The organism is Niabella terrae, from assembly GCF_054783135.1.
The window spans coordinates 807,135-1,037,820 of the sequence record NZ_BAAGRD010000008.1 but is presented as its reverse complement, the minus strand read 5'-3'; the positions used below and the strand labels follow the sequence as shown (position 1 = coordinate 1,037,820).

Annotated in this window: 164 protein-coding genes and 2 tRNA genes (2 of these 166 only partly in view); 57 read left to right on the top strand and 109 right to left on the bottom strand. The window is 47.6% G+C overall.

All coding sequences use genetic code 11. The features are described from left to right. The 53 genes from ACYVI9_RS12465 to ACYVI9_RS12205 all read right to left on the bottom strand — a co-directional run. A protein-coding gene (locus tag ACYVI9_RS12465; protein ID WP_460764899.1) for a metallophosphoesterase crosses the window boundary here: on the bottom strand, positions 1-499 show its beginning. 611 nt of this gene lie to the left of the window's left edge; the window shows 499 of its 1,110 coding nt (coding positions 1-499); its start codon is at positions 497-499; the stop codon falls past the left edge of the window. A gap of 58 nt (positions 500-557) precedes the next feature. Further along, positions 558-1,841, bottom strand: coding sequence for an MFS transporter (locus ACYVI9_RS12460; protein ID WP_460764898.1), 1,284 nt, complete (start codon positions 1,839-1,841; stop codon positions 558-560). Positions 1,842-1,851: 10 nt separating this feature from the next. Beyond that, the gene (locus ACYVI9_RS12455; RefSeq protein WP_460764897.1) at positions 1,852-3,552 is read right to left on the bottom strand and encodes a RagB/SusD family nutrient uptake outer membrane protein; all 1,701 of its coding nucleotides are present in this window, start codon (positions 3,550-3,552) and stop codon (positions 1,852-1,854) included. A 100-nt stretch (positions 3,553-3,652) separates the two neighbouring features. After that, complete coding sequence (locus ACYVI9_RS12450; RefSeq protein ID WP_460764896.1) at positions 3,653-6,718, bottom strand: SusC/RagA family TonB-linked outer membrane protein; 3,066 nt, start codon at positions 6,716-6,718, stop codon at positions 3,653-3,655. Positions 6,719-6,834: 116 nt separating this feature from the next. Continuing rightward, positions 6,835-7,569, bottom strand: coding sequence for an IclR family transcriptional regulator (locus tag ACYVI9_RS12445; RefSeq protein WP_460764895.1), 735 nt, complete (start codon positions 7,567-7,569; stop codon positions 6,835-6,837). A 461-nt stretch (positions 7,570-8,030) separates the two neighbouring features. After that, the gene (locus ACYVI9_RS12440) at positions 8,031-9,188 is read right to left on the bottom strand and encodes an alpha-hydroxy acid oxidase (RefSeq protein ID WP_460764894.1); all 1,158 of its coding nucleotides are present in this window, start codon (positions 9,186-9,188) and stop codon (positions 8,031-8,033) included. A gap of 98 nt (positions 9,189-9,286) precedes the next feature. Continuing rightward, positions 9,287-10,150, bottom strand: coding sequence for a sugar phosphate isomerase/epimerase family protein (locus ACYVI9_RS12435; RefSeq protein WP_460764893.1), 864 nt, complete (start codon positions 10,148-10,150; stop codon positions 9,287-9,289). A gap of 18 nt (positions 10,151-10,168) precedes the next feature. Beyond that, positions 10,169-11,632: an alpha/beta hydrolase gene (locus ACYVI9_RS12430; protein ID WP_460764892.1), complete on the bottom strand. Its 1,464-nt coding sequence runs from the start codon at positions 11,630-11,632 to the stop codon at positions 10,169-10,171. A gap of 9 nt (positions 11,633-11,641) precedes the next feature. Continuing rightward, on the bottom strand, positions 11,642-13,189 hold the full coding sequence (locus ACYVI9_RS12425) for a sodium:solute symporter family protein (protein WP_460764891.1): 1,548 nt from the start codon (positions 13,187-13,189) through the stop codon (positions 11,642-11,644). Positions 13,190-13,249: 60 nt separating this feature from the next. Then, positions 13,250-14,368 (bottom strand): four-carbon acid sugar kinase family protein, encoded by a 1,119-nt coding sequence (locus tag ACYVI9_RS12420; RefSeq protein ID WP_460764890.1) that lies wholly within the window; start codon positions 14,366-14,368, stop codon positions 13,250-13,252. Next, a complete protein-coding gene (pdxA, locus tag ACYVI9_RS12415) occupies positions 14,365-15,408 on the bottom strand; it encodes a 4-hydroxythreonine-4-phosphate dehydrogenase PdxA (protein ID WP_460764889.1) in 1,044 nt (347 codons plus the stop codon). Before pdxA ends, ACYVI9_RS12420 begins: the two co-directional genes overlap by 4 nt. After that, the gene (locus tag ACYVI9_RS12410) at positions 15,405-16,286 is read right to left on the bottom strand and encodes a dihydrodipicolinate synthase family protein (RefSeq protein ID WP_460764888.1); all 882 of its coding nucleotides are present in this window, start codon (positions 16,284-16,286) and stop codon (positions 15,405-15,407) included. The genes pdxA and ACYVI9_RS12410 overlap by 4 nt, the downstream gene beginning before the upstream one ends. A gap of 32 nt (positions 16,287-16,318) precedes the next feature. After that, on the bottom strand, positions 16,319-17,479 hold the full coding sequence (locus ACYVI9_RS12405) for an iron-containing alcohol dehydrogenase (protein WP_460764887.1): 1,161 nt from the start codon (positions 17,477-17,479) through the stop codon (positions 16,319-16,321). Between the two features lie 21 nt (positions 17,480-17,500). Next, the gene (locus ACYVI9_RS12400) at positions 17,501-18,409 is read right to left on the bottom strand and encodes a dihydrodipicolinate synthase family protein (RefSeq protein WP_460764886.1); all 909 of its coding nucleotides are present in this window, start codon (positions 18,407-18,409) and stop codon (positions 17,501-17,503) included. Positions 18,410-18,569: 160 nt separating this feature from the next. Further along, positions 18,570-20,750 (bottom strand): TonB-dependent receptor, encoded by a 2,181-nt coding sequence (locus ACYVI9_RS12395; RefSeq protein WP_460764885.1) that lies wholly within the window; start codon positions 20,748-20,750, stop codon positions 18,570-18,572. Between the two features lie 97 nt (positions 20,751-20,847). Beyond that, positions 20,848-21,165 (bottom strand): DUF6660 family protein, encoded by a 318-nt coding sequence (locus ACYVI9_RS12390; RefSeq protein WP_460764884.1) that lies wholly within the window; start codon positions 21,163-21,165, stop codon positions 20,848-20,850. 82 nt (positions 21,166-21,247) lie between these two features. Continuing rightward, complete coding sequence (locus ACYVI9_RS12385; protein ID WP_460764883.1) at positions 21,248-23,977, bottom strand: alpha-L-rhamnosidase; 2,730 nt, start codon at positions 23,975-23,977, stop codon at positions 21,248-21,250. Next, a complete protein-coding gene (locus tag ACYVI9_RS12380; RefSeq protein WP_460764882.1) occupies positions 23,974-26,736 on the bottom strand; it encodes a glycoside hydrolase family 2 protein in 2,763 nt (920 codons plus the stop codon). The genes ACYVI9_RS12385 and ACYVI9_RS12380 overlap by 4 nt, the downstream gene beginning before the upstream one ends. 20 nt (positions 26,737-26,756) lie before the next feature. Then, on the bottom strand, positions 26,757-28,208 hold the full coding sequence (locus ACYVI9_RS12375; RefSeq protein WP_460764881.1) for a sialate O-acetylesterase: 1,452 nt from the start codon (positions 28,206-28,208) through the stop codon (positions 26,757-26,759). After that, positions 28,205-29,740, bottom strand: a complete 1,536-nt coding sequence (locus ACYVI9_RS12370; protein ID WP_460764880.1) for an MGH1-like glycoside hydrolase domain-containing protein — start codon at positions 29,738-29,740, stop codon at positions 28,205-28,207. Before ACYVI9_RS12370 ends, ACYVI9_RS12375 begins: the two co-directional genes overlap by 4 nt. Before the next feature lie 11 nt (positions 29,741-29,751). Continuing rightward, complete coding sequence (locus tag ACYVI9_RS12365) at positions 29,752-31,236, bottom strand: FGGY family carbohydrate kinase (protein WP_460764879.1); 1,485 nt, start codon at positions 31,234-31,236, stop codon at positions 29,752-29,754. A gap of 41 nt (positions 31,237-31,277) precedes the next feature. After that, positions 31,278-32,252, bottom strand: coding sequence for an ABC transporter permease (locus ACYVI9_RS12360; protein WP_460764878.1), 975 nt, complete (start codon positions 32,250-32,252; stop codon positions 31,278-31,280). A 9-nt stretch (positions 32,253-32,261) separates the two neighbouring features. Continuing rightward, on the bottom strand, positions 32,262-33,767 hold the full coding sequence (locus tag ACYVI9_RS12355; protein ID WP_460764877.1) for a sugar ABC transporter ATP-binding protein: 1,506 nt from the start codon (positions 33,765-33,767) through the stop codon (positions 32,262-32,264). Further along, positions 33,767-34,393 carry a DUF2291 domain-containing protein gene (locus ACYVI9_RS12350; protein WP_460764876.1) on the bottom strand — a complete coding sequence of 209 codons (627 nt, stop codon included), beginning with the start codon at positions 34,391-34,393 and terminating at the stop codon, positions 33,767-33,769. The genes ACYVI9_RS12355 and ACYVI9_RS12350 overlap by 1 nt, the downstream gene beginning before the upstream one ends. 24 nt (positions 34,394-34,417) lie before the next feature. Then, positions 34,418-35,359: a substrate-binding domain-containing protein gene (locus ACYVI9_RS12345; RefSeq protein WP_460764875.1), complete on the bottom strand. Its 942-nt coding sequence runs from the start codon at positions 35,357-35,359 to the stop codon at positions 34,418-34,420. Beyond that, positions 35,356-36,972 carry a DUF5060 domain-containing protein gene (locus tag ACYVI9_RS12340; protein ID WP_460764874.1) on the bottom strand — a complete coding sequence of 539 codons (1,617 nt, stop codon included), beginning with the start codon at positions 36,970-36,972 and terminating at the stop codon, positions 35,356-35,358. Before ACYVI9_RS12340 ends, ACYVI9_RS12345 begins: the two co-directional genes overlap by 4 nt. Before the next feature lie 40 nt (positions 36,973-37,012). After that, on the bottom strand, positions 37,013-37,972 hold the full coding sequence (locus ACYVI9_RS12335; RefSeq protein WP_460764873.1) for a transketolase family protein: 960 nt from the start codon (positions 37,970-37,972) through the stop codon (positions 37,013-37,015). Between the two features lie 35 nt (positions 37,973-38,007). Next, positions 38,008-38,835 carry a transketolase gene (locus tag ACYVI9_RS12330; RefSeq protein WP_460764872.1) on the bottom strand — a complete coding sequence of 276 codons (828 nt, stop codon included), beginning with the start codon at positions 38,833-38,835 and terminating at the stop codon, positions 38,008-38,010. 22 nt (positions 38,836-38,857) lie between these two features. Continuing rightward, positions 38,858-40,270, bottom strand: a complete 1,413-nt coding sequence (locus tag ACYVI9_RS12325; RefSeq protein ID WP_460764871.1) for an L-fucose/L-arabinose isomerase family protein — start codon at positions 40,268-40,270, stop codon at positions 38,858-38,860. Between the two features lie 206 nt (positions 40,271-40,476). Continuing rightward, positions 40,477-42,318, bottom strand: coding sequence for an exo-alpha-sialidase (locus ACYVI9_RS12320; protein ID WP_460764870.1), 1,842 nt, complete (start codon positions 42,316-42,318; stop codon positions 40,477-40,479). A 30-nt stretch (positions 42,319-42,348) separates the two neighbouring features. Beyond that, positions 42,349-43,278 carry a glycoside hydrolase family 43 protein gene (locus tag ACYVI9_RS12315; protein ID WP_460764869.1) on the bottom strand — a complete coding sequence of 310 codons (930 nt, stop codon included), beginning with the start codon at positions 43,276-43,278 and terminating at the stop codon, positions 42,349-42,351. 19 nt (positions 43,279-43,297) lie between these two features. After that, entirely contained in the window at positions 43,298-44,689 is a 1,392-nt protein-coding gene (locus tag ACYVI9_RS12310) for a glycoside hydrolase family 140 protein (protein WP_460764868.1), read from the bottom strand. Between the two features lie 127 nt (positions 44,690-44,816). Then, complete coding sequence (locus tag ACYVI9_RS12305) at positions 44,817-46,574, bottom strand: RagB/SusD family nutrient uptake outer membrane protein (protein WP_460764867.1); 1,758 nt, start codon at positions 46,572-46,574, stop codon at positions 44,817-44,819. Between the two features lie 32 nt (positions 46,575-46,606). Then, positions 46,607-49,918, bottom strand: a complete 3,312-nt coding sequence (locus ACYVI9_RS12300) for a SusC/RagA family TonB-linked outer membrane protein (RefSeq protein ID WP_460764866.1) — start codon at positions 49,916-49,918, stop codon at positions 46,607-46,609. A gap of 193 nt (positions 49,919-50,111) precedes the next feature. Continuing rightward, positions 50,112-51,173, bottom strand: coding sequence for a FecR family protein (locus ACYVI9_RS12295; protein WP_460764865.1), 1,062 nt, complete (start codon positions 51,171-51,173; stop codon positions 50,112-50,114). 62 nt (positions 51,174-51,235) lie between these two features. Next, positions 51,236-51,805, bottom strand: a complete 570-nt coding sequence (locus tag ACYVI9_RS12290; RefSeq protein ID WP_460764864.1) for an RNA polymerase sigma-70 factor — start codon at positions 51,803-51,805, stop codon at positions 51,236-51,238. 37 nt (positions 51,806-51,842) lie between these two features. Beyond that, complete coding sequence (locus tag ACYVI9_RS12285; RefSeq protein WP_460764863.1) at positions 51,843-54,917, bottom strand: DUF6298 domain-containing protein; 3,075 nt, start codon at positions 54,915-54,917, stop codon at positions 51,843-51,845. A 160-nt stretch (positions 54,918-55,077) separates the two neighbouring features. Further along, positions 55,078-56,712, bottom strand: a complete 1,635-nt coding sequence (locus tag ACYVI9_RS12280; protein ID WP_460764862.1) for a pectate lyase family protein — start codon at positions 56,710-56,712, stop codon at positions 55,078-55,080. An 82-nt stretch (positions 56,713-56,794) separates the two neighbouring features. Continuing rightward, the gene (locus tag ACYVI9_RS12275) at positions 56,795-58,444 is read right to left on the bottom strand and encodes a pectate lyase family protein (RefSeq protein WP_460764861.1); all 1,650 of its coding nucleotides are present in this window, start codon (positions 58,442-58,444) and stop codon (positions 56,795-56,797) included. 64 nt (positions 58,445-58,508) lie between these two features. Next, complete coding sequence (locus ACYVI9_RS12270) at positions 58,509-60,488, bottom strand: RagB/SusD family nutrient uptake outer membrane protein (RefSeq protein ID WP_460764860.1); 1,980 nt, start codon at positions 60,486-60,488, stop codon at positions 58,509-58,511. Between the two features lie 24 nt (positions 60,489-60,512). Next, positions 60,513-63,803, bottom strand: a complete 3,291-nt coding sequence (locus ACYVI9_RS12265) for a SusC/RagA family TonB-linked outer membrane protein (protein WP_460764859.1) — start codon at positions 63,801-63,803, stop codon at positions 60,513-60,515. Between the two features lie 84 nt (positions 63,804-63,887). Further along, entirely contained in the window at positions 63,888-64,547 is a 660-nt protein-coding gene (locus tag ACYVI9_RS12260) for a DUF3826 domain-containing protein (protein ID WP_460764858.1), read from the bottom strand. A 252-nt stretch (positions 64,548-64,799) separates the two neighbouring features. After that, a complete protein-coding gene (locus ACYVI9_RS12255; protein WP_460764857.1) occupies positions 64,800-65,816 on the bottom strand; it encodes a hypothetical protein in 1,017 nt (338 codons plus the stop codon). A gap of 33 nt (positions 65,817-65,849) precedes the next feature. Beyond that, a complete protein-coding gene (locus ACYVI9_RS12250; protein WP_460764856.1) occupies positions 65,850-67,775 on the bottom strand; it encodes a RagB/SusD family nutrient uptake outer membrane protein in 1,926 nt (641 codons plus the stop codon). A gap of 33 nt (positions 67,776-67,808) precedes the next feature. Beyond that, complete coding sequence (locus tag ACYVI9_RS12245; protein WP_460764855.1) at positions 67,809-70,949, bottom strand: SusC/RagA family TonB-linked outer membrane protein; 3,141 nt, start codon at positions 70,947-70,949, stop codon at positions 67,809-67,811. A gap of 312 nt (positions 70,950-71,261) precedes the next feature. Then, complete coding sequence (locus ACYVI9_RS12240; RefSeq protein ID WP_460764854.1) at positions 71,262-75,641, bottom strand: hybrid sensor histidine kinase/response regulator transcription factor; 4,380 nt, start codon at positions 75,639-75,641, stop codon at positions 71,262-71,264. A gap of 18 nt (positions 75,642-75,659) precedes the next feature. Further along, positions 75,660-76,829, bottom strand: a complete 1,170-nt coding sequence (locus tag ACYVI9_RS12235; protein WP_460764853.1) for a sialidase family protein — start codon at positions 76,827-76,829, stop codon at positions 75,660-75,662. Between the two features lie 27 nt (positions 76,830-76,856). Next, positions 76,857-79,235 (bottom strand): glycoside hydrolase family 2 TIM barrel-domain containing protein, encoded by a 2,379-nt coding sequence (locus ACYVI9_RS12230; RefSeq protein ID WP_460764852.1) that lies wholly within the window; start codon positions 79,233-79,235, stop codon positions 76,857-76,859. A gap of 85 nt (positions 79,236-79,320) precedes the next feature. Beyond that, the gene (locus ACYVI9_RS12225; RefSeq protein ID WP_460764851.1) at positions 79,321-80,415 is read right to left on the bottom strand and encodes a glycoside hydrolase family protein; all 1,095 of its coding nucleotides are present in this window, start codon (positions 80,413-80,415) and stop codon (positions 79,321-79,323) included. Positions 80,416-80,460: 45 nt separating this feature from the next. Beyond that, complete coding sequence (locus ACYVI9_RS12220) at positions 80,461-83,160, bottom strand: alpha-L-rhamnosidase (protein WP_460764850.1); 2,700 nt, start codon at positions 83,158-83,160, stop codon at positions 80,461-80,463. A 93-nt stretch (positions 83,161-83,253) separates the two neighbouring features. Then, entirely contained in the window at positions 83,254-86,874 is a 3,621-nt protein-coding gene (locus ACYVI9_RS12215; RefSeq protein ID WP_460764849.1) for a malectin domain-containing carbohydrate-binding protein, read from the bottom strand. Further along, a complete protein-coding gene (locus tag ACYVI9_RS12210) occupies positions 86,813-89,635 on the bottom strand; it encodes a glycoside hydrolase family 95 protein (protein ID WP_460764848.1) in 2,823 nt (940 codons plus the stop codon). Before ACYVI9_RS12210 ends, ACYVI9_RS12215 begins: the two co-directional genes overlap by 62 nt. 60 nt (positions 89,636-89,695) lie before the next feature. After that, a complete protein-coding gene (locus ACYVI9_RS12205; RefSeq protein ID WP_460764847.1) occupies positions 89,696-91,261 on the bottom strand; it encodes a glycoside hydrolase family 28 protein in 1,566 nt (521 codons plus the stop codon). 253 nt (positions 91,262-91,514) lie between these two features. Here ACYVI9_RS12205 and acs point away from each other — a divergent pair, with 253 nt between their 5' ends. The 3 genes from acs to rsmG all read left to right on the top strand — a co-directional run bounded on the left by acs (position 91,515) and on the right by rsmG (position 95,341). Next, entirely contained in the window at positions 91,515-93,464 is a 1,950-nt protein-coding gene (gene acs / locus ACYVI9_RS12200; RefSeq protein ID WP_460764846.1) for an acetate--CoA ligase, read from the top strand. 96 nt (positions 93,465-93,560) lie between these two features. Further along, a complete protein-coding gene (locus ACYVI9_RS12195; protein ID WP_460764845.1) occupies positions 93,561-94,667 on the top strand; it encodes a glycosyltransferase in 1,107 nt (368 codons plus the stop codon). After that, positions 94,661-95,341, top strand: a complete 681-nt coding sequence (gene rsmG, locus ACYVI9_RS12190) for a 16S rRNA (guanine(527)-N(7))-methyltransferase RsmG (protein ID WP_460764844.1) — start codon at positions 94,661-94,663, stop codon at positions 95,339-95,341. Before ACYVI9_RS12195 ends, rsmG begins: the two co-directional genes overlap by 7 nt. 135 nt (positions 95,342-95,476) lie before the next feature. Here rsmG and ACYVI9_RS12185 read toward each other — a convergent pair whose 3' ends face one another. The 6 genes from ACYVI9_RS12185 to ACYVI9_RS12160 all read right to left on the bottom strand — a co-directional run bounded on the left by ACYVI9_RS12185 (position 95,477) and on the right by ACYVI9_RS12160 (position 101,386). Further along, positions 95,477-97,318, bottom strand: coding sequence for a M1 family metallopeptidase (locus ACYVI9_RS12185; protein ID WP_460764843.1), 1,842 nt, complete (start codon positions 97,316-97,318; stop codon positions 95,477-95,479). A gap of 120 nt (positions 97,319-97,438) precedes the next feature. Beyond that, positions 97,439-98,344 carry an alpha/beta hydrolase gene (locus ACYVI9_RS12180; RefSeq protein ID WP_460764842.1) on the bottom strand — a complete coding sequence of 302 codons (906 nt, stop codon included), beginning with the start codon at positions 98,342-98,344 and terminating at the stop codon, positions 97,439-97,441. A gap of 184 nt (positions 98,345-98,528) precedes the next feature. Then, on the bottom strand, positions 98,529-98,996 hold the full coding sequence (locus ACYVI9_RS12175) for a VOC family protein (protein WP_460764841.1): 468 nt from the start codon (positions 98,994-98,996) through the stop codon (positions 98,529-98,531). A 261-nt stretch (positions 98,997-99,257) separates the two neighbouring features. After that, a complete protein-coding gene (locus ACYVI9_RS12170) occupies positions 99,258-99,713 on the bottom strand; it encodes a DUF4268 domain-containing protein (RefSeq protein ID WP_460764840.1) in 456 nt (151 codons plus the stop codon). A 32-nt stretch (positions 99,714-99,745) separates the two neighbouring features. After that, complete coding sequence (locus tag ACYVI9_RS12165) at positions 99,746-100,501, bottom strand: polyprenol monophosphomannose synthase (RefSeq protein ID WP_460764839.1); 756 nt, start codon at positions 100,499-100,501, stop codon at positions 99,746-99,748. A 111-nt stretch (positions 100,502-100,612) separates the two neighbouring features. Next, positions 100,613-101,386, bottom strand: coding sequence for an exonuclease domain-containing protein (locus ACYVI9_RS12160; RefSeq protein WP_460764838.1), 774 nt, complete (start codon positions 101,384-101,386; stop codon positions 100,613-100,615). 618 nt (positions 101,387-102,004) lie between these two features. Here ACYVI9_RS12160 and hisG point away from each other — a divergent pair. The 8 genes from hisG to hisIE all read left to right on the top strand — a co-directional run bounded on the left by hisG (position 102,005) and on the right by hisIE (position 109,525). After that, on the top strand, positions 102,005-102,937 hold the full coding sequence (gene hisG, locus ACYVI9_RS12155; RefSeq protein WP_460764837.1) for an ATP phosphoribosyltransferase: 933 nt from the start codon (positions 102,005-102,007) through the stop codon (positions 102,935-102,937). Positions 102,938-102,989: 52 nt separating this feature from the next. Beyond that, complete coding sequence (gene hisD, locus ACYVI9_RS12150) at positions 102,990-104,279, top strand: histidinol dehydrogenase (protein ID WP_460764836.1); 1,290 nt, start codon at positions 102,990-102,992, stop codon at positions 104,277-104,279. Between the two features lie 34 nt (positions 104,280-104,313). Beyond that, entirely contained in the window at positions 104,314-105,399 is a 1,086-nt protein-coding gene (hisC, locus tag ACYVI9_RS12145) for a histidinol-phosphate transaminase (RefSeq protein WP_460764835.1), read from the top strand. A 37-nt stretch (positions 105,400-105,436) separates the two neighbouring features. Next, complete coding sequence (gene hisB, locus ACYVI9_RS12140) at positions 105,437-106,633, top strand: bifunctional histidinol-phosphatase/imidazoleglycerol-phosphate dehydratase HisB (protein WP_460764834.1); 1,197 nt, start codon at positions 105,437-105,439, stop codon at positions 106,631-106,633. Positions 106,634-106,661: 28 nt separating this feature from the next. Further along, positions 106,662-107,306, top strand: coding sequence for an imidazole glycerol phosphate synthase subunit HisH (hisH, locus tag ACYVI9_RS12135; protein WP_460764833.1), 645 nt, complete (start codon positions 106,662-106,664; stop codon positions 107,304-107,306). 28 nt (positions 107,307-107,334) lie between these two features. Beyond that, a complete protein-coding gene (gene hisA, locus ACYVI9_RS12130; protein WP_460764832.1) occupies positions 107,335-108,060 on the top strand; it encodes a 1-(5-phosphoribosyl)-5-[(5-phosphoribosylamino)methylideneamino]imidazole-4-carboxamide isomerase in 726 nt (241 codons plus the stop codon). Between the two features lie 47 nt (positions 108,061-108,107). Beyond that, positions 108,108-108,863: an imidazole glycerol phosphate synthase subunit HisF gene (hisF, locus tag ACYVI9_RS12125; RefSeq protein ID WP_460764831.1), complete on the top strand. Its 756-nt coding sequence runs from the start codon at positions 108,108-108,110 to the stop codon at positions 108,861-108,863. Between the two features lie 65 nt (positions 108,864-108,928). Continuing rightward, a complete protein-coding gene (hisIE, locus tag ACYVI9_RS12120) occupies positions 108,929-109,525 on the top strand; it encodes a bifunctional phosphoribosyl-AMP cyclohydrolase/phosphoribosyl-ATP diphosphatase HisIE (RefSeq protein WP_460764830.1) in 597 nt (198 codons plus the stop codon). A 36-nt stretch (positions 109,526-109,561) separates the two neighbouring features. Here hisIE and ACYVI9_RS12115 read toward each other — a convergent pair whose 3' ends face one another. Further along, positions 109,562-110,269, bottom strand: coding sequence for a lysophospholipid acyltransferase family protein (locus tag ACYVI9_RS12115; RefSeq protein WP_460764930.1), 708 nt, complete (start codon positions 110,267-110,269; stop codon positions 109,562-109,564). Positions 110,270-110,459: 190 nt separating this feature from the next. On the opposite strand from ACYVI9_RS12115, the gene ACYVI9_RS12110 reads away from it, so the two are divergent. Together ACYVI9_RS12110 and fbaA are read left to right on the top strand one after the other, a co-directional pair. Continuing rightward, positions 110,460-111,554, top strand: a complete 1,095-nt coding sequence (locus tag ACYVI9_RS12110) for a hypothetical protein (protein WP_460764829.1) — start codon at positions 110,460-110,462, stop codon at positions 111,552-111,554. 234 nt (positions 111,555-111,788) lie between these two features. Then, the gene (gene fbaA / locus ACYVI9_RS12105) at positions 111,789-112,856 is read left to right on the top strand and encodes a class II fructose-bisphosphate aldolase (RefSeq protein WP_460764828.1); all 1,068 of its coding nucleotides are present in this window, start codon (positions 111,789-111,791) and stop codon (positions 112,854-112,856) included. A 140-nt stretch (positions 112,857-112,996) separates the two neighbouring features. On the opposite strand, the gene ACYVI9_RS12100 is transcribed toward fbaA, so the two are convergent. The 3 genes from ACYVI9_RS12100 to ACYVI9_RS12090 form a co-directional block, all read right to left on the bottom strand. Further along, positions 112,997-113,377: a septal ring lytic transglycosylase RlpA family protein gene (locus ACYVI9_RS12100; RefSeq protein WP_460764827.1), complete on the bottom strand. Its 381-nt coding sequence runs from the start codon at positions 113,375-113,377 to the stop codon at positions 112,997-112,999. 241 nt (positions 113,378-113,618) lie between these two features. Continuing rightward, a complete protein-coding gene (gene rimO / locus ACYVI9_RS12095; protein ID WP_460764826.1) occupies positions 113,619-114,926 on the bottom strand; it encodes a 30S ribosomal protein S12 methylthiotransferase RimO in 1,308 nt (435 codons plus the stop codon). Further along, on the bottom strand, positions 114,898-115,230 hold the full coding sequence (locus tag ACYVI9_RS12090) for a hypothetical protein (protein WP_460764825.1): 333 nt from the start codon (positions 115,228-115,230) through the stop codon (positions 114,898-114,900). Before ACYVI9_RS12090 ends, rimO begins: the two co-directional genes overlap by 29 nt. Positions 115,231-115,387: 157 nt before the next feature. On the opposite strand from ACYVI9_RS12090, the gene ACYVI9_RS12085 reads away from it, so the two are divergent. Continuing rightward, positions 115,388-115,585, top strand: coding sequence for a hypothetical protein (locus ACYVI9_RS12085; protein ID WP_460764824.1), 198 nt, complete (start codon positions 115,388-115,390; stop codon positions 115,583-115,585). A gap of 95 nt (positions 115,586-115,680) precedes the next feature. Here the strand turns inward: ACYVI9_RS12085 and ACYVI9_RS12080 are convergent, their stop codons facing one another. After that, positions 115,681-116,742: a LacI family DNA-binding transcriptional regulator gene (locus ACYVI9_RS12080; RefSeq protein WP_460764823.1), complete on the bottom strand. Its 1,062-nt coding sequence runs from the start codon at positions 116,740-116,742 to the stop codon at positions 115,681-115,683. Positions 116,743-117,125: 383 nt separating this feature from the next. On the opposite strand from ACYVI9_RS12080, the gene ACYVI9_RS12075 reads away from it, so the two are divergent. From ACYVI9_RS12075 to ACYVI9_RS12050, 6 genes are all read left to right on the top strand, one after another. After that, positions 117,126-118,619 carry a xylulokinase gene (locus ACYVI9_RS12075; protein WP_460764822.1) on the top strand — a complete coding sequence of 498 codons (1,494 nt, stop codon included), beginning with the start codon at positions 117,126-117,128 and terminating at the stop codon, positions 118,617-118,619. 41 nt (positions 118,620-118,660) lie between these two features. Next, complete coding sequence (xylA, locus tag ACYVI9_RS12070; RefSeq protein WP_460764821.1) at positions 118,661-119,989, top strand: xylose isomerase; 1,329 nt, start codon at positions 118,661-118,663, stop codon at positions 119,987-119,989. Positions 119,990-120,091: 102 nt separating this feature from the next. Beyond that, the gene (locus tag ACYVI9_RS12065; protein ID WP_460764820.1) at positions 120,092-121,222 is read left to right on the top strand and encodes an endo-1,4-beta-xylanase; all 1,131 of its coding nucleotides are present in this window, start codon (positions 120,092-120,094) and stop codon (positions 121,220-121,222) included. A 20-nt stretch (positions 121,223-121,242) separates the two neighbouring features. Beyond that, complete coding sequence (locus ACYVI9_RS12060) at positions 121,243-122,685, top strand: MFS transporter (protein WP_460764819.1); 1,443 nt, start codon at positions 121,243-121,245, stop codon at positions 122,683-122,685. An 11-nt stretch (positions 122,686-122,696) separates the two neighbouring features. Next, positions 122,697-123,716 (top strand): glycoside hydrolase family 43 protein, encoded by a 1,020-nt coding sequence (locus tag ACYVI9_RS12055; RefSeq protein WP_460764818.1) that lies wholly within the window; start codon positions 122,697-122,699, stop codon positions 123,714-123,716. Positions 123,717-123,766: 50 nt separating this feature from the next. Then, complete coding sequence (locus tag ACYVI9_RS12050) at positions 123,767-126,394, top strand: glycoside hydrolase family 3 protein (protein ID WP_460764817.1); 2,628 nt, start codon at positions 123,767-123,769, stop codon at positions 126,392-126,394. A gap of 45 nt (positions 126,395-126,439) precedes the next feature. Here the strand turns inward: ACYVI9_RS12050 and ftsY are convergent, their stop codons facing one another. The 4 genes from ftsY to rpmB form a co-directional block, all read right to left on the bottom strand. Beyond that, positions 126,440-127,408, bottom strand: a complete 969-nt coding sequence (gene ftsY / locus ACYVI9_RS12045; RefSeq protein WP_460764816.1) for a signal recognition particle-docking protein FtsY — start codon at positions 127,406-127,408, stop codon at positions 126,440-126,442. Between the two features lie 139 nt (positions 127,409-127,547). After that, positions 127,548-127,721, bottom strand: a complete 174-nt coding sequence (locus tag ACYVI9_RS12040; RefSeq protein ID WP_114788942.1) for a DUF4295 domain-containing protein — start codon at positions 127,719-127,721, stop codon at positions 127,548-127,550. A gap of 71 nt (positions 127,722-127,792) precedes the next feature. Continuing rightward, on the bottom strand, positions 127,793-127,981 hold the full coding sequence (gene rpmG, locus ACYVI9_RS12035) for a 50S ribosomal protein L33 (RefSeq protein WP_460764815.1): 189 nt from the start codon (positions 127,979-127,981) through the stop codon (positions 127,793-127,795). An 18-nt stretch (positions 127,982-127,999) separates the two neighbouring features. After that, on the bottom strand, positions 128,000-128,236 hold the full coding sequence (gene rpmB, locus ACYVI9_RS12030) for a 50S ribosomal protein L28 (RefSeq protein WP_460764814.1): 237 nt from the start codon (positions 128,234-128,236) through the stop codon (positions 128,000-128,002). A 136-nt stretch (positions 128,237-128,372) separates the two neighbouring features. Between rpmB and ACYVI9_RS12025 the strand changes: the two genes are divergently transcribed. Continuing rightward, positions 128,373-128,882: a DinB family protein gene (locus ACYVI9_RS12025; RefSeq protein WP_460764813.1), complete on the top strand. Its 510-nt coding sequence runs from the start codon at positions 128,373-128,375 to the stop codon at positions 128,880-128,882. A 365-nt stretch (positions 128,883-129,247) separates the two neighbouring features. Here ACYVI9_RS12025 and ACYVI9_RS12020 read toward each other — a convergent pair whose 3' ends face one another. Then, positions 129,248-129,559, bottom strand: coding sequence for a transposase (locus ACYVI9_RS12020; RefSeq protein WP_460764929.1), 312 nt, complete (start codon positions 129,557-129,559; stop codon positions 129,248-129,250). Positions 129,560-129,780: 221 nt separating this feature from the next. Between ACYVI9_RS12020 and tnpB the strand changes: the two genes are divergently transcribed. Beyond that, on the top strand, positions 129,781-130,974 hold the full coding sequence (gene tnpB, locus ACYVI9_RS12015) for an IS200/IS605 family element RNA-guided endonuclease TnpB (protein WP_460764812.1): 1,194 nt from the start codon (positions 129,781-129,783) through the stop codon (positions 130,972-130,974). A 96-nt stretch (positions 130,975-131,070) separates the two neighbouring features. After that, entirely contained in the window at positions 131,071-131,238 is a 168-nt protein-coding gene (locus tag ACYVI9_RS12010; protein WP_460764928.1) for a zinc ribbon domain-containing protein, read from the top strand. 120 nt (positions 131,239-131,358) lie between these two features. On the opposite strand, the gene ACYVI9_RS12005 is transcribed toward ACYVI9_RS12010, so the two are convergent. From ACYVI9_RS12005 to ACYVI9_RS11995, 3 genes are all read right to left on the bottom strand, one after another. Continuing rightward, complete coding sequence (locus ACYVI9_RS12005; RefSeq protein ID WP_460764811.1) at positions 131,359-131,844, bottom strand: putative quinol monooxygenase; 486 nt, start codon at positions 131,842-131,844, stop codon at positions 131,359-131,361. Positions 131,845-132,126: 282 nt separating this feature from the next. After that, a tRNA-Lys gene (locus ACYVI9_RS12000) sits at positions 132,127-132,199 on the bottom strand. Positions 132,200-132,206: 7 nt separating this feature from the next. Further along, the gene (locus ACYVI9_RS11995; protein WP_460764810.1) at positions 132,207-132,833 is read right to left on the bottom strand and encodes a DUF3347 domain-containing protein; all 627 of its coding nucleotides are present in this window, start codon (positions 132,831-132,833) and stop codon (positions 132,207-132,209) included. A gap of 81 nt (positions 132,834-132,914) precedes the next feature. On the opposite strand from ACYVI9_RS11995, the gene ACYVI9_RS11990 reads away from it, so the two are divergent. The 5 genes from ACYVI9_RS11990 (at position 132,915) to ACYVI9_RS11970 (ending at position 138,034) form a co-directional block, all read left to right on the top strand. Next, positions 132,915-134,879 (top strand): ABC-F family ATP-binding cassette domain-containing protein, encoded by a 1,965-nt coding sequence (locus ACYVI9_RS11990; protein WP_460764809.1) that lies wholly within the window; start codon positions 132,915-132,917, stop codon positions 134,877-134,879. A 151-nt stretch (positions 134,880-135,030) separates the two neighbouring features. Beyond that, on the top strand, positions 135,031-135,510 hold the full coding sequence (locus ACYVI9_RS11985) for a BON domain-containing protein (protein WP_460764808.1): 480 nt from the start codon (positions 135,031-135,033) through the stop codon (positions 135,508-135,510). A gap of 24 nt (positions 135,511-135,534) precedes the next feature. Then, positions 135,535-135,954, top strand: a complete 420-nt coding sequence (locus ACYVI9_RS11980; protein ID WP_460764807.1) for an SH3 domain-containing protein — start codon at positions 135,535-135,537, stop codon at positions 135,952-135,954. Positions 135,955-136,321: 367 nt separating this feature from the next. Next, positions 136,322-136,642 (top strand): hypothetical protein, encoded by a 321-nt coding sequence (locus ACYVI9_RS11975; protein ID WP_460764806.1) that lies wholly within the window; start codon positions 136,322-136,324, stop codon positions 136,640-136,642. Positions 136,643-136,798: 156 nt separating this feature from the next. Then, positions 136,799-138,034, top strand: a complete 1,236-nt coding sequence (locus tag ACYVI9_RS11970) for a DUF2130 domain-containing protein (protein ID WP_460764805.1) — start codon at positions 136,799-136,801, stop codon at positions 138,032-138,034. Positions 138,035-138,048: 14 nt separating this feature from the next. Here the strand turns inward: ACYVI9_RS11970 and ACYVI9_RS11965 are convergent, their stop codons facing one another. Further along, on the bottom strand, positions 138,049-138,660 hold the full coding sequence (locus tag ACYVI9_RS11965; protein ID WP_460764804.1) for a 4'-phosphopantetheinyl transferase family protein: 612 nt from the start codon (positions 138,658-138,660) through the stop codon (positions 138,049-138,051). A 100-nt stretch (positions 138,661-138,760) separates the two neighbouring features. On the opposite strand from ACYVI9_RS11965, the gene dcd reads away from it, so the two are divergent. Next, positions 138,761-139,297: a dCTP deaminase gene (gene dcd / locus ACYVI9_RS11960; protein WP_460764803.1), complete on the top strand. Its 537-nt coding sequence runs from the start codon at positions 138,761-138,763 to the stop codon at positions 139,295-139,297. Positions 139,298-139,453: 156 nt separating this feature from the next. On the opposite strand, the gene ACYVI9_RS11955 is transcribed toward dcd, so the two are convergent. Continuing rightward, the gene (locus ACYVI9_RS11955) at positions 139,454-139,636 is read right to left on the bottom strand and encodes a hypothetical protein (RefSeq protein WP_460764802.1); all 183 of its coding nucleotides are present in this window, start codon (positions 139,634-139,636) and stop codon (positions 139,454-139,456) included. A 244-nt stretch (positions 139,637-139,880) separates the two neighbouring features. Next, complete coding sequence (locus ACYVI9_RS11950) at positions 139,881-141,254, bottom strand: sensor histidine kinase (RefSeq protein ID WP_460764801.1); 1,374 nt, start codon at positions 141,252-141,254, stop codon at positions 139,881-139,883. A gap of 233 nt (positions 141,255-141,487) precedes the next feature. Here ACYVI9_RS11950 and ACYVI9_RS11945 point away from each other — a divergent pair, with 233 nt between their 5' ends. The 3 genes from ACYVI9_RS11945 to ACYVI9_RS11935 all read left to right on the top strand — a co-directional run bounded on the left by ACYVI9_RS11945 (position 141,488) and on the right by ACYVI9_RS11935 (position 144,153). Next, on the top strand, positions 141,488-142,039 hold the full coding sequence (locus tag ACYVI9_RS11945) for a YqgE/AlgH family protein (protein ID WP_460764800.1): 552 nt from the start codon (positions 141,488-141,490) through the stop codon (positions 142,037-142,039). Between the two features lie 19 nt (positions 142,040-142,058). After that, positions 142,059-142,775, top strand: coding sequence for a DUF4197 domain-containing protein (locus tag ACYVI9_RS11940; RefSeq protein ID WP_460764799.1), 717 nt, complete (start codon positions 142,059-142,061; stop codon positions 142,773-142,775). 118 nt (positions 142,776-142,893) lie between these two features. Continuing rightward, on the top strand, positions 142,894-144,153 hold the full coding sequence (locus tag ACYVI9_RS11935) for an aminotransferase class I/II-fold pyridoxal phosphate-dependent enzyme (protein ID WP_460764798.1): 1,260 nt from the start codon (positions 142,894-142,896) through the stop codon (positions 144,151-144,153). A gap of 362 nt (positions 144,154-144,515) precedes the next feature. Here ACYVI9_RS11935 and ACYVI9_RS11930 read toward each other — a convergent pair whose 3' ends face one another. The 5 genes from ACYVI9_RS11930 to ACYVI9_RS11910 form a co-directional block, all read right to left on the bottom strand. Beyond that, the gene (locus ACYVI9_RS11930) at positions 144,516-147,104 is read right to left on the bottom strand and encodes a phosphoenolpyruvate carboxylase (protein ID WP_460764797.1); all 2,589 of its coding nucleotides are present in this window, start codon (positions 147,102-147,104) and stop codon (positions 144,516-144,518) included. A 276-nt stretch (positions 147,105-147,380) separates the two neighbouring features. After that, positions 147,381-148,097 (bottom strand): 4-hydroxy-tetrahydrodipicolinate reductase, encoded by a 717-nt coding sequence (gene dapB / locus ACYVI9_RS11925; RefSeq protein WP_460764796.1) that lies wholly within the window; start codon positions 148,095-148,097, stop codon positions 147,381-147,383. A 36-nt stretch (positions 148,098-148,133) separates the two neighbouring features. Continuing rightward, a complete protein-coding gene (locus tag ACYVI9_RS11920) occupies positions 148,134-148,883 on the bottom strand; it encodes a DUF5683 domain-containing protein (RefSeq protein ID WP_460764795.1) in 750 nt (249 codons plus the stop codon). 19 nt (positions 148,884-148,902) lie between these two features. Next, positions 148,903-149,817 (bottom strand): ParB/RepB/Spo0J family partition protein, encoded by a 915-nt coding sequence (locus ACYVI9_RS11915; protein WP_460764794.1) that lies wholly within the window; start codon positions 149,815-149,817, stop codon positions 148,903-148,905. A gap of 52 nt (positions 149,818-149,869) precedes the next feature. Further along, entirely contained in the window at positions 149,870-150,670 is an 801-nt protein-coding gene (locus ACYVI9_RS11910) for a ParA family protein (protein WP_460764793.1), read from the bottom strand. Positions 150,671-151,028: 358 nt separating this feature from the next. Here ACYVI9_RS11910 and ACYVI9_RS11905 point away from each other — a divergent pair, with 358 nt between their 5' ends. The 7 genes from ACYVI9_RS11905 to ACYVI9_RS11875 all read left to right on the top strand — a co-directional run bounded on the left by ACYVI9_RS11905 (position 151,029) and on the right by ACYVI9_RS11875 (position 159,812). Next, on the top strand, positions 151,029-152,246 hold the full coding sequence (locus ACYVI9_RS11905) for a metallophosphoesterase (RefSeq protein WP_460764792.1): 1,218 nt from the start codon (positions 151,029-151,031) through the stop codon (positions 152,244-152,246). Positions 152,247-152,337: 91 nt separating this feature from the next. Further along, on the top strand, positions 152,338-152,925 hold the full coding sequence (locus tag ACYVI9_RS11900; RefSeq protein WP_460764791.1) for a porin family protein: 588 nt from the start codon (positions 152,338-152,340) through the stop codon (positions 152,923-152,925). A gap of 200 nt (positions 152,926-153,125) precedes the next feature. Beyond that, positions 153,126-155,531: an endopeptidase La gene (gene lon, locus ACYVI9_RS11895; RefSeq protein ID WP_460764790.1), complete on the top strand. Its 2,406-nt coding sequence runs from the start codon at positions 153,126-153,128 to the stop codon at positions 155,529-155,531. 217 nt (positions 155,532-155,748) lie between these two features. Continuing rightward, a complete protein-coding gene (locus tag ACYVI9_RS11890) occupies positions 155,749-156,633 on the top strand; it encodes an AraC family transcriptional regulator (RefSeq protein ID WP_460764789.1) in 885 nt (294 codons plus the stop codon). A 126-nt stretch (positions 156,634-156,759) separates the two neighbouring features. Then, positions 156,760-157,881 (top strand): M42 family metallopeptidase, encoded by a 1,122-nt coding sequence (locus tag ACYVI9_RS11885; protein ID WP_460764788.1) that lies wholly within the window; start codon positions 156,760-156,762, stop codon positions 157,879-157,881. Positions 157,882-157,929: 48 nt separating this feature from the next. Further along, positions 157,930-158,856 carry a methylenetetrahydrofolate reductase gene (locus ACYVI9_RS11880; protein ID WP_460764787.1) on the top strand — a complete coding sequence of 309 codons (927 nt, stop codon included), beginning with the start codon at positions 157,930-157,932 and terminating at the stop codon, positions 158,854-158,856. A gap of 143 nt (positions 158,857-158,999) precedes the next feature. Beyond that, on the top strand, positions 159,000-159,812 hold the full coding sequence (locus ACYVI9_RS11875; protein ID WP_460764786.1) for a DUF6515 family protein: 813 nt from the start codon (positions 159,000-159,002) through the stop codon (positions 159,810-159,812). 79 nt (positions 159,813-159,891) lie between these two features. Here ACYVI9_RS11875 and ACYVI9_RS11870 read toward each other — a convergent pair whose 3' ends face one another. The 4 genes from ACYVI9_RS11870 to ACYVI9_RS11855 form a co-directional block, all read right to left on the bottom strand. Then, positions 159,892-161,394, bottom strand: coding sequence for a glutamate synthase subunit beta (locus ACYVI9_RS11870; RefSeq protein ID WP_460764785.1), 1,503 nt, complete (start codon positions 161,392-161,394; stop codon positions 159,892-159,894). A gap of 121 nt (positions 161,395-161,515) precedes the next feature. Beyond that, a complete protein-coding gene (gltB, locus tag ACYVI9_RS11865) occupies positions 161,516-166,030 on the bottom strand; it encodes a glutamate synthase large subunit (RefSeq protein WP_460764784.1) in 4,515 nt (1,504 codons plus the stop codon). 252 nt (positions 166,031-166,282) lie between these two features. Then, entirely contained in the window at positions 166,283-167,398 is a 1,116-nt protein-coding gene (locus ACYVI9_RS11860) for a carboxylate-amine ligase (RefSeq protein WP_460764783.1), read from the bottom strand. Between the two features lie 94 nt (positions 167,399-167,492). Then, a complete protein-coding gene (locus tag ACYVI9_RS11855) occupies positions 167,493-168,428 on the bottom strand; it encodes an ATP-grasp domain-containing protein (RefSeq protein ID WP_460764782.1) in 936 nt (311 codons plus the stop codon). A 183-nt stretch (positions 168,429-168,611) separates the two neighbouring features. On the opposite strand from ACYVI9_RS11855, the gene ACYVI9_RS11850 reads away from it, so the two are divergent. From ACYVI9_RS11850 to ACYVI9_RS11835, 4 genes are all read left to right on the top strand, one after another. After that, positions 168,612-169,421 carry an alpha/beta hydrolase gene (locus ACYVI9_RS11850; RefSeq protein WP_460764781.1) on the top strand — a complete coding sequence of 270 codons (810 nt, stop codon included), beginning with the start codon at positions 168,612-168,614 and terminating at the stop codon, positions 169,419-169,421. 96 nt (positions 169,422-169,517) lie between these two features. Continuing rightward, positions 169,518-171,098: a Na+/H+ antiporter gene (locus ACYVI9_RS11845; protein ID WP_460764780.1), complete on the top strand. Its 1,581-nt coding sequence runs from the start codon at positions 169,518-169,520 to the stop codon at positions 171,096-171,098. A gap of 13 nt (positions 171,099-171,111) precedes the next feature. Further along, on the top strand, positions 171,112-172,167 hold the full coding sequence (locus tag ACYVI9_RS11840) for an MBL fold metallo-hydrolase (RefSeq protein WP_460764779.1): 1,056 nt from the start codon (positions 171,112-171,114) through the stop codon (positions 172,165-172,167). A 121-nt stretch (positions 172,168-172,288) separates the two neighbouring features. Next, positions 172,289-174,358 (top strand): thioredoxin domain-containing protein, encoded by a 2,070-nt coding sequence (locus ACYVI9_RS11835; protein ID WP_460764778.1) that lies wholly within the window; start codon positions 172,289-172,291, stop codon positions 174,356-174,358. Here ACYVI9_RS11835 and uvrC read toward each other — a convergent pair whose 3' ends face one another. Next, positions 174,359-176,182 (bottom strand): excinuclease ABC subunit UvrC, encoded by a 1,824-nt coding sequence (gene uvrC / locus ACYVI9_RS11830; RefSeq protein WP_460764777.1) that lies wholly within the window; start codon positions 176,180-176,182, stop codon positions 174,359-174,361. Positions 176,183-176,511: 329 nt separating this feature from the next. Here uvrC and ACYVI9_RS11825 point away from each other — a divergent pair, with 329 nt between their 5' ends. Continuing rightward, positions 176,512-177,054, top strand: coding sequence for a GNAT family N-acetyltransferase (locus ACYVI9_RS11825; RefSeq protein ID WP_460764776.1), 543 nt, complete (start codon positions 176,512-176,514; stop codon positions 177,052-177,054). Between the two features lie 48 nt (positions 177,055-177,102). Here the strand turns inward: ACYVI9_RS11825 and ACYVI9_RS11820 are convergent, their stop codons facing one another. Together ACYVI9_RS11820 and ACYVI9_RS11815 are read right to left on the bottom strand one after the other, a co-directional pair. Beyond that, the gene (locus ACYVI9_RS11820; RefSeq protein ID WP_460764775.1) at positions 177,103-178,887 is read right to left on the bottom strand and encodes an AMP-dependent synthetase/ligase; all 1,785 of its coding nucleotides are present in this window, start codon (positions 178,885-178,887) and stop codon (positions 177,103-177,105) included. A 225-nt stretch (positions 178,888-179,112) separates the two neighbouring features. Continuing rightward, a complete protein-coding gene (locus tag ACYVI9_RS11815; RefSeq protein WP_460764774.1) occupies positions 179,113-180,132 on the bottom strand; it encodes a tetratricopeptide repeat protein in 1,020 nt (339 codons plus the stop codon). 449 nt (positions 180,133-180,581) lie between these two features. On the opposite strand from ACYVI9_RS11815, the gene ACYVI9_RS11810 reads away from it, so the two are divergent. The 5 genes from ACYVI9_RS11810 (at position 180,582) to ACYVI9_RS11790 (ending at position 186,305) form a co-directional block, all read left to right on the top strand. After that, the gene (locus ACYVI9_RS11810) at positions 180,582-182,288 is read left to right on the top strand and encodes an NAD+ synthase (protein ID WP_460764773.1); all 1,707 of its coding nucleotides are present in this window, start codon (positions 180,582-180,584) and stop codon (positions 182,286-182,288) included. Between the two features lie 67 nt (positions 182,289-182,355). Further along, positions 182,356-183,357 carry an AAA family ATPase gene (locus ACYVI9_RS11805; protein ID WP_460764772.1) on the top strand — a complete coding sequence of 334 codons (1,002 nt, stop codon included), beginning with the start codon at positions 182,356-182,358 and terminating at the stop codon, positions 183,355-183,357. A 75-nt stretch (positions 183,358-183,432) separates the two neighbouring features. Then, on the top strand, positions 183,433-184,305 hold the full coding sequence (locus ACYVI9_RS11800; protein WP_460764771.1) for a DUF58 domain-containing protein: 873 nt from the start codon (positions 183,433-183,435) through the stop codon (positions 184,303-184,305). Positions 184,306-184,338: 33 nt separating this feature from the next. After that, complete coding sequence (locus ACYVI9_RS11795; RefSeq protein WP_460764770.1) at positions 184,339-185,295, top strand: DUF4381 family protein; 957 nt, start codon at positions 184,339-184,341, stop codon at positions 185,293-185,295. Further along, positions 185,292-186,305 carry a vWA domain-containing protein gene (locus ACYVI9_RS11790; protein ID WP_460764769.1) on the top strand — a complete coding sequence of 338 codons (1,014 nt, stop codon included), beginning with the start codon at positions 185,292-185,294 and terminating at the stop codon, positions 186,303-186,305. The genes ACYVI9_RS11795 and ACYVI9_RS11790 overlap by 4 nt, the downstream gene beginning before the upstream one ends. A gap of 93 nt (positions 186,306-186,398) precedes the next feature. Here the strand turns inward: ACYVI9_RS11790 and ACYVI9_RS11785 are convergent, their stop codons facing one another. The 6 genes from ACYVI9_RS11785 to ACYVI9_RS11760 all read right to left on the bottom strand — a co-directional run bounded on the left by ACYVI9_RS11785 (position 186,399) and on the right by ACYVI9_RS11760 (position 197,538). Next, a complete protein-coding gene (locus ACYVI9_RS11785; RefSeq protein ID WP_460764768.1) occupies positions 186,399-187,709 on the bottom strand; it encodes a dicarboxylate/amino acid:cation symporter in 1,311 nt (436 codons plus the stop codon). Positions 187,710-187,984: 275 nt separating this feature from the next. Next, on the bottom strand, positions 187,985-188,587 hold the full coding sequence (locus ACYVI9_RS11780; protein WP_460764767.1) for a sugar O-acetyltransferase: 603 nt from the start codon (positions 188,585-188,587) through the stop codon (positions 187,985-187,987). Between the two features lies 1 nt (position 188,588). After that, on the bottom strand, positions 188,589-189,059 hold the full coding sequence (locus ACYVI9_RS11775) for a hypothetical protein (protein ID WP_460764766.1): 471 nt from the start codon (positions 189,057-189,059) through the stop codon (positions 188,589-188,591). 76 nt (positions 189,060-189,135) lie between these two features. Next, positions 189,136-190,107, bottom strand: a complete 972-nt coding sequence (locus ACYVI9_RS11770) for a YihY/virulence factor BrkB family protein (protein WP_460764765.1) — start codon at positions 190,105-190,107, stop codon at positions 189,136-189,138. A gap of 38 nt (positions 190,108-190,145) precedes the next feature. Continuing rightward, complete coding sequence (gene tamL / locus ACYVI9_RS11765) at positions 190,146-192,431, bottom strand: translocation and assembly module lipoprotein TamL (RefSeq protein WP_460764764.1); 2,286 nt, start codon at positions 192,429-192,431, stop codon at positions 190,146-190,148. Between the two features lie 58 nt (positions 192,432-192,489). Beyond that, positions 192,490-197,538: a translocation/assembly module TamB domain-containing protein gene (locus ACYVI9_RS11760; protein WP_460764763.1), complete on the bottom strand. Its 5,049-nt coding sequence runs from the start codon at positions 197,536-197,538 to the stop codon at positions 192,490-192,492. A 613-nt stretch (positions 197,539-198,151) separates the two neighbouring features. Between ACYVI9_RS11760 and ACYVI9_RS11755 the strand changes: the two genes are divergently transcribed. From ACYVI9_RS11755 to pdeM, 3 genes are all read left to right on the top strand, one after another. After that, positions 198,152-198,355: a hypothetical protein gene (locus ACYVI9_RS11755; protein WP_460764762.1), complete on the top strand. Its 204-nt coding sequence runs from the start codon at positions 198,152-198,154 to the stop codon at positions 198,353-198,355. Positions 198,356-198,566: 211 nt separating this feature from the next. Beyond that, positions 198,567-201,080, top strand: a complete 2,514-nt coding sequence (locus tag ACYVI9_RS11750) for a ligase-associated DNA damage response DEXH box helicase (RefSeq protein WP_460764927.1) — start codon at positions 198,567-198,569, stop codon at positions 201,078-201,080. 190 nt (positions 201,081-201,270) lie between these two features. After that, positions 201,271-201,909, top strand: coding sequence for a ligase-associated DNA damage response endonuclease PdeM (gene pdeM / locus ACYVI9_RS11745; protein WP_460764761.1), 639 nt, complete (start codon positions 201,271-201,273; stop codon positions 201,907-201,909). A gap of 101 nt (positions 201,910-202,010) precedes the next feature. On the opposite strand, the gene ACYVI9_RS11740 is transcribed toward pdeM, so the two are convergent. The 4 genes from ACYVI9_RS11740 to dnaE all read right to left on the bottom strand — a co-directional run bounded on the left by ACYVI9_RS11740 (position 202,011) and on the right by dnaE (position 207,876). Beyond that, entirely contained in the window at positions 202,011-202,544 is a 534-nt protein-coding gene (locus ACYVI9_RS11740; protein ID WP_460764760.1) for a class IV adenylate cyclase, read from the bottom strand. A 53-nt stretch (positions 202,545-202,597) separates the two neighbouring features. Beyond that, positions 202,598-203,281 carry a TIGR02117 family protein gene (locus ACYVI9_RS11735; RefSeq protein ID WP_460764759.1) on the bottom strand — a complete coding sequence of 228 codons (684 nt, stop codon included), beginning with the start codon at positions 203,279-203,281 and terminating at the stop codon, positions 202,598-202,600. A gap of 109 nt (positions 203,282-203,390) precedes the next feature. Continuing rightward, positions 203,391-203,966: a thioredoxin family protein gene (locus tag ACYVI9_RS11730; RefSeq protein ID WP_460764758.1), complete on the bottom strand. Its 576-nt coding sequence runs from the start codon at positions 203,964-203,966 to the stop codon at positions 203,391-203,393. A gap of 232 nt (positions 203,967-204,198) precedes the next feature. Further along, a complete protein-coding gene (dnaE, locus tag ACYVI9_RS11725) occupies positions 204,199-207,876 on the bottom strand; it encodes a DNA polymerase III subunit alpha (RefSeq protein ID WP_460764757.1) in 3,678 nt (1,225 codons plus the stop codon). A gap of 305 nt (positions 207,877-208,181) precedes the next feature. Between dnaE and ACYVI9_RS11720 the strand changes: the two genes are divergently transcribed. Then, complete coding sequence (locus tag ACYVI9_RS11720) at positions 208,182-210,692, top strand: phosphocholine-specific phospholipase C (RefSeq protein WP_460764756.1); 2,511 nt, start codon at positions 208,182-208,184, stop codon at positions 210,690-210,692. Positions 210,693-211,015: 323 nt separating this feature from the next. After that, positions 211,016-211,711 (top strand): C40 family peptidase, encoded by a 696-nt coding sequence (locus ACYVI9_RS11715; RefSeq protein ID WP_460764755.1) that lies wholly within the window; start codon positions 211,016-211,018, stop codon positions 211,709-211,711. A 288-nt stretch (positions 211,712-211,999) separates the two neighbouring features. On the opposite strand, the gene ACYVI9_RS11710 is transcribed toward ACYVI9_RS11715, so the two are convergent. After that, positions 212,000-213,517 (bottom strand): lipopolysaccharide biosynthesis protein, encoded by a 1,518-nt coding sequence (locus ACYVI9_RS11710; protein WP_460764754.1) that lies wholly within the window; start codon positions 213,515-213,517, stop codon positions 212,000-212,002. A gap of 82 nt (positions 213,518-213,599) precedes the next feature. Then, positions 213,600-215,264 carry a M1 family metallopeptidase gene (locus tag ACYVI9_RS11705; RefSeq protein WP_460764753.1) on the bottom strand — a complete coding sequence of 555 codons (1,665 nt, stop codon included), beginning with the start codon at positions 215,262-215,264 and terminating at the stop codon, positions 213,600-213,602. 32 nt (positions 215,265-215,296) lie between these two features. On the opposite strand from ACYVI9_RS11705, the gene ACYVI9_RS11700 reads away from it, so the two are divergent. After that, the gene (locus tag ACYVI9_RS11700) at positions 215,297-216,937 is read left to right on the top strand and encodes an ABC transporter substrate-binding protein (protein ID WP_460764752.1); all 1,641 of its coding nucleotides are present in this window, start codon (positions 215,297-215,299) and stop codon (positions 216,935-216,937) included. 69 nt (positions 216,938-217,006) lie between these two features. On the opposite strand, the gene ACYVI9_RS11695 is transcribed toward ACYVI9_RS11700, so the two are convergent. The 10 genes from ACYVI9_RS11695 to ACYVI9_RS11650 form a co-directional block, all read right to left on the bottom strand. Then, positions 217,007-217,153 (bottom strand): hypothetical protein, encoded by a 147-nt coding sequence (locus ACYVI9_RS11695; protein ID WP_460764751.1) that lies wholly within the window; start codon positions 217,151-217,153, stop codon positions 217,007-217,009. A 31-nt stretch (positions 217,154-217,184) separates the two neighbouring features. Beyond that, entirely contained in the window at positions 217,185-218,441 is a 1,257-nt protein-coding gene (clpX, locus tag ACYVI9_RS11690; protein WP_460764750.1) for an ATP-dependent Clp protease ATP-binding subunit ClpX, read from the bottom strand. A 92-nt stretch (positions 218,442-218,533) separates the two neighbouring features. Next, positions 218,534-219,187, bottom strand: coding sequence for a ClpP family protease (locus ACYVI9_RS11685; protein WP_460764749.1), 654 nt, complete (start codon positions 219,185-219,187; stop codon positions 218,534-218,536). 51 nt (positions 219,188-219,238) lie between these two features. Beyond that, positions 219,239-219,928, bottom strand: coding sequence for a ClpP family protease (locus ACYVI9_RS11680; protein WP_460764748.1), 690 nt, complete (start codon positions 219,926-219,928; stop codon positions 219,239-219,241). Between the two features lie 199 nt (positions 219,929-220,127). After that, entirely contained in the window at positions 220,128-221,060 is a 933-nt protein-coding gene (locus tag ACYVI9_RS11675; protein ID WP_460764747.1) for a transporter, read from the bottom strand. A gap of 11 nt (positions 221,061-221,071) precedes the next feature. After that, entirely contained in the window at positions 221,072-222,103 is a 1,032-nt protein-coding gene (locus ACYVI9_RS11670; RefSeq protein WP_460764746.1) for a cytochrome-c peroxidase, read from the bottom strand. Then, entirely contained in the window at positions 222,103-222,888 is a 786-nt protein-coding gene (locus ACYVI9_RS11665; RefSeq protein ID WP_460764745.1) for an MbnP family protein, read from the bottom strand. Before ACYVI9_RS11665 ends, ACYVI9_RS11670 begins: the two co-directional genes overlap by 1 nt. 209 nt (positions 222,889-223,097) lie before the next feature. Next, positions 223,098-223,469: a hypothetical protein gene (locus ACYVI9_RS11660; RefSeq protein WP_460764744.1), complete on the bottom strand. Its 372-nt coding sequence runs from the start codon at positions 223,467-223,469 to the stop codon at positions 223,098-223,100. A 91-nt stretch (positions 223,470-223,560) separates the two neighbouring features. Beyond that, the gene (gene tig / locus ACYVI9_RS11655) at positions 223,561-224,958 is read right to left on the bottom strand and encodes a trigger factor (RefSeq protein ID WP_460764743.1); all 1,398 of its coding nucleotides are present in this window, start codon (positions 224,956-224,958) and stop codon (positions 223,561-223,563) included. 112 nt (positions 224,959-225,070) lie between these two features. Further along, positions 225,071-225,152, bottom strand: a tRNA-Leu gene (locus tag ACYVI9_RS11650). 229 nt (positions 225,153-225,381) lie between these two features. Between ACYVI9_RS11650 and ACYVI9_RS11645 the strand changes: the two genes are divergently transcribed. Then, positions 225,382-227,631, top strand: coding sequence for a RelA/SpoT family protein (locus tag ACYVI9_RS11645; protein ID WP_460764742.1), 2,250 nt, complete (start codon positions 225,382-225,384; stop codon positions 227,629-227,631). Positions 227,632-227,825: 194 nt separating this feature from the next. Then, positions 227,826-230,686: the 5' portion of a vitamin B12-dependent ribonucleotide reductase gene (locus ACYVI9_RS11640; protein WP_460764741.1), read on the top strand. It continues 493 nt past the right edge of the window; only the first 2,861 of its 3,354 coding nucleotides appear in the window; the start codon lies at positions 227,826-227,828; the stop codon falls past the right edge of the window.

The window sequence follows — 230,686 nt, the reverse complement described above, 5'->3', positions numbered from 1 at the left end:
TTGGCTGACCTGACTCATCCCAGCCGTTCTGTACCAATGCCTTGCGGTTGAGTGGATTATCGTCTATTTTAAAGAACTCTCCAAAACGGGAGCTGCGTTTTAAATTTGCATCAAAACTGAAATCATGGTTACCCAGCGCCGTCATATAGGCCACTTTGCCATCCAGTCTTGAAAAAGCCCTATGGGCAAACTCCCATTGTTTTTGCGCCGTCAGATTTCCATTATCGGCAGGAATAAATAGATCATTCTCCTCAACAATATCGCCCGTATGCAAGACCAATCTTATATTCAGTGAGTCAATATGATGCTCAATCCAGGCCATCATCAAGTCCAGAATCGGCTGGTTATAACTCCATTTTACATAGTTCTGGATATCAGGAAGCAGGATAACTGACCAGGAGTCCCGATGATCAAGCTTTGGTTTCTGATAAACTTCCTGGGTATAACAATGACTCAGGATAAAAACCTGGAGGGCAAGTAATACAACTAATTTTTTCATTTCGTTATTCTTTTTTTATGCGTTGGATTGACCAATACCATTTTTTAGACCTAAGCCATCAATTGATAGGCATATCGTCTGTTCCCGGAACTGTCTCCAGGTTTACAGGCCTTTCTTTTTTAACCATCCGCCATAGCAATAGCAGCGCCAGGGGATGCAGAAAAGCCATCACGAAAAATATTTTCTCTGCGCCAACCGTTCCTATCAGGGACCCCACGAATGTGTTGAAGAGTACTGCACCGAGGGCACCGCAGCCGCCGGCGATACCAATCACACTCGCTACGTTCCCAATTGGGAAGGCCTCCCCTACCACTACATTTATCGTGAAAAGCCAGCTCAAACAGATGATCGCCACGATACTGAAAATAATCAGCGTGGCCGTTGCAGAGGGAAGATAAGGTGCCAACGCACACAAGGGAACGAAACAGGTAACAAGGGTGAGAATCTTCTTTCTTGCGGACAGCGGTGCCATTCCCCTTTGTACCAGCCGGTCAGAAAGAAAAGAAATACCAATAGCTCCCAGATCTGCAGCCACAAAGGGTATCCAGCCAAACATCCCAACCTGAGCAAGGGAAAGACCTGATGATTCCTGCAAATAACCTGGCAGCCAGAACAAACAAAAATACCAGACAGGGTCACTTACAAACCGAATCAATAATACCCCCCACAGACTTCGGGTTCTCCAAAGTCGGGGCCAGGAAAATTTAGCGGCTGAAGCCGGTACATTTTTATCCTCGTCAAGAGACGCTGCCATAATCTCAGCAGGCGGATCCTTATAAATAAGCTTCCATACGACAGCGATCACCAGGCCACAGATCCCCATAACGATAAATGCGGCCTGCCAACCATATTGCAGCGTCAGCCAGGCGATTACGGGAGGCGCGATTATGGCGCCTATAGATCCGCCGGCCTGACAAAGACTATTGGCTGTTGCCCGCAATTTACCCGGGAACCATATCGTGGCTGCTTTTATAGAAGATGGGAAATTGGTAGGTTCCGCCAGCCCCAACAGCCCTCTGAAAAACCCAAACTGAAAGACGGTACGGGATAAGCCGCCACCGATGCAAGCCAACGACCATACTAAAATGCCATAGTGCATTACTTTTTTAACGCCAAACTTATCTACCATCCAGCCAGAGACTGGATACATTAGGGCATAACAAATCGTAAAAATATTGATGATAACAGCATACCCTGAATCATCCAGCGTAAAAACATCCTTTAGAATCGGCTTGAGAATTGAAACAATCTGACGATCGATATAATTAAACACAATAGCAATAAAGGCTACCGCAATAATTATCCATCGTCTGCGTTCCGGCTTTAATAATAAACTACTCAAAATATTAGATTTAATAACCCGGATTGGGTTTCAAATTATTATTGACCAGAATTTCCTTCGTCGGGATGGGCCAGAGATAATGTTTGCTTTTATCAAAGCCTCTTGTAACCAATTGTTTGATCAGGCCGGATTGATACATTTTGGTAAAATCAGGCAGCCACTCTTCATCAATTTCCGGAATTCCCGGGAAAAACCAAAGTCCGGGATCTACTACTTTCGCTTTCAAATCATTCACATCCAGCATGCCATAAACTGGTTTTGTAATCACTTTCTCCGCAATCTTCCAACGAATGATATCATAGAATCTCCGATTCTCCCATGCGAGTTCAATCCTACGCTCATTTCTAAGTAAATTTCGTAATTCGTTCTGACTGGCCATGGTTAATGCCGGATAGGCGCCGATTTCCTTATAGTCGACTTTATAAGCGCGGGCCCTTACCTGATTAATGGCATCCAACATGGATTGATCCAGTTCGTTTAACTCGATCTTCGCCTCAGCATACATCAGTAAAACATCAGCATAACGCATTAAAATGATATCAAAATCGGCTTTCTCATCATCCGTCCACTCATTATCGACACCCTTCTTCAAAACCAGACCGTTATAAGAAGCATACTGATCTACCGCACGTGAATCCTTATTCTTGACCATCGTACCCGTAGCCGTACTCAATACCGTCGTTGCGTAGGGGTTAGGATCGTAGGTATATCCCAGAAACTCGCTGCCAAATTCCACAATCGTGGCAGTACACCGGGGATCTCTGTTCTTAAACGGCTCCTGCGGATCATAAAGGCCCGACTCGTCTATAGGCAGACCGTCAGTGCATGGATAAGCGCAAAACAACTCCCAGGAAGGCTGCGCAACGGAGGAACCGCCGGCAGTTCTGGGATAAAAATTCTTGGCGCTCCAAAATTCTCCCAGGGCAGTGGAGCGGGGTATCGCAAAAATGGTTTCGCCGGCATTTCTGGTTTTTGACAAGAAATATTCACCATAGTCAGGGAAAAGTTCATAGACATCTAACCCCATGCAATCCTGTGCAGCATCTTTCGCTACCTGCCAATCACCCATATTCAATGCCGTGCGGGCTTTGAATGCCATGGCCGCTCCTTTGGTAGCCCGTTTTAACTCTGCACTAGCATAGGATTCAGGAAGTGATACTATGGCAGCATCGTAATCATTATATATTTCCTGTAGGATCTGGTTCTTATCGGTTCTGCCAACATCAAAGGCCGCATCTATCGTCAGGTTCTCCTTGTAAAATGGAACATCGCCATACAGAAATATCAGATCAGCATATAACACGGCACGCATAAAACGGGCTTCACCTTCAAATCGTTCCAAAGTTTTTTCAGGCACAACGCTGTTTGCTCTTAATCGCTGGATGTCTTTCAATATAGTGTTGGCTCTGGAAATTCCTTTATAACTGTTCAGCCACGTATTCTCAGCCACACTCCATTCTCCGGTAATGGTACCTGCCGGAAAAGCGTTCATCGCCTGTCGCTGGTTCCAATTATCTGTCATCCGTTCCAATCCCAAACCGGTTTCATTGGTGAATAAATACGAACGATACAGGTCGTTCAGTGAAAGATTTAATTGTGTCTCATTATTGTTCCAGTTTTCACTGGATCCCTCTGAAAGCGGATTCAAATCCAGTTTGGCACAGGATGCGAAAGCCAGCATTAGCAATATTGGAATAAAAATATTTTTCATCTGTAAATTTTTAATTTTTTGGATATTCAGACAAGTCATCAATTCCCTATTTACATCACATTTCATTTCTATTTATAGTAAAAGGTGCTCAATTCCATATTTAGAATCTAACCGATATACCAAAGTTGAACGACTTACTGATATAGGAAGACGAACTAACTTCCGGATCCCAACCCCTGGGATAATCATCAATGGAGAACAAATCTGTAGCTGAAACATGTACACGTATATTGTTCACCGCAAGGTTTCTGGTCAAATGATCGGGAATAGTATAGCCCAGTGAAATATTCTTTAGCCTGAAATAGGCACCACTCATCATCCAAAAATCAGAAGTCGCATAGTTATTATTCTCAGCTGCGGTGTAGGAAAGCCTAGGGTAACGAGCAGCCAGATTCTGCGCTTCTGTGTTGTTCACACTCCAGTAATTACCGTCAATAATTGCCGGTGGATTTGACCAGGCACTGAAAAAAGGTTTAACCATTTCAATGGGCATGACGGTATTTTTCTTTCCTACACCCTGTACGGCAATGCCGATATCAAAACCACCGTATGCTGCATTAATCTGCCCGCCATAAATATAACGGGGCAGTGAACCACCTAACAGCACCCGATCATAATCTGGCGTAATCTTTCCATCGGGTACACCATCTGGTCCGCTTATATCGACGTATTTTACATCACCTGGCTTAATAGCAGCGTACAATTTAGGCGAAGCATCCACCTCAGCTGCATTCTGGAATATTCCTTCAGAAAGATAACCGTACCATTCATTATATTCGCTACCCTCTCTGGTAATTTGTGAATTTCCCAGCACAATGCCACCCAAATCTCCCATAACAGATCTGGAATCTGAAATATTCAAAACCACTGAATAGTTGAGTTTATTAATCTTATCCCGCCAGGACATCTGCAGGTCCCAGCCTTTTGTATACATGATGCCTGTATTCTGCTGTGGATTATCTACACCCATGTAATCCGGTATTTCAAGTTCCAACAACATATCCTTGGTTCGCTTATCGTAGTAATCAGCGGTCAACATCAACCGGTTATTAAAAAAATACGCATCCAGCCCCAGGTCGACCGTCTCCGTAACTTCCCAGGAAATATCGGCAATGGCATAGCGGGTCTGTGCCGCGGTCGTTGCTGATACAATCGTACTGCCCTGATACAATAGGGCATTATTGAAGCTTAGCGAAGATTGGTAGGGATAGTTCCCAATCCGCTCATTGCCCAACTGTCCCCAGGAACCACGAATTTTCAGATAGGACAATATCCCGCTGTTCTGAAAAAACTTTTCATTCGTCAATATCCATCCAGCAGAAACAGAAGGGAATGCCCCCCACCTGTAATCGGGATGAAATCTTGAGGATCCGTCATAACGGATATTGGCCTGCAGGAAATATCTATCATTAAAATCATACATAAGCCTGCCAAAAAAGGAACGATATGAGGTTTCAAAGGCATTCCCTGCATTGGTGCGAAAATCCAGGGGAGCGATGTCGAGATAAGGATAATCCGATAATACATAATTATCGCCATTACCGGTCAGCACTTCCCGAAATGTATACGAATCCTCATACCCTCCAAGCAAATTGAAACGATGTCCCGAGAGTTTCTTCTGATAATTTACCAATAGCTGCTTGACAAATGACTTTCCGTCAACGCGTTCCTCTTCGAGCGATGTGGTGGCGCTCCCTGCGATGTAGCCTGAAAAAATAGTAGGATCCTCTGCGGAATAATAAGGTATTTGCTTATGAAAAGCTTTCCCTTTGGTTGAATAAAGTTGAGGCGAAAAAACGCCGGTGATCGTCAGGTTGTTGACAGGCTTGATTTCCAGGGCGGCACGACCTGTAAAAAGGTTTCTCCAGCTTTTCTCAAAACCGCCGTAATTTATCCGGGCATAAATATTGGAACCGCTTTTCCCTCCCGCAATACGACCATCATCCCAGGTAGCCGCATATATCGGCGCATACTCCCTTATGGATTCGATTGGGTTAACTGAAGCATTATTGTCTAAGGAATAATTGTACGCCATATCCAGATCCACACTGATATACTTATTGATCGTGATCCGGTTATTTAGCCTCGACATTACCCTTTCATAGGATTTACCAAGATACAGGCCATCGATCTTCTCATAATTTAATGAAGCCAGTGTTCGGATTTTATCACCTCCGGCCGTGACACTGAGGTTGTGACTGGTCCTTGGCGCTTGCTCTTTTAGCACCAGTCCGATCCAGTCGGTAACCGGATATTGATTGGGGTCGGTTTTATTGCGCTCCACCCAATTGTCCACCATGTCTTTCGAATACAGTGCATATTCTTCTCCCGGTACATTCCCTGCATCGTTCCAGGTAAATTCATTAATCATTTCCAGATAACGCTGTGCGCCCACGACTTCCGGAAAACGCGTTGGCTTTTCTATGCCGTAATTCCCGGAATACTCGACACTTACCTGGCCCTTTCTTGCCCTTTTTGTGGTGATCAGTATAACGCCCGCAGCCGCTCTGGCACCATAAATAGAAGCTGAAGCCGCATCTTTCAATACGGAAATATCATCGATATCGTCAGCATTAACGTCATTCATGCTCAATACAGGCACCCCATCCACAATAATCAATGGATCTGAATCGCCAATGGTTGTAATCCCTCTTATACGAACTGTCGCGCCTGCACCAGGTGTACTGCCGGATCTGGTGACCATCACGCCGGGAATCGCACCCTGAATGGCCTGAGACAATTGTGCCACGTTTCGTTTACTGATATCAGCGCCTTCTACCGTAGAAACCGATCCCGTCAGGTCTTTTTTCTTGGCTGTCCCATACCCAATGGCAATGACTTCTTCCAGGCCGAGTGGCTCGGCCTCCATTACCACCTCATAATTACTGGCAAGTTCGTTGACTTCCAATTCCAAATCCTTCATACCTACATAGGAAAAAACCAGGGTTACGGTTCCCGATTTCACCATAAGGCTGTATTGCCCATTTTCATTGGTGACAGTCCCATAATCCTGATCGCGTAAGCGGACACTGACACCGGAAAGCGGCTGGTTGTCTTCATCAATGACTTTTCCTGTAATATTTCGGTCCTGCGAATATCCCTGAATAGAACATGCAATTAACAGAAAGAACAACAACGGGACTGCAGGTATTGCCCTGTTAATCATTGTTTTCTGTCGATGAGTTAATCGTTTAAATTCATTTTTCATAATGACATCATCGTTTTAGTTTAATAATAATCGTTTAAAAATGGAGCCGCAACACGCTGTTGATTCTTCAAGCATTAAACCAGCCTGCTACTTATTTTTTGGGCGGCGGCCTGCAATTCTTTTAAAATTTGCTTCTCAGAATCCTTCGTCAGTCTGGCTGCAGGCAGATATACGCTTAACGAAGCAACTACTGTCCCCTTTTCTTCAATTCCACAAGCCATTCCAAATACATGTGATGGCGGCAAATGAAATGCATATCCCTGACGACGTATTTTTTCCAATTCCTTATTAAACTTGATCGGAGTAGCAGCTTCAGGCCATAATTCTTTTTTCGGCAGACCGTAACTATCTACAAACGCTTTTAGTGCAGCCGCCTCTAAATGCGCGATCATTATACGTCCTGAAGGCGTATAATAAGCCAGATTTTCAATCGGGGCCTTAACCATCAGACTCCGTTCTGATTCCACCTGATAAATCACCACCCTGTACTCATTTCTTAAAATAGATAAGAGGCTGGTTTCCCTGATCTTTGCCGTCAGTTGAATCATAATCTCCTCTGCAGCCTTTTTCAGACGCTCCTGTGTACCACCGGAACCGAGGGCCTTAAACATCATATAACCCAGCTTATACCCTTTTTTCGGACCCATCTGCTCTACATAATTGCGTTCCATCATTGTCTTAATGATATTGGCACAAGTAGCGCGATTTAATTTCAATCCGTCGGCTATTTCACTAAGGCTATAGCTTTTGTTGACATCCCTGGATAAGAATTCAATTATATCAAATGCCCTGTTAATGACTTGTATCATAAATTCAGTTAAACAATCAAATCCTTATGGAAATCTTACTTCATTGCGCCCATCCTACTTAAGGCTAAAAGATCAAAAAAGCGCTACAATCGTTATTTTATATTATAAAACTTTGTTTTACATTACAAACTTAATGACAAAATTGCGGTCTCCAAAATTTTATTTTACATTTTTAAATACTGCCTATGGCAATACCTACTCCGAACCCGGAGCATCAGTTTTACTTAAAGATGGAAGAAAGAAGCTGGAATCTGTCGTGATCCTGAAGACAAGCAGTTAATATATGGGGCTTTCAGAAACTGGTATAGCATCTAAGGGGAAAAATATCTGCATCCATATGAAGGTCATTCATTTGACAGGCGCATAAAGGCTCCAAATCTTGAGCAATAAATAAAAAGCTGCTAAACAAGAAGCCAGTGCAAAGAGCCGGACAGCCCATCAGGCGAGCCGACTGCTAATTATTACTGAATCAGGGTAGCAGGAAAATCGTCGATGGTCTCACAGCAGACCTGCTCCATCACCTGTTTCAACTGGGCTTTAAACATGGCGATCGTATGGTCACCACCTGCATTTCCGAGCGCGCCCACCCCATACATAAAAGGTCGGCCCATAAAACTAAAGTCAGCACCACATGCCATGGCCCGTCCAATATCGGGACCGGAACGAAGGCCACTATCGATCATCACTTTGTATTTGGATTTGAACTTGTCGGCCAGCCCTTTTAAAGGCCTTATGGTAGATTCGCCCGCATCAATCTGCCGGCCACCATGATTAGAAACAATGATACCATCGACCCCGATTTCCGCACAAAGTTCCGCATCGGATTCGCTCACCACGCCTTTCACCACCAGTTTGCCTTTCCAGAGATCCCTTATGGCGCGGACTTTGTCTGCATCCACCCTTCCGGTGAATGTAGCGTTCATAAACTTGCCCAGTTGTTTCATGTCCAAACCCTTATCCATATAAGGCTTCAATGTGGCAAAAGAGGGAATACCTGCCCGCAACGTTTCCAATCCCCAGACGGGATGAAGGGCAGCCTGGACAAAATTATTAATCGTCTGTTTGGGCGGCATCGATAACCCCGCCTTTATTTCCCTGTACCGTAGGCCAAAAGAAGGTACGTCGATCAGCACCACCAGGACCTGACAGGAAACTGCCTGGAGACGGCGTAGCAGATCATCCCGGAGGCTGTTCTCTGTGGGATGGTACAGCTGAAACCAGAACCTGGATTCCGTCAGCTCAGCAATTCTTTCAATACTACTGGTAGATACGGTACTTAATATATAAGGAATATTATGTTTCAGGGCTGCTTTGGCCAGGATTTCAGGTGCATTGGGCCACATGAGCCCCTGGAGGCCGATGGGCGCGATACCGAAGGGGGCGCTATACCTGTGTCCGAACAACTCTGTGCTCATATTGACCCCATTATGCTTTTTAAGATACTGGGGCATCAGAAAAACATCTTTAAAATCTTCGGTGTTCCGCCAGACATTCAGCTCATCATTACATCCCCCCTCCAAATAATCAAAAGCAAATTTGGGCATGCGCTTTTTGGCCTTTTTTTTCAGATCAGCCACTGAAGGATACTTGGAATTATATTGTAATAAATTCGTACTCATGGATCTATGCTGTATGTTAATTTTTAAAATACCAATATCGACTATCTGCAAGATTAGCGAAAAAACCAAAATAGTGCATCCTGCTCTGTCCGGAAATACTATTGGAAAACCTTCTTCAGGTAAGCGACATTGGCTCCATAATTGAACTTGACATTCCGCGGTTGTCTGGCATCCCGGCTGCGTTCCACCACCAGCCAGCCGGACCATTTCATCCGGTCCAGTACTTTTTTAACTTTATAAAGATCCAGCTGCGTATCATGCTCCAGCCAGACACTATCTTTATTGGTGGCATGAATCATGGCAATGCGGTCTGCTCCCAAAATCCGTAATTCACGGTAAAGGTTCCGGCCTGCTTTAAGCGGGTTGGAGAAATTAAAGTAAATTTTGATCGCCGGACTGCCAATCTCCTTCAGTAATGCCTTTTCCTGCCGGGCGCCGAGTGCCGTCTCAATCGCTATCACCACACCGGCTTCCTCCGCCAGGTCACCCGCCTCTTTCAGCCGTTTCACTACGGCCGGACGGACTTTGGGATGCAGGACCAAATCACATTGTACGCCCAGGGGCAAAAAGGCCGTCTTTACACCCATCTGTTTCATGGTTTGAATACAATCCCGAACCGACTGCAGGTATTCCTGCCGACCGCAGAAGGACTGGGCATAATAGCCCGTCATCGCGAGCGAGAATATCTCGATACCCAGTTTCCGGGCAGTCTGCAGATAGGCATCACGCACAGAATCTATCCGAAGCCGGTTATCAAAACTGGGTCGGTTCCCCAGCCCCCCCATATCCACTTCTATGCCATCAGCCTTTAATTCTGCTGCCAGTGGCAGGGCGCTCAACTTCTGTCTTTTCAGCAGCATCAGATCGATCAATCCGATCTTATACCTTGAAGCCTGTGCGAACCCCGTTGCTGATAAACAAAAACTAAACAGTCCCCACAAAATAATTTTTTTCAATTGCATGTTCATTTCATTTTATATTTATTGCGCTTGCACCGCTTTTTTAAATAGTGCTTCCAGTTGATCGAACCCTTTGATCGCCCGGGCGGGCAACCGCTCGCCATGGTCTCCAAATACATACAATCGCTGCTCAGGTTCTATAGTAATGCCGTGCTCATCAATGGCGCCGCTGGCATCCGATATCGCGGCCAGGTCTAAACCCAGATGGCGGGCCATAAACCTGTATACGGCTTTTCTTTTGTTGATGCCAAAATCATGGCCTTCATCGGGTAAGTGTCGGTTTTCCACAGCAGCCCCATTGCCGTACCAGCCATAAATTTTTTTAAGATAGGGGAAATCGTGCTCCGGCATCCGGTCTGTCCAGTCCCCGCCGTCACTGACCAGCAACTGGGGCCGGGGCGCCGCCATGGCAGCCAACTCCACATTATTGGTGCCGCCGCCGCAAAAATGAATGGGCATACCAGATTCACAGGGACAGCCGCCATACATATAGGAGGAAACTGAAACCACCGGCGCCGATACTTTGATGCGGTCATCGATTGCCGTCATCAGTACGGTATGGGAACCGCCCCCTGAACCTCCTGTCATGGCCACCCGGCTGGTATCCGCCTCCGGAAGGGACAACAGATAGTCCAGTATACGCAGGGCACCCAGCACCTGAATGGTCTGTGCCAGGCTGCGTCGATGGTCTTCGGATTTAAACTGCAGCAGGCTTTCACCCCAGGCAAATAAATCATAGCTGAAGGCCATCGCCCCCATTCTGGCAAATGCCGCACAACGAGTCTGACAGTCCGGCCGGTACCGTTGTTTGGGCCAGTGCCCGTCCGGATTCAGTATCACGGGCATCCTGCCCTTATACTTAGCTGGCCGATAAAGTGATCCGTTCACCCAGAGCCCCGGCAACAACTCCACGGCAATATTTTCAACGGTATAATCCCGATACCGGCGCTGCGGTGTCCGAATGGGTCGAGCCGAAGGTCTGGCAGGCAGTCTGGAGAGTCCGAGCGCTTCCATCAACTGCGGTCGCAGCAACCTGCGGCGGTCCTCCCATTGTTCGAGACTGTTGTAACCGGCGGCGATGCGTTCCAGCTCGGCCCATCCCTCTTCCACCGGCCATCGATAATATTCATACGTGCCGATCTTGTATTTATCAGGACCACCATCCGGTTTGGCTTTCAGGTCAAAAGGTGCCAGCACCCCTGCCAGGGTTTGCACTATATCCGGTCGGTAACGCCATCGGGCATAGGATAATTGCTTGCCTTCGATCAGGGAACTATCATAGCGCAGCCGGATATGGTAGCGTTGCTGAATATCTGCCAGCACATCACTGAGGGGCATGGCGTAGGCGCTATCACTATTGGACTGTGCCCGGGTCGGCTTACTTGAAAAACTCAACACAAAAATCAGACAACAGCCGTACAATAGTGCCGTCGATCCTGAGCTGCTCATATCCGAATAAAATTGCTTCAATAGCTGCTTCATCATAATCGCTTTTTATTTTGCAACCTTTCTGTTTTTCTTCCAGTTACTATACAGGAGATTCGGTTCCAGTACCGGACGGGGGAAAAACAAACTGGCAATATAGCCCACCAAAATAACGACCAAATGGCTGTATACCCCCAACATGAGTTTGTCATGTTTAAAATTGTAATCCCCCAGATCGAGCAAAAGTTTCGGTTCCTTTAAACCGATAGGCGTGGAAGTCAGGAAGGCATAGGCCGTAAATAAAATACAGGCAATAATGCCAATATTGATCCCCTGCCGGTTGGTGCGGGCGCTGAAAAGTCCCAGTAAAAAAACGCCCACTATCCCTCCGGAAAAGATCGCATAAATTGTAAAGATGATACCCAGCACGCCTTCATCACCCGCCAGGATATACAGGGCACCAATCCCTATGGAAACGGCGCCCGAAAGAATTACCAGCAATTTGCTGGCCATCAGGTATTGCCGGTCAGATTTACCCCGAACAAGTTTCTTGTAATAGTCTTCCACGCCGACAGCCGCCAATGAGTTAAGATCTGCACTCAGGCTGCAAATCGCGGCCGACAAGAGGGCGGCGATGATAAAGCCAATAACGCCGGGAGGCAATGCGGTCATAATAAAATGCGGAAAAACAGCTTCCGCCTTCAGATCAGCCGGAATACCGGTTTGCTTATAATATACAAAGAGCAGGGTGCCAATCAGCATAAACATTGCCCAGATCGGCACGGTTAGAGATATACCCAGAAAGGAAGCCTTAATGGCGTCTTTATCTGTTTTAGCCGTCAGATAACGCTGGACCACCGTTTGGTCGGTAGCATATTTCTGAATGGCATAAAAAGCGCCGTTAACAATCATTACAACCAGGGTCAGGTGACTAAAACTGAAATCATAAGGACCAAATCCGGTACGATTGTTTTCGGTAGCCACACGGATGGCTTCCGGCAGCCCACCCTTGATTGAGGTCAGCAGCACTACCAGACAAACGATTCCGCTGAAAAACAGCATAAAACCCTGGAAAACATCCAGCCAGATCACCGCCTGGATCCCGCCTTTCAAGTTCACGATTATCAGAATCAACCCCACCACCAGCAATACCAGAAAAGGATTAATATGAATCATTTCCCTGATCGCAATAGCGATCAAAAATAAAACCGTACCCATTCCCGCAAACTGTCGGATTACGAAGGAAAGAGAACTGTAGTAGCGGGCAAAGCTGCCAAATCTTTTTTCAAAATACTCGTAAGTACTCAGCCCGATGGCTTTGCGAAACAGCGGTACGATAAACCAGATACAACCCAGTAAAACTACCGGCACCATCAGTCCCTGCACCAGCAGGATCCAGTTACTGGTATATCCCTGCGCTGGATAGCCCAGAAAAGTAACACTGCTGATCAGGGTAGCCAGTAATGACAAACCCAGGGCCCAGGAAGGAATATTGCCTTTGGAAAGAAAAAAACTCTGGGTAGAAGTCTGCTTTTTGGAAAACCGGAAACCCATAAATACCGTGAGGCCCAGTACCAGCACGATAATCGCGATATCTACAAAATGCAATCGACTCATGAATATTCAATTTATCATTTCAAGCAATCGGAACGCCATCTCCCCTACATGTTGCCTGCATCAGCGTTCCAGTTCATACAGTGCTCGGATCGGCTCCGGCATCGGATAACTTCCCGGTTTTACCGTTACCGTATAATTACCGGTTTGCATCCCCACCACGCCGCGTTGCCATAATTTCTTTGGCGTGAACAGCTTCCATCCCATGGCATGAAACACGGCTGCTGCTGTGGCGCCGCCTTCGATCAGCAACCCTTCTATCTGATGATGTTGCAGGTTATGCCGGGTATAATCCGCCATTTGAATGCGGTGCCGGGCGGCGGTGCTGGCTTCGATTTCCGGTGATGCCTCAAATCCGATGATCAGTTTGCGATCCCGCTGTAAGATAGTAGTCGCCTGTTCAAGCGATGTGGAAGAAAGTTCCTGGCTTAAAAGTTCCTGACCTAATAATACAGCATACGGGAGGGCCCTGGATCCAATTCGCTGTCGCGAAGCAGCAAACCCGGTTCCGCATACATACAGGTGCGGCATTGCCGGTGTCGCTGTCAAAGAAGCTGGCTGCTTTTTTCTGGTCAGGGAAAGCACGGCGTCAAAGCAATCACCGGAGCCGGCCAGCAAACAATCCGCTCCGGCTACGGTCACCCAGTGCCGAAGATCATCCGGGTCCAGGATATCTGCCGTATTGAGGCCGGGTCGGGGTAATTGTCCCCTTTGCAAGTGAGGTATGCCCATAGCGCCGAGAAGGGTATCAACCGCTGCCGATTTTGCCGGAAACTCGGGATCCAGGGCAAAGTCTGTTTTATCAAGCGGTGTATCTCCTATCATATACCGGCCCTGCACTACCCGACGTCCCAGGCTGGGATTGGCAGGCAGGATCATGCATTTTTCAAAACGCAGCAGGGGCATTTGAATGGCCAGTTCCTCTCTGATATAGCCCCTCAATACCGAATCTATTTTTTTAAAGATGCGTTGATGCCCACGGTTGGCGATCTGCCGGGTCAGTTGATCCGTAAGTTGCAGGGCCACCGACTTTTCCCTGGAACGGCTGTCCACCGTTACAATATGTACTTCTGCATCCGTTAATACCAGTTCATCGAGACAGACGACCGCCCGTATACCATATTCCAGGCATATACCGGCGATTTCCGCCGCTCCCGTAAAATCGTCTGCAATGACTATCATACTGAATGGCTTTCCTTCCTGTTCCTGCTGAGCTGGACGGCACTTTCAATGGCCAGCAACATGGCATCCGGGCTGGCAATGCCTCTTCCGGCGATTTCAAAAGCGGTCCCGTGGTCCACCGAAGTACGGATGATCGGAAGTCCCAGCGTAATATTTACGCCTTTCACGGATGCCATCTGTTGCTTTTCCGCATCCCATTTAAATCCAGCGAGTTTAAAGGGGATATGACCCTGATCATGATACATGGCTACGACACCGCCATAAGCACCGGTAGCTGCTTTCGCAAACAAAGTATCCGGAGGGACCGGCCCTTCCACATCATAACCCAGCTTACGGGCTTCCAGTACTGCGGGTAAAATTTCCTGCTCATCCTCGGTTCCAAAAAGCCCGCTGTCACCCGCATGAGGGTTGAGTCCCGCTACGCCGATTTTCAAATCTGTTTTTCCGAGTCGGATCAGGCCATCGCGCAATAATCCGATAACTTCCAGGATACGTTCCTTTTTTACCAGATCACAAGCCTGCCTGAGTGAGACATGGGTACTGACATGAATAACATTGATATGTTCTTCGACTAAAAGCATGGCATATTTCTTCGTTCCGGTGAGATCGGCATAGATCTCTGTATGGCCCGCATAATGATGTCCCGCTTCATTGATGGATTTTTTATGAATCGGGCCGGTTACCGTGGCATCCACCTGGCCATCCAGGGCCAGCCGGATCACCCGCTCCACCGATCGGAAAGCCGCATTCCCGCAGGCGGCATTAATCTCACCGTACTGCACCTGGCTGGCATTGAGGGACTGCAGGTCCAGCAGATCCAGGGTGCCGCATTCAAACCGTGCCTGGCCCGGTTCTTCGATCCGGTTTATGCTTAGTCCCAGATTCAATTCGCTGATGATGCGTTCAAATACACCGGCCTCGCCAACGATTATCGGCCGGCAAATGCCATAAACCGTATCCATTGCCAGCGCCTTTGCTGCTATTTCCGGACCAATACCGGCCGGGTCGCCCATGGTAATGGCTATTACAGGTAAACTCATGATTGATAATTTTTTGTTGCTGAAGCTGTAAGGCTGCTCAAAGGCGGTAACATACAAGCCGAACAGGTACCTTGCTCCTGCATTAATAATTTAAGGGCCGCGAGACTTTCTCCAAGGGTCCTGTCTTTCTGATAGGAAGCGCCATATTGATCACTTAATTCCTGCAGCCGGAAAATTTCTTCCTGATTCCCGGCGGTCAGTGCCTGAAACATTTGCTGATAAATTTCGGGATGATAATTACCGGTACTGGGCACCAACCCGTCTGCGCCTCCCAGTAAGGCTTCGGCACTTTTAGCTGCCCAGCCCAGCAGGTAATGAAAATCCGGCCGGTCTTTCCATAGCGCCAGCGCGGCCCGCATCCGGGCTTCGTCCCTTTCACTGTCTTTCAACCCGATGATATTGGGATGCCGACTCAGTTGATCCACTAAAGCCAGGGGGAGGCTCATATGGGTAGTAGCGGGTATATTATAAATAAATAATGGAAGGGGGCTGGTATCAGCCAGGTGCAGAAAATAAGCCAATTGTTGCGCAGGGGTCAGGGGATAATAGGCAGGAAGCGTCGCCACCAGTGCATCCACACCATGGTCGCCACAATAGGCCGCCAGCTGCTGACTCTCCTCCAGTACATTGGAACTGATACCCACCAGTAAAAGGCTTCCCTGCTCCTTCACCTCACCGGCAATCCGGATATAATCCAGTTTCTGTTGCATTGACAATGATGCGGCTTCTCCGGTAGTTCCCAGAATAAAAGGTGCACAACCGTACTTATACAGCAATCCGAAGAGCTGCTGAACGGCAACTGCATCAATTTGCAGACTACGGGTGAGTGGTGTAACAGCCGGCACAAAAACACCGGAATATGGCTTTCTATCATTCATAATTTACGATTTACGCTGGCAGCTCAATTGCATCAGCCAAGTGCAGTCTGGAAGATGGCTGCCGCATCCTTTTCGGTTATCTCGCGGGGGTTATTTTTTAACAGTCGCTGTACTTTCATGGCCTCCCTGGCCAATTCTGGTATAGACGCCGCGTCAATACCCAATGTCCGCAGTCCCGCTGGTATCCCGCAAGCGCGGTTCAGTTCCCGGACCCGCTCCACGCCCCTGGCTGCCGTAGCCGCATCATCTGCTGCCGGTGTACATCCGAGGGCCCGTGCCACCGCCGCATAACGGGAAGGGGCGGCCGGTATATTATATTCCATAACAAAGGGTAATAGCAGGGCATTGGAAAGACCATGGGCCAGATGAAACTTACTGCCCAGCGGATAAGAAAGCGCATGCACCCCCGCCGTATTGACCGGACCCAGACAAAAGCCGCCCAAAAGGCTTCCCATCGCCACCTGTGCTCTGGCATCTACATCATCCCCCTGCTCCACCGTCCTGACAATATGAGCCGCTATCAACCGCATCCCTTCATAAGCCATCATGTCCACAAAGGGTTGAGCAAACTTATTGGTATAGGCTTCCATGCAATGGGTCAGCGCATCGATACCGGTTGCCGCCGTAATCGCAGGCGGAAGGCTGACCGTTAGCAAAGGATCGACAAAAACCATATCCGGTACCAGATAAGGACTGATGATGCCTTTCTTCTGATGGTCAGATTCATCCACAAGGATCGCATTGGGAGAAACTTCGCTGCCCGTACCCGAGGTAGTGGGTACACAGATCAGCTTTCGGTCCCGACCAGACAGCAATCCATTCCCTATATAATCCGCCAGCACCTGCTCATTACCGAGTTGAGCGGCTACAAGTTTGGCAATATCCAGTACACTGCCGCCGCCGATACCCAGGACGATATCCGGGTCAAATGGCTTCACACGCTGCATCAATTGTTCAAAATCTGCGAAACCGGGTTCCTGCCTAATACCGGTATCGATCAATACTTTTATCCCTTCCGCCGCCAGATGATCAGCAATTCCGGACTGAACGCGTTGTTCCAGTGCCTGGATGGTGGCAATAAATACCCTGGCAGGGCGCAAGCCGGAAATAACTTCGGGGAGCTGTTCAAAACAGCCGTTGCCAAATACCAGTTTACCGGGAAAAAAAATATTGAAAAATTGCTTTGTATCCACTTTTATTGTTTTAGCTCCGGGTCATCCTGTAACTACAGGAATCTGTAACCGCTCACACCATCCCAAAAATCTCTGATAGAGTTCATCTAGCGCCTGGCGCTGGTCAGCGGTAAGATCCATTACCTGCACCCGACTGACGGTCGTCAGCGGCAATCCCCGTTTTTGTAAAAAATATTTGGCACTGACCGGATAGGCTTGATGAATCAGCGGATCCACAGCTGTCAGCTCCTGCTGTAACCACTGCAGGGTTTCCTGACTGGAAGGGTTCCGGGCATGTTCCACCATCCAAACCATTATCTCCGGATAAAAATTGCCTGAGATCGAAGAAAGCCCCGCCGCGCCATGCTGCATACTGAAGCTGGCATTCGGGGTATGGGCATCGAAGAATTCCAGGGGACTACCCAATTCCTGTATGATATCCAGTTTGGTCTTTACGTGCTGGTGGGTAATCGAAGTATCCTTATGGTACACCAGTCGGTTCGTTTTCAGTAGTTCCCTGAAAGCGTTAGCTGAAAGTATTCGTTTATAAGGTGCAGGACATTCATAAATGCCCAGCGGTATATCAGCTGTTTGTTCCAATAATTGACTAAATCCCTTCAGCATTACTTCATCTGCCGCCTCTGCAGGCGCAAAATGAGCGCTGATTAATATAACCGCCTCAACGCCGGTATCGTGCATCCGCCGTACAAAATCTGCCTTTGCTTCGATATCCGGCCCGAAAGAACCGGTAGCGACTACGGGAACTTTCCCGTTCAGGTACTGAACAATATGACGGACCAAAGCCAACTTCTCGGTATCGGTAATACTATACATCTCACTGCTCAGGCAATTAGCAAATATACCCCGGACACCCGCCCGGAGATAAAAATCCAAAAGCCGGTCCACAGCTTCAAAATCGATGGCGGCCTTCCAGTCGAAAGGAGTGATCATTACGGGGACAAATTTTCCGGCAACCGTCTGCATTTTTTTTGCCTTAAAATTGATTTTTTTTAGCGGCAATCAGATGTAGGATTACGGTTTTATAATGGAAAATTTCGCTAAGCAGTCCGGGCACATGATAGACCGGGGCACAACACGATCAGTTGGATCATCAGAGCCGGACTTTAATACCACCATTAATAACACGGCCTTCCGTATGGTTCCAGATATCGTCAAATACCGGCTTCTCTGCGGTACCGTTTACCACTCGTTTGTATCGGCTCTGTCTTTCATCGGTGAAATTTTCGAAATTGATAAATACCGAAATTTTATGAAATGTCTTCTGGGCCATAAATCCCAACTCCCAGAAAGCCGGCGTTCGACTACCGTCATAAAGGTACTGGCTGCCGGTGTTATACCCTTCCAGCCCCAGTTTAAAATTATCCTCCTTCTCATACATCAGTACCAGATTGATTTTGTGGCGTGGTGTTAGTGGAAGCAGCGGGTGATCCGGCAGATAACGAGCATGTGCATCCGTAAGAGTATAACCTGCAAATAGCTTTAGATCTTCACGGTAAATCAATTTCAGATTTGTTTCAAAACCTGCGCTTGTTACCGGCGCACGGGCATTCTGGAAATGGTAAGCACTGCTGTCAGCCAGCACTGCCAGTAGCAGGGGTCGTTGAATCCGGGTCCAGAAAAAAAGCTGATTAAAACTGATACTTATCTCATCTGAAAGAAGTCCCCGATAATTCATATCTGCCGTCAGGCCTGTACTTTTTTCCGCCCGTAATCCATCCGGCATCAGCAACTTGCGATAAAACATGGATTCTGTCTGTTCAGTAAACAAAGTGGGCATTTTATAACCCATTCCAGCGCCGATTCTGGAACTCAGGGATTGCGACCATCTGAACAGAAAGGCAATTCGGGGCAAGAGGAAGGTCTCCCGGTTGTTATATCCGGAAAAGCGATAACTAATCCGGTCGGTCCTTAGCCCTGCTTCGACTTGAACCCGGCGGGTCAGATCCCAACTGTCCTGTATATACAATCCCGCCGTCTGCGAACGGTTATTATAGTTGAAATTATCGGGTTGACGGAACTGATCCAATACATAATTGGCACCGCCAATTATCGTATGCGCGCCCCGGGTAAACAAATAGGACAAGTCTGTATAGCTATTGATATTCCTACCGGAAAAGCGGTAATCCGGCAAAGCTATCTCACGATTGAAAATGCTCAGGCTTTGCTTGAGTTTCAATCGCTGCCCCGGTTTAAAATCCTTTAAGGCTTCCAGCGTACTGATATTTCTGAAACTTTTGTTTTCCTCAAAATACAGCCTCTCGTTTGATCCCGGATTATCTATCGCCTCCATATGTCCCCCGGTAATGCTGCCGGCAGTCAGGCTATTGCCCAGTGAAATACGGGTCGAAGCATCCGGATACCAGTACAGTCGGGGATGAATGGTAAAATTCTGGTTGCGGGGCAGTTCCGAAAAATCATCCTTATCCACATCATAGGCTTTCTGCAGGTTCAGCAGCCCCAACACCGTATAACCCAGCCGGTTGCCCTTACCTGAAAAATACGCACCCAGATTGGTCTGCCCCACGGAAGACTGGTTTAATAGTAAATCCCCTTCAAAAGGTTCATCCGGTTCCCTGCTTATAAAATTAACCACACCGGCAATGGCACCCCCGCCATATAAAGTGGAAGCCGGCCCCTTGATTACTTCCACCTGCCGCAGGTCCAGCGGAGGGATTTCAAGTATACTCAGGCCGTTCGCAAAATTGCCGTAATTGGGATAGCCATCTTTAAGCAACTGGGTATACCGGCCATCCAGTCCCTGAATGCGCAGGCTGGCATTACCGCTCATGGCGGAAGTCTGCTGGACCTGGATTCCGGTACTCTCATGGAGCAACATTGAGACATTGGCCGGACGCATATTGTTTTTCTCATCGAGTTCTTCGCCATCGATGATTTCCACACGGGTGGGTGTATGCGCGATACTGCGCCCGGTACGGGTGCTTTGCACAATTACCGTCTCCATTTCATCCGCTTCGGGCGCCAATGCCACCTCAAAAACACTGGTATCAACGAAAGGAAAAGAAAGCGTGTCCGTATAAGTTTCATAGCCACGATGGCTCCAGTGCAGCACCCGGCTGCCAGGCACGATGCCGGTAATCTTCGCATAACCCCGCCGGTCAGTCAGGGCCGCGGCCCTGCTGTCCATCGTTATGGTTACACCGCTTAGTGATTTTCCGGAACTTCTATCGGATACATGGGTTGTAAAGACCTGCTGACCCTGGGCCTGCATATGAATGATAAAAAAGATAAGTAGCAATAATATTTTGTACATATTAAACAGTTGGATAAATAAAATACGGGGCATCTCCGGTCCGCCTCATAGCTGCGGATATCCGGAACCCCGGGTTTTGAACCTGCGTAAAAACTGTTTAATTGAATTTGGGAGGCTGCCAGATATGGCGCATGACCCCTTTTGGATAAAAAGGAGTTATCCGTGACTGCGCCGGTATTACCAAATGAGCTACAGGCGTCGGATTGAATTTACTAATGACAATAGCTGTCGGTGCGGTATGAAAACAGCAGCTGCAATGGCAGAACGGACTACAATCGTCCGCCTGCTTCGGTGAATTATTTGCCAAAGTTGTCCGTGCAACGGTCTGGTCCTGATCGCAATCTCCGGAAGCTGCCCTGCTGATCCCGGGCAGGAGCAGCAGGTAAAAGGCCATCAGGAAATTCATCAGTCTCATGGCGCGAAACTATATTTTTTTCAAATCCGCGTCAAAAAGATTAATGTAACAGGATTGCAAATACGGAGGATTGACGATTAGATTATTTCGTAACAAAATGATAATTACCGCTGCCCACTTCCAGCCGGACCCCGGTCGCATCCTCCTTCAGTATCCGGATACCTGCCGCTTTCAGGGAATGTCCGGACTCCAGCAGCTGTCGGGAAGCCGCTACGGGTATTTCCAGGACCGCTGTGGTATTGGCCGGAATGTCAACCTTCCAGTCTATATGGTTTTCCTGTTGTTGCCATTCACTACGGATTTCTCCGTGCACGGACTGATAACTGGCTTTTACCGACTGCCCTTTCTGGAAAGCCGGCTGCATATGAATCCGGCCAAAGCCGGGTGCGGCTGCCTGGATGCCGGCCAGATCTTCAAAGATCCAGATCAGCAGGTCACCCAGCAGCATGACATGGTTCTGGGAATTCATTTGGGGGTTGGCCGTATTACCATTCCAGAGTTCCCAGATGGTCGTGGCGCCATTGGCGATCATATAGCCCCAGCTGGGATAGCTTCTGTTTGAGGCCAGCCGGAAGGCAATATCACTCCTGCCCCACCTGGTCAGCCCCCGCATCAGCCATTGGGTGCCGATCACCCCGGTGCTGATATGCCAATTATCGGATTCCAGTTTTCGGATGATATGATCAAAAACTGCCTGCCGCTTATCATCAGCCACCATGCCAAAGTACAGCGGCAGCAGATTGGCGGTCACCGTGCCGTTGTCGTACTGGCCTGTTTCGGGACGAAAAAAACGCTGATTAAAAGCCGCGCTGATTTTTTCGGCAAGGTTGCGGTATTCCTGTATATCTGCATCCTGCCCTGAAATTTCAGCAAACCGGGACATCATCTCCAGAAAATGATAATAGTAGGCGGTAGCCAGCAGCGGTCCTTTGGTGGTTCGGGTACTGTCCTGTGAACGAATCATTTTGAGATCTTCGGGAGGTACACACCAGTCGCCGTATTTGTCCCGGGTCATAATAAATTCCTTCAGGTATTTATCCCGCATATACCACATCCATTTTTTCATGGAAGCATAATGCTTTACAATTCCACTGCGGTCGCCATATTGTTGATACAGCATTTCGGCTACCAGCAAATAAGTTCCCGGCCAGGTAATATTATCCGAATAATAATTCCAGAATGCAGGCGCTACATCAGGAATGGCGCCTTCTTCTGTTTGCGCATCCTGGATATCATCCAGCCATTTGGCATAGAGTGCCGCATTATTGAATAGAAAACTTTCTCCGTAGGCACCCTGGGCGCGATCGCCCAACCAGGGCTGTCGCTCATTGCGCTGGGGACAGTCCACCGGCATCCCTTTATAATTGGAAGCGATACCCCACCAGGCATTCTGCACCAGCTGGGTAAGGGTAGCATCGGAGCATTGGAAGGTCCCTGTGGTGGCCATCTGATCATAGACCAGCTGCCCTTCAAAATCAGATAACTGTGGCTGACCAGGCCATCCCGTAATTTCCACATACCGAAAACCGTGGTATACAAATTGCGGATGCCATTCTTCCTGGCCCTTACCATTCAGAATATAGGTATCAGTTACCCGGGCGTCCCGCAGATTGGCCAGGTATAAACTACCATCTGCCTGGAGGCTTTCCGCAAAACGCAACTGCACGGCATCGCCCCTTTTACCCCGGACCCGGATCTGCAGCCAACCCGAAAAATTCTGTCCCATATCCATGATATACACCCCCGGCTTCAATTGCTTGATTTGTTTGGGCTTGATGCGGTCCATAATTTTCATCGGCGGTTGAGGCTGTGGAGTGATGTTACCCGCAGGTGCCGGCACATTTTCAACCGGCCGCCAACCCCGCTCATCGTACCGGGTACGGGACCAGTCACCCAATTCCTTACGGGCATCATATATCTCGCCATCGTATTCATTATTGGAACGAACAGGGCCATCGGCTGTGAACTTCCAGCTCTCATCAGAAAGTACCTGTTCATGCCGTCCATCCTCATAGATGAGCTCCAGCTGGAACAGTAGTCTGGGGAATCCGAAATTATTAATTTTATGCGGCTTGTACTGCTGCCGCATGGTGAAAAACCGTCCATTGCCCAGTACGACCCCGATGGCATTTTCACCGGAAATGATGGTTTCAGTTACATCGAAAGTATTACTCAACACTGTCTTGCGGTAATCTGTGGGAGCGGGCGCCAGCACCTGATCACCGATTTTTTCCCCGTTAATCCGAAGCTCATACATTCCCAGGCCTACGATGTGGGCAAATGCTTTTTTCAGGCGGCTGCCGGCCTTAAACTCTTTTCTGAAATACCGGGCGGAAAGCCGGGACCATTGAGAAATGCTGTCCCAGGGAAAAGGATGTTCATATCCGATCCAGCGGGCTTTCCAGTCTTCGGTGCGCAGAAGCCCCAGCGTAAAGAAGGCCGGTGTGCTCCAGACCGCGTCGCCATGGTTGGTATACGTACGCACTTTCACGTAGTAATAGGTATTCGGAAGCAGTGGCTTGCCGTCATAAGGCACGAGTACGGTACCATCGCCAGTGATTTTACCGGAAGACCAGAGATCACCCCGATTACGTTCCAGCAGGGACCGGGAACTGGCGACCAGTATTTCATAAGCCACTTGTCGGATATTTCGCTGATCGGAATGTAGCTGCCAGCTGAAACGGGGCCGGGCCGTTCCGATGCCAATCGGAAAGGACTGCTGTTCAACCAGCAGTTGCCGGACCGCTACAGCGGCGTGGGTTCCAGGAACAAAAAACAGAACAACCAACAGTATGATCAAAATACGTTTCATGAATCAGATGCTTTAAAATTAAACCATAACAGGATCTTCAATGCCCGTGAAGGATCCTTCTCATAATCATAATAAATATTATCCTGACCCATGGGTCCCGTGCTTTCACGGGTCTGGGTGCGCGAACCAATGGAAGGGATGGCATTCATAAAGGAGATATCTCCTTTCGGAAACCAGGGCTCATAATTATGCCAGCGATCGGTTTTCCACCGGGCACTGTAAAGCCGCAAAAACAGGTCTTCCGTTTCTGTTACAACGGTAAAGGTATTCTGATCGGTATGAAATACCCCCTGATAAAAATTGGCATAATAGCCTTTGAATTCCGGATACACCCATTGCTCGCCGGTTTCCGTATCATTATAATCCTTTTTCCAGTTGCCAAATTTTCCGCCTTTCAGACGGTTGCGCCATACCCGATAAGGACCCAGGCCCCGGTAATCCACTGAGCGGATCCGGTCTTCGGGCAAATCAAAATTAATGCCCAGCATTTTGGAATACAGCGAATCGGGAAAATACCGGACTTCCAGCCGCACCCACCCGTTACGGTAAATGGTCCATTCCAGGGTATTGTAACTATCTTTTTTATCGTACCGGGACGCAATGACCAGGTTTTTATCATCGTCATAATAATAGCGAAGTCCCGCGAAATTGGTCTGACCTTCCTGAATGACCGGACCTTCGGAGAAAGGTAAAGTTCCACGGGCATTGCGCACAGTTTTCAGTAAACCGTTGCCCGCATTGAATTCTAGCTGCAGGTCGGCGACACGGACCTGATACAGTCCTCCGGAACTGGTGAACTGTATGTCATCGTTTACGCTATCGGCCGCCAAAAACTGTTCCGCCACCTGCTTTGGTGTCCGGATCTCAAAGCTCCAGGTAAACAATTCCTCGTCCCGGGGACCGCTGGCAGTAAGGTACAGGACATCGTATTGGTTCCAATCATCAGGTAAATCCAGTTGCAGCCGCCCCTTACCGAGGGGTGCGACATCAGGTGCGGTCGCGACGCCATTTATCGGGGACCGGCTATTATCCAGTCGCTGCAGCTGCCAGATAAAATGACAATCCTTCAGATTGGTAAAATGATACCGGTTCTCCAGGGTGAAACTGCCGTCAAAACCGGCACTGATCTCCCGCCGCTCGACCTGCACGGGACTCCATACCTCCTTAATCGTATAAAAACTGCCTTCTTTTTCATGATGCGGACCCAGGATGCCGTCGGCGCCCCTGCTTTTATCCGTATCAATGGAATCCTTCAGATCCCTGCGGACTACACCCTGATCGGCAAAATCCCAAAGAAATCCACCCGCGTGCAGGGGTTCGTTCCAGATCAGTTTCCAATAATCTTCCAGTCCGGAACCGTGACCGCCATCAAACCAGCCATGTAAAAACTCGGTCGGCATCACGATTTCGCGACCAAGATCAAAATTTCCCACGCCATAATTATACTGGCGATAATGTTGGGTCTCGATGCCGTTATGCAACTCCCAGGGATGAATAACAACACGTTGCTGCAGATCATAGATTTCAAAGACACTGTCCAGTGCGGGGTTGCTGCCACCCTCATTGCCATTGGACCAGAGGACAATGGAAGGGTGATTGCGGTCATGTTCCAGCATCTCCTGCACCAGCTGACGGCCGATGCTGTCATCATAATAACCATGCCAGCCCGCCAGCTCATCGATCACATAGAGCCCCAGCGAATCACAGACATCCAGAAAATGTCCATCGGGCGGATAATGACTCATACGCACCGCATTCATGTTCATTGCTTTCATAAGCTGCACGTCTTCCACGCTGTTCTGATAACTGGTAGTACGTCCGCTCTCGGGGCGGAAAGAATGCCGGTTGACGCCTTTGAACTTCATTCTGACTCCATTGATATAAATGCCATCCCTGGGCCGCAGTTCAACCGTACGGAATCCGATTTTCCGGGAGAGCTGGTGACAAGGTTTTCCATTCTTGAAAGCAGTAAATGTAGCCGTATACAGATGCGGCGCTTCACTGCTCCAGGGGTGGACCTGGTATTGTGCCGAAAAAGTCGCTGAAGTATCACTCAGTCTGGCCCTGGAAACAGGCCCAACCGGCTGCTGGCGGCTGTCATACAGTTGCAGGGTAACTTCATCCGGTGCGCCTTGCAGCAGAAGCGCGGCTTTAAACCGGCCGTCGGCCCTGGCATCGATGGCCGGCAGGTCCATATGCACTTTTGGCAATGCTTCAAGCCAAACGGGGCGGAATATGCCTCCAAAAATCCAATAATCCGCCTGGCGTTCGGCTGCATTCACCGAAGGGTTGGCGGAATGTTTATCCACTTTTACTTCCAGCAGATTGGAACGGCCATAACGGAGTAATTTTGAAATATCATACCGAAAGGCATAAAAGGCGCCCTGATGCACCGGTCCCGCAGACCGGCCATTGATCTGAACGGCAGCATCCGTCATAACGCCCTCAAAAACGATATATACCTGGCGGTCTTTCCAGCCGGCTGGTACGGTAAAACGATGCCGGTAGAAACCGGTCTCCTTACCCCTCAGGCTGTCTTTGGCAAATCCATAGTCGTATTTACCAAAGCCCTGAAGCTCCCAGCAGGAAGGCACACCGATACGGCTCCATTTACCCGCCTGCATCCCACCGGTAACTTTAAAATCCCAGGTCACCATATCGGCACTGCCTCGACCACTCAGGTAACGGATCTCCGATGTCTGGGCCACTGCCGAAGCGGCGAACCATAGCAACATTATTAATAAACAAGTACGAATCATAATTTTTCCGGTTCTAACTTTCACGGTTTATCGGCCGCATTAAACTGCAACAGGGTCTGATTATTGGTGCGAAAGGGCAAGGCCGGCAGTCCTGCCTGGTTGTAAAGTTCTGCCCGGGCATATTCCCGCCACGCGTAACGAATATTCAGGCGCGGATCAGTCTTTTTCTTTTTACCTGCAGGTATCCATACCAGGTCGTCTTTGATAAAGGCGCGGACCGGCTGATAGCCTGTAGTTTCATTCCCGATTTCAAAACCGCCGAGTGCTGCGCCCCTTCTCCCTTTCAGCCCGCTGCCGACCCCGTCGAAATACAGGGCCCAGCCATTCGGGAGTCGCTCGATGCGCTTGAAAACCGGTCCCATTGCAGGCGCATCCAGAACACCATAAGTTTTCGACAAGGCGGCCCTGGCCGCTCGTTTGCCCAGATCCCATTTGTTGACCGGATGTAAATCTGCCGGATCATCGTTGAGATCAATGGTGGCAATCATGGTCGTATGCGGCACTTGAAGAACCGCGGCCTGCGCCTCCCAGAATTCCGGTTCGGTGTACACGGTAAACGGCCGATCCTTAGTTCTGGAATAATAATACGGAGCAATCTGAATATAGTAAAAGGGGAGATTATCGTCTTTCCATTGCTGCCGCCAGGCGTGGATCAGCGCTTGCATCTTAAAGCTGTAACTAAGCCCTTCCATTAAAAAGCAGTTATTCTCACCCTGATACCACAAAAATCCTTTCAGTGCAAAAGGCCCCAAGGGCGCAATGATTGCGGTATAAAAGCTGCCTGCTTCCTCGCCGATCTCCTGCTGTGGATCCGCACCGCTGTTGCCGGCCAGTGCAGACCGGGGCATCCAGCGCTCAATACCCGACCCGGGCACCGCAGCGGCAATAAGACCCACCGGCACTTTGAGTTGCTGCCGCAGTTGCCGGCCAAAAAAATAGGCCAGGGCCGAAAATCGGCTCAGGTCCTGCCCCTGGGCTACCGCCCAGCCCTGGTGCAGGCTGTCGGGGGCCATATGTTTTCTTTCAGCAAGAAAAATATGCAGCTGTTGATCCCGGGCCTGGGCTACGGCATCCACCGGCCAGTCTTTACCGGCAGGGGGTTTGAGTTTTGCCAGCTTGCGCATGGCAAATTCCATATTCGACTGACCGGAACAGAGCCAGACCTCCCCCACCAGAATATTCCGGAGCAGGACCTGATCGCTTTCGGTTTGAATCCGGAGATCCGCAGGTGCAAAGGAGGCTTTCATCGGGCGCAGTTGCAAGCGCCATGCACCCCTGTCGTCCGCCCGGGTTTGAGATTGCTGATCTTTAAATTTTACCGTCACCAGCGCACGGGCTTCCGCCTGCCCCCAGAGGACCACAGGACGGCCCTGCTGCAATACCATCCCATTGCCTAAAATTTTGGGCAGTACAATACGGGCAGCTGCAGGAAGACAGAGCCATAAAATGCATATGGTCAGGGCATACTTCATGGAAGCTGGCCGTTGATTTTCTTTAATTTTCTACTATGCGCCAATCTCTTACCCTCCGACCATACCGACAGCCCTTTACCGCGACCATATTTTTTGCCCGTCCGGTCCCAGATGATGGTAAGTTTCTTCCCATGATACAGGATATCGTCCAGACAGAACCAATCCCAGTTGCCAGCCGGTAATAACGGATTTACCACTACCTGGTTACCTGCCTGCGGGCGCAGCCCGACCAATCCTGTAATGACCAGGTCATTGAAGGTGGAATGATTGTAATAACGGCCCCGTTCATCCGCTGTCAGCCATTGTCCCGTTTTTTCATCCATATACTCACCGATATACGGTTTACCATTTTTGTGTTGGGAACGGGCATATTTGAGCAACTGCTGGAAATAATCTGATTTGCTGACATAGGGTTGCCGGTACTGGTTTAGCAGGTTTGCCATTGCTGTCAGGGTCTGGGCGGTTGCAAATGGCCATACGGCACCGTCCCATTCACAATGACAACAGCCATGGGTCCTGAACCCGGGGTGACTGCGATCTGCCGTCGTAATACCCACCGGGGCATTAAAATGACGGGGGTCCATCAGACGGCGCCAGGCGCCGCTGTATTTTGATGCCGGCAGGTTAAAATACCAGGGTATAAACCCGATTTCTTCCATGACTGCTGCCAGGGTATCAGCAGGTTCTTTGCGCACCTGAAAAAAAGAAGTTTTTGCATCCCATAGTTTTGCTTCGACATCCCGTTTCAGACTGTCCGCCTTTCTGGTAAACAATGCCGCCAGATCACTGCGTTGGTTCAGCCTGGCCATAGCGGCCAATGCGCTGGCATTACCGTACATATAGCCATTGATGGAAGGCCTGGGATTTTTTTCTTTGCGACCACCACTGATGGTCTCTTCCATGGCATCACGGACATCATACTGCCAGAAAAGGCCGCCCGGATACTTTTTTTCGGCTTCCCAGCCCTGGTAATCTGCGACCAGATCGTCCAGGTATTCACTCAGAAAACCCGCATCCCCGTTGACCAGATACCGGTTCCAGATGGCGTCCATGGTCCAGCTACTGTATGCCCGCAGCCGTTTCAAAGGCTTGCCCTCATTGCCCCGGTACCAGATGTTCAGGTAATCGTTCAGGTATTCCTGATTGTGTAACCAGCGGGCTTCATAAATATGGTGTCCCAGTCCACTACTGATCAGGTTGTACTTATCTGCATAATTCCGGGGCACCAGAAACTCGGTGAAAACATAACCCTGGGGGGTTTGCTTTAAATGCTTTCTAAGGGTCCACCAGCGGAAATAATAAATTTCCTCAAAAGCGGGATCCGGACACTCGAAAAGAGGAATATTTTGTTGCATCCAGTTCCAGGCGGCGCTGTTGGGTACCGCCTGCACGATGGGTTCGTCTTCCATGGAATTAAAATGCTCGACATAATGTTGAAATGCGTCCGGTTGTAATACCGTCTGTGCCGGAACCGGCAATTGCATGCCCACCAGTAATCCGAATAACAAGATATTTCTTCTGATCTGTTTCACGTAGTTCAATTTTAATATTGTTGTGTTATTAATTGCTGCCAGCCCCGGTAACCCCGGTCTGCCAATACGGTCTCACGGCAGGGTTCAATCGGTTGCTGGTCCCGTCTGAGTTCCCGCAACTGGTCCAGACTGCTAAAAATACCCGCACCCAAACCCGCCAGATAAGCGGCACCGAGCGCAGAATCATCCGGCCGTTCCGAGCGAAGCAGGGGCTTACCGGTCAAGGCAGCCAGCCAGCCGGTGACAAAGCTATTGGAACTGGCGCCGCCATTTATATGAAGTGCCTGCAAGGGGCGGGACGTATCTTTCTCCATGGCGGCGATCACATCTTTGATCTGGTACGGAATGGATTCCAGGGCGGCTCTGACAATATGGGCTTTGCTGCTGTCAAAACGCATGCCGCTGATCGAAGCTTTCCGGTCCATCTGCCAATGGGGGGATCCCAGGCCACTGAATGCAGGTATCAGGTATACCCCACCGTTATCGGGCACCGATTGCGCCATGGCAGCGGTCTCTGCATTGTCTCGAAAGAGTTCCAGTTCATTTTTCAACCATTCGATGGTCGCACCGCAGGTCACAATCACGCCTTCCAGCGCATAGTCGATCCTCCCTGGCAGGCTCCAGCAGATGGTGGTAACCATACCGTTGGCCGAAGCCACCGGGCTGGAACCAATATTCATCAGGATACTGCATCCTGTGCCCAGCGTGGCTTTGGCCGTACCCGGATCGAAACATCCGGCACCAAATGCCGCCGCATGTGAATCACCGATCATCGCAGTAATCGGCAGTTCCGCCGGCAGGAGTCCTTCCAACCGGGTGGTCCCGAACCTTGCAGCGGCTGGTTTAATTTCTGGTAACCGCAGCCGGGAACATTCAAAAAGCGCCAGCAGTTCCTGATCCCATTCACAGGTATGAATATTGAAGAACAGGGTTCGGCTGGCATTGCTATGATCCGTCGCATGGACCTTACCGTCCGTAAGCCGGAATAATAACCAGCTGTCCACTGTTCCAAAAAACGCATCTCCGGACTGAACCGCTTTTCGAACGGCTTCATCCTGGCGCAGGAGCCAGACCAGCTTGGTGGCTGAAAAATACGGATCAATAACCAAACCGGTTTTCTGCTGAACCAAGGCGGCATGTCCCTGCTGCCTGAGTTCATTGCAGATACCTACCGAACGGCGGCACTGCCAGACAATTGCGGGACAAAGCGGTTGACCCTGCCGGTCCCAGAGCAGAAAGGTTTCCCGCTGATTGGAAATTCCAATGGCACTGATATCACCCGGACCGATGCCGGCATGTGCTGCTGTTTGCAGACAGGCTTTCACGGCTTCCAGTAGATTGTTGTAGATAGACTCGGGCTGCTGTTCCACAAAACCTTCACCAAAAAACCGGCTTTCGAGTGTAACAGAACCCCTTGCCCGGACCTGACCGGCTTTATCTACCAATACAGCTTTAGTGCCGCTGGTTCCCTGATCTATGGATAAAATATAAGACATGAATCTCTCGCTGCTATTAAAAAATTAATTCCCGTCAGACACTATTCTTTCGGCGCGCCGACTCTGTCAATAACGACAGCCAGTAATATAACGGCGCCTTTTACCACCTGCTGCCAGAAAGGCGAAACATTCAGCAATACCAGTCCGTTATTGAGTACGCCTATAATGATCGCTCCCATCACGGTGCCCCAGACCGTACCCCGACCCCCATTGAGTGAAGTTCCACCAATAACGACGGCAGCGATTGCATCAAGTTCATAACTGATCCCGGCATTGGGTTGCGCCGAATCCAGCCGCGCAGTGACGATAATTCCGCCCAAAGCCGCCATGGCGCCCCCGAGTGCATAGACAATCATCTTTACCCGGGTAATCCGAATGCCTGAAAAACGGGCAGCTGTTTCATTACCGCCGATTGCATAAATGTAGCGGCCCAGCCGGGTCTGTGTGGTGATGAATACCGCCAGTAAAACTACTACGGCCGCCATCCATACCGGTACCGGAATGCCCAGCCAGTTACCGGAACCTATATAAGTAAACTGGGGTCCCAGATTGCTGATGGGCTGACCTTCGGTATACAACATGGTAAATCCCCGGGCAATGGTCAGCATGGCCAGGGTGGCTACGAAGGGCGGCACCCGGAACCGGGTAATCACCAGGCCGTTAAACCAGCCCAGCAGTGCACCCAGCAGCAAGGCCGCCAGTAGAACACCCAGAACGGTAAAACCGATATAAATACCGATACCATCGATCATGATGCCCTTTGTCAACAGACCGGCGGCCACTGCACCACAGAAGGCCAGAACCGAACCCACGGACAGGTCAATTCCCCCGGTTAATACTACGAGGGTCATCCCGGTTGCAATGCAGGTATTGACGGCGGTCTGCCGCAGTACATTCAATCCGTTATCGGCCGTAAAAAAAGTATCCGTAAACAGACTCAGGAGCACACATAATAAAATCAGTGCGATCAGCGACTGCAAATTCTTAAATTGTTGTTTGTACGTTATAGCAGACATCTTCGATTTTTAATTTTGATGAATGGCATGCTCCAGTAAAAGGGCTTCGGTAGCTACTTCGGCCGGCAGGTCCGCTGTCAGCCGGCCCTCACACATGACGATAATGCGATGTGACAATGCCAGTACTTCGGGGATTTCCGAAGAGACGACGATGACACCGACGCCGGATGATGCCAGCTGCTGAATTAATTTATAAATTTCCGCCTTTGCCGCCACGTCGATACCCCGGGTGGGCTCATCCAGCAACAGTACCCGGGGATGCCGGGCCAGCCATTTAGCCAGTACGATCTTCTGTTGATTACCACCACTGAGCTGGCGTACCGGGGATTCGGCCGAAGGCGCTTTGATACCCAGCTGGCCCATATAATCAGCGGTAAAAGCCTGCTCTTTTTTTCTGCCGATCCTGAGACCCCACTGTTCCAGCTGCCGCAGGATGGTAATACTCATATTGGAACGAAGTTTCAGGTCCACACAGAGCCCCTGTAATTTGCGGTCCTCCGGAATCAGCATAATGCCTGCATCAATCGCATCAGAAGGCCGGCGCAGTCGCAGTCGGTGTCCCTCCATCTGAACCGATCCGGATCCATGCTCCGGATGCAAACCAAAAATGGTTTCCATCAGTTCGGTACGTCCTGCACCCATGATACCATAGAGTCCCAGGATTTCTGCACGATGTAATGTCAGGTCGATATCCTTCAACAGGTCCTCGGCACTATTCTCAGGATGACGGAGCCGGATATTCCGCAGCTCCAGCAAAGGCTCCCTGATTTCCTGCGGGGCAGGCCTGGATTCGCTAACAATATTTCGTCCGGCCATCATAGTGACCAGTTTCTCACGGTTAATATCCCGGATGGAACCCTGACCCACAGTGACGCCGTCCCTTAACACGGTATAATCATCAGCAATTCGGAAAAGTTCGGACAGTTTATGTGAAATATAAGCGATGGCCTTGCCTTCCTTCTTCAGTTTTCCGATGATCTCAAACAGCTGTTCCGCTTCCCGGTCGGTTATGGCTGAAGTAGGTTCATCCATAATCAGCACTTCCGCCTTTCCATGCAGGGCTTTAGCGATTTCCACCAATTGCTGCTGTCCTACTTTGAGTTTATATACCGGCGTGGCCGGGTCCAGGTCCAGGTGAAGTCTGCTGAGTAGTTCCCGGGTGACCGTATGCATGGCCTTTTTATCCAACAGACCAATGGAATGGCGGATTTCCCGGCCCAGAAAAATATTATCACTGACGGACAGATAGGGTACCAGATTCAGTTCCTGATGGATAATGGCGATGCCTGCGTCTTCCGCTTCACGGGTGGACTGAAAACGTACCGGCTGGCCCTTATAAATCAGGCTGCCTTCATACTGGGTATAGACGCCTGAAAGAATTTTCATCAGCGTCGATTTCCCTGCGCCATTCTCTCCGATGACCGCAGTTACTTTTCCTGCGGTCAGGTCCAGATTTACCTGCTGCAGGGCTGTCACCTTACCAAAAGTCTTAACGATATTTTTAGCCGAAAGCATCAGGATTCTTTTCTAACGGTTACCGGAATAATTTCAAGGTCATTGAAATGCAGGTGGGCTTTATTGAGTTCAATAGCGCCGATGATTTCGATACGGTCTCCCACCCGCAGGTCTTTTCTAAAAGTGGGTATAACCTGTTCGCGAAGCCGCTGATTGAATGCTTCAGAGACCTGATTGAGCTGGCTGGTATTGGGAAAATCCTTCAGATCGATCAGGCCGGTGGCATCCCGGAAGGTATTCCCATAAACAAACTCTGTAACCAGGCTTGCTGATACCACAGGGTTCAGCGGGAGCGTCACCAGGACGGCATCTGTTCCGGTCGCTGTCACCTTTGCCCGGGTTTTGATCAGGGCATAGCGATAATTACCAATGGCCAGCGCATGGGTGTAGGTTTCAAACGTTCTTTCAGGATCCCGGGTCAGGCCCTCCTGCAGACTATCCAGGTCGACTGCGGATCCGATCCGGGCCTGTAAAGGTCCCTGCCAAATAGAATCAACATAGGCCGTTGCATCAAATCCAGCCGGTTTGAGCACCTGCAGTTTATCATAAGGTATAATATATACCGAATTATAACCCAGTAGCAGGATCAACGCGGCAAGCGCCAGATATTTAAATACTTTCTTCATCGGCTGGGACGTTTAAGGATTGTATTATTGGGCACCATAGGCCGCATAGTCTTCAATATTCTTTTGGGTTACCAGCTCCACTGCGACGGGAACCTTTCGGGGAAAATCTCTGCGGCCTTTTATATAACCGTCGGCAAATTCTGCAGCCGTAAATGCCATCACCTGAGGGAACTGCATCCCGGTAGCCTGGATTTTACCTTCATTAATAGCCTGAACTACATCACTGGCACCATCAAAACCGAAAACCTTGACGCTGGACGCCTTACCCGCGGATAGCAGGGCCTGATAAGCACCCATTGCCATGGCGTCATTACCGCAGAATACTCCATCGATATCGGGATGTGCCTGCAGTACCGATTCCATCACTTCCATGGCTTTGTTTCGGTCAAAGTCCGCACTTTGCTGCGCTACCATCTTCAGACCGGGATAATGGTCTGCCACGCTGTGAAAACCCTGGGAACGGGCCCAGGTATTGTTATCCCCTACCAGTCCCAGCAGTTCCACATAGTTACCGGTTTTATTCAGCTGCTGCACAAAATATTTTCCAATGGCTACGGCGCCGGAATAACTATCAGACAGAATCTGTGAAGTGGCCGCATCCAGTGAATTGATTTCGCGGTCCATACAGAATACCGGAATGCCGGCATTTGTGGCCTTACGAACATTGGCGACCGAACCATCCGCATCCGTTGGATTGAACAGGATCGCATCAAACCCTTCGACAATAATATTATCGAAGTGATCACTTTCCAGTGCCGAATTATTCTGGCTGTCAAAAAGGCGGGTCTCGTAACCCAATGACTGGGCTTTAGCCGCTGCCTGTTCGCCCAGGTAGACAAACCAGGGATTGTTCAGGGTAGAAATCACAATGGCCATTCGATGACCGGCTTTTCCTTTCGGACTTTGTCCGCAACCTGCCAGCAGCAGGAAGGCCCATACACCTATCATCCAGTTTAATCGCATCATTGGGGAATTTCAGTGATCCTTACAGCCAGATAGGGCTGTAAAGGCAATCTAATTTTCTTATGGTCTTTATCAAAAAAACGGTAATCCTGCTGATCGCCTAACTCGAAGACTTCATTTACCGGCCGGACGGTCATTTCCCAGGTATCAAGTATTTCCACCCGGTATTTTCCTCCCTGCTTCGGTGATGCAAAACTGCCGTTTTTGGCGGGAATATTAAAAGTCCAGCTGTCCTGGATTTCTTTCCCGAAGTAAATCAGGTACTGGTTGCCGCCACAGGATGCGGTCTGCAGGTCCCGGCTGATATCTGCAGGTTCAGGCGGCGCCGGGCAGGCTTGCAGGACCTGCCGTATAAAAGCGGCTCTTTTCCAGCTGCTGCCCTTAAACACCCCTCCCTTGGCCCAGAAAATCGTATCGGTGGCATCCCGGAACATATAAGCTTCCCCATGGGTCACATATACCCCGCCGATCAGTCCCATCCACATCAGGTGGTTCATTTCCTGACCACTGTAGCGCCCCCAGCGGGAAGACAGATTGCCTTCATAGCCCACTTCATCCAGCACTACCGGCTTCTTATAAATCTGCCGCAGCAGCGCGGCAGCACCCCAGTTACGCACCGGTGCCTCATCCTGTACACTGACATGGGTAAAACAGGGCAGCCAGTAATTAAAATAAGTAGCGGTACTGCCATGAATAGACAGCAGGTGCCCGTAAGGGTCCTTCTCCGCAATATGTTCTGCCAGGCGGACCCAGTCATCCTGGCTGCGTGCTTTGACATAATCCCATTCATTGGCCAGGGACCACCAGATATTCTGAAAAGCACCGAGGCGGGCAATCAGGTAATCAAGATACCGGAGGTTTACTTCCATCGGCAGGGCGTCAAAGCCCCAGCGACCTTTATCATAAGGATGAAATAATATAAGATCTGCCTGAATACCCAGGGCATTCAGCGAGTCTATCTGGGCTTCCAGTATCCGGAAAAATTCGGTATCAAATCTTTGCAGGTCCCATCCGCCGGAAGTTTTTGGGAAAGGATAAATACGGGGCTCTTCCTTAACCAGATTATAATTTTTTGGAAAAACACAGAACCGGAGCTTGTTGAATCCCGATTGCCTGAGTGAAGAAAGCGTAAGTTTTTGTATGCCCGTCTCCATATGATTCCAGGCATAGGCGGTAGTACCGACCGGATAAAAATAGGATCCGTTGGCATACTTAAAGTTATGTGCACCACTGACCCGGACCATCCCCCGCTGACTGCTGTCCTTCTCGGATTTAAAACTGCCATTTTTGCCATCGAGCGCGGGGAGGTTGGAATGGGTCTCATAATACCAGGTCCCGGCGAGAAAAGGCATAAACCGAATTACAAATTGGTCATTGCCATCATAAAACCCGGAAACGGTCACGGTGGTATCCTTTGTGTGGAAGCTGGCGGTGAATTGTACCTCCGTAAATGGATTGCCCTTAAAGGGGGCGGTATATACCATCTCTACCCGCGACCAGCAATTTACATCTGGCGTTGCCCGCAGGCTGGTAACAGAGATCAGCCCTCCCAGCAGTAGTAAAATTGCCCGAAATTTCAGGCCGGAGCGGTATGGTATCGTTATATTTTTTTTCATTATCTGCAAGCCTTCCCGAATTTAGGATAGCCCCGGATCATTAGAGCAGGCTTTTTGCCGCCTGGGCTATGCCATCGGCACTGATGCCATAGTGATTTAATATTTCCGTCTGGGAACCCGTAACCGTATATTCATCCGGGAGCCCCATAATTTTAAAAGGTTTGGCCATTCCGCGTTGCAGCAAATAAGCAGCACAGGCCTCGCCCAGTCCCCCGTTCACGCTGTGCTCCTCAATTGTCAGCAGGGCACGGCATTGTAAAGCCGAAGCGGCTAACAGTTCGGTATCCAGTGGTTTAATGGTATGCATAGAAATGACGCGCACACCAATCTGACTTTCCGCAAGCAATGCGGCCGCTTCCAGGGCCGGATAGACCGTTTCGCCGCAGGCAATGATCGCCAGATCAGTCCCTTCACGGATGACCCTTCCGCGGCCGAATCTAAAAACCTCACCATCCGGTTCCTTCAGCAGGGGCATCGGTTTTTTTCCGAAACGCAAATAAACAGGATGAGGGGTTGCCGCCGCCAGTTCAATGGCACGGGCCGTCTCCCAGTTATCAGCCGGTGCTACCACCGTCAGGTTATGGATGGCCCGGAGCGCGGCATAATCGTGCAAACTGTGATGGGTACTGCCCAGGGCGCCATAACTTACTCCGGCGCTGATGCCGATCAGGTTGACCGGGTTATCACTGTAAGCTACATCGTTTTTGATCTGTTCCAGGGCCCGGGCACTGAGAAAACAGGCCGGTGAAGTGGCAAACACTTTTTTACCACAGGATGCCAGCCCGGCGGCTACCCCCACCAGATTCTGTTCCGCAATACCTACTTCAACGATCTGATGAGGGAAGCGCTGGCCGAAAGGCACAAGTTTACCCGAGCCCCTGCTATCACTGGTGACTGCCACAATATTACGGTCGGCGGCCGCCAGCTCCTGCAGGGTCTCCGAAAACACTTCCAGGTTGGCTTTATAGTATGCACTTACTATTGCTGGTGAAACGGACATCTTACTTTCTTATTTTTCGATAATTATTATCTAAACTATTGAATACCCGATAAAGCCTGATCAAGTTCCTCGATGGCCTGCTGATACTGTTCCGGGGAAGGGACCCCGTGATGCCATTTCAATACGTTCTCCATATAGCTTACCCCCTTGCCTTTGGTCGTATGTGCCAGCAGGAGACTGGGCTTACCAGACTCAAACGGCAACTGCCCCAGCTGCGCTTTCAGCGCTTCCACATCATTACCATCGACCTCATGGACCGACCAACCGAAACTGCGCCATTTCTCATCCAGGGGATCCGTATTGCAGACCTGCGCTGTAGGCGCCGTAATTTGCAGGCTGTTCTTGTCCACGATGGCACAAAGATTATCCAGCCCGTAATGAGCTGCGGTTAAGGCAGCTTCCCAGTTGCTGCCTTCGGGCATTTCCCCATCGCCCATCAGTGTAAATACCTTGTAATTTTTTTCGTCCATTTTTGCCGCCAGTGCCGTTCCCACTGCAATGGGCAAGCCATGTCCCAGTGCACCTGTGTTCTGTTCGACGCCGTTCACCTTTCGGGTGGGATGGCCGATATAATGCGATTGATACTGGCAAAGGGTTTCCAGATCAGCTTCCGGGAAAAATCCTTTATCCGCCAGCACGACATACAATGCTTCTACAGTATGTCCCTTACTCTGGATATAACGATCCCGATCAGGGTCTCCGAAATTTTCCGGGCTGACATTCAGGATATCATTATAAAGTACGTTTAAGATATCTGTGCAGGACAGGCTGCCACCGGTATGTCCGGCACCGGCTCCTACAATATACTTCAGTATATTTTTTCGATACTGTATGGACTTTTGTTGTAATTCTTTTATTGTCATAACCGCTTTTTCTCCGATTCTACTAATGAACATAAGTGGACCAGCCCATATAATTTTCCAGGGCTTCTTTCAGGATCCCTGCAGTCCGGCTCGCATTCATCACTACATGATGCTCGAAACCGTTCCGGCAGACATATTGCATCAATGCCTGTAAGTTATTGATTTGCGCTACTGCCCGATTGCCAAATGTATTCAGCGGATCGTCAGTCAACTTACCCTCTCCCACGTAGGCTTTAATGACTCCATTAACATCATCGGTGGTGATCCGGCCATAAGTAAGTGGCATAGCAGGGCTGCGTCCATCCAGTGCGCCCCAGGTATTCTCTACGCCCAGTGTCGAGCCCAGTATGGGCGCATTACTGATCTGTATATCCGGTAGAAAGGATTTGGCCCAGTTGCCACAATGGAACAATACGCATTTACTATCGTCGCCCGCATAATTATTATTCCAGTCCACCAGCGCGCTGGGACTGCCGCTGGCCAGCTGCATGGCATACATGCTCAGCGTTCCGGTTACATCCACCTCACAGGCACTGGGTAACATATTCTCACTAAGCATACTCATGCTGGTACAAACATTACATCCAAAATTTTGCTGCAGTGAAGTCCAGCATTGTATTGCGGTACAATCCAGCGCCTGTTCCTGCATAAACTGCCGGAGTACGACATCCAGTTTTGCAATCTGCAGCAACCGGTCCGGCGGGGTCTTTCCGGTGGGTGTATAATCTGCAATCTGCTGCAGGGCATCTTTCACGGCAGTATCTTCATTGGAGAGACTGCCCGCCCTGCCCAGTATCTCTGACAGGTCTACAGTTTCCACAGAAATACCATGACGTTGTAGGATTTTCTCGCTGTACCGAACAGTATTAAAACCGCCGGGACGGGCTCCGATTGCACCAATACGCAATTTCCGCAGGCCTTTTACGACCCGGCAAACAGCGATAAAATCCTGAAGCTCTTTGGTAAAGATTTCTTCCGATGGATGTACGACATGTTTTTCGGTGAGGCTGTATTTAATCCCGAACTGATAAAAATTATTGCAAACGGAAATCTTGCCACACCAGGCATCACGCCGGTTGACAACATCCAGTTTATCCAGTTGATCCGGATAAGCCATCACCAGTACCGGCACATTCAAACCCGATAATTTGATGGTCTGGGCCACGCCTTTTTCATCTCCGAAGTTTGGCAGCACGACCAGTATACCGTCAATGCGCTCCGCATGCGCTTTAAACAACGCCGCGCAGACTTCTGCATCACGATAGGTTTCCACGCCCCCGAGTTTGGTTGCCGATTCGTCCGGCATAACCGCCTCAACCCCCAGTGTATCGAATAGGGCAGTTATATCCTTTCGGGCCTCTGTGACCAGATGATCTGGAAAAAAATTTCTGTTACCGATAATAACGGCAAGAGTGGGCAAGCCTTTTTTACTCATACTGTTTTTTTTACTGGATCGAATCCGGAGCGGCCTGCAACCGTTCCGGCCACCTGCTCCTTCAGCAGTTCCAAAATACTCAAGTCTGCAGGAAAGAGCAATTTTTAGTAATATTTGACAACTATATAATAAGTATTTACAGGCAGTTAACCCCCTTGACGGGAAGCAGTTATAAGTGCAACTTTACCAGTCGTAACCGCTCCTGTTCAACGAAGGTCTGTACTGCGGAAATAGGACAGCCGATAGGCTGCCGGTCTGTCTTTGTCACCGGCGCCCGGAAGATCATACATCTGGTCGGTGGGAGTATCTGCATTAGGAAAACGGCGTATGCCTCCTGTTCTGAAAACCACCTGGTGCACCTGATGTATGGGCGCAAAAACGATATTATTATTCGGCCGGGATCCGTTAATGGAAATGGTATAAAAACGCGTCCTTGTATTCAACTCAATTTTTATTTCATAGGATTTCCCCGCTTCATAGTTGCCGATCGCCCTGTCCCGGTAGCCTGCTTTGGTCAGAATCTGACCCGTGGAATCGAAACTGATACGGATGCAGGGCGTATTATGACGATCCTGTACCTCGATGTCCAGGCGCCCCTGCTGCTTCTGCTCCGGCGTGACACTGAATTCCAGTTTGATCCTGGAACTCGCTGGAACCGTCCTGACCAGTTTCGCAAAATCAAAAGGATCCTGATCCTGCAGGTACAAGGCGTTTTTCCCGTCAAATTGCTGAATCGAAACCGGAGCCCAGAGCGGGCTGTAAATATTCCATTCAGTCAGGTCACTCAGCTGCGAGACCTTTGAAAAATCGTCTTTTGCGTCAATTGTAACTGAATCTTTTACGGGCACCGGAATGGACGCAATCCAGATATCTTCCTTGTTCATGCTGTAGGTTACCCAGGCATTACCATCGGGTGGATGACCATTCATCTCCTGAATCCCTCTGACATACTGCGGGCCATAGGATTTGTAATTGCCCCCATAACGCATGGACGTAATCTCTCCGTTAATCAGCAACAAATTATTATAGTTCAGTCCGTCCTGGCTCACGGAGGCGGCCAGGGGCCAGCGAAATTCAGAAGGATTGTAAACAGTGAGATAACGGCCATCGGAGGTTTGCTGTCCCCATATCTTGGCATTGGAATTCACAAATCCCGGCGCCCGAAGTGGGCTGAACTGCCAGCTTCGGCCTTCATCAGTGGAAATGCTGGTCAGGGCATGTTTCCAGAAACCCACAACCCTCCTGTCCTTAAGATGATAGTAACTAAAAGCTTTCAGTTCTTTTTTTAAAGGAATCAGTGGATCATTCCTGTCTGATTCTTCCACCCATTGTTGCAACTGCAGTGGTTGTGCGAGTAATTCGTCACAGGCGGCAACAAAAGCCTTATCCTTTGATTTTTTATAAAAAGGATAACGCGTATTCTTCTGATTAAAATCGTGATTATAATGTATGAAATATACCGGTCCGAAGCTTCCGTCGGCCTTAATTTCCCGTACCACGCGGCCAATGCCGTTTCCGTCATTGGGATCATCCTTGGGGTACAGGGCAATACCGTAATATCCCAGTGCCAGTAATTTATTATTACGGGCGGTATAGAATCCCATACGCTGATGCATCACCGCATCGATATTACGAGCAATTGCTGTATCACCTTCCTTATGAAAGCCATTGGGAATACGGTAGGGTTCGAAAACCGTGACCGGCTCGCTCCAGTGGTATCCATCTTCGGAATGCAGCAGGTAAGTGGCGCCCGGGGCAATATGTTCGCCTACCGGATTGCTTAGAAAATGCAGGTAAAAGCGATGGTTCCAGTAAGCCAGCATGGGCTGGTGGTTATAGGTCCAGTTCATCCCCCCGGCCAACTCAGGATGCTGGCGGTTGGCGCGGAAGACCTGAATATTATGTACGCCCACCGCGGGTGTCAACTGACCATGGTGGTAGTCCACATTTACGAGGGTACGGCCCCGGTAGCGGGCGGTATCCTGTTGCGCTGATAATTCAAGAACCAAAACCATGCAGAGCAACAGCCCTGTAATACTCTTTTTCATATTTTGTTTTTACGCCGTTTCGAACACGATTTATTCCGTCTCTGGCCGGTCCAGCTTTTCCAGCAAATCGATCAGAAACTTTCGTTTTACCGGTACAAGCGTTCCGTGTTTATGCCCCTCGGGTATCGATATTTTATTGTTTGCGGACTCGAAACTCTTAAAATCACGGGTAGACAGGGCTTCATAGGTTTTCTTGCGGTAGGCATCAAAATATATCAGCCATTGATCGCCTACTTTGACCGTATTGGGTCCTTCAGTAAACTGCTCAGTTATGGGACTGGAAATATCCTTCCATGGTCCCATCGGAGAATTACCAAAAGCAACTTTCACATTACGTTCAGGCCGGGTATTATCCTTTAATACAAGGACATAATCATTGGTTCCGCGCTTGACGATCTGCGCGTCTATGATACTGAATCCCGGATCGAGATATAATTTTGTGGGTGTAAAGGTCTTGAAATCTTTTGTCCGGGTATAATACAAGCGGTGATTATTGCTGTCGGGCTCCAGTCCTCTTTCGAAACGTCCCGGAATGGTGCTGGCCCAGAGTATGATATAGTCTTTTTGCTGATCGTCGTAAAAGAGTTCCGGTGCCCAGGCATTCAACGCGCCGGCTTCATATTCCATTACAGGAATATGCTGTTGCGGGCTCCAGTGGAGCAGGTCCCTGGATGCGGCATACCCAATACCCTGGTCAGCTTTCCAGCTGGTCGTCCAGACCAGGTGAAAAGTACCGTCCGGCCCCTGAACCATGGAGGGATCCCGCATCACCTTCTGGGTGCCAACTTCAGGTCTGAGCAGGACCGTATCCAGATCAGTCCAATGGTAACCGTCAAAACTATAAAGCAACCTGAGACCGGCATCAGCCGGTTCATGAAAGGAAGTGAACAGGTAAGCCTTATTGGAACAGGACAGGCTGGCCCAGCAAATAAGAACCAGTAACGAAAACTGCTTAATCATGATTGTATCCGATTGTGTTTTATTTTGAAATGATCAGAACCCAGTCATTGCCTTCTGCCGGACTTCCCGGAGGGTCAAACTCCGCTTGATCATCCGTGGACCTGCTAAACGCCTGCTGATGCCCGTCTGCAGGACGGAACCAGTTGAACTTTCCGGGTTGAAAGCCCAGACGGGATAAATCCAGCTGGAAATTTCTTCCGGTATAAGTATATACCAGCGCATAGTCCTTTCCTTTGGTCGCCAGCAGGTATTCATATTTTTCTCCGGTATTATCGAGAATCAGGTCCTGCGCCGGCTGCCGGCTGTAATAATCCCGTTCCATTATTAAGTTCTTCAGGAAGTGCATCTGGGTAGCACCGGGTGCATGAATAGCCTGCTTCCAGTTACTATAGACGCCAAAATTGGCATCTGCATCTCCCATGGTATTGAACTGCATTACTGCATTTTCTCCATAAGTAAAACCTGCGGCACCGGCAAAGACACTCCAGTAGGCATAACGACGGAGATCGGCGTCCGTCCAACGGGGTTGCAGGCTGTCGTGCAAACCATGCGGGATATTTTCGTAAGAAGGTTCGCCATCCAGCACCGGTTTTGTCGGTTGCAGCTGATAATCATGTGCCACATAGCGCCAGTTATCTTCACCAAAATGGTGCTTTTCCTTCGCACTGGTATCCTGGGCATAAGTCCGGTGACCGCTTTGAAACATATTAAAATCCAGCCATTCCTGATCATGAAACCAGTCGGTAGACGAATACCTGCCGCGGGGATGATAGGTCATCAGATGATTCGGATCCTGTTTTTTGATGCTGGATCCTAATGCCAGCCAGAAGTCTGTCTTTTCATCACCGGGTATATCACCACCGTTCAACCAGATAATATTGCTGTAACCACCAAGTTGCTGCGCCAGAAACGAACCATACTGTTTACCAGCTTCGGCAGTTACCTTTCCATCTTTAGCCGCTGAACCCCAGACCGGCACAAGGGCCAAATAAATGCCCCGCCGGGCTGCTTCCTGAACAACAAAAGCTACATGGTCCCAGTAATCGTATTGCAGGCTGTCCTGAAAAGAATTACCGGGGGTCTGAATCGGACGGGTAATATCGCCATCCTGCAGGGCCGCATCACCATAAACATTCCGGGCTTCCAGGGTGTGGAGCAGCATCACCTGAATCACATTAAAGCCCTGCTGCTGCCGGATGTCCAGGTATTCGAGCGTTTCTTCCCGGCTGCATTTCAGCAATAACAGCCAACCGGTATCCCCCAGCCAGAAAAATGGCTTTCCACCGGCCTCGAAATAGTGTGGATTGGAAGCTACCTGCAGTGGCGGAAGCGCCTGGTCTTTTACATCGTTACACGCTAACAAGAACATAGCAATTACCAAAGACAAGCCTGTATTTTTAATTAGATTCATATTGACCGCATTTACCGGAAAAACTGCTCCGGCGCTATTGCCATAAAGTAACAAAATACATGCTGCAACAGCGCCGGAACGGTAAATATTTCCAGTATAATGAAAATTTTCTCTAGTAAGAAAGCACTTAATAGCCGGTATTCTGTCCGAATTCCGGCGCATTGGTGATCGCATCGAGAAACATCTGAGGTATTGGCCTCAGTGCGTGAAAAGGCTGAACCAATGGGATATCCTTATTATATGTTTTTACATAATCATAGAGTTTTCCGGTCCTTTTTAAATCGAACCACCGCAGGTGCTCCCCACAGAGCTCCCGGGCTTTTTCTTCCAGAATAAAATCCAGATTCAGTTGTGCATCAGTAACCTGCATATCCGCTTCATGCCCGGACACTGCTGCGCGGCTTCTAATAACATTAATCAGCTCAAGGGCATGTGAACGGGAACCACCAGACATTAAAAGTTCGGCTTCTGCTGCTATGAAATACATTTCAGGCAGACGCATCGTAATAACGTCCTTGGTGCCAAAGTTCGAATTCGGAGCCGGCAGATTGGGATCATTGAACTTCATCAATGAGGGATAGCAGATATTAAACCGCGCATTCGTTGTTACCTTTCCATTCTGATACAAATCATCAATGTCGACAACAGCGTAGGGTTTGTTTCGCTTATCGGCTACCGAATTCTTGGTATACAAAAGCGCCAGTTCACCTGCATGAAGTGTCTGGCCAACCATAGAGGCGGGCTTTTCATATGCTGCCAGATCATCAGCTGTCCAGCTATAGGAGGACTGATTCAGATAGTATTCCTCCCGAAACCAGTCTTTGTACCGGGCATCAATTGACGCATCGTAAAGTTCCAGCAAATGTCGGGTGGGCATCAATCCCATAGATCCTGGTTTTGCATTATTATCATTACCGTAATATAGATCCTGCACCATACCTGCTTTAGCTGAATATTTTGCCTTATACCACATATGCAATCTATTTGGATTTTTGGGTTGGGGATTCAACGTCTCTTCCGTGGAATGTGTAACAACAAACAAGGCCTCCTTATTAGATTTGTTATTCGCAGGAGCAAATACGTCCGCCGGTGTGCTGTATAAGGACACTTTTAATTCCGACTGATGATCAATCACGTACATCGCGGCCTCTTTAGCCATCTGGTAGAATTTATCCTTCTCGGCCTGAGCGGTTTCATAAGCGACCCGCGTTAAAGCTATCCTGGCCTTGAGTCCGTATGCGGCTTTCAGGGTCGCACGGCCCACATCGGATGCAGGTAGAGGATCCACCGGCAGATTGCCGATGGCCGCATCCACATCCGCCAGCATCAGGTCATAAAAATCCGAAACCGGACTTCTGTATGCAGTCATAACAGCCGTTTTGGTTTCTTCTGTTCTGAGGTCCACGCCCCCATAGAATTCAACCAAATGCCAATAAGAATAGGCCCTTAAAAAATGTAATTCACCTTTACGCGCTTTCTTCTCATTCTGGTCATTGTATGGAACGTTATCGATCCGGTTGATTCCAGCATTGCAATAGTTGATGATTTCATATAGCCGGTTCCAGGTATTTCTGATCTGGCCAGTACTAGCCGTCAGTTCTTCGTACTTGGTCATCTGCCTGCCATAGCCCCCATTGGCGATATTAATCCATAGATCGGTTCCGCCTTCAGTCAACATCACGATATCTTCACGCCCGTAAAACTGGCCGCCGTAATTGACATAGGCAGAATTCACCAACGTGTTTAAACCTTCGGGTGTTCCGAACACAACTTCGGCTGTTGTGCCGCCTGGGTTATATTCCTTCAAACTACAGGAATCCAGAACAAATATAAGTCCAGCTGACAGTAAAAAAAGTCGTATATATTGATTCAATATTTGATTCATCGCTAAGATTTTTAATTTTAAGAAGTCCTGTTTTATAGATTTAAGTTCACGCCCAACACAAATTGTCGTTGCAGTGGAGATTTGGCGGAACCGCCTCTTTCCGGATCGTAGTTCTGAACCAGGTGACTTCTTGAGATCGTATAAATATTATTACCCGACAGGTACAAACGCAAACCGGATAACCATTGATTCTTCATATTCTTCACCGGTAGAGTATATCCCAGTGTAACAGTCTTCAACTTGATATAGGATGCGTCTACGTAATTCAATGCCTGATAGCCCCGGTAGTTATAAAAATTTGTCAAATCCGGACGAGGAAAATCATTCGACGGATTCTCTGGTGTCCAATAGTCCAAATAAGCAGGCTGATTACCCTTACCTTGCGGATCATAAGCCGCCGTAAGATCGTAGGCCATCATATGCCCCCAACGGCCGATTAAATAAATATTAATATCAAAGTCTCCTATCGTAAATTGGTTGTTCAAACCGGCGGTCCAGCGGGGTGAAGTTGTCCCGATATAGGTAACATCATTGGTTTCATCAATGATAAAATCACCATTCAAGTCAGCCAGTTTGATGTCCCCCGGTTTAAATGATTGGGTTTTAGCTTCATCCTTGAAATACTTGGCAGCTTCATCCGCTTCGTCTGTCTGCCAGATTCCGAGTCTTTTAAATGTATAAAATGAACTCAAGGGTCTGCCTATTAAAAGGGTTTCGGTTTCGCGTGTTGTCGCTCCGATGATGTCACGGCCATCGACCAGATCGGTGATCTTTTCCTTATTGGCGGCAAAAGTGAACCCGGTGGTCCATTTGAATTGCTCCTTTTTCACATTAACAGTATTGAGCATAATCTCAAAACCCTTGTTATTAGTAGCCCCTATGTTCTGATAAATTTGAAAGGGTGTATTGTTGCCACTGCCCATCGAGGTAGGAAGAGTGCGCGGTAACAGAATGTCTTTGGTAGTCGTATTATAAAAATCCACACTACCCGTCAGCCGGTTATCGAAGAAACCAAAGTCCAAGCCGATATTCGTCGCAGCGGAACGCTCCCAACCCAGATCCACATTCCCCAGAAAAGAATTGTAAACATAATAAGTATATCCCTGATCCTGGAAAGCCGCATTGGCCATTGCATAAAGGAAGGACTGAGTACCATACTCACTAATGCCGGAATTCCCCGTCATCCCCCAGCTTACCCGAAGTTTCAGCTCGTTGATTTTTTCATTGCCGGAAAACCAGTCCTCATCAATGATCCGCCAAGCAGCAGCTGCGCTCGGAAAGGCAGCCCATTTATGGCCTTCTGCCAGCCGGGAAGCGCCGTCCCAACGATTTGACAGGGTTAGCAGGTATTTACCTTTATAATTATAATTTAATCTGGCGGCATAGGAAAATGTCTGACTTTGGATATAACCTGACCGGATTACATAGGAAGTCTTATCATTGGCTGCTAGGTTATGCCATAGTTGACTGGGTATAAGCTGTCCAGAACCCTCACTGTAGGAACTTCGGAATTTAGATTGTGTCCAGGATGTAAGACCAGTAAAGGCAAAATTGTGCTCTCCCAGCGACTTGTTGTAATTAACGATATTATCCCAGGTAATGAATAATTTTTCACTGGATAAAATGGAGGCCAGTGCGTCATCAAAAAGTCCCGCACGGTCAATGGAATTGGCTCCCTGGAACTCGGAATTTCTCCTAAAACTAAAATTAGTACCCAAATTGGATCGGAGAGACAATCCTTCCAATGGTTTTAACTCAGCATATCCATTTGCCTGAATATTGGTCGTGAGCTGCTGATATTTTGCCGTATACTCACTGGCTTCGTCTGCCAGGGGGCTCACCTTTCCTGAAGTACCAATTGGCCACAGATTAACTTGTCCATCTGCTGTATAAGGCAATCCCAAGGGTTCATTAGTAGCAGCACGCCATAAAACATTCTCTGCGCGTTCGTATCCTGCATAATGTGTCAGATTGGCGGTAGCTCCAGTTTTAAACATTTTACTGAAATTATGATCTACCGCCGTTCTTAGGTTATACTTATTTAGTATATCATCTTTAAGAGACCCTTTCTCCCTGTAATATCCAGCTGACAGAAGGCCAGTGGTCTTCGCATTGCCGCCAGATACTGAAACCTGATGACTTTGTACCATACCATTATGTATTACTTCGTCTACCCAGTCCACCCATTGGTTATTCTGAATGGCGGTCCATTCCTGAGGAGTAAACAGGGTCTGATCATCATCTGGTGAAGACCACTGACCGGCGGTCTTAGCAGCCTCCCTTCGTAATGCTATATAGTCTTCCCCCGTTCTCATTTCAGGATACTGAAACCAGCCATTTACACCAACATAGGCATTGTAAGATATTCTTGGCTTCCCCGATTGCCCCCTTTTGGTGGTAATGATAATTACCCCATTGGCCCCCTGGGAGCCATAAATTGCAGTCGAAGAGGCATCTTTCATCACATCAATCGATTCTATTTCCTGAGGTGGAATATCAGAAATATTGCCTCCCTGAACTCCATCAATAATCACCAGAGGATTATTGGCGATCAGATTGCCGTACTCGTCTTCAGCGTCGGAAAGAGAGCGCTTTCCCCGAATATTCATTGTGAGACCAGAATTGGCCTTTCCTGAATTACGGACAATATCCAGACCCGGCACTTGTCCCTGTAAAGCTTCCATCGCATTCTGTGCAGGAGATCGCAGAATACCTTCTGCTTTTATCGAAGACACTGACCCAGTCAAATCACGTTTTTTAACGGTACCATAGCCAATCACTACTACTTCATCTAAATTTTGAGCGGAAGCCACGAGAACGATATCTACTACTGTCTGGTTCGACACCACAGTTTCCTGAGGTTCATAATCCACCGCAGAAAATACCAAAACATCTCCAGGATTGGCATTGATCGAAAACTGGCCTTCCGCATTGGTAACCGTACCGACCTGTGAACCTTTGACCGTCACTGAAATATTGGCCAGCGGTGCCCCATCGGCATTGCGGACAGTACCGGTAATGGTCTGCTGCATTAGAGCCGTATAGGCCTCATCCGGAGCAATTACCACCTTGGTTCCTTCTATAATTTTCCAAGTCAACTGCTGACCCATAAATACTTTTTCTAAAATCTCCTCTATTCGGGCATTTACGGCGGATATGTAAACCGGCTTATTGAGTTGCAATCTGTTATTGCTATAGTAAAATGAATAATCAGATTGCCTTTCAATCTGTTTGAAAAGGCCCAATAAAGTAGTTTCCTGTGCCGAAATGTTCAGCAGTGACTGTCCGAAATTGGTGGCCGAAACATGCAAGGCCACTAGTAACATTATAGCCATTAATTTCATAACAAGCAGAGTTTTCCGGAGGCGACGATGCCTCTTTGGAATTGTTTTTTGCATAACTTTGAGTGGTTTTAATTTCAAAATGGCTCAGAAGATTTCTTCTGATGCTGTTTACCGGGGAGAATGTTGGCGCATTCTCCTTTTTCTAATTAAGAATATTTCAATTTTACATACGCAATCATTTTAAGTATCCGCATTATCTGATGATCAGTTCGTGATCTTTTAATTGATAGTCGATGGGATTCGATAAATTGAGGATTTCCAGCAATCGTTCAAGATCCTCCTTTTTAAAATTACCTGTGTAGTGCTGCTGTTTGTATTTATCAGAGAGAAATCGTACCGATATACCAAAACTCCGTTCCAGTTCATGGGCGATTTCTTCCAGCGGTTTGTCGACAAATACCAGTTTGTCTTCCATCCATGCAGTTTCAGCTATTTCAGTTTGAAGCCTTGTAAATTTAGTAACGGAGACCCGGAAATCCGTGGCAGCAGAATCCACCTTTGCAGTTACCGGTATCACCGCAACTTTCTGCGAAGGTTCCAGCTCCAGCTTACTGGCCGGATGCCGGTTAACATACATTTCTATTTTCCCCTGCAATAAAGTGGCTTCCCAGGTCTCATCAGAATAATTCTTAATATTGAACCGGGTACCCAATACCTTTACGGTGGCCTTATCCGTATGTACAATAAAAGGCATTTTTGCATTATGGGCCACATCAAAGAAGGCTTCACCCGTCAGGGTCACATGGCGGGACCGGATATTGAAATCGTTGCCATATTCCAGATGACTGTCGGCATTCAGGTAGACGATGGTGCCATCCGGGAGTGTGAGTTTCGATTTGGAACTAACAGGCGTTTGCGCAAGATCCGCCGATGGCTGTTTATCTGCGGGCTCCTGATACCACCCGGGCCACAAGGCCACGAATAACAACAGGCCTGCCGCTGCTGTCAGCAGGATGCTGCGTATACGCCTGACAGGCCGATGTCCTGCTCCGCTGAGATCCAGCGGGCCGGCAGCATGTTCTTTATCTGCGTACATCATCCTGACATACTGGGCCGCATAAGCCTGGTCGGTAGCATCTTTTTCTACCTCACTGTTATGGATCGGATTATCCAACAGGTGATCATGGAACGTGCTGAAATCCGGGAACTGCTCCAAATAGGCATCCAATTCCCGCAGCTCTTCGGGCCTGGCCGATCCGGACAGCTTTCTTGCTATCAGGTCAAATATCCTGTTATGTAATTGCTTATCGCTCATTATGGCAGCTTCCTGTAGTATAAGACAGAAAAAACAAGCACTGCCGTGAAAAGGATCGGAAATTATTTTTCTGGCTGGCGATAATGATCCAGCGCCGTTTTGAGCTTTCTTAAAGCGAGACGCATATGGGTTTCGGTGGTATTGCGGGAAATTCCCATGACGGCAGTAACCTGTTCGTGCGTCAGTCCGTACTCCCGGATCAGCCGAAATACCAACCTGCATTTTTCAGGTAGTTGTTCGACAGCATGCTGCATATACCGGTGCATTTCTGAATAAATAAAGTCCGATTCCGGTGACCCGCACTGCTGCTGTTGTTGTTGTTCACACAGGCCATCTGTAAGCCGATCGTTCCGGAGCCGGCGGCTGTCGAGGTAGTTGAGGCAGGCATTCCGGGTCGCCTTAAATAAATAGAGCTTGAGGTCCTTGATAAGTGCCATCTGATCCCGTCTGATCCAGATTTTCAGCAGGACATCAGCCGCCATCTCTTCCGCCACTTCATGATCACCCAGGATATGAAATGAGAAACGCTTCAGCAGGGGATGAAAATAATAAAACAACTTTCGGTACGCCCTTTCATCTGCGTAAACTGCCAAATGGTGCTGCAGCAAGTCAATATGTTCCTGATCATTCAAATTCAATGAAGCATTTATCGTTAGTATTTTTCGCCTACTATTTTCGAATCCAGATCAAACAGGCGGCCTTTGGCAATTTCAGGTGTTGCATACTGCCTCCTTTAATTTTTTGGGCCTTCCCAATGATCGTACCCGTATTCAGATCAATATAAGAGAGGCTCAGATTGCCGGGTAAATGACTCAGATCCAGGTCCATGTCATTCTTTCCATACAAAATAAGACCGTTTTTATCTTCGATCGCAAAAGTCTTGTACTGATCCGTAGCATGCATTCGGGTTCCGGCAGCCAGCAGTTTCGGGTCTGTGGCTGGAGGCAGCACCGGAAGCGAACCACCTGCCATAAAGACCGCCCATCCGTACTGATCCGCATTTACTGCATTATACAGAACAGCTTTTTCCGGATAAGCATCCCGGTACTCCCTAACTGCACGATATACCTGCTCGAAGGAACTGGATTTGGGTTTGAGTAACCTAGCCCATTGGCGGGGAGCCAGATGTTTCCCGCCGGCAGGGGCATATACGGAACCATCGGCCTGATAATGCCAGTATTCAATGTTAATCACATCGATCAGGTTGGTATAGGCCGGATTTTTCAGTATCGCATCCTGTACATCCTTGGTCGTACTCAGGCCCACCCATTGCTTTTGCGCCTTAGCGTGTTGTTGCTTCCATTGGCCAATGGTTTGCAACCAGAATTCAACAAAAGGCAACGGTCCGGTATATTCTTCACTGATAAAATGTATGACGGAGCCACTGCCGCTGAAATTGTCCAGGCATCGTTCAATATATTGCCTGTGCAGATCATTTCGTGCAGCATTAGTTACATCATAGAACTGTCCATCGTAAAATATCCGCTTTTCCCCTGCATAATGTACCGGTTCGGTGAAACCCGTCTGATTGATATTGTTCGCCGTCCGCCAGGGAAAATCCGCATAATGGGCTCCGGCTTCTATAATATTGTGTTGAAAATAATGCTGGTAGATCAACACCAGACCCTCTTGATCCGCCAGATCCGCGAAATCCTGCATTCGTTTAAAATACCAGCTGTTATATCGGGTGAGATCATATTTACTTAATCCATCCCAGGCAGAATCGATACCACTTCGGGCAAAGGGCAATTCATAAAAGGGTGCCCATACATCACCGTCCATACGGCGGATTCGTTCATGATCATCGCGACGCCGTTCATACCAGAGTCCGTAATGCTGATTCAATGCTACAATATGATGGGCTTTCATGGAGTCAACAACACCAGTCAACTCATCAGTAAGACCGGGACCGACTCTTCCGGGAACAAACCGGGTGATGGCCATATTCTGGGCGGCTTTTCGGAGATCAGTTGCTTCGCTGCCTCCCGACCACCAGGGTACGCCCTTTACTTTTCCAGTCAGGAGTATATTACCTTTTGCCAACCGACCGCCTACCAGTTCCATAGGTACTTCCGGCGCGCGGCCCTCCTTTTTTTGTTGACTAAGGGCCGATGGAGCGATCGTTCTGGCACCTTGATGGGTAGTCGGTATGGGCTGTCTCAGCGCTGCCCCGACAATCCAGTCTTTCATGAGTGGTTTGGGGCGGAAGGCTTCCTGGTTCAATTGCGCGGCTGCTTCGACAGTCGGACTGCTGGAGGCCTCTCCGCCTATGCCCAGTACCGAAGCACGTTCACTGAAGTCCTGAGATAATCTTTGCGAAAGCTGGGCATAAAAGAAGCTTCTGGGACTGACATGGTTATTGGATTCTGCCCAGAACCCCCGACCGGCAAACTGGCTCCAGGAACCATAAGACCAGTTCTGGGCAGTAGGCGGTCGAGCACATTCTATCAGGGCTGCGGAACAGTTCCAGAAAAAACAGTTTGCACCTGTCCATCCGGCACCTTTTCCATCCTGGCCGCGATTGCCAACGCGGATGGCATTACCGTCCACTTCAACAATATCGAATAAAATGCCGGAGGCCCACATGCCTGTTGTTCCACTGAAACTATAAGGCCGAATGGAAACACATTGCACAAAAGCATTGGGACCGGCCGCACCGTATCCCGCACTGAAATCATGATATCCCTGTTCGGCATAACAGCGTTGAAACAGCGTTTGCTGTCCCCGTGTAAAAAAGGTATTGCGTCTTTCGCCACCAATCTCTGAGACAGGGGCGGTAGATATACAATCTTCAACGGTGACCCGACGGGCGGTTTCATTAATATGGACTGCCGAACCCGCAAAATGTTTGAAACTGACCTGGCGCACCCAGGCATCCATAACATCATCCATGGTAATGGCAATCCAGTTATGTTCTTCATCTTTGGGGTTCTGCTTATTATAATCTGAAGCCAGGCTGATATTTTCGATACCTACCTGTTGAATCCGGCCTGGCCAGTCATATTTATGCACGGTTCCACCTCCGTAACGCTGGTCCAGAGCGGTGGTTAACGGTGCATCTATTTCAATGGTATTACCGTTAACTCGAGTAATTATTCGATCAAAATGCAGGTCAATGTCGCCCGGCTTCCAACCCAGCGCAGAAATGCCGCCGCCAAAACTTTGAGTTCCCAACAGGTCAATCCATGCCTGTGTGGATGGGCGGGTAATGGTAATCGCATCTCCTGGCTTTAAACCGCTGGCAGATGCTACCCGGAATTGCATCGCATTGACCGGAACATATCCATCGGTAATCCTGATGCCTTGAGCATCCTCTTTTTTGTCTTTCCTGCCCTGTATCCTGATCAGGCCGTTTCGCTGAATCCCGGTGCCCAAAATCAATGTCTGGTCCTGCGCACCAAACCCCCTCAAAACAATGCCCGAAGCCCGGATCACCAGCGAACCGGACAGTTGATACACACCCCGGGATAACAAAACCGTCCCCCGAAACCCGTTGGCGTCAACCGGCAGGGCGGCCGCCTCATCCAGGGCATGCTGTAGGATAGCGGTTGCATCACCTTTGACAGGTGGCACCAGGATTTTTACCGGAACGTTCGGAATGGCTTGCTCCGAAGCTTTATAGCCGGCATAGGAATAATCCGGTATGCGGTCACCCGTCACTGTATCCGGATGATAAATCAGCCGCCCCTTTTGAATTTCTACAGGCAGTACCGGTTTGGGCGGTTTAGGCTTTTGCGCAGCCAACTGCTGAAATAACAAACTGCAGCAAATAACACATAACAGCCGCGCTGATAGCCTGGGAATTACACGGAAGATACGCAAAGAATATCCCCATTGTGGCCCGTTCCCATTGAGAAACCTATCTATATCTTGCGCTGTAGCTTTTCCTGTCATGCCGATCTTCTTAGTAGGTGGTCAGTCCCTTTTCCGGCCTTACCGAAGCCAGATCTACCAGACTGTTCAGATAATTTTCAATATTACTGTATCCGTTTTCCGACAAGGCCGCAGCGTCTTTTGCATTACGTGGATTCAACCCCTGTTTCCGTTCATATGCATCCGGCATCCCGTCATTATCGCGATCCTTATACGGACGGCCCTTATACGCCGGATACCCGCCAACCTGATCAGGATGGGTAATGATACCCAGTTTATAAGAGTCATCAGCCAGGCGCCGCTTTATAAACCGTCCTTTAAATGGCTGAGCCCCTGGCGCGTTATAAATTTTTCCGGTCCGGACCGTTTCCACAATCCTCTTATCAACGGCATCACGTACCGGCAGAATGGCACCTACATGGGCCAGTACATAGTCATAAGCTTTCCTGGTATCAATAATAGTTACCGGCGCCAGGTCCCTGGGCCGTTCAGTTCGCATTTTACCAAGCAATCCGGAAACGTCTTCCACTTCGGGTTGTACCCCACCGTCCCAGTTGTTCTCTGTGACTTTCGGATTGCCTTCAACAATATTGCCGGCGACATAGGCTTTTCCAAAAACCTCCTTATGCGCCTGATCTCTTCCGGATTCAGGCTTTAAGATACGATAACTTATGGGTTTTCCGGACGGTGTGACAGGTCCGGGTTTATAATAGTTATTAATAAAATTGTACTGGGAACGATGATCACCACCATCGGCGGAACGATTCCACCAGTTAAAGACGACATTATTGACGAAGTTAAAGTCTCCATACATGCCGACTGAAGGGTTGCGGCTGATGTTATTGGCCCAGAGATTACGGGCAAACAGGGAGTTCAGGCCACCGATGGTACTGCCGAATGCGTGATTATAAGTGTCCAGCGCCTCGGAAAATATGGAATTCTGAATGGTAACATTTACCGTTGGCAGTTTAAGCGCTTTGCCATCGCGGTCATATACGTGCCGGTACATACTCATATTCTCATCCAGCCCCCAGCTGGCCGACACATGATCAATAATAATATTGCCGACACCATTGCCCCCCAATGCATCATCCCGACGGGTAACTTCCGTAGCCCCCCGCCTGAACCGCATAAAACGAATTATAACATCATGTGTGTCGATCAGCACGGATTCACCTGCAATACATACGCCGTCGCCGGGCGCGCTTTGTCCCGCAATGGTAATATAAGGGGCACGAATGCTGACGGGGGATTGCAGCCTTATGATACCGGCCACATTAAAAACCACGACGCGGGCACCCCCCTGCTCACAGGCCCAGCGAAAACTGCCCGGCCCCGAATCCTTCAGATTGGTCACCACCAGTACTTTACCGCCGCGTCCGCCAAAACTGAACTTACCGCCACCTTCCGCGCCCGGAAAAGCCGGAATGGTGGCCTGAGGCAGATCGGATGGCGCTGCTGCCCAGGGAATATAAGGCTTGCCCTGGGCTTCTTCGGCTTTAACAATTTTCAGGGCTGCCTGCCACCTTGCTTCTGAAGCCTTCTTCAATGGCCGCGCAGCCGCTGCCGCAGAATCTTCTACTGATGGAGGAATTACGGGATATTGCGCCTGGCTCGGCCGGCTTATTAATAGTAATCCTGTCAAAAAACATAAATAATAACGCATGCTATTCAATATTTAGAAATAGTGAAATCCACCCAGTGGGTCGGACAATTAAATCAAGGGCGCCAATGGCGCCCAGATATGATTATTTTTTTGCAGTAGCCGGCACCACATTCCCGAGCGGTACCAGGCTGTTCAGATATGTTTCGATATTCGTGTATCCGGTACCTGATTTTGCCAAGTTCGCTGCATCCGTACTGTTTTGGGGATCCAGACCCTGTTTTGTTTCATAATCATCCGGCATGCCGTCCTGGTCGCTGTCTTTATAAGCCGTTCCTTTATATTCGGGATAACCACCTGCCTGACAGGGGTCCGTAATGATACCAATTTTATAAGAATCTATGGGCAGTCTTCTGTGCTCAAACTGACGCTTCGGTAATGGGCAGGCCAGTTTGTTCTCAATCTTACCGGTTGTAACTTGTTTTACGATCCGGCTGTCCACGGCATCCCGGCGGGGTAAAGTAGCTCCGGCATTGCCCAGCACATAATCCCTGGCCGCCGTTGCGTTCAGTACGGTAAGTGGGGGCATTATCAGTGGTTTATCCTGTCTCATGTATCCCTCATGTTTGCCCACGCCTTCTTCGTCTTCCAACTGCACGCCGCCAGCCCAGTTATCGGCTGTCACTTTGGGATAGCCTTCCATTACGTTCCCGTTTACATAGGCCCTTCCGTATACATGGTAGGGTAATTTGCTCCGTCCACTCTCGGGTTTTAATATCCTATGGCCCACCGGTGCATCCTTGGGAGTCGCCGGACCGGGCTTAAAATAGTTATTAATGATATTAAACTGTGCGCGGTAGTCGCCGCCATCTATGGAACGGTGTACCCAGTTAAATACCACATTATTGACAAAATTAAAAATGCCATTCCATCCCACTGATGGATTCCTGCCGGTATTGTTCGCCCAGAGATTACGCATAAAACTGCAGTTTTCTCCACCCAGTGTACTGCCAAAAGCATGGTTCCAGGTATCCAGGGATTCCGAGAAAATAGAGTTCTGAATGGTAATATTGACCGTCCCGAACTTATCTTCCTTTTTGCCCGTACTGTCATTATACATATGCCGGTACATACTCATGTTCTCATCTAATCCCCAGGACGCACTTACATGGTCGATCATGATATTGCCCACAGGATTGCCGCCAATGGCATCATCCCTTCTTCCCACCCAGGTTTCACCACGACGAAAACGCATGAAGCGGACGACCACATCATGGGTATTCAGCCATACGGATTCACCGGCAATACATACGCCATCGCCCGGCGCTGACTGACCGTAGATCGAAATATAAGGAGCACGGATGATCAATGGTGATTTCAAATGGATAATACCCGCTACATTGAATACAACCACCCGGGCACCGCCTTGTTCGCAGGCCCAGCGAAAACTACCGGGACCATCATCATTGAGGTTCGTCACTACATAGACTTTACCACCGCGACCACCGCGGGTAAACTTTCCGCCACCTTCAGCACCCGGAAAAGCCGGGATCTCTGCATGGGGCAGTTCATCATAACGCGATGCCCAGGGGATATAGGGCCGGCCCTGGGTCGCCTGTTCTTCAATTATGGGATAAGCCAGCTTCCACATTGAATCCGAATGCCGGGTGGCAGCCTCCATCAATGCCTGGGCCTTCTGCTGATCCTCCTTAGGAATTTTTGGATACTGAGCCAGTGCCATTGAACAAAAACCAATACTTAAAACCGCGAAAATCATCTTTTTCTGCATCTTCATTTATTGCTGTTTATTTAAAAATTCAGTAATTGTATTGGTTTGTAGTTATGTAGTTATTATAAATTTATTGTTGATAATCAAATGTACCAGGAGCACCAGAATAATCCAGCCACCCCTTGGTCTGCTCCAACCAGGGATTGTTAGAGAGCACCGACGATTTCAGACCGGACAGATAGTAGTTCTGTCTGAATAAAATGTAAGTAGGTTCGCCTGACGCATCCTTATCTACCGGACTATCCGTATTTACGATGATGAGGTTCTCATCAAAAAATGTTTTAAGATTTTCCAGCTGCGCTTCAAAATCGCCGGCATCCGGATCAACGGCAATCGTTCCTCTTGCTGCCAATAACGGATCGTTGCTATCGGCTGCTTCTGTATTAAACTGCCATAATCTGCCAGTCCTGGCTTTTCCATTAAGGGGTTCAATACCTAATTTCAAACAGGTATTATTACCTGCTGCAGCATCATCATTATACAGCATCCAACGCTGCATATCCCAGAAACGTTTGCCTTCATAAGCCAGTTCTACGCGACGCTCATATAAACAGGCTTCAATTGCTGCATATTTTGAAGCCGGACTGCCGATACCATAGTTATTATCGGCAGGGATACCTACTCTTTGTCTGATTTTACCTAAGTAGGTAACAGCGTTTCCTAAATCACCTTTAGCGGCATAGCATTCAGCAATATTCAGGAGCAGTTCCGCATACCGGTATTCCATAATATCCGTCCCAGAATAAGCAAGACCATCAACGGTGCTGGAGCCCGGAGGGTTGGTCATTTTACGCACAACGGCGGGACTGTTGACCTGATTCCCGTCACTGTACGCTTTTTTGGTTCCACTATGAAGCCATCTGTAGAGCCAAACCACATCGGGCTCTGAAGCTTCTTTTAAAGGCCATTTCATCCCCGAGAATGCAAAAGTCCGGTAAAAGCGGGGATCCCGGTTCATAAAGAAATGCGTGGAATCATATCCATTGGCCATTGTGGGGCGTGAGCCATCTGCCAGCGGAAACAGATCAATCATTTCCTTCGGTGCGGAAATCCCCCCGGATCCAGTCTGATTGGATACTCGTATACTACGCTCCCAGCCATTACTAATGATCCCGGAAGAGGCCACATCTTTGGACAACAGCTGGACCATTATCGCTTCCTTAATGAAGGCATTATCGTTCTTATACCACATTTCCGCCCAATCCTTGGCACTGGATCCATACAAGCCATAGCCGGCAGAGCTCAATGCCGCTTCGGCAGCCAAACCGGCATCCAAAGCCTTTTGCCAACGCTCGTTACCCGGATTGTCCCAGTCTTTATTAAACAAAGGACTTGCATAGGCTAATAACACCCTGCTTTTCATTGCCAGGGCAGCGCCGCTGGTAAATCTTCCATAATCACTACTACCCCAGGTGGGCGGTAATAACTCAGCCGCTTGATCAAAATCTGCTATAATCTGGGCAACCACTTCTGAACTTGTCGCACGTGTATGCTGGATACTCGGATCCTCCGCACTGGCGACTTCTGTAGCAGTTACAATCGGAACACCTCCATAGACACGTAATAAATCAAAATATTGTAAAGCCCTTAAAAAATACATCTGCCCTTTGGCATGATTTTTAAATTCTTCGGAAAGCGACTGCCCCTTTTCTTCAATTTTTTCCAGTAAAAAAGTCGCTGTTCTGATACGTGTATAGGGTTCATTCTTTGAATTAGAAGCTAAGGTGTTGCCATAATAGCCATCCGACTGTTCCGCAGTTTCCAAGGTTTTCTGTGCGTTTATATAATCGGTGATGGAACCACCCATCTCTTCGGTAGACCTGGCTCTGGTATCATTATAGGTTCCCACAAGAGAAACGATTGGCGACCGGTAAGCCGAGAAAAAGTCATAGTATAGCCGATCGATATACCAGCCGGTCAGGGTTTCGTTTTCAAATATGCTCTCATCATATTTATCAACGCTTTTCATATCTTCTAAAAAGTCCTGTTTGCAGGAGGTTGCTAAAAAAGCAGCCATCAGAAGGAAGCAAAATATTTTAATTTGTTTCATCAGTGTATATTTTCTGAGTTGTGGTTAAAAAGAAGCATTAATACCTACCGACCAGGTACGTAAAGTCGGATAGCCCACCTGGGGATCGTCATACATATTCCGATATTTATCGGGATACGGATTATGGAAATCCCAAAGGTTGAATCCTGCCAGGCTAATTTTCAATGCATCCATTCTGACTTTTGACGCAATCGATTTGGGAACAGAATAACCAATTACCAGACTCCGTACAAAGCTCCGGAATGCGGATATCTGCCAAAAATCAGAAGTCATACGATTCTGGTCTGCAAAGGCCAGATTGGGCCACATCCCATTGACATTATCTTCAGCGCTGTACATATTATTCAGATAGGAAGCATGCGCCCAGAAAAGCTGTGTAGATCCCGTGCCCTGGTTGATGTAGTCGATTCGATTAAATTTACCCCAGGAAGTGGCGATCTGTGTATTAAGCGTAAATCCTTTCCAGTTCAGGCCGATATTTGTCGACAGGCCGAAGGACCTCCTTTTACCTAAGGGAGCCAGATCCTGACCATCGTCCATTATCTGACCATTGGGGCCGGTCAGGGTTTCATTTTCAGCATCCAGCTGTCCGCCTAAGTCCTGATAAGCCAGCATACCTTTTTTGATACCTGATTTTTCGGTGATATCCAGATAAGAAGGCTCCAGCCCGGCCGCAGTCGCTCTTTGGGTCAGATAATCCCAATAAGCATCAATATCCGCATCGGTGCGCAAAAGTCCGTCACCGGCTTCATTACCTCGCCATACCAGAAAACCGTATTCCGGCCGGTTGGTAGAATATCCCACCTGGTTTTCAGCTTCTGATGGATAATTAAAGGGTACCGGTGTCCACTTCGTAATTTTATTATCGCCGGTACCGAAGTTCACGCCAATACTATATCCAAATTCACCAGCACGGTCCCTCCAGGTAGCACTAAACTCTGACCCCCAGGCTTTCACGGCACCATAATTCTGTTCGGCGAAAGCACCTCCAACGGAAATCGGCACCCCGACCTGATTGGCAAGCGGCATTAACATTCTTGTATTGTGATCCCAGTATTTATCGATACTGATCGATAAGCGATCGTTGAGGACGGTAAAGTCAAGTCCAATATTCTTTTTGATCGTCTGGTCCCAGGTGATATTCGGATTGGGTGTGGCATCCGGACTTAAGCCACTAACCAAATGTCCTGCATTATTGACGCCGAAGCCAAGTCCTTTATCAGCAGCATAACCATAAGTCTGCATCCAACGCCATGCTTTCACATTATCCTTACCGGTTTTTCCAAGTGAACCCCGGATTTTTAGAAAATCTACCCATTGTACATTATCCCGGAACCAGTCTTCCTTTGAAATAATCCAACCCGCAGAAACACCCGGGAAGAATCCCCAGTAATTAGCCGGCGCAAATTTGGTAGAAGCGTCAGAACGGAATACAAACTGCATCAGGTATTTTCCATCATAATCATAGTTCAACCTTCCCAGATAGGATAAAGTACCGCCTTCCGTCTTCCAAACATATGTATTGGAGGGGTTTAAAGTACCAGCTGAAGGCGAAGATCCGTTATATGCGCCCATGATGGGGTTATCGTAAATGACAAACTTCTTCTGCCAGTTTTGCGTACCCTTTTCCACAGAAGCCATCGCCGACACATTATGTCTGCCAAATCTGTTATCGTAATTCACGAAAAAGTTGGACTGCTCCACTTTGCCGATTTCATCAATATAACGGACCGTAGAGCGGTTGTCGTTATTTTCGACACGCCATTCCGTCGCATCGGAGTACAAATGTGTTCCCTCTTCATGGTTGTTTTGGGAAGCCGCCAGTCGAATACCCAACATCGCCTGTTCATTATTACTAGTCGCATAATTCAGGCCATAGGATACTTTAAAGGCCAGGCCTTTTACAAAGGGCACACTGTATTGCAAAGAGAAATTGGTATTAAATCCCTGATTCTCATTTCGGGTAAAAGAGCCGTTATTCAATAAAGCAAAATAGTTCCAGCCTTTGATATTATTCTGTCCCCTCGGGCTGCCCTGTGACCTGTGCGGGCCTAAGGCGGGAGAAATATATTCTGTCACGCCATCGACTTCATATTGCCAGGGAATATATTTCGGCATATGGTTCAATACGGCATAATCTGTTTGCTCGGAATTATTACCAAAAGCACCGTCATTTACACTGATTTTGGTAAACGACTTTTCAACCTGAGAATTATTTGCAGAAACAGAAGCCGATAACTTAAGGTTATTCACCACTTTCACATCAACACCGGATCTGAAAGACCATTTATCATAATCCTGACTGCCCAGGTTGGGACGCTGCGTATAGTAGCCGGCCCCCGCAAAATAGGTCGCTCTTTCAGAACCGCCACTTACATTGAGCGAATGCTGCATGGCTCCACCGGCCTGCCAGGCTTCTTTTAACCAGTCATAGTTTAAAGACTTCATCGCTTCCAGCTCATTGGCATCGAATAATGAAGATTCATCATTCCCCTTCGCCCGGAAAAAGCGGTTGGCGAAAATACCATACTCATAAGCACTCATGGTTTTACCAAAACTTACGGCATCGTTAAACTCGAATTTTCCGGAATAGGAAATTTTCGGGGCACCAATCCGTCCTTTCTTGGTTTTTATAATAATAGCACCCTGGCTGGCCCTGGCACCATATATGGATGCGGCGGCATCCCTTAGTACCGTAATGCTTTCCACTTCCGTCGGGTCCAGTACATTAAACTGATTCATCGTCGGCAGGCCCGTTTCCGGATCAATCTGGATGATATCATCGATAATAATCAGCGGCAAGGGACTGCTGCCGTCCTTACTATAACCAAACTGCTGACGGATATCCAGCGTGGCATTATCACCGGGTCTCTGGCTACCGCCGGTAACGTTTAAACCCGGAATCTGGCCAACCAAGGCTTGCGCAATACTACTTACAGGTAACTCCGCCACCCTATCCATGTTCGCAGTTGCGACCGAACCGGTAATATCACTTCTTCTTTGGGTACCATAACCTACGACTACCACTTCATCCAGATCCAGTGCCATCTTGATCATACGGATATTTACATCGCCTGATTCAGGAACGACAATAGTTCCGAACTCATAACCTACATGCGAATATTCCAGTGTGGCTCCTGAAGTCGGTATGTTCATGGTAAATTTACCTTCCATGTTGGAAACGGCTGATTGCAGGCCGGCCTTTACCTTGATGGTCACACCCGATATCGGCGTATTGGTAGAATCATCTACAACAGTACCATGAATGGTTCTTGTTTGTGCCAGCAGTCCTGTATGACAGCAAACAAACAACATAAACAGGCACGTAAATCTAAAAATGTGCTTAAAGTACATATGGCATTTGAGTTTTAAATTGATGTGTTCTGGTTGTATAAACTATTATTGTTTTGAAGCTTTAATCCGCGCATTCCATGCCTCCCGCTCTTTTTTCAAGTCGTAGCCCCGGGCAGACAGATAATTATTAATCCGACCCTTGTATTTACCGAACCAGGCATGCTTGGCATCACTGGAACCGGCGGTCAAAGCAAGATATCTTGCTTCCAGCAGGGCATCGTAGATGTATTTTTTTTCCTCTTCCTTGAGTGTGGGAATCATTTCAAGATGGGCCTGATAGGTTTTGGGCAAAACATAATAAGTCATGCCGTTGGCAACAGTCTCTATCTGAGCATTTGTCAACTCCTTTCCTAATGATTTCAGGTAACGGGTATTCAGCAGTTTACGGTCAGCAAGATCCTGTTTATTAATTTTTTCCGTAGCCCTTTCCAGCTTTTCCCTGGAACCGGAAGCTGTTTTTGCTTGTGCCAGCGCCTGTTCCTTTTTCTCATCCAATCGCTTAATTGCCACATATTCATCGGCAATCAGGTCCCTTACACGGTTTAGTTTTAGCGTATCCTCAAACTTTATTGGTTCCAGTATTTTCTGGGCGCGTTGCTGTACGACATTCCAATATTCCTGATCGGTTTTTTGTTGTGCATAGACCACACTCAGACTACAAATAGCTACAAAAAACAATAAAAATTTCCTTGATATTCCCGGCATGTAATAAATCGTTATTTGAGGTATAAAATTAGACCCATAACGATCTGGTAACAATGCAAGGTTTACCTGAGCAGATGTAATATTTTACTATTCCATGCAAACGTTTGCAGAAATCTGCTCCAGTATTTAATAGAAAATTATTTGATTATCAGATTTTTACTTCTGGAATTAGGTTTTATATTGTCAATTGATTATTACAAAAATGAGGATGCATTACCGCTTCGGATATGTAGAAATCGGACCTGCGTTTCTTCAGGGTGTGATCGCCTCGTCCTGAATTCTCCAGACCATCTGGAAATAAGTGTCCAGTTTATAATCACTGTTTTGTGCCTGGATGAATAATACACCATATTTTCCCTCAGGGGTTTTAAAATAAATAAACTGGTTGGAAGCCAGCGGTGTAGGAACCATGGTCAGTTCAATCGGTTTCTTGGTGGCTTCCTTCTCAATTTTAGCGCTCGTGGTAAACTTTTTCTTAAAGTCATTGGCATTCCCTTTGTTCGCATCAGAAAACAGTGTTCCCCTCCTGGTCCAGCTTCCAATGTCATAATGGGTAAAAGGGAGTGGATCGGCACTTAAGGAATACAAATAATAATTCCGTTTCACAGAATAATTATCATCGGACCAGGTCGTGTCCCAGCGTTGAAAAATGCCAAAATCAATATCTTTCGCATTTGCACTTCCTGTTTTGTAGCTGTACAATGCACCATCGGACAAGGAAACATAGCAGGGCAGTTCCCCGGTAGCTGAATCCGGGCTAAAGACTTTTCGGTTCGTAAAATATTTTATATCTGAAAGCACATTAATGGTAATTCTCTTATACCCGTCTCCCAAATACACACCATTGACATCATAGGCCCAGATCCGGTAGGACGTGGTGGAGCCGGCACCCAGGTCCTGACCGTAAAAAACGAACGACCCTGTATAACTTCTCCGGTCCATGCCTTCCGTAATAGGTATCCTTACCTGCGGAAGCCCGCCGCCCGTTTTATATAAAGCCACCTGATACATATCCTGGTCCGGCGATTCAATGGTATACTCCACCAGTGCTGAATCATTGGTACCAATGGTAATCAGGCCATCTTCACCCACCGAATAAGGTTGGGTTCCATGAAGATCAAGTTTCACATTGAACATGTTAAAAATATTCGGAACGTCCGGCACGTTGGCGGGTAGTCGTTTGGGCGCTCCCAGGTCCCCTTTTTTGCAACTATTTCCCAAAAAAAGCAGGGCAGAAAGAGAAAATAACAATATATATGTAGGTTTCATTGATTGATGTTTTAAGTCCTGAAAAATGGTAAATTAAAGTGGATCGAAAGTTCCTCCTTCCCAACCTATGGTTTGCTCCAGTAAAGGAGATGAATTGATAAACTGATTACTCAGCGGGAAAAAATAATATTCTTCCGGCATGGCAAATCCTCCGTTATTATTGGGCGGATTATAGATATAAGGATACTGAAAGTATTGCTGAATGGATGACTTATTGTATATATCGAGGGTATCCCTTCGCAGTAAGGTTTCATCCAGACCCAAACTATTCGGCCCAATCGGCAGTTCCAGGGAGTCCCGCAGTCCCAGAGGCGACGGGAGGAACTGCATCTGCAACATCTGACCCAGGGTACCTTCCAGTTGATGCATGCGCCTGGTCCTTCTCAGATCGTCATTTCTTTTCCCTTCAAAAGCAAACTCCACCATTCTTTCATTCATAATCAATTCCCTCATTTCATCCTTGGTAAGCGCCAATGCCAGGCCGTAATCATAGTCTCCCTCTACTATTCCTGCGCGCTGTCTTATTTGTCTGACCATATCTTTGGCGATACCCATATCACCTACTTCATTTGCGGCCTCGGCATAATCCAGCATCAGCTCAGCGAGCCGGATCTCAATCCAGTCCATGCCGCTTCCTCCTACATCATTGGCCGTTCCTACGCTGGTTCTGGCCAGGCTGGGCGTCGCAAATTTTCGTACATAAAACGGTTTTGAGGATTCATTCTGGCCATCGACCCGGGCGCCGGCATAGGTCCATTGCTTCCTGTTGTTCTTACCACTAAGCGGCCACGTACAGCCATTAAAAGCAATGGTCGCATCGAATCTCGGATCCCTGTTGGCCCAGAACAATACATCATCATAGGGATAGGCTGCGCTGGCGTCTTCAATGGGTCGGCCATCCTTCATCAAATAGGCTTTAATCATCTGCTCACTGGGGTTGTAGACATCACTCGGAGAACCGCCTTCGGAACCCGGACGTGAGCGGGACTCTACGCCGTGGTATTTTTTCGGCTGGGTAGAAGAATAAGAACGAACCAGGATGGCTTCTGTATTACCCTTTCCCTCTACCAGAAATAGGGTGGCATAACTGGGCATCAGGCTATAGCCGGCCGCGATGGCCATGGTGTAAGCTTCCTGAGCGGCTTTGTATGCCTGCTGCCATCTCTCGGGATCATAGGGATGTACGCCATCATCCTGTGGATTAAAAAGCGGACTGGCCCACCACAGTAAAGCTTTCGCTTTCAGCGCCGCCGCCGCCGTTTGGCTGATTTTTCCGCGATCCGTCTGATCATTGCCATTGGCACGAATACTCCAGGCAGCATTCTTCAGGTTCACTATCGCTGAATCATAATCGCTGACGATCTGCTCGAACATGGTTTTGGCCTTTTCCCGGCCACTCAGCTGCAGGTTACCCGGACTTTGGGGTGCTGTCACCAGCGGCATGCCCCCATAGATCTTGGTGAGCCCCATATAAGCCATCCCCCGAAGGGCATAAAATTGACCCAGGAGCTGATTGCGGATCTCAGGGTCGATTCCCGTACTGGAAGGCAGGTTCTTGATGGCCAGATTGCATTTGGCAAGATCAAAATAACGGTTCTCCCCATAATTATTTCCTGCATACTTATTGGCCACGTACCTGCAATCATTAGATGCCAGGAATCCATTAAAATTAAAATACTTTTTACCCCAGTTGTCGTTGGCCGAATAATAGTTTTCATCACTCACCAGATGCATACCAAAATTATTGCCGGTATACTCGTATACGAAATTGGGTATTATATATTGATACGTATCGTTCAATAAATACTGCACCGCCGACTCTTCTTCCCAGATACCCGCATCTACGGCCAGCGGATCCCGGATGATTACCAGGTCCTCAATTTTTTTACAGGAAGAAATAAAATACAAAGCGGCAAGCAACAACAGCAAATAACGCTTATTAAATATCAGACTATTCATATCCTTTTTTTTATAGTAATAATGTCGTATTAATTAAAAGCTCAGGTTTAAACCAACAGAAATGGTCCGCAAAGTGGGATAATCGTATATATAGGAGGATTCCGGGTCCTTATATTTCAGCGGATTTTTAATCACCCAAAGATTATTGGCGGTCGCCAGTACCCTGATATTACTCAGGCCGATTCTTCTGGCGAATTGTTTGGGCGCGGCATAGCTCAGGGTCATATTATTCACCCGTATGGTAGTACCATCAACTGCCCAGAAATCAGATTCTATATCTATCGACGGGTCATCGATCCTTGGAAATTTGGCATCAGGGTTCTCTTCCGTCCAGGTATCAAGCCAGAAAGCCGGTACATTCTTGGTTGGGGTGGGAATGCTCCTGCGGGTCTTACTGTCATAAAACTTCTTGCCACCGAAATCAGCGCCGATATTTACCCGCCAGTCCAGGGACTTATACGTCAACCCCAGCTGGATACCGGTGGACAATGCCGCATCGGTCCCTTTTTCAAACAGTATGGTCCGGTCCCGATCGGTGATCTTGCCGTCACCATCATAATCTTCATAATACAGCCAACCGGGTTGCGGCACTTCATCAAATGTTGTATATCCCGGATGAGCGGCCATAAAAGCGTCAACTTCTTCCTGGGTACGGAACATCCCCAGTACCTTTAGCCCATAATTGCTTCCGTTATACACCCGCGGATCTGTACCGAATCCTGCCTGCCATTCGTCCGAAGCTTCTTCCCATAACAGAAAGCGATTATAGAATTGCTGCGCCAGCATCGAGTTGCCAAATCCAAAATTCATACTGGCCTTGAATTTCAGGTCCTTAGCCAAGAGGGAGTTGAATCCAATGGAATACTCGGTGCCCCAACGATAATTGGTGCGGTAGTTTACTACGGGAGCCGCAAATCCGGCGTACATCGGGAAATTCTGATCATTGCCCTTATCAAATACGTCGTAATTCTTTGTCTGGAAAGCTTCAAATCCAATATTGAGTTTGTTGTTCAATAAACTCAGATCGATCCCAAAATTGAAAGTGCGGTTTTTCTCCCAGGCAATATCGGGATTGGGGTATACATCCGGTCTCAATCCGGGCACATAGTTTTCGCCGAACAGATAAGAACCGATGCTGACCTTGTATCGTTCCTGCCAGTACCGGGCGCCTACCCGGTCATCACCCGTCAATCCGAAATTGGCACGCAGTTTCAGATAGTCAACAAAGGCCACATTGTCCTTAAAGAAAGGCTCCTGACTGACCACCCAACCGGCGCCGAGTCGTGGGAAAAAACCCCAGATATTCTCGACAGCAAAATTCGAGGAAGCATCCAGTCTTGCGGTCCCTTCCAGGGTATATTTATTGGCATAGGTATAGTTAAAGTTCCCGAAGTAAGACCTTTTTCCACTTTGGGAAGCAGAAGGATTATTGACGCTGGGCGTAGGATTAAAAGCCCAGTAATAAGGATTATCGGGGATTTGCTGACCGGAATAATAATAACCCATTCCGGAACCTTTTCCTTCACTCTGCTCCCCTCCAACCATGATACTGAAATCATGATCTGCAATACTGCGGGCATATTGCAGGGTGAAAAACACCCGGTAATTACTGCTCTCATCCTTTGATTGTGACAATCGGGCATTGTCCCCGCCATTAACGATTATCGGATCTCCCGTTATTGAATCCCGGTATAACAAACCATTACTGCCCGCCCTGGCAAAATTATAGATCGTGAATTCCGGCCGGTATTCCTCCGACTTATTAAATGACGCCGAGGTCGAGGCCTGGACCCGGGCCGTCAGGCCCTTAAGCATGCCGGATTCAGGCGCATAAGTCAGGCTGGCATTCAGGCCATAAGCCTTTGACCGCCGGTCATTATACATGCCTGATTCAATTTGTGCCAGTGGATTGAACTCGCGCTTTGCACCGCCGGTATAATTGACGAAATTGTCACCGAACCGGATGGGCGTCCACCGGGGTACCTGAATAAGGTTCTCCAGAAAAGCCTGGTCATTTTCACTCCACCCATTTTTACTGTAGCGGACATTATTATCAATATTGAAATTCACTTCAGTTCGCAAACCGCTGATCAGTTTCGCCGAAATGCCACCCCGAAACGTATATTTATCCGCCTTCTGTCCCGCATAGTTCGCATTCTGATTCTGATAGCCGGCGCCTACGAAAAAAGTTACTTTCTCAGAGCCTCCTGATAGATTCATACTATGACGTTGCATCAGGGCCGGCTGCCAAATTTCATCAAACCAGCTTTTGTAGTTCACCGTTTTTAACATTTCGAGATCATCCTCAGAAAAATGCTTATCCAGAGAGGTATTATTCAACCGATACACTTCATTCAGCATCAGTGCATGATCATAAGCCGATAACATTTCGGGCTTTCTGACCGCATCAGTAATACCCATATAACCGCTATAACTTAATTTAGGTGTACCGATCCTGCCCTTTTTGGTGGTAATCAATATGACACCCTTGGCACCAGATGCTCCATATATGGCGGCGGAAGCATCTTTCAGAATTGAAATATCCTCAATCATAGAAGGATCCAGATTATCGAAGGTCGATTTGCTGACAATCATATTGTCAATTACGTACAGCGGTTCTGCAGAGGCGCCCCCCACTCCTTCCGACGAAGAAGCACCGCGGACATTTAATGTTATGGAAGCGCCGGGACGACCGGAAGTCTGGCTTACGCCTAAACCTGCCACCCGACCCCGGAGGGCAGCGGCAATATTAGGCACCGGAAGATCGACAATATCCTCTGCTTTCACGGTAGCCACTGCCCCGGTCAGCCTGGATCTTTTCTGGGTGCCGTAACCTACCACAACGATCTCCTCCATCCTGGAATCCGTTTTATGCATGGCGATATAGACCGGCTCGGCATTGATGACAGCTATTTCCCCGGACTCATAACCGATATGGGAATATTCCAAAGTGGCTCCGGAACTGGGAACATTGAGCTGGAATTTACCAGTAGGATCTGAAACGGCGGTCTGGGGGCCGCCTTTTACCCGGATGGTGACACCCGCAATAGGATTTGCAGTAGAATCGTCTACCACGGTACCGGTGATTGTCCTTGTCTGCCCGTTCGCATCTAGTTGGCAGAAAAAAATTGACAGGTAGACACAAATAAAATAAACAATGTGTTTGAAATACATATGGCGTATTGGTTTAAAAATGAAAACAAGCCTTTAAAAGAAAGGGAAGCAGTGCCGGCGAACCGGGATTTCATTATTTGTCATAAAAACAATTATGAAACCGGCGCATGAAAAACCCAAGGGAATATCCTGACAGCGCAACCGTTCTTCGCAGACAAATCTAATCGCGGACAGAAAAAAGGGGGTTCAAAATCTGTTACATTACGTTCAAATTTTGACACAATTTTGCATGTGATTGATTGTCACACAATTAAAAACAAAAGTCTGTGAGAAAAGCGCCGGTAGCGGCATTTTGCAGACAGCCGGTAGCAGTTAAACGGATTCATTCCGGCTGGTCTTCAGGTAATCTGTGGGGGAAAGTCCAAACTTTTCTTTAAAACAGGTGCTGAAGTATTTGGGATTATTAAATCCGCATTCGTAGGCGACTTCCGAAACATTCATGGTGCCGGCTTCGAGTAGCAATCGGGCCTTTTTCAATCGCCTGTCCCGGACAAACTCTACAGGCGTCATGCCGCTCAGGCTTTTAAATTTTTTATAGAAAGCGGTCCTGCTCATATGCATCGAACCTGCAATAGATTCAATATTAAAATCCGGGTCAGTCATTTTGTCTTCGACAAAGGCGATAACCTCCTTCAGGAAAGTTTCATCTTTGGCTGTTATTATGGGCGCCGCCCTGACAGTGGTCTGCGTATTATCTGTCGGGAAATGCGGCTCAACTGAAGCCTCATCTTTCTGCAGGTGCCGGAACAGCCGGGATCGCTGTTCCAGCAAGCCGGTTACCGCAACCATCAGCAGCTCGGTGTTAAAGGGTTTGGTGATATACAGATCAGCTCCGTAGCGCAGCCCCTCAATCTGACTTTCTACAGACGCTTTTGCCGTTAAAAGCACTACAGGTATATGACTGGTTTCAACGTCATGCCTGAGCTGGTTCAGCATCTCAATACCATTCATTTCAGGCATGATAACATCGCTGATGATCAAATCGGGCAACCGTTCTCTCGCCAACTGGTAGCCTTCACGGCCATTGGTGGCCGTACTGACTCTGTAATATTCAGACAATTGACGGGTCAGGAAAAATCGCAGTTCCTGATTGTCCTCCACCAGCATCACCCGGGGCAAATCATCCCGCTGCCCTGCCGGAGATACATACAGGCTGCTGTCCGATCCCTGGAATAACCCGGATCTGTCCGGAACGACCGAAACTGTACCGACCGTCAGTTGTGTTTCGAGTGGCAGGACCATGGCAACCGTCAGTCCGCCCCATTCATTAATACGGGCATGGAGGCTGCCTCCATGAAGCTCAATCAGCTCTCTTGACAGACAGAGACCCACGCCTGTGCCTTTCAGCTGCCGACTGTCTAGCGTAGGTTTGCTATGAAAAAGTTCAAAAATCTGTTCCAGTTCCTCCGGGGCTACCCCTGGTCCCTGATCTGCTACTTCGAGGTGAAGTGTCCCGGAGGCTTCCCGACGATAAATACGGAGGTGAACCGCTTTTCCTGCAGGTGTAAACTTGAATGCATTGGCCAACAGGTTATAAATTACGGTGGTCATTCTTTCGGCATCTACATCGATATACTGTACCGGGTAATCAGCGTCTATACAAAACTGGATTTGCTTTTCGTGTAAAAGTGATTTAAAATGCGCTGCCGTGTTACGTGACAATTGGACCAGGTCGGTTGTCGAGTGGTACAGTTGAAGTTTTCGGGACTGAATTTTTCTAAAATCCAGCAGCTGATTGACAAACTGTACCATTCTGCCGGCATTTTTCGACACCACTTCCAGATCCCGTCTGCCGGTAGCTGATAAGGTTTCCTTTTGTGCGAGTTGCTGCAACGGACTTAGGATTAAAGTCAGTGGCGTACGCAACTCATGCGAGACCTTTGTAAAAAAGTTGAGTTTCAGTTCGGACAATTCCTGTTCAATCACGACCTTATTGCGCAACCGCATCATCGCGATCGCCGTGCGCCGGATCAGCGCACCAATAAAGATGATTGCAGCCAGGTACAGTCCATAAGCCCATATTGATTTCCAAAACGGCGGCGCAATGTTAATGGCGAGTTGACGGAAGGTTGTTTGGGAATAATCTTCGCCATCGCCCTTGACTTCAAAAATATAATCGCCTGGTGGCAACTCTGAAAAAACCACCTTGCCGGTATTATCCGTAACCCATTTGTCGTCCCAGCCGAGCAAACGATAGCTGTAATGATGAATCTTTCTTCTGTAATCAGGAATGGCAAAACTGATCGAAACCGTATTCTGGTCATAATCGAGTTCCAGGGCATCCAGATAATTGATATCTACTTCGGTGACCCCCTCTTTATCTGCGGGTCCGGCCGCTGCACCATTAATCAGCAGGGAGGTCAACATCATACCTTTCGGTTTAAAGACCCGCTGTAATTCAGCCGCATTGAAAGTGACAATACCCCGGGCAGTGGCAAATACCAAACGGCCCAACGGATCAATCGCGCAGGCGCCTTCCGAAAATCCGACAGCCGGCAAACCGTCATAGGAATCATAGTTCACCAGTTGCCCGTCACCGGACCTGATACAGGAAAGCCCACCCTCTGTTGCGGCCCAGATATTTCCCGACTGATCTTCGATACAGCTCAGTACATAATCATTGGACAGGCCCTCATCAGATCCAAATGTTTTAAAATTCAGTCGGTCGCTGCTGCTGCGGGTGACACGGGTCAATCCACCTCCAGCTGTTGCCATCCACATACGTCCCCTGGAATCCGGTGTAATACAAAGTATATCATTGTTAGGCAAAGTAGTGGCAATACCTGTTTGCTCCCGGTAAATGAACACTTTATATTTATTATTTTCTCCTGGTTTCAAAATGAGCAATCCCGCTGTGGTACCTGCCCAGATATTTCCGTTGGCTTCCTGTGAGAGGGTACGCACCTGATCAAAGGCATTCCCGGGATATTTTCCGAGTACGACGGGTACCTGAACAAAGCGGCACTGATCCGGCCTTTCTTCAATCTGCCAGAGGCCGGCATCATAGGTGCCGATCCATAACCGGTGTTCGTGGTCTTCTAAAATCGAAGAAATACGTATGCCTTTTCCTGTAGGCCCTACCGCAGGATAATGTTGCATGCTGTACTGTGTACGCTGCGAGTCAATGGGTACGGCACGATACAGGCCATCATCCCGGGTGCCAATCCAGACGGTGCCGCGGCTGTCTTCCAAAATAGAATAGGCATTTAAGCGGTAGGAAGTTAAGGACCGGTTATTGAATAGCAATTCGACAGCTGACTCCTTGTAATCTACCGCCAAACTGCCTCCCTGTGACGAAGCCCAGCGTCGTCCCATTTTATCAAAATATACCGCCCTCACTTCATGATCCGGTAAATGGGAAGACGGGTCAATATCTTCTTGCTGAAATACTTTTCGCTGAATCATCAGCTTTGTAATCCCTCCCGACTCCGGACAAATCCATATAACACCTGCATCATAGTACAGGCGGTATACTGAATTTAAAAACGGCTTCCCGGTGGATTGATTGATTCCCAGCCCTGGTTTTATTTTTTGATCGCGGGCATCATAATAGACCAGTTCCCCGTTCGGGTAGCATATCCAGACGGTGCCGTTAAAATCTTCAAACACGGTAAAATGACTGCCATCCTTGGGCTGGCAGTCAACCGATGAAAAAAAATAGTCAGGTTTTTCGTGCTTCTTTTTTAACAGTGCCACGCCCTTATCTACCATTTCCACCCATAGGTTCCCGGTATTATCCTCATACAAATTGTCCAGCTCGCCAGGTGTCTTTATAGCTGTATATTCAAGTTGGTGGTTTCGATAGACTGCCTTGATCAGTTTCCCGGAAGCCGTCGACATATAAGCCAGGTCCGAAAATCTGGAACAACGCACCGCCTTTATGGTTTCGCCGCTGATCTTACTCAAAAACAGTTGCCGGAGCTGCTTATCATAGATGCCCACGGCACCATTATGTGAACTCAGAAAAATACAGTCCGCATTCTCAGATATCTTGGTAAAGTTCTTTTTTCCTGTGCCTTTGAAGTTCAGTTGTTCCCGGATATAAGTCCCCGAAGGCGAAGGCCGGAACCTTGAAATTCCGCCGGTATTTCCGATCCAGATAAATTGATTCTGGTCCCTGTAAATAAAGAAGACATGATCGGCATCCAGGGCATAGTCGGGATCAGCCTCCACATGATATCTGGTAATGCCGGCAGCTGTTATATTGACCAAAGGCAGGCAAATCACACCTTCGTTCACCGTAATAAGCCAAATATGATCCTTCGTCACCAGGGAGACGCCATGCACCTGAATGGATTTACCGGCGGCTTTATTTATAATATCATTTATTGGAATAAAAATCTCCCGGCGCTTGTCAAAGCGATATAAATACTTATCATAAGTAACGATCCATAAATGCCCCTGATGATCATCCACGATCTGACGTATACGATCATTATGCACACCTTGTCCGGCACCTGTCAGATTTTTGTAGTTTTTGAAACGCGTCCCGTCGAAACGATTGAAGCCATTCCAGGTTCCGAACCACATAAATCCTTCGTCATCCTTTAACATGCCGGATACTTTCCGATGCGAGAGGCCGTCTTCGGAACTAAAATGTTCCGTTTTATAAATAACCTGCCCGTCGCAGGGAAAAGCAAGCGAACAAGCGAGTATAAAAAGCAGCCAATATGTTCCGGGACTATGAGACATTGGGCAGGAAGTTCAAAATCAGGAATCTTTGCTGGGTATCAGGGGAATCTTATCAGCAGGCCACTTCCCATTTACAATCGGATAGGTCACCAGCTTATCCGGATCAATGACAACATGTTTGATACGTTTCCTGTTCCAGGTATACACAATATGTACCAATCCGTCAGCCGTCTGCATGATGGCGGGATAGGAAAACTGTTTTTCAGGTTCATCCAGATAGTCCAGAACCAGCGCCGCTTCCCAATGCTTCCCGTCCCGGCTCACTGCCAGATTAATCACGCCCCGTCCCTTATGTCCCATACCTTCCTGTTCCCGGGTGGAATGATTATAAATCAGCAACTGCCGTCCGTCTTTAAGGGTTACTGCGTCAATGCCGGAATTATTATTGGGAAGACTGGTGAAACCCATTTCTGACCAGTGCAGCCCTTTATCGTCCGACCAGGTCTCGGCAATCCATTCCTGACCCTTATTGGAGGTACGACTGAGCATCTGGATGCGCCCATCAGGATACCTGAGCAATGTCGGCTGGATGGCACGAAGTTGTTTGCCATCATTCAATGGTCCGATAAATTGCCAGGTCTTTCCGTTATCCGTGCTGCGTTCCACATGGGCCTGCCAACCGCTGTCTTCCCTACTGGAACCGGACAGGATGGTACCATCGCCAAGCTGGATGGGTTTGTTTTTTACCGGGCCCAGCAGGGGACCTTCAAATTTGGTAGCAGCCAACCAGCTGTGTCCGTTATCTGTGGAGGTTTTATATTCTCCCCACCAGGCAGCCGGGCTGGGACCTACTTTATAATACAGGTAGAGCGGCCCGTCTTTCGGTTGAAACAATACCGGGTTCCAGGTCGGATATCTTTTCTCCGCCGACTGTACCCCGTCCGCCACTGATACCGGCGGGAGCCATTTGCCCTCCTTTGTTTTACGGGAAAGCCGGATCTCCACATCAGGATGACGTTCATGAGTTCCGCCAAAATAGGTACATAATAACTCGCCATTATCCAGTTCGATTAAACTGGCAGAATGGCAGGATGGGAAATCCGCCTGCTGGTACAGAAACTCTTCCAGCAGTATGCCATTACGATGGGCCGGGGATGTTTCATTCTTAGACAGTCGCTGCTGACTGCCACAGGCAAAACCTCCAATAATGAGCAGCCACAGGGCCGAACGGAAAATTTTCAAACACATAATCTAATATTTTTTGAGTCAATGAATCTATTGAATGTTGATTTCAGTCACGGCGGACTGAAGACCGGAAGCCGTAAACTGGATCCGGGCTTTACCGGATTGACGGCCACGAATAATGGTCAGTAACCTTCCTTTATAAACATGATGTTGTGCGTCCTGCATCGGATGAAGATCTGCAGGATAGCCATTATCCATTCCTGCCACACCAGCCGGTCCCGTAATGCGTACCTGCACCAGCGGATCTGCATCCGGCACCAGATTCCCCTGCCGGTCGACGACTTTCAGCTCGATAAAAGCGAGTTCGCCCTGCCGGGAGTTGATGATCGGATTCTCGGTTTCAGCAACCAGCCGATAAGCGGGACCTGCCGTCCGGATCTGCCGTTCCAACACCTTTTTCCCTTTTTTATAGGATACGGCGCTGAGGGTCCCCGGCTGAAAGGGTACCCGCCAGCGGACATGAAAACTGGTATCGGAACGGTGTCGTTTTCCCAGTGACCGGCCGTTTAAAAACAACTCTACTTCGTCGGCCTGACTATAATAGGCACTGACATCTACCAATTGGCCAGCGGTCCAGTTCCAGTGTGGAAACAGGTGTAATACCGGTTGATCTGTCCACTCACTCTGATACATATAGTAGACGTCTTTGGGAAAACCCGACAAATCAACGATGCCATAATAGGAGCTTCTCGCAGGAAAAGGATAAGGTACCGGTTCGCCCAGAAAATCAAATCCGCTCCAGACGAATAGCCCGGCGATATAATCGTATTTTTTGATTTCCCGCCAGTTGGCTTCGTGACTAACGCCCCAATAGGCGGCTACATTATCATAGGCTGATACCGTATAATCAGGATTACCCTGCTGCACATATTTAAAAGCCGAAGACGAAGGCCAGTAACGCATCGAATCTGCCGGCATATCATAATGTCCCCGGCTGGCCAGCCCGGATACGTTTTCAGTTGCAATAATTTTTTCTCCCGGAAATCTGGCGGCCAGGTCTTTATAGGCATCGATCTTATAATTAAATCCGAGCAGATCAAGCGCACCCGACTGATAGATATAATTTTTGGCCGGATCATTTTCGGTTAGGGCTACTGTAACCGGCCGGGTTGTATCCAGGTCCTTGACAATGCGAACCAGCTCACGCGTCCACCGAATGCCGCTGCTGTCAAACTGTTCCCGGATCTCGTTGCCGATACTCCAGGCTATGACGGAAGGGTGATTGCGGTCCCGACGAACCATATGTTCCAGGTCCCGCCGGTGCCAGTCTATAAAGTCAAGGTGATAGTCGAATTTATTTTTTCTTTTGGCCCATTGATCGAAACTTTCGTCCATGACCAAAAAACCCATTTCATCACAAAGATCCAGCAATGCCGCCGCAGGAGGATTATGTGCCATCCGGATGGCATTGACACCCATCTCTTTTAAAATCCTGAGCTGCCGGCGGGCCGCGGACCGGTTAAATGCTGCGCCCAGGGCACCCAGATCATGATGCTGACATACGCCCAGTATCTTCATGGGCTGGCCATTGAGTGAAAATCCTTTTTTGGCATCAAAGTTAAAATACCGGATGCCGAAGGGTGTCCGGACCTCATCTACCAAGCGCCCCTGTTGATACAGACGGGTGAGCAACTGATAGCGGTAAGGATTATTTACTGACCAGAGTTCCGGCCGGCGGACCTCAAGCTCCTGATAAAACTTTCCGTCTTCCGAACGGTAGGCATCCGTTCGGGAAACGGTCTTACCGGCCGCATCGATGATCTTAGATTCGATCCTTAAAGGTCCGGTAGCAGCATGCGCCAGCTCATAAGCAACGGCGACTCGGGCCAGCGCTGTCGATACCTGGGGCGTCGTCACAAATACACCCCATTGACGCAAGGCGGTTTTTCCGGTGCTAATCAGTTTTACGTCCCGGTAAATTCCTGAGCCGGTATACCACCTGGAATTCGGTTGCAGACTATTATCCACCCGCACGGCAATCAGGTTGTTCTGACCAGCGGCAGAAAGCCAGGGAGTCAATTCATATCGAAAGGCCGTATACCCGTAAGGCCATTTACCCAGATAATGTCCATTGATCCAGACTTCACTGTTCTGATAAACGCCATCAAAATCAATATACACCCGGTCCGGGTTGGCTTCGAATGTAAAAGTCTTACGATACCAGCCCACACCTCCGGGAAGTGCGCCGCCTGCATTTCCGGCGGGCCAGGTACTATCAAACTTACCCTCTATGCTCCAGTCATGCGGCAGATTCAGCCGGCGCCATCCGTTATCGTTGAAACCGGGCAGCCGAAAGCTGCTGTCATCCTCCAGTCGAAATTTCCAGTCCCGGTTAAAATCCTGTACCGAACGTTGTGAGATGCCCGTCAGCCAACTCATCAATAGTATCAAAATCAACAATTGCTTCATCTGTTAATTGCTTTCTGTTCCGTTTGTTTATTTATTCAAATTTGACAGCCGGATTCTATTGACCCGCCGGCCCGCTTATCGTAATTTAAAACTGCATCGCACTATGACCCAGGTCCCTGGAAGTCGCTACCGCTATACCCCGGTTATCTTTCTGATCCACCGCACAGTAAAAATGATAGACGATACCTTTATGTTTCAATACAAATGATTTATGTGCATATTTACTATCAAAATTTTCCGATGACCGGATCAGATCCGGTCCCTTCCAGTCCGTCCAGTGAATCAGGTCATAGGAACCCGCAAAGCGATTAAAGGCCGCAGTTTCCCTCCCCTTCCAGAAGGCACCGAAATAAAACATCACCCAGACATTCCCGATTTTCTGAATCTGGGGATCCCCGGTAATTCCGCGGCTATGCTGCAAAATCGGATCTTTCAGATACCGCTTCCAGTGCCGCAGATCATCCGATACCGCTATGCCTATTCTTTCGTACCACCGGGTCGCTTTATTATCTTTCAGGGAATCTCCGACCGCATTATAATACATAATAAATTTATGACCGGTATGGCCGGCTTCATCCCGGATTACATAACTCTTGAACAATTTATGGCGGTTCTCCCACCAGCGGACATCCGGATCTTCAGCGCCCAGTACCGGCGCTTCCAGTCGCTGCCAGCCTCCCGGCCGTACCGGCCGGCGGGAAGTAAATGCCATACCGATGGACAGCGGTTCCGGTTCATAGCCCGTGGAAGATCCTCCGAAATAGCTCATCCAGTATTTGCCGTCATATTTTCCCAGCCGGTATTTTCCGCCCCATTTGGTTTCCACCAGCGCATTGTATCCGGCCTTCTGCCGGCTGTCCCAGCCGGTCGTTGTAAATCCCAGTTGACAGCCAAGTTCTTTCCAGTGTAGCAGGTCCTTGCTGGAGGCCAGCCAGGTTTCATAGCCGGAACCATCAAAAACGATATAGCTCATATACCAGGTACTGCCGAATCGGTAAATCGTGGGGCAATCAATTTTTTTATCCGGTGCTGGCGCTTTCATCACCAAGCCGTATTTATAGGGTGTTTTTACTTCCTGGTATATTTCCTGCATTACCGGTTCAGGTACGCCTGCCGGCTGTGCAACCGCTTCCTGTAAAAAGCCCAGCAACAGCCATCCTGTCAGTAATTTTCTTATCATATTCTTTTAACTTAATACTTTTCTGTCCGGTGACTTCCCTGCCCGTCATCCCTTTTTCATGCGGAGGATAAATTCGTGGGTTCCGGAACCAATCGATTCCGGTGACCGCTGATATTCTTTCGGAAAAAACACACGCCCCCTGGTATTCGGCGGAATGGTGACTTTTAATTTAAACAGCGCGGCTTCCTGTTGCCAGCCTACTTCAATAGGTCCATAGACTGATTGGTAAGCGGCACGGGCCTGATCCAGACCTGCTACCGGTTGTGGCCGGATCTCAATCTCCTTAAAAGCCACGGAACCAGGCGCCTGACCGATACCACAGAGACCGGAGTAAAACCATTCCATCAGATGTCCCAGCATAAAATGATTATTCGATACATTGGGATAGGCCTGCCAGGATTCGGTCAGCGCTGTGGCACCGTGCGCCAGTTGATAGCCATAACCCGGTACATCGGAGCGATTATTCATCGCATAAATAATATCTGACCGACCGGCTTGCTCCAGCGCCCTTAATACGTAACGATAACCAATATCGCCGGCAGTCAGGGCATAGTTCCTATTGCGTATATCCGCAATCAGGTTGTCGAGCACCGCTTCCTTGTACTGCGGCTCGACAAGACCTGTGTACAGCGCGATGGCATTGGCTGTCTGACTGCCCGTAGCATATTGCCGGGTAACCCTGTCGAAATATTTTTTATTGAAGGCTTTTCTAACGGCTGTCCCCAGCAAACGGAACCTGGCCGCATCTGCCTTATGTCCCAGCAAATCGGCCGCCTGCGTCAAAAGGGTGAGGTCATAATAATACATCGCGGTGGCCGTAACGCCCAGGGGCGTCAACTGCGCCACACCTGGCCGGTTGGGGCCGATGTCAAACCAGTCGCCCAGTCCATGGCTAAGCAGATGATCCTTCGACTTCTGTTCCAGGTACATTACATACCCCTTCATCATGGGATAAGCCCCTGCCAGGTATTGCCGATCGCCATACCATAGATACTGGTACCAGGGCAGGATGACGGCGGCACTCCCCCATTCCGGAGACTCGTCAAAAGGGGGTGTAAATACGGTAAACTCCGGAGCGATCTCCGGCATCTTTCCGTCGGCATACTGTGCCTGCTCCATGTCACGGATAACTTTTCGGTTCAATGCCGCCACGTCGAAATTATACTGGACTGAACTACCCATCAAATGTGTCTGTTCCAACCAGCCCAGCTTCTCCCGATGGGGGCAATCTGTAAAGACACTAACCATATTGCTTTTTATCGCCCAAAGAATCAGCTCATTGGTCTGATTGAGCAGGGCATTGGAACTATGAAAATTACCAATCTGGCTGGCCCGGTTACGGATATGAAGTCCCTGTATGGTTTTGAGTTCGGGCAGGTTGTCGGGGTTGTCGGCTCCTTTAGGAACCGCACCGGTCACCTGCAGGTAGCGGAAGCCATAATAACTGAATCGGGGTTGCCAGCTTTCAGTGCCTGTCCCCTTGAGCACATAGGTGTACACATGCAACCCGCCTGTTCCTTTCTGATTGGCACTACCATCTTCGTTCACCAGCTCAGAGGGGATGATACGGATGGTATCGCCCCTGCGACCGCTGACTTCAATAGCAGGGATGCCCGAAAAATTCTGACCCAGGTCGAAAACCCATGAGCCGTCAGCCAGCGGGCGCTGCTGCCGGGGCGCAAAACGCTGCGCAATGATCAGGGCTTCCTGAATCTGAGATTGCAGCAAGGGTGGCCCGGTGGTTTCGAGTGCGGACTTCCAGCCACTGTCATCGAATCCAGGCTGGTCCCAGCCAGTCTGTTCGGCACGGGCATCATAGTCCTCACCTCCGAAAATACTGGAAAACCAGATTGGCGAAGGAGCGGTTTTCCAGGAGCTGTCAGTCACGATTGCAGTCCTGCTGCCATCACTGTATTCCAGAAGGATAGTGGCTTTGAGTTTGGGATAACCATAGGCGCCGGTCATCTTGCGATAGCGTTGTCCGGGAATATAATAAAAGCCATTTCCCAGCATGATGCCTACCACATTCGCGCCGGACCGCAGGTCCTTACTGATATCGAAACTGACATACTGCGCCGCTTTGCTGTATTGTGTCCAACCGGGATCCAGAAAATGATTACTGATTTTTTTACCATTAATATGCAATTCAAAATGACCCAGTCCGGAAACAAAAGCAGTTGCCGATTTGATGCTTTTTTTCAACCCAAAGGATTTACGCAGCAGTGGTAACACATCCGGACGACGGCCCCATGCTTTCTTGCCATTGCCATGAAGCAGGGGCAGGTAAATATTACTGTCCGGAAGGATCTCATAGGCAATCCATCTGGCATCCCGCCAGCCTTCCGGACCCATCAAACCCATCTGCCAACGGGCGATCGGACTATAGTCGGAACGGCGGCCCCGTTGATCCCAAACCATGACTTTCCAGAAATATTTACGTGCAGGTTGCAGTTGCGGACCCTGGTAGGGCACCTGCACCGATGCACTACTGCTGACTTTCCTGGAATCCCAGACATTGGCCCTGCCAGTGCTGAGCAACAGGCTGTCATCCGCCACCAGAATCCGGTAGGCCTGCTGCAGTACATTTTTTTCCCGGGATTGAATTTCCCAGCTCAACATGGGCTTTTCGCTGTCCACCCCTGATGGGTCCACCCGGTAATCACAACGCAGCCGATTCAGCTGCAGGGGCTGCGCACCCGCATTCACTGTCCAAAACAATACGAAAATTACCATCCATTTTGACATCATCTCAATTTTTTCTGTTCACAAACCAGCACTGTTGTTCGCCACATTTTACGAATGCCTGCTACCTGTACGAAAACGGCCAGCTGCTTCCGATTATTGAATATCGATATTCGAAATCATCAATCCTTTCGCATTTTGGGTCCGGACTACGACTTTATAATGTCCGGCATTGACCATACCCGGTGTATGGACGGTGATCAGATTCCATTTACCGGTTCTGGTGAACTTAAACTGTAAGGGTTGCTCCAGCATCTTATTACCTGAAGCATCCAGGAGCAGGATATTACCGCCGATCCCGGCAGCTGCCGCGCTGTGATATTTAAGGGTAATGGCATAAATATCGGCAACGCCCATTTCTACCGGCCAGCTGATCTCGACGGGTCCCGTTACTGTTACCAGGTCCCGTTCCCTTCCGGAAAAAAGTTTTTTGGTCACACCTGCCGTACCGACACTTTTGTCTGCATTATACGTCTTAGACTCTTTCAGATCGTAAGCGGGTTGCATATTGGTCGGGAATCGAAGCGCCACCAGCCACTGCTCCGACTGTGAAAAAATAAAACGGCTGCCCGAATCGAATCGTTTTTTAAGTACCTGATACCACCTGCCACCATTTTCATCTGTCTGTATATAAGTCCCGGTGTTTTCAAATGCACGGAGTTGCGAAGGCACGGGTCCTGAAGAATCAATGGCGATATACAGATCCGCCCCCCAGGGTGTTATAAATTTCAGCCGCCCGGAATTATTCTTAGGTCGCCGCAGCCAGCGTGCGCCGTAAAGATCCGCCGGTAGCTGATGAAAGCGAATTCGGGCGTCTGAAAATACGGTGTCACCAATATCCATCCAATGCCGGACCGCTACTCCGCTGTCCTGTGTGCTGAGATCAACGACATCCACTGACCGGAGCGGTTGCGCGGTCTTTGGATCCTCGCCGGAAATAGCAATGGCACTGATCAGCGCCTGCCCTGCGGCCGTATTCGGGAAATGGATCATCAGCTTACCATTCGTGATCCTTACCGGGATCCGCTTCTTAAGCAGGGTCAGGGAACCGGCTTCTTTCCAGATATCCAGATTTTTAAGAACGGTAACCTCATTAAAAGCCACATCGAAAACCCGGCGTCCACTTCCATCTCTTTCACCGCCGACCCCTATCCAGGGTTCTATAAAATAAAGTTCCACCTGATATTTGCCATTCGGTAATTGAAACAGGTATTTTAAATCCTGTCGGCCATAACGAAACTGCTGCAACAGTTTCCAGTCACGGCTGCCCCTGATCGGTGTAAATACCCGGCGTTGTGAAGCAAATCCACCCGGAAGTTCAGGAAACTGCTGATTCCAGGATGCCGAGAAAATGCTGGTGGGATAAGACTGCGGATCACCGATATCACCAGAATCCGGCAAAGCGATGGAAGCTGGGAATACCTTATCGGCCAGCCAGAGATGACCTTCACTGTCCCGATAATCCGGTCCGCCACAGTTCAGCCGGTACCAATAATAAGCGGTGGATCCAGCCTCCAGGCCTTTGTCACTATTCGTATACAGGCGATTAAAATCGGGTGCCGGCGGCAGGTGCATCAGGGTGAGGGTATCCCGGGCTACCATTTTACCGTTCACATACCCTACCGCGTAAAGCAGGTTGTACCGGATATTTACCTGATCCCATTGAAAATGGGTGCCCTTGCCCTGTTTTTTCCTTTTACCCAGCGAGGTCTGGCCCAGGTCATTGAATAATTCTACTTCTTCACAGTTCGAATACACGATAATACCGTCTTTGATGCCGGGCTGCAGCCAGCGGTTGGGCCAGCTATGGGAAGCAATATAAACCATCGGATCGCGGGAAGCCGGTACATAATTGCTGCGAAACATATAGTACGCATCCGTGGGTTCCTCCCAGGGTGTGAGCATGCCTTTATAATTCACCGGACCGATCCGGTCCAGTTCCCGCAAACCTTCACCCCCCTGCACCCTGCCGGGGTTATCATGGGAGTTCAAGAGCCAGAAAAAATGACCCGCCACACTATCTTTAACGGACTCCGCCAGGCGAACTTTCTGTTCCATCAGCGCTGTAAACCTGTCTTCACTTAAAGGTCCGTCTGCGACAAAGCCGCCTTCGCTATGCAGGTCGATGCTGCGCCAGGCCCCGTATTCACCCACCAGCACCTGCTTTTTCAGGTCCTGTCCATAGGTGGCAGGATCGCCGCCATAAGTGCCGGTCCAGTTCTGGGGAACATCCCAGTCAGTCCCCTGGCCGCCATTACAGGTCGTTACCAGCCGCTGGGTCGATGCGGTGGGATCCAGGCTACGGATCAGTTCGGTACATTCCCGTGCAAAATCTGCCGGGATCTTGCTTTCGTTCTGCAGGCCCCAGAGTATGACGGAAGGATCATTTCTTCTTTCAATCACCCATTCCCGGAGCAGTTGCTTGAAGTTTTCGCGGAAGGCAGGACTGTCGTACCATATATGGGCGGAAAGCTGGGTCCACCAAAGAATACCTTTTTGGTTGAATAATTTACCATACAACAGGTTATGGGGCTGATGGGCATCTCTGAAAGCATTAAATCCTGCAGCCGCTATCCATTGCACCCGCGCCTTTACCTGCTGTTCACTGAAGGCATGGCTGCTGCCCAGCAGGTGCTCATAACCGGCAATGCCATTGATAAATACCGGCTGATCATTGATCAGCAACTGATGAGAAGGGCTGCGCCAGTTCAGGGTCCGGAATCCAAAATCGGTTGTTATCCGATCCAGCACCTGCCGGCCCTGCCGGACCGTAGTGACAATGGTATACAGATAGGGATCTTCCGTAGACCAGCGCCGCGGCGACTCCAGTTCCAGCGGGTCCATGCTTATTTCTGCTTCCACACCCGCTTCCAGCAGGCTGTCTTTATCACGGCTTGCCACCACCCTGCCGCGCTGGTCCAGTAACTGATGGTTCAGGGTAAATTTGCTTTTCTGATGACCGTCGTTCCTCAGCGTCGTCTTTACATGTAGCGCAGTCTGTGCTGCCCCGATCGTTGCCCAGGCATGTACACCGAAAGGTGTGATCCGGAGTTCCCGGGTAATCAGCAGTCGTACCGGCCGGAAAATACCCATGGGTTGGGAGCCTTCACTAAATCCCCTTTCATCACTGCAACCGCCGCATACCCAGGGCAGGTCTTTGATAAAAGGTGGATGCCAGGCACGCACCGCCAGAATATTTTCAGAACCGTCCGTAAGTAGCTGCTCGGTTACGTCGAGGGTAAAACTGGTACGACCGCCGCTATGGCTGCCGACCTGCTTTTCGTTCAGGTACACCGTAGCATAGGATCCTACGCCTTCAAAAAAAAGCAGGAAGCGGTGACCTTTTCTGGTCTGTTTCAGCCTAAAGGTCTTGCGGTACCAGGCATCACCGTGCTTATTGCCGTGCAGGAGGCGGCGGTAACCATAATAATCATCCCAGTTATGAGGCACTTGCACCTGTTTCCATAACCCGTCATCAAATTTCCGGGCGAAGGCAGGTTTGAGCGGCATACTGTCATTGCCGGCCTGACTGCGCCAATCCTTATTCAGATCAATAGTGATCCGCGGAGATTGCGCCGCAGCTGCACCCGTTACCAGTACCAGCAACATCAGCAGAAGCAGCCGACAGGCCGCCATTGGCCGCTGACTCCCGTTATTATAAAAGCTCCAGTGCGCCATTAAAATGATATTCTCCCTGTTTTTTTGTCGGTATTTCAATCTTTTTGTTCCGATAGCGGAGTTGCAGCGGCGCGCCTGCCGTAGAGCGTACCGTCAGGCTGCGTAAGGCACCCTGCGCCCAGCTGAAGTCCAGTTCAAATCCGTCACGTGCCTTCAGTCCCCGAACCGACCCTTCAGACAAAGCCGTCGGCAAGGCAGGCAGCATTTCAATATAACCCGCATGACTCTGCATGAGCATTTCTGCCACGCCGGCCGCCCCCCCGAAATTCCCGTCAATCTGGAAAGGTGGGTGCGCATCAAAAAGGTTGGGGTAACTACCGGCGCTGCGTTCCGCCGGACTCAGCAGCATCCGGATCAGTTGGTAGGTATGATCGCCATCCTTAAACCGGGCCCATAGATTGATTTTCCAGCCAAGACTCCAGCCGGTAGCGGCATCGCCGCGATAGATCAGTGATTGCCGGGCAGCCCGCATCAGTTCGGGCGTCTGTTCCCAATTGATCTCAGCACCGGGATATACCGCCCATAAGTGAGAAACATGGCGGTGTTTATTGGTCGTATCATCTACGTCCTGCATCCATTCCTGCAACTGCCCGTAACGGCCGATAGTATTGGGTGCAATCTGCCGGTATTGTGCCTGCAGCCGTTGACGCAGGAGGCTGTCGGTACCCAGGATACGACTGGCTTCTATGACCGTTTTGAAAAGGTTGCGAATGATTTGATGATCCATGGTCGGGCCGGCTACCAGACCTCCCTGTTCAGGCGAGTTGGAGGGACTGCTGATCAGGTAGCCGGTTTTCGGGTCGCGGATCAGAAATTTATTGAAGAAAAGGGCCGCCTTTTTCATCAGCGGATAAGCGGTATCTTTTAAAAAGGGCAGGCTCCGGCTGTAACGGTAATGTTCCCAGAGATGATCACAGAGCCAGGCACCGCCGGTAACCCAGATGCCGTGATTGGATGCATTGATCGGGGCAGTGCCTCTCCACAGATCGGTATTATGATGCAGGACCCAGCCAGGTGCCCTGTAATATTGTCGGGCGGTTTCATGACCGGTTACGGCGAGTTCCCGGATCATCTGAAACAGGGGTTGCTGCATGTCAGAAAGGTTGAGGATATCTGCCGGCCAGTAATTCATTTCCAGGTTGATATTGGTCGTGTATTTACTGCCCCAGGGTGGGGAGAGCAGGTCGTTCCAGATGCCCTGCAGGTTGGCAGGTCGGGTACCCGGACGGGAACTGCTGATCAGCAGGTAACGACTGTATTGCACATAAAGGGCCAGAAAATCCGGATCGGCATGCCCTGCAAAACGCTTCAGCCGCAGGTCGGTAGGCAATTCCTGCATCTTTTCGGATCCGCCAAATGAGACAGCAAATCTATTGAAGTAGCCCTGGTATTCTTTTTCATGCGCCTGCTGTACCTGGGTCCAGCTTTTATGGGCAATGGCATGCAGTGCATGTAGTCCCAGCGAAGCCGGTTGGGCAGTAATATCTGAATAGTTCTTATAATTGGTATTCGCCGTCAGCCAGAGAACCGCCTGATCTGCTTCCCGGACCCTGATGCTGCCGTTGTCAAATGCCACTTTACCGCCCTGACAGATGATTTTCAGGTAGCTCACGCCTTTCAGTGCGCCGTCCTTTACCTGCACCCGGAGCTCCAGACTGCCATCCTGCAGCTGGCGAACAGCAGAAGCGCGGTGCGGACTACCCAGTGTCGCGGCAAAACTGATCTGCCCTTTCTGATCTGCTGTCAGCCTCAGGCCTATGACCTGATCCGGCGTACTGGCCAGGTACTCCCGGTTATAATGTACTTCCTGATAAGTATAACTGGTGCGGGCAACGGCCCGGCTGATGTCCAGACTTCTGCGATAGTCACGAACCTTTGCCGTATCTATATCAAAATCCAGATACAGATCACCAAAAGGTTGGTAGGAAGCCTGGTAGGCCGCTACGGCCGGAACTTCGTCATTCTGAATCTGGTATTTCCAGTCACCATTCAGCGAAAGCAGCGCTTCCCGATTGCCATCAGCGGGATACAGGCCAATATGCTGACTGGTATCCTTATAACCCAAAATGCCCCCTTTACCAGAGAAATTCAATACAAAAATCGCAATACTGTTGGTGCCCGGGTGCAATGTCGCGGCCGGTACCTTATACAGGCGGTGCTGGTCATTCTGGCCAGTCCCCACCAATTGACCGTTGATATAGGTCCGGTCCAGCTGTGCGATTTTATTCAAATCCAGGATGAGCTCCCTGCCGGCCCAGCTGGCGGGCAGTTCAAAAGAATAACGGAACCACAAGGCCCCGTCCAGACCTTCATAACCCTGTGCTTCCCAACCATCGTAAACAGGCACTTTCAGTGTTTTCCAGCCGGCATCGTTAAATTTGGTTTGGGAAGGATTATCTGCGGACTTCAGTACCGTCATCATTTTATCCACCCAGGCCTGCTGATCACCTGCAACTGATTTGAGGCCCATAAACTCCCTGCCCGCCAGCGCCTCTGCTGCCGCCTGTTGACCGGCAAACAAGAGACTGCGGATGCTGTCCAGGTACTGGTAAGCGCCCTTGCGATTGTAATCCCGGGGATAACCGGTCCAGAGGGTTTCTTCATTAAATTGAATCCGATCCCGCTGCAAACCCCCAAAAACCATGGCGCCCAGCCGGCCATTGCCAATAGGCAGGGCTTCCACCCATTGTCGGGCCGGTTGACGGTACCAAAGCTCCCACTGTTGTGCCGCTGCGGTTCCGGCTGCTGCCAGGGCAACCGTCAGCAGAATAATTTTTATTGAATTGACGAATGGGGACATCCTTATTATGTTAGTTCAGTGAAAAAAATTGATTCGACCGCTTGGGCCATTTGACTGCCGTTACAATCTTTGAATTTCACGGGTATCCACTTCCCTGCCGATCAACACCTGCGGTTCCCCTGAAATCGAAGGGGTTAATTTCAGGTTCCGGCTGCTGTCACCCGTAATTTCCAGGTAAGTTCCCCGGCTGTCTGTCGGCCAGCAATCCTGAACGATGACATCCTTTGTCTGATGCAGGCGCAGCACGGGTCGATCGGTAGCAGGCCGAGGCGCTTCAAAACCATCGATCAGCAGTCCTTCGACCTGCAGGGCCTGCAATGCGATGGCGGTATCTGATTCCACCCGAACCTGACTCAACCGGATGTCCCGGGCATTTTTTATTGTAATGCCTTTTTTTGCCTTAAATACAACATCCGTCAGACTGATGGCTTCGACCGGCATTTCTTCAATTCCATTGATATACATGGCCTCATGCGTATCCGCTGTGATATTGCTAAGACGGATATTGCGAAATTGCGGTGTACGCTCCGATACAGGTTCAGGTACTGATTTGGCATATTCCATGTCCATCACAATCGCCTGATCCCTGATATTGCGCATAATAATATTATCTACCCGTATGTCTTCAACGACACCGCCCCTGCCCCGTACTGTTTTCAACCGGATGCCACGGTCGGTACCGTCGAAAATGCAATTACTGATCGTAATATTGCGGACACCCCCACTCATTTCACTACCGATAACCACGCCACCATGTCCGGCCAGCATGGTACAGTTGGTAATGGTATAATTTTCGGCCGGCCGGTTCTTGGTGCGACCGGGAATATCTTTGCCGGATTTGATGGTAATGCAATCATCCCCTACGCTGATATGGCAATCACTGATATGCACATTGCTGCAACTTTCGGGGTTGATGCCATCAGTATTAGGTGCATTGCGCTGGGGATTGCGAATGGTCAGGCCGTGTACGGTCAGGTTATCACAGAACTGGGGGTTCACCGTCCAGAAAGGAGAATTCTGAATGGTGATTCCTTCAATCAGTATGTTCTTACAATGCATGAACTGTATAAAGGGGGGTCTTAGAAATCCGCGTTTCATTTGCCGGGGGTCATCGGGCAACAGAATGCCCTGGTTCTGCCGGTCAAATTCCTGCTGCCATTTGGAGCGGGGCTGGCCTTCTTTATAACCTTCGACAAAATGCCACCATTTCTCACCATGGCCATCTATCAGTCCCCGGCCGGTAATCGTAATATTTTCCGCACCATTGGCGTAAAACAGCGGTGAAAAACTCCTGACATCCACACCTTCAAAACGGCTTTCTACCATGGGAAGGTAATCGTCAAAATCATCGCTGAAATGCAATTCAGCACCGGCCTCAATCAGAATGGTAATATGACTTTTCAGGTGAATCGGTCCGGTCAGGTATTTCCCTGCTGGAAAATAGACAGTACCACCCCCTGCGGCGGCGGCCGCATCGATGGCTTTTTTGATGGCGGCTGTCGCTTTGGCACTGCTGTCCCTGCGGGCGCCAAATTGGGTTACATCGTAATAGGGGCGCTGCGCCAAGGCGGCGAATCCCAGCGAGATCAGGAAAATCACCAAGGTAAACTGTTTGCGGCTGGTCATGGCGGGTCCAATCGTTTAAGGAGTGAATAAACTGTTTCTTTCGAAGGCAATAAAGGTAGCCGCTGATTATTTAAAATTAATGGGAATATTTATTTTCAATTTGTATTTTCTTACTATTTACTGCCGGTTAAACCGGCGTGCCGGATTCGTTAAGATTCCTTCAAAATTTAACCTTGCCCGGTCCTCATCCGGACGAAAGACTGCTGGGTTTCAGCATACTTTGTTATATTAGCCCCTTAAAAGTTATTTTGCTATGTCATACCCGTATCAGATCACATCGATCGAACAATATCACGAGGATTATAAGAAAAGTGTGGAGGATCCGGAAGGATTCTGGAGTGAAGTAGCCGATGATTTTGTGTGGAAGAAAAAACAGCCATTCAGCCGTAAAGTGCTGGACTGGAATTTCAGCACACCCAAGATCAAATGGTTCGAAGGCGCCAAACTCAATATCACAGAAAATTGTCTGGACCGGCACCTGGAAAGTCGCGGTGATGTGCCGGCCATTGTATGGGAACCGAACGATCCTAATGAAAAGACCCGGACCCTGACCTATAAGGTTTTGCACCGTAAAGTCTGTGAATTCGCACAGGTACTGCGTAATAATGGGGTGGAAAAAGGCGACCGTGTATGCATTTACATGGGGATGGTTCCCGAACTAGTCATTGCCGTGCTGGCCTGCGCCCGGATCGGTGCCATACATTCTGTTATTTTCGGAGGTTTTTCGGCCCAGAGTATTTCCGACCGGCTGGATGATGCCAGGGCGGAATATATTATTACCTGTGACGGCGCATACCGGGGGGCCAAGGACATCCCGTTAAAATCGATCATTGATGACGCCATGGTTGGTAATAAGACCGTAAAGCGTATTATTGTCCATACCCGGACCCGTACGCCGGTGAGCATGATCAAGGGCCGGGATGTCTGGTGGCGGGATGAAGTGGATGATGTCATCGAAAGTATGCAGGACGAAGTGCTGAAAATACCGGCCGCGGAAATGGATGCCGAAGATCCTTTATTTATACTGTATACATCAGGCAGCACCGGCAAGCCCAAAGGAGTAGTGCATACCACAGCCGGATACATGATCTGGACGACTTATTCCTTTGTCAATGTTTTTCAGTACCAGCCGGGAGAAGTCTTCTTTTGTACCGCAGATATCGGATGGATCACCGGGCACAGCTATATCGTATATGGTCCGCTGGCAGCCGGCGCGACCTGTCTGATGTTCGAAGGGATTCCGACCTGGCCGGATGCCGGACGATTCTGGGATATTGTCGATAAACATCAGGTGAATATTCTGTATACTGCACCTACGGCTATCCGTTCCCTGATGAGTTATGGCCAGGATCCGCTCAAAGGCAAGGATCTGTCTTCCCTCCGGGTCCTGGGTTCTGTGGGCGAACCTATCAACGAAGAAGCCTGGCATTGGTATGACGAAAATATTGGTAAGAAGAAATGCCCGATCGTTGATACCTGGTGGCAGACAGAAACTGCAGGCATTCTGATCAGTAACCTGGCCGGTATTACGCCGTCCAAACCCAGCTGGGCTACCCTGCCACTGCCGGGCGTACAGCCCGTTTTGGTCGATGAAAACGGTAACGAAGTCACAGAATTTACCGATATCCACCTCAGTGGTAATCTGTGTATGAAAGCTCCCTGGCCGGGGATATTGAGAACAACCTGGGGAGACCATGACCGGTGTAAAACGACCTATTTCAGCACTTATGAGAATAAGTATTTTACAGGGGATGGCGCCTTTAAGGATGAAGAAGGCAATTACAGGATCACCGGTCGTGTGGATGATGTACTGAATGTGAGCGGACACCGATTGGGTACGGCTGAAGTAGAGAATGCCATCAATATGTTTGCCAGCGTGGTAGAAAGTGCGGTTGTGGGTTACCCCCATGACGTCAAGGGGCAGGGCATCTATGCCTATGTCGTACTGGACCCCAAACGCCGCCATACTGAAGATGATTCACTCACAAAAAAGGACCTGTTGGAAACGGTCAGCCGGATCATCGGCCCTATTGCCAAACCGGATAAAATTCAGTTCGTCAGTGGTCTGCCCAAGACCCGAAGTGGCAAAATCATGCGTCGGATCTTAAGAAAGGTGGCCGAAGGTGAAACCGAAAACCTGGGCGATACCACGACCCTGCTGGATCCTGCCATAGTGGATGAGATCAAATCAGGAAAGGTGTAAAACGGACGGTTGATCGTCTGTAAAATAATGGAAGCGGTCTTCGGACCGCTTTTTTCGGCGCTGTGGCCTTCGCAAAATGCAGCTTATATTTGCCGTATGCAGTACTCCCTTATCTTTTTTTGGTCCCTGGTCACACTCACAGCAGTACTGTTGTTTTATTATCTGTATTTCTTCAGGCGGCTGGCCTTTTACCAGTCCTGTCCGGCCCCCAAACCGGCAGCACCCCTGACGGTCATTGTTTGCGCCAGAAATGAAGCCTATTGGCTCGAGCGTCACCTGCCCCGACTATTGGTTCAGCAATATACTGCGGCTTTTACGCTATTGGTCGTGAATGATAATTCCAGAGATGAAAGTCGTCAGTTGCTGGACTGGATGGCAAGGGAACACCACCGCCTGCGCCCCCTCCATCTGGAAAGAGAGGCGGATATCTATATGGGAAAAAAATACCCCCTTTCCATCGGCATTCTGGAAGCTTCTACCGACCGGCTGCTTTTAACCGATGCCGACTGTCATCCGGCCTCACCACTTTGGGCGGCCAAAATGCAGGAAGGCTTTACCGAAGGCATCGAAATTGTGCTGGGCTATGGCGCTTATGAAAAACATCCTGGTTGGTTGAACCGGATTATCCGGATGGAAACCTTCCACAGTGGCTTGCAATATCTTTCTTATGCCCTGGCCGGACAAGCTTATATGGGTGTAGGCCGCAATATCAGCTATACCAAATCCCTGTTCAAAAAAAATAAGGGGTTTGCATCCATCAGCCACCTGCCTGGCGGTGATGATGACCTTTTTATCAGTAAGGCTGCCACGGCCCGCAATACGGCCATCGTAATTGATAATGCCGCACATACGATCAGTATTCCTGAAAAAACCTGGCGGAACTGGAAGCGGCAGAAAACCCGGCACTACAGTACTTCCAAATATTATAAACCGCGACACAAACTGCTCCTGGGTCTGTACAGCCTTTCGCAGTTTGGCTTTTATCCGCTGGTGATTGCCACCGCCTGTTGCTTTAGCTGGTCATGGGCCCTGGGACTCTGGCTGATCAAGACGGCCGTTCAGTACATCATTTTTTCCAGATCCATGAAAAAACTGAACGAAGCCGACCTGACACCCTGGATTTTTCTGATAGATCTCTGGATGATGCTGTATTACCTGATCTTTGCACCCACGCTTTGGAAAAAAACTAAAAAAGAATGGTGAGCCTGGCGGAGACAACACCTTCCTTATTACAACACATGGAACTCGTATTAAAATATTTTTCAGAATTCACGCCCACCCAGATCGGGCAACTTGAAGCATTAGACGGTCTCTATAAGGACTGGAATGAAAAAATAAATGTGATCAGCAGAAAGGATATTGACAGTCTGTATGAAAAACATGTCCTGCATTCCTTAAGTATTGCTGCAGTCTATCATTTTCGTGCCGGAGCGCAGATTGTTGATCTCGGTGCCGGTGGCGGATTCCCGGGCATTCCGCTGGCCATATTCTTTCCCGAAGTTGAATTTCTGATGGTGGACAGTATTGGCAAGAAATTAAAAGTGATCGATGCGGTGGCGGAGGCGATAGGATTGACCAATGTCCGTACCCGCCACTGCCGGATAGAAGAAATTAAAGACACCCAGTTTGATTTTGTGGTCTCCAGGGCCGTGGCGCCCTTAAAAGACCTCTGGTCTTGGAGCCGACCCCTGATTCGCAAGTCAACTTCCAACGCCCGGCAGGAGGACAGCACGGCTCCGGGTCTGATCTGCCTGAAAGGCGGAGACCTCAATGAGGAAATCAGCAGCAGCGGAACACGTCCCTATATTACGCCGATATACGAACTTTTCAGGGAAGCTTATTTTCAGGAAAAATACCTGCTCTATGTCCCCAGATAACAATGCACTTAATCCGAGGTTTCTGTCGAAACAACAAATTCCATATTGAATTGCGAATACAGGACCAGCCGGGGACGGATGCACCGATTTCTCTTTACCTGCAAAATCAGCAATAGTTAAACGATTGTCTACGGATCAGGGTAGTTTCATCAGATTGTTTTTCCGTTCCACATCGGCCATTCGCTGGCTGGGATCGATCTCTATCGAGGAAATTTGTGCCAATTTCAGATCTGTTTCTATTACGTATTTATGCTGGGTCCATTTCCAGGCAGGATAAGTTTTCCAACCGGCATGTCCCTGGGCAGTTTTAGCTCCATACATGAGGTCCAAAGGAATATTATGCCATTGACGTTTATACTTTTTGTCGGAAATACACACATCAACCGGCATTGGCATCTGACCATCATTACGTAAACGGATCAAGGTCTTATTTCCCTGCTCCCAGACACTATCGATGGCATAATCGATGGTTTTGGTGCTGGATACCCAGAATTCCTGGTACCAGTCGAGTTCGATATGACTGACTTTTTCCGCGAGTCGGATAAAATCGGAAGCCGTCGGATGTTTGAATTTCCAGACACGGTAGTATTCCAATAAAATTTTATCCCGGGTTTCAGCCCCGACGATATAACCCAATTGCTCCAGAAAAACCGCCCCTTTGGAATAACTGGCCACACTATAGGCCGCATTGGTATTGAAATGGTCCGCATGGGTGGTCAACGGCTCTTCCAGCTGGCTTTTCACCAGATTAAAGTAGCTCTGATAACTGTCGATTTGTTCCGTTGTGTAGGTTGTGCTGCTCCGCCGGTCCTGGGTCCGCTGTTCTGCATAAGTTGTAAAACCTTCATCCATCCAGGCATAGGTAGACTCATTGGTGGCCAATACACCCTGATACCAACTATGGAACCATTCGTGCAACCAGGCACCGGGACTGGCCAGTAGAGTCGCCATGGGATACTCCATACCCCCGTCCCCACCGGTTATAAAGGAATACTGTTTATAAGGATAAGCACCAAAATGTTGTTCCATAAAGGGATAGGCCAGTTGTGCCATGTACAAAATCTTTTCCCAGTCCGCCTCCGACTTGCCGGCAAGCTTGTACAGCAGGTGCAGGGTTAGTCCATTGGATAAGGTTAATGACCGATGCACAAATTCCGGATCAGCTGCCCACATAAAATCGTGCACTTTCGGCGCATGAAAACGCCAGGTAAGTTTATCACCTGCGGGGCGGTTCACCTTTGTTCCCAATGGCTCATAACCATGCCCGATTGTTTCAGGATTTTGCAAGTATCCTGTCCCCCCCAGAATATAGTTTTTATCGATGGTGATATTGACGTCAAAATCACCGAAATCCCCATAAAACTCACGGCCTACATAGGGATCGGGATGCCAGCCATCCCGGTCGTAAGCAGCCATCTTGGGATACCACTGACTCATCGAATATCTTACTTCTGTGAGGGGATTATCTCTACCTGAACGCCGAATCTGCAGCGGCACCTGGGCATTAAAGGCCATTTCGAAAACTACTTTCTGTCCGGGAAGTATCGGTTTGGTCAGTGGCACTACTAAAATGGTTTCCTGCACCTCGAACTTCTGTGGCACCCCGTTCATCTTTAGGGAAGTCACTTTCTGGTATCCGATCTCGTCCGGCTTCAGTTGACTGATCCGGTCCCTGACCCGCGGATCCCAGTCGGATCTGGCACCTATCTGAATGGTACCCTGCCTGCGGCTGCGCTGGTCCATCATGCTGCCAGGCTGAAAGGCATTCCAGTACAAATGATAGAATACCCGATCCAGGGTATCCGGAGACTGGTTCCAGTATTCCAGTTTCTGGGTGCCGGTAAACTGATTGGTTGTAACATCCATATTGATATCCATCTGGTATTTAACACGCTGCTGCCAGTACCCTTGCTGCGCATAGGTATTGGAAACGAAAAAACAGACAATCAGAACGGAGATAATTTTTCGATACATCATAGCAAAACTTTAAATTCTTTCAACGATAATAGAATAGAAACAAAAATAGGGTTTACCCCGAATAACAGCGCCCGTCATGAGAGAAAGATGCCTTTTATTGGGAGGAACGGCAGTCTTAAGCTACTCAGGAAGAAATCCCTGTTCCTGTAACCAGGTTTTCAGATCCGCCATCCAGTCCCCGGATTCTTTTTTATTATGCATCCCAAAACCATGACCTCCTTTTTCAAAGGAACGGAGCTGGGCTGCAATATGGTGGGATTGCAGTTGTTGGTAATATATGACACTGTTTTTATACGGCACACCTTTATCATCCTTCGCATGAACCAGAAAAGCAGGTGGCGTATTATCATCTACATTCCATTCATTAGAATATTTTTTCACCAGCGCAGGGTCAGTCGTAGTACCGATCAGGTTTTCCCGGCTCCCCTTGTGCATCAGGCTATCCGTAAAGCTAATGACAGGATAACCAAGGACGGAAAAATCCGGACGAAAAGAAATCTTCTTAGGATTCTTTATCAGTTGTTCCCGGTAACGGGTTGAAAGGCTGGCAGCCAGATGGCCACCCGCTGAAAAGCCCATAATCCCTATCATATTAGGGTTGATGCCCCATTTTTTTGCGTTACCGCGAACCAGCTGGATGGCGCGTTCTGCGTCCTGCAAGGGCCCGATAGATTTATCCGTCATGCTGCGATTGTCTGGCAGGCGGTATTTTAGTACAAATGCAGTTATGCCCCACTGATTGAGCGCTTTGGCCACATCTGTCCCTTCGTGACTGAATGCCAGAATCCGGTAACCACCTCCGGGACAAATAATAACGGCGGTACCATTGGGATGCTCGGGTTGAAACCGCGTCAATTCCGGTTGAGTGACATTACTGATCCGGAGAATTCCATCATCGCCTACTTCGTGCTTTTCCTCCATATCAGTGGGCTTACTGTTCGGAACGATTTTATATAAAGGCAGCGTCTGCTGCGCCGTCAGGGACATGGACATCAAAAGCATCGTCATAAAAAATATCAATTTCATTCTCGGGTTTTTTATCCAGAAATTAAGTTCACCAGCAATAGGTCTTGGATTAATAAATCCTGATTCAAAAATTCAGCTCCGGTTAAAGATAAAATTAATTTTCAATTTTAGTACACCCTTGATATAGGCCGCTCTTATTCCTCTTCGAATTCAAAAACAAGAGGTACTTCTTATGGCGCTTTACTTACTGAAGTTCTGAAAGAATTATTTTTTTCTGTTTAAAGATATTGGTCATCGCCCTTTCCCTAACCTGAGGGTCACTGCTGTTTATCAGGTCAAAATATTCTACCGGCACGACCTGCCATGATAAACCATATTTATCCTTGCACCAACCGCAGACACTTTCCTGTCCACCGTTTGCAGTTAAAGCATCCCAATAGTAGTCTACTTCCTGCTGATCTTTGCAATTTACCACAAAAGAGACCGCCTCATTAAATTTGAAATAAGGGCCTGCCGCCAGGATACTGAATTCCATCCCATTGATCTCGATCGTGGCCGTCTCGAATTCACCGCCTCCGCCTTCTGGTGGGTTTGTATACTGATGGTGCTCCTTGAGTGTACCATCTTTAAAAATGGAAAGATAATAGTCAGCGACTGCTTTTGCATCCGTTGTCTCCATCCAGAGACAAGCGGTTATCTTTTGTGGTATCATGTCTATGCATTTTAGTGTTTCCTCGGAATTTGTATTAATATGTTTTGAAAAACGCAATCGAAACTTTCATACTTAGACCTGTTTAAAAGCAGGTCGTATTTGATAAAGTAAGGTACAAAAAATTAGCTTGCTGAAAGCATATATGGACAAACAGTTGCAGGACCAGTTTATCGTTGTGCTGCACGAAGCAGCCCGCTGCGCAACAGGTTGCGCCTTGTCCCTGGTTTTAAATCATTTTTTAAATGAAAAGGCAATGGAGACTCAGCGCTCAAAAGCAGGTTTCACTTCCGCCCAAAAAGCGTCCAGATTAATGATTTGTTCCTTGAGGAAACTGATAATCTCTGGCCAGCTGGTTCGGTCAAAAATACTCACCCCCTCCAATTCCTTGAAAATACGCGTTAGTTCGCTACCATCCTGCTCATAAACGGATTCCAGCCAGTTCCAGTCCGTCCCCGCAAAACTTTCAAAAAAACTTTGCATGGATCGAAACTGTTTCAGGCAATCCTGACGCTCAGATTTTAGGGGATGGTTCAGCTCGATGGCTACCCGGGCAATGCGTTTATCGACATCCATTCGGAAATAAATATGTCGAATGCCGGTCTTGTAATTAATCCAGTTGATGGTTTGGCCCTCAGCATTTGGTACCGGTTTCATATACCTGCCAAAACTCGTCCAGAATTCCTTTTTGATATGGGAAACTTCAGCCTTGCTGTACATCTTAATCTGTAAAAAGTGGAAACCCGAAGCGACTATCCCGCACTGACCTTGGTGCGCACTTTCCGACGGTAGTTTTTAAAAAGGCTCTGCCAACGCAGATTCAGGACGCCGAGTACGCCTTCCTTGATAATGCCTTTATTCATTTTTGATTGACCCACGGTACGATCCTGGAATATAATAGGTACTTCCTTTATTTTAAATCCCAGCTTCCAGGCAGCAAACTTCATCTCGATCTGGAAAGCATATCCTACAAAATTGATGCTGTCAAAATTAATGGCTTCTAACACATCGGCCCGGTAACAAACAAATCCCGCTGTCGGATCCTTAACCGGCATCCAGGTTATCAGACGGGTATATAGTGACGCACCGCGGGAAAGTGCGATCCGGTCCGCCGGCCAGTTGATCACCCCCCCTCCTTTAACATAGCGACTGCCTACGGCGACATCAGCATTCTGAAAACGGCAGGCTTCATACAGTCGGATCAGGTCCTTGGGGTTATGCGAAAAATCTGCGTCCATTTCGAAAAGAAAAGCATAGCCTCTTTCCAGCCCCCATTTAAACCCATGGATATAAGCAGTCCCCAGCCCCAGCTTACCTTTTCTTTCTTCCAGAAAAAGCCGGTCCCCAAATACTTCCTGCTGCTCCTTTACGAGCGTAGCTGTTCCGTCGGGTGAACCATCATCTACTATGAGTACATGAAAATCCTCCTGAAGCTCAAATACGGCTTTCAGTATGCGGATAATATTCTCACGCTCATTATAAGTGGGTATGATAACTAATTTCTCCAAAAATTAATTATTGATTGAATGAAGTGCCGATTATGGCGGACCGAGCTGAAAACCGGCGATTCCGGGTCAAATCAAAGTCACAGCCGCCAACTTTTATAGCTAAAAACGGGCTTATACTTTCAGACCTTTTAACCGACTCCTGGTAAAAATCTCGGTGAGCTTCTGCTTGGTTTGCTGTGGAAAGTCACCCCGCATCATCCAGTCATAGTACTGGGGTTCCCGGGCGAGCACATCCGCAACGGACTGGCCTTTATATTTGCCAAAATTGAACACCTCTTTGCCGTCCGCCATGATAAAGCGACGGGCGAAATCCACAATGACCTCGTCGCCCAAAAATTTATTAATCGTATCTACTGTGTTTCCCAGTTCCGGATATCGTTCCAGCTGTGCCTGTAACACTTCAAATGTAGCCGTCGCATCTGCCTCGGCAGAGTGGGCATCTTCCAGATCCTTGCCACAATAGTACTTATAGGCGGCTGATAGTGTCCGCGGTTCCATTTTATAAAATATATTCTGCACATCCAGCAACCGGCGTCCCTTCATGTCAAATTCCACTTCTGCCCTGAGAAATTCCTCAATCAGCAGCGGAATGTCAAAGCGGTTGGAATTATAACCTGCCAGATCACAATCTGCCAGAAACTGCTTTAATTCCTGTGCTGCCTGTTTAAATGTGGGCGCCTCTTTGACCATCTCATCTGTGATGCCATGAATATCACTGGAGCTTTGAGGAATCGGCATTTCCGGGTGGATCAGCTTTCTCTTTACATTGCGCGTACCATCAGGCAGGATTTTCACGATTGCGATCTCCACAATCCGATCCGTTCCCAGATTCACTCCGGTGGTTTCGAGGTCAATAAATGCAATGGGTTTGGTAATCTGTAGCATAATTATATTTAATGGCGGCTAAGTTAAAGAATCTTGGTTTGAAAAACGGGAAATTTACTGTTAAACCGCCAGGGGGTCGAACCCGCCCGCCTGCTGCATTCGAAGCATTATTTGCTGCGTTGTGCAGGGTGCATCAGGTCCGCTTTTAGGAATCCCTGGAAATCAGGAACCTGAAGCCGGCCATTGACAGCATCAGGTCCGTCAGTACCAAGATCATTCACATAGTCGCAGCGCCATCATTTCGATGAAAACCTGAGCAGGTCAAAGGCTGAAAACAAGGGAATCCTTATCCGGGTACTATGGAATCTGTAAACCGACAGTTTGCTGCTTCGGGCTGAGATTCCCGGCTAAAGATTCCCTTAAAAACTGTTTAAGGAATTTTCCTGCATAATATTTTAATTATTCTCAATAAGTTTCTATATTTGCCGCGCAATGACCAGTAATTTTATACATATCCATCATCATTTTATCAACTTACAGCAGTAAGCCGGTGGTGCTATGTATCAACAATATATAAAAGGCTTACAATTTGTAAGCCTTTTTTGTTAGGTACCTTTCCTGGTCCGCAAAACAGGGTTTGAATTCAATTTAAAATGTAAACTTAAAAGACCTATTAGCATGGCAACAGTAAAAAAGCAGCGGAAAGCTAGTTCCGGCGAACCAAATGGCAAAAAAAAGGGAACAGCCCGCAACACTGATCTGCTGCGGATCGCCGTTCAGAAATCAGGCCGACTCAACGAAGGCTCGATGAAATTGCTCAAAGAATGCGGTATCGATGTGCCTGCAGGCAACAATCAATTAAAAATAAAGGTGGAGAACTTCGATGCGGAAATCCTGTTCCTGCGCGATGACGATATTCCCGAATATGTTCAGGACGGTGTTGCCGATATTGGCTTTGTGGGTGAAAATGTCGCCATTGAAAAAAACAAGGACACCAGAATTATCGAAAAACTGGGCTATGGTAAATGCCGCCTTTCCCTGGCACTGCCCAAAGGCACCACACCAAAAAACATGCAGGCACTCAATGGGATAAAAATTGCCACCAGCTACCCTTTTATCCTGAAAAAATGGCTTAAACAGCAAAAAATTAACGCTGAAATCCACAATATCAGTGGCTCAGTGGAGATCGCCCCCCGTATCGGACTGGCCGATGCCATTTGTGATCTGGTCAGCAGTGGCAGTACACTTTTTAGTAACGAATTGTACGAGTACGAAACTATCCTGAAATCTGAAGCCGTACTGATCAGTGGAAAAAATCTTTCTCCCGGTAGTCAGGCCCTGTTGGATCAACTGTTGTTCCGCATCCGTTCGGTCAAGAAGGCCAAATACACAAAATACGTGCTCCTGAACGCGCCCAATGAGCATCTCGAGCAGATCTGCCGTTACCTGCCAGGCATCAACAGTCCGACAATTGTACCGTTGGCGAAAAAAGGATGGTCGTCCGTACACTCGGTAATCGGCGAAAATGATTTCTGGAAAGTCATTGAAAAATTAAAACAGGCCGGTGCGGAAGGAATCTTAATTTTACCCATCGAAAAGATCATTGAGTAAAGGCTGTCCCATTGTTAGCCAGTTTAGCATCACTAAATGATAAATTGAAGCTTTGAAACTGTACAAATACCCCTCCGAGAAGACCTGGCCCCAAATCTGTCAGCGGCCGGTACAAAACAGCGCAGCCATTGCGCCTGCGGTTAATAAAATCATATACGATGTGGCCAATAACGGCGACGCGGCGCTGAAGCGGTATGCAGAACAGTTCGACGGCGTCCGGCTCAAAAGCCTTGCTGTCAGCAAAAAAGAACTGGAGGTGGCCATAAAACAGATCGACCCTCAACTGAAAAAAGCCATTGGGATTGCGAAAACCAATATCCAGAAATTTCATGCGGCACAGAAACAGGCCACGGTCAAAATAGAAACCACCAGGGGTGTTTTCTGCTGGCGGGAATCCCGTGCGATTGAAAAAGTAGGTCTGTATATACCCGGAGGCTCGGCACCGTTATTTTCTACCGTGCTGATGCTGGCCATTCCTGCTGCCCTGGCCGGTTGCCAGGAAATAGTCCTTTGTACGCCTCCCAATGCCAAAGGAAGGATCGATAACAGTATTCTCTATGCGGCTTCAATTTGTGGCATCAAGAAAATATTTAAGGTAGGGGGCGCCCAGGCTATTACCGCCATGGCCTATGGTACCAAGACCATTCCGGCAGTTTATAAAATCTTCGGACCGGGCAACCAGTATGTAATGGCGGCCAAACAATTGTTGCAAAGTAAGGTGGCCATTGATATGCCTGCCGGCCCTTCGGAGGTCCTGGTAATTGCTGATAAAACAGCCGTACCCGCATATGTAGCCGCCGATTTGCTGGCGCAGGCAGAACATGGCCCTGACTCCCAGGTGATGCTGGTCTGTACTTCAGAAAATATCGCCCAGGAAGTGCGGTTGGCACTGGACCAGCAACTACCACAGCTGGCACGCCGACAGATCGCCGCCCGCGCCCTGGAATACGCCCGGATTATTGTAGTAAAAGAATTAAAAAATGCTATCGCATTTTCAAATATGTATGCACCGGAGCACCTGATTCTGGCCTGTAAGACCAGTAGCACCCTGCTGCGACAGATCACAGCCGCCGGGTCCGTATTTATTGGTAATTATTCTCCTGAATCAGTGGGAGATTATGCCAGCGGCACCAATCATACCCTGCCTACCAACGGTTATGCCACGGCCTACAGTGGTGTATCGCTGGATAGTTTCTATAAAAAAATCACCTTCCAGCAACTGAGCCAGGCAGGATTGAAACAGATTGCCCCAACGGTGATTACAATGGCGGATGCGGAAGGTCTTCAGGCCCATAGCGCCGCTGTACAGGTTCGTTTGAATACCAGAACCCAAAAGAATTAAATAATACGCCCAATTTTAAGAAGTCATTACCAAGATGGATTTTCAGTTAACCCCGCTTATCCGGGATAATATCCGGAAGCTCGCCCCTTATACCACGGCCAGACATGAGTTTACCGGTCAGGCTTCGGTCATGCTTGACGCGAATGAGAATGCGATTGGCTCACCGGTTTCCCTTGATACCGGCAATTTTCACGAAAGCCTCAACCGATACCCCGATCCCGTTCAATTACAGTTAAAACAACGGATCAGTGAAATTAAAGGGATACCGGTCGATCATATCTTTACCGGTAATGGTTCCGATGAAGCCATTGATGTTTTGATGCGGATTTTCTGTGAACCGGGCATCGATAATATTATTACCCTGCCACCTACATATGGCATGTACAGTGTGAGTGCAGCCATTAATAATATCGCCGTCAGGGAAGTGCCGCTCAACAGCGAATATCAGATGGATATTGAAGCGATCGCAACAGCTGTCGATGAGCGTACAAAAATGATATTTATCTGTTCTCCCAATAACCCGACCGGCAACAGCATCCGTCGTCAGGATATTGAAATTGTACTGAATAATTTTGATGGCATCGTAGTGATCGATGAGGCTTATATCAATTATGCCCGTCAGAAAACATTTGCGCAGCAATTGATTGACTATCCCAACCTGGTAGTGATGCAGACACTTTCCAAGGCCTGGGGTCTGGCAGCGCTCAGGGTAGGAATGGCTTTTGCCAGTAAAGAGATTATACATTATATGAACAATGTCAAGTATCCATATAATATCAATGCAGCCGCCCAGACCCTGGCCTTGCAGGCATTGATGAATATTGACCAGGTCAATAACTGGACACGCAGCACGATCGAACAGCGGGAATGGCTTGAAAATGCCTTAAAGGACTGGTCGGGTACCGAAAAAATCTATCCTTCGGATGCCAATTTCCTGCTGGTGAAGATCACCGGTGCACAACAGGTTTTCGAATACCTGCAGACCCGCGGTATTATTGTACGCAACCGCAGTACCACGCCCGGTGCTGAGGGATGCCTGCGCATTACCGTTGGCACCCCCGAAGAAAATCAGAAACTCATGACCGCCCTGCAGGCCTATCCCGGAATTTCCGAAGCCTAACCGGGTTCATCAATTAAAATCATTTTATCTAAAGCGCATGGATCCGATTCAAACAACAAATAACGCGAACAAGCCGGCTGCCAGCCGGACGCCCGCCCGTAAAGTGCTCTTTATTGACAGGGATGGCACTTTAATCAATGAGGCGCCCCCGACTTACCAGCTGGATGCGATTGAAAAAATAACTTTTTACCCGGATGTATTTATCTGGATGTCCCGGATCGCCAAAGAAATGGATTTCGAACTGGTAATGATAACCAATCAGGACGGACTGGGCACCGACGCTTTTCCCGAATCCAGCTTCTGGCCCTATCAGGACCTGGTGATGCGGAATCTGGAAAGCCAGGGGATCGTTTTTAGTAAAGTATTTATCGACAAAACCTTTCCGGAACAGGAGGCCCCGACCCGCAAACCGGGAACAGGCCTGCTGGTTGACTATATAGATAATCCCGCCTACGACCTGAAGGGCTCCTATGTGATCGGCGACCGGATTACCGATATGCAACTGGCCAGAAATCTGGGCTCGAAAGGCATCTGGCTCAACCTGGATGAGTCCCTGGGGGCCGATGAGATTGCTTCCTCGCTAAAAGAGCTGGAATCCACCATTGTGCTGAAAACTAAAAACTGGGAGGATATTTACGGGCACCTCCAACTGGAAGCCCGGAGGGTTCAACACAGCCGTCATACCAATGAAACAAAAATAGATGTCGAAATCAACCTGGACGGCGCAGGCATCTGTGATATACAAACCGGCCTGGGCTTTTTTGATCATATGCTGCACCAACTGGGGCGCCACAGTGGCATCAACCTGAAAATTAATACCAGGGGTGATCTTCATATTGATGAACACCATACCATCGAGGATACCGCCATCGCATTGGGCGAAGCATTTCAACAGGCCCTGGGTAATAAAGCCGGAATGGAACGGTACGGATTCCTGTTACCAATGGATGATTGCCTCGCCCAGGTGGCTATCGATTTTGGCGGCCGTCCCTGGCTGGTCTGGGAAGCTGAGTTTAAACGCGAAAAGATCGGCGAAATGCCAACAGAAATGTTCTACCATTTCTTCAAGTCCTTTAGTGATGCAGCTAAATGCAACCTGAATATCAAAGCCGAAGGTGAAAACGAGCATCATAAGATCGAAGCTATTTTCAAAGGCCTGGCAAAAGCCATCAAAATGGCCATCCGGCGCAGTCCCGATAACCGGCAACTGCCCACCACCAAAGGTATTGTCTGAGTACCTGCAGCATATAATGAATCTCGAAATGAATAAAAATATCAATGAACCGGCAATCGCAACCGCGCCACAGGTTAAAGGCGGCGGCGGGGAACTGGTTATCATAAAATACAATGCCGGCAATATTCAGTCGGTACTTTTTGCACTGGAACGCATTGGTGTCCAGGCCCGGGTTACTGATGACCCCGAACAGATTCAGTCGGCGGCTAAAATAATCTTTCCAGGTGTCGGTGAAGCCAGTACGGCCATGGACTATCTCAAACAGCGCGGGCTGGACCAGTTGATCCTGAATGCCACCCAACCCCTGTTGGGCATTTGCCTTGGCATGCAGCTACTTTGCCGGCACAGCGAAGAGAATGACACGACCTGTCTGGGCATCTTTGATACGGAAGTCAGACGATTCCAGTCTCCCACCCTAAAGATCCCGCAAATGGGCTGGAATAATATCCAGTGTAAGGAAGATCCGCTATTCCAGGGTGTTCCGGATGACAGCTATTTTTATTTCGTGCACAGCTATTGCGCTGCGGTCCATCCTGACAGTATCGCTACGACCTATTATGGAGAGACCTTCAGCGCAGCGCTGCACCGCGACAATTTTTACGGCGTGCAATTTCACCCGGAAAAAAGCGCGGATGCCGGCCAGCGGGTGCTACAGAATTTTTTATCATTATAAACAAAGATTACAAGCAATAAAATTCCTTATGCAAATCATTCCTGCCATTGACATTATAGAAGGTAAATGTGTAAGACTCAGTAAGGGTGATTACCAACAAAAAAAAATATACAATGAAAATCCATTGGAGGTGGCCCGTAGTTTCGAAGACGCAGGCCTGGTGCGCCTGCACCTGGTAGACCTGGATGGTGCCAAGGCCGGAAAGGTGAAAAACTGGAAAGTACTGGAACAGATTGCCGGTCACACTGCCTTGCAAATAGATTTTTCCGGCGGTATCAGCAGTGATGAGAACCTGGCCATCGCCTTTAATTCAGGGGCTACCTATGCCGCTATCGGCAGCGTCGCCGTTAAAAACGAAGCACTGATGTTACAATGGATGGAAACCTACGGGGCGGCACATTTTATCCTGGGGGCAGATGTACTGGACCGGAAAATCCAGGTCAGGGGATGGACGGAATCCACCGACCTGGACATCATTGATTTTATCCGCAATTATAAAACCAAGGGACTGAACCGTTTCTTTTGTACCGATATTAGTAAAGACGGGCTGCTGGAAGGCAGTGCCACTGAACTTTATCGTTATCTTCTGGATGAAGTGCCTGGTATTGAGCTAATAGCCAGCGGCGGTGTAAGCAGTCTGGCCGATCTGGAAGCCTTACAGGCCGTGGGCTGTAATGGTGCAATTGTCGGGAAAGCCATTTATGAACAAAAAATTAGCCTCCGGGAGCTGGAGACATTCAACAGCCGGTCCTGAGCATGCAGGATCCTGTTTTGTAATGACATCATTTTAGATTAGAACATATGCTCGCAAAAAGAATCATACCCTGTCTGGATATTAAAGATGGCCGGACCGTCAAAGGCACCAATTTTGTGGCTTTGCGTGACGCAGGTGATCCTGTGGAACTGGCCATGCGTTACAGCCGTGAAGGTGCCGACGAACTGGTTTTTCTGGATATTACCGCTACCGTCGATAAACGCAGGACCCTGGCAACACTGGTCCGCAAGATCGCGACCCATATCAATATTCCTTTTACGGTGGGCGGCGGTATCAATTCCGTTGATGACGTTTCCCTACTACTGGAAAATGGAGCCGACAAGATATCTGTTAATACTTCCGCCGTAAAAAGACCGGCCCTGATTGAAGAACTGGCCAGGAATTTTGGCAGCCAATGTGTGGTGGTGGCGGTCGATATCAAACTGTTTGACGGCATCTGGAAAGTAGTTACCCACGGTGGCCGAACGCCTACCCCGCTGCTGGCAACCGAATGGGTCCGTCAGTGCCGGGACTATGGCGCCGGTGAAATCCTGCTGACTTCAATGGAAAATGACGGGACCAAGGCGGGATTTGCTACAGCAATAACGGCGACCATCAGCCAGTCCGTAAATATACCGGTAATCGCTTCCGGAGGCGCAGGTACGCTGACGCATTTTAAAGAGATTTTTACGGAGGGGCACGCCGATGCGGCCCTGGCTGCCAGCATTTTTCATTTCAGAGAAATTGAAATAAAAGAACTGAAATCCTATCTGAAACAAGAAAACATTGAAGTACGTTTGTAGCGATCCGGCAATTTTGGATATGCCTGCTTCGCAGGCAGTATAATTAAACAGATAAAAAATACGATATGATATCTCCCGATTTTTCTAAATACCCCGACGGCCTGATGCCTGTAATTATCCAGGATGCCGGCACACTTGAAGTACTTATGCTGGGCTTTATGAATGCGGAAGCACTCGAAAAGACCCGCCAGGAAGGCCGGGTCACGTTCTACAGTCGCAGCAAACAGCGCTTGTGGACCAAGGGAGAAAGTTCCGGACATTTTCTGAACGTTAATGAAATCCTGACGGATTGTGATCAGGATACTTTATTGATCAAGGCCAGTCCCCAGGGGCCTACCTGCCATACCGGTGATATCAGCTGTTTTGGTAAAGCCAATGATATTTTCTCGTTGCAGGCGCTGGAAAAAGTAATCAAAGACCGTAAAGACCATCCCACTGAAAAGTCCTATACGGCTTCACTATTCGCCAAGGGCATCAACAAAATTGCACAGAAGGTGGGTGAAGAAGCAGTGGAGATTGTCATCGAGGCCAAAGACGATAATAAGGACCTGTTCCTGGGTGAAGCAGCCGACCTGATGTTTCATTATCTGGTATTGCTGCAGGCAAAAGGGTATCAACTTTCTGAGGTCCTTGAGGTACTGGAAAGCAGACACAAAAAATAGTTCGTGATCGAGTGATAGTTTTGTGTACCGGGGTGTCTAGGAATGGTGTTTCAGCACTTCGGGTATAAAGGCTTTACTCTGTTCGATGGCATCCATCAGTTGGGCGGTAATCTGTTGGGCAGAAGCTTCATAATCAATTTCCAGCGGCTCCTTGAAAGTTACCGTCAAGCGCGTCCCTTTTTTACGCAGACTCACCCCCGTTTTATTAAATGCTTTTGAAAATCCATTGATGACAACCGGAATCACAATGGGCTTGTGGTGTTTAATGATCAACGCCGTCCCCTTTCTTGCAGGCGCATAAGGCGTGGTGGTGCCCTGGGGAAAAGTTATAATCCAGTTCCGCTGCAGGGAACGTTCAATTTTCCGGGTATCACTGGGATCCAGTCCGCTCCGTTGTTCCTGACTGCTTTCGTTCCAGGTCCTGCGGACGGTCAGGCCGCCGGCCAACAGAAACAAACGGCTCATCCAGCTGCTTTTCATGGTCTGTTCCGCGGCCACATAATTGACCCGCGTAAAAGGATTCAGAAAATAATACGGTAAACCCAACCGCGTACGCTTCCCCCATTTGATGGCTGAAAAAATGTGAAACAAAGTGATGACATCCAGAAAATAAGTCTGGTGGTTACAGACAAACAGTACATTCGAATCCGGTAATTGTTTCAGATGCGTGGCGCCTTTGATTCTCAGCCGATTGACAATAGCAATGCCTGGATAGGTAGACAAGCCTACAACGACATGTACCATTTTTCTCACAAGATTGGTACGTTTTAGTCTATTGATCAGTTTTCGCATTCAATACGGCAAAGTAATAGTTTAACAGAATTAAACTGCATAATAACGCAATTATTTTTTACACAGCTGAAAATTCCCGCACTTTCTGAACCTCAATTGCCCGCCTGTTCCAAATGCCGCCCATAATTGCTAACTTGAGCCGGTGAACATCCAGGAACTTCAAAATAATAAACCTTCACGTAAGAAACTGCTCTATCCTGTTAATGCCGAGCTGGCCAATTACCTTGTCCGCCAGGGCCGGGAAGTCAGTCTCCCGGTATCCCATAGGGATTTGTTGAATTTTACCTGGTCTGTCCCAATTCAGGATGCGGCCGGCAATGCTACATATTGGGAAAAAGCCATTTACGATAAAAGAGACTGGGATTTCCTGCGGGAAGGGCTGGTGCAGATTTATGCGGTATTGAAAACAGAAGGAGATATGAGTTTTGCCGATCAGCTGGATGTGGCCAGAATTGATTACTGCTCTTTCGGCAATTCCCTGCCCTTCCGGATCCGTATTGTTAATAAATACAACGCCAATTTTGACCATTATTATATCAAAATTACGGATGCCTCCAGGGTCTACGGTCTGGAGCTGGAACATTTTCTTTCGCCGAACCGGATTACCTTTTATACCGATGGCGGTACCCTTGTCGAGGAACATATCCCTGGCGTCGCGGGTGATGTATTCCTGGAGCAGTACCTGAATCAGAAAGAGACGAATAAAACCCGACTTGCCAAGGAATTTGTCAAATTCAATGAACGGTGTTTTGTACGGCTGCTGGGCGATATGCGGGCCTATAATTTTGTTGTTGTTGCCACCCCCGATATAGAAAGTTACCAATACCGGATCCGGGCAATCGATTTTGACCAACAATCCTATGAAGGCCGAAAACAGCTCTATAAACCCCAATTCTTCAAAGAGAATAACCTGTTTGTACAGACCGTGCTGCAGCAACTGAATTCCCAATCGATTGAACAGTATAAGGCGGAAGAACGATCGGCCATGGCTTATCGGGTCGCCGTAACCCGGTTCCGGCTGATGGAACTGCTCAATATCATGTCCCGGGACACCATCGCTCCGCTTGACAAACAGCTGGCCCTGGCCCGCCACTTGAATGAGGAATTTAAAACCGAAGCTTTTAACCGCTGTAATTCCATGGGACAATTGCTGAAGCTCCACCTCAAATACATGCTAAGGGGTAACCTCAAACTGATCCAGGAAAAAACCCGGATGCTGACCCGACGAAAACAGTGAGCATGAACCCGCCGGCCGAATGAGAGCGGCAAACCGCCCTGAGAAAAGGAAAAAGGATGCTACCGGTCCCGGCATCCGAATGCAACCGATATCATTCGAAACCCTTGCTAATCCTGACAAAAAGGACTTGAAAGCCCGCTGATTATTTTTAATTTTTCACCGATTATTGCTATCTTAGCGACCCCGTGTTTCAAACACACGATATTTTATTTTAAAACCCAATTTTTAGAAAAAATGAGCAAATACAAAGCCGGCGTCCTGCACGGCAAAGAGCTTGAAGCCCTTTACAATGATGCTAAAGACAATAATTTCGCCCTACCTGCAGTCAATGTAGTGGGTACAGACAGCGTCAATGCGGTTTTAGAGACGGCCGCCAAAGTGAATTCACCCGTAATGATTCAGTTCAGTAACGGTGGCGCTCAGTTTTTTGCCGGAAAGGCCATGCCCAATGATAATTTACAGGCTAATATTTATGGCGCTGTAAGCGGTGCCCTGCATGTACATACAGTGGCTAAATATTACGGTGTTCCCGTGGTGCTGCACACCGATCACGCGGCTAAAAAATGGCTGCCCTGGATCAGTACGCTGATCGACGAGGGTGAAAAATTCTATAAAGAAAAAGGTCAACCCCTGTACAGCTCTCATATGCTGGACCTGAGCGAAGAGCCCATTGAAGAAAACGTCGCCACGTCAGTAGAGTTCTTCAAACGTATGGCACCCCTGGGTATGAGCATTGAAATTGAATTGGGTGTTACCGGTGGTGAAGAGGATGGCGTAGACAATACAGATATTGACAATTCCAGATTATATACCCAGCCGGAAGAAGTCGCTTATGCTTACGAGCAGTTAAGCCAGGTAAGTAATATGTTTACCATTGCCGCTGCTTTTGGAAATGTACATGGCGTTTATAAACCCGGAAACGTTCAGCTGACCCCCACCATTCTGGACAACAGCCAGAAGTATATTGCTGAAAAATTCAAGACCGGTGATAAACCTGTATATTTTGTATTCCATGGCGGAAGTGGTTCGGAGAAAGAAAAAATCACCGAAGCCATCGGATATGGCGCAATTAAAATGAACCTGGATACAGATATGCAATGGGCTTTTGCTGAAGGCGTATTTGATTATTACAAGAAAAATGAAGCCTATCTCCAGGGGCAACTGGGTAATCCTGAAGGGGATGACAAACCCAACAAAAAATACTACGATCCCCGCGTTTGGTTACGCAAAGGTGAAGAGACATTTGTAAAACGTCTCGAAACCGCCTTCCAGGATCTGAACTGTATTGGTAAAAATGCCTAAGTTGCACTTTCAGTGAACTTCAAATATCCAGAACCCGGCTTCGGCCGGGTTTTTTAATATCCCCATCCGATGGGGTTTGTCTAAAAACTAAAAACCCCCGCAAACGCGGGGGTCAGTTACTTTTTGCTATTACTTAAAATTTACAGGGTTTCGCTATCCCCTTTTGAGCCTTCAATCACTTTTACTTCTACCGGTACAACGCCGTGCCGGGTTTGTGCGATCTTCTGAAAGGCGGATTTGGAAAGATCCACTCTTCCTTTGATCGAAGGTGCCATACGGTCATTGACGACGACTTGCACACTTTTACCATTTTTTTTATTGGTAACCAGCAATTTAGTGCCTAATTTATAAATATTAGACGCAGCAGTCAATAAGTAATCGCGGTAAATATCACCGGTCGCTGTTTTACGGCCATTGAATTTACTGTGATAATAAGATGCTTTTTGTGTTGTAGACTTCTGGGAAAAGCCGTTCGTATAACTAAAAAGAAATACGATAATTAAAACGACTAATTTCTTCATGTGAGATATCTTTAGTTAAACAATCGAAGCTGCAGTATACTTCTTTCGAACTTCCAGCAGCTCCTGATAACGTTATTTTACTTACATGCAAAATAAGGTGCAAAGTTAGGACCAGAATTCTTAAAAAAACTACAAAAATGCTGTCAATCTGGCCTAAAAAAATTATAAACAATTGATAATCAATGTGACTATTTAGCTGAATCGCATAACTGCGGTTTCCAGCGGCCGATAATAGGCAAAACTAAACGATTACACCTTCCAGGTCATAATCATAGGCTTTTAGAATCTTTACATCATAAAAAGAACCGATTTTCAATCGCCGGTCACCCGGGATGATTACCTCATTGTCTACTTCCACACTATCGAACTCGGTACGCCCGATATAACGTCCTGCTTCTTTCTTGTCAATAATGGTCTTGAAAGTCCGGCCCAGCTTCTGTTGATTCAGTTCATACGAAATTTCCTGCTGGTGTTCCATGATCTCCCGGGCCCGCCGCTCCTTTTCTTCCTGCGGCAGGTTGTCGTCCAGATCGTAAGCGCCTGTATTCTCCTCATGTGAATAGGTAAAAACGCCTACCCGGTCAAATCGGTGCTGGTCAAGAAAAGCTTTTACCAGTTCCACATCATCCTGGGTTTCACCCGGAAAACCAGCGATAAGCGTTGTTCTCAGGCAAATACCCGGCACTTTCTCCCGAATCGCGGCAATCAACTCATTCATTTCTGAAGAACTGATCTGGCGTTTCATAGAAGCCAGAATACGGTCAGAAGCATGCTGCAGCGGCATGTCCAGATAATTACAAATATTGTCTCTTTGCCGGATCACGTCCAGAATTTCCAGCGGGAACTTGGTCGGATAGGCATAATGCAGCCGAATCCATTCCAGGCCCTTAACATCGGCGAGGCGCTGCAACAAATCAGCCAGCATCCGCTTTTTGTAGATATCAAGTCCATAATAGGTCAGTTCCTGGGCAATCAGCATGATTTCTTTAACGCCCCTGCTGACCAGCAATTCCGCTTCCTTTACCAGGTCCTCGATCGGGCGACTCAGGTGTTTACCCCGCATCAACGGAATCGCGCAAAATGCACAGGTCCGGTTACAGCCTTCCGATATTTTCAGATAAGCATAATGCCGGGGAGTCGCCAGCATCCGTTCACCCACCAGCTCCGCCTTGTAATCCGCCTCAAATTGTTTTAAGATCAGTGGCAATTCCATGGTGCCGAAAAATGCGTCCACTTCAGGAATTTCCTCTTCCAGGCTATTTCGATAACGTTCACTAAGACAGCCTGTTACGTATACCTTGTCTAAATGCCCCTGTTTTTTAAGTTCTACCTGCTCCAGAATGGTATTAATACTTTCTTCCTTTGCCTTATCAATAAATCCGCAGGTATTGACAACAACGATATTATGATCTACCCGGCGATTCTCATGCACCACGTCAATCTCGTTGGCACGGAGCTGCCCACTCAGCACTTCGCTGTCCACCATATTCTTGCTGCAACCCAGTGTTATAATATTAACTTTATCCTTCTTGAGTGTTCTTACTTTCAATTTCCTTCTGATTAATTAAGCTGCAAAGATAGTTGATAGTTTGCAGCTGGCGGTGAAAGTCCACAGCGAGCCCTGATTCAGAAACTATGCTATTTGAGCTGATCATCAAGTTGTGGGTTTCCAGGGGCAGGAAGGAGCCGTCTTCTGTCAAAGCATTATTAGCCGCTGCCGGGACTTCAAACCACCCTTTTTTTACACTTCGAAACACGGACAAGTCAGCGGCCAACGACAGGATATTTCTTCCCCTTTCTTCCCTTGTCCTCCCAAACAACCGCAGCAGTAATCCAAGTTTTATTAATGTCAATCCTGCCGCCGGCTTTTAAGGGATAGTCGGTTTGCCCGATTTTTTGTATCTTGAATTGGCGAGAACAAGAGGTCGGGAACCTATATCCGGGTTTGCGGTATCGAAAAGACGGGAAAATAATCACAGGGTCTGAAACAGCTGACCCGAAAATTGAGATATGAAAAATCATTACTCTTTTGGAAAATTGGTGCGCTATATAAGTATTATCGCTTTTACTTTCTGGGGATTTGCTAAGCTTTATAAGGAAGGGATGGATTCCGGAGGTAAAACACTGCTGTTCATGGCTTCCATTGGATGCTGCTCCTCACTTTTATTTGATTTTTTCAAATCTAAATCACTAAGCCAAAAATCTTAGCCTGAACGGGCAGGTAGGACAGTATCCCACTACAATGGTTGAGGATTTATTATTTTAGCGAAACCGATCAAAACTCAGGTATCCGGTCAGTGGAATCAACTATCCTGCGCTTTAACTTTCCTGGCTCCTGCGGTAGCTTTCAATGAGGACTGACGTGTGATCAGTTCGGATTTCACAATAATGGTATTGGTATTGTTTAGATCAGATACGCCCTTCAAATGGTTGATCAGGTTCTGGGCGGCAATAGCTCCCATATCCATGCCCGGATAATCAATCGTCGAAAGTGTGGGTTGGACGATTTTGGATATGGGATCATTATTAAATCCCACGATGGCGATGTCCCGGGGGACTTCCAGACCATGGTCCTTAAACGTGTGCATACATACCGCTGCAGCAAAATCGTTGGTTACAAAAACGCCATCCGGACGAGGGTGCATTTTCAGAATGGCTCGGGCGGTCTGTTCACTGGCCTGCTCCCCCAGATCCGTCACAAAGACCAATTGTTTCTGGTACTTGATACCCGCTTCCTGCAGGGCTGCCATATAGCCCTTATGACGCAGGGCATAGACATTCCGTTTCAGACTGGCGGTGACCATTGCAATTCGTTTACAACCCTGATCGATCAAGTGGCGGGTCGCTTCATAACCGCAGCGCTGATTATCGATAATCACTTTGGTGGTCGCATTCGATTCTTCAGCCCGGTCAAAAAAAACGACCGGAATATCATTGTCCAGATAGGCTTCAAAATGATCGAGGTTATCGGTATCGAAAGCCAGTGATGCCATCAAACCGTCCACCCGCTTGCTGAACAGGTTGGCTGCATTGGCTTTCTCCTTGGTCATGCTTTCTCCGGAATGTGCAATAATAATATCGTATCCTGCTTCGGTCGTAATTTTCTCTATGCCGGCAAGCACGGATGTAATGAAATTACTATTCAACTCATGGACGAGCACACCGATGGTATAGGTCTTTTTGGAGCGTAGACTGCTGGCCGATTTGTTCAGCCGGTAGCCCATCTGCCTGGCAGCCTCCGCCACTTTCTTCTTGGTTTTGGCGCTGATCCCCTTGTGATTCTGTAAGGCCCGGCTTACGGTAGCAGAGGACATGCCCACTTTATCGGCAATATCGTAGATCGTTATATCTTTTTTTGCTTTCATGGTTTGGTCTGAATACTAATACCCGTAAAATTACAGGCAAAAAGCCGTCAATTCCCTGCTTTAATCCAGAAGTTTAAAAAAAAATTATGCAATCGGTTGCATATTAAATTATTTTCCTAATTTAGCGGAGCCATCTGCCAGGAAAGGCAGACGATTGGGCCGTTATTCCAAGGTATTAAACAGTAATAAACGAATATTGAGTGGGTTTACCTAACTTCAAAACGGCATCTTCGGCTCATTTTCAGCAGATGAATATGATCAGATGGTGGCTGGAATCGGTAATCGGCGAGTTTTTTTGCAACCGATATCATGAACTGACCGGATGCACAAGCCGGACCGTTGTAACACCAGTAACCGGATGGATGGATTAAAAGATTGAATACATGTTACTATTAGGCGTAGATATTGGAACTTCTTCGGTAAAAGCAACAGTGGTGGATGCTGCTAACCAACGCATTCTTGCTTCGGCACAATATCCCCAACAGGAAGCGCCCATTATTGCCAGCCGTCCCGGCTGGGCGGAACAAAGCCCTGATCAATGGTGGGAAGATACCAAGCAGGCCATCCAGTTATGCCATAAGAGCGGTGCGTACACGCCCACTGATATCGCCGCCATTGGCATCGCTTATCAGATGCATGGACTCGTATTAATTGATGCGCAGCAGCATGTGCTGAGAAATGCCATTATCTGGTGTGACAGCCGCTCGGTTGCGATCGGTCAAAAGGCTTTCGAAGCGCTGGGTGAGAAAAACTGTCTCAGCCGGTTGCTGAACAGTCCCGGAAATTTTACGGCCAGTAAACTGGCCTGGGTAAAAGCCCATGAACCCAGGATATACGAGAAAATAGATAAAATGATGCTCCCGGGTGACTTCATCGCAATGAAATTTACCGGTAGCACCACCACTTCGGCAGCTGCGCTATCAGAAGGCATTTTCTGGGATTTCAGTACCGGCCGACTTTCAGCGGAAATACTAAACTATTTTGATTTTGACGCCGGCATGTTTCCGGAAATACAGCCGGTATTTGGAGTACATGGTCATCTGATGGAACGGGTAGCTTCCCGGCTGGGACTCAAGGCAGGAATACCTGTGAGTTATAAGGCGGGCGACCAGCCGAACAATGCCTTTTCGCTAAATGTAATGCAGCCCGGTGAAGTGGCGGCCACCGCAGGGACTTCCGGGGTGATATATGCCGTTACCGATCAGCTGGCCTATGATCAAGCTTCAAGGATCAATAGTTTTGCCCATGTGAATCACCTCCGCGAAAAGGGCCAAAATCGCATCGGCGTCCTGCTGAATATCAACGGGTGCGGAATCATGAACCGATGGGTAAAAAATACCATGGCAGGTCATATCTCGTATACCGATATGAACCGGGCAGCCGCTACGGTGGCGCCGGGCAGTGCAGGCCTGCAGGTTCTGCCCTTCGGCAATGGGGCCGAACGCATGCTGGGCAACCGTATTATCGGTGCCGGCCTGCAGCGGCTCGACCTGAATATTCACCAACCGGCTGAGGTCTACCGTGCCGTGCAGGAAGGAATTGCTTTTGCATTTCGATATGGCTTTGATATCATGAAACATAACAATATCCGGCCCCAGGTAATCCGGGCGTCAAAGGCGAATATGTTCCTTAGCGAAGTATTTCTGGAGGTATTTGCCAATGTAACGGGTACTACAGTAGAATTCTATGAAGGTGACGGAAGTTTTGGCGCAGCCCTGGGTGCAGGAGTGGGTGCCGGAATCTACCAGGACCCACAGGAAGCTATGGCACAGCGGCGGCCTACCGGAATTTTGACCCCTTCTGGTAATGCAGTGTATGAACCCCTGTATCAGTCCTGGAAAACAACACTGGAAAATCAGATGAACAACGAATCCTAAACAATAAACTACCAAATTAAATAAATTAAAATTTCAGTTATATGTCAGTAACTATTGGAGAAAAATCTTATTTCAAGAATATCGATGCCATCCGGTATGAAGGACCTGCTTCAGATAATCCATTGGCTTATAAATGGTATGATGCCGACAAAAAAGTCGCCGGAAAACCCATGAAGGACTGGTTGCGTTTTGCTGTAGCCTATTGGCACAGCTTCTGCGCTACGGGTGCGGATCCTTTCGGTGTAAGCACCCAGGATTTTGCCTGGAATGCCAGTAATGATCCTTTGGTCAGGGCGCGGGATAAAGCCGATGCCGCTTTTGAATTTATTACCAAACTGGGAGTGCCCTTCTACTGCTTCCATGATGTGGACGTTGTAGATTTCGGAGATGACCTGGCTGAAAACGAGCGCAGACTGGAACAGATTACCGGCTACCTGGAACAAAAGCAGGCCGACAGCGGCGTATCATTACTCTGGGGTACGGCCAATCTGTTTACCCATAAGAAATTTATGAATGGCGCGGCCACCAATCCGGATTTTACCGTCCTGACCCATGCAGCCGTTCAGGTAAAAGCAGCCCTGGATGCTACGATCAGGCTGAAAGGTGCCAATTATGTTTTCTGGGGTGGGCGTGAAGGTTATATGAGTCTGCTGAATACCAACATGAAACGGGAAAAAGAACATTTGGCCCGTTTCCTGCAAGCCGCCCGGGATTATGGTCGCAAAAACGGCTTTACCGGTCAGTTCTATATTGAACCCAAACCCTGCGAGCCCACCAAACACCAGTACGACTACGATAGTGAAACCGTTATAGGTTTCCTGCGTCAATATGACCTGCTCGAAGACTTTAGCCTCAATATTGAAGTCAATCATGCGACCCTGGCGGGGCATACCTTCCAGCATGAACTACAGGCAGCAGCGGATGCAGGTCTGCTGGGCAGTATCGACGCCAATCGCGGCGATTATCAGAATGGCTGGGACACCGATCAGTTTCCCAATAACCTGAACGAGATTGCAGAAGCCATGCTGGTGATTCTGGAAAATGGTGGCTTTAAAAACGGAGGTATTAATTTCGATGCCAAGATCCGGCGCAATTCCACCGACCCCGAAGATCTGTTCTACGCCCATATCGGCGGCATCGACACTTTCGCACGTGGACTGATCATCGCTGACCGTATTCTGCAGGAATCCGACTATCGGAAAGCCAGAACGGAGCGTTATGCCTCTTTTGACAGTGAGCAGGGTAAGGCCTTTGAAACAGGTGCACTGTCACTGGAAGATCTAAGAAATCTGGCACTGAACGGAGCGGCACCGCAACCCATCAGTGGCAGACAGGAATGGTTTGAATTACTTATCAATAAATATATCTGAGCTCAGGATCCGGTGAATGGCTGATACCTGGTATCGCCCCGGCCCGGCCGGGCTACCCTATCAGGAGTAGTCGGATAACCGCTGGTCCCATAAAACTGAATTATGATGTATGGCTTCAACAGTAAAATAAGACTGCTGATGGCAGGCAGTCTGCTTGCCCTGGCCGCCTGCGGTGGCAGCCAACAGATAGCTACAACCAACAGCAAGGGCCTGAAAGATCAGTTCCGTAACGCCTTCCTGATAGGAACAGCCCTGGATAGTCTCCAGGTTGCTGCGCCTGAAAAAGGAACGGAAAGTCTGATTGGACAGCAATTCAATGCCATCACCGCTGAAAATGGTATGAAGGCAGAGCATATTCATCCACAATGGGGACGATTTGATTTTAACTGGGCGGATCGGTTCATTAATTATGGCCAGACCCGCGATATGTATATTGTGGGGCATACCCTGATCTGGCACAGTCAGCTACCTGATTTTGTACGAAGCATCCAATCAGCTGATTCACTACAAACGTTTCTTCAACTACATATAAATACCATTGTCAGCCGATACGCCGGTAAGGTGGATTCATGGGATGTGGTCAATGAAGCCCTGAATGAAGATGGCAGCTATCGTAAATCCATTTTCTTTGAAAAGCTGGGTGCGGCCTATATCGCAGATGCCTTTAAACTGGCAGCCACAGCGGCTCCAGATGCAGCGCTTTACTATAACGATTATAATATTGAACAACCGCGTAAAAGAGCAGGCGCACTGCGGCTGATTGAAGAAGCCCGCAAAGAAGGCGCCCGCATCGACGGGGTCGGCATTCAGGGGCACTGGCATTCAGGTACCGTTCCATTCGAAGCCATCGAACAAAGCATCCGGGAATTTGCAGCCGCGGGTCTGAAAGTAGCGATTACCGAACTGGATTTGAATGTGTTGCCGGCACCGCCCAAGCTTTCGGGTGCTGAAATCAGCCAGCGCTTTGCCGCAGACCCTGCGCTGAATCCTTACCCGACTGGACTTCCCCAAGCCCAACAACAGCAATTGGCGGCAGATTATGAGCGGCTGTTCCGGCTTTTCGTTAAATACCGCCAGCAAATCACCCGGATCAGCTTCTGGGGGGTCAACGACCGGCAGTCCTGGCTCAATAACTGGCCGGTGCCGGGACGCACCAATTATCCCTTACTCTTTGACCGCGACAGTCAACCCAAGCCCGCCTATTTTAAGGTCCGGGCAATTGAAGTCAACTAACAATATTCATCTCCACTTCCATGAATGCATTGCAGCAATTGTCAAAAATCGAGAAACTGGGTTATAGTCTGGGGGATCTGGCCGCCAATCTGGTGTTCCAGACCCTGATGACCTACCTGGCTTATTTCTATACGGATATCTACGGACTACAACCGGATGACGCTTCTTTGATCATGCTTATAGTGGGGCTCCTGGCTGCATTTGGCTTTAATCCCATCATCGGTGCCCTGGCAGATCGCACCCGTTCGAGATGGGGAAAGTTCAGACCCTGGATTCTATGGACAGCCGTTCCTCTGGGTATCGTGGCTCTGCTGGCATTCACAACGCCCCAGTTTTCCTATAAAGGAAAACTGATCTATGCCGTCATTACCTATTCCCTTTTGCTGCTGCTGTACGCAGCCAACAACCTTCCGTATTCAGCACTGAGCGGCGTTATTACCGGTGATATGAAAGAACGCAACAGCTTGTCGGCTTACCGGTTCGTGGCCGTCATGTTCGCACAGTTCTTCGTACAGGTTTTTATGCTACCCATCATCGAAACTGCCGGCGGTGGAGACAGGGCCCGCGGTATCGAAATTGTGATGACCTGGCTGGCGATCATCGGGACCCTGATGCTGTTGATTACTTTCTTTACAACCCGTGAAAGAATCATTCCCAAACCCGAACAGCAATCTTCTCTGAAAGAGGACTTCGCGGACCTGTTCCGGAATCGTCCCTGGGTAATTATGCTGGTATTGACCACGCTGGTATTTATTACCCTGGCCATGAAAGGCGGCGCCTATGTATATTATTTTAAAAACTTCGTAGCGGCAGACAATCTAAGTCAGTTTGTAACCCCGATCAACCACGCGCTGGCAGCGATCGGATTGGACTTCTTTGGCGAAGATCCCGTGGCGGCTGGTTTCGGATTATTCAACGCAGGCGGAATTATCTGCATGATCATCGGCATTACCTTTTCCAAATCTCTGGCGGATAAATTTGGCAAAAGGGATGTGTTCGCAATTGCGCTTTTTATTTCCACCCTGTTTATTCTGGCTTTTTATTTTATCCCGCCACAATCAGTGGCGCTAATTTTTCTATCACAAGTCCTGCATGGTTTCTTTTACGGTATTACCATTCCCCTGCTCTGGGCCATGATCGCCGATGTAGCCGATTACAATGAATGGAAAACCAATCACCGGGCCACGGCGATTATTTTTTCAGCGATGATGGTAGGTTTGAAAGCTGGCCTGAGTATCGGCTCCGCACTCATCACCAGCATCCTGGACCATTATGGCTATACGCCCAATACAGCCGTTCAATCGGCGACCGCAGTTGAGGCGACCAAACTGCTGGTCAGTGTATTCGCTTCTATCCCATTTTTAATCGGAGTGGGCCTGATGTTCTTTTACAAAATTGACAAAAAAACTGAAAACGAAATTGAGAAAACGCTCAAAGAAAGAAGAGCGGGCCTATCATCTTAAAATGATTTCATATGCCGGAAGATCCCATTGACCATATAGATTTTGATGCCCTGAATCAGAAAGCCATTTCACAACCTCTGGTTACCCATTTGTTTACCGCGGATCCTTCCGCACATGTATTCAACAATCGTCTTTATTTCTATCCATCACATGATATTGACGCCGGCATCCCTTTTGATGACCTGGGGAGTCATTTTGCCATGGAAGATTATCATGTTTTTTCTATGGATCAGGTCGGTGGAAAAATTACCGATCACGGCATCGCACTGGATATCGATGAGGTACCCTGGGCGCAAAAGCAACTCTGGGCCCCGGACGCTGCTTTTAAAAACAATGCTTATTATTTGTACTTCCCTGCCAAAAAAGCGGATGGGATCTTTCAGATCGGGGTAGCAGTCAGCGATCGTCCGGAAGGGCCATTCAAGGCCGCGCCCCAGCCCATTACGGGCAGCTACTCCATTGACCCGGCTTCCTTTATAGATGATGACGGCCAGGCCTATTTGTATTTTGGGGGCATTTGGGGCGGTCAATTGCAACATTACCGGGACAATCAATTCGATCTGCATCATCAGGAACCGGAATCCGGCGCAGCAGCGCTGGGCCCACGGGTTGCACGACTTCGGGATGATATGATGGAATTTGCAGAACCTGTACGTGAAATTACCATCCTGGATGAAGCAGGTCAGCCCCTTCAGGCTGGTGATCATGACCGACGCTTTTTTGAAGCTTCCTGGATGCATAAATATCAGGGACGGTATTACTTCTCCTACTCCACGGGTGATACCCATTTTATCTGTTACGCGGTGGGTGAAACGCCCTATGGGCCATTTACCTATAGGGGTAGAATATTGGAACCTGTGGTGGGCTGGACTTCCCATCATTCCATCGTATGCTTTGAAAATAAATGGTATTTATTTTACCACGACAGTTGCCTGTCCAAAGGAATTACCCATTTAAGGTCGGTTAAAATGAGTGAATTGTTCTACGATGACGCCGGCAATATTCAGACCATACGCCCTTATCATTTTTAAGTACCTGCTTATTACGAACTTTACAATGGTCAAATATTAAAAATTACAAAATGAAACGAATCCTTTTCCTTGTTTTATTTTTTGCTGCCATTCAATCGAATCTACAGGCCCAGGCATATCGCAATTTTCCCATGTGGAATGAAAACCTGCCGGTTGACCAAAGGGTCGAAGATGTACTTAATCGGCTGACCCTGCAAGAAAAAACTTCGCTGATGATGCACGCATCTCCGGCTATTACACGTTTGGGTATTCCGGCATATGACTGGTGGAACGAAACCCTTCATGGTGTTGCAAGAACCCCTTACGCGACCACTTCTTACCCCCAGGCCATCGGCATGGCCGCTACCTGGGATACTGCGGCACTTCGGCTGATGGCGCATTATTGTGCCGTTGAAGGCCGGGCGGTGCACAACCTGGCTACGGATCAGGGTCGGGCCAAGGACCGGTATATGGGACTCACTTACTGGACCCCCAATATCAATATTTTCAGGGACCCCCGTTGGGGACGGGGTCAGGAAACATATGGGGAAGACCCCTATCTTACCAGCATGCTGGGTGCTGCTTTCGTTGATGGCATCCAGGGCCGGGATTCCCGCTATCTGAATGCTGCAGCCTGTGCCAAACATTTTGCCGTACATAGTGGACCGGAGCCCAGCCGGCATTCCGATAATTTCAATCCCACCGCATATGATCTCTGGGACACTTATCTGCCTGCTTTCAAACACCTGATCGTTGACGCCAAGGTCGTCGGTGTCATGTGTGCCTACAATGCTTTAAACACCCAGCCCTGTTGTGCCAATGATTTGCTGATGAATGATATCCTGCGCCGGCAATGGAAGTTTACAGGCTATGTCACCAGCGATTGCTGGGCACTGGATGATTTTTTCAAATACCATAAAACCCATGGTACGGCTGTCGCAGCAGCAGCCGATGCCCTAATTCATGCAACCGACCTGGAATGTGGGAACTCCGTCTATTCCCAACTGGTCAAAGCAGTGGAACAGGGCCTGGTAAAAGAAAAAGACATCGACGCCTCGTTACGGCGACTCTTCGAAATCCGATTCAGACTGGGTATGTTTGATGATCCGGCTAAGGTCCCGCTGGCCCTTACGCCGGCTTCTGCGCTGGAAGCCCCTGAACATCAGGCTCATGCCCTGCGTATGGCCCGGGAATCCATCGTCCTTTTGAAAAACGAAAAGGATTTGCTTCCTCTTGATAAGAAAAAAATTAAGAAACTGGTACTGATCGGTCCGAACGCCGACAATAAAATTGCCCAACTGGGTAATTACAATGGCGTCCCTTCTCAGGTGACGACCCTGCTGGATGGACTTCGTACCGCCCTGGGACCTGATGTATCCATTGTCTATGAAAAAGCCATTAACTATACGAATGATACGCTGATGGCCTATAACGATATTTCCAGGCATTATACCTTTAAGGGACAAAAAGGCGTGGAAGCCGCTTATTTTAAAAATGAGGAACTCAAGGGAAACCCCGTTCTTACGCGAATCGAGCCGGATATCGACTTTTTCAGGGCCGAGGGTCAGGACCCCGCACCCGGGATTCCGGCAACGTATTATTCCGTGCGTTACACTACCCGGTATACTGCAGACGAAAATGCCTTAGTGAACTTTGAAGTTGAAGGTGATGATGGCTACCGGGTCTATATAGATGATTCGTTAAAAGTAGACGCCTGGAGTAAAAATCGCTGGGGTAGCAAACAGTTTTCTGTTCGGGTACAGGCTGGCCGGCAATATAAAATTGTGGTGGAGCACCATCAGTCCGAGGGGAATGCCAGTCTTCATCTGAAATCAGGCAATTACGTAAAAACTGACCGTAAAGCGCTGCTCAAGCAGACTTCAGATGCCGATGTGATCATTTTTGCGGGCGGTATTTCGCCCCAGCTGGAAGGCGAGGAAATGAAGGTAACTGTTCCTGGCTTTCAGGGTGGTGACCGTACCAGTATTCTTCTGCCTGCCGTACAGCGGGACTACCTGGAACTGCTGCAATCAACCGGCAAACCTGTGGTTTTTGTAATGATGACCGGAAGCGCCATCGCCATTCCTTATGCCAGCCGTCATATTCCGGCGATTCTCAATGCCTGGTACGGGGGACAAAGTGCGGGAACGGCTATTGCCGATGTCCTGTTTGGCACCTATAATCCTTCTGGACGCCTGCCTGTCACATTCTATGCAGCCGATGAAGATCTTCCGGATTTCAAAGACTATAGTATGCGCAACCGGACCTACCGGTATTTCACAGGCAAACCACTTTATCCGTTTGGTTATGGACTGAGTTATACCCGGTTTAGCTATAGTGACCTGAAAATCCCGGCAACCCTGAATAAAAGGACGACCCTCGAACTGGAAGTCACTGTAACCAATACAGGTAACCGCGATGGTGATGAAGTAGCGCAGGTCTACCTGATTCATGAACCGGGCAGCAGTGACATCGTTCCCCTGAAAGTATTAAAAGCTTTTGACCGGATTCATCTGCAAGCCGGCGCTTCCAGAACCTTAAAGTTCCGGCTGACGCCCGAAGACCTGGCGATCGTCAATCCCCAGGGGCAGTCTTTCCAGCCTTCAGAAAAATTGCAAATAAGTGTGGGTGGCGGACAACCCGGAATGCCACTTAAAGGTTCGGGAAATCAGTTGATTCAAACAGTGCGTGTGCAATAAGGTAACCACGCGGAAATCACTGGCTCCAGCGATTCATCAGAAAAGTTATTCCGGGGCTTTGAGGCTGAAAAGACTATCAACAAATTCATGTTTGTCAAAGACCAGCAGGTCTTCAGCTTTTTCGCCGACACCAATAAATTTGACCGGAATTTTAAACTGATCCGCAATGGCCAGCACCACGCCGCCCTTAGCAGTACCGTCAAGTTTGGTAATCGCCATAGCGGTTACATCGGTCGTCGCTGTAAAATGTTTGGCCTGTTCAACGGCATTCTGTCCGGTAGAACCATCCAATACCAGCAGCACCTCATGAGGCGCAAAAGGCACAAATTTTTGCAGGACTCTTTTGATTTTATTGAGCTCATCCATCAGATGGGCTTTATTATGCAGTCTTCCGGCGGTATCTATGATTACCACATCGCTGTTTCGGCTCATCGCACTCTGAGCGGTATCAAAAGCAACGGCAGCGGGATCACTGCCCATGTCCTGCTTAACGATGGGCACGCCCACCCGGTCACTCCAGATCGTCAGCTGGTCCACGGCTGCTGCACGGAAAGTGTCCGCCGCTCCCAGTAATACGGATTTACCTGCCTTCTTAAAATTATAGGCCAGTTTACCAATCGTCGTGGTTTTACCCACACCGTTGACACCCACCACCAGAATGATATAGGGCTTGGCCGGCATGGGACTGTCAAAAGTATAACTGACCGCACTGGGCGCATCTACCAGTATGGCTTCAATTTCTTCTTTCAACATCTGGTTCAGTTCTGAAGTGCTGAGGTATTTGTCCCTGGCTACCCGCTCTTCAATCCGGTTGATAATGCGTACGGTGGTATCAACACCAACGTCTGCACTGACCAGGGCATCTTCCAGATCGTCCAGCAGTTCTTCGTCTACGGTAGCTTTTCCCGCTACCGCCTTGCTGATCTTACTAAGAAAACCTTCTTTGGTCTTTTGCAATCCCTGATCCAGGGATTCCTTTTCTTTCTTCCCGAAAAACTTTTTAAACAGCGACATCTTAGAATGGAATTAGGTGTGAAACTTCGTATTTTTCAAATATAGGATGGTTCCGGCGAAATGCCCTGAAACAGGCCCCAAACAACAAAAGCCATTCGCAGTTACGAATAGCTTTGCTAATAATTAGGTCTGATCAGCATTATTTCTGAGCCAGAAAATCTTTTACTTTCTCTTTGTGAACAATTTGTTCTTTAAAGGTATAAGCACCGGTTTTGGGGCTGCGAACCGCACGGATCACTTTAGTCCAGTTTTTACTTTCTGCCGCTGCTTTGGCATCTTTTACCTTCGAGTTTTTAGAAGCTGCTTTTGCCATTTTTCTTAATTTGCTGAATGAGAGAATCTGATACCTGCGAATCTGCCGAGGCCCTTCGCCGTATCAGGCAATTACTTAATTTCTTTATGAACAGTTACCTTTTTCAGGATGGCGTTGTATTTTTTCAACTCCATTCTTTCAGGATTGTTCTTTTTATTTTTTACGGTAATGTACCGGCTGGTTCCCGGCTGACCGCTGGTTTTGTGCTCTGTACATTCCAAAATTACCTGAACCCTGTTTCCTTTCGATTTCTTTGCCATGATAAATGACTTTTAAAATTATACTTTTTCGCCTTTAGCACGCAGTTCTTTTACTACGGAATACAGGCCATTTTTATTAATTGTGCGGATGGCATCAGCGGATAACTTTAAGGTAATCCATTTATCTTCCTCCACCAGGTAAAATCTCTTTTTCTGTAAGTTAGGCAAAAACCGGCGCTTTGTCTTGATATTGGAGTGAGAGACTTTATGCCCTCCAATCGGCTTTTTACCTGTAACCTGACATACTCTTGCCATAATAAAAAATTTTGGACTGCAAAGGTAAGAGGATTTTACTGAATTCATTACAAGAACAGGTAGTTTTTTTTTGAGCTGCAGACATACGGCCCTCCCCGACCCAATAAACTTCACGAAATTCCTTATTTTTAGCCAAATGACAGATTCAATCCTTATTTCCCCGCCTTTTTTCCAAACCTACCTGGATCTGGTTCCCGAGGAACCTTTAATGACACTTTTAAACGCCAGTGTGACTGAAATTCAGTCTTTTGTGAAACGAATCCCGCCCACTAAAGCCGATTTCAGCTATCAATCCGGCAAATGGACCGTAAGGGAGGTATTGCAGCATTGTATCGATACCGAACGGGTTTTTGCTTATCGCGCCCTCTGTCTGGCAAGGGGGGAGCAACAGGTATTACCCGGCTTTGATCAGGATCAGTTTGCTGCGCATGTCAGCGTGGAAGCCAAGAACCTGGATTTTCTGATCGAGGAATTGCTGCTGGTTAGAAAAACCAGCATCCTGTTGTTTACCCATTTAAGGGATTCCGATCTGGACCGGCAGGGCCGGGTAAGTGATTATACGATAAATGTACGCACCATCGGTTGTCTGATCCTGGGTCACCTGCGGCATCATTTTAATATTTTAACCACCCAATATGGTATTTAAATGCAGGCTGCTGCAATTATCCGTAATCTTCATTTTATCAGGATGTTTCCTTGCAGCCAAAGCACAATCTGTCCCTGAACTGGGGGTCTGTGCTTCGATCAGTCAGGCCAACCTGGTTAAAAAATACGGCTACGATTTTATAAAACGTGCCGCAAAACCCAAAAGTCTTTAGCTTTTGGGATGTAAGGCACGNTAAATCTTCTGATTTTCAGAAAGTTATGAAATTAGGCATTTCAAATCGTCACCGTGCTAAATTTCGACCAAACCTTTATCCATCAAGAGTTTCAAAGAACTAACTTTATTTTTTTCCGGACACTAATGTAGCTGTCTATTTTTATAAACCGTGCCGCAAAACCCAAAAGTCTTTAGCTTTGGGGATGTAAGGCACAAGAAAAGTTTAGCCCTGTGAAAGAATATGCTGGATAATTCAGGACTTGCTTCTCCAATAGAGCAAACAAAGTAACCATCTGACCAGAAAGCATGTTCTTTCCAAAAGTTCTTTGACAATATGTTTTGTGCTTTTGCCAAATTGCAATAGTGCTTTCCTGCTTCAACTTGCGAACAATGGAAGTAACCGAAAGACGCGGAATATATCGAATAAGAAAATGGATGTGGTCAATATCGCTTTCAAATACTTCAATTTCAAAATCAGATTTGGCAGTAATTGACTGCATAATAGACTTCCTGACATGATCCCAATCACCAATCAGCAGCTTTTTAGGATACTTGCATAAAAATTAGGTGGTATTTTAAGCAATGCATTGAACAATTTGTGGAAGTATAACTGCTTCTAAGGTTTTTTAACCTTATTTTTGTGTATTAATAGTTATCTTTAATTATACTTATTGAAAATATAAGTAGTATATTCTATACATTATATATCTCAGTTGATCCATAATTGAAATTAATACATAAGACATACCGTTTTGCATTGTTCCCTACAAAGCAACAGGAACTGCTTTTGAGTAAGCATTTCGGGTGTGTTCGCTTTGTGTTCAATCACTTTTTGAACGAAAGAATTGAGCAGTATAAGAAAAATAAAAAATCAGATAATTATCTTAAACAGTCTGGTGCTTTGACCCAGTTAAAAAAGAAAGAAGAAACTGAATGGTTAAAGGAAGTTAACAGTCAAACATTACAAACCGCCCTGCGAAATTTAGACACCGCCTTTGTGAACTTTTTTAGAGGTAATGCTAAGTTCCCCCGATTTAAAAGTAAACGCAAAAAGAACAGTTTCACAGTTCCGCAATTTGTTGAAGTGGATAATGGGAAATTGTTTTTCCCAAAATTCAAAGATGGCATTAAAATAATTGAACATCGTGAATTAAAGGGTGAAGTGAAGCATTGTACTGTATCAAAATCACCCACAGGTAAATACTTTGTATCCATACTTTGTGAAGTGCAGCATCAACCATTGAAGCCAACAAAAAAACAGGTGGGCATTGATCTAGGAATTAAAGATTTTGCGGTTACTTCCGATGGCAAAAGGTTTATAAACAACTGTCATTTAAAGAGATATGAAAGTCAGTTAGCAAAAGCACAAAAACACCTTTCAAGAAAGGTAAAAGGCTCAAGTAGTCGAAACAGGCAAAGGCTTAAAGTTGCGGCAATACACGAAAAAGTTGCCAATACCAGGCTTGACCTGTTACATAAGGTATCTACACAGATAATCAATGCGTATGATATCATATGTCTGGAAGATTTGAACGTAAAAGGAATGATGGCAAACCATAAACTTGCAAAGCATATAGCAGATGCAAGTTGGGGATCATTCGTCAGGTTACTTGAATATAAAGCAAGTTGGAACGAAAAGCGAATAATTAAAATCAACCGCTTCTACCCATCTTCAAAAACCTGTAACGAATGTGGCTATATCCATCAGAACCTACATCTTTCGGAAAGACAGTGGACTTGTCCGAATGGGCATATTTTGGACAGGGACTTCAATGCAAGTAAAAATATCCTTGCAGAAGGAATAAGAATCATCGGGGCGGAACTCTCCGATTACACGGGCAGAGCCTTAAATAAGACTTCTGAAAAGAAGCACAGGGCGTTGAAGTCCGAAGCCCATTGGTCTTTAGCCAATGGGTAGTTCACTCCCGTCATCAAAGTTCAATCCAAAGGTAGAAAGTCAGGCTCAAAATCCATCAAAAAATAGGAAACAAAAGGCGCCCGGTCGTATAATAAGCTGTTACAGTGCACCTGTAACGAATGTGGCTATATCCATCAGAACCTAAATCTTTCTGAAAGAAAGTGGACTTGCCCAAATGGACATATTTTGGACAGGGATATAAACGCAGGTAAAAATATCCTTGAAGAAGGACTCGAGAATCATCGGGGTGGAACTCTCCGATAACACGGAAAGCGCCTTAAATAAGACTTCTGAAAAGAAGCTCGGGGGCGTTGAAGTCCGAAGCCCATTAGTCTTTAGCCAATGGGTAGTTCACTACAAAACGGAAATCCATTCTTCGATATCCTATTTAGGCGTATTGCCATTCCAATATTGTTGGGCCTTCCTGGTAGCCAACTTCCCTAATTTTAAGAAAATCTGTGCTGCTGCTTCTAAATCAAGCGCTTCCATATCCAGCAATTTCACTGATTTGACCATATGGAGGGTGGTGCTCTTGTATTTTTGGAAATGCTCGGTCTTCAGATGGGACCGATAAGATTGCTGGTCTAAATAAATTTCCAGTATCCGCACCTGCGTGGGGGCGTTCTTTTGGAACATCGGAAAGATAGCAATAACACCCTTCTCAATCCTTACAGAAGCCTCAGCTTCCTGCATTAATATTGCTTTGTATTCCTCAAGATGCTGAGGATGTATTTCGATTTCTGCAATACGCACCATGATGTCCTGTCGTTGCGCGAGTAAGTTATTCATACTAAAAAACATCAAGAACGCAAGAGCCGCCCGCAAAAAGTACTTAAAGCCAATACGGTATTGAAGATTATATGGGATCATACTGCTGTTTTTTAAGTTTAAAATTATCCTCGAAAAATTCAAATACCCTTATAGCCCGTCTATGCGGGATTTTTTCTGAATGCGCTAAAGAGCAACCAGGGTTCTGAACAATACCAGAGGTTACTTCGCTTATTTTATATCAAATAATACAGTGAGAATCTAAAGACGGGGACTCTTTGATAAACTGAACATCACCCCGAACCCGGAAGAAAAAATTAGTGATTGCCAGCAAATTTGAAAAAAAATGGGACAAATCTTCGTTTCCAGATTTGTCCCAGGATGTGACCCCGCAGAGGCTCGAACTCTGGGCCCGCTGATTAAGAGTCAGCTGCTCTACCAACTGAGCTACGGAGTCATATTGATTATTGAGGAATGGAATCAGGACTAAAGCTGATTTCTTCCTTAGTTTCGCCGCAATTTAGCATTGTTGCACCATATTTCGGATGTTTTTTACCTAAATAGGGATTTACAATCGTCGCATCCGGACTAATCCAATTGGCACTTTCGTCTTCATTAAAGGCCATGGGGCATTCCTGCCAGTATAGGGTATCCTGATCGTATTTTACGACAATCAGCAGGTTTCTCAGATTCTCGGAAAGATTCTGATAAGCCCGTCTTTTGCCTTCCCAGTCCGCAGTTTCCAGAATGGTTGCCGTATTGCTCTTGGTATTGCTATAGGGAAATACTGCAGTTTCATAGATCAGGGTGTCTTTTTTAAGTTCTTCGATCTGAAAACTGTCCAGCGCCTTTTGCAAAATGGCAGCATCTTTGCCGACCGCCGCCGAATCCCAATTCACAAATCCATCGGTCATCTGATAATATGCTGATAATACGGCGTTAACTGATTCATTAAATGCATCTGTATGCGCACTGACGGCTACAGCCTCGGGTTTTTCCCGGTTACTGCCATCACTCCCTTTTTTAAAGGCATATTTGTACACCAGAAACGCGGCAACCAGCACTAAAACAACGATAAATAATTTTTTCATATCAGGGTCTTGTGTATTTTCTGCCTGCAACTATTAATTTTGCAGGTTTCATGGACTCAAAATTAGCAAAATAAATTTATTATGCTGGCAGGATTACAAAATGTGACATTTGAATTTGGGGCAAGAACCATCGTAAAAAACGCAACCTGGCACATTCAGCCCAACGAAAGGATAGGACTGATTGGCTTCAATGGAACAGGCAAATCCACCCTGCTAAAATTGTTAACAGGCGGTTTTTCCCCATCGGAAGGAACGGTGGAAAAAGGACGCGAAACGTCAATCGGTTACCTGCATCAGGATTTGCTGAGCTTTGATACCCATGAATCTATTCTACAGGTAGCATTGGGTGCATTTGACAAGGTCCTGCAACTTGAAAAAGAAATCGAGCAACTGGGTGCCGAGCTGGAAAGAACCGGTGATGAAAAAACTCTTTATGCTTACACTGACAAATTGCATGAATTAGAAACCCTGGGCGGCTATGATATTCATCACAGGACTGAAGAAGTACTGCAGGGACTTGGTTTCAGCAATCAGGATCTGCAACGACCCTATAAAGAATTCAGCGGAGGTTGGCGTATGCGTGTGCTGCTGGCTAAAATGATCCTGTCCAAACCGGACCTGCTGCTGCTCGATGAACCGACCAACCACCTGGATCTCCCATCTATCGAATGGCTGGAAAAATACCTGCAGCATTACCAGGGAGCTGTGGTCATCGTGAGTCACGATAAATACTTTCTGAACCGGATGGTCACTAAAATTGTGGAGCTCTACCAGCGGGAATTGCATTTTTACAATGGTAATTTTGAATTCTACGAAACGGAAAAGGCCATTCGGATGGAAATGCAACAGAAGGCTTTCGAAAATCAACAGGACTATATCAAGCAGAACGAACGGCTGGTGGAAAGATTCCGCGCTAAATCCAGCAAAGCTGCTATGGCCCAGAGTATTATCAAGAAGCTGGATAAACTGGAACGTATTGAAGAGGTACAGTCGGAACGACCTAATATCAAAATAAATTTCAGGGTCGATAAGGAGCCCGGTAAAATCCTGGTAGAACTCAATGATATTTCCAAAGCATTTGGAGAAAATACCATCCTGAAAAAAGCCCGTGCAGAAATCAACCGGGGTGATAAAATTGCCCTTATCGGAGCCAATGGAAAAGGTAAATCAACTTTACTGAGAATTATTGCAGGAGTCGAAACATTCAGCGGGGAGCGGAAATGGGGTCATAATGTACAGGAAAGTTTCTACGCCCAGCACCAGCTTGAATCATTGGAACTGACCAATAGTATTATTGAAGAAATGAAAGGTGCCGGCAGTCAGATGACGGAACTGGAACTACGTAGTCTTCTGGGTTGTTTTTTGTTCAGCGGTGATGACGCCGACAAAAAAATCAGGGTGCTCAGCGGCGGAGAGAAGGCAAGGGTAGCTTTGGCAAAAACTATTATCAGCAAAGCCAATTTCCTCATGCTGGATGAGCCGACCAATCACTTGGATATGCATAGTTGCGATTTACTGATCGAAGCATTGAAAAAATATGAAGGCAGTCTGGTACTGGTAAGTCACGACCGGTATTTCATCTCCCGTACCGCTAACAAAATCTGGGAAATCGCTGACCATGAAATTAAAGAATTCAAAGGCAGTTATGACGAATGGGTGGATTGGAATGAACGGATGGCTGCCAAGAATGAGCCGGCGAAAAAAACAACTAAAAAAACTACCGAGGCAATACAGCCGGCACAGCCCGCACCCAAAGCTGCAGAACCTGCAAAGCCAGCTAAGAATCAGCCGATTAACAAGGAGCAAAAAAAAGAATTACAAAAGCAACAAAAACAATTTCAGCAGCTGGAAGAGCAACTCAACCAACTGAAAACCCTGTTGACCCATCTGGAACAGCAATTGGCAGATCCGGTCATATATGCCGATAAGGACAGCTTTCTGAAAGCCGAACAGGCTTTTAAAAAAGCAACCGACGAGCATCAACTCCTGGAAAAAAAATATGAAGCCCAGTTCCAGGTATTAATGGAACTGGAAGACCAGCAATAAGTCTCAACAGCTGTTTTAACAGCCAAGACACCGTTTCTACATATAAGGAAAATTTATCAAACAAAAAACATTCCATTTGATTTTTCGTTCTTTTAATTCCGCTATATTCGCTATCCTAATATTATTTTACTTCACTAAAAACTAAATTAAAATGAAAAAGATCCTTGCGATTATTGCGATCGCTGCGTTTACTTTTGCATTGCCTGCATGTAAAGGCAAAAGCGATGCAGAACTTAAAACAGCAGTTGAAGCTGCTTTACAGGCAAACCCGGACCTGAGCGGAACTACAGTTAACGTCGTTGACGGCGTAGCCACCATCAGTGGTGAACTCAAAGATGCAGCGACAGTGGCGGCAGCGGAAACTGCAGCCAAGGCCGTAAAAGGTGTCAAGAGTGTTCAAAACAATACAACAATAGCACCACCCCCCGCCCCTGTTGAAGTAAATACAGATGATAGCCTGAGTGGCCTGGTGAAAGACGCAATAAAAGACAATCCGACCGTTTCGGCATCTGTCTCAGCTGGTGTTGTCACTTTAACCGGTGAAATCAATAAATCGGATTTACCCAAATTGATGCAAAAAGTACAGGCCCTGAAACCTAAAAAGGTTGAGAATCAACTGACCGTTAAATAATTAGTTTACCTAAAAACTTATATCATGGCATTACAAGAAAAATATAAAGCATTGTTAGATGCGGCCAATAGTGCCGGGGTTTCCAACCTGCAGGTGCGTGAGCAGGACGGGGTATTGTATGTGGATGGCGACGCACCCAGTGGTGCAGTGAAGGATCAGTTATGGGATATTTACAATCAGATCGATCCCAACTTTACGGGCGGTGATCTGGTATTAAATGTAAACGCCAAAGCGGAAGCCGGCACCCAGGTTCGTGTTATTACAGAATCCACCAACCTGAATATCAGGAAGGGGCCGGGAACGGATCAGCCGATTGTAGGCAAAGCCGCTAAGGATGAGGTTATTACCCTGGTAAGCAAAGCCAATGATCAGTGGTGGAGTGTGCGTACCAAAGACGGTGAAGAAGGTTATGCTTATTCCCAGTATCTGGAACCATTGGCTTAAAATAACCTAAGCTAAAACCTCTTAAAGCCCCGCCATTGAGCGGGGCTTTTTCTTTCCACGGACCGTATACAAAAAATTACAAAACATTTTTTTTGACACCCTCCTTGCTTAGAAATCAGCCTATTGAAAAAATAATCAATTATAAAAATTTGAAAACCAATAACTCAACCGCATTCATCATTAAATATTATCAAAAATATAAATCATTAACCTGCGATTTTTTAAATTTTCTAGGATTTGATTAACGAAATTTTTATAGTTACTGGCACGATAATTCGTTTATACAGACCAGTACGCTTTGTATTTCTGTAGCCTACTTGAATGCGGCAAACGCATCAATTGATTTCTAAACTTAAAAACACACAAGATGAAAAAAATCGCAGCAAAATTCACCATGGTAGCAGTTTCAGCTTTTTTTGCAACAGCCGCAATGGCTCAAACAGACACCACTCAAACACCTGTTCCCGACACTCCGGAAGTTCCGGCACCCGACAGCACACCTGCTCCGGTTCCCGAACCTGAACCCGAACCCGTTCCCGATACAACTAAGGCTCCTGAACTGAGCCTGCAGCAGTCGGTACAGGACAAACAAAGCAAGGTATATCAGTATACTGATATATATGCCGGTAACAGGGAGGTAAGCGCCATAAAATCATCAGCGCTGAAAGACGAAAATGATGAAGCATAATTAATTCCTAAAACACCAACAGGATAGCCATCTCATACGAGATGGCTATTTTTTTTCGATCCGAACCGAACTGTCCCCGTCCGGCGGGCACCACTATTAAACTCCCTCCCGGTCTTTAGGGCATTTTCAATATCTTTAATTTTCAATGAAAATGCAATGGCTACGAATGTAAAATGTCCCAGTTGTCAGCACGTGTTTGCGCTGGAAGACGGACTGAGTGATGAACTCAAAGAAAGTATCGAGCGGGAAAAGGAATTACTGCGCCATCAAATGAAAGACTACAAGAAGTCAAAAGAGGAGGAACTGGAGAAAAAAGAGCAGGAATGGCAGCTCAAGTTACAATCCGAAAAATTATCGCTCCAAAAACAACTCGAAGAGCAAATCCGGAAAACCGTAACAGGTGACTTTGAAAATCGGCTGGCGCTGTTGCAAAAGGCCAATGAAGAGAATGAAGAAAAGCTTAAACGCTCACGACAGTTGGAAGCGGAATTTTTAAAGCAGCAACAGGACTTGAAAAACAAAGAGGAGGAACTGGAGCTGACGCTGCAGAAAAAACTGGCACAGGAAAGAGAGGTCCTCAGCGAGCAACTGCGCCGTATCGAAGCGGACAGGACAGCACAAAAAGAAACCGAATACCAGTTGAAATTAAGGGAACTCGAAAAGCAACTGGAAGACCAGAAGAAACTGGCCAGTGAAATGAAACGTAAGGCCGAGCAGGGATCCATGCAATTACAGGGAGAAAGCCAGGAACTGGCGCTCGAAGAAATGCTCGCTGCCGCTTTTCCCTTTGACAAAATTGAAGAAGTCGGCAAAGGCGTGCGCGGCGCGGATTGCATACAATTGGTGCGCAACAGTCTGGGTGCAATTTGCGGTCGGATTATCTGGGAGAGTAAAAGGGCAGAAAACTTTGGCGGCGAGTGGATAGAAAAACTCAAGGTGGACATGCGCGCACTGGGTGCGGATCTGGCGATACTGGTAACAAAAATATATCCCAAAGACATGAATAGTTTCGGCGAAAAGGATGGCGTCTGGATCTGCAGCTTTGGGGAGGCTAAAGCCCTGGCCGCTGTTTTGAGAGATGGTATTTTCCGTGTTTATGCCGCCTCCAAAAGCCAGGAAAACAAGGGTGATAAAATGAATATGCTCTATAGTTACCTCACCAGTGTGGAATTTGCCGAGCAATGGAAGGCGATCCGGGAAGGATTTCTGGGCATGAAAATGAGCATCCAGAAAGAGCGGGATGCCATGGAAAGACTATGGAAAGCCAGGGAAAAACAACTGGAAAAAGTATTATTGAACGCCACCCATATCCGGGGATCTATTGACGGCATCAGCGGTTTGGAAAATGTCGATCTCAATCTGCTGGAACTAAATGACGATACCGCGGAATAGTCACCCGGGACTATTTAATTTTCGGTACAGACAGAACTGAGACATAACCCGGGGAATTGCCGGATTGGAATTTCCAGCTGGTTATCATTTTTTGTAAACAGGCAATGGAAAAGTCCGCGTTGCTGATCTCTGGATCTCAATTGTATATGCCGGCGAAAATCGACCTGACCTGCACCGTACCATTTAAAAACGGCTTCCTTGGCGCTCCAGATTTGCGTATACTCCTCCACCGTTTTTGGATCCAAATGAGTCATTTCTTCCTTACTAACGAATTTCTGCCGGATGCCAACGATCTTTTCTACCGGAATCTCAATATCAATACCTACCCGTTGATGACGGCTGACAATGGCAGCAGCCCATTGTCCACAATGTGAAATCGAAAACTGATAATCCGCGTCCGGCAAGTACGGCTTGCGGGTATCGGCTATCCGGATCAGTTGAGAGGGAAAGTCCGGAAACAGGTATTTCAGCAAAAACCGTCCGGCGAGATGCTGTAACCGCTTGTGGGGATGACTCACTTCCCTGTGCAGCGGTACGTTTGGAATAAAAAACGATTCCGGTTCTGTGATCTGCCATATACCCAGTCGGGTCTGCTGATTGATATCTTGTTGAAAAAAAATGGGCATGATCCTTTATATAGCTGTATTTTGCACAAATTAAATGAATTAAACGAATGGCCCATGGAGTTTTACCCACGAACGCCTGCCATATCGAAAAACCGACAACATGATACTTTCCGACCTAAGTATTCTTGAAGCCATGGAAAAAGGTTCCATTCTCATCCGGCCCTTCCTTCGGGAGCATCTGGGGAGCAATAGCTATGATGTCCATTTGGGTAAATGGCTGGCCACCTATAATAACCATATACTGGATGCAAAGAGCCATAATGAGATTACTTACTTTGAAATTCCTGAAGAAGGGTATGTGTTGTATCCCCATATCTTCTATCTGGGTGCTACTGAGGAATACACCGAAACCCATGAACATGTGCCTTTTCTGGAAGGCAAATCCTCTACCGGACGCCTGGGTATAGATATTCACGCTACTGCCGGCAAAGGGGATGTGGGATTTAAGGGACACTGGACCCTGGAAATATCTGTAAAACAGCCCGTAAAGATTTACAAGGGTATGCCGGTGGGTCAATTGATCTATTTCCCGGTTGACGGAGAAATTGAAATTAAGTACAACCAGAAAAAGAACGCCAAATACAGCAGCCAGCCGGATCGACCGGTGGAAAGCATGATGTGGAAAAATAAATTCTGATCACTGGCCCCTTTTGCACCGAAATCGGAGACTGCTGCTGCGCGGAAGGTTATCAGGAATGGTATTTTGCATAAGTGAAGGCAACGGCCTCATGCAGAAACCCGGTATCAGACGGGGCAATCTGATGTAAGCGTAGCAGGTTCTTCAGAAAAGCAACTATTTATTAAATGCAGCTTCTCCGGCGGTATTGTTTTGCAATACACTATCAATAGTAAAGCCGGATGTACTCCAACTAATTTCGGTCAGTGCATTATTGCGCTGCATCAAAAGATACATTACGCAAACCACTAATAAAATGATACACTGAATGGCAATCAACGCTGTATTTATCAGTTTCATATTGGTTTAATTTTGAAGGGCCAATTGTTTAGAACACAAAGATGTGCCTCATTGACTTTTAAAACAACGGGAATTTTCCCGTATTTCACAGCAAGTTACTTAAAAATATGTTAATAGCCGGGTTTTGAGCACCGATTTTAACCCCCAGGGGCGGCACTTGTCCACTTTGCCGCCATAATCCTCCTTATACAGAATGCTAAACTGGTTAAAGACGCGCCTTTCCTCCCTTGACAGCTCTTAACGGTCAGGAGGACGGTAAGCTTTCGCGCAAGGCGCCAGCCAGGGGGAATTCCAGGATAAATATGGAACCTTTACCCAGTGTACTGTCAACCTTTATAGAGCCTCCGTGCGAATCCGCTACAGATTTGACATAGCTGAGGCCCAGACCAAATCCCTTCACATTATGGAGATTTCCGGTATGCGCCCTGTAGAATTTCTCAAAGACACGACGCTGCGTCTCCTTACTCATGCCAATGCCATTGTCTTCAAAACGCATCACAATTTTATTGCCGCTGTTGGAAGTAGAAATCTTCAATTTGATCGGCACATTCTCCTTGGAATATTTCACCGCATTGTCAATCAAATTATTGACCAGGTTCGTAAAATGCACTTCATCGGCATTAATAATATCCTTAGTTGCTTTTAATACCAGTTCGGAATCGCCTTTTTTGTCATGTAACTGAAGTTGAAAATTATCTATGACATTTTCCAATATTTCATGGACCGATACAGGCCGGCGATCAATTTCAGCTTCCTTCTTTTCAAACTGGGAGGCTTTCAGAATGGTTTCCACCTGTTTGTTCATCCGCTGGTTCTCTTCCTTTATGATCCCGCTGAAGTATTTCATTTTATCCCGGTCAGCCATTACTTTATCATTCTTCAGCGCATCCACAGCCAGCGATATAGTAGCAATCGGGGTCTTAAACTCATGGGTCATATTGTTAATGAAATCATTTTTGATATCACTGAGTTTTTTCTGCCGCAACATGGTATAGACCGTCAGATAAAATGCGGCTACAATTACCAAAGTAAACAGTACAGCCAGTGCCAGTTCAAAACCGAGATCCCGCTTCACGTAATTTCGCCAGTTTAAAGCGGTAATTACCAACATTTCCTGGCTGGTCAGACTTTCAGACGCCGATCCGCTGGGCGACAAAATCGGATAAAATTTGTTGTAGCTGTAAGCGGAATCCGAAAAAGCCTTATAGAAATTAGATGACTGTCGTATGGGGTAAGATACGTCACTGCCTGCCGGGTCATAGTTCAGGGTAAACTCAAATCGCAGTTTTTTCAGACCGGCTTCATCGAAGGATTTTCGGATTTTTTCATATAAGTAAGTCGCAGTGATTTTCGAACCGATGGTAACGGGATTCAGCACATCGTAGTAATTACGCCGGGGAAATATATTGTTAATATCATCCTCGATAATCGGAGGTGTATACTGGGCCTTCAGGTTGGTCAGATCCAGCTGTACGGCCAGACCCGCATTGTCAATTTTCTGTTTGATCTGATCTTCTCTTAAGGCAATCAGGTTTTTCAGCCAGGAAATCTGCATCACAATAATACCAATCAGCGACAGGGTGATTAATATCCCAATAGAAGAAAATAATTTTTTCACGGCAACAAATATAATCATAGCCGCTCAGCTAAAAATATCTGATGTTCCGGGTTTTTAATATTTAACCTTTTAGAAATCAGGATCAGATAAGAAAGGCGGATTGCGAGAGGCACCCCGATGACCGAATGGGCACGCAAATCAGCGACCGGCAGCCTGACGATCCGCTATTCAAAAAAATCAAATTCCCGGGCCGGTCGAAGTCCAGATAAACAAAAAAATAAGTATCTTGGGCCATGATTGATCCGGTGAGTGGCAGTTTATTAGTAGCCAATCCACATCTCAGTGATCCGCATTTTCTGCGATCGGTCATCTTTTTATGTGAACATAGTGAAGAAGGCAGTTTTGGTTTTGTACTGAACCGTAAACTGGATTATTCCGTAGGGCAACTTGTCACTGAGTTGGAAGATTTTAATCTACCGGTTTATGAAGGTGGTCCGGTAGAACAGAATACCCTGCATTTCCTGCATCAGTACCCTGAAAAGATACCAGGCGGGCGCGAGGTTCTGGAAGGTGTTTTTTGGGGAGGTGCCTTTGAAGACTTAATCCACCTGATAGTGACCGGTATGGCTGATGTAGGAAAAATCCGGTTCTTCCAGGGATACAGTGGCTGGGGCCCCGATCAGCTTGGGGAAGAAATGGAGGAGAAAGCCTGGATTGTAGCGAAAGCCTTACCCGGATATCTATTCGCTGCTGACGAAAAACAGCTTTGGCGGGAAGTTTTAAAGGCATTGGGAGGTGATTATAACCTGATTCTCAATGCGCCGCTGGATCCCAGAATGAATTAACTATAAATATAGAACAGACATGAGAAAACTAGTTTTGGCCTGTATACTAAGCAGTTCCCTGCTTTTTTCTGGTTGTGATACTGTCAAAAATATGGCTGGTGCCCTGTCCAACTTCGAAATCGCTCAGGGACTCAAAGAGGCACTGACACAGGGGCTTTTCAGCGGCTTTGACGCTTTTGCCAACCCCAGTCAGGGTAATGCGCTGGTCCGTTTTGCCTTTCCCGGCGACGCCGCGAAAATCGAAAACACCTTAAAAACACTGGGGCTGACCAGTCTGGTGAATCAGGTTACCTCAAAATTCACCAATGCCATGTCCCAGGCAGTTGTGGCGGCCAAACCCATATTTTTAAACTCGGTGAAAAAAATGAGTATTGCGGATGCTGCCGGTATTCTTTTCAGCGGTAATAAGAATGCCGCCACCCAGTATTTTAAATCCGCCATGAGTCCTGAACTGATGACGGCGTTCCGGCCAATCGTTGACAGTACGGTCAGGACCTCCGGGGCAGGAAATGATTTTGCTACGATCGCAAAAACCTATAATGCGATTCCATTCCTGGATAAAAAGCTGGAAACCAACCTAAATGATTTTATTGCGGCCAGGGCAGTGGATGCCATGTTCCTATATGTTGCTAAGAAAGAAGAAGATATCCGGGCGAATGTCTCGGCAAGGACGACGCCCCTGTTGCAAAGGGTATTTGGTTATGCCGATACCCAAAGGCGGACAGGCAGCCTATGAAGATCCAGGACAAATCCTGATTAATTCAATGCCCTAAACACGAGTGGAATGACCTGAAGCCTAACTTATTATTATATTTGCACGATTTTTATCGTTTAACACTTAATATATTAGATATATGGCAGACATTTTTGACAGACTACTTCAAAACTACGGCCCCATAGGACAGCACCGTGAAAGGGCACATGGCTATTTCGCATTCCCGAAGCTGGAAGGTCCAATTTCCAGTCGTATGAATTTCCGCGGAAAAGATATGATAGTCTGGAGTCTGAACAACTACCTGGGGCTGGCAAACCACCCGGATGTGATTAAGGCCGATGCCGATGCCACTGCCGAATATGGTCTGGCTTATCCTATGGGCTCCCGGATGATGAGCGGCAACACAAATTTGCACGAACAGCTGGAAGTTGAGCTGGCCGCCTTCGTTGACAAAGAAGACGCCATTCTGCTCAATTTCGGTTACCAGGGTATGGCCAGTTTGATTGATGTGATATGCAGCAGACACGACGTAATTGTGTATGATGCCGAGAGCCATGCCTGTATCATCGACGGATTAAGAATGCATGCCGGACACCGCTATGTATTCAAACACAACGATATCGAAGACCTGGAGAAACAGTTGCAAAGAGCATCAGCCCTGATAGAAAAGCAAAAGGGAGGCGGTATTCTTGTGATAAGTGAAGGTGTTTTCGGCATGGCCGGCGATCAGGGCAAATTAAAGGAGATTGCCGCTTTGAAAGGTGACTATGAATTCCGTCTGCTGGTAGATGATGCCCATGGTTTCGGTACCTTGGGGAAAACTGGCGCCGGCGCAGGTGAAGAGCAGGGAATACAGGATCAGATCGATCTTTATTTTTCCACTTTTGCCAAATCCATGGCTTCCATTGGTGCCTTTATTGCGGGAGACAGTAAAATCATCGACTATATTCGTTATAATATCCGCAGTCAGATTTTTGCCAAGAGCCTGCCCATGCCACTGGTTATTGGTAACCTGAAACGCCTGGAATTGCTCAAAAAACAACCCCAGCTTAAAGAAAAGCTCTGGGAAAACGCACTAAAATTGCAGAATGGCCTGAAAGAAAGAGGTTTTGATATCGGTCATACCAATTCCGTTGTGACGCCGGTTTATATGAAAGGGGGCGTGGAAGAAGCTACGGCGATGGTGATGGATCTGCGGGAGAATTACCGCATTTTCTGTTCTATTGTGGTTTATCCGGTAATACCCAAGGGTCATATTATTTATCGCCTGATCCCCACTTCGGTCCATACTGACGAGGACATCAAAACCACCCTGGATGCATTTTCAGCCACAAAGGAGAAACTGGATACCGGCGCCTACCAAGCAGCGGCGATTCCTGACATGGCGGAGAAAAAATAATCCGACTTCAGAAAATACAATTTTCAATACTATAAAAGGCTCCAAGAAGAGCCTTTTATAACCCGTGCCTTAGATCCCAAAAGTCTTTAGCTTTTGGGATCTAAGGCACAAAATTGTTTTTTTGTATAATATAGTAGTATATTTGTAACATCAGTATAAGATGTAAAAACCTCGTAAGGGACTTGCGAGTACACGTGTGGAGTGATAATAAGACTTCTAACTCCTCGGAGCAGTAAGCAAATCGCTGTGAAGCACGAAGCACATTGGTCTTTAGCCAATGGGTAGTTCACAGTATTATTTACGTTCAACCTACGGAGGCTGATGTCCTGACGGATCCGTAAAATGCCGGATCGGGTATGCCGTCAGGCAGAATTTCTGCCGGCATTAATAATACCGAAAGAACAACGCATTACAAGTTTGCCGTAGGTATCTTTTAAACCTTCAGCATCTCCATCTTCCTGATCCGCTTCGCGAATTTTGCTCATTGCATATTGCTGTATGGTAACCAGGGGAAGCACAATTCGCTCCCGCATCAGGATAGACAACTTGTCCACCGGATAGTTATCCATCAATTCAGCATTCCCGGATAGCTTCAGCACATAGGTATAGGTCAGTACAAACTCGTCATAAATCATTTTCCATATCTCCCCAAACTGCTCGTCGTCTTTCAGATAGGAAGTCAACGGAAAATAAGACTTGGACATGGCCATCTCACAGTTGTCGATCAAGGTTTTGAAATACAGTGAACTGTTATATAGTTGCTGAATTTCCTCAAACCTGCCAATATACTCCATTTTTTGCAGTGCTGCCCCCACACCAAAATAGCCGGGGACATTCTGCTTGAGCTGACTCCAGGCGCTGGCAAAAGGAATAGCCCTGAGATCGCCCAGTGAAATCGTATGCTGTGATTTCCCTCTTTTTGTCGGGCGACTACCAATATTGGTTTCACTGTAGAACCGCAGCGGACTCACGGTATACAGGTACCTGGCCAGCATGGGATGATCTTTCAGTTTCTTATAGGCCTCAAATCCAAAGGACGATAATTCCTGCAACAATTCTTCCTCCTTACTGGTCAGGGGTTCATGCCGGTCGGCATAGAGACTATTACTGAGGCCCGCATTCAGTAACTGTTCCATATTATACTGCGCCGAATCAATGATCCCGAAATTGGAACTGATCGTCTGGCCCTGAATTGTCAGCTGTATTTCCCGGTTGGAGATGTTTCGACCCATTGAAGCGTAAAACTTATGCGTTTTCCCGCCCCCTCTTGCCGGGGGTCCGCCCCTGCCATCAAAGAAAATCACTTCATAGCCGTAGTGACGGGTCACCCGGGTTAATTCTTCCTTGGCCCGGTAAATACTCCAGTTGGCCATCAGATAGCCACCATCTTTGGTACCATCGCTAAAACCCAGCATAATGGTCTGGGTCTTCTTTCTTCTTTCCAGATGGGCTTTGTAAGCGGGAATACTGTACAAATCCTGCATAATACCCGCCGCATTACTTAAATCATCAATGGTTTCAAAAAGCGGGATGATATCCACATCAATCTCTTCATCTGCAAAACCCTGCATTTTGAACAAGGCAAGGACTTCGATTATATTCAGTGTGCTATTGCATTGACTTATAATATATCTGTTACAGGCCGCTTCTCCATTGGCATGCTGAATCTGTCGCAAAGCCAGGGGAATTTCTGCCGTATCACGGTCTACATCGTCTTCGAAAATATTTGCGTCGACGGTACCCTTAATTTGCAGCAGGGCTTTGATTTTGTCTTTTTCATTCAGGGAAGGATAATCCTGGGGAATGATGCCCTTGCCTTTTCGGGCGACAATATCAAACATCCGTTGATGAATCGTGCTTTCCTGACGCAGGTCAAGGGAAGCAAAATAAAGCCCGAAAATTTCAATCTTGTTGATCAGTCCCTGAACCAGATTTATAAACAATCCGTTGTGCTGCTCCATCAGGATTTCCTTAATGGACACCAGGGTATCCTTGATCTCCCGGGTCGTAATATTGATCTTATGCCCTGGAATAAAGACATTATCATAGAGCTTCTGTTCCAGTAAAGCAATGGGTTCCTCTACGCCGTGAAACGTAAGTCTGCGTTTTAATTTCCTGACGTCTAGGTAATAGCATTTGATGATGGAGCTACGCAGCGCGTCTGCAACTTTGACCGTGGTATCGCATTTGACATAAGGGTTGCCATCCCGGTCACCGCCCGGCCAGAATCCCATCTGTAATACAGGATTTTCTTCATTTACGGCTGCCGGAAACTGGTTCTTAAGCGCATTCATAATTCTGCCGGCCGCCTGATAAAATACATTTTCCAGGAACCAGATGAGACTGATCGCCTCATCGTAGGGTGTCGGCTTTTTCTTATTTAAAAAAGGCGTTTTCCCCAGCTGCTGTAAAAATGTATTGATCTCAACAGAGTCGTTCTTTAACAATGCCCGGCTTAGGTCATGGATAATCCCCAGTACCGATCCCGGGTAAAACTGTGTGGGGTGAGCGGTCAGCACCAAACGGACGCAGAAAGTTTTTAGTATATTTTTTAGTTCATCTGCCTTGCTGAACTGCACAACATCAGAAAGTACCTGTTTTAGGGTACCGGCGCCGTTCAGGTCATAAGTATGGGTATAGGAGGCATCTTCCAGGGCATCAAATAATACCACCTGTCTTTCCACGTACTGGGTAAATCGGAAAAGCAGATCCAGTCGTTCTTTCTCATTCTTCAGTGAAGTATGACGATTAAAGAATTCATTGATAATGGCAACCGGACTGTTATGACGGTCAAATCCTTCTTCGCAGTTATTGGAAAACAGTGAAAGTAAAATCCCTGTCTTCTCCATTTTATGAAATGGCAGAGAGGTAAAAAGACTGTTGTATAACTGGAACCTGGTTCCAACCTCTGTTCTGAAATGATGCAAACTCCTGCTTTCGGCAATATCCATTGTTCAAATAGTATTTATTCGATTTAATTCATTTTCAATAGCAGGCAACGGCATCCAAGATAGTATTTTTTGTGGTAACGATAATAATTTTTTACCACGATCTTATTAAAGCATAATATATTCTAAGCAATCGCAAATAACTTAGATTTTTTCAAATAAACTCCCGCCGAGTATGCAGAATTACATTTCAGGATCAGGTTGCCTATTCGGGTCTGACAGATGCCGTAACACGGAAACTGCTGATGACATCAGGCGAAAGATTTGGTTATTGAAAGTTTACAGACCTAATACATCTTTCATGGTATAGATGCCTTTTTTGCCGTTGAGGAACTCTGCAGCCAGTACCGCACCGAGCGCGAACCCCCTCCGATTATGCGCGGTATGGGTAATCGTAATATCGTCGATATCAGAATGGTAGTTGACAATATGGGTGCCCGGCGCCGGATCGATCCGTTTGCTTTCGATGAGCAACTCATCCGGGGCAGCAGTCTGATCGTTTACCCAGCCTTTCTTTTCCTTATAAATGTCGAGCAGGTCCTCGGCAAGGGTAATGGCGGTACCACTGGGCGCGTCCTTTTTCGCGGTATGATGTATTTCCTCCATCGAAACCACATATTGAGGATAGGGATGCATCAGGGCGGCCAGTTTACGATTGAGTTCAAAAAACAGATTGACACCTACACTGAAATTACTGGCATATATAAAGGCACCATCGTTTTGCCGGCATAATGTCCTGACGGTTTCCATTTGGTCCAGCCATCCCGTCGACCCGCTGATGACAGCGGTTCCCAGCTCCATCAGCCGCGTAATATTGTGATAGGCCGCATGCGGACCCGTGAACTCGATCGCTACATCAACCGAAGCCAGTCGTTCAGGGTTCAGATCTGACTGATTGTTCTCATCGATAATAAGGGAAACCTGATGGCCCCTTTCCAGTGCAATCTGTTCAATGGTTTTCCCCATTTTCCCATAACCCACCAAAGCTATATTCATCTATCTGATCTTTTAAGTTTACAATCGGCCGAATCGCTACTTGATTCTGAGCACCAGGCTCAAGCCATTGGTTCGGGCCAGTTCACTATACCCTGGCTTTACATATAAACTCAGGTCCGGTGATACATCAAAAGTACTCAAATGTGCATCTACGGTAGCATCAATCACGTTCAGGGCCCAGGCAATGACAAAATACAATACGGCATAATCAACATCCCTTCGATAATTATCCCTGTATACCCTTATATCGTCTGCACGGATTCCGTAGTTACCTTCAAAAAAAACTTCCCGGATTTGCGGGTAGACCTGCTGGTAGGCACTACTGCCCAGGCTGTCGGTGCCCTGTTGAATATTGTAGGCTACATTATAGCCATAGCGAAACCGTTTGTACCAGACCAGATTGTCAATAAAAAAAAAGGCGGTTGCACCCAATGCGGCATAGACAATAGGCACTTTCCATATTTTCTTATTGTAAACCTGGCCCCAACCCGGCAGGATCGCCGACCGAATCGCCGCCTTTCTGGGACTTCGTGCATTAGGATCCCGGAAAACAGAATCTTTCTCAAAAACGGGATTATTATATTGAGGGGTGGTGTCCGCCGCAAGTTGAATGTTCTGTAGCTGGGTCGTGTCCGGAACAGTAGTTACAGCAGGCCGGGAACTCGAATCAGGCACAGGAGATGGCACAGGAATGCGGGTCGTATCGGTCTGGGCGCCGCTGACAACTGCCCAACCCATCGCTACCAGCAGCATGCAACAAGAAACAGCAGCCTTTACCGGGTACATGCTGCAAATTAAACGCATGTTAGTCAATTGATACGTTAAAGTTTTGAAGCAACTTATTAAGCTCTTCGACGGAATAATAATCAAAGGTAATCTGCCCGTGCCCCTTGGAACTATGCTTGAGCTTTACCCGGGTATCAAATTGGGAAGCCAACTTATCTTCGATTCGCTGAAATGGAGAAGCCGCAGCCGTCCTGGCGGGTTTTTTGGCCACACCGTCCTTGTACAGATTTCTAACCAGGGATTCAGTTTGCCGGACCGATAGGCCTTTTTCCTTTATTTCCCTGAAAATATATAATTGTTTGTCTACAGTATCCACATTAATCAGCGCCCTGGCGTGGCCCATAGAAATATCGTTACTACGAACGGCCAGCTGAATATCCGGCGGCAATTTGAGTAAGCGTATAAAATTAGCAACAGTGCTTCGGTCCTTGCCCATTCGTTCTGCCACCTGATCCTGGGTGTAATCCAGTTCATCCATCATCCGTTTGTAACTCAGGGCCACTTCTACCGCATTCAGGTCTTCTCTTTGCAGGTTCTCCAACAGCGCCAATTCCAGGAGTTCCACATCATTGGCCTGCCGGATATAAGCCGGTACCTCTTTCAGACCGGCAATTTTGGATGCCCGCAGGCGGCGTTCTCCAGCAATCAGCCGGTACTTTCCGTTGGCCATCCTGGACACAGTAAGTGGCTGGATGATATCATGGATTTTGATCGATTGTGCCAGTTCCTGCAGGGCCTGGTTATCAAAATCCGTCCGGGGCTGTTTGGGATTGGCTTCAATATCTGTCACCGCTATCTTGGTAATACCAGTAGCCGATTCCACCACCGTTTTCTTCAAATCACCAGAACCACTTTTCAATTCAGCGTCAATACTGCCCAACAGCGAGCGAATACCTTTTCCTAATGCGTCTTTATTTGATTTCTGCGTAGCCATTATATTTTTATTGGAAGTTCTTGAATCCGTACCGGAATATCCGCCTTTTAAATTAATTCAGAATTTTCTCTTCATTTGACATCCGGGTCATGTCATTTTTCTGCAGTATTTCCTTGGCCAGATTCAAGTAGTTCATCGCCCCCTTACTGTTGGCGTCATATAAGACCACGGGTTTACCAAAACTCGGCGCCTCACTCAATTTCGAGTTCCGGTGAACAATGGTCTGAAACACTAGTTCATCAAAATGCCGTCTGACTTCATTCACCACCTGATTACAAAGTCTCAGGCGGGCGTCATACATCGTCATCAGAATACCTTCAATTTTCAGATCGGTATTCAGGCGGCTCTGGACAATTTTTATGGTATTTAAAAGCTTTCCCAGACCTTCCAGTGCGAAAAACTCACATTGTACCGGGACGACCACCGAATCAGCCGCTGTAAGGGCGTTTACGGTAATCAGACCCAGAGAAGGGGAACAGTCAATCACAATAAAATCGTACTGATCCCTTATATCTGCCAGCATTTCCTTCATGACCATTTCCCGGTTGGGATAATTGATCATTTCAATTTCTGCACCTACCAAGTCGATATGAGAGGGAATCAGGTCCAGATTGGGTATTTCACTTTTCAATACAACCTGACCTGCCGGCGTCTGATTTGCCATACAATCGTAAAGACTCTGGGTAATGTTCTGAAGATCAAAACCCACACCCGTCGTACTATTGGCCTGAGGATCGGCATCAACCAGCAGGGTTTTATACTCCAGCACCGCAAAACTTGCCGCCAGATTAATGGCTGTAGTAGTTTTACCTACCCCACCTTTTTGATTCGCAACTCCTATAATTTTTGCCATATAAAATTGAAATAAATGCCAGTGCCTAACCGGAAGGCGCAGGGGTTTTCAGATTCAATTATGATTTTAAATACCCTAAAACGCAAATGTAAAGTTTTTGAGGCTGTTTCAAGGGAGGATTTTCCACGAATAACACACCGGAACCGAAGCGGTCGGGATCGCAAATTATCATCCTTTGTACCAGTAGCCTGTTAAAGTAATCTAAAGGATCAAACGTCTACCCGGTAAACCACCCGGTCCGCATGCAGGCAGTCCGGTCGTATCGGGAATGAAAAAATTCCAGTAGGTTTGACCAATTTTAGAACAATCACCGCTTATCATGCGCAACAGTCCTTTTTGGTGGATCCTTATTGCTATAATGTTATTGATAGACTGTTATGTCTATTTTGCTTTACGTTCCCTGTTTCAGACCAGTAGTTCCAAAACGAAATCTGTTTTCACCGTTATCTACTGGAGTATTTCTGCCCTGGCAATGCTTTCACTGTTACTATTGCCTTATTTTCAGTTCAGTGCGCATAACAAGTTGGCCAGGAGCACCATATTTGCACTGGTTTTTGCCCTTTTCTTTGGAAAACTTATCGCAGCCCTCTTTTTTTTGGTGGATGATATCAGGCGGCTGTTCCAGTGGTTTGCAGGCAAACTGTTCTCCGCTAAAAATGAGATCAGTGAAATCGCCGGCACCAGCACAGAGGCAATTTCCCGATCTTCTTTCTTCTCCTGGCTGGGCATTATTGCCGGCGGTAGCTTATTCACAAGTTTTATATACGGCCTGTCCAATAAATACAACTATACCGTTAAACGAGTACAACTCAGTTATCCCAACCTGCCAGCGGGATTTAAAGGCATGAAAGCCATACATATTTCAGACATCCATACCGGCAGCCTGACCAATCTAAAAGCTGTAGCCAAGGGCGTAGAAATGATATTGGCCGAAAAGGCTGATATTATTTTCTTTACAGGCGATCTGGTCAATAACCGAAGTGAAGAAGTGGGCAGCTACCAACAGGTTTTTGAAAAACTGAAAGCGCCCATGGGCGTCTATTCGATCCTGGGCAATCATGATTACGGTGATTACGAACACTGGAATAGTCCCGCGGCCAAACAGGCCAATCTGGAAGTTCTCAAAAAAATTCATTCGGATATGGGCTGGCGGCTGCTCCTCGATGAAACCGTGGCACTCCAACGTGGTGATGACCATATCGGACTAACCGGCGTCCAGAATATCAGTGGCAAATCCAGTTTTCATTCCTATGGCGATCTCGCCAAAGCCGTGGCCGGAAGTGCACCTTTTCCGTTCCGAATCCTGCTAAGTCATGATCCTTCCCATTGGGACAAAGAAGTGAATACGCGGTATCCTGAAATGGATCTGATGCTGAGCGGTCACACACATGGTATGCAATTTGGTGTTGAAATACCGGGACTACGCTGGAGCCCGGTGCAATACGTTTATAAACAATGGGCGGGTCTTTATGAATCCGGGGCACAGAAACTTTACGTGAACCGGGGTTATGGTTTTATCGGTTATCCCGGCCGGGTTGGTATACTACCGGAAATAACGGTAATTGAATTTATCTGACGAAAATGTAAAAAGATGTAATTTTATAGCATCCAAGGATTTATATTAAAAGTTACCACAAAATAACATTCATCACCTCTAAATTTTTTATATGTCAAACCTCAAGAAATTCCTTACCCTGATACTGCTCAGTTTTTTTGCCTGGAACGCAGATGCGCAGTTCCATGTCGGAATTAAGGCCGGGGTGAATGCCGGTAAAATTGACGGTAAAAGTTTTAAACAGGAATTTAATTACAGCTACCTGGTGGGCGGCTTTGCGGAAATTGGAATAAGCGAAAAATTGAGCATCAATCCGGAAGTACTGTTTTCCCAGACCACGGCTACCCGGGATACTTCGTTCAAGAATACCCTGCCGGATTTCAATTCCGATCAGATGAAGGCGAAACTGACCTATCTGTCCATACCTATTTTACTCGATCTGCGACTGGTGGGGCCGCTCCATATTCAGGCGGGTCCCCAATTTGGCATTAAGCTGAATAAAAATACTTCCTTACTTGAAAATGGCGAGGAAGCTTTTAAAACCGGCGACTTTTCTCTGGCCGGCGGCGCGACCGTGAATATCAGTTCTTTTAGGGTAGGGGCCCGTTATGTAATCGGCCTGAGTGAACTCAATGATGCCGTCGATGAAGATTCCTGGAAGTCTCAGGCACTACAACTGACGGTCGGTCTGGCATTTTAGCGGAAAAAGACCTTCCTTCCGCCATATGTTAATTTATTGATTATAAAGCAATTGCTTTATAATCCCTTCTTCCCGTCTGCCAAGATTTCAAATTTCAGGGCTCAAAACCCTGCTGGCATTATCCTTGTCCTTTCATTGCCCGATTAAATTTTAAATTCCGGACAGGCTGTATGGTGACAGAATGTCTTTACTTTTATATTATGGATCTTAATAACGTGTTTTTGAAACCTGAAGATGATGTGAATTTCATGCCAATCATTGCTTTGAATGAGAATATTGGAGATGAGGCTGATGATGTAGTTCCCGAAGAACTGGCGCTATTGCCCCTAAGAAATACCGTTTTGTTTCCGGGTGTCGTTTTGCCGATAACCGTGGGCCGGGAAAAAAGTATTCAGTCAGTCAATGAAGCTTACAAGGGCAACAAAATGATTGGCGTGGTAGCCCAGAAAAACGCGGTTATCGAAGAACCCGAGGCGGCTGATCTGGAAACGGTAGGTACGGTTGCCAAAGTAATCAAGATGATTCAAATGCCGGACGGCGGTACGACGGTTATTATTCAGGGCAGAACGAAATTTGCCATTGATGCGATTACCGCTTCAGAACCTTATTTTAAAGCTAAAGCGCATAAGATAGAGGAATCGGAAGCGCCGGCGGATGCCGATTTCGATGCCTATATATCCAATATTAAGGATCTGGCGAATAATATTATCCAACAATCTCCCAATATCCCTTCCGAAGCGACCCTGATCCTGAAGAATATTGAAAACCCCGTATTTCTAATTCATTTTGTCAGTAGCAATTTGAACACCTCGATTGAGGAGAAACAAAAGTTGTTGGAAATCAACGATATCCGTGAACGCGCGGAAAATCTGACGCAGTTACTGCAAAAGGAATTACAGTTTGTAGAACTGAAAAATAAGGTAACCAATAAGACCCGGACGGAGCTGGACAAACAGCAGCGGGAGTATTTCCTGCAGCAGCAATTAAAAAGTATCCGGGAGGAATTGGGCGGCGATTCCAATTCCCAGGAAATCAAGGAAATGCTCAAAAAAGCGGAAACGAAAAAATGGCCGCAGAATGCAAGGGAAGCATTCCAGAAGGGAATCGAGAAACTGGAACGTATGCATCCCAGCACGCCTGATTATTCCGTTGTTTACAACCATGTTGACCTCATGCTGGAGCTTCCCTGGGATGAATATACGGATGATAAATACGACCTGGGAACAGCCAAAAAAACCCTGGATCATGACCATTATGGAATGGCTAAAATCAAGGAACGCATCCTGGAATACCTGGCAGTGCTTCAATTAAAAGGGGATATGAAAAGCCCGATCCTCTGTTTTCTTGGACCTCCCGGCATCGGAAAGACATCGCTGGGTAAAAGCATCGCCAGTGCCCTGGGACGCAAATACATCCGGTTAAGTCTCGGCGGCCTGCATGATGAGAGTGAGATTCGCGGTCACCGTAAAACTTATATCGGTGCGATGCCTGGCCGGATCCTGCAGTCATTGAAAAAAGCCAGAAGCAGCAATCCCGTTATCGTACTGGACGAAATAGATAAAGTGGGCAATGATTTCCGGGGAGATCCGGCCAGTGCCCTGCTGGAAGTGCTGGACCCTGAACAGAATAATACCTTTTACGACAATTACCTGGAGCTGGAATATGACCTGAGCAAAGTTTTGTTTATTGCTACCGCCAACAGCCTTCAGACCATCCAACCAGCACTGAGGGACCGTTTGGAAATTATCAACCTGAGCGGCTACGCGATTGAAGAGAAAATAGAGATCGCCAAAAGACACCTGGTACCCAAACAAAAGGAATTACATGGCATCCCCAAAAGCAGCTTTAAAATTGGCGATAAAGTGCTGGAGCGATTAATAGCCGATTATACCAGGGAAAGTGGCGTCCGGGAACTGGATCGGCTCCTGGCAGGACTGATGCGCAACCGAGCGAAAAAAATTGCATTGGCGGAATCCCTGAGCTCCTCTCTTGGTCTGGAAGAACTGCAACAGATTCTGGGAAAACCCCGTTTCAATAACGACTTGTATAAAACCGTGAATATGCCAGGAGTAGCGGTGGGTCTGGCCTGGACGGTCGTAGGCGGCGATATCCTGTTTATCGAGTCCAGTCTTAGTGAAGGCAAGGGCACGCTGGATCTTACCGGCAACCTCGGCAATGTCATGAAGGAAAGTGCTACCACGGCCCTGACTTACTTAAAATCCAATTCCGGCAAATACGGCATTGACCATACAGTTTTCCAAAAGAAAAATATTCATATCCATGTGCCCGAGGGGGCAACACCCAAGGATGGCCCCAGTGCGGGTATTACAATGATGACCTCCATTGCCTCCGCGCTGACAGGCAAGAAAGTAAAGCCATTTCTGGCCATGACCGGAGAGATAACCCTGCGTGGTCAGGTATTGCCGGTAGGTGGCATTAAGGAAAAGATCCTGGCAGCCAAAAGAGCAGGCTTAAAGGAAATCATTCTTTGTTCCCAGAATGAAAAAGATGTAGACGAAGTAGAACCTGATTTTATTAAAGGGTTGAAATTCCATTATGTCAGTAAAATGGAAGAAGTTCTTCAAATCGCCCTGGTCAAAAAATAAGGTGGCTGTTTGAAGTTTCAGTCTGCCTCCCGCATCGGCTTTCCTGCCATGCCCCGGCCAGCCTGGTCCGGGACTTCAAAGCTGGTAGAAATCGTCGAAATTTCTGTGTTAGTTTTTTTTACCTAAAAAATTAAATTCAGTAAAGGGATTTCAACCAGTATAAGTGTTTCAGGCAATTGATACTTTTACGACATCGATCTTATTTAATTTTACGGCTATGTCAAAGAATACATTGCGCGAAATCATCCCGCTGACACAGGGAGACTGCTTTACTATCTTCACCAGGGTAAAATCCGACTTTGATTTTCCCCTGCACAGCCATGAAGAAATTGAATTGAACTTTATCAGCAATGCCAAAGGTGCCAGAAGAATCATCGGGGACCATATCGGCGAGATCGATGACCTGGAACTGGTCCTGGTAGGTTCCAATCTGCTGCATGTCTGGGAAAACCATACCTGCAAAAGCAAAGAAATCACTGAGATCACCATCCAGTTCCCCAAAGATTTTATGGACGAAAAATTTCTGCGTCGCAACCAGATGAGCTTTATGCAAAAAATGATGGAACTTTCCAGTCGCGGGATATTGTTCTCCAGACCCACCATTAGAAGTATCATGCCGAGGCTACACAGCCTGGGCCAAAAACACGGTTTTGACTCTGTACTGGAGCTCCTGTCGATTCTCCATGACCTGTCCACTTCCCGGAATATGCAAACGCTCTCAGATTCTGCGGTTACAATCGATCACTCTTCCAATTTCAACAGCCGTCGCATTGAAAAGGTAACGGAATATATCAATAGCAATTTCCACCGGAACATCTCATTGGGCGAGGCCGCCAAAACCGTAAACATGACGGAAATGTCGTTCAGCAGGTTTTTTAAGGCAAGAACCGGAATTACCTTTATGGATAATGTCCTGGAATGTCGGATTGGCAATGCCTCCCGGCTGTTGATGGATACAACACAGTCTATATCGGAAATCGCCTACAACTGTGGTTTCAATAATATATCCAATTTCAACAGGCTGTTCAAAAAACGTAAGGGCTGCACACCCAAGCAATTCCGTGAAGACTATAATTTCTACGGCAACCGAAAGTTCATTTAAATGCCTGCCCCGGTAAATTTTTGTTAAACCCCGGGAATCTGCTGATCCGATATCGAAAAGCAGGCATTTTAGTTTTTCCGCATTTATACGCTGAATTTTTGTAGGTTTGGAACCAATTTTTGGACTATGGCTAAATCTAAAACTCAAAAAATCAGCAGTGGCCGGAAAAGCGACCTGCTCACCCCTGCTTCACTTGATTTTTTAAAAAATTATATCGATAATGCTTCCCCGGTCGGATTCGAAACCTGGGGGCAGAAATTATGGCTCAAATATCTGGAACCCTATGTAGCGGAACATTTCGTAGACGCCTATGGCACAGCTGTCGGGATTATCAATCCAGGCCAGCCCTTTAAGGTAGTCATTGAAGCCCATGCAGATGAAATCAGTTGGTTTGTAAACTACATAACAGACAATGGGTTATTATTCCTTAAACGAAACGGCGGAGTCGATCACCAGATCGCACCGGGTCAACGTGTCAACGTACATGGTAAAAAAGGTGTTGTGAAGGGCGTCTTCGGTTGGCCGGCAATTCATACCCGCGGTGGCAAGGAGCATGATACCCAACCTAAAGTTGAAAACCTATGTATTGACTGCGGGGTCAGAAATAAAAAAGAAGTAGAGGCATTGGGCGTTCATATTGGTGCCGTCGTAACCTATCAGGAGGGTTTCGATGAACTGGCCAACGATTTTTATGTGGGACGGGCATTTGACAACCGTGTCGGCGGGTTTATGATTGCTGAAGTTGCACGCCTGCTTAAGGAAAATCGCAAAAAACTGCCCTATAGTTTATATGTAGTCAATGCCGTACAGGAGGAAATCGGACTTCGGGGAGCAGAAATGATTGCCCGCCGCATCAAGCCGGATGTAGCGATTATTACCGACGTCACGCATGACACGGGACATTTTATGATCAATAAAAAAATTGAAGGTGACATCGCCTGCAGCAAAGGACCCTCCCTTGCTTATGGACCGGCCATTCAGAATAAATTGCTGGCTTTTGTGGAAGAAGTGGCGAAAGAGAAAAAAATTCCTGTACAATGGCGGGCCCTGAGCCGCAGTACCGGGACGGATACCGACTCCTTTGCTTATGCCAACGATGGCTGTCCTTCTGTTTTGATATCTATTCCTTTGAGGTATATGCATACAACGGTAGAAATGATCCACAAAGCAGATATCGAAAATACCATCCGGCTGATGTATGAAACCCTGTTGAAACTCAGCCCGAAAACCAACCTGAACCTGATGTAGCCGAAACGGCATCGATAATATTAAAATGGTAAAGCCGGTTGAATATCCATGAGCGCACTAAAAGAAAAGATACTTAACAAACAGAATGGGTTGCTGTTTTACAGCTTCGTACCTCCAAAAATAACCACTGAAGTGGAGCGACTCTACGTGATCGCCGAAAAACAGATTGGTCGGATTAATCAGTTGGACGTGGATGGCCTGATACTATATGATATCCAGGACGAGAGTGAAAGAACCAGCGAAAAAAGAACCTTTCCCTATATTCATACCATTGCACCGGAATTTTACCGTCGCACCTATTTGTCTGCCATCAGCAAACCAACCATTATCTATAAAAGCATTGCCAACCATACCCGGGAAATGTTTACTGACTGGCTTCGGGAAAACAACGATATAGAAACCGTTGTGTTTGTCGGCGCCTCATCCCGACAGCAGGTACTGCGGACGGGCTTCTCACTCACAGATGCCTATCAGTTACGCCGGGAACAATACGGTGATTTGCTATTGGGTGGGGTCACCATACCTGAGCGTCATGCACTGAATAGCTCCGAACACAAAAGGATCCTGGAAAAAGAGCATCAGGGCTGCAGTTTCTTTGTAACCCAATGCGTATATAATATCAACGACACCAAGAACCTGCTATCTGATTATTACTACGAAGCGGTCATCAATCAGACCGAATTAAAACCTTTTATTCTGACACTGAGTCCCTGTGGTTCCCTGAAGACGCTCGAATTCATGAAATGGCTGGGTATCGAAGTCCCTAAATGGCTTTACAATGACCTGAAACATGCCAGGGATATCCTGGGCACTTCCATAGATATGTGTGTCAATATTGCCGAAGAGCTGATCGATTTTGCCCGGACCAAACAGATCCCCATTGGTTTTAACATTGAAAGTATTTCCAACAAAAAAGAAGAGATCGATGCAGCTATCCTGCTTTTGGATAAGGTATCCCATCTATTATCACGTTGATTTACAAGTCGTTAAATAGAATTTAAGCCAGGCAGACAGTTGCCTGGAGCCCTACCCGCTTCAACCGGGAAAATTTTAAAAAAAACGCTTCCAGAAGCATCTTTTAATTGCCATTGATCGTCCTAAGGGAAAGTAGTATCATCATGAAGCGATTGGCAATTCCTGTTTTTCTGGCAACCGTCCTGTTTTTAACAGGCATAGAGGCCCAGGCGCAATGGGGCCGTTATCACCGATCTTACCGTGTTTACCGGCATCGTCCCATGGTTTCCGTTGGTATCGGCGGGGTGTTCGGAGGTATTTATGGCCCCGCAGCGGGGCGGGTATATGTCGGAGCGCCCCGGGTTGGGATACGTGTAGGGATGATGGTACCACCGCCAGGTGCCCGTGTTCGTAATTTACCGGAGGAGGCCGTAGCGCGGGATTTTAACGGCATTACCTATTACTACTTCAACAATATGTATTTCAGGGAACGTACAGACGGTGGTTATGAAGTCGTGGACGCCCCCCTGGGTGCCGATATTGACAGGTTGCCCATGGGCGCGCAGCTGGTTAAAATCGACGGTCAGTACTATTATGAAAAAGACGGTACTTATTATGCCAAAACGACCACAGAAGATGGCCATACCATCTACATCATAAGTGGCAAGGATGGACAACTGGACACAGAAAGCTATTCCGATTCCTTTGATAATAGTCCAAATGAATCTCCCGAAGCAACCGATATCGAATCGCAGGACGAGGACTTAACGGACACATCAGAAATTACAGCGCCTGCGGATGCCAATAGCGGGCAGGGCAGCATTCGCCCTCAGATAGGGGACCGTTTTGACCGGCTTCCGAGGGATGCCCGTCAGGTAACAGTAGGTGGTAAAAAGGAATATGTTTCACTCAATGGCGTCCATTATAAGGAAGTGATCGCCGATGACCATACGGTATACGAGGTGGTGAGTAATTAAGTTGCTGATTGTTTTTTTATATATATAAAAGCCGCTTTTTTTAAAGCGGCTTTTTCATTATTCGGTTATTCTTCCTACATTAAAAGGCCATCAGAATCGATTGTTCCTTACTTTCAAGCACCGAGTTACCCATCAGGAATTCATCCACCTTACGCGCACATTCCCGGCCTTCGCTGATAGCCCAGACGACCAGACTCTGGCCCCGACGCATATCACCGGCAGCAAATACTTTTGCAATACTGGTAGCATATTTGCCTTCTTCTGCTTTCACGTTACCGCGGTTATCAAATTCGACGCCCAATTCCTCCAGTAAACCCTGCTGTAAGGGGTGCAAAAAGCCCATGGCCAGTAACGCCAGCTCACAAGGTATATCTCTTTCTGAACCCTCAACTTCCGTGAACCGGGCCGGCTGACCAGGAGCAGGTGTGGTCCATTGAAGATCCACGATTCGGAGCGCCTTCAAACGGCCCTGGTCATCGCCCATAAATGCCTTGGTGGCGATACTCCATTTCCGGTCCGCCCCTTCCTCATGACTACTGGTGGTTTTCAAAAGCATGGGATAAGTGGGCCAGGGCATCAGGTCGGTTCTTTCTTTAGGCGGCATGGGCAGTAGTTCAAACTGCGTTACGGAGCTGGCACCGTGACGGTTGCTGGTCCCAACGCAGTCACTGCCGGTATCCCCCCCTCCGATCACTACAACATTTTTACCCGTCGCCAGCACTTGTTCCTTCAGTATATTACTTTCAATTTCGCCGTGGGCCAGAAAATCCTTACCGCTTACGCGTTTATTGTTTTGCTTGAGAAAGTCCATCGCAAAATGAACCCCGTTAAGTTCCCGACCCGGGACCGGCAGATCACGCGGAACAGTGGAACCACCTGCCAGAACGATGGCATCAAAATCACCTAATAACTTGCTGACCTTGACATTCTTACCCACATTGGCATGGCATTTAAAGGTTACGCCTTCTTCCTTCATCACGTTAATACGCCGGTCGATTACCCATTTTTCAAGTTTAAAATCAGGGATGCCATAGCGCAGCAGACCTCCGGGCTCTTCATCGCGTTCAAATACCGTTACGCTGTGCCCTGCATAATTGAGCTGGGCTGCTGCCGCCAGTCCTGAAGGACCACTGCCGATCACTGCCACTTTTTTCCCCGTTCTTACATTGGGTGCCTTACCGCTCACAAATCCTTTCTCAAAAGCGATTTCAATGATATGCTTTTCTATTTCTTCGATGGCCACGGGAGGTTGGTTGATACCCAATACACAGGCAGATTCACAAGGTGCGGGACATATCCTGCCGGTGAACTCCGGGAAATTATTGGTAGAAGTCAGTATTTCATAAGCTTCCCGATAGTCTTTCCTGTAAACGGCATCATTGAACTCCGGTATCACGTTTCCCAGCGGACAGCCGCTGTGACAGAAAGGAATACCGCAGTCCATACATCTGGCGGCCTGATTATTGAGCTTTTCTTCAGCTAAAAGCGGGACAAACTCCTTGTAATCCCGTAATCTTTCAGCAACCGGCTTTCTGACCGGGAGTTCTCTTGTGAACTCTAAAAATCCTGTTGGTTTACCCATCTTATTGAATGCATCCTCTGCCTATTAATAAATCACCGGGCAGAGATATTTTTAGTTAATAAAGATTTTTTATTCTTCTAAGTTTACCTGTCGCCTTTTCCTAAAATATAGACGATAAGAATCAGGCGATTTGCTTTTGACCGACTTTGGCCTGCATAATTTTTTTGTAATCGCTGGGATAAACTTTTACAAAATTCTTAAGCTGGTTTTCCAGATCATCCAATACAAAACGGGCAACTGTACTCTTTGTATACTCGTAATGTTTCTGTATCTGATCCTGCAAGAAAGCAATATCTTCGGTATCCAGCGGATCCAGTTCCACCATTTCCATATTACAGTTCTCAGCGAAGCGCTGGTCCGTATCATAGATATAGGCAATACCACCACTCATTCCGGCGGCAAAGTTTCTTCCGGTGTTACCCAGAATAACCGCACGGCCTCCGGTCATGTATTCACAACCATGGTCTCCGACGCCTTCCACCACAACGGTAGCACCAGAATTTCTTACAGCGAACCTTTCACCTGCCTTACCCCGGATATAAGCTGTTCCATTGGTAGCACCATAGAAAGCCACATTACCGATCAGACTGTTTTCCTCGGGAACAAAAGCTGCTTTCTCATCAGGATAAATTACCAATCTTGCGCCACTGAGTCCCTTTCCGAAATAATCATTGGCATCTCCTTCCAGTTCCAGCGTGATTCCCCTATTGCAGAAAGCACCAAAACTTTGTCCTGCTGTTCCTTTCAACTGCAGGTGTATGGTATCATCCGGCAGTCCGGCATCCCGATAGATTTTGGTCAGTTCATGAGAAAGGACGGTTCCCGCAGCGCGATCGGTATTGACAATATCGAAACTGGCTTTCACCGGTGTGCCGTCCCGGAGTGCCGGTTGGGCAGCTTCAATAAATTTCCAGTCCAGAATGCTGTCCAGACCATGATCCTGCGTTTCGTAATTATAGATACCTACGCCGGGCTCCTCCGGTTCCTTGTAGAGAATCGGTGACAGATCCAGACCTTTGTATTTCCAATGATGGATATCTTCCCTAACTCTCAATTCATCTGCCTGCCCTACCATTTCTTCGACAGTTCTGAAGCCCAGTTCGGCCATCAGTTCCCGCATATCCTGAACAATAAATCTGAAGAAGTTCACCACATGATCCGCATTTCCAGTGAACCGCTTTCTCAAATCCTCATTCTGGGTAGCGATACCCACGGGGCAGGTGTTCATATGACATTTACGCATCATGATACAACCTTCAACAACCAGTGCAGCTGTTGCAATGCCCCATTCCTCGGCTCCCAACAATGTTGCAATGACGATATCCCTTCCGGTACGCATCTGTCCATCCGTCTGCAGTACCACACGGCTGCGCAATTTATTTTTCACCAGCGTTTGCTGGGCTTCAGCCAGGCCCAGTTCCCAGGGAAGTCCGGCATGACGAATTGAGCTGATCGGAGAGGCACCGGTACCGCCATCATGGCCGGCAATCAGTACTACATCAGCCTTGGCTTTGGTAACGCCTGCGGCAATGGTGCCGACACCGGCTTTACTCACCAGTTTCACATTGATACGGGCATGGCGATTGGCATTCTTTAAATCAAATATCAACTGTGCCAGATCCTCGATAGAATAAATATCGTGGTGAGGGGGCGGGGAAATCAGTCCCACACCAGGTGTGGAATGCCTTGTCCTGCCTATCCAGTCATCTACTTTATAACCGGGCAACTGACCTCCTTCACCGGGTTTTGCACCCTGCGCCATTTTAATCTGTAACTCATCTGCTTCTGTCAGGTACAAACTGGTGACACCAAAGCGGCCGCTGGCTACCTGTTTGATAGCGCTTCGCATGCTATCCCCGTTTTCAAGTGGTTGGTAGCGAATTTCATCCTCGCCACCTTCACCGGTATTACTTTTACCTCCCAGGCGGTTCATAGCGATGGCCAGGGTGGTATGGGCTTCCCAACTGATGGAACCGAAACTCATGGCTCCGGTTGCAAACCTTTTAAAAATATTCTCAGCGGGTTCTACTTCTTCAATCGGAATTGAAGTCCGGGTTCGTTTAAAATCCAGCAGGCTGCGGATCGTAATCGCCTTACGCGATTGATCATTGATATGCTTGGTATACTTTTTAAAGGTATTGTAATCGCCCATCCGCGTTGCATACTGCAGGAGGTGTATCGATGTCGGATTGAACATATGCGCCTCACCCTTTCTTTTCCACTGATAGAAACCGCCTGTTGGTAACAGGTCGACAGGTAAGTGTTTACGGGTAAAAGCAAATTGATGTTTGGCCAGCGCTTCGCGGGCAATCTCATCCAGCCCCATACCTTCAATTCGGGAAGTTGCATGCGTAAAATAATAATCCACCACTTCCTTATTCAGACCGATAATTTCAAAAATTTGTGCACCCTGGTAGGACTGAAGCGTAGAGATACCCATTTTTGAAAAGACCTTCAGCAGTCCGTTACTGATGGCTTTGATGTAATTTTTATGTAGTGAATCCACAGAAAGGTCGGTCTTTAACTTACCGGTTTCTTTCATCAGGCGAATTGAAGAAAAGGCCAGATAGGGGTTGATCGCAGTAGCGCCAAAACCCAGCAGGCAGGCAAAATGATGTACCTCCCAGACGTCACCCGCTTCCACAACCAGTCCAACTTTTCCCCTGAGCCCTTTTCTGGTCAGGTGGTGGTGTACAGCAGACACCGTCAGCAATGAAGGAATAGCGGCATGATTGCCATCTATTGCGCGGTCCTGCAATACCAGAACCTCAAACCCGTCATTCACGGCGTCTTCTGCATAGCGGCAAAGCCGATCCAGCGCACGACGCAGCGATCCCGGTTTGCCGTCTGCAACGAAATAGCATTGAAGGGTTTTGGCCTGAAAACTTCCGGTATCAATGCTGCGCAGGGATTCCAGTTCATAGTTGGTCAGTACCGGTTGTTTGAGTGCTACTACGTGACAATCCATTTCGTCTTCAATCAACAGACTGCCATTATTACCAACAAAAGTGGCCAGGGACATGACCATCCGTTCCCGTATGGGATCGATTGGCGGATTGGTAACCTGGGCAAATAATTGTTTGAAGTACGAACTCAGGTGTTGGGGCTGGTCGCTGAGGACCGCCAGTGGTGTATCCACGCCCATGGAACCGATGGGTTCTTTGCCTTCGGTGGACATGGGACCAATAATATTTTCTACGTCTTCAAGCGTATAACCAAATGCTTTCTGATATTTCACAATCTGCTCGGAACCGAGGTCGCTGAACATTACCCGTGGTTGGGGCAGCTCGTTTAGCCGGATCTTGTACTGGTTCAACCAGTCGCCATAAGGCTTCTTGGTGCAGATCGTCTGTTTCAGTTCATCGTCACTGATGATCCGCCCTTCCTCCATATCTACCAGAAACATTTTACCCGGCTGCAGCCGGCCTTTCTCCAGTACCAGAGACTGGTCAACGGGAAGTGCGCCGGTTTCCGAACCCATAATAACCCTGCCGTCAGAAGTCACACAATACCTCGAAGGCCGCAGGCCGTTACGATCCAGGGTAGCTCCGATCATTTTACCATCTGTAAAAGAAATAGAAGCGGGACCATCCCAGGGTTCCATCAGACAGGCATGAAACTCATAGAAAGCTTTTTTTGCAGCGTCCATGTCCTCATTACCATCCCAGGCTTCCGGGATGAGCATCATCATCACATGCGGCAGCGAACGTCCGGTAAGATATAGCAGTTCAATCATATTATCCAGACAGGCGGAATCACTTTGATCGTTACTGACGATGGGCACGAGCATGTCCATTTCTTCATCGGTAAACAAAGGAGATTCGAAACTTGACTCCGCTGAACGCAGCCAGTTCAGATTACCCTGCAGGGTATTGATTTCACCGTTATGGGCGATAAAGCGGAAGGGTTGTGCCAGTCTCCAGGAAGGAAATGTATTGGTAGCAAACCGGGAGTGAACCAGCCCGAAAGCACTAACGGCACGTTTGTCAGAAAGATCATTATAGTATTCCCGTACCTGATGACTGGTCAATTGTCCTTTATAAATCAGCGTACGGCAGGAAAGTGACGAAATATAAAAGCCAACCGGATCTTTTTTCACGGCATTACTCGTAATATGCGTGGCATATTTACGAAGTACAAAAAGCTTTCTTTCAAACTCAATGGCAGTTTTAACACCGGCAGGACGTTCCAGAAATACCTGTTCAATCGCAGGTTCTACTGTTAGTGCACTGGGGCCGATTCCGGCATTTGTGACCGGTACCTTACGCCAGTGAATGACCCGCATACCCATTTTTTCAGCTGCCCTGTTAAAGATATCCCGGCACTCTTCCAATATTCTGGGTTCCTTTGGAAAGAAGACCATTCCGACCGCATAGGATTCCATCGGCGGCAGGGTGATGCCCAAATGCAGACACTCATCATAAAAATATTCATGTGGAATCTGTATCATGATTCCCGCTCCGTCGCCGGTAGTAGGCTCACATCCGCAGGCTCCACGATGCTCCATGTTTTCAAGAATGGTGAGCGCATCAGAAATGGTTTGATGATTCTTGTTTCCCTTAATATTCGCAACAAATCCGATTCCACACGCATCACGTTCAAAAGTTGGGTCATAAAGACCTTTGTTTTTTGTCATACTTTCTTACAAAAAATTTTAAATATTTTTTAGCTTTTCAATATGGGAAGGCGATCGAGAGCCGTGTAAATTAATTAAAAAAATCCATAAATTAATAAACCTTCCAAGCGAAGGCGTAAAAATTGTAAAATATCTAATATCTTACCGATTTTTCTATATAATTTTTAAAGAAATTCGGATAGGGCAGAAATCAGGAAAGCCGATCGTTTTCATAGGGCAGCCCTCGTCAAATTGACGGAACGTCCGCCGGGCTTAACTATCGATACCCTCGAGAAAATGCGTGCTGATATATTGGGCCACTTCCCTTAGGCTGGAAGTCTGTTCATATATGGCCAATTGGCGGTCAGCACCTGTTCCTTCCTCCAGGATCTTATGGACGTTTTCAATGCGATGCCTGCTACCCAGGTGGTCAATAACCGGATCGATAAAATCCAGTAACTCGTATATCAGGGCCCTGGTGTTGACTTCTTCCTCCTTTCCAAAATCTATCAGATAGCCATCAATGCCATAGCGGCTGGCCCGCCATTTGTTCTCATTGATCAGTGCCCTGGAGTACTGAATGAAATTAAGATTCTTGCTACGCAGCATATAAATGCGCGCACAAATTGCCTGAAACAGCGCGGCAATCGTTATCGTTTCATCGACCGTCATGGGAATATCGCAGATGCGAAATTCTACTGTATTATAAAAGGGATGTACCCGCAGGTCCCACCAGATTTTCTTTGCATTATCAATACAGTTGGTCTTGATGAGCATCTTCACATAATTATCATAATCTTCTATACTGTTAAAAGCATCTGGTATCCCGGTTCGGGGGAACTTGTCAAATACCTTAGTCCTGAAAGATTTATACCCGGTAGTACGACCTTCCCAAAACGGGGAATTGGTACTCAGCGCAAAAATATGCGGTAGAAAATATCGTGTGGAGTTTGCGATATGATTGGCCAGTTCGCGGCTTTCCATGCCAACATGCACATGCAGTCCGAAGATCAGATTGCTGCGGGCTGCTTCCTGCAATTCCGCAATGATTTCATTGTACCGCTGATGGTCTGTAATCAACTGCTTCTCCCAATGGCTGAAAGGATGGGTGCCGGATGCACCGAGGGTCAGGTCCAGTGTAGCTGCAATATCCGATATTGTTTTGCGCAGCAGGGAAACATCCTTGAAGGCCTCATCTACATCCTGGCAAATATCGGTACCTACTTCCACCACTGCCTGATGCATTTCCGCCTTCACTTTATCCTTGATGGTCTTCTGCCCTTCCTGGACAATCTTTTGTTCATGACTTTTTAGCTCAAAGGTTTCCGGATCAAGTACCATGTACTCTTCCTCGACACCCAATGTAAATGTTTTATAATTTAAAGCCATGGTCTTTATTCTCTAATCAAAGGGGATGCGATACGGTTTACAGCCCGCCTTTCCGGATGCGCCAGATACGCAACTACTGATTGGCCGATTCGTGTCAACTAACCGACTGGGCCACATAAGCACCCCAGGTCAGGTTATCGGATCCGCTCAGGGTCTGCACTTTTTCTATGGCATACTGCGCCGCTGTCTCGACCACCCATTCAAAATTTTCTTCACCGACACTGGGCAGGTCGGCATCAGGAGCCGGGTTACAGAAGTCAATCGCATAAGGAACGCCATCCCGAAGCGCCAGCTCGACGGTATTAAAATCATAACCCAGGTGTTGATTGATTTTTATCACCAAGTCCGTCATTTCCCGAAGTTTTTCTTCTGTAGGCGTAAATCCCGCCCTATAACGCAAATGATGTGGATTGCGTGGTTCGTAAGGCATGATTCGCACATATTTGCCGCCGATGCAATAACAGCGGTAATACTCTTCGAATACAATCTCTTCCTGTAGCAGCATTACCAGCTGCCCGGTTTCCTTATACTTTTCAAAAAACTCCTCCCGGTTATTCAGCTTATAAACATGCTTCCATCCCCCGCCTGCAAAAGGCTTCATATAAGCTGGAAAACCAACTTCCTTGAAAATGGCTTCCCAGTCCAGGGGATAAGCCAGGTTGCTGAAGGATTCGGCACTGGTTTCATCAGGCATTTCATTGGAAGGCAGAATGGCAGTTTTCGGCACCGGCACGCCTATCCGGGTCATCAGACAATTGTTGAAATACTTATCATCCGCACTCCACCAGAAAGGGTTATTGATAACCGCCGTCCCGGTAAGCGCAGCGTTCTTCAGCCAGGTCCGGTAAAAGGGTACATCCTGGGAAATTCTGTCAATGATGACTGCGTAGCCGCTGGGTTCACCCTGTATCGCCTTATCAATCCGAACCGGCTCAGCTACAATACCATCCACCTTCTTACTGTTCACTCTTTCGATAAAAGCAAACGGGAAGGTCCGTTCCTTGCCAAATAAAATTCCAATTTTTTTCATTGGTAGTTGAATTTATGGTGCACAATAAGCCGCTGGTTGCCAGCTGCGGAATATTCATTTTTCCAGCTCCAGCCCCAAAAACCAAAGCCTCTCCAAATATATTTTTTAATATGATACCAACAAAATTGTTTCCCGCCGATTATCTGCAGGGTCACAAAACAACATTTCATTATTTTTGGTGTCATGGTTACCAGCATAGATAGTTACCTGGTTGTAGATACGGTCATCCTGCCTTCCCGTTACCTGAAAAGGGAGGTGGAACTACAATGCTTTTTACCCAAGAATGTGACGGACCTGTCAAACATGTCTTTGTTATTGATAAACGACGGCCAGGATATGGGAATCATGCAGTTCGGCAATATCCTGAACCAACGCTATGCGGCTGGCGCTATTCATCCGGTACTCTGCGTCGCCATTGCTGCAGGTCCTGACCGGTTACAGGAATACGGCATTTCAGGTAAAAAAGACTATCTCGGCCGCGGTAGCCGGGCCAGACAGTACAGTCAATTCATTACCAAAGAGCTCCTGGGCTTTATCAGTAAGACCTACCGGGTACCGGTTTTCCGGGAAACTGCCTTCGCGGGCTTCTCACTGGGCGGATTGAGCGCACTGGACATCGTCTGGCAGCATCCGCGGATTTTCTCCCGCGCCGGCGTCTTTTCCGGCTCCCTCTGGTGGCGGAGCCTGGACCAGTCCGATCCCCGCTATGACGATAACAAACACCGCATCATGCAACAACAAATCCGTAAAGGAAAATTCCGACCGGGATTGCAATTCTTTTTTCAGTGCGGCAAGCTGGATGAAAGCGGTGATCGCAACAACAATGGCATCATTGACGCCATTGATGACACGTTGGACCTGATGCAGGATCTGGTAGCAAAAGGCTACCGGAGGGAAGATCTCTTTTATCTGGAGCTGGAAGAAGGGCGCCATGATATAGCCAGCTGGGGCCAGGCCATGCCTGCATTTCTGGAATGGGCCTGGGGAAAATGAATGCAGGCATTGGACTATCTAACCGTTTCAACTTTGCCTTCACCTGTCATAACAGTTTGAGAATATTTCTGTACTTTGTTTGAGAAACACAATCTTATGCTGGAACATTTTCCATTTTACCTGTTTATGATCATCGTCATCATACTGTTGATCATGCTGGCCAAAAAAATCAAAGTAGCTTATCCGGTCTTGCTCGTACTGGCAGGACTGGCGATTTGCTTCATTCCGGGTACGCCTCCCTTAACGATTGAGCCCGAATTGGTCTTCATCATTTTTCTGCCGCCCTTATTGTACGAGGCCGCCTGGACAAACTCCTGGAAAGAACTTTGGCACTGGCGGCGTATTATAGGCAGTTTTGCATTCGTTGTCGTCTTTCTTACTGCTGTATCCGTAGCATTGGTAGCCAACTATTTTATACCAGGATGTTCGCTCGCCCTGGGCTTTTTGCTGGGAGGTATCGTTTCTCCTCCTGATGCCGTCAGCGCGGGCGCCATCCTGAAATTTGTAAAAACCCCTAAACGCATGGCTTCCATTCTGGAGGGAGAGAGTCTTTTAAACGACGCCTCATCTCTGATCATTGTGCGTTTTGCCATGATCGCCGTGGCCACCGGGCAGTTTGTCTGGCACCAGGCGGCACTGAGCTTTGTATGGATGGTCATTGGAGGTGTGGCCATCGGCCTGCTGGTGGGTTTCATTTTTATGAAAGTTCATAAACTTCTGCCCACTGACGCTAATATGGACATCATCCTGACTTTAGTAACCCCTTATGCCATGTATATACTGGCTGAAGAAGTACATGCCTCCGGGGTGCTGGCAGTGGTTAGCGGCGGTCTGCTACTTTCTTATTACCGGAATCATTTCCTGACCAGCTCTTCGAGACTGCGGGGTGAGATGGTATGGCAAAGCTTTGTCTTTCTGTTAAATGGGCTGGTATTTCTGTTGATCGGACTGGACCTGCCGGAAATCATGGCCGGATTAAGGGATGAAGGCATCAGTTTTTATCAGGCTACCGGTTACGGGCTGTTGATCAGCCTGGTCCTGATTGTCGGAAGATTGCTGGCCGCTTACGGCGCAGTGATAGTTACCATGATAGCCAGCCGGTTTATCACGGTAGCTGACAGCCGCCCAGGCTGGAAAGCGCCATTATTACTGGGATGGACCGGCATGCGGGGTGTGGTGTCCCTTGCTGCCGCGCTGGCCATTCCGGTTACCCTGGATGACGGCAGCCCCTACCCGTTGAGGGACCTGATCCTTTACATCACATTTATTGTAATTCTGGTCACCCTGGTATTGCAGGGCCTGACATTGCCGGGACTGATTAAGAAAGTCGGTCTTCCGGAATTCGATGATCATATGCCAGAAGATGAATCCCATCGCATGTTGCGCGAGGAGCTATCTGGCGTCGCCCTGGACTACCTGCATCAACATCATAAGGATGACCCCCGAATGAACGATACGATGCAGCAATTGATCAGTCGCTGGCAACATCAACAGTTACATTTGGGAATGGCGACGGTAGCAGCCTCCGACCTGGCTATTTATAAAAAAGTTCTGGAACAGCAAAGACAATGGCTGATTCAGAAAAATCATGAAGAAAAAAGACTGGACGAAGAAATCGTCAGGAAGTTTCTGCATTATATCGATCTGGAAGAAGAGAAAGTAAAAATACGCCTGTAACCGTCATCCCTGTATGCACTTACCAAGAAAATACGGAACGAGACCAGACAAGCAACAAAAAAAATTCTTTGATACGCTGTTCAATTACCAGAAGGGGCAGTTTCAAAACCAGGTACCCACACCGGCGCTGGCCGAAGGTGCCACCATGACCGGCGTACTTTTGAATTTTTTGCGTCAGCATCCCCACGGACGCCCATCCCGTCCCCTGCCCTCAGTAGTTACCGATCTGACAAGCCTGCCGCTTCAGGACAACCTGCTGGTTTGGTTCGGTCACAGTTCCTACTATTTACAGGTGGACGGCTTGCGCATCCTGATGGATCCGGTTTTCAGTGGTCAGGCTTCTCCTGTTCAGGGATCGGTAAAAGCATTTCCGGGCACCAATAATTATCAGGTGTCCGACTTACCGGATATCGATCTGTTACTGATCAGTCATGACCATTGGGATCACCTGGACTACCGAACGATCAGACAGTTGCGGCCCCTGGTCCGGCAGGTGCTCTGTGGCTGGGGTGTAGGCAGTCATTTCCGTCACTGGGGCTATGATCCGGCCATCGTGGTGGAAAAAAACTGGTATGATTGTTTTAGCCCCCGACCGGGTATTGAATTACGACTGACCCCGGCCCGTCACTTCTCCGGAAGGGGACTGAAAAGAAACGGCAGTTTATGGACCTCTTTTGTCCTGACAACCCCGACGAAGAATATTTTTCTGGGTGGCGATAGTGGCTACGGCCCGCATTTTCAAGAAATTGGAAAACGATGGGGCCCTTTTGACTGGGCAATTATGGAAACCGGTCAGTACAATGATACCTGGCCCTATATACACTCTTTGCCAGAAGAGGTTATCCGGGAAGTACAGGAGTTGAGAGCCCGCAACTTTATACCAGTACACCATTCCAAATTCAGGCTGGCATTGCATCCCTGGTATGAGCCCCTGCAGCGAATCACTGCACTGGCAACTGATGCGGGCCTGCCCGTAACCACACCCCGTATTGGTGAAATAGTCTCACTCGACAACTACCAATCCTGGGAAAAATGGTGGCAGGAGTTCCTGCCCAAGGTCGATGATTGACCCCTTACCTGACCGTCAACGGCAGGCCATTTACATCAGTGTCTTCTTCTCAACCGGAGTAGACGTCCATCCCGGTTCACCTAAAATAACGAACTTTGATGTTTCAATTAAATGACAAAAAATGTCCAATGCCCTGATACACGAAAGCAGTCCTTATTTATTGCAACATGCCCATAATCCCGTAAACTGGTATCCGTGGGGACCCGAAGCATTACAGTTGGCAATTGAACAGGACAAACCCATTTTAGTCAGTATCGGCTATGCTGCCTGCCATTGGTGCCATGTAATGGAGCGAGAGAGCTTTGAAGACGAGGCTACCGCCGAAATCATGAATGCGCATTTCATTAATATCAAAATTGATCGTGAAGAAAGGCCCGACATCGATCACATTTATATGGATGCGGTCCAGACCATGACGGGCGGCGGCGGATGGCCTTTAAACGTATTTCTCACACCGGGCAAAAAACCTTTCTACGGCGGCACTTATTTTCCGCCCCGGCCGGTAATGAACCGGCCTTCCTGGAAAGATGTGCTTACCGCAGTAGCGGATGCATTCAGCAATAAAAGAGAGGACGTAGAACAGCAAGCCCGGGGACTTACCGAACATCTTTTCAGCTCCAATCAATTTGGCATCAATCCGAAAAGTGCGGATCTCGTTAACGCCGATCAAATTGATCAGGCCTGCGAACAGCTTTTACAACAGGCAGACCTGCAATGGGGTGGTTTTGGCGCCGCGCCCAAATTCCCCCAGACCTTCTCCATTCAGTTTCTGCTGAATTACTATTGGCTCGAAAAAACCAAAAGCCCCGAAAATGCCGAACGGGCACTGAAACAGGCCCGACTGAGTCTGGATAAAATGATTCAGGGAGGAATTTATGATCAGCTGGGGGGTGGTTTTGCCCGGTACTCCACTGACAAAGAATGGCTGGCACCCCATTTTGAAAAAATGTTATACGATAATGCCCTGCTGGTAAATGTTCTGGCGCAGGCTTATCAAATTACACAGGAAGCCCATTACCGCAGGGCACTGGAGGAAACGATTGATTTTGTACGCCGGGAGCTCCTGCATCCCGATCAGGGTTTTTATGCAGCACTGGATGCCGATAGTGAAGGTATAGAGGGCCGGTTCTATGTCTGGCAGATAGAAGAGATCAGAAGTCTCCTTGGAGTTGATGCTGAAATGTTTATTGCTTACTACGGGGTTACAGAAACCGGCAACTGGCCCGAGGGCACGGTGGGTGGAACGCCTGTCAATATTTTACATGTCGCTATGGATCCGGTTGTTCTGGCAGCACAGTATCAATGCAGCCGCTCCGAACTGGAAAACAAATTGGCGGCCTGCCGACAAATACTGATGAAGGCTCGGGAAGACAGGGTCCGGCCGGCTTTGGATGACAAGATCCTGCTAAGCTGGAATGCTATGATGAATACGGCACTTTCCAAAGCTTTTGAGGCAACAGGCGCTACCAGTTACAAAGAGCTGGCCGTAGCCAACATGGCATTTCTGCTGGATAAATTTCAGAATCCTTCCAAAGGATTGCAACATGTATGGAAAGACAATACCGCCAAATATCCCGCCTTCCTGGATGATTATGCCTGTCTCATACAATCCCTGCTGGCACTCCATCGTATTAGCGCAGACATCACGTATCTGAACCAGGCCCATGACTACTGCGAACAAACAATATTATCTTTTTCTGCAACGGACGATTATTTCTATTTTACCCCGGAAAACCAGCAGGATGTCATCGTCAGAAAAATAGAAGTGTATGACGGAGCTACGCCGAGTGGTAATGCCCTGATGGCACAGAACCTGAGAACCCTGGGTATCTTGTTTGACAACCCGCAATGGCTGGATCGGGCCTATAAAATGACTGTAGGTATGGCTACAATGGCCACCAAATATCCCGTTTCTTTTGGCTGCTGGCTGGACAATTTTTATGCGGTGACCAAGGGCAGTCTGGAAATTGTATTGATCGGCAATTTCAACCCGGCATTAACCCGACTGCTGGCCCAACCCCTGCCCTTCAGTGTCGTCATGTCCGCTTCCACAGCCGATCCGGCATTTCCTTTATTACGCGACAAATCCGCCCCGGAGGGATTTCGGGCTTTTCTTTGCAGGCAATACGACTGTCAACAGCCTGTACAGGACGTAGATGCATTACTGCTTCAAATTCATGATTCCCGGTAATCAATCTGTGGCTGTTGCATTATCGGCCGGATGAAAATAGGCCCATACAGTTTCCGCCTTGGCGCGACCAATAACAGGCGCCAATTCTTCGCGGCTTTTCTCCCTGATATTCTTCACGGACCGAAAAAATTTCAGCAGTGCGTCCGCTGTAGCTTTACCGATTCCAGGAATTTGCTCCAATTCATTTTTAAATGTCCCAAGGCTTCTTTTCTGGCGGTGAAAAGTCACCCCAAAGCGGTGTACCTGATCACGGATAAAACGGATAAACTTCAGGCTGCTGCCGTTGTAAGGCAGCTTCAGTGACTCCTGGTCACCGGCGAAAAACAATTCTTCCACATTCTTCGCCAGACCGACAAGGGTAATCTGGCCATGTAGTTGCAGGTCCTCAATCGCTTCCATGGCCGCACTTAGCTGACCTTTACCTCCGTCAATGATCACGAGCTGGGGTAAAGTCTGCTTTTCTTCAGTCAACCGCTTGTAGCGCCGGTATACCGCTTCTTTCATGGAAGCAAAGTCATTGATTCCCTGTACGGTTTTAATATTAAAATGTCGATAATCTTTTTTACTCGGCACCCCGTTTTTAAAACACACCATGGCACTGACGGGATAACTGCCCTGAAAATTGGAATTATCAAAGCACTCGATATGTACAGGCAACTCGGCCAGTTGCAGATCGGCCTGCAATTGCTCCAGCAGTTTGACCTGGTCAACATTCCGGCTGATTTTCAATCGCTCTTTATTGCGCAGCTGCTCAATAAAATATCCGGCGTTTTTCTCGGAAAGTTCCAGCAATTTCTTCCGGTCACCGGCTTTGGGTACCACCAACTGTATATCGGGATCGGGATATTCAATAGAAAAAGGCACGACAATCTCAGGTGCATCACTGTTGAAGGTGGTACGCAGCCTTTCCACGGCATATTGCAGGATTTCAGATTCGGACTCATCAAGATGCGTCTCCAGTTTATTGGTCTGTGTTTGCACGATCGTACCACCCCGGATCATCAGAAAATTGACATAAGCTACCTGCTTGTCTTTTATCAGACTGAAAACATCTTTGTCGCCGCCCTTGAGTCCGGTAATAATGGTTTTCGACTGATAATATTCTTCGAGGTAATCAATCTTGCTTTTGATGCGTGCTGCTTTTTCAAATTCCAGCGCTGCGGCCTGTTTTTTCATTTCAGCTTTAAAATGCCTGACGACTGGCGTTAAATTACCTTTCAACAATTCTTTTACCTGCCGGATATTCTCATCGTAATCCGGGCGCGATTGTAGGCCCTCGCAGGGACCGGAACAATTTCCGAGATGATACTCCAGACAAACCTTAAATTTCTGCTTCTGGATATTGGCAGCTGTCAGGTTCAGACTGCAGGTACGTAAAGGCACGCTGCGCCGGATGAATTCCAGCAGTTCCCTGACACGGAAGACGGAGGTATAAGGCCCTAGATAAAGCGAGCCATCTTCCACCGGCTGGCGGGTCAGATAAATCCGGGGAAATGGTTCATTTTTAATCACAATATAGGGGTAGGTCTTATCGTCCTTCAGGTTGATATTGTACCGTGGCTGAAATTGCTTGATCAGCGCGTTCTCCAGTAAAAAGGCATCCTGCTCGCTATTGACGATGGTAAATTCAATTTTTTCTATACGTCGTACCAGCTCATGTGTCTTATAATTGGTTACGGTCTTATTGAAATAGGAACCCACGCGCTTGCGCAGGTTTTTGGCTTTGCCTACGTATATGATCTTGCCTTCCCCATCAAAATACTTATAAATACCAGGCTGATGGGGTATGGTTGCGGCGATTTCAGAAAAACGTTCCTGCGTCATAGCGTAGGCAAAATTAAGCATAAAACCACCCACGGTCAGTCAGTGTATCCGAACCGGTACATTCGCACGGATGCCGGAGCAGTCCTGAAACGCCGGCAGGCGTCTGTACGTTCCGAACGCCGACCGTTTCTGGATCACCCCAAGGGCGCAATGCGGGTAAGCTTCAGCCAGATTCCGGATTTGGGCAGATTATAGAAAATAACAGATGGCGCAGTTTTTGTGTCACACATTAAATACATTTGTAACAATTGATTGCCAAAAGGAGGTCATCTAAACTTTAGGACAAACTTTCCATAAATTTCAAAAGCACCTCAGAAATCAGGTTTTTAATGAGCATTACTATTAATGAAGGTGTCGAACTCGTCGACAGCAATAAACAACATGCCGCGGCGCTCCTGCAGGCGGTGGAAGCCAACCGGGAACACCTTGCTGTCTTTTTACCCTGGGTCCCCCAGATGCTAACAATCCGCGATTGCAAAAAGTATCTCAGGAACTGCCAGAGACTGCAGCAACAGGGGCTGGAATACAGCTATAATATTTTCGAACACAACAAAGTAGTGGGTCGGATTGGCCTGAGTCGGATCGATCCGGTTAATAAAATTGCGAATATCGGCTACTGGCTGGTTCGCGATGCAGTCGGCAAAGGTATTATCAGCAAGTCGGTAAAAGCACTAATGCCTTTTGCCTATGATATATTAAAATTAAACCGACTGGAAATTAAAGCCATGCTGGCGAATACCAGAAGCAGGGCCATTCCCGAACATCTCGGTTTTCAGTTCGAAGGAATTCTAAGACAGGCGGAACTCGTCCATGGTCAATTTCAGGATCTGGCACTGTATTCCCTGTTGCGGTCGGAATGGAAGACAACATAGCAATACCGGTTCGGGGTATACGGTATCTGGCTAAAGGCCCGGGATCGGTCAATCATATATATCTTCGATTATCGCCTGGAATTTCTCCATAATCACTTTCCGTTTTAAACTCAGTTTTGGTGTCATTTCACCGCCCTCCACACTCCATTCATGAGGCAGCAATGCAAATTTTTTGATCTGCTCCACATGATTAAAATTCGTATTGTGATGATCGATAACCGAGCGGAAAAGGCGCAGTACTTCTGCATCTTTCACGATCGTCTCATTATCCATTTCCTGTAATTGCTTTTCTTTCATCCAGTCCCGTACGGCCACAAAGGAAGGCACAATCAGCGCACTCACAAATTTCCGCTCACTGCCCAGTACAATGATCTGTTCGATAAACTTGCTCTCCTTCATCTTATTCTCAATGGGCTGGGGTGCCACATACTTACCACCGCTGGTCTTAAACAATTCTTTTTTGCGATCGGTAATTTTATAAAACCGGTTTTCGACCAGGGTACCGATGTCGCCGGTATGCAGCCAGCCGTCTTTGATGACTTCGGCCGTCAGTTCCGGATGTTTATAATATCCTTTCATTACTGAAGGTCCCTTAACCAGAATCTCCCCGTCTTCCGCAATTTTCACTTCCTGTCCTTCAAGGGCGGGGCCGACGGTTCCGAAATAGGTCCCCTCCTTTTGTTCCCGGTTGACGCAGATGACCGGACTGTTCTCGGTGGGCCCATAACCTTCATATACCGGGATGCCGGCAGCGTTGAAGATCCGCAGTAATTTTTCGGAAGCTGCGGCTCCCCCGGTTATGATAAAGCGAATATTGCCACCCAGCGCTTCCCGCCATTTGCTGAAGACCAGTTTTTGGGCGATGCGTAGTTTTAAACTGTACAGTCCGCCTGGCGGATTCCGGTTATCATATTTCATACCTAAAGCCACACTCCAGAAAAACAGTGCTCTTTTGATGCCGGTAAGCTGGTTACCCTTGGCCATAATTTTTTCGAAAACCTTCTCCAGTAGCCGTGGTACCGTGGTAAACCCGTCAGGTTTTATTTCCCTTAAGTTATCGGCAATGGATTCCAGACTTTCGGCGTAATAGATGCTGATGCCACTAAATAAATATATATAAGTGACCATCTTCTCAAAAATATGGTTCAGGGGCAGGAAACTCAGGGTTTTGGTCTCGGGTTGATCCGGAAAGGGAAAACTGACTTTGGAATTAAAGATATTACTAACGATATTGCTGTGGCTGAGCATGACACCCTTCGGCTTTCCGGTGGTACCGCTGGTATAGATAATGGTCGCGATATGAGAAGTCGGAATGCTTTTTTTGAGGGATGCCACCGCTGCCAGATGTTCTTCATCGGATAAAGCCAGAATTTCAGAATAGTGCGCCGCTCCCTCAACCTGGTCAAATGTAAAGATGCCGGCCAATAAAGGCGTGTCTACCTCCTGAACTTTTTGGTAGAGGTCTGCATCGCTGATGAATAGGTACTTGGCTTCCGATTCCTTTAGGATATATTCCAACTCCTGCTGCCCCGTCGTAGGATAAATGGGTACCAGTATGGCGCCAATCTGTTGTACGGCCAGATCCGTAAATACCCATTCAGGCCGGTTATGACTGATAATGGCAATTTTGTCACTGCTTTCCGGACTAAAATCACCGGCTTCTACCCCTTTGGCCAGTAACCCCGCAGAAAATCGGTTGACCAGTTCTTCCACTTCTCCGGTAGAATGGGCCTTCCAGCTGCCTTCCCGTTTTGCATTCAGCATATTGGGTTTGGGAAAATGTTCCAGCTGGTAAGCAATGGCATCAAACAATCGGTAATCCGGATAATCCATATCGTTATTTTTTAAGACAGCATCTGGTTGACGCGGAAAGAAAAATGCCCTGTAAACCTGCAGGAAACCATCGTTTCATCAGCCACCGTACTCCTCCTTATACACTGCTTTATCAGGTAGCATCTCTCCCTGCAGTGACTCCGATAAACTTATAGATGAAGATAACCAATATATCCCAAAAAAAACCACCTGTTGCCAGGTGGTTGACTATGTTTGAAACGAAAATTATTGCACTGAATAAACCTGATCCTTTGGCATTTTGAAAATGCGGGAGGTATGAAAGGCAGTAAACTGGTCGTACTTTTCTTTGTTATTGTTAACCCAGGTTTCAAAAACCGATTGATTATCCACGGGACCGAACATCCACTGGTTATAAGCATCAAAAAGGCCATCTTTCATCAGTTGCTGCTGGTAATCGAATAATTTGAAAGGAAACTTGGCAGCGTTACCGGCAAACCAGTCCAGTACAAACCGGGTACGGATCATCGCCAGGCTCTCCGGAGTGATGCCCTGTCCGGATATACCTGATTGTTTGGCAAAGGTTTCCAGAACGGCCTTGACGAAAGGATTCTTTTCTTTTTCGGCAGCCTGATTCAGGTCTCCACTTAGAAATAATTTCTGTTTATAGGCATCCAGGACCATCTTCTTGATATTATTGGACCGGGGATTCAGGCTTTCCATATTGGCATAAATTTCCCCATAAATAATCGCCCAGATTTTATCATTCGGCTGTTTGAAATAATAAATGGATGCATTGTAATAATTACCACCGAAGGAAGGGGCCAGTTGCATCCCTTTCTCCCAGGTTTCTATGGCTGCTTTGGGGTTTTTCAGTCCCAGCAATAATTCACCATAGTCATTATATAGCGGTCCGGAAGTTGGAAAAGTTTTGATGGCGTCCTTATAAATGGTTTCCGCTTCCTTATACATTTCCTTGGCCTGATAGAGATTGCCGGCAATCTGATAGACGGAAGGATCCGCATCCGGACTTTCCATCAGCGGGCGGATAATGGACACCCCTTTATCGAAATCCCGGTTGTAATAATAGGCCAGCGCCAGGTCCTTCTGGACGTCGACATTCCCGCTGTCTGCTTCCCGGGCCTTGTTCAGCACCAGAATGGCATTATTAACGTCATTGGACTGCATGAACTTTCTGGCATTCTCGCGCATCGCAGCTATATCTTCCTGCGCAAATACTGCCACGGAGCAACATAGTGATAATCCTAATATGAATAGTTTCTTCATTCCTCGATAAATTTTTGTTTCAAGATGTTCATTTCGATCTGTTAAAACGCCATCCAATATTCAGCAACCAACGCCGAAGACTTGTCTGATGATGACTGGCTTCCCGCCGACCTCAGGTGGACAACTCTTTAATAGTCAGGTATTACAAAGTCAAACTCCAGGCCAACTTTTTTGAAGACGCAAAATTAGGCCAAAGGTTGAGAGGAGCAAGTAATTTCAATAATATAACAAATATTTTTATCCCCGGAGACAGCCCATCTTACTGCATACATAGCAATGATTGTCAACGAATTACTACATGTGCAGCCCTTATAAGAAGATCAGTCCTTCGGTCGTCCCGGTTGGGGGTTACCGCGTTAGGCCAGGCTTCTCCTCTAAATTTAAGTTTTTATGGTAAATTTCCGGTTTCAAAGACACAGGTCCCTGATTTGTAAAATATTAAGACAAAAATGAAAATTGCATTAGCACAGCAAAATTATCATATTGGAAATTTTGAGGCCAATACTGCCAAAATCATTGCCGGTATTGACCAGGCCAGATCCCAGGGTGCCGATCTGGTCGTATTCTCAGAACTCTGTGTGACCGGCTATCCGCCCCGCGATTTTCTGGAATTTGAAGATTTTATCCAGCAATCCTATGCAGCTATCGATATCATCCTTCAACATACATCGGATATCGGTGTACTGATTGGTGCGCCCTCCAGAAACCAGAACCCCAAGGGTAAAGATCTTTTTAATGCCGTATTTCTGCTCTACCAAAAGCAAATCCAGGGGGAAGTCCATAAAACGCTGTTACCCACTTATGATGTTTTTGATGAAGGTCGTTATTTTGAACCCGCTTACGACTGGCAGGTATTGAAATTTCAGGGGAAAAAACTGGCAGTAACCATCTGCGAAGATATCTGGAACATGGGCAGTAATCCATTGTACCGGACCACGCCGATGGACGAACTGATCGGTCAGAATCCGGATGTAATGATCAACCTGTCAGCTTCCCCTTATAATTATGCCCAGGATACAGTCCGGGAAAATATTCTGAGAGCGCATACCCTGAAATATCATCTTCCAATGTTGTATTGCAATACGGCGGGCTCTCAAACCGAGATCGTTTTCGATGGCGGCAGCCTGGTTTATGATAATGCGGGTAATAAAGTAGCCGCTTTAAAGTATTTTGAAGAAGATTTCGGTGTCTTTGATCTCGATCAGCTCAGTCATCAGCCATTGACTACCGCTAATGAGTCCGATATAAAGATCTATTATAATGCGCATGAAGTAGGCGCCAGCCGCCCGGTGCTGGAATATTTAACCGAGGATAAAAATATCAGTGAAATCCACGCGGCCCTCGTATTGGGTATCCGGGACTATTTTGCAAAAATGGGTTTTACCAAAGCGATAATTGGTTCCAGCGGAGGAATCGACAGCGCTGTAACGATTGCGCTGGCAGTGGAAGCCCTGGGCCCCGACAATGTACGGGCCGTACTGATGCCTTCGGATTTTTCCAGTTCCCATTCTGTCTCAGACGCAATACAGCTCAGCGAAAATCTGGGGAACCCCTATGACCTCATTCCCATCAAAAATATTTACGAAATCTTTCTGAAGGAGCTCCAGCCTGTTTTCGGAGACCTGCCTTTCAGCGTGGCTGAAGAAAATATTCAAAGCCGCAGCCGGGGCAACCTGCTGATGTCCATTGCCAATAAATTCGGGTACATCCTGCTCAATACCTCCAATAAAAGCGAACTGGCTACCGGTTACGGTACCCTCTATGGAGATATGGCCGGGGGCCTGGGAGTGCTCGGCGATGTTTATAAGACCCAAGTCTATGCACTGGCAAATTTTATCAATCGCCGTCAGCCCTGTATTCCCGAACACATTTTAACCAAAGCGCCTTCGGCAGAATTGCGCCCCGAACAGAAAGATAGTGACAGCCTGCCCGAATATGATCAACTGGACACGATACTTTATAAATATATTGAACAGCGCCAGGGCCCCCGGGAACTGATCGAACAGGGATTTGAAAAAGAGCTGGTGAACCGCATCCTGGGAATGGTCAACCGCAATGAATACAAAAGAAATCAGTTTTGTCCAATTATTCGGGTGAGCTTTAAAGCCTTCGGTGTCGGCCGGAGAATCCCCATTGTGGCAAAGTATTTGAACTGAGAACATCAGCATCTGCCAGGCCAGTCCGGCTTCTACCGGAAAACAGCCTTGCTAATAATTGGAAATTATGAACAAAACAGCAGAAGACATTAAACTATTAAATGAGAAAATTGCCTCCAGCAGCAGTTTTGTCGATAAGCTCAGAAAGGAAGTCAGTCATATTATAATTGGTCAGTCCCATATGCTGGACCGGCTGCTGATCGGGCTGCTCAGCAATGGCCACGTCTTGCTGGAAGGGGTTCCGGGTCTGGCCAAGACACTTACCATCAAATCCCTTTCTACCGCCATCCAGGCACAATTCAACCGGATACAGTTTACGCCGGATTTACTGCCGGCGGACGTTATCGGTACCCTGATTTATAACCAGCAGCTCAATGACTTTGTCGTTAGGAAGGGACCTATTTTCGCCAATTTCATTCTGGCAGATGAAATCAACCGGGCACCTGCCAAAGTGCAATCCGCACTCCTGGAAGCCATGCAGGAAAGACAGGTGACCATCGGTGACAGCACCTATAAATTAGAGGAGCCTTTTCTGGTACTGGCTACCCAAAACCCCTTGGAGCAGGAAGGCACCTATCCCCTTCCCGAAGCCCAGGTAGACCGTTTTATCATGAAAGTCATCGTCCACTACCCGGAAATGCAGGAAGAACAACTCATCCTCCGGTCCAATGTGCAGTCGGTGTCGCTCCCTGAAATTCACCCTGTCGTGAATATTGAAGAAGTACTGGCGGCTAAAAATCTGGTAAGAGAGATTTATCTGGATGAAAAAGTAGAACAATATATTCTGGACATCGTTTTCGCCACGCGCTATCCGGGCCGTTACCAGATGGAAAAACTCGGTCCACTTATTTCCTATGGGGCTTCCCCCCGGGGGAGCATCAACCTGGCATTGGCGGGCAAGGCACAGGCTTTTCTGAACAAACGCGGCTTTGTCATGCCCGAAGACATTCGCAGTATCGCACATGATGTACTGCGCCACCGGATCGGACTTACATATGAGGCGGAAGCCGAAAATATCAATGTGGAAAATATCATTGACCAGATTCTTCAAAAAGTAAATGTACCTTAATTCCGCATTGTTGATCAGATGTCCTTGCGGCACTGTTTCCGTAGCATCTGAATAGCGTTTTTTATTAGACCACCCATGCGCAGTACTGCCGATATATTAAAAAAAGTCCGTGAGCTGGAAATCAAGAGCAAAAAACTGGCCAGGGATCTGTTCTCAGGCGAGTACCATAGCGCCTTCAAGGGCAAGGGTATGTCTTTTAAGGAAGTGCGTGAATATGCACCTGGTGATGATGTTCGCTTTATCGACTGGAATGTATCGGCGCGTTTCGGACATACATTCAGCAAGATTTTTGAAGAAGAGCGGGAACTCACCGTCATGCTCCTGGTAGACATTAGCAGGAGTGCGCTTTTTGGGACCCATCACGGTCGGAAAAGAGATATGGCTACAGAAATTGCTGCGGTACTGGCATTCTCTGCCGTGAGCAATGGAGATAAGGTAGGTGTCATTTTCTACAGTGATATATTGGAAAGGTATATCCCTCCGAAAAAAGGACGTCAGCACGCTTTGTTTATCGTAAGGGAAATGCTGAGTATGGAGCCTCGCGGCACGGGCACCAGTATCAGCGTGGCATTAAAACATTTTACCAATGCAATCAAGCAGACCAGTATTGCATTTATCCTGAGTGATTTTATCGATTCCAATTATGAAGACGCGTTGCGGGTGGCGGGGAAAAAACATGATATCATTGGCATAAAAATATATGACAAAATGGATCGAACCCTGCCGAATGCCGGATTGATACAAATGCTGGATGCGGAAAAAGGACAGATGCAATGGGTGGATACCGGCAATGCTTATGTCAGAAAAAAATATGAGGAGAATTTCTTCGCCCTGACAGAGTATTGTGCATCTGTTTTTAAAAAGGCGCACAGCGATCTGTTGCATTTGCAGACCGGCGAGGACTATGTATATGTATTGCAACGTTTCTTTAAGAGCCGGGCAAAATGACCGGTGTAGGTGAAATAAGACAACTGAAAGCGTTTGACGAAAATTAATCCATACAATATTAAAAGCGGCAGTTGGCTGGTTTTCCTTCTGATAACCGGCTGGTTGATCCTGCCGGCACTATTGTCGGCACAAACGGTAGCGGTACGGGCCTATACCGATAAAAATAAAGTGCTGCTGGGTGAGCCACTCTGGCTGACACTGGAGATCAAAACGCTCAATGGCACCGAGCCAGATCGATTTAAGGTTGACAGTATCGCACATTTTGAAATGCTGGTCAGCGACAGCAGCCAACAGATACAGAAAGGAGATACCCTGGTCTATCAGCAGTATTACCAGCTCACCAGTTTTGATTCGGGTCGCTGGGTGATTCCTCCTTTTCAACTGCGTCCCTTCGTAAAAACCAACAGTATTCTGGTCGATGTAATCTTTACGCAGGATTTTGATCCCGCCAAACCCTATAATGACCTGCAGCCCATCCGCGATGCCCCCTTCCGTCTTTCTCCTGCTATAGAAAAATGGTGGTACCCGTTGGCACTTTTATTGATCCTGCTGACCCTGCTCATTCATTTGCTGACCCGGCCCCGGAAAAAGAAAGCGCCGGTACGACTGGCTACCGCTCCGGGCGCCTATAAAAAAGCGCTCCGGGAACTGAAAACCCTACGCGAGTCCGGTGCAGCCCCCAAGGCATTTTATACCCAGCTAATCGATATATTCAAAACCTATATTCTGGAGCGTACAGGTGTCAGTTCAAAACATCAGACATCAAATGATCTGGCAGATAAATTAACACCATTATTTCCTGACAAAGCAGCTTACAGTGAATTAACGCAGGTTCTGTATCTCGCAGATTTTGTAAAATTTGCCAAATATAAACCTACAGCTTCGGAATCCGGAGCTGCGATCGACATTATAGAAAAAAGTATCGGCGATCTGGAACAGCAGCTGACAAAGCCGGCAAAAAATAAACCTGACCCGAAACCACTGAAATGATTTATGATTGGTTAAAAAATATCAGTTTTGTCTGGCCCGAGAATTTCATCTTCCTGGCACTGATTCCTTTGCTTATCGGCTATTATATTAAGGGGGAGCACAAAAATAAAGGGGCATTGCTCAGCTCAGTGATCCATTCCAATACGCCGGTGACATTCAAGACCCGCCTGCGGCACCTGCCTTTCATTTGCCGGCTGCTGGCCATTACCTGCCTGGTCATGGCGCTGGCCCGGCCCCAGCATCAGACCGCCAAAACCCGATATGAAGGGGATGGCATTGATATCGTGCTCTGCATGGATGTCAGCGGCAGTATGGGTACCCGGGACGTTGAGCCTTCCCGTTTTGATGTGGCCAAGGAGGTCGCCATTGAGTTTGTCAAAAACCGTAAGGTAGATAGAATCGGGCTGGTCATCTTTGGTGGAGAGAGTTTTACCAAAAGCCCTTTAACTCCGAACCGGAATGCCATTCTCAATCAGCTCCGGCAATTAAAAGTAAATGACGGTGGCTATCTGGAGATCGGCACATTAATCGGTGAAGGCCTGGCTACTTCCGTAAACCGTATCAGTAAGGGCAATGCGAAAAGCCGGGTGGTCATTCTGCTGACCGACGGCAAGGAGGATGCGCCGCCGACGCGTATCATTGTGCCCGAAACGGCGATGGAGATCGCTAAGGCCCACCAGGTAAAAGTGTACTGTATCGGTCTGGGTTCGGCAACCTCTACGGAAAAGCAGTACGTAAAGGATCAGGCAGGGAATATCGTAAGAAATTATATTGATGAAGCGCTACTGACCAAAATCGCCAACGAGACGGGGGGCAAATACTACAGGGCTACCGATAAAGCTTCTCTCCAGGCGATTTATTCGCAGATCGATCAGCTGGAAAAAACCAAAGTGGAAGTGATTAAGTACAAGGATATACGTGAAATGTTTCTGCCATTGGTGCTGGCCGCTCTGGGCTGGTTATTACTGGAAATTTTACTGAAGTTCACCGTATTCAAAAGATATCCCTAAAATTCCGTTGCGGTGCTATAAAGGAACCGGTCCAACTGCCCAGGCAAGCCCGATGCGAGTAAGGCATGAATTATTATTCCAACGCCGCTTTCATTAGGAGCTGGTTTCCGACAACCGGGTTTCCCCGGCCAGGACTTTCCCCAGTTGCTGTTGATCCAGTTGCCCTTCCCATCTGGCAACCACGACCGTAGCGACCGCATTGCCGATAACATTCGTTAATGCCCTGCATTCACTCATAAACCGGTCTACACCCAGAATCAGGGTCATACCGGCAATAGGCACTTCCGGCACAACCGCCAACGTCGCCGCCAGCGTAATAAATCCGGCACCGCTGACGCCGGCTGCGCCCTTGGAACTCAGCATGGCAACCAGCAACAATACCAACTGGTGCTCGAGGGTAAGATGAATATTACAGGCCTGTGCAATAAAGAGGGCCGCCAGGGTCATATAAATATTGGTGCCGTCCAGGTTAAAGGAATAACCTGTGGGTACGACCAGACCGACTACTGATCGGGCACAGCCCGCTTTTTCCAGTTTCTGCATAAGTAATGGCAATGCGGCTTCTGAAGAGCTGGTTCCCAGTACTAGCAGGAGCTCTTCCCGGATATAACGGAGAAATTTGAATATGGAAAAACCATTATACCGGGCCACGGCACCCAGGACCAGCACCACAAATAAAAAGGAAGTTAGGTAAAAAAGCCCTACCAGCAAGGCGAGATTAGAAACCGCATCAATACCATATTTGCCAATCGTAAAAGCGATCGCGCCAAAAGCGCCCAGCGGAGCCAGTTTCATCAGAATGGCCACAATTTTGAATATCGGATAGGAAAGCGCCTCCATAAAATCCAACACAGGTTTACTATTGGGCAGCGTGAGGGAGATACCGATCCCGAATAAAATTGCCGTTAGCAAAACCTGTAGAATATTATCACCGCTAAGCGGGCTTACCAGGGTCTGGGGAATGATGCGGAAAATAAAATTAACCAGGGAGCTGTCATGGGCTTCTGAGACATACTGGGAAATCGCTGAACTATTCAGGGTTGCCGGGTCAATATTCAGACCTTTCCCGGGTTGAACGAGATTGCTGACAATCAATCCCAGGATTAATGCCAGCGTGGAAAAAGTCAAAAAATAGACAAAGGCCTTCCCTGCTACCCGACCGACTTTCTTCATATCGCTCATGGATGCAATCCCCACTGTAATGGTAATAAATATTACGGGAGCAATAATCATTTTGACTAAGGCGATAAATCCATCTCCCAGGGGTTTCATTTTCTCGCCCAGTTCCGGATAAAAATAACCCAAAGCGATCCCGATAAGAATCGCGATCAACACCTGGATATAAAGTACCTGATAAAAACGCTTTTTTTTCGGCTGCGGCGGGTGCGGCTGTTCAACAATCATTCATATTTTGTTTGGGTACAAGATAATATTATTTTCAAAATCGGAATAAATCCGTTACAGGTAGGCCTAAGGCTGGTTGTCTCCCAGGCATCTTAGCACTTGAACCTAGTACCCAACGAATTGAACAAATCATTCAAGAAATAGTCAGTGAACGGTCTGTATATGCTTCAAAAGCATTCGGAAATGCGCCCTACAATGAGCGGCCATAGACCCTCGTAACTGATAGAAAAATCAGTGGCAGCAGCATCAAATCATAAATGCCGGGAATTAAAAAACTAGGGAAATTTCAGGTCTTTGTAATAGTATAACCGATCCTCGGGCCGAATCGGTTTCAATACCCGGCAGGGATTGCCCGCGGCTATTACATCAGAAGGAATATCACGGGTAACAACGGATCCTGAACCAATCACGGTATTGGCACCAATACGTACACCGGGATTGATAATGACACCGCCTCCGACCCAGACATTATCACCAATACGGACAGAGATCGCATATTCCCATTGCTGATTCCGGGGTTCATGGTGTATCGGGTGACCTGCCGTGAAAATGCTCACATTAGGGGCAAGCATTACATTTGAGCCAATGTCTACCGGTGCGCAGTCCAGAATGGTACAGTTGAAATTTGCATAGAAATGATCCCCCAGCCGGATATTGTATCCATAATCACACTGAAAGGGCGTTTCAATATGAAAATCCGTACCCACTTTTCCCAGTAAGGATTTAAATAAGGCTTTTTTTGCTTCCGCATCCTCAGGAGACAACTGGTGGAGCCGATGCAAAAGTTTCCTTGCCTCAAACCGTTCCGCGACCAACTGCGGATCGGAAGCCAGGTAAGGCAGACCGGTAAGCATCTTTTCTTTTTGAGTGCCTTCCATCTTATGATAAGTTTGAGCTGGATTGGGGTGGCCCCGCTATATAAGACAAAGGCAGACCAATACAAAAAAACAGAATGCCGATACTGATCGCAGCATCGCCTGCCTGAATGGTTTTCAGACTGATTTGTGTCAGCGGTAAAACCATAAATCGCATAACGGCCCACATACCGATGCCATAGAAAAGTGCGGTTAGGAACTTATGCTGTAACACTACCGGAAAAATCTTTACCAGCGCAAAGAAAATACAGGTAAAAACCAATGCCACCAGGAAATGGAGACAGAGCCCTAATAAAATGGCATTTTTGCCTCCTTCGAAAGCTGAGGGGCCCAGGACGGCACTGGCAATATATTGAAAAATGATTCCCGGACTTTTTCCTGTACTAATGAAAAAATGAGCCATGGCGGCTATTATATCCAGCGTGCCCACCAGCAACCAGGCCTTTAATATTCTTAGGGTAGAGACCAAACGCATAGATATGGATTAATTCTTTTTAAAGATAGTAAAAAAAATCAGCGATAACCACTTCTCTTTTCAAAATTCCGGGGTCTCAATGACCCGGGGCGTCACTGACGTGTTGGGGCGGCAGTTCAGCCACATCTTTTTCCTCAGCAACGACCCGCAAATAAACAGCGTATTTATTGGGTCGGATTCGTTCGCTGTACCGCTCGGCATAGACCTGGGTAAATTCCGCGCCGAAATACAGGATAAAAGCGGTATAATAGATCCATAACAATATGAGAATCAGTGTACCTGCTGCACCAAAAATGGCACCGGGATTAGATTTTGTGATATACAGATCAATCAGCACCTTGCCAATCGCAAATAATAAGGTGGTAAAAGCTGCCCCGACAAATGCGGGCTTCCATTTAATAATCACGTCTGGCAGCACCTTAAAAATCACTGCAAATAAAAAAGTGATAATGGCGAGGGTAAGCAAATTGTTCAGTACAAAAAACAGCCAGCCCGACTGAATGGGGACCAGATCCTGAAATCGAGTCTGAATGCTGCCCAGAATACTGTTCAGTACCAGGGTCACCATCAGCAAGAAACCCAGCGAAATGATCAGGGAAAATGATTTCAGTCTTTTACCCAGGATCCCCATAATGCCTTTACGTGGCTTGGCTTTCACTTTCCAGATGGTGTTCAGGCTGTCCTGGATATCAAGAAAGACGACCGTAGCACCCACAACCAGGGAGACCAGACCCACCACCAATGCAAACGTCGTCTTACCACTTAAACTGGCCTCTGTGACGACCTGCTTGATCTGGGTAACAATCTGTGGGCTCATAAACTGGGACAACTTTTCATAGAGCTCATCCTGAACCAATTCCTTACGATATATCAGGCTGGCAGCAGAGATCACAATGGTCAGAATTGGAGCCATAGAAAAAATAGTATAGTAAGCCAGCGATGAGCTTAATTTGGGCACTTTGTCTTCAGAAAAGCCCTTTCCTGCTGTAAGGATGAGATCAAAAAAATTACGGAGCCACTTCGGTAGTCTGTCATAAACACGGTTCATAAGACAAATTATTTTATACAGGCGGTAGCACCCGAAATTTAAAAAGGATATCCAATACCAATATTGAGGATCAGGTTCTGTTTACGCCAGTCGGGATTGCCAAAATCAAACTGATTCAGCACCCATTTTTCTCCCTTTGGCAACCAGGGCTTTCTGAAGGGTGTTGCCAGGTCAAATCGAATAACAAAAATACTGGCGTCCACCCGGAGTCCGATCCCCCCACCTACTGCAAACTGGTCCAATGCGCTGCCCAGACGGAACTTACTGCCCGGACGAGAACTGTCTGCTTTAGATGTCCACACATTCCCGGCATCTATAAACAATGCGCCATGAATCACGCTGAAGAGCCTGGTCCGCAGTTCTGCGTTCAACATCATTTTGATGTCTCCGCCCTGATCGGCAAAATAACCGCTGGAATCCGGATAATGATAGTTCCCCGGCCCGAGCGATCTTGCCCGAAAGGCGCGTATATCATTACTTCCTCCGGCAAAAAACTGGCGTACATAGGGTAACACCGAACTATTACCATAGGGCATACCAAAGCCGATATTAGCCCGCCCTGCCAGTACCGAAGAAGGGGTTAGTTTATAAAAATCCCTGAAATCTGCTTCCAGACGAATAAACTGGTTTACTGTGGTATTCAGTAATGTTTTATTGCCATCAGGCCCCTTTTTCAAAAAAGCATTGACCAGATTACCTGCGGTTTCAGCGGAACCATAGAAAAATATATTATTGCGGCGTTCTGTTTCAAATTGATTGGTATAGGTAAAATTATAATTGGTGCTGAAAATAAACTGATTCTCATAATTACCGCGGAGACTGGGGACCCTTTCCAGGAGGTTTTCCAGACTATCTGTAGTTTTTAGTGTCCGCACGTAAGTAACGGAAAAAGGATTAAAATTATGATCCGCATAAGGATTTCCCTTCCAACTGTAACCATATTCCAGATTGCCTGACAGCATACTGAAATATAGGGCCCGGTTCAGAAACTGACCACTTAAAGCGATATGGGTCTTGGGTACATAATTGCTGGCACTTTTAATAGTAAAGGGAGCCACGATCCTTGGAAATACCAGCCGGCCACTGGCCGTTAAAGAATAGGAATTCGTCCTGGCGCCACTGACTTGTGTTTCAAAACCACCCGCCAGGCTGGTTATCAATTGCTCCGCTCCCCGGAACAGGTTCCGGTTGGTATGCGTCAATTTCACTTCTGATCCCACAAAATTATTAGACTTGCTGGTACCGGTGACCTGAAAAGTCAGGGACTTCTTCTTCTGGGGCGTAAGATAGAAATTAGCATCCAGCAGATCGCTGGCCAGGGTATCCAGGGGTCGGAACTCCGCTTTAACAAACCGGAAAGTTCCGATATTGACCAGACGGTTCAGACTGAGACTGTGATCCTTGCGATTGTATAATTCGTCGGGTTGAAAAAATATCAACCGTTCAAAAAGCCGGGGCTTATAGGTCTGGCGCGGGTCATAAATATTGAAGCCCTTGTACTGATAGGGTTTCGATTTGCGGATAGAGGAATCCCGACGGATATTATAATTCGGAAAAATATTGATGTTATTGATTCGATAGGGTTTCAGTCCTTCAGTAGGCGTCAGCTCCTTGATCTTGACATAAACGTTCACCTGATTATTTCCTATCGTACTGTCCACCTGCATCAATATAAAATCAGGATTAAAGAAAAAATATCCCTTTTCCTTCAATTCATTATCAATCCGTTCCCGTTCGGCGGTAAACCGGTCGATATCGTAATAATCACCTTTTTTCAGCAGGCTTTTGTCAGCTGATCTTCGGATGAGATTGTCCAGTGCCGTAGGTTCCGCAGGAAACTGAATATCATTCAAAGTATAACGATCACTGGTAATGGCCTTATAAATAACTTTACCCGTCTTATCCTTGAGCTCCGGTTCGCCGGTTACACCGGCCTGTAAATAGCCTTGTCCGATCAGGTAGCTCTGCAGTACATTAATATTATTCTGTAGCCGGACATCGCTCATCAATACGGGAGGTTCACCAAGTTTATTGCGCATCCAATACCGCAGTCCTTTTTTCTTTTTGGGTTCCCCTGCCAGATTATAAAAAAACAATTTATAGCGTATTCCCAATATCTTCTTATTGGGTTCCGGTCTGGTCAGGTCTTCCAGTGTGGATGTCAGCGATTTTTCATCAGGCACTTTCCTGGCACTATCGGGATTGATATGCACTTCGGCGCCATTATACAGCACCTGTCCTTCTTTCAGGTGTTTGGTACCGGTGCAGGAAGCGAAGAAAAGCGCTCCTATTAGAATAAAGTATATGTTCCTGTTATAACGCATTTTATTTTTTGTCCTTCAACCCGTCTGCCGCGAAAGGCATTACCTGTACACCGCAGTTTTAAGGTCTGCTTCCGGCGTTTGTACTATCGGCTGCCTCACGGGCTTTTCTTCGTTCCTCCCATTCTTTCCTTAATTTCTCGCGACTTTTAAGGCTTCTGAAAATCTCACGAAATTCATTATAATCAACTACCATCGCAAAACCCAGGCCGGTTTCAATAATCTGCCCTTCAATGATCAAATCTGACTGGTTACGGCGATAAGCCCGCAACCTGTATCTTCCATCTCGGGAAAGTGCATATTCGATATTTACATTCCCCGCCAGATTGACGCCATTGGAATTGGTCTTTTTCCCAGCACCTTCCAGTGCAAAATTATTCCCTACTGTAACTGTCAACCGGTCATTGAGAAACCGTTTTGATAAAGCTACATTCAGATCCGTACGGGTCTGGGCACTTCCGCTGCTATAGTCATCCTGGGATTCCAGGTCAAAAGAAATATCTACGCCTTTAATCAGATCAGCAGCCAGATTATTTAATTGCTGGGTCAGCAGCCGGCTGACGCTTTGACGAGCGAGCATCTCAGGGGAAACTCCTCCCGAAAGACTCTCAAAAGGATTCTCTGAAATAAAACGATTCAGTGCCAATAAGGCAAAAACCTGCTTGTTGAGCTCGCTGGGATTACTGTTTACCTGCTGCAGACGTGCATATACAATACCATTAAAGGCATTTTTCTCGTTCTCCGGCATCGAAATTTCGAAAGCAATATTGGGTTTGAGCAATTGGTTGGTCATTTTCAAATAAACGGTAAAGGGCAGCTTCTGCTTATAGGTATTTCGGGTGCTGGCGTCCTCACTCTGAATTTCATTGGCGACCAGATCTATAGGCGAAGTGTTGACCGTATATACCGCCGTAATATCAATATTGGCCTCTGTGGGTGCTCCCGTCCAGGTAATAACACTTCCCTGTTGTAATATAAACTTACGTTTGGCCAGTCCGCCAATCGAAAGGTTATAATTACCATCGGAAATCAGGTAGCGGCCGGTCATAGATAGTTTGCCACTGGGATCCATGGTGACATTAAGCTCTGCTTCACCTTTAACCAATAAGGCATCCCCATTGGTCGGATCGACGACGATCGTTATTTCCGCTTCCTTTTCCGTCAACAGATCCATCGACGCATTAATTCCTTTCAAGGGAGAACGTGTCAGGCTGTCGACGTCCAGCGGCTCCCTTCCATTTTCCGGTGGGGCATCCATATCTACAAATTCCACGATACCTTCCTGATTTACGATACCAGGATCGCTGTCTGGTATTGCAAAAAAGAAGCGGGTATCTTTATTAACTCTTACAGAACCGGTAACATCCGGCTTGTTCATGTCTCCTCCGATATTGGCATTGACAGTAAGAAATACCTTACCATAAAAAAGTTCGTTGTCCTCCTGGGTAGAATTTAGCGCCATAAAGTTATTGGCGCGCAATTTCAGGTCGAATCCGAAATTCTGATAGTCGGTGGTTTTAACCATACCGTTCATCGTAAAACTCTGGCCGGCCGAGTCCAGTATCGTAAAATTATTAAACCGGATTCCGTTGTCCAGAAAAGAAATGTTCTCGTCTTTGAATCTGAATTTGGAATTTAGTTGAGCGACATTCAGCGCTGCTTCTTTAAATCTTAAATTACCCAGTACTTTGGGCGCTGTTAATGGACCTTTCGCGCTCAGCTGGCCAGTAAGTAATCCTGAGCCGTCGCGAATCTGTCCGGCGCTCAGACTCTCAATATATTTCAGATCAAAGCGGTTAATGTCCAGCTGCATATCCAGAACGCCGGCATCTTTGGTATAATAGAAACCCTGCGCATGTACGTCGTGTACGCCTGTCAGGCTGAGATCTATCTTATAAGCATCCGGAGTCAGGTTGTCCGCCAGAATATGCACATCGCCCAACTGGTCTTTCTGATAACGCAGCCGATCCACTATCAGATCTGCTTCAATTTTCGGGGTGGTGGCAATATCGCTAACATCCACGGTTCCATTCAGCCGGCCCCCCACGATCGACGTGTCCTGTTCTGCATACCGCGTCAGGGTCTCCAGCAGGAAATCCTTAAACTCGACTTTCAGGGGTGCGTTGGTCTCCTGCCGGGTACTGTTTATGGACAGTGACTGGCCCTGATTGCTGATTTCGAAATTTCGTACATATACACCCGCTTCACCATATTGTATCAGGTTATCGGCAGCTACCTGCCAGGGATCATAATTCAATAGCAATTTATTCGGATCCAAGCGGAACTGATAGGTCTGATTAGCCGCTTTGAAAACGCCGCCGATCCTATATTTATCCTGATCTTTGCTGTCTCTGAGATAAATATTTACATCCAGAAGACTGTCAGCCGCAGTACCGCTAATGGCTGCATTGTATAAATTAATGGAAGGACTTTCGATGCTCTTAATCAGCAATCCGTACGCCAATTTTGAAGTGTCGCTCAAATTCTCCACATTCAATGTGGTATTGCGTACATTAAAACTGTCATAAGCAATATAAGGGAAACTGGCAGCCAACACCAGGCTGTCAGTTTCGGTATTGATGATACCACTCAGGCTGGAACTAGCGAACCCACTTAATGAAGGTACCAGTTCATGCAGCAGTTTGGAATCGGGGATGTTCATGCTGAACTGCACCCTCTGGGGATCCGTCTTCTTAATGGGTGCAAACGCGTAGTAGCGTGCCACCTGATTAATAAAGGCCTGCCCGATCTGTGTCAACTGGTATTTCCCGCTGAGATCAGCATCCAAAATTTCGGATCGCAACTGGAGGGAATTATGTTCCGCAGTAGCTAAGGCATCCACCGAGATGGTGTCCAGGTTAATGGTTCGCCCATCAGTCACCACCTGAATGCTGGTCACCATGGCACGTCCGTTCAGATAATCCGGATCCAGGGTTGGGAAATCCAGGTCGACCCGGCCGGCCAGCTTCAGTTCGGAATCCGAGAAATGTAATTTCTGAAGATCGATATTCTTCAGGTCCATCTGTCCCTGGGCCGAAGGATACTTTCCTTTCATATTCACGGTACTGGCTAGGGTAAAATGCGCATTGCTGTCCGCACTATTGACGTTCAGTTCCAGTTGCTGCCCGCCATAACGGCCGTCCAGCAGAATATTGTTATAACGATATTGATTATAGTCCGCCTGTTTTATCTGACCTTTCAGGGCTACCTGGGCGGTTTCAGCCGAAGTGCCCCTGCCGTTGAGGTCCAGTCGCAGACTCATTTTACCCAGATCATCCCTTTTCAAAAGTCTACCCAGATCGAACTGATCCAGATCCAGGTCCGCCGTATAACTGGGCATTCGTTCTGAACCTGCCATGGCCGCATTAATACGGGCAGACCCCATATCACTGCGAAGATTCAGCCGGGTATTAAACTTGTGCATCGTTCCTCTGAACTGACCGTTTGCCGCCAGATAGCCCGGCAATTCTATACTCCCGGGCAGACTGCCCGCCGGTACCAGCGCGAGGATATCAGATTTGGAAGTATTCAGTCGGGCAATTTTGAGATCAAAGAACGTATGGTCTATTTCCGGCAATCCACGAATATTGCCTGATATATCAATATCGGTCTGCTGCAGCCCCTGAAGCCTTAATTTATCAATATTCAGGTCACTCATCCTGCCACGCAGGAATGCTTCAAGGCGCAGGCGTTGGTGGCGATAAGCCGCGGGAAGAGCAGGCATAAAATACCAGGCATCGGCCAGCCCCAAAACGGAATTGCGGAAGCGTACATCTATCGTTACATTTTCGGGATGTTTCGAAAAATCTTCCGGCGATCTATACGTCAGCAGGCTGTTATTGTCAATCTGGGTATTGGGGGTTTTGAGCAGAAGATCCTCCACCTGCAACTGGCGGTCATCGTATACAAATTTCCCACGAAGTTCATTTAATACAAACCCACTGGTATCGCGCAACTTACCGCCGGCTACTGCTGCGCGGATTCCTGCACTATCGATCGCGATATCTGTTCCGCTGATTCCCAAACCGCTAATATTGAGGTGGCTGAAATCCAACCCCTGGCTTTTGGGTGCAGACAGGTCATTATAACGGATTTGATTATTCGCCAATAAGATTTTGTCTAAATAAAGGCTGAAGGGGCTGTCGGCCACACTGTCCGCGGCGCTTTCCAAGGCCGCCTCATTAGCAGGGGTCGGCCGGTAAGCAAAGTCAATGACGGAATTACTCAGTTCCCCTTCTGCTGTCCGGTAGCTGCCTTGGGTCAGGTCTATTACCAGATCCCGAAACAGAAATTTCTTTAAATAAGCCAAAGCCCTGGTATCACTCAGGCGATCATCATAGCGAATATCAACGTCATGAAAGTTCAGGTTTTTTACTTCAATCAATGGGAGGTTGCCACCTGATGCTGCTTCCGTGGCATCAATAGCAGCGTCCGCCGTCTGCTGCAGAACCGTAAGCGGTTTGGTCTGGTAGTAATGCAGGCGACTATCGCCTAGTTCCAGCTGGTCCAACACATAGTGCATTCTGTCCAGATCCACTTTCTCAACCCGTGCATGCAGGGTCTTGAAAAAAACGCCGGCATCATTTCCAACTACATCATCTTTGAACTGCAGCCGAATATCGTCCAGGAGAATTTTGTCCAGCTCCAATTTGAGGGTGGCGGTACTATCGGGAGAAACGGGTTCGGGTTCCTGTTCTTCTGATACAAATGAATCCACCAGGAACTGATAATTAAAAATGGTATCAGGGTGCAGTCGGTGTACATTCCCGTAAACCTGCTGCAAACGGATTTCACTGACAGCGATTCGGTTTTTAAGCAGTCCCCACATGTTCAGTTGTACTGCCAGGGTACCCGCATATAATAAAGTATCCTGTTTTTGATCGGCGATATAAAACTTATCGAGTCGAAGCCCTGTAGGAAAATGTATCCGTACCTTTTCAAGTCTGATTTCAGTACCGGTCTTTACTTTCAGGTAGCTGACTACCTTGTTTTTCACCAGGTTCTGGACGGCAGGTATATTCAGGGATACCGCCAGCAGGATCACTAACATAACGATGCCTGCTATAACCCATAATAATGTTTTTAATAGCCTTCTTAATAGCCTGCTCAAAAAAATAAATTTTTACTGGTCCAATGGTACTGCTCCTCGTCATCTATCGGCCACTCCTGACTCCGGGTTACCCGGGTCCGGATATAAAGGGCCTTTGCAAAAACAACGGACTTTCTACGGCAAAAGTATCAAACCCGGGACTTAATTTAAAACAAAGTTTCCGATCCTAAGCCCTTAAGCCACTTATTTTTAGCACTCGGGTTACTTTTTATACCAATTCGTCCAAAAAACAGACCATGATTGCCAGATCTGGTGTTTACAGCCTTTTTTTACAGAATCGTATGGGTAACTGTTCACGGCCAGCTGGACGCATGAGCGCGGCCCTATCTGTTCCCGACGGCAGACAGGTCCCCTTTACGGTTGCGATTTGCCGCAATAAATCTCAGGTACTGGAGAAATCCCTTAACAAATATTTACCTTATTCGAACAAAAAAATCCGCTTTTAAGTATCCGTCGTGAGAAAAATTTCAGAAGTAAATGGAAACTATTCCACATTTCGGCTGAAATCACAACAAAGCCGGCAGTTCGGCGTTATACATATACCTGACACCACAAGATGGCTGCTGAGAAAATGGCTCTTTATTTTGACGGATCTGAATTAAAACTTTAAAAAATGAAAGAACCTGTTAACAGCATTTTACAGCAGCTCCTGAACGACAGCCCTTCAGACTACTCGGTTAGATTTACCAGTGACGCCATCGGATATGTATCTGATACACCTCAACCCATTAACCTGGAAGAGTGGGAATGGCACGAAGAAATCATAAACGGCCAGGTTTTTTGCATTATTACCAATAAAAGGATTGCCGAAGCCTGATGAGAGTGCACCTGCCTTATCGCTACCCCATGTCTGTCCAACAATGTCAGGCAGGTATCGCTATACCCTACCCGGTACAACCAATTGCGCTGTAGCAACATTGACGATTTAATTCCTATTCCATTATTTCCCAATAATCCACTTATCGCCTCCCTTAGATCTGCGTTTCCCTTGCAGTCGCGCCATACCTGTTTTTGTCCGTCTTCGTGTTCTGGCTAACTTAGCAGGGAAAAATTGTCCTATCAAAAAAGTAGCTACAAGCAAAGATTTTACGCAGATCCGGAATTCTGCCGGTTATGCTATTCTCAATGAATGGTTCCGGGCGAAGGGCCGGCAGGCTTTTGCCTTTCAGGAATCCTGCTGGCATTATTTTGATAAAGGGTATTCCGGTATGGTCATCGCCCCAACTGGGTTTGGAAAGACATTTTCGGTGTTTCTGGCGGTTATTATGGATTTCCTGAACCATCCAGAAGACTATGGCAATGGCCTAAAACTACTCTGGATTACGCCCCTGCGGTCCCTGGCCAAAGACCTGGGCAGGGCCATGACTGAAGCCATCGAAGAAATAGGACTGGACTGGCAGGTTGGGGTTCGTAATGGAGATACCCCGGTAGCAGCAAGACGTCAGCAGACTAAAAAAATGCCTGAAGTGCTGATTATCACACCAGAAAGTCTGCACTTGCTTTTTGCGCAGCGTCATAATGCGGCCTATTTCCAGGACCTTAAAGCAGTTGCTGTCGACGAATGGCATGAATTGATGGGGACCAAACGGGGCATACTCACGGAATTGGCCGTTTCCCGGCTTCTGGCACTCAATAAATCGCTTCGGATCTGGGGCATCAGCGCCACCATTGGCAATGTTGAGGAAGCACTGAACGTACTTATCCCCTATAAAGGCCTGCGGAAAACAACGGTCTACAGTGCCGAGCAAAAAAAGACGGAAATCATAACCCTTTTACCGGATTCGGTGGAAATACTTCCCTGGGCAGGTCATCTGGGCACTAAAATGGCCACAGCGCTGATTCCCATAATCGAAAACAGCCGTACGACCCTGATTTTCACTAATACCCGAGGTCAAAGCGAACTCTGGTACCAGGTATTACTGACGGTGGCTCCTGAACTGGCGGGGCAACTCGCGATCCATCATGGGTCGATCGATTCTGAATTGCGAAACTGGATCGAAGACCAGCTGCATGCTGCCCAGTTGAAAGCCGTAATCTGTACTTCATCCTTGGATCTAGGCGTGGATTTTAAACCCGTGGATACCGTCATCCAGATTGGTTCGCCGAAAGGCGTGGCCCGCTTTCTGCAACGGGCGGGACGCAGTGGCCATTCCCCTTTCGAAACATCCCGGATCTATTTCCTTCCCACCAATTCCCTGGAGCTGATAGAAGCAGCTGCGCTTAAAGATGCAGCTGCGAAAGGCGTCATCGAACCTCGAACGCCCCTGGTTCAGACTTTTGACGTTTTGGTACAATACCTGGTTACTCTGGCGGTAGGTGAAGGCTTTGAGCCCGACGCCGTCTACAGGCAAGTCCGTCAGACACATGCCTTTCAATACCTGCTGGAATCAGAATGGCAATGGGCGCTAAAGTTCATCACCCAGGGCGGCGAAATTCTAACGGCCTATGAGGCCTTTCAGAAAGTCATTCCAGAAGACGGCATCTACCATGTGCGCAACAGGCGGATCGCTATGATGCACCGGATGAATCTGGGCGTCATCGTCAGTGACCCGATGCTGAAAGTAAAATTCTTAGGCGGAGGCTATATCGGGATGGTCGAAGAATATTTCGTATCTAAACTGAATCCGGGTGATAAATTCGGATTGGCGGGAAAAGTCCTTGAATTTATAATGATCAGGGACATGACCGTACTGGTCAAAAAATCCAATGCCAAAAGAGCCGTCACGCCCAGCTGGTTGGGAGGACGGCTACCGCTTAGTTCTAACCTGAGTGCCTTTTTACGGCATAAATACAACGAAGCGCTGTCACCGGACAACCAGGATCCCGAGCTCGAAAAACTACGTCCGCTGTTTATCCAGCAACAACAAAACTCACATATCCCGCGCAGTGATGAATTCCTGATTGAACATATCGAAACAGACGACGGGCATCATTTGTTTATGTATCCTTTTGAAGGGCGCCTGGTTCATGAAGTCATGAGCGCACTGATCGCCTACCGGATCAGCAGGCTGCAGCCCATCAGCTTTTCCATTGCGATGAATGATTATGGCTTTGAGTTGCTCACTGACCAGGCCCTGCCCATGGAAAAAATAAATTTTAAAAGCCTTTTTTCAACGAAGGATCTTACTGCAGATATTACCCGCAGCATCAATGCTGCAGAAATGGCTGGCCGCAAATTCCGGGATATTGCTGTCATCGCAGGGCTGGTGATGAAAAATGTCTCCGGCAAATTCAAGACCGACAAAAACCTGCAAAGTTCTTCGGGCTTGATTTTTAGAATTCTGGAGCAGCATGATCCCCAGAATCTATTATTGCGACAGGCTTATGAAGAAGTATTTTATCAGCAGCTGGAGGAACCCCGGCTGGCAGCTGCACTCCAGCGGATCCAGGAAAGTAAAATCATTCTGGTGCATGCCGATGCCCTGACACCGCTCAGTTTTCCGATCAAAGTAGACAGCCTCCGTCAAGACCTGAGCAGCGAAGCCCTTGATACCCAGGTCCGTAAAATGCAGCAGGAAACCCTGAGGAAACTGGGTCAGTAATTTATGGATACCCGAACCCGTCCCTTGATAAATTGTTGAAGAACAGAAAAATATTTATGTATGAAGTAGGTAACCATACCCGTACGTTAAAAGCAGACCTGCGTCCAATATTTGATGCCGGCTTTACCATGGTAAGATTGATAGAATGGATTTGTATTTTTGTCAGCCGACAAATTTATCAAACGGACAAATGGAAATAATCTGTAATCAGGAAACATTAATTCTTTCACCTTCCAGAGCACTTTACTGGCCCCGACGCCGACTCCTGCTACTCGCGGACCTGCACCTCGGGAAAACAGGTTATTTCCGGGCCAGCGGTATTCCGATTCCTTCCTCGGTGATGCAACAGGACCTGCAACGCCTCTCAGCGCTGATCAATGAATTTCAGCCGGAAACAATCATCGTGGCCGGTGATATGTTTCACCATGATTACAACAGTGACATCGCTATTTTTAATAAATGGCGACAGCCCTACAGCGATATCCCCTGGCTCCTGGTTCCTGGCAACCATGATAAATTACTTGACATCGATTATCAGCAATTAGGCATTCGGGTAACCGATACGGTTTACGAAGAACTGCCTTTTAACATCGTGCATGAACCCTCCGAACAACCAGCAGGATTTGAACTGAGTGGCCATTTACATCCGGGGTATCGGCTGGAAGGGCGCGCCCGTCAGCAATTACGGCTTCCCTGCTTTATTGTATCCGAACAGCGAATCATTCTGCCGGCTTTCAGCGGTTTTACGGGACTGTATACCAGTTATCGGATCCGGGAAAATTGCAGCTATTATCTCGTTGTTGACGACCAGGTTTTACCTGCTTTCTAAAATGAATTTTCACAGCGGCAGCCTACCCGGCGTCTTCCGTATATCCGGCACCACGCTTTGGTCCATCAACAAAGCAGCAAACAGCAATGCCAGTCAGGATGCTAAAACTGCTTTCTGGCAAACTGTTCCAGTATTAAATCGCTATAGGATTTGTCAATTAAATTCTCTGGTCTCAGTTCAAAAAAAGTAAAGTAGTGATCACACAGAAGCCCCAATGCTTCTATTGTAAATGTTCCCGCCTCGTCTATAGCTTCAACTTCCATAAAAGTTCCCAAACCAGCTACCAGATCAAAGTGAAATTTAACATTGTCAATAAAATATATTTTTCGTGTTTTGTCTACAACTGTTTTTACACCCAGCTGTTTTATCAAAATATTTTTCAGCCCGGCATCCGGCTCATGCTTATATAGTATCACCTGAGATTCCTTTGATCCGGCCATATCCTCCCGGTCATAGTTAATTAAAGCGTTCTCAATATTGCCTTCCCGTAATTTTAATCTACCGTTTGGGGCATTAAAATAAGTATCTATCTGATGGTCCGTCCCTTGAAACAGGGGATGAAGCGTAAGTAGCTTTCTTTCGTATTTCCCGATCTCATCAATTTTTGCCTTGAACTCAACATTCTTAATATTCATTGCCTGTTAATTATAGAAATGTTCATTGTGAAGAGCCTGCTAATAAAAGCCCCCTACCGATAATGCCTGAAAATACCCCCTTTCAGCAAAGTCCAAAAGGCGGCTTTCTGGTGCCCGGCTTTAAGTCCGCTGTTGGCCCAGGTATTACAGGTTCTAAAAAGATGATAAGAACCCCGGGCCTCATAGAAGGCATCCATGTCACCATACCCATCGTCCACACTGGGAATATGAATCGAATGCCCGTTGTCATCTAAATCGAAGCTGCCCTGAATATATTTCACCAGGTCCTTATAATCTGCCGCACTAACCTGCAGCGCCACGGTATGATCGTTCTCCTGCATTGTCTTGTAAAAAGTGGCATGAATAGCCGAACTGCTGAGTCCCGTCATGGCTTTAAAGGCGGTGGAGAATTTGAGATCCGCCCAGGTAAGCGTTTGCAGGTAAAATCCTTTATCGCCCCAGCCGATTCCTACGTAGGAATAGCTCGTATCTTTCCGGTCGGTATCCTGATAACGCAGGTATTCCGTCCAATCCATCCAGAGGGATTTCACCGGAACAACAATATCGGTATGTACGCCATTGGTAGTGATATAGATGGTCAGGGTATTGGCAGAACGGTAATCCTTGTCCCGGTTGACGGGTATCAGGGGTAACAGCAAAGCCGCGCCCACATAAAGGGCCAGCGCCGCCAGCAGGTAAAGCAGTCCTTTCGCCAGTTTTTTCAGCCAATTTTTCATTCCGCTATTGTTTTGCTTTCACAGTCGGTCTCCGCCTCAATCTGCAACGGACCAACGGGCCTTTGATACAATTTTGAGCTAAAGCTACAGCGAAAATATTTGTTCTTTACTATATCCCAGGATATGATTGCAGTAAGGCCGCCACTTCCCGCTGGGTACTCAGGGATTTATCCTTATTATAGTAATGTTGGATGGCGGTTTTTACCTCTTCAAAATCTGCCTTACGGGCTGCAAGTGCCAGATACATTTCCTGTCCTTCTTTAGGCCGGGGGCCCCAATGGAATATATCCTGGCCTGTGGCATTTCTGACAATCAACATGGGTATCGAACGCGTGCCATTTGTGAGGTATTGCTCAATTTCAGAATCCTGGTCGCGTAATTGCAGCCGAAAGTCTATTTTTTCATTCAGCGTACTCATGAGATAAAGTATCGGCACAATATGGGCCGCATCGCCGCACCAGGGTTCGGTAATCACGAGCCAGTGCTGGGCTGTTGAAATGGACCGGATAATAGCGGCCGTTTCATCGGTGATGGGGTTGGCTTTCAGCCAGCGTTGCATCCGTTTCTCGTTCATCAGGGTATAATGCAGGTAGTCGGGATTATCGTAGGGAGCTGCAGGATTGGTGCTGCTGATGATTTCCTTTGTATAGTCGAGGTAAGACTGCCAGTCCAGATTCTTTTGCATGGTTCCTATATTATCATTGTGAATGTACATAAGGCCGTTACTTCGGCGAATTCAAGTACAGTCAGAACAATTTAAACCAACGAAAGTTCGAATGGCGCTAATGCTGAAGTTCACAAAGAATCAGGATGAAATACCTGCTAAATCCGGGATATTCATTAAAGGCCGGCTTCTGTCAGCAAATGATTGGTCAATACCCAGCTGAATGGCGCATCGGTTACACCGATCTGCCACACTAATTGCATTCCACTTTCAGATGCCAGTTGGGGCGTTCCTGCAGGTAGTCGATTAATTCGGTATTCAGTTCTACTCCCTTGCCATTGGTCATCAGTTCCGCGCTAATATTCGCCTCTGCATCCGATATATTGAAATGAATCGTACTATTGCCTTTATGGGTTTTGAGGTTCTGCCGCACAAATTGAATCATATCTTCGTTAACCTCAGCAGCGGGGAGAAATACCTGGAGTTTACGGGTCAGGTTTTTCTTGACGCTTTCCGCCAGGCAGATGCTGCTGATTTTAAAATCAAATTCTCCGTTAAACCGTTTTTTAAAATAGCCATTGATGAAAACCGTGGCACCCAATTGAAGGATAGCTGAATGCCTCAGGTATTCCTCAGAAAACAACATCAGTTCCAGTTTACCGCTATAATCTTCAATAACGAAACTCCCGAACTTATTGCCCGTTTTGGAAATCCGGTGTTGCGCATCACTGACCAGGCCCATGATGCGGAATGTGGCGTTGGAACTGACTTTTTCCGGTTCCTGGAGTTTATATTCATTGACATAAGCGATCCGGGCGATGCTGTAATGTTCCATTTCAAATTTGTAATCATCCAGCGGGTGGCCACTGATAAATATTCCGGTTACTTCTTTTTCGTTGTCCAGTTGTACCACGAGGGGCCAGGGCGCACAGTCCGGAATTTTTGGCTGTTCTACTTCCATGGCTTCACTCAGGTCTCCGAATAAGGTATGGGTATTTTGCTGGGACTCCGCCTGACAGACCTGGCCGAACTTAATAATTTTCTCCAACCCGTTAATTTGTTCCCCGGCTGGTGTATGAAAATACTGCGCACGGTGCAGTTCTGTGAAACAATCAAAGGCACCGGCATAGGCCAGGCTTTCCATCGTCCGTTTGTTCACTGTTCTTTGGTTCACCCTTTTGACCAGGTCGAATATGGAATCGAAAACGCCGTCCTTATTTCTTTCCTCAATAATACTCTCTACCGCCGCTTCCCCAACGCCTTTGAGGCCGCCGAGACCAAAACGGATCTCGCCTTTCTTGTTAACCGCAAACCCTTTCAGTGATTCATTCACATCCGGACCAAGCACTTCGAGGCCCATCCGTTTACATTCCTCCATGAAAAAAGTAATTTTCTCCAGAGAACCCGCATTGTTCAGCACGGCGGCCATGTACTCACTGGGATAATGGGCTTTCAGATAGGCGGTCTGATAGGCCACAAATGCATAGCAGGTAGAATGTGATTTGTTGAACGCATACTGGGCAAAAGCTTCCCAGTCGGTCCATATCTTTTCCAGTTTATCGGCGGGATGCCCTTTGTGTACAGCACCGTCAATAAACTGTTTCTTCATTTTGTCCAGCACCGCTTTCTGCTTTTTACCCATGGCTTTACGCAGCACATCGGCATCTCCCTTGCTGAACCCGGCGAGTTTCTGACTGAGCAGCATCACCTGCTCCTGGTATACCGTAATCCCATAAGTATCCTGCAGGAATTCTTCCATTTCAGGCAGGTCAAATACGACTTCCTCCCGGCCGTGTTTACGGTCCACATAGTTGGGGATATAAGCGATCGGGCCCGGCCGGTACAGGGCATTCATCGCAATCAAGTCATCAAAGCGGTCCGGCTTTAGTTCCCGCAGGTATTTCTGCATTCCCGCACTTTCGAACTGGAAGGTAGCATTGGTCTCCCCCCGCTGGTAGAGCCGGTAAGTAGCTTCATCATCCAGTGGAATATTGTCAATTTCTATATCGATGCCGTAATTAAGTTTGATCAGTTGTAGTGCATTCTTGATGATGGTCAGGGTCTTTAGCCCCAGGAAGTCCATTTTGATAACGCCGGCTTCTTCAATTACGCTGCCTTCAATCTGGGTAACCCATAGATCGGAATCCTTGGCAGTACTGACAGGCAGCAGGTCGGTCAGATCACGAGGAGCGATGATAATACCTGCCGCATGAATCCCTGTATTGCGCACTGAACCCTCGAGGATTTCCGCTTCATGGAGCACTTTGCTCTGAAGATCTTCGCCTTTATAAATTTCCCGGATTTTCTTTACCTGTTCCAGATCATCGGAACTCAGGCCTTCCTTTTCAACCAGGGATTTTGCGCCGTCCTTACCCTGCTGCAGGGGTGCATGCAAAACTCTTTTGAGGGAAATGCCCGGTTTCTCCGGTACCATTTTAGCCAGGGCATTGGAGTCGGCGAGTGGAAGGTCCATAACCCGGGCCACATCCTTGATGCTCATTTTGGCCGCCATGGTGCCATAGGTAATGATCTGGGCGACCTGATTCTTACCGTATTTGCGCACCACATAATCAATCACTTTCTGCCTTCCTTCATCATCAAAATCAGTATCGATATCTGGCATGCTTTTCCGGTCCGGGTTCAGAAAACGCTCAAACAGGAGGTTATATTTGATGGGGTCAATATTGGTAATACCGATACAATAAGCCACCACCGATCCGGCGGCAGATCCCCGTCCGGGTCCGATAAATACACCCGTATCCCGACCGGCTTTGATAAAATCGCTGACGATCAGAAAGTATCCGGCAAAACCCATGGTTTTAATGGTAAACAACTCGAAATCGATCCGTTCCTTCACTTCGCCTTCGAAGGCATCCGCGTAGCGCTCCCTCGCTCCTTCATAGGTCAGGTGTTTGAGGTATTCCCATTGATTAAGGGAATCTGCAGTGACCGTACCTTTTTCTGTTTTCTCATCCGTCTTATGGATCCTGAAATTATCAGGAATGGGAAAATTGGGTAAAAGGATGCTGCGCTTGAGGTCCAGTAATTCGATTTTATCGACGATGGCATTGGTATTGTCAATCGCCTGTGGAATATCAGCAAAGAGCCGCGACATTTCATCGGTGGTCTTAAAATAAAACTGATCATTGGCAAAAGCAAAACGCATGCCCCGGGTATTGACATCCTCATCGGAAAAATCACCCCGGAATGCAGGTGTTGCCTGTTTTTCACCCGTATTGATACAGAGCAGGATATCATGGGCGTTAAAATCTTCCTGTTCCACATAATGGGAGTCATTACTGGCAATGATCGGCACCTGGTATTTGGCGGCAAATCGCAATAATACTTCATTGACCTTATCCTGATCCGGAATGTCATGGCGTTGCAGTTCCACATAAAAGTCTTCGCCGAACAGATCCAGCCACCATTTAAACTCCTTTTCTGCTTCTGCCTCCCCGTTTCTCAGGATAGCCTGAGGGACGGAAGCCCCCAGACAACAGGTCGTGGCTATAAGCCCTTCATGATATTGTACAATCAGTTCTTTGTCGATCCGCGGATACTTGCCGTACAGGCCCTCGATAAAACCCAGTGAAGTGAGTTTAGTCAGGTTCCGGTAACCGGTTTCATTCTTGGCCAGCAGGATCTGGTGATAGCGTTTATCCTTTTTTTCTTTGGTAAAGGTTTTTTCGTGCCGGCTCGCCACCAAATAAAACTCACAACCCACTACAGGTTTTACTTTGGGCTTACCCTGTTCATCCAGGTGTTTATAGGCCTCGGCCACAAACTGGAACACCCCGAACATATTGCCATGGTCACTGATCGCCAGTGCGGGCATACCATCGGCAATCGCCTTTTTATAAAGGCTGCCGATCGGTGCTGCACCATCTAATAAAGAGTACTGGGTATGGACGTGTAAATGCGAAAATTTCATGAAACCTGCTCCGATTTAATATGCTGCAATGTGCCAAAAATTTTGCTTTCGCGTTAAATTCTTTATGCACATCTCCGGGATGCCCTTCTATTAAAACAGAAAAACATCTTGAGAGTTGATCTTTAATTTTCTTTAATAATCTTTACTTTAAGACAAATTTAACAAATCTTGGAAATCGCATCAATACAGGTACTGCAGGCCATTTTGGTGCTCCTGATGGATTCTGACTCAGTCTTTTATCTTGTCTCAGCCATCCAGGCCCACAGTCAAACACGTAACTTTAAAGGATCGAAAACATTGCCAAAATGGATAAAAGAAGAGATTTTTTAAAGAAGGCCATGCTGCTTTCCGGAGCGGCCGGTATGACCGCTTTTGTACCTGACTCCATCAAAGCTGCCATGGCGATCGACCCGCGTCCCGGCAGCAGTTACTTAGATGCAGAACATATTGTGATTCTGATGCAGGAAAACCGTTCCTTTGATCATTCCTTCGGCGCCCTGCAGGGCGTCCGGGGTTTTAATGACCCGCGGGCAATTCAATTACCTGACAAACTTCCCGTCTGGTTCCAGAAAAACGAAAAAGGGGATGCTTATGCGCCTTTCCGGCTGGACATCAAGAATACCAAGATCACCTGGATGGGCAGTTTGCCGCATTCGCGAAACAGTCAGGTGGATGCCCATAATAAGGGAAAATACGACAAATGGCTGCTGGCCAAGAAATCAGGCAATAAGAAGTTTTCCGATATGCCGCTGACTATGGGTCATTATACCCGGGAAGACCTACCTTTTTATTATGCCATGGCGGATGCTTTTACAGTTTGTGATCAGAACTTTTGTTCTGTAATGACCAGTACCACGCCCAACCGCTCGTTTTTCTGGACCGCCAATATTATGAACGAAGAAGAAGGCCGGGCCAAAGCCAATATCCGGAATACAGATTTTGGACATGCCAAGCATGTCTGGAAAACCTTTCCGGAACTGCTCAGCGAAAATGGCGTAGACTGGAAATTTTACCAGAACGAAATCAGCTGTGGTGGTGGGTTTCAGGGACAGGAACGTTCCTGGCTGGCCAATTTTGGCTGCAACCTGCTGGAATTTTTTGCCGCCTATAATGTCAAATTTGCACCAAGATATATCCAGAGTCTGCAACAACAGGTAGATACCCTCCCCGGAGAGATCGGCGCCCTGATAGAAGCCAGCCCCGGAGAAACAGACGCTAAAAAAACCAAGGCCGCGATTCGCAATAAACAAAAAGCACTGGACCGGGCCCGGGCAGAACTACAGCGCTGGAACCTGGACAACTTTGAAAAATTACCGGCAGAAGAAAAACAGCTATTTTTTAATGCCTTTGTCACCAATAAGGACAATCCGGACTACCGTAAACTTGACCAACTCAAATATGAGGAAAATGGTCAGGTCCGGGAGCTGGCCGTCCCTGCCGGTGATATATTTTATCAGTTCCGCAAGGATGTAAAAGAGGGCAAATTGCCTTCCGTCTCCTGGCTGGCAGGTCCCCAGAATTTTTCCGATCACCCCAGCGCTCCCTGGTATGGCGCCTGGTACCTTTCAGAAATCCTGGACATACTCACCCAAAAACCCGAAATCTGGCAAAAAACCATATTCATCATCACTTATGATGAAAATGACGGTTACTATGATCATATTCCACCCTTTTCTATTTCGGACAACATACTGCCGGGAACCGGTAAATGTGCACCCCATATGGATACCGAGATCGAGCATGTCCGGCTGGCGAATGAATTGGCCCAGGGGATCCCGAAAAGCCAGGCCCGGGAAGCCCCGGTGGGACTGGGGTTTCGGGTACCGATGATCATTGCTTCTCCCTGGAGCCGGGGCGGCAAGGTTTGCTCTCAGCTTTTTGAACATACGTCCACATTACAATTCCTGGAAACCTTCTATAGTAAGAAACTTAAAAAAGAAATCCGCTTCGACAATATCAATCCCTGGCGCAGGGCCATCAGTGGCGATTTGACCTCGGCCTTTACCAAATTCGAGAAGGCGGAGGACCGTGATCTGGCATTTCTCGATCGCGATCAGTTTATCGAAACCATTTACAATGCCAAATTCACAAGGGAACCGGGATTTACCCGGGCGGATCCGGCTGACCTGGCAAAAGGAAATTACGGTCCCTGGCTACCCCGGCAGGAAAAAGGTACCCGCCCTGCCTGTCCCCTGCCCTATGAACTCTATGCCAACGGCCATTATAACAGGGCTACCAAACAGTTTACCATTGGGCTGCAGGCCGCTCAGAAGCAATTTGGAAAGCGGGCAGCGGGCGCCCCTTTCCGGGTCTATGCCATGGGCAGTCACCGCAGCATCGATGGAAAATCTTTCGAGACCAACCGCAGTTGGAACTTTACTGTGGCAGCCGGTCATCAACTGGAAGATAGCTGGAAAACCGCGGATTTTAAAGACGGACAGTATTTCCTGAGGGTGTATGGGCCCAATGGATTTTACCGGGAATTCACCGGCAGTGACAAAGATCCGGCATTCCGGCTGGCCTGTGGCTACCGTGTGCAGGAAGAACAGGGAAATCTGTTACTACAGTTTGACAATCAGGGGGCTACCGCTTTGGATATTGAAATTACTGATAATGGATATGGCAATGCACCCCTGCAGCAGCAGATTGCCGCTGGCAGTCAAAAACCCCTATTGCTCCATTTGAAAAAATCCTCCGGCTGGTATGATATCACCGTTACGGTAAAAGGTCATCCGGACTTTTCCCAGACTTTCGCAGGACATGTGGAAACAGGGATTGCCGGAATCACTGACCCCCTAATGGGTCGCATCGTGTAAAAAACAGGGATTTTAATAATTAAACAACTAATAATCAAGTCATTAAAAATGACAATGCCGGTATTTATTTCCAACGGTTCTACAGCTATTGGGCGGTATTTTGCTAAAAATCAATCAAAAGGCTCGAAAGACTGCAGCCTGTTAAAAAAATATTAGGATTTTCACAATATTTGCAAGTTTCCGGCGTTTTAATAATTCTGTCAGACAATAATCCGTTCTATAGACTGGATTTTATTATTAAACTGGGATTTGACGTATTTATGATGAGGATTTTTTTATTCGGATTTATAGCAGCTGTTGGCTTAAGTAGCTGCTCCGGTTCGATGAAGCTTACCAATCAGTACAGCCCTTACAAGCCTGTAACGGCAAAATCTTCCGGCCCCAATTATAATCCTGAGCTTCCCGCCATTCAGGATGTTAGTGTCACTGCCCGCAATTCAAAATCTTATACCCGGCAACAAAAAGTGACAGAGACCCTGGCGCCCAAGGACCTGGAACTGGAGCTGGAAGACGCAGCACTGAACCTCTCGACAAACTTTCAACCCACTGAACTACAACTAAAATACAGTTCTCTTCTTGAAGTTTTACCAGGAAAACTCCTTAATACCCGTTTACTGGAATCCATTGACGAATGGTATGGAACCCGGTATCGCTATGGAGGCACGACCAAAAAAGGTGTCGACTGCAGCGCCTTTGTTCGTGCTGTATGTCAGGATGCATTTGACATCTATTTGCCCCGTACCGCCCGGGAACAGTACCGGGCAGTCAGAAGGATTTCCACTACCGAATTGAAAGAAGGAGATCTGGTCTTTTTTAATACAACCGGAGGCGTGTCCCATGTAGGTATGTACCTGAGAAACAACAAATTCGTACATGCGTCTTCCAGTCGTGGCGTAATTGTCAGCGATTTATATGATGCTTATTATATCAGCCGCTTTCTGGGTGGCGGCCGGATCAAGGATCGCGACCATCAGAAGGACCAGCAGGGCTATCTGGCCGCGGCCAACAGAAACGATTAACCCACTTCTGAATTCAAAATATTTACGACCGGCGCCTGCCGGTTTTTTTGGCTTTAGCCGCCAGGGGGCCATCCGAAGCTCCGGACATGGGATTTCAAAATCAGTCAGGGGCAGGTGCGGCGCGTATCCGGTAAACCGTCTCGCGTTAAAATGAACTGCATGGCCCGGAAAATACAGGCAGAAAAACATAAAGGCTGGCAAAATCAACGAAAACCAAAGCGACACCAGGGCATTATGCCATAAGAAGCATTAGGGCAATTTGCGCGTTGGCTTCCTTAAAGGAGGGCTTTACCGGTCGTCCGCTTTTCGACGACCGCGGTTGATCAGTGAAATCAGTACCGGTTGTATATCCGGGGAAGGTTTGAGCAGGAACAAGCCCAGCCCGAAAATGGCGATGGCCAGAAGGCTGCGTGCAAAAAGACCTTCCAGCCCGGTCATTTGATGAAAAGCCAGCCAGGCTACCATAAAACTGACCAGCCCCAGGTTCAGTACACCTACCGATTTAGGGGTAAAAGGAAAAAGCCGGTACCTTTTCCATAAAAAAACGATACGGATCAGGTTGTATACCGAAAAGGAAATCAGGTTGGCCAGTGCTGGCCCAAGAATATCCAGTCTTTTGGTCAGCAGATAGTTTAAGGGCAACATCAGCACCAGCAAAACAATCCCGCTAACCAGCTCAAAACGCCAATAAGTAGAAGTACCTATGATCTGGGCATTGACGCCACTGCCCATATCCACAATCCGCATCAGACCCAGTAAAACAAATACCTGAAAACCGGCCAGATACTCCGGCTTCAGCCGGAATACCAACACCGCCTGTTGATAATTCAGACAGATCAGTACAAACATCAGTACTGCAAAAATCAAAAGGTTAATCGATGACCGCTGATAGATTGTTCTGATGGAACGAAGATTTTTATCTTTCCAGGCCTGGGCCAAATGGGGAATGGAGGCGGCAATAATGCCTCGCTGCGGTGCCTGAATCAAGCCCGTAAGGATATAGGCCAGGCTGAATATACCTACTTTGGTCATACCGTCATCCAGGGTGGCGCCGATCACAAAGGAATCGAATACCTGGGACAAAGTAAAAACCAGCCCGCCCCCGTAAATAAACAGACTGAACCGGGCTATTTTTTTCAAAAAACGCCGGGTGACTTTGCTGACACGGAATACAAAATAGACTTTACGGGTAGCGATAAGGAAAATCAGGAGTGTAATTGCGATGCCGGCATAACTCAGGGCATAGAGTTTAATAAAATGACTGAAATCAGGAATAATATTAAAAAGGAATAATACAATCAACACGGTGGTCAGCAGCCGCCATTCGACTTCCTTTAAAAAAGTCGTGAAAACCGACTTGTGCAGGCTCCAGGCATAGGCTTCCAGCACATTATAAATCGTCAGACCCAGCCCGAAGGGAAATACCCAGTAATAATAGGTAACAAATAGCGGGGAATTTGCGCCGAATTTCCGGTAAACCAGGTCCTTGAAAAGAATGCCCAGAATCATTACCAACAGGAAGCCCGCCAGGCCGACCAACAGGGCCCAGGCCAGCATATCATTTCTTTCGGGCTTCAGGTTGTCATTATAATAGGGATAGAACTTGTAAACAAATGCAGGCATGGCGATGGCCGACAGCGACGCAATCATAGCCGCCACATCTATAAATATCTTAGTCAACCCGTATTCTTCGGTAGTGAACAGGCCTTCCTTGACGAAAAAATAGGTGTTCAACAGGCCTACAGCGAAACCCAGGTAGGTTACCAGCGAAGATAATATGCTTTGCCGCCTGATTTTTACACTCATCCTTGTAAAGGTTTGGAGATCCGTAGGCAATTACCCTGATCAGGGCAGGGACCCGGCGGATCAGACACCAGTCAAACTTAAACTAATCTTTTTTAACGGTGATATAAAAATCCGCAGCTACAGTCAGCGAATCTCCCCCTGCCTCCGTGGTACTGATGGTCTGCCATTGGGTAGTCGGATGAATCCAGCGTCCGTTCATCAGTTTTACCGGCATGTCAAAACCCGCTACAACTTGATTCCATTTATAAGAAAGCCGGGAACCCGACTGATGGTATTGCAATACGGGAACCTGAGTGGTCCGCAGGTATTGATCAAAAATCTTCTGCAGGTCTTTCCCTGATTTCTCACTGAAATATTGTTCCACCTGGGCGCCGGTTACCGTCTGGTGATAAAAATCGCGATTCAGCCCCCGCAGGATATCCCGGAACAAGTGATCATCATTGATGACCTGACGAATGGTATGCAACATACTTCCCCCCTTGTCGTACATGTCCCCACTACCTTCGTTATTCACGCCATAATGGCCAACGATGGGTTCCTTGTTCTGGATGATCCGACGCTGACCGATCACATAGGCGCTTCCGGCAGTTTTACCATGCCGGCATTCCACAAACATGGTTTCCGAATAATTGGTAAAGGATTCGTGAACCCACATATCGGCCAGGTCCTTGGAAGTAATATTATTACCAAACCATTCATGACCGCTTTCGTGGACGATGATAAAGTCCCAGTCCTCGCCCCAGCCGCTTCCGGAACGATCGCGGCCCAGGTAACCATTCAGGTACTTGTTTCCATAAGCCACGGCACTTTGATGCTCCATACCCAGATGAGGCGCATCCACCAGCTTATAGCCGTCTTCATAAAAGGGATAAGGGCCCATCCAGTATTCAAAACAATGTAACATGGGCTTTACCAGCTCAAAATGCTTACGGGCCTTCTTCAGGTTGTAATCCAACACCCAATAGGAAAGATCGAGGCGGCCCCTGGCCCCCATCAGGGTATCGGTGAAGTTTACATAATGGCCGATATAAGGCGTGATATTATAATTATTAATCGGCTGGGTCACTTTCCAGGTCCAGGCAACCTGCCCGTTCCGGTCCGATTTCCTGGATACCAGCCGCCCATTGCTGACTGCCGTCAGTTCCGGGGGAGTATGAATGGTCAGGGACATCCCCTTTTCGGGCTCATCACCCTGATAATCTTTACAGGGATACCAGGCGCTCGCACCCAAACCCTGTACCGCTGTACTGATAAAGGGTCTTCCCAGACTGTCTTTGGCAAAAATCCAGCCGCCATCCCAGGGCGGTGTTACTGCAATACGTGGATTGCCGGAAAAATAGCACCTGAGCTTGAGCATGCTGCCCGGCGTCCCCCATTTTTTCGCAGACACCCAGTAAACATTGCCCTCCCTTTTTAATGCCAGCGCAAGGCCGGTTTTGGTATCCACGACTTTTTCAAGTATCATCGGCGTCTGCAGGTCCAGTTGCAGGTCGCCGACTGGCTGATCCGTTATTTTCAGGGTCATCTCATTGCAACCCCAGATCCGTTGTTTTTCTATATCAAAATGCAGCGAAATCCCATAATGGCGGACATCCCACCAGTAACGTCCCGATCCATTGGTCCCCCGCAGGCTGTCCTGACGGGTAAATACCTTTGGTTGGCCACTGAGTAGCTGAGCGGTTGCGGTATCCGGCATCCACATAACTGTCAGTAACAGCCCAAAAATAATTTGCTTTAAAAGCTTCATCACTCCTTTTTGAATTGTAAATTTAGCCGTTCATGCGCAAACACAAAACAATATTTGACCAGTGGTGGATCCTGAAGATGCTGGTATTGTTGCAAGTACTGGCCTGCCATTCCGGCGTCGATCAGCATAAAATGATATTCCGTTACAACGAATATGCGGGTATTGCCTCCCTGGATCCGGCATTTGCAAAGAATCAATCAACCATGTGGCCCGCCCACCAGTTGTTTAACACGCTGGTGGAGATCGATGACAGCCTGAATATCCGACCTTCCCTGGCTATCCGGTGGGAGATTTCCGCCGATAAAAAAGTCTATACTTTCTACCTGCGCAATGACGTTTTTTTTCATGATGACGCCTGTTTCCCCGGGGGCAGGGGCCGCAGACTGGTGGCAGCCGATGTGGCCTATAGCTTCAATCGCATCATCGATCCGGCGACAGCCAGCCCTGGTGCCTGGATCTTCAATGGCAAGGCCGACTCTCTGCAGCCCTTTACCGCCCTCAATGATACTGTCTTCAGGTTACAACTGCTTCGTCCCTACCAACCGATTCTGGGCATTTTATCGATGCAATACTGTTCTGTGGTCGCCCCGGAAGCGGTTGAAAAATACGGTAAAGGCTTCCGGGCCCATCCGGTAGGTTCCGGCCCCTTCCGTTTTGTTGCCTGGGAAGAAGGCCAGGCTTTGATATTTAGCAGAAACGCCCGTTATTTCGAAAAAGACAGTCAGGGACGGCAACTGCCCTATCTCGACGGCATCAAGATCAGCTTCAAGGACAGCCGGGCCACCGAATTTCTGCTTTTCCGCCAGAGACAGTTGGATTTTATCAATGAGCTGGATCCCAGCTTTAAGGACGAAGTGCTCACCAAACAGGGCCGGCTGCGCCGGTTCTGGGAGGACAAGATCATCTTACAAACCGAGCCCTACCTGAATATAGAATACCTGGGGTTCCTGATGGACAGTACCAACCCACTGGTTCGAAATTCACCCCTGCGTTTTAAAAAAATCCGCCAGGCCATAAACTATGGATTTGACCGGCGCAAAATGATTCTCTACCTGCGCAATTCCCTGGGCACCCCTGCTGAGCAGGGCTTTGTTCCCAAGGGCTTACCTTCTTTCAGTGAAACGGCGGTTACAGGTTATACCTATCAACCGCAGAAATCGGCCGCATTACTTCGGGACGCTGGTTTCCCCAATGGGAAAGGCCTGCCGGTCATCAAATTACTGACCATTGCTATTTATGGTGATTTTGCCAATTTTATAGCCAAGCAGCTGGGCGAACTAGGTATCCCGGTCCAGGTAGAGGTCGTGCAGAAATCCCTGCTTTTTGAAATGACGGCGGGTTCAAAAGCGGCGTTTTTCCGGGGAGGATGGATTGCTGATTACCCGGACGCGGAAAATTATCTGTCGGTTTTTTATTCTAAAAATCCGGCACCCCCGAATTACACCCGTTATAGTAATCCCGAGTTCGACCGCGTTTTCGAAGCGGCCATCCGCGAAACCAATGATTCACTGCGTTATCTGCTCTACCAGCAGGCGGATCAGATCGCGATCGATGATGCCCCCGTCGTGCCGCTCTGGTACGACAAAGTCATTCATCTGGTACAGAAAAATGTCCATGGATTTTCTTCGAATGCCCTGAACCTGCTGGAGCTCAGAACGACACGGATAGAATAGTCAAACGCCGTCAGTCCCACCCTGGAGCGGGCAGCCTGCAGCGTTTTTATTTATTAGGGGTTTCGCTGTTTAATTGCTGCCAAAAAGATTACCCACGGCGGATTCCAGCATAGGGAATTTCTCCACTACATAACTTTTGATGGTTTCCAGGGCTTTGGCGGCCTGTTCATCGGACAGTCCGGCTTCCGCTTTTAATTTTTCCAGTAATTCGTTCATATGGGGGATTATAAATTTAAAAAAAACAGGATCAGGCCGCTTTGATCAGGCCCATTTTGCTTTTACTGAATTTGCGTTCGGCATACTCCCGGGTCAGCTGAAACTGCTTTTCACCCGAAGAAGGCAATTCATACATGGCATCGGTAAGGATGCTTTCGCAAATCGAACGCAATCCGCGGGCGCCCAACTTGTATTCCACGGCTTTCTGCACCATAAAATCATAGACATCATCACTGACCTTCAACTCGATACCTTCCAACTCAAACAGTTTTTTATACTGTTTCATCAGGGCATTCTTCGGCTCGGTCAGGATGGCACGCAGGGTAATGGCATCCAGCGGATCCAGATGGGTTACCACGGGCAGCCGGCCCAGCAGTTCCGGGATCAGGCCAAAAGTTTTCAGGTCCTGGGCATTTACAAAACGCAACAGGTTGTTCTTCATGTCCTCCTGTAATTCCTTATCCACATTGAATCCGATGGTATTGGTCTGCACCCGACGTCCGATAATTTTATCGACGCCGTCAAACGCACCCCCACATATAAACAGGATATTGCTGGTATTGACCTTGATCAGTTTCTGATCCGGATGTTTCCGGCCTCCCTGTGGAGGCACCAGCACATCGGTACCTTCCAGGAGCTTCAGCAACCCCTGCTGTACCCCTTCCCCACTAACATCCCGCGTAATACTGGGGTTGTCACTTTTGCGGGCTACTTTATCAATTTCATCGATATAGACGATGCCTCTTTCGGCGGCTTCCACATCATAATTACATACCTGTAACAGGCGGGTCAGGATGCTTTCCACATCTTCCCCCACATAGCCTGCTTCCGTAAATACCGTCGCATCCACAATCGCAAATGGAACGTTCAGCACTTTGGCGATGCTCCTGGCCAGCAGGGTTTTACCGGTACCGGTTTCCCCCACCATCACGATATTGCTTTTCTCTATCTCGATCTCGCCACCAGGATCCAGTTCCCGGTTCTGCTGCTTTAAACGTTTGTAATGATTATACACCGCCACGGCCAGTACTTTCTTCGCATCGTTCTGACCTATTACATAATCGTCCAGAAAAGTCTTGATTTCCATGGGCTTTTTCACATTCAGCGAAAACCCCCTGCCATTGGCTGGATCCTGCAAGTGCAGTTCCTGGTCGATGATTTCCCTGGCATGTTCCACACAGTTCTCACAAATATGGCCATCTTGTCCGGCGATAAGAATTTCCACTTCATCGCGACTCCGACCACAGAAAGAACAATGCAGTGTGCTGCCTGATAATTTCTCACTCATAATATCTTACAAAGTTAAAAAAACCACCCGTTTTGAGTGGCTTTTATTATAATATTGACGGGAATTGGTATTATATACTGAAAATCAGCCTATTACAACTTATCCACGATTTTATCGGCAATGCCGTATTCAATCGCTTCCGGGGCGTCCATCCAGTAGTCCCGGTCAAAGTCCTTCAGTATCTGTTCCAGGCTTTTACCGCAATTGTCCGCCAGGATTTTAGCACCGATCTCTTTCACCCGCTGGGTTTGTTTGGCCTGGATTTCCAGATCGGTACTGACTCCGCGGATATAACCTCCGAGAGAAGGCTGGTGGATCATGACTTCTCCATGGGGATAGATATACCGGGAACCTTTTGTTCCACCACTGAGCAGGATGCTACCCATGCTGGCAGCCAGACCCATACAAATGGTACTCACCGGGCTGGAAATCAATTGCATGGTATCGTAAATAACCATACCGCTGGTCACAACGCCCCCGGGGCTATTGATGTAGAATTTAATTTCCTCGCCGGGTTTGTCCGCTTCCAGCAACAGCAATTTTGTGGTCACTTCACGTGCACTTTTATCGTCAACAACGCCCCATAGATAAACCGTTCTTTTTTCAAAGAACATTTTTTCAAGCCGCTTATTAAGCATCATCAGGTCATCCCGTTTATCTGCAGCTTCTTTGGGTTCTTCTTCTTCGCCATCATCAGCGACAACCCGGGCCTTGTATTGGTTATTATAGATTTCAGAAAATTTCATTGTGTTGGATTTTATTTTTTAAGTGCGCCTTATTCCATTTCCTTCTGCTGATCAGGATTTTACTTTTCTGCTATTGACCAGTAAAACCTCGTCCACCAGACCGTATTCCTTGGCTTCGGCTGCGGTCATCCATTTATCGCGGTCGAAATCCTTTTCAATCTGATCGATGGGTTTACCTGTATGGTCCCTGACGATATCATACAACTCGGTTTTGAGCTTGCGGATTTCATTGACGGTAATTTCAATATCACTGGCCTGGCCACCGATAGCGCCGCTGGGCTGGTGCATCATGATACGGGCATGCTTGAGGGCTGCTCTTTTTCCTTCTGTACCGGCGCCCAGCAGTACGCAGGCCATGGAAGCCGCCATACCGATACAAATGGTGGCCACATCGGGGCTGACATATTGCATGGTATCATAGACACCCAGACCGGCATAGACACTGCCACCGGGGCTGTTGATATACATATTAATATCCCGCTGACGATCGGTACTGTCCAGAAACAGCAGTTGAGCGGTGATGATATTGGCTACTTCATCATTGACCGGGTAACCCAGGAAGATAATCCGGTCCATCATCAGGCGACTGTATACATCCATGACGGCGACGTTCATGGGACGCTCTTCAATAATATTAGGAGTCAGCGCCGTCACCAGATGGTTGCCATAACTGTGCAGGGTATTGCTGGAAATCCCCCTGTGCTGGACCGCATATTTTTCAAATTCAGAATTAAAACTCATATGATTAAATTGATAGATGGTAAACCTACATAAAAATCTTTAATAGCCCCGGGGCCTTTAAAAATTCCTACGGGCTAAACAGATCAAATTTCTATCCATTCCTGAAATCATTCCAAAAGAGTGACAGGTTGGCGCAGTTACCCATAAAATATGAAGTCAATTGGTCAGCCCGTACTTAAAATCAATCCACAACCCGGGATCAGAGCGCCCGGGCGAGGTGTATCATAAACCGATCCTGGGCCTGGATGATTCCCCCGGCGAGTTGCTGGGTCAGTGGCGTCTGATAATTGGCCCCCAGGGCCCATTTTCCCCAGCCGGTCTCCAGCCCGATGGTGCCCATCAGCAACCGGCCGCCGGATGCGGTCACTTCCAGCCCCCGGTCTTCGTCGCTACGGGCCTGCTCCAGCTGCAGGCCGGCATTGGGTGCGATCATCACCTCATTTTTTGTCCGGAACTTATAATAGGCCTGGGCGTTCAAACTGAACTTATTACCGTAATGATAGGCATATTTATTGGTCGTATTGATCCGGTAATTGCCATTGATATTCACGCCCGCATCCTGGAGACGGATATCATACATCGCCGTCAGGTTAAAATCATAGCTCCCGGTACCGAGTTGAAAAAGATTGGCATTCTCGCCGGCGTCGGATTTATCTACCGGGTTATAGGTACCGGTCGCCAGTTTCACTCCTCCGCCCAGCCAGAGACTCTGGACCAGCAGCCGGCTCTGGTCTTTTTTTCCGGAAACCGTTTCCCGGCTGCCCAGCAGTTCGTAAAAGCCGGACAGGCTGATATCGCCCAGGCCGGATTTGCTGTTACGGACTTCCTGTCGGGTCCGGTCATTAAAACTGTAGGGCAATGAAGCCATGACCCGAAACTTATCGGTTATATTCCAGCCGCCCCAGACTTCGGCTATGCGGTACTGCTCCCGGCTGGTCAGATAGGTGGTCTGCCCCTGGGTTCCCAGGTGGGACAGTATTGCATTGTATCGGTAACGAAGGCCCATAATATGCCGGTGAAATTCCGGAAGAATGCCGATATAGCCGTTACCCGCCCCACATCCGCAAATATCACAGGCCCTGCTCAGGCCGGGAATCATTAGTAACAGAAACATCAAAATTTTATATTTCATCGTATTCTTTTTTAGTATTCGGCCAGGGCCCTGTCGGTGACAAAAGCCCGGTCATTAAGGGTATGGAGAAAACTAATGATCAGCGCCTGCTCCTGATCGGTCAGCGGAATACCGTACTGCCCGTTGTGCACCAACAAGGGATCCGGGCGACCATCGGGGCTCACACCGCTGTTATAATGTCGCAATACGGCTTCCAGACTGTAAAACCTGCCATCATGCATATAGGGTGCACTGTAGGCCAGGTTCCTTAAGGAAGGTACCTGGAACTGATAGCGGTCCTCGGGGTTCAGACTTATTGCATACCGACCCGGGTCCTGCCTTCCAGCCGGCGGCAGGCCATTGCTGCGGAAACGATTATCCGTAAACAGGGGTTCGGTATGACAATTGCTGCATCGGCTTTGAAACAGAAGGTATCCTGCATTTTCCGCGGTGTTAAAAGCTGCCTGACCCCGCCGCACACTGTCGTATTTTGACTGATCACTAATGCAGCAAACCATAAACTGAGACAGGGCTTTCAGCAAAAGGGCAGCGCTAACCTCTTCCTGACCAAAAGCTTTTCGAAACAGATTTCGGTAAACGGCACTCTCCGACAGCCGTTGGACCACGGTTCCCAGGTTGTTGTCCATTTCAACGGAATCAGTAATCGGTGCAATGGGCTGCAGATCCAGATCCGGCACCCCGCCGTCCCACATAAAGCTGCGGCGCCAGGCCAGATTGGACAGCGAAGGCGCGTTTCGGGTGCCCAGCCGGTCCCCGATACCGTGGCTGAAATTGTGACCATGGTGGGTAAAAGCTGCGGTGGAAATATGACAGCTGCCACAACTGATGGTGCTGTCGCGGGACAGCGCCCTTTCATAAAATAATTTCCGGCCCAACGCAAAACCATCCGGTGTCACCGGGTTTCGGGTAAAATCGTATACCGGCGCCGGAAAATCAGAAGGTGGCTGAAAGCCCCGGAAGGGCAGTTTGATATCCACGTGGCTGCAGGCCAGTCCTGCCAGGATGACCCATCCTAAGATCAGGACCTGTTTAGGATAACGCATCAGTTCTCGGTATGGTCATGATGAAACATAGCCGCATAATTATCGGCGATAACCGTACTGTAATCGCTGAACATAACATTGGGATGTTCGGCAATCTTCAGCGCGGCCGGCCCCTGGAATAATTCCTTCAGGTCGACCATCAGATGAATATTGGCGCGGTTGCCCTCGGTAACCTGTGGCATCCCGCGGGCCGTCAGATTGAGCCGGATGGTTTTAATATTATTAATGGTCGGTGCATTGTAGCCACCGAAACCACCGATATGGTACATATACTGCTGTTGCAGACCGGCGCCATAGCCCCCTTCCAATTTCAGAAAAATATAACCACTGTTCCAGCCCCAGTACATATCACCGCCCTCGCCCGCTGGATCCAGAACACCGGTCCGCTCACTGATATCGCTCGTGCTGCGCAGACTGTCTACGCCGACGATAAAGCTAAGGCTACTGTACTTGCCTTCAGGTAACCGGAACTGCGGCCGATGCGAGCTGGCCACCGATTCATCAATTAAGAAATAACTGCTGTCGGGCGGTACGATATAGACCGAACCGTCGTTACGGGTAAATTCAAAATTGCTGACATAGTATTTAAGTTTTGTCACCGAAAATTCCTCACTACTACTATTGATATAGCGGGCGGTATTTAGCTGTAGGTCCGCATCACCCACGATATTGTCAAACTCTACGGTTAATGTACCTTTCTGTGTATTATCAAAATCAATATCCTTGTCTTTTGTGCAGGAAAAAAGCAGTCCTGTAAAAAGACCTGCTATCATCATATTACGCATGAATTACTGGTTTAAAAAAGTGAAATTAATTACCCGGACACGACATCCTTCATTAAGAATGCATGACTAATGACCGGCCGGCCACACGCGGTAGCTGATGGAGCCAAACGTCAAATTAGTGTACATGGCTATCAGTGTCAGGAACCGGAGGCACGGAAATACTGGCTGCTTATAAGAAAGGCAGCCATCAGAAAATAAATTATGGGCTACTAGCAGGCAGGTGGGTGAAATATGCTACGGGGGCGGTCCTTAAGTGGCCGGGTCAGGAAAAGACCATAACTGACAGCATCGGTCGCAACCAGTTCAGGGCTCTCGGCAAAAAATGATTTGGAAGAGAGGACAATTTCGTTTTTCTGAGAACCATTGCGATCGGGAGACTGCTGATCTTTCTGCTGTTCCTGCTTCAGACGTTTGACCATCTGACATTTACCACCACAGGAAAGCAGGGGGCGGTCCTTGTTCTCACATCGGGCTTCAAAAGCCGCCCGGTTAAGATAATAATCCACGACGATCAATACTTTGCTGAAACTTTGAGCGGCAAAAAAAAGGGTTAATATGAAGGCTACAGATTGCTTAAACACCGTTGTTAATGTTTGACAACTTTGCAAAAGTAAAAAGAACGCTGTACATGGCAGCGTTCTTTTTAAAAAAAATATAATCAGGCAGAAGGGATTAATGATGATGATGCTGATGCTCATTAACCATCTTCGTAAAGTCTTCTACGCTGATACTCTTTGAAGTCGGTTTGATCTGGGTTTCTGCCCATTCAAAGACTTTTTCTGCCTGGATCCGGTTATAGGTATCTTCTATATACTTGCGGTCCTTCATCATCCGGTCGATATAATCATTTACCCAGGGCTGTTCATCAATGGCCATGGCTCCACCCATATAACTTAGCAGCTGGGCCTTGGCAAATGCACGCAATTCTTCAGGGTCTACGGATATCTTCTGATCGTTGACAATCTTGTCGGAAATCAGGGTCCATTTCAGCTGATTCAGAAATCCGGGCATTTCCTCATTGATTTGATCCTCGGTTTTAGCACCCGCAGCTTCTGCGCCCTGCTGTTGGTTCTGTGTGACCAGCCACTTGCGCAGGAAATCTTCAGGAAACTGAATCTCAGTACGATCTACCAGTTGGTGAAAAATCTGATCCTGGATCTGATTACGGCTCTGGGTTGCCCAGTGGCTGAATATCTGATCCTTGATTTTAGTACGGAATTCGGCTTCGGTATTTACATCCCCATCCGGGAACAGTTGTTTGAAAAGTTCTTCATCCAGTTCCCGCTTTTTGAGCCTGGCTGTTTTGTTGATGGTGAGTTTAAAAGATTTATCCTGATCTGCTGTTACATCAGCCTCCAGGCCGAGATTGGGGGCAGTGAGTTTCCATTGATCTTCGGGAAAGGCTGACCCGATTTTTACCGTAATGCTGTCGCCTGTTTTTTTGCCTTTTAATTCTTTTTGCACTTCAGCTGAGAAACCATTTAACTGCAGGGGGATTTCTTTTTTGATCCCTGATTCTGCTTCCTTGCCTTCAGCATCCAGCTCGGCAAAATCCAGTGTAATCACCGTCTCGTCGCTTTCCACAGTTTCCACGTCCTCCATATTACCATAACGTTCCAGCAGTCGTTCCAGCTCTTCATCGATCATGGCGTCGGTAATATCGATATTATAGGCAGTGATATCTGCCTTGGCCAGATCTGCAAGGTTGAATTCGGGTTTCAGACCGATTTCAAACTGAAACTGATAGTCTGCAGGATTGTTTACATCCAGTTTTTCAATTTCAGCTTCCAGCGGTAAAGGCTGGGCAAAAATCTCTGTTTTTTGTTCCTGCAGGTAATCAATCAACTGCTTATCTACGGATTTCAGCACCTCGTCTGCAAATAGGGAAGCGCCGTACATTTTCTTAATGAGTCCGGCCGGAACTTTACCAGGACGGAAACCCTGGATGCTGGCTTTCTTGCTATATTCTTTGAGCGATTTTTCGAATGCGGGCAGGTAATCAGCTTTTTCAAGTTTGACGCTGATTTTTTCGTGTAACTGACCAATTGGTTCTTTGGTGATTGTAGCCATGTCTTTGTTTATTCTCCCGTTCCCCGGCGGGCGTATGATTATCCAATAAAAAAATAGTACCCGTCTAGGCAGCTACTATTTTCATTACCCCTTTAGGGGTCGGGGGTAAATGTCCGGATGAAGGGACTCGAACCCCCACACCTTGCGGCATCAGATCCTAAGTCTGACGTGTCTACCAATTCCACCACATCCGGATGTGCACTGACTTCCGAAAGCTTTCGGAAGGGGGGCAAAGGTAATGGTTTTATTGAAGATTAATAATTGAATAAAGTAATATTTTCGCGGCCGGTTCATCGGTTTGAGGTGCTGGCGGGGTGACTTTTTGACCGCCCGACCGTGTTGATAATACACGAAATAAATTGTATATTTAGTAATTAACTATAAAACAGGCCCCGGAGCCGGATCAAGTTTAGCGTACTGAGAATGAAAACAATAGAACAAAAACCGGTATATAATCTGGATGAGGAACAGGAAAAAAAACTGATCCTCAGGGAATACCGATCCCTGCTGCGGGCCCTAAAAGACAAATTAAAACCCGGCGATAAAAACCTGATCCGTTCGGCTTTCGAAATGGCAGCCGATGCGCACAGCAACATGCGACGCAAAAGTGGCGAGCCCTATATCCTGCATCCCATCGCCGTCGCTAAAATCTGTGTGGAGGAAATTGGTCTGGGGGTGCGTTCCACCATCTGCGCGCTCTTACATGATACCGTAGAAGATACCGATATCACCCTTCAGGATATAGAAAAGGAATTCGGACCTGAAATTTCCCGGATTGTGGATGGGCTGACCAAAATATCCAATGTCATTGATACTACTGCCTCCCAGCAGGCCGAAAACTTCAAAAAGATCCTGCTGACGCTGACCGATGACCCCCGGGTGATCCTGATCAAAATGGCTGACCGGCTGAACAATATGCGGACCTTGGACAGCATGCGTCGGGAAAAACAATTGAAAATATCTTCCGAGACTGTATACATTTTTGTTCCCCTGGCCCACCGCATGGGCCTGTATACCATTAAAACAGAGTTTGAGGATCTGGCGATGAAATACCTGGAACCTGATATTTACCGGGATATTGCCAAACGGCTCGCGGAATCCAAAAGGGAGCGGACCCGCTATATCAATGAATTCATTAAACCCATCAAGGAGAAACTGGAACGCAATCAATTCAATTTTGAAATTTACGGCCGACCCAAGAATATTCATTCCATCTGGAACAAGATGAAAATGAAACATGTTTCCTTTGAGGAAGTGTATGATCTGTTTGCCATCCGGATCATACTTGACTCGCCACCAGAAAAAGAAAAAGAAGACTGCTGGAAAGTTTATTCAATGATCACCGATGAATATACGCCATCCATCGAACGCCTGCGTGACTGGGTCAGCAATCCGAAGGCGAACGGGTATGAGGCCTTACATACGACCGTAATGGGTCCTCGGGGCAAGTGGGTGGAAGTACAGATCCGGACCAAGCGGATGAATGAGATTGCAGAAAAAGGCCTTGCTGCTCATTGGAAATACAAAGAAGGCGCCCAGAGCGAAAATATCTTTGACAAATGGTTCCAGCAGATCCGCGAAGCCCTGAGTAATGATGATCCTGACAGCGTGAGTTTTTTGCAGGATTTCAAGACCAGCCTGCTTACAGAGGAGATCTATGTCTATACCCCCAAGGGAGACATCAAAATGTTGCCGGCAGGCAGCAGCGCCCTGGATTTTGCCTTCGCCATCCATACCGCTATCGGCGCCAAAACCATCGGGGCCAAGGTCAACCACAAGCTGGTTCCCATCAGTCATAAACTCAGCAGTGGGGATCAGATAGAGATCATCACCAGCAATAAACAGAAACCTTCTGAAGACTGGCTGAAATTTGTAATTACACCCAAGGCCAAAAACAAAGTCAAGGACGCCCTGAAGGAAGAAAAGAAAAAAGTTGCTGACGAAGGCAAATATACCCTTCAGCGCAAACTGGAAGGCATGGGGGTGACCATGTATCAGGGCAATATCGAAACCATTGCCCAATTCTATAAACTGAATTCGAACCTGGAACTGTTTTACCAGATCGCCATAAAAAATATCGATCTCAGGGAGCTGAAAAATTTCCGGATTTTCGGCGACAGGCTGGAAGCACCGCTGCCAGTCAAACCCGAATCGAAAGCTGAACCCACCCACGCGGCAGTGCCGCATCATCCGCATCCGCCTAAGGATGCCGAACTCATCATATTCGGGGAAAGCAGTGACAAGATCATGTATACCCTGGCCAACTGCTGCAAACCGATTCCCGGTGATGATGTCTTCGGATTTATAACTACCGGTAAAGGCCTCACCATTCACCGTACCAATTGTCCGAATGCTGCCAAACTCATGGCCAATTACGGCCATCGCGTCGTTAAAACCAAATGGGCCAAAAACAAGGAGATTTCCTTTCTCACGGGTATCCGGCTCATTGGCATTGATGATGTGGGAATCGTCAGCAAGATTACCAGCCTGATCTCCGGTGAACTCAAGATCAATATTGCCGCACTGACCATTGAAGCTTCAGAAGGTGTATTTGAAGGCAATATTAAAGTCTTCGTCCATGACAAGGAAGAACTGGATGAGCTGGCCTTGCGTCTCAAGGACATCCCGGGTATAGAATCCGTAGAGCGGTATGACACCGAAGATATCGCCTGATATCCTGTACCAGCCGGATCCATTCCTACTTCCCACCCTCCCGGCCGCGTATGGAAAATCCGCCAAAGGCCCTACCCCCCTGCCTCAGCTCCTCTTATGCACAGCTTGTTGATATCTACCCTTAGGAGGGAGCCGATTCTTAAGGTATATTCGTAATACTACCTTATTGTTCACCCATTAAATCGATGCCAGTAATGCCAGTACCAACTACTTCAGGATCCGGACTAAAATTTGCCAGAAAATTTACCACCGACAATCAACATCCCTTTGACATGTTTGAGTATGACTACCGGAGTTCTGTCATTAAGAACCCCAGTGGCGAAATCGTATTTCAGATCGATCAGGTAGAAGTACCCAGGCAGTGGAGTCAGATTGCGACCGATATTCTGGCGCAAAAATATTTCCGAAAAGCCGGTGTACCACAACCTGATGGCAGTACAGGCCGGGAAACCAGCATTAAGCAGGTGGCACACCGGCTCGCACATTGCTGGCGGGTCTGGGGTGAACGAAACGGTTATTTCGCTTCCACCAAAGATGCGCAGATTTTTTATGAGGAACTGCTTTTTGCGATTTTGAATCAGTCCTGCGCGCCCAACAGCCCCCAATGGTTCAATACGGGCCTACATGAAGTCTATGGCATTACCGGAAAACCTCAGGGTCATTATTATGTTGACCCCCAGGATGATCAGATTAAAAAATCTACCTCGGCCTATGAAAGGCCGCAACCCCATGCCTGTTTTATTCTCAGTGTCGACGACGACCTGGTCAATGAAGGAGGGATCATGGACCTTTGGGTAAGAGAGGCCCGCATCTTTAAATATGGCAGTGGTGTCGGCACCAACTACAGCAATATACGCGCCGAAGGCGAGCGTCTTGCCGGAGGCGGCACTTCCAGTGGCCTGATGAGTTTTCTGAAAATAGGCGACCGGGCAGCAGGCGCCATTAAAAGCGGTGGCACCACACGCAGGGCTGCCAAAATGGTTTGCCTGGACCTGGATCATCCCGAAATCGTCTCCTTTGTCAACTGGAAAGTCGAAGAAGAAAAAAAAGTAGCGGCACTGATCGCTGCAGGCTATCCCAGCGACTATGAAGGTGAAGCCTATAAGACTGTAAGTGGTCAGAACAGCAATAATTCCATCCGGATTCCCAATACTTTTTTTAAAGCATTGTCCGAAGACGGTGACTGGCCCCTGATTTCCCGGACTACAGGAACAACAACAGGCCATGTTAAAGCCAGTGAACTTTGGGACCAGATCAATTATGCAGCCTGGCGCTGTGCTGATCCGGGCACCCAGTATGATACAACGATCAATGAATGGCATACCTGCCCCGAAGGGGGCCGCATCCGTGCCAGTAATCCCTGCAGTGAATACATGTTCCTGGACAATACGGCCTGCAACCTGGCCAGCATCAATCTGCGGAAATTCTTTGATGAGCAAACCAATCTTTTTGATGTGGAAGGATTCGAGTACAACTGCCGGCTCTGGACTGTTGTACTGGAAATATCGGTACTAATGGCCCAGTTTCCTTCCCGGGAAGTGGCCCGGTTGAGCTATGATTACCGGACCCTGGGCTTGGGTTATGCCAACCTGGGCAGTATGCTCATGGTTTCAGGTATCCCGTATGACAGTGATGCAGCAAGGGGCATTGCTGGTGCCATCACCGCCATTATGACCGGCGTTGCTTACAGCAGTTCTGCGGAAATGGCCGCCCATCTCGGCACCTTTCCCCGCTACGAACAGAACAGGGAAGCGATGCTGCGGGTGATGCGCAATCACCGGGCAGCCGCTTACGATGCGGCAGATGCCTATGAAGGACTGGAAATAAAACCCCAGGGCATTAATGCCCGCTTCTGTCCGGATTACCTGCTCAAGGCCGCTACCCAGGCCTGGGACCAGGCGGTTCAAAAAGGTGAGCAATTTGGCTACCGGAATGCCCAGACGACGGTCATTGCGCCGACTGGTACGATCGGACTGGTGATGGATTGCGATACCACAGGCGTAGAACCGGATTTTGCGCTGGTGAAATTTAAAAAACTCAGTGGAGGCGGATATTTTAAAATCATCAACCAAACGGTACCACAGGCCCTGCGTACCCTGAAATATTCCGAGGCGGAAATTCTGGATATTGTGAATTATGCCCGGGGACATGCCAGCATCAAGGGGGCGCCCCATATCAACGAAACATCTTTAACGGAGAAAGGATTCCTGCCGGAAGACTTGAAAAAACTCGATGCGGCCATGGCCACCGCTTTTGAGATCAGTTTTGCCTTCAACGTCTATACCCTGGGTGAAGCCTGTCTGCAAAGACTGGGCTTTACACCGGAATGCTATAATGATTTCAACTGGAGCCTGCTGGAAGCTCTTGGCTTTACCAAAGAGCAGATCAGCCAGGCCAATACCTATGTCTGTGGCACCATGACGGTGGAAGGGGCGCCGCATCTCAAAACTGAACACCTGCCGATATTTGACTGCGCTAATAAATGTGGTTCGACAGGTGAGCGTTATATTCACTCCCATGGGCATATCCGGATGATGGCCGCCGCACAGCCATTTCTCAGCGGGGCGATCAGTAAAACCATTAACCTGCCGAATGAAGCCACCGTGGAAGAAATCGCCGACGCTTACAAACTCAGCTGGGAACTGGGTTTGAAAGCCTGTGCCTTGTACCGCGACGGTTCCAAACTGAGCCAGCCCCTAAGCAATAAAAACGATTCCAAAAAAGAAAGCACCGCTGCCACTACCCGGTCAGAGGAAGCACCGGAAAACACGGCAGGCGTCAGTATGGTGGACCTGGGCAATCTGACCATTGATGAACTGCTGGAAGAAGTCAATAACCGGGTACAAAACAGCGCTGACACACGACTAAAGCGCCAGTTGGCCATGATTGTTGAAAGACGATCGCTACCCGCCAAACGCAGGGGTTATACCCAGAAAGCAAAAATCAACGGACAAACGCTTTTCCTGCGCACCGGAGAATACAGTGATGGGACGTTGGGTGAAATTTTTATAGATATGGCAAAGGAAGGAGCCACGATGCGCTCCCTGCTGAACTG

Excerpts from the sequence above, each read along its gene's own strand:
- ACYVI9_RS12455 (WP_460764897.1), bottom strand. The coding sequence starts at position 3,552 with ATGAAAAATATTTTTATTCCAATATTGCTAATGCTGGCTTTCGCATCC.
- ACYVI9_RS12450 (WP_460764896.1), bottom strand. The coding sequence starts at position 6,718 with ATGATTAACAGGGCAATACCTGCAGTCCCGTTGTTGTTCTTTCTGTTA.
- ACYVI9_RS12445 (WP_460764895.1), bottom strand. The coding sequence starts at position 7,569 with ATGATACAAGTCATTAACAGGGCATTTGATATAATTGAATTCTTATCC.
- ACYVI9_RS12440 (WP_460764894.1), bottom strand. The coding sequence starts at position 9,188 with ATGAGTACGAATTTATTACAATATAATTCCAAGTATCCTTCAGTGGCT.
- ACYVI9_RS12435 (WP_460764893.1), bottom strand. The coding sequence starts at position 10,150 with ATGCAATTGAAAAAAATTATTTTGTGGGGACTGTTTAGTTTTTGTTTA.
- ACYVI9_RS12430 (WP_460764892.1), bottom strand. The coding sequence starts at position 11,632 with ATGATGAAGCAGCTATTGAAGCAATTTTATTCGGATATGAGCAGCTCA.
- ACYVI9_RS12425 (WP_460764891.1), bottom strand. The coding sequence starts at position 13,189 with ATGAGTCGATTGCATTTTGTAGATATCGCGATTATCGTGCTGGTACTG.
- ACYVI9_RS12420 (WP_460764890.1), bottom strand. The coding sequence starts at position 14,368 with ATGATAGTCATTGCAGACGATTTTACGGGAGCGGCGGAAATCGCCGGT.
- pdxA (WP_460764889.1), bottom strand. The coding sequence starts at position 15,408 with ATGAGTTTACCTGTAATAGCCATTACCATGGGCGACCCGGCCGGTATT.
- ACYVI9_RS12410 (WP_460764888.1), bottom strand. The coding sequence starts at position 16,286 with ATGAATGATAGAAAGCCATATTCCGGTGTTTTTGTGCCGGCTGTTACA.
- ACYVI9_RS12400 (WP_460764886.1), bottom strand. The coding sequence starts at position 18,409 with ATGATCACTCCTTTCGACTGGAAGGCCGCCATCGATTTTGAAGCTGTG.
- ACYVI9_RS12395 (WP_460764885.1), bottom strand. The coding sequence starts at position 20,750 with ATGTACAAAATATTATTGCTACTTATCTTTTTTATCATTCATATGCAG.
- ACYVI9_RS12390 (WP_460764884.1), bottom strand. The coding sequence starts at position 21,165 with ATGAGACTGATGAATTTCCTGATGGCCTTTTACCTGCTGCTCCTGCCC.
- ACYVI9_RS12385 (WP_460764883.1), bottom strand. The coding sequence starts at position 23,977 with ATGAAACGTATTTTGATCATACTGTTGGTTGTTCTGTTTTTTGTTCCT.
- ACYVI9_RS12380 (WP_460764882.1), bottom strand. The coding sequence starts at position 26,736 with ATGATTCGTACTTGTTTATTAATAATGTTGCTATGGTTCGCCGCTTCG.
- ACYVI9_RS12375 (WP_460764881.1), bottom strand. The coding sequence starts at position 28,208 with ATGAAGTATGCCCTGACCATATGCATTTTATGGCTCTGTCTTCCTGCA.
- ACYVI9_RS12365 (WP_460764879.1), bottom strand. The coding sequence starts at position 31,236 with ATGTCTTATATTTTATCCATAGATCAGGGAACCAGCGGCACTAAAGCT.
- ACYVI9_RS12360 (WP_460764878.1), bottom strand. The coding sequence starts at position 32,252 with ATGTCTGCTATAACGTACAAACAACAATTTAAGAATTTGCAGTCGCTG.
- ACYVI9_RS12355 (WP_460764877.1), bottom strand. The coding sequence starts at position 33,767 with ATGCTTTCGGCTAAAAATATCGTTAAGACTTTTGGTAAGGTGACAGCC.
- ACYVI9_RS12350 (WP_460764876.1), bottom strand. The coding sequence starts at position 34,393 with ATGAAGAAAGTATTTAAATATCTGGCGCTTGCCGCGTTGATCCTGCTA.
- ACYVI9_RS12345 (WP_460764875.1), bottom strand. The coding sequence starts at position 35,359 with ATGATGCGATTAAACTGGATGATAGGTGTATGGGCCTTCCTGCTGCTG.
- ACYVI9_RS12340 (WP_460764874.1), bottom strand. The coding sequence starts at position 36,972 with ATGAAAAAAAATATAACGATACCATACCGCTCCGGCCTGAAATTTCGG.
- ACYVI9_RS12335 (WP_460764873.1), bottom strand. The coding sequence starts at position 37,972 with ATGTCCGTTTCACCAGCAATAGTAAGTGCATACTATAAAGCCAACCTG.
- ACYVI9_RS12330 (WP_460764872.1), bottom strand. The coding sequence starts at position 38,835 with ATGACAATAAAAGAATTACAACAAAAGTCCATACAGTATCGAAAAAAT.
- ACYVI9_RS12325 (WP_460764871.1), bottom strand. The coding sequence starts at position 40,270 with ATGAGTAAAAAAGGCTTGCCCACTCTTGCCGTTATTATCGGTAACAGA.
- ACYVI9_RS12320 (WP_460764870.1), bottom strand. The coding sequence starts at position 42,318 with ATGAAAAAGAGTATTACAGGGCTGTTGCTCTGCATGGTTTTGGTTCTT.
- ACYVI9_RS12315 (WP_460764869.1), bottom strand. The coding sequence starts at position 43,278 with ATGATTAAGCAGTTTTCGTTACTGGTTCTTATTTGCTGGGCCAGCCTG.
- ACYVI9_RS12310 (WP_460764868.1), bottom strand. The coding sequence starts at position 44,689 with ATGAATCTAATTAAAAATACAGGCTTGTCTTTGGTAATTGCTATGTTC.
- ACYVI9_RS12305 (WP_460764867.1), bottom strand. The coding sequence starts at position 46,574 with ATGAATCAAATATTGAATCAATATATACGACTTTTTTTACTGTCAGCT.
- ACYVI9_RS12300 (WP_460764866.1), bottom strand. The coding sequence starts at position 49,918 with ATGAAATTAATGGCTATAATGTTACTAGTGGCCTTGCATGTTTCGGCC.
- ACYVI9_RS12295 (WP_460764865.1), bottom strand. The coding sequence starts at position 51,173 with ATGAGCGATAAGCAATTACATAACAGGATATTTGACCTGATAGCAAGA.
- ACYVI9_RS12280 (WP_460764862.1), bottom strand. The coding sequence starts at position 56,712 with ATGCGTTATTATTTATGTTTTTTGACAGGATTACTATTAATAAGCCGG.
- ACYVI9_RS12275 (WP_460764861.1), bottom strand. The coding sequence starts at position 58,444 with ATGAAGATGCAGAAAAAGATGATTTTCGCGGTTTTAAGTATTGGTTTT.
- ACYVI9_RS12270 (WP_460764860.1), bottom strand. The coding sequence starts at position 60,488 with ATGAAACAAATTAAAATATTTTGCTTCCTTCTGATGGCTGCTTTTTTA.
- ACYVI9_RS12265 (WP_460764859.1), bottom strand. The coding sequence starts at position 63,803 with ATGTTGTTTGTTTGCTGTCATACAGGACTGCTGGCACAAACAAGAACC.
- ACYVI9_RS12260 (WP_460764858.1), bottom strand. The coding sequence starts at position 64,547 with ATGCCGGGAATATCAAGGAAATTTTTATTGTTTTTTGTAGCTATTTGT.
- ACYVI9_RS12255 (WP_460764857.1), bottom strand. The coding sequence starts at position 65,816 with ATGAAACCTACATATATATTGTTATTTTCTCTTTCTGCCCTGCTTTTT.
- ACYVI9_RS12250 (WP_460764856.1), bottom strand. The coding sequence starts at position 67,775 with ATGAATAGTCTGATATTTAATAAGCGTTATTTGCTGTTGTTGCTTGCC.
- ACYVI9_RS12245 (WP_460764855.1), bottom strand. The coding sequence starts at position 70,949 with ATGTATTTCAAACACATTGTTTATTTTATTTGTGTCTACCTGTCAATT.
- ACYVI9_RS12240 (WP_460764854.1), bottom strand. The coding sequence starts at position 75,641 with ATGTCTCATAGTCCCGGAACATATTGGCTGCTTTTTATACTCGCTTGT.
- ACYVI9_RS12235 (WP_460764853.1), bottom strand. The coding sequence starts at position 76,829 with ATGTGTTTGAAAATTTTCCGTTCGGCCCTGTGGCTGCTCATTATTGGA.
- ACYVI9_RS12230 (WP_460764852.1), bottom strand. The coding sequence starts at position 79,235 with ATGAAGCAATTGTTGATTTTGATACTATTGATGAGTTGGCTGACGGGC.
- ACYVI9_RS12225 (WP_460764851.1), bottom strand. The coding sequence starts at position 80,415 with ATGATAAGAAAATTACTGACAGGATGGCTGTTGCTGGGCTTTTTACAG.
- ACYVI9_RS12220 (WP_460764850.1), bottom strand. The coding sequence starts at position 83,160 with ATGTCAAAATGGATGGTAATTTTCGTATTGTTTTGGACAGTGAATGCG.
- ACYVI9_RS12210 (WP_460764848.1), bottom strand. The coding sequence starts at position 89,635 with ATGTCCCCATTCGTCAATTCAATAAAAATTATTCTGCTGACGGTTGCC.
- ACYVI9_RS12205 (WP_460764847.1), bottom strand. The coding sequence starts at position 91,261 with ATGACCAGCCGCAAACAGTTTACCTTGGTGATTTTCCTGATCTCGCTG.
- acs (WP_460764846.1), top strand. The coding sequence starts at position 91,515 with ATGTCATACCCGTATCAGATCACATCGATCGAACAATATCACGAGGAT.
- ACYVI9_RS12195 (WP_460764845.1), top strand. The coding sequence starts at position 93,561 with ATGCAGTACTCCCTTATCTTTTTTTGGTCCCTGGTCACACTCACAGCA.
- rsmG (WP_460764844.1), top strand. The coding sequence starts at position 94,661 with ATGGTGAGCCTGGCGGAGACAACACCTTCCTTATTACAACACATGGAA.
- ACYVI9_RS12185 (WP_460764843.1), bottom strand. The coding sequence starts at position 97,318 with ATGATGTATCGAAAAATTATCTCCGTTCTGATTGTCTGTTTTTTCGTT.
- ACYVI9_RS12180 (WP_460764842.1), bottom strand. The coding sequence starts at position 98,344 with ATGAAATTGATATTTTTTATGACGATGCTTTTGATGTCCATGTCCCTG.
- ACYVI9_RS12175 (WP_460764841.1), bottom strand. The coding sequence starts at position 98,996 with ATGATACCACAAAAGATAACCGCTTGTCTCTGGATGGAGACAACGGAT.
- ACYVI9_RS12170 (WP_460764840.1), bottom strand. The coding sequence starts at position 99,713 with ATGTACAGCAAGGCTGAAGTTTCCCATATCAAAAAGGAATTCTGGACG.
- ACYVI9_RS12160 (WP_460764838.1), bottom strand. The coding sequence starts at position 101,386 with ATGCTACAGATTACCAAACCCATTGCATTTATTGACCTCGAAACCACC.
- hisG (WP_460764837.1), top strand. The coding sequence starts at position 102,005 with ATGGCAACAGTAAAAAAGCAGCGGAAAGCTAGTTCCGGCGAACCAAAT.
- hisC (WP_460764835.1), top strand. The coding sequence starts at position 104,314 with ATGGATTTTCAGTTAACCCCGCTTATCCGGGATAATATCCGGAAGCTC.
- hisB (WP_460764834.1), top strand. The coding sequence starts at position 105,437 with ATGGATCCGATTCAAACAACAAATAACGCGAACAAGCCGGCTGCCAGC.
- hisH (WP_460764833.1), top strand. The coding sequence starts at position 106,662 with ATGAATAAAAATATCAATGAACCGGCAATCGCAACCGCGCCACAGGTT.
- hisA (WP_460764832.1), top strand. The coding sequence starts at position 107,335 with ATGCAAATCATTCCTGCCATTGACATTATAGAAGGTAAATGTGTAAGA.
- hisF (WP_460764831.1), top strand. The coding sequence starts at position 108,108 with ATGCTCGCAAAAAGAATCATACCCTGTCTGGATATTAAAGATGGCCGG.
- hisIE (WP_460764830.1), top strand. The coding sequence starts at position 108,929 with ATGATATCTCCCGATTTTTCTAAATACCCCGACGGCCTGATGCCTGTA.
- ACYVI9_RS12115 (WP_460764930.1), bottom strand. The coding sequence starts at position 110,269 with ATGGTACATGTCGTTGTAGGCTTGTCTACCTATCCAGGCATTGCTATT.
- fbaA (WP_460764828.1), top strand. The coding sequence starts at position 111,789 with ATGAGCAAATACAAAGCCGGCGTCCTGCACGGCAAAGAGCTTGAAGCC.
- ACYVI9_RS12100 (WP_460764827.1), bottom strand. The coding sequence starts at position 113,377 with ATGAAGAAATTAGTCGTTTTAATTATCGTATTTCTTTTTAGTTATACG.
- ACYVI9_RS12085 (WP_460764824.1), top strand. The coding sequence starts at position 115,388 with ATGAAAAATCATTACTCTTTTGGAAAATTGGTGCGCTATATAAGTATT.
- ACYVI9_RS12080 (WP_460764823.1), bottom strand. The coding sequence starts at position 116,742 with ATGAAAGCAAAAAAAGATATAACGATCTACGATATTGCCGATAAAGTG.
- ACYVI9_RS12075 (WP_460764822.1), top strand. The coding sequence starts at position 117,126 with ATGTTACTATTAGGCGTAGATATTGGAACTTCTTCGGTAAAAGCAACA.
- xylA (WP_460764821.1), top strand. The coding sequence starts at position 118,661 with ATGTCAGTAACTATTGGAGAAAAATCTTATTTCAAGAATATCGATGCC.
- ACYVI9_RS12065 (WP_460764820.1), top strand. The coding sequence starts at position 120,092 with ATGATGTATGGCTTCAACAGTAAAATAAGACTGCTGATGGCAGGCAGT.
- ACYVI9_RS12060 (WP_460764819.1), top strand. The coding sequence starts at position 121,243 with ATGAATGCATTGCAGCAATTGTCAAAAATCGAGAAACTGGGTTATAGT.
- ACYVI9_RS12055 (WP_460764818.1), top strand. The coding sequence starts at position 122,697 with ATGCCGGAAGATCCCATTGACCATATAGATTTTGATGCCCTGAATCAG.
- ACYVI9_RS12050 (WP_460764817.1), top strand. The coding sequence starts at position 123,767 with ATGAAACGAATCCTTTTCCTTGTTTTATTTTTTGCTGCCATTCAATCG.
- ftsY (WP_460764816.1), bottom strand. The coding sequence starts at position 127,408 with ATGTCGCTGTTTAAAAAGTTTTTCGGGAAGAAAGAAAAGGAATCCCTG.
- ACYVI9_RS12040 (WP_114788942.1), bottom strand. The coding sequence starts at position 127,721 with ATGGCAAAAGCAGCTTCTAAAAACTCGAAGGTAAAAGATGCCAAAGCA.
- rpmG (WP_460764815.1), bottom strand. The coding sequence starts at position 127,981 with ATGGCAAAGAAATCGAAAGGAAACAGGGTTCAGGTAATTTTGGAATGT.
- rpmB (WP_460764814.1), bottom strand. The coding sequence starts at position 128,236 with ATGGCAAGAGTATGTCAGGTTACAGGTAAAAAGCCGATTGGAGGGCAT.
- ACYVI9_RS12025 (WP_460764813.1), top strand. The coding sequence starts at position 128,373 with ATGACAGATTCAATCCTTATTTCCCCGCCTTTTTTCCAAACCTACCTG.
- ACYVI9_RS12005 (WP_460764811.1), bottom strand. The coding sequence starts at position 131,844 with ATGATCCCATATAATCTTCAATACCGTATTGGCTTTAAGTACTTTTTG.
- ACYVI9_RS11995 (WP_460764810.1), bottom strand. The coding sequence starts at position 132,833 with ATGAAAAAATTATTTATCGTTGTTTTAGTGCTGGTTGCCGCGTTTCTG.
- ACYVI9_RS11990 (WP_460764809.1), top strand. The coding sequence starts at position 132,915 with ATGCTGGCAGGATTACAAAATGTGACATTTGAATTTGGGGCAAGAACC.
- ACYVI9_RS11985 (WP_460764808.1), top strand. The coding sequence starts at position 135,031 with ATGAAAAAGATCCTTGCGATTATTGCGATCGCTGCGTTTACTTTTGCA.
- ACYVI9_RS11980 (WP_460764807.1), top strand. The coding sequence starts at position 135,535 with ATGGCATTACAAGAAAAATATAAAGCATTGTTAGATGCGGCCAATAGT.
- ACYVI9_RS11975 (WP_460764806.1), top strand. The coding sequence starts at position 136,322 with ATGAAAAAAATCGCAGCAAAATTCACCATGGTAGCAGTTTCAGCTTTT.
- ACYVI9_RS11970 (WP_460764805.1), top strand. The coding sequence starts at position 136,799 with ATGGCTACGAATGTAAAATGTCCCAGTTGTCAGCACGTGTTTGCGCTG.
- ACYVI9_RS11965 (WP_460764804.1), bottom strand. The coding sequence starts at position 138,660 with ATGCCCATTTTTTTTCAACAAGATATCAATCAGCAGACCCGACTGGGT.
- dcd (WP_460764803.1), top strand. The coding sequence starts at position 138,761 with ATGATACTTTCCGACCTAAGTATTCTTGAAGCCATGGAAAAAGGTTCC.
- ACYVI9_RS11955 (WP_460764802.1), bottom strand. The coding sequence starts at position 139,636 with ATGAAACTGATAAATACAGCGTTGATTGCCATTCAGTGTATCATTTTA.
- ACYVI9_RS11945 (WP_460764800.1), top strand. The coding sequence starts at position 141,488 with ATGATTGATCCGGTGAGTGGCAGTTTATTAGTAGCCAATCCACATCTC.
- ACYVI9_RS11940 (WP_460764799.1), top strand. The coding sequence starts at position 142,059 with ATGAGAAAACTAGTTTTGGCCTGTATACTAAGCAGTTCCCTGCTTTTT.
- ACYVI9_RS11935 (WP_460764798.1), top strand. The coding sequence starts at position 142,894 with ATGGCAGACATTTTTGACAGACTACTTCAAAACTACGGCCCCATAGGA.
- ACYVI9_RS11930 (WP_460764797.1), bottom strand. The coding sequence starts at position 147,104 with ATGGATATTGCCGAAAGCAGGAGTTTGCATCATTTCAGAACAGAGGTT.
- dapB (WP_460764796.1), bottom strand. The coding sequence starts at position 148,097 with ATGAATATAGCTTTGGTGGGTTATGGGAAAATGGGGAAAACCATTGAA.
- ACYVI9_RS11920 (WP_460764795.1), bottom strand. The coding sequence starts at position 148,883 with ATGTACCCGGTAAAGGCTGCTGTTTCTTGTTGCATGCTGCTGGTAGCG.
- ACYVI9_RS11915 (WP_460764794.1), bottom strand. The coding sequence starts at position 149,817 with ATGGCTACGCAGAAATCAAATAAAGACGCATTAGGAAAAGGTATTCGC.
- ACYVI9_RS11910 (WP_460764793.1), bottom strand. The coding sequence starts at position 150,670 with ATGGCAAAAATTATAGGAGTTGCGAATCAAAAAGGTGGGGTAGGTAAA.
- ACYVI9_RS11905 (WP_460764792.1), top strand. The coding sequence starts at position 151,029 with ATGTTATTGATAGACTGTTATGTCTATTTTGCTTTACGTTCCCTGTTT.
- ACYVI9_RS11900 (WP_460764791.1), top strand. The coding sequence starts at position 152,338 with ATGTCAAACCTCAAGAAATTCCTTACCCTGATACTGCTCAGTTTTTTT.
- lon (WP_460764790.1), top strand. The coding sequence starts at position 153,126 with ATGGATCTTAATAACGTGTTTTTGAAACCTGAAGATGATGTGAATTTC.
- ACYVI9_RS11890 (WP_460764789.1), top strand. The coding sequence starts at position 155,749 with ATGTCAAAGAATACATTGCGCGAAATCATCCCGCTGACACAGGGAGAC.
- ACYVI9_RS11885 (WP_460764788.1), top strand. The coding sequence starts at position 156,760 with ATGGCTAAATCTAAAACTCAAAAAATCAGCAGTGGCCGGAAAAGCGAC.
- ACYVI9_RS11880 (WP_460764787.1), top strand. The coding sequence starts at position 157,930 with ATGAGCGCACTAAAAGAAAAGATACTTAACAAACAGAATGGGTTGCTG.
- ACYVI9_RS11875 (WP_460764786.1), top strand. The coding sequence starts at position 159,000 with ATGAAGCGATTGGCAATTCCTGTTTTTCTGGCAACCGTCCTGTTTTTA.
- ACYVI9_RS11870 (WP_460764785.1), bottom strand. The coding sequence starts at position 161,394 with ATGGGTAAACCAACAGGATTTTTAGAGTTCACAAGAGAACTCCCGGTC.
- gltB (WP_460764784.1), bottom strand. The coding sequence starts at position 166,030 with ATGACAAAAAACAAAGGTCTTTATGACCCAACTTTTGAACGTGATGCG.
- ACYVI9_RS11860 (WP_460764783.1), bottom strand. The coding sequence starts at position 167,398 with ATGGCTTTAAATTATAAAACATTTACATTGGGTGTCGAGGAAGAGTAC.
- ACYVI9_RS11855 (WP_460764782.1), bottom strand. The coding sequence starts at position 168,428 with ATGAAAAAAATTGGAATTTTATTTGGCAAGGAACGGACCTTCCCGTTT.
- ACYVI9_RS11850 (WP_460764781.1), top strand. The coding sequence starts at position 168,612 with ATGGTTACCAGCATAGATAGTTACCTGGTTGTAGATACGGTCATCCTG.
- ACYVI9_RS11845 (WP_460764780.1), top strand. The coding sequence starts at position 169,518 with ATGCTGGAACATTTTCCATTTTACCTGTTTATGATCATCGTCATCATA.
- ACYVI9_RS11840 (WP_460764779.1), top strand. The coding sequence starts at position 171,112 with ATGCACTTACCAAGAAAATACGGAACGAGACCAGACAAGCAACAAAAA.
- ACYVI9_RS11835 (WP_460764778.1), top strand. The coding sequence starts at position 172,289 with ATGTCCAATGCCCTGATACACGAAAGCAGTCCTTATTTATTGCAACAT.
- uvrC (WP_460764777.1), bottom strand. The coding sequence starts at position 176,182 with ATGACGCAGGAACGTTTTTCTGAAATCGCCGCAACCATACCCCATCAG.
- ACYVI9_RS11825 (WP_460764776.1), top strand. The coding sequence starts at position 176,512 with ATGAGCATTACTATTAATGAAGGTGTCGAACTCGTCGACAGCAATAAA.
- ACYVI9_RS11820 (WP_460764775.1), bottom strand. The coding sequence starts at position 178,887 with ATGGATTATCCGGATTACCGATTGTTTGATGCCATTGCTTACCAGCTG.
- ACYVI9_RS11815 (WP_460764774.1), bottom strand. The coding sequence starts at position 180,132 with ATGAAGAAACTATTCATATTAGGATTATCACTATGTTGCTCCGTGGCA.
- ACYVI9_RS11810 (WP_460764773.1), top strand. The coding sequence starts at position 180,582 with ATGAAAATTGCATTAGCACAGCAAAATTATCATATTGGAAATTTTGAG.
- ACYVI9_RS11805 (WP_460764772.1), top strand. The coding sequence starts at position 182,356 with ATGAACAAAACAGCAGAAGACATTAAACTATTAAATGAGAAAATTGCC.
- ACYVI9_RS11800 (WP_460764771.1), top strand. The coding sequence starts at position 183,433 with ATGCGCAGTACTGCCGATATATTAAAAAAAGTCCGTGAGCTGGAAATC.
- ACYVI9_RS11790 (WP_460764769.1), top strand. The coding sequence starts at position 185,292 with ATGATTTATGATTGGTTAAAAAATATCAGTTTTGTCTGGCCCGAGAAT.
- ACYVI9_RS11785 (WP_460764768.1), bottom strand. The coding sequence starts at position 187,709 with ATGATTGTTGAACAGCCGCACCCGCCGCAGCCGAAAAAAAAGCGTTTT.
- ACYVI9_RS11780 (WP_460764767.1), bottom strand. The coding sequence starts at position 188,587 with ATGGAAGGCACTCAAAAAGAAAAGATGCTTACCGGTCTGCCTTACCTG.
- ACYVI9_RS11775 (WP_460764766.1), bottom strand. The coding sequence starts at position 189,059 with ATGCGTTTGGTCTCTACCCTAAGAATATTAAAGGCCTGGTTGCTGGTG.
- ACYVI9_RS11770 (WP_460764765.1), bottom strand. The coding sequence starts at position 190,107 with ATGAACCGTGTTTATGACAGACTACCGAAGTGGCTCCGTAATTTTTTT.
- tamL (WP_460764764.1), bottom strand. The coding sequence starts at position 192,431 with ATGCGTTATAACAGGAACATATACTTTATTCTAATAGGAGCGCTTTTC.
- ACYVI9_RS11755 (WP_460764762.1), top strand. The coding sequence starts at position 198,152 with ATGAAAGAACCTGTTAACAGCATTTTACAGCAGCTCCTGAACGACAGC.
- pdeM (WP_460764761.1), top strand. The coding sequence starts at position 201,271 with ATGGAAATAATCTGTAATCAGGAAACATTAATTCTTTCACCTTCCAGA.
- ACYVI9_RS11740 (WP_460764760.1), bottom strand. The coding sequence starts at position 202,544 with ATGAATATTAAGAATGTTGAGTTCAAGGCAAAAATTGATGAGATCGGG.
- ACYVI9_RS11735 (WP_460764759.1), bottom strand. The coding sequence starts at position 203,281 with ATGAAAAATTGGCTGAAAAAACTGGCGAAAGGACTGCTTTACCTGCTG.
- ACYVI9_RS11730 (WP_460764758.1), bottom strand. The coding sequence starts at position 203,966 with ATGCAAAAGAATCTGGACTGGCAGTCTTACCTCGACTATACAAAGGAA.
- dnaE (WP_460764757.1), bottom strand. The coding sequence starts at position 207,876 with ATGAAATTTTCGCATTTACACGTCCATACCCAGTACTCTTTATTAGAT.
- ACYVI9_RS11720 (WP_460764756.1), top strand. The coding sequence starts at position 208,182 with ATGGATAAAAGAAGAGATTTTTTAAAGAAGGCCATGCTGCTTTCCGGA.
- ACYVI9_RS11715 (WP_460764755.1), top strand. The coding sequence starts at position 211,016 with ATGAAGCTTACCAATCAGTACAGCCCTTACAAGCCTGTAACGGCAAAA.
- ACYVI9_RS11710 (WP_460764754.1), bottom strand. The coding sequence starts at position 213,517 with ATGAGTGTAAAAATCAGGCGGCAAAGCATATTATCTTCGCTGGTAACC.
- ACYVI9_RS11705 (WP_460764753.1), bottom strand. The coding sequence starts at position 215,264 with ATGAAGCTTTTAAAGCAAATTATTTTTGGGCTGTTACTGACAGTTATG.
- ACYVI9_RS11700 (WP_460764752.1), top strand. The coding sequence starts at position 215,297 with ATGCGCAAACACAAAACAATATTTGACCAGTGGTGGATCCTGAAGATG.
- ACYVI9_RS11695 (WP_460764751.1), bottom strand. The coding sequence starts at position 217,153 with ATGAACGAATTACTGGAAAAATTAAAAGCGGAAGCCGGACTGTCCGAT.
- clpX (WP_460764750.1), bottom strand. The coding sequence starts at position 218,441 with ATGAGTGAGAAATTATCAGGCAGCACACTGCATTGTTCTTTCTGTGGT.
- ACYVI9_RS11685 (WP_460764749.1), bottom strand. The coding sequence starts at position 219,187 with ATGAAATTTTCTGAAATCTATAATAACCAATACAAGGCCCGGGTTGTC.
- ACYVI9_RS11680 (WP_460764748.1), bottom strand. The coding sequence starts at position 219,928 with ATGAGTTTTAATTCTGAATTTGAAAAATATGCGGTCCAGCACAGGGGG.
- ACYVI9_RS11675 (WP_460764747.1), bottom strand. The coding sequence starts at position 221,060 with ATGAAATATAAAATTTTGATGTTTCTGTTACTAATGATTCCCGGCCTG.
- ACYVI9_RS11670 (WP_460764746.1), bottom strand. The coding sequence starts at position 222,103 with ATGCGTTATCCTAAACAGGTCCTGATCTTAGGATGGGTCATCCTGGCA.
- ACYVI9_RS11665 (WP_460764745.1), bottom strand. The coding sequence starts at position 222,888 with ATGCGTAATATGATGATAGCAGGTCTTTTTACAGGACTGCTTTTTTCC.
- tig (WP_460764743.1), bottom strand. The coding sequence starts at position 224,958 with ATGGCTACAATCACCAAAGAACCAATTGGTCAGTTACACGAAAAAATC.
- ACYVI9_RS11645 (WP_460764742.1), top strand. The coding sequence starts at position 225,382 with ATGAAAACAATAGAACAAAAACCGGTATATAATCTGGATGAGGAACAG.